This is a genomic window from Mycobacterium sp. NGS45, assembly GCF_059812645.1.
Genome location: NZ_JCALDB010000001.1, coordinates 113,264 through 339,924 on the forward strand (window position 1 = coordinate 113,264; position 226,661 = coordinate 339,924).

Below are 226,661 nucleotides of genomic sequence, written 5' to 3' on the forward strand. Positions count from 1 at the left end.
GACCTGTAAGACCAGGGCGGTGCGGGATGGCGATCAGTGGGTGATCAACGGCTCCAAGATGTTCACCACCGGAGCGCACAACTGCCAATACGTCTTCTTGATCACCAACACCGACCCGAGCGCCCCGAAGCACAAGAGCCTGAGTATGTTCCTGGTGCCGTTGGACCTTCCGGGCATCGAGATCCAGGGCATCCGCACCATCGACGGCGATCGCACCAACATCGTCTACTACAGCGATGTCCGGGTCGACGACAAATATCTGCTGGGTGAGGCCAACAACGGATGGGCGGTGCTGCGCGGGCCATTGGACGCCGAGCACGGCGCGGTCGCGGCCGCGCCGGACGGCCTGCAGGACCCGGCGATCATGGCGCATCAGGCCGGCTTCATGGTCAACGCGGTGGATCGCGCCGCCGCCGTCGTCGGCCGGGTGGGCCCGGACGGTAACCGCGCCGTGGACGAGGGTTCGGTGGCCTACCGGCTGGGCCGCAGCGTGGCCCGGATGGAGGCTTGTTTGAGTGCGCCCAGCATCTTCGGCCGGGTGGCCCAAGCCCAGACCATGCGTGACATCGGTCCGGACGTGATGGACATCCTGGGCAGTGCAGCGGCGTTGCCGATCGAAACCGACGGCACCGTCGACGACGGTCGCTCCGAGTACATCTACCGGTTCGCGCCACTGGCCGGCATCTACGGCGGATCACTCGAGGTGTTCCGCAACATGATCGCGCAGCACGTGCTGGGTCTGGGCAAGCCGAACTACTCGCCGCCCAAGGTGAAAGTGTCGTAGCCACCGCCTGCCGGCGCAGCCTCGGCGAAACAGTCCGGGTCGTCACCGTTCAACGGTGACGACCCGGTCTGTTTGGCGGGCCTGATCAGGCGATCGCGCCGGACTCCTTGAGTTCTTCGATGCGGTCCCAGTCCAGCCCGATGTCCATCAGCACCAACTCGGTGTGCTCGGACGCCTGCGGCGCCCGGGTGGTCTCCAACGGCTCGTGGTTGAACTGCACCGGTCCGCGCACCACCTTGAACGGTTTACCACCGTCGGCCGGCTCCACCTCGACGATCATGTCGTTGGCCACGGCCTGCTCGTCGGTGGCGATGTCGACCAGGCTCTGGAACGGCGCCCACTGGCCCTTCATGGTCTTGAGGTGCTGACGCCAGTACTCGAACGGCTTGGCGGCGATCGCCTTGGTGATCAGTTCGACACCCTCGTTGGCGTTCTGGATCAGCGGCATCACATCGTTGAACCGCGGATCGTCGGCCAACTCCGGCAGACCCAGATGCTCCCAGGTGTCCCGGATGTAGCCGGTGGGGCTGACGATGCACAAGTTGATGGTGCCGCCGTCGGAGGTCTGGTAGTTGGCCATGAACGGATTGACCGAACTGACGTCGCCGGGCATCAGCGATCGCATGGTCTCACCGGTCTCCATGCCCTGGGTGACGCTGGCCCCGGCCGCCCACCAGGCCGTGCTCAGCAGCGAGACGTCGATCTCGGCGGTCTCCCCGGTGCGCTCTCGGTGAAACAGCGCCGCCGAGATGCCGCCGGCGATGTTCATCCCGCCGATCGAGTCGCCGAAGGCCGGAATGCCCTGCGGCAGTGCGCCGTCGATGGCTTCCGGGGTGAGTGCGTGGCCCACACCGCTGCGGGTCCAGAATGCGGTGCCGTCGAAGCCGCCGGTGTCCCGGTCGGGGCCCTTGTCGCCGTAGGCGCTGCCCCGGGCGTAGATGATGTTCGGGTTGACCGCGCGGATGTGCTCGACGTCGAACTTGTTGCGCTGCCGCTGACCGGGCAGGTAATTGGTCAGGAACACATCGGCGGTCTTGGCGATCTCGTAGAGCACTTCCTGGCCGCCCGGCGTGGAGACGTCGATGCCGATGCTGCGCTTGCCACGGTTGGGATGTTCGATCAGCGGGTGCCGGTCGGGGTCCAACTCGAACCCGCCCATGTTGATGAAACCGCGCTGGGTGTCACCGCGCACCGGGTGCTCCACCTTGATCACGTCGGCGCCCCAGTCGGCCAGGATCGCCCCGGCGGCCGGAACGAAGGTGAACTGCGCGACCTCGAGCACCCGAACGCCCTGCATCGGCTTGAACACGGAACCCCTCTCCTGTCGGGCGCCGGGTCTAGGCCGGATGCCCGATCGTCTTGATTTCCAGGTACTCCCGGAATCCTTCGTCGCCGTTGCGTCGGCCCAGCCCACTCTGCTTGGTGCCGCCGAACGGGCTGGTGAGGCCGAAGTGGCTACGACCGTTGACCGTCACGTTACCCGTTCGCAGGCGTTGGGCGATACAAAAGGCCCGCGAAGTGTCAACCCCGGTCACTTCCCCGGAGAGTCCGTAGATCGAGTTGTTGGCGATCGCGACGGCCTCGTCGTCGGTGTCGTAGGGGATCACGGTGAGCACCGGCCCGAAGATCTCCTCCTGGGCGATCTGCGCATCAGGGTCCACGTCGACCAGCAGCGTCGGCTCGGTGTAATAGCCGTGTGGGAGCTGTTCGGGGATGCCGCCGCCGGTGATCAACCGGGCGCCGGCGTCGATCCCGGAGCGGATCAGGCCGAGCACCTTCTGCTGCTGGGCCGCGCTGATCTGCGGGCCCTGCAGCACGCCCGGATCCCACGGATCGCCGACCGCGGTGCCCTCCAGCGCGGTCTTCAGGATCTCGATGCCCTCGTCGTAGCGGCTGCGCGGCAACAGGATCCGGCTGGCCATGATGCAGGCCTGGCCGCTCATCACGGTGGCCACCATCGCCGCCATCGGCAGGCACTTGTCGAACTTGGCGTCGTCGAGCACGATGTGCGCCGACTTGCCGCCGAGTTCCATCATGGTCTTCTTGACCGTCGGTGCTGCCGCGACCAGAATCGCCCGACCCGTGGCCGTCGACCCGGTGAACGAAATCATGTCCACCCGCGGGTCGGCCGACAATGCTGCACCGACCTCGTTGGCGTTGGAGGTGACGACGTTGAACACCCCGGCCGGGATGTCGGTCTCCTCGGCGACGATGCGGCCCAGCTCGGTGCCCGACCACGGAGTCAGCTGCGCCGGTTTGAGCACGACGGTGTTGCCGGCCATCAGGGCCGGGACGCTCTGCGCGACGTTGAGGTACAGCGGCACGTTCCACGGTGTGATCGCGCCGACCACGCCGACCGGGTCGAACTGCAGGGTGCGGCGGGCGGTGCCGATCACCGCCCGGTGGATCCCGGTGTCCTGCAGGTACTCGAAGTCGCGCCCGTAGTCGGCCCAGTGCTTCACCTCGGCAATCGGGTCCTCGATCTGGCTGCCGGTGACGCTGACCGGGCACCCCACTTCGGTGACCACGATCCGGCGCAGCCGCTCCTTGTTGCGGTCCAGGGCGTGGTGCAGCTGCATCAGGCAGTGGTGACGGAACGCGACGTCGCGCGACCATTCGGACTCGTCGAAGCCGCGGCGGGCCGCCGCGATGGCGCGGTCCAGGTCGGCGACGGTGCCGTCGGCGGCCTGCCCGATCACCTGGCCGTTGCCGGGATGCTCGACGTCGAACAACGCGCCGGTGCCGCTGTGCTGCAGTTCGCCGTCGATCAGCATGCGTGCCTCGCCGGCGAGAATTCCGGTGTCGCCGGCGGTTTCGGATTCCTGCGTCTGGGTCACGGCGATCAGCCCGCCGGTGCCGTCAGGTGCGGGGCGTGCGCCGCCTCGGGGTCCGGGTTGGCGATCGGCAGACCCATGAACCGCCGGGCGTTGTCGCCCATGAAGTCATAGGTGCGGCGCACATCCATGCCCTCGGCGTAGCGCCAGAACCCCTTGGGTTCGGGCAGGCCTTCCGGATGCGGATAGTCCGACCCGAACAGCACCTTGTCCCAGCCCACGGTGTTGACCACGTCGGACACACAGCCCTCCCAGAACGGGCTGACCCAGATGTTGCGCCGGAACACCTCATGCGGGTGCTCGGGGAAGTTCTGCGGCATCTTCTTGGCCAGATCCTCGAAGTCGTTGAACAACGGGAAGATCCAGCCGCTGCCGTTCTCGACACTGGCAATCCGCAGTTTCGGGAACCGGGTCAGGGTGCCGTGGCAGATCAGCGCGGTGATCATGTCCGCGATCTCCCGGTGCCCGAGCACCATCCAGCGGAAAGCGCTCTGCGCCATGAAGTTCTGGGTGTGCGGCGGTTCCCACTTGTTGACGTAGTCGTCCAGTGGCGGATAGCTGGCGTGCAGCACGATCGGGAGGCCGGCGGCTTCGACGTCGCGCCAGAACGGGTCGAACTCCGGCAGCGCCGGGGATCGCCAACCGTGCAGGCCGTTGACCGGGCCGGGTTTGATCAACGCGGCCTTGGCGCCGTTGGCCAGGATGAATTCCAGTTCGCGCTGGGCGGCGTCGACCTCGGAGAGGTTGAGGATCGGGGTGGTGAACACCCGGTCCTGGTAGTTGAAGCTCCAGTGCTCGAGGATCCACTCGTTGAGCGCGTGGATGATCGCCAGGGTCAGCTGCGGATCGTCGGCGCTGGAGTGCTCCACCAGGCTGCCCAAAGTCGGGTAGTTGAGTGCCTCGACGACGCCCTGCCGATCCAGCTCGGTGACCCGGTCGGCCGGGTTGCGGGTGGCCGCGGGTGCCTCGATGGCCTTGCCCTGCATTTCCCGCAGGGTCAGACCCTCGGTGTTCTCGCCGGCGAAGAACTTCTCGTGCGCCCCCGGGGCGGCGACCCGTTCGAAGGTCGGATTCGGGATGAAGTCGGTGACCCGGTTGTTGATCACCACCCGGGTCTGCCTGCCGATCTGGGCGTACTGCACGGCACGCTGGTAGCGCTCGGGCAGGAACTTCGTCAGCGCGTCGACGGTCTCGTACATGTGCTGATCGGCGTCGAAGATCGGCGCATCCCGAAACTGCTCACTGGGCTGGTTCATGGCGATCTCCCTCGCGGCGCGAGCACTGCTGTCGGACGGTTGGTTGAAAACACTACCGTAAGGGATTCGGTTGTCACTACGGTGGCGGCGGGATCAGGTCGGATTTGTTCGATCGACCAACAAAACCGCGGTCGCTACGGTAAGCACTTTGGTAACCACCTTTCGTCGCGTTGGAACCAGGAGATTTGTCATGCCCGCAGGAGTGCCCCAACGAGCGCTGGTGATGGGAGCCAGCGGCAACGTCGGCGCGTGTGTCACCCGACATCTGGTGCAGCGCGGCGACGACGTGCGGGTGCTGTTGCGCCGGTCCAGTTCGACCAAGGGCATCGAGGGCTTGGACGTGCAGCGGCACTACGGCGACATCTTCGACACCGAGGCCGTCGCCGCGGCGATGGCCGATCGCGACGTGGTGTACTACTGCGTCGTCGACACCCGCGCCGAACTGAACGATCCGGCTCCGCTGTTCCGGACCAACGTCGAAGGGCTGCGCAATGTGCTCGACGTCGCGGCCCGGGCCGATCTGAGCCGGTTCGTCTTCACCAGCACCATCGGTGCGATCGCGATCAGCGACGACGGCCGGCCGGTCGACGAGGACACCCCGTTCAACTGGGCCGAGCAGGGCGGCTCCTACATCGCCTCCCGGCGTGCTGCCGAGGAGTCGGTGCTGTCCTACGTCGCCGAGCACGGCCTGCCCGCGGTGGTGATGAACGTGTCCAACCCGTTCGGCCCACCGGACCTGCAGCCGCGCCAAGGCTTGTTCGTCAAGCTCGCGGCGCTGGGCAAGATGCCGGTTTACGTGCGGGGGATCGGATCGGAGGTGGTGTGCATCGACGCCGTCGCCGACGCGATGCTGCTGGCCGCGGAAAAGGGCCGGATCGGCGAGCGCTACATCATCTCGGACCGCTACATGAGCCAGCGTGAACTCATGACCATCGCGGCCGAGGCGACCGGTGCCAAGCCGCCCAGGTTCGGCGTGCCGATGGCCGCGGTGCACGGCGTGACGCGGGTACTGTGGGTGCTGGCCGGGCTGACCGGAAAGGACGTTCCGCTCGGCCGGGATTCGGCCCGCCTGATGGAGTTGACCTCCCCGGCCGACCACGGCAAGGCCACCCGCGAGCTCGGCTGGACGCCGCGGCCGGTCGAAGAGGCGATCCGAGCCGCGGCCCGGCACCATGTCGAGCAGGCCGCGGCGCGCGATGCGGTCGGGGTCAACTAGACCGACGCCCAGGTTCAATCTCGCCGAGGTGTTACGCGGGCGGTCCGCGCGGCAGACGGTCTGGTGGTTCGCGAAACATGAATTGTTGTACGGATTTTGCGAACAACTCGTACAACAATTCATGTTTCACGGGTGAGTTGGGGCGGGTTCAGCGGGTCAGGACCGCCGCGGCCGCGGTGCCCGGGGCGCCGTAGAGCTGGGTGAAGCCCACCCTCGGGTTGCCCGGCACCTGGCGCTCACCGGCCTCACCGCGTAGCTGCCGCACGATCTCGTGCATCTGACGCAGACCGGAGGCGCCGATCGGCTCACCGTTGGCAATCAATCCGCCGTCGGTGTTGATCGGCAGCGCGCCACCGATCTCGGTGGCGCCATCGGCCAGCAGCTTCTCCTGGTCGCCGTCGGCGCAGAAACCGCCCTCGGCCATGTGGATGATCTCCGCGCCGGCGTCGGTGTCCTGCAACTGGATCACGTCGACATCCTCGGGGGCCACGCCGGCCTTCTCGAAGGCCGCCCGCGCCGCGTACACCGTCGGGGCGACGTCCTCGTCGACCGGGGCGAACGTGGTGTTCACCTCGTAGGCGCCGTAGCGCCGGGTGCGCACCTCGACCGAACGCAGATACACCGGCTTGTCGGTGTAGCGGTGCGCGATGTCGGCCCGGCACATCACCACCGCGGCCGCGCCCTCGTCCGGCGCGCAGAACATGTACTGCGTCAGCGGATAGTTCAGCATGGTCGAGTTGAGAATCTCGTCCTCGGGGATCGGCTTGCGCCGGAACGCATTCGGATTGAGTGCCCCGTTGCGGAAGTTCTTCGCGGCGACCTTGGCCAAGGTGGCCTGCGAGATACCGTGGTCGTGCAGGTAGCGGTTGGCCTTCATGCCGAAGAACTGGGTGGTCAGGTACTGGCCGTTCTCGGCGTACCAGCGCGGCATCCCGACCAGAGCCGGGTCCTCGGTGAACGCGCCCTTGGGATGTTTGTCCAGGCCCACCGCGAGGCCAATGTCATAGTCGCCGAGCCGGATTCCGTCCGCGCACACCTTGGCCGCGCTGGCCGCCGTCGCGCAAGCGTTGAACACGTTGGTGAACGGGATGCCGGTCAACCCGACCATCCCGACAATCGCGTCCGGGTTGGCGACGGTCCAGCTGCCGCCGGTCGCAGCGCCGATGTCGCTCCACTGCACGCCGGCGTCGGCGACCGCGGCGACCATCGCATCGACACCCATCTGCATGGCGGTCTTGCCTTCGAACCGGCCGAAGGGATGCAGACCTACGCCGATGATGGCCACGTCGTTGCTCACTACAGGTCCCCTCTTGTCCGATCGGTCGGGTCGCGTCGGGCCGATGGCCGGCGACGGCGAATCGACTGGATTCAGCCGCCCAACCGTAACACTTACAGTAGCTTATCTAGTGCACTGCTCGGACGGCTAGGAAGGCGGTCCTCATGGTCCACGCCGCAGAGCCCACCTCGGTGGCCCACGACGAACCACGCGAGGGCGGCGGTCCGGCCGCCAAGACCGAACTTCGCACCACGTTCTGCCGGATCTGTGAACCGTTGTGCGGCATGATCGCCACCGTCGAAGACGGCCGCCTGGTCTCACTGCGGCCTGACCGGGAGCATCCGCTGTCGGCGGGCTTCGCCTGCCCCAAGGGCATTGCGTTCACCGAGGTGGTCAACGACCCGGATCGGGTCACCACACCACTGCGACGCACCCCGGACGGCTTCGAACCGGTCGGCTGGGATGCGGCGCTCGACGACATCGCGGCCCGGCTGACCGCCATCCACCGCCGGGACGGTTCGGGTGCGGTGGGCTGGTACTTCGGCAATCCGACCGCGTTCAGCTATTCGCATCTGCTCGCGGTGTTCCCGTTCATCAAGGGGCTGGGTCGGCGCTCGCACCTGTTCACCGCTTCCTCACAGGACACCAGCAACCGGTTGGTGGCCAGCCAACTGCTCTACGGCGCCCCGACCGCGGTGCCGATCCCGGACCTGATGCGCACCGATCTGTTCGTCATGCTGGGCACCAATCCGGTTGTGTCGCACGGCAGTTTCCTGACTGTGCCGCGGATCAAGGACCGGCTGCACGACATCGTGAAACGCGGTGGTCGGGTGGTGGTGATCGACCCGCGCCGCACCGAGACCGCCGAACAGTTCGAGTGGCTGGGCATCGTGCCCGACGGCGACGCCTACCTGCTGCTGTCGCTGCTGCAGGTGATGTTCGACGAGGACCTGGTGGACGCTGCGGCGGTGGCAGCGCAGGCCGACGACCTGGATTGGTTGCGCGCGCAGTGCGCGTCGTTCCCGCCGGAGGCCACCGCGGTGCGTACCGGCATTGACCCCGCCGCGGTGCGCAGCCTGGCCCGGGATCTGGTCGCCACCCCGCGGGCTGCGGTGTACGGCCGGTTCGGCACCTGCGTCGGCCGCAACGGCACCCTGACCGCGTACCTGATCGACGTGGTCAACCTGGTGGCCGGCAAGCTGGATCGCCCCGGCGGCAGCGTGTTCAGCACGTTGGGTGCGCCCGGACAACGACTGGGTTCGGCGCTGATGGGCGCCGTGTTGCGTCGGGCCTACCGGCGCAAACGCACCCGGGTGGGCGGATTCCCGTCGGTCCTGATGGCCGAGCCGGCCGCGTTGATGGCCAAGGAGATCAGCACACCCGGGGCCGATCAGATCCGCGCGCTGTTCGTCAGCGCCGGTAACCCGGTGCTGTCGGTACCCAACGGCGACGAACTCGAAGCCGCCCTCGACGGGCTCGAGCTGATGGTGGGCCTGGACTTCTACCTCACCGAGACCATGGCGCACTGCGACTACGTGCTGCCGGTGACCACGATGTACGAGCGGGACGACTTCCCGATCACCTTCCAGATGTTCCAGGGCACCCCGTTCCGCCAGGCCACCGAAGCGGTGGTGGCACCCCGCGGCCAGGCGCGTACCGAGTGGACGATCATCGACGATCTGATGCGTCGAATGTCCACGGCGACACCGGCTTTTCGGTTGATCGGGTGGCTGCGCGGGCTGGTCGAGCGGACCGGCAGGCAGTGGAGCCCGCGCGCCATGATGGATCTGGTGATCCGGACCTCGGCCGGCGGGGACTTGTTCGGGCTGCGCCGTGGCGGCCTGAGCTTTCGCACACTGACCACCCAACGCCCGCACGGTGTGGTGGTCGAACCCGATGTGCGCACCGGGGTGTTGCGTTCGGTGGTGGTGTACCGCCGGGGTCGCATCCGGTTGGCGCACGACGAGATCGCCGACGAGATCGCTGCGCTCACCCGACGCCCGGCGCCGGCCGAGTTCCCGATGCGGTTGATCGGGATGCGGGAACCGCGTTCGGAGAATTCCTGGATGCACAACGCCGCGCAGTTGATGGCACCGGTGCTCAAACGCGGGGAGTTGGCGCACCGGGCCTTGATGCACGCCCTGGATGCCCGGGACCTGGGCATCGGCGCCGGCACGCGGATCCAGATCAGTTCGGCGACCGGCACCATCGAGATCCCGGTGGAGCTGACCGACGGCATGGTTCGCGGCACCATCGCGGTGCCGCACGGCTGGGGGCATCGGGGCACCGGGACCTGGCAGGTGGCCAACCGGGCCGGCGGCGTCAACGTCAACCAGCTGATGTCCAGCGATCCGGCCGATGTCGAGGCGCTCGCCGGGATGTCCTGGCTGACCGGCATCCCGGTCGCGGTCCGGCCCGCCTGATCGGTCCCGTCAGCACCGCCGTCGACCGCGATACTGTAACCTTTACCGTTGATAGTTCCGAATGGCTCGCGACGAAAGGGGTGTGCCAGTGGAACAGGGGGACGGTCATTTGGTGCTCGCCCGGCAGCCGCTTGCCGACGAGGAGCACGCCGACCTGCGTGCCCTGCTGGACGCCGCGCGCCGGGCCTTCGTGGCGGCAGGTCCGCCCGCGCTGGCGGAGCGGCTCAACCGGATCGACCGGCTGTCGGCGCTGGTGCTGGAGAACACCGAGGACTTCGTGACCGCGATGGCGGCCGATTTCGGCACCCGGTCGCGTTCGGCCTCGCTGTTCACCGAGGTGGTCGGCATCATGCCGGTGATCGAACACACCCGCAGCCACGTCGCGCAGTGGATGAAACCGGCCAGGTTGATGCGCCCGGCGCGGTGGTTCGGTCTGGCCGCCGACGTGCAACCGTCACCGCTGGGCGTGGTCGGCATCGTCGGGCCGTGGAACTTCCCGCTCAACCTGGTGGTGCTGCCGGCTGCCGCGGCGTTCGCGGCCGGCAACCGGGTGATGATCAAGATGTCGGAGGTCACGCCGCGCACCGCCGCGCTATTCGCAGAGTTGGCGCCGAAGTACTTCGATGCCACCGAGCTGGCGGTCGTCACCGGCGGGCCGGACGTCGCGGCACGGTTCTCCGCGCTGCCGTTCGATCACCTGTTCTTCACCGGATCGCCGGAGGTCGGGATGCTGGTGGGCCGGGCGGCCGCGCAGAACCTGGTTCCGGTGACCCTGGAACTCGGCGGTAAGAACCCGGTCGTGGTGGCTCCGGCCGCCCAGGTCGGCAAGGCCGCCGCCCGGATCGCCTCGGCCCGGATGGTCAACGGCGGACAGGTCTGTGTCTGCCCGGATTACGTGCTGGTGCCCGACGCCGAGGTCGAGGCGTTCATCGCGGCCGCGCGCCGAACGCTGACCGAGATGTTCGACAGCATCGTCGCGAACCCGGACTACTGCTCAAGCGTCAACGAAGCGAACTACGACCGGGTGCTGGGCTTGCTCGCGGACGCCGAGGCCAAGGGGGCCGAGGTGCAGCCGGTGGCCCCACCCGGTGAAACCCTGCCCGACCGGGCGTCGCGCAAGATCGCGCCGACCATCGTGCGCGGGGTGACCGAGGACATGCGGATTGCGCATGAAGAGATCTTTGGTCCGGTGCTGGTGGTGCAGGGCTACCGGGACGTCTCTGCGGCGATCGACTACGTCAACGAACGGCCCGCGCCGCTGGTAGCGTACTGGTACGGGCCCGACGACGACGATTTCCGCCGGTTCCTGCGCAACACCCGCAGCGGCGGGGTGGCCCGCAATGACTTTGCCGCCCAGATGATTCCGTCGGCTGCACCGTTCGGCGGCGTCGGCCGCAGCGGGATGGGCGCCTATCACGGCAAGGCCGGCTTCGACGCGTTCACCCACTACCGCACCGTGGTGGGGTCAGACCTGCCGTTCAGTATCACCGGCACGGCAGCGCCGCCGTTCCGCAAACCCATGCAGTGGTATGCCGACGCCTCGTTGTGGTTGGCGCGCAACCGGACTCGCCGTCGACTCCGGGGCCACCAGAAGAACCAGCATGCAGGAGTGAAGCCATGACCACGGCCGCCACGGTGGTGTTCGACCCGTTCTCCCAGGAGTTCTTCACCAGTCCGTATGAGACCTACCGCCGGATGCGCGCGGAAGCGCCGGTGTACTACAGCGACGAGTACGACTTCTATGCGCTGACCCGGCACGACGACGTCGCGGCCGCGTTCAAGGACCACGAGACCTACTCGTCGGCCTACGGTGTCGATCTGGCCCAGGTGCGCAAAGGGGTTGTCACCGAACATGGCTCGATCATCGCGATGGACCCGCCGGCGCACCGCCGGATGCGCAGCCTGCTGAACAAGGTGTTCACCCCGCGCGCCATCCAGGCCAGGCGCGAGCTGGTCATCGAGTTGATCGACAAGCACCTGGCGGCGGTGGACCCGGACGGGTTCGACTTCGTGCAGGACTTCTCGGCGCTGTTCCCGGTGGACGTGATGACCACCATGCAGGGCGTCCCCGACGAGGATCATCAGCAGATCCGGCTCTGGATCGATGACTTCCTGCATCGCGAGCCGGGCGAGGTCGAGATGAGCGCGGCCGGGCTGGAATCTGCCATCAACATGTCGGTGTACTACTACAAGCTGATCAAGAAGCGTCGCACCGAGCTGGGTGACGACCTAATCAGCAAGCTGATCGAGGCCGAGATCGAACGCGAAGACGGCAGCATGGAACCGCTGACCAACCTCGAAATCACGGAATTCGCCACACTTCTCGGCGGCGCCGGGGCCGAGACCGTGACCAAGCTGCTGGGCAACGCCGCCGTGGTGTTCGCGCAGAACCCTGATCAGTGGCAGAAACTGCTCGACGATCGCAGCAAGATCCCGGCCGCGGTCGAAGAGCTGCTGCGCTACGAAGCGCCCGCGCAGTACAACGTGCGCCGGTCGATGCGGGAAGTGACGTTGCACGGTGTGACCATCCCGGCCGGCGTGCCGGTGTTCCTGGTTGGCGGTTCGGCCAACCGGGATCCGGATGCCTGGACCGATCCGGACCGGTTCGACATCGATCGGGACCGCACCGAGGGCCAGAACCTGGGTCTGGGCTACGGGATCCACAGCTGTCTGGGTGCCGCCCTGGCTCGGCTGGAGAGTGTGATCGCACTGGAACGGATGCTGGACTTCATGCCGCGCTTCGAGGTGGACTTCGCCGGCTGCAAGCGGGTCAACATGCAGAACGTCGCGGGCTGGAGCAACGTCCCGGTCCGGGTGCTGCGCTGAGCGGGACGACCGCTGCCAGCCCAAACGCGTTGCCGCTCAACCATTTCCTTCCCGCTTATGTAATTCAATAAGCGCGAAGAAAATGGTTGAGCGCGAGAGCGGTCGGGCGGTGGGAAGAGCGGTGAGGGGGTAGCGACGGGCACCGAAGCTACTGGGTTGCTTGCTCTTTGGCCCAGCGGTAGTCGGCCTTGCCGGCCGGGCTGCGTACGATCTCGGGTCGGAACACCACAGCCTTGGGCAGCTTGTAGCGGGCCAGCAAGGTGGCGGCGTGTTCGATCAGCGCCCCGGCGTCCTCTTTGGCCTCGGGTTGCAGCGCGACGACCGCGACCACTTCCTGACCCCAGCGCTCACTGGGCCGGCCGGTGACCAGCACGTCCCGCACATCCGGGTGCGCGGCGATCGCGGTCTCCACCTCTTCGGCGAACACCTTCTCGCCGCCGGTGTTGATCGTCACCGAGTCCCGGCCCAGTAGCAGGATCGAGCCGTCGGCGAGGTGCTGGGCCCGGTCTCCCGGTATCGAATAGCGCACGCCGGCGATCACCGGAAAGGTCTTGGCGGTCTTGGCCGCATCGCCCAGGTAGCCCAGCGGGACGGCGCCGTGCTGGGCCAGCCAACCGAGGCCGTCGTGCCCGGACTGCAGCACGGAACTCAGGTCCTCGGCCACCACGGCAGTCTCCGGACCCGGGTTGAACGTGCCGGTGGACACCGCACCGGGTGCCGACATGTGCGTCATCTGCGCACCGGTCTCCGAGGAGCCGACACCGTCGACCACCACCAGGCCGGGTTTGACGTCGATCAACCGCTGCTTGGCGGTCGGCGTGAGCAGCGCACCGCCGTTGGCCACCACGTTCAGCGATGACACGTCGACGTCGCCGGTCTCGATGGCGTCGGCCAGCGGTCGGGCCATGGCGTCACCGACCACGGTCACCACCCCGGCCTGATGCTCGGCGATCTCGGCCAGCACCCGGTGCGGATCGAAGTTGGCGGTCGCCTCCGAGAACAGCACGGTGTTTCCGCCGGTCATGGCGGTCATCACGGCCCATTGCGCGGCACCGTGCATGAGCGGCGGCAGGATCATCATCGTCATACCGGGGTTGGCCGCAGCCCCCTCGACCAACTCTTCGATCGACGCTGCGGTGTGGCCGCTGTAGAGGTTCCGGCCGCCGAACGAGGCGACGTAGATATCGTGCTGCCGCCACAGCACGCCCTTGGGCATGCCGGTGGTGCCACCGGTGTAGAGCACGTACAGGTCGTCGGGATCCGGTTGCACCGGCACCGGACCGGGTGAGCTTTCGGCCAGCATGGTGTCGTAATCGACGGCGCCGTCCAACAATTCGTTGCCGGACTCGTCGGCGATCTGGATCAGTACCCGCAGCTTCGGCAGCTCGGGCAGTATCTCGGCGATCCGGGGTGCGAACGCCGCGTGGTAGAGCAGCGCGGTGGCCCCGGAATCGTTGAGCAGGTACTGCAACTCGCTCTTGACGTAGCGGTAGTTCACGTTGAACGGCGCGACCCGGGCCCGGAACGAACCGAACAGGGCGTCGACGTACTCCGGTCCGTTGTGCGCGTAGATGCCGAGCAGGTCTTGGCCGCTCTGATGCCCGTCCAGCCCGGAGCGCGGGGTGTGCGCACCCAGGCCCTGGCTGTGCAGGTAGTTGGCCAGCCGCCGCGAACGCTCGACCATGTCGGCGTAGCTGTATTGCCGCTTACCTTGGATCAGCAGAGTCCGGTCGGGTACGGCTGCGGCGATCGCGTCGAGTACGGCGGGAACCGTGAATTGCATTGCAGCTCCGATGTTTCGTGCGGATTCGGTGACTATACCGACTGCCAACTGGCGATCAGCTGATCGGTGGTGGTGACGGTCGACAGCAGCGCCAGGGTGTTGTCGATGACCGCGGCGCCGTACTCGGCGGGCACCCCGGCCACCGCGTCACGCGGCAGTACCACCCGGTAGCCGGCGTTGACGGCGTCCATCACCAGGTTGGGGATCGCGACGTTGAGCGAAACCCCGACCGCGACGATGGTGCGCACGCCCAGATTGCGCAGGATCGGATCCAGGTCGGTACCGCCCATCGGGCCCAGTCCGTGCCAGCGCCGCAGCACCAGGTCGGCTGCCTCGGGTCCGAACTCGTCGAGCAGCGTTGCGCCTTCGCTGCCGGGTGTGATGTCCACACCGGCGCGGCCGATGTCGAACAGCTTGGCGTTGTGGTTGGAGCCGCGACCGTCGGTACGTCGCTGCACCAGGCAGTGCAGCACTGCGACGCCGGCAGCCCGGGCGACCGGCAGCATCCGGGCGATGTTGGGTAACGCCTCCCGGCGCGCCTCGTCTGCCAGCGCCGCCAGCCCGGCGCGTGGGCCGACGACAGCGCCCTGCAGTTCCTGGGTGACGATCGCCGTGTGCCCGGGTGCGACCAGTTCGGCGAGATCCGGCCTCATGCCGAGGTCATGGACTGCGCGGGCCGGGGCGCGTCGGCCGGCGGGACGTCGTAGAACTGGGTGGCCCATTTTCGAAGGGCCATATAGTGCTTCGCGTCGACCTTGGCCAGCGGTGGGCGTTCGATGTAGATCTGGTGGTCCCAGATGTCGACGTCCTCCCACACGGTCTTGAGGAACTGGCGTTCCACCTTGGTTCGAACCTCCGGCGGCGGCACATCGGAGGTTTCGCCGTCCAGCTTGGGCCACCAGATCGAATAGAACATGTCCGACACCTCGTCGTCGACCGGGGTGCAGGCGAAGATCAGCCGATGGTTGGACGACCCCTCGAACGCGCTCATGGCGAAGCCCAGCCCGGAATAGTGGCTGTGGATCTTGAGCGCCATCTTGTCCGGGGCGGTGCTGCGCGCATCCGGCCAACCGGTCACGAAGCGCCATTCCTCGCCCACGCCTTCCCAATCCAGGCACACCGGGGTCACGGTGGCACCGTGCACGTAGCGGAAGTGTGAGCTGTCCGGGGCATTCTCGGCGACGATCTGCGGATGCACGTGGATGCCGTCGGCGCGGCTGGAGAACTCCGGGTAGGGCCGGTAGTAGGCGTTCGGATCGGTGTTGAACTGCGGGAACTTCAAGAAGATGTCCGGTAGCTCCCACTGCGGCGGTATGCCCTCGGGTTGGTACCACATGAAGATGCAGCCGTGCTGCTCGGCGACCGGGTAGCTGCGCAGCCGCAGACCGCGGTTGGGGCGGTCGGGCTGATAGGGAATGTAGGTGTTGGCGCCGTCCGGTCCCCAGCGCCAGCCGTGGAACGGGCATTCGACGCAGTCGCCCACCACCTTGCCGCCGTGGCCGATGTGCGCACCCAGATGCTTGCAGTGCGCCTCCAGCACGTGCAGTTGGCCGTTGTCGTCGCGGTAGGCGGCCAGGTCCTCGCCGAAGTACTTCAGCGCCTTGACGTCGCCAACTTCATATTCGGCCGACCAGCCGATCATGAACCAGCCCGTTACCTTCCAGGTGAACGGTACCTTCATTCTTGCACCCCGCTTCCCGCAAAGACATGTACGGAATAGATTACAGTTGAGGTTTCGGGGATGTCGACGGAGGTGCATGGATGACCGACCCGCTGGCTGCGGCCGCTGCGGAACTCGAGGCGATTCGCGTGCTGAAGGCGCGGTACTGCCGCTACCTCGACACCCGCGACATCGATGCCTGGCGCGGGCTGTTTCGCCCCGACGTCGTGGTGACGTTGGATATGGCGGTGTCCACCGGCGGTGCCGACCCGCAGACCGCACCGCCGCTGGAAGGTCTGGACGCCTTCCTGCCGGTGGTGCTCGGCGGCATCGGTGACGCGGCGACCATGCACCACTGCCACACCCCGGAGATCGAACTCGGCGGCGACGGCACCGCGCGCGGGATCTGGGCCATGGAGGATCTGCTGGTCTTCCCCGACGGCCGGCAACTGCACGGCGCCGGGCACTACCACGAGACGTATCTGAAGACCGACGGCCGCTGGCAGATCACGTCGCTGCACCTGACCCGCACCATGCTGCGGTTCACCCCGGCCTGAGCGCATGGACCTGCGAGCCCGAGTCGGGCAGATCGCCCGCGAAGTCGGCGGCGTAGTGCCCAGGTCGGTCGACCACCTCACCCAGGCCGGCGGCTGGAACGCCCGCTCGGTCGGCGGGCTGCGTCAGCTCGGGGAGGTGGCGCTGGATGAACTCGCGGTCACCCTGATGACGCTGGGCGCTGCGCCGCCCAGCATCCACTCTGCGGTGCAGGACTACCAGGGGGTCGCCGCCGAACTGGTCGAGCTCGGGTTTCCCGGCGCCTACCGGGAGCCAAACCCACTGCAGGTGCGCCAGATTCGCCGCAAGCTGGCGGGCCAGTTCAGTTTCGAGCAGCTCACCTACGACCACGATCCGCAGCTTCCGGACAGCCTGCGGGCGCTGGGCGGGCCGTCGCGGGCGGTGTGCAATCTGGTGCGGCATCCGGGCGGTCGTCGTCGACCGTGGTTGGTGTGGGTACACGGGGCCGGCCAAGGCGGGCTATCGGACTTTCCGGTGGCCCGGGTGGGCCGCATCCACCGCAAGCTCGGCTTCAACGTGGCGTTGCCGATCCAGCCCGGGCACGGCCCGCGGCGCGGTTGGTGGCCCAGCTACCCGGACACCGATCCGCTCTCCAACGTCGCCGGCATGATGCGCACGGTCTCGGAGGTACGGGCGGTGATTCGTTGGCTCGAGCCGCAGGCGACGGTGATTGCACTGTCCGGCTTGTCGCTGGGCAGCGGCGTGGCCGCGCTGGTGTCCAGCATGGAACCGGCCGCCGCGGCGGTGGCGCTGTACACCCCGATCCGCGGTCTGAACGCCATGATCGCCAACCATCTGCATCGCTGGGGTGGTAGCGCCGACGAGGTGTCCGTGCTGCTGAGCTCCCCGGCGGTGACCGAGCTGACCAAGGTGATCGACCCGCTGCAGACCGTGCCGATGGCACCGCCGCACCGCCGGCTCATCGTGGGGGCTTGGCACGACCAAATGGCGCTTCGGGCACCGGCTTTGGAGATGCACGAGAAGTGGGGTGGGCAGCTGCACTGGCATGACGGCAGCCACGTCGGGCATCTGTTCTCCCGTCGGGTGCAGGCCGTGACCGAACAGTTCCTGCGGGTCGCGTCCGGCGACTGAGCCGACCGGACGCCCTTGCCTATCAATCAGTGAGCAACTAACTTATTTGTTCAGCGTCAAATCCTGGAGGTCGCCTGTGAGCCCCCATTCGGTGACCATCCCGTCGACGATCGACGACGTGACCCCGGAATGGCTCAGTGGCGCACTGGCAGGCACCGTGGATTCGGTGCGGGCCGAACGCATCGCCGAGGACAGCGGCTTCTCATCGCTGCTCTACCGGGCGCACTTGCGCGGCGACGCCGACCTGCCATCGTCGGTGATCGTGAAACTGCCCGGCACCCCGGAAGCGCGCGGCGCGATGGAAACCCTCGGCGGCTACCGGCGCGAACTGGAGTTCTACCGCCGCGTCGCCGGGCAGGCGCCGCTCGGCGTGCCGGAGGTCTACGCGGCCCAGATCGCGGAATCCGGAGCAGATTTCGTCCTGGTCATCGAGGATCTGGCGGGCTGGGACAACGCCGATCATCTGGCTGGGCTGACCTTGGACCAGACCCGGCAGTGCATCGGCGCGCTGGCCGGGCTGCACGCCTGGTCGCTGCGCTCGGCGGACCTGATCGCCGCGGGAGATTTTCCCAGCTTCGGCGCCCCGGGCATCCGGGACCTGTTGGTGCCGGTGTTCGCGCCGGCCTGGCCGGTGTACCTGCAGCACACGACGATGACGGTGCCGACCGCGGTGGCGCGGTTCGCCGAACGGTTCGCCGACCACGCGCCGCAGGCGCTGGATGCGTTGAGCCGCCGACACATGTTGCTGCACGGTGACATTCGCGCCGACAATCTGTTCTTCCGGGGCGAAGCGTTGAAGGTGGTGGACTTCCAGTTCGCCGGGCTGGGGGCCGGCGCGGCGGACATCGCCTACCTGGTCAGCCAGGGACTGCCCACCGAGGTGCGCCGTGGTCACGACGAGGCGCTGCTGCGCGAGTATCTGCAGCACCTCGACGTCGCCGACTACGGCTTCGACGAAGCCTGGCGGGACTACCGGATGGCCACGGCGTATCTGATGGTGCTGCCGGTGATCACCATGCTGGGCTGGGACACGTTGCCGGAACGTTCTCGACGGCTGGTGGTGACGCTGACCGACCGGGCCGTGGCGGCCATCGACGACATTGACGCGGTGGCGGTCTTCGGATGACGAAACGGACGGCGCGCGAGGTGGTCGAGGCCTACAACCTCGTGGTGTGGAACCAGCGTGACTTCGCGTTGGCCGATGAACTGATGGGCGAGAAGGTCATCCGGCACGAAGTGGGTGAAGCCACGGTGCTCAGCCACGACCAGGCAGTGCAACGCATCGTGGACCACTGGGAGATGTTCGACGAGTTGCGTTTCGAGCTCAACCTGGTGGTCGCCGGCGATGACGGCGAGCACGTGGCGATCGTCTACCAGTCGCCGATGCGACTCAAGGACGGCACGAGTGTGGAGGTCGGCAGCATGGAGATATTCCGGGTAGTCGACGGCCGGATCACCGAAGTGTGGAACTGTGGACACAAACTGGGAGTGTGGAAGTGACTGATCGCGTGCTCGACGAACTGGGCTACTACCTGCTGGCCGGCGCCGGCGGAGAAGGACCGGCCACCCTGGTCGAGGAGGCCCGGCACGGCGAGGAAATGGGCTTCGGCACCGCCTTCATCTCCGAACGCTGGAACGTCAAGGAAGCCTCCTCGCTCACCGGTGCCGCGTGCGCGGTGACCTCCCGGATGCAGATCGCGACCGCGGCCACCAACCACAACACCCGCCATCCGCTGATCACCGGATCGTGGGCCACCACCATGCACCGGCTCGCCGGGGGCCGGTTCACGCTCGGCATCGGGCGCGGCATCGCCGCGATGTATTCGGCGTTCGGCATCCCCGCGGTGACCACGGCCCAGATGGCGGATTTCGCCCAGGTGATGCGCCGACTCTGGCAGGGCGAACTGATCTTCAACCACGACGGCCCGATCGGTCAGTACCCGGTGCTGTTCCTGGACCCGGACTTCCGCGAAGACATCCGGCTGGCGATCGTGGCGTTCGGCCCGGAGACGCTGAAGCTGGGTGGGCGGCTGTTCGACGACGTCATCCTGCACACCTACTTCACCCCCGAGACCCTGACCCGCTGCGTGGCCACGGTCAAGCAGGCTGCCGAGGAAGCCGGGCGGGATCCGGCCGCGGTCAAGGTGTGGTCCTGCTTCGCCACGGTGGGCGATCACCTGCCCGAGGAACTGCGGCTGAAGAAGACCGTGGCGCGCCTTGCCACCTACCTGCAGGGCTACGGTGACCTGCTGGTGCGCACCAACGGCTGGGATCCGGCTGTGCTGGAACGGTTTCGGGCTGATTCGGTGGTCACCTCGATCCCCGGTGGAATCGACCACAAGGCCAGCGCCGACCAGATCGAACACATCGCGACGCTGCTACCCGACGAGTGGCTGGAGCCGGCCGCCACCGGCAGCCCGCAGCAGTGCGCGCAGCGGGTACGTCAGGAATTCGACTACGGCGCCGACGCCGTGATCATGCACGGCGCCACCCCGGCCGAACTCGAGCCGGTGGTCAGCGCCTACCGCGCCGAGATCAGATGAAGTCCGAGCCACCGTCGACGTTGACGGTGGCGCCGGTGACGTAACCATTGCGCCGGGACGCCAGATAGGTGGTCACCGACGCGATTTCCTCCGGCAGACCGGCGCGGCCCAGATCGCACGGGTGACCGAAACTCTGCTCCACCCAGCGCATCACATCGTGCGGGTCGGCGGAGTCGAAGCCGTCGGCGGCCAGCACGTCCTTGAGGTTCTCGGTGAAGCTGGCGGTCACGATGGTGCCCGGGCACACACAGTTGACCAGGATCCCGTCCGGTCCCAGGCTCTTGGACAGGTTCTTGGTCAGGCTCGACAGCGCCGACTTGGCGGCGGTGTAGGCCACCAGTCGCGGGCTCTGCCGTTGGATCGAGTGCGCGGACAGGGTGACGATGCGCGCCCACGGCGCCGAGCGCAGCATCGGCAGCGCGGCCCGCACGCTGCGTACCGCCGACATGGTGCCGAGGTTGAAGGCGGCCTGCCAGTCGTCGTCATCGAGTTCCTCGAAGTTGCCGGCAGCGGGTCCGACGGTGTGCACCAGGACGTTGAGGGTGTCGAAGGCTTCGGCAACGGCCGCGAACCCGGCGCTGATCGAGGCCGGATCGGACATGTCCACGCTCAGCGGGATCACCTGCGGTGCACCGGCTTCGGAGACCCGTCGGGCAGCGGCGTCCAGATCGGACTGGTTGCGGGCCATGATCGCGACCGAGGCGCCCTCGGAGCCCAGTGCTTCGGCGATGGCCAAACCCATGCCCTTGCTGCCGCCGGTGACGACGGCGGTGGCGCCGGTCAATCCCAGATCCATGGTTGTTGTCCTCCAAGTTGTTTCGGGCTGTGCCGCGGTTGTTACGGTAGCGCGGCCGGCGGCGGGGTCTGGGCGTCGGACACGGTGAACTGGTAGGACCCGGTGGTGATCAGCCGGTCGGCGTTGCCCTCGTCGAACAGTCGCACCCGCGCCAGCACCTGATCGCCGGCACCCCCGAAGGCCTCGGCTTCGGCGCGGAACGGCCCGACCTTGCCGCGCGCCAGGAACATCACGTGCGAGCTCACGCCCTGCAGTCGAGGGCTACCGACCCGGGCTGCGGCCGCGTCCAGTGCTGCGGTCTCCAGGATCACGAACTGGGGTCCGATGTGCAGGGCGGCGTCGGGGGAGGCCACCTCAACCGACAATTCCGGTAGCCCCCAAACGCTTTGGCCGCGCCGGTGGCCGCCGAAGACCTGCCACAGCGGCGGCAGGTCCGGCGAGTCGACCACCTCGATCGGCTGCACGGCCATCTTCTGCAGACCCTCTGGCGGTGTCCCGAGGCTGATGCCTTGGCCTTCGGTGACCGCCAGAACCCGTTCCGGGCGCTCGGCGTCGACGAGCACCGAGCGGCTGTAGCCCAATTGCCGTCCGCGCTTGAGGGTTTCGCCGATCACCTCGAATCGGGTGACGTCGAGGCCTGGATCGAGGACCTGGCAGCTGTGCACCACCGGATTGGGCACGTCCTCGAGGTCGGTCATACCGCCGCCTTCCGGAGAGGCGATGCCCAGCACGGCGAGCAGCAGACCGCCGGCCTCGTTGCGCATATCGTGGCGCACGGTCACGGTGTCGTCGGTTGGCCCGAGGTCCATCTGCGCATAGCTGCGGCCGATGTAGCGGTAGCTGAGCAGACCACCCCACCGCGCGCGCAGTTCGGCGGCATAGCGTTCCGGGTCATCGGCGAGTTCACGAATATCCTGCGGCATAGCGGATTCGGCCTTCCTGTCAGCGTTTCATCGGATCTCGCGCTGCCATACCAGGCGAGCATGCGTGGTCAGCCCGGCCGAATCGCGGGTGGTCGCCGACAAGGTCAACACATCACCATCGAGCCGGACCTCGCGTACCTGCGGGCTGAGCAGCAGTTCGGGCATGGTCGACATGATGACGTCGTGCCGGACCGTGCCGGCCTGCTCGTCGACCTGGAATCGTCCGCCGTAAGCGATGTAGCCGTTGGGTCCGGTGTCATCCTGCGGTGCCAGCTGGGCCGACATCCAGCCGTCGTGGGTGTACAAGATCAGCCCGCGCGGGTGTTCGCCGAGCGGTTGGCGCAGTTGGCCACCGGCGTCGTCGCGCGCATCGAAGCAGGACAGCCGCCAACCGCCGAGGATCTGGTCACGCAAACTCGTCATGTTCGGCTGGCTACCTTCTGATCGTCACGGCAGGATCGCGGTCCGGTGAACCGGTTGGGCTGCTTGCTGTCTGGCGTGCAGGCCGCGGCGCAGCGCCGCCAGCAGCGCGTCGCGGGTTTCGCGCGGGTCGATCAGTTCATCGAATCCGAAGTTGTCCGCGGAGTTGAACGACGCCTGCAACTCGGCCTCGCGTAGTTCATCGGCCAGGTCGCCATCGGCCTTGGCGGCGCGGCTGAGCGCTGCGGCACTCATCGCCCCCAGCGTGGCGCCGGGATAGCCGAAGGTCGCAGTCTGGCCGTCGAACCCGAGCAGCGACATCACCATCGACCCGAAGCCGTAGGCCTTGCGCAGTGTGAGGTGGATCTTGACGGTGCTGGCCACGGTCTGCGCGGTGAACATCCGCGCACCACTGCGCAGGATGCCTTGGCTTTCCGAGCGGCTACCGGGAAGCATCCCGGGATTGTCGGCCAGGAAGAGCAGCGGCAGGTGGAAGGAGTCGGCGACCTGGATGAAGTGCGCGGCCTTGTCGGCGGCATCGCAGTCGATCGCCCCGGCCATCACTTTCGGTTGATTGGCCAGCACCGCAACCGGGTGACCGCCCAGATGCGCCAGCGCGCAGATGATTCCGCGGCCGAAGTCGGCTTGCACCTCGAACCAGTCGGAGTCGTCGAATACCACGTCGAGCACCTGGCGCATGTCGTAGCCGCGGCGGCTGTCCCGGGGCACGATGTCGAGCAGTTCGGGGGTGGGCCGCCCCGAGATGTCCGCGCCGCTTCGCTGCGGTGGGTAGGACCACGCGCTGGACGGGAAGTAGGACAGGTAGCGCCGGATCTGCCCCAGCACGGCGGCGTCGTCGGCGGCCACGTTGTGCACCACGCCGCTGGCCACCGCCACCGCCGGGCCGCCGAGTTCCTCCTTGGAGATGTCTTCCCCGGTGGACTCCTTCACCACCGGGGGGCCCGCGGTGAAGATCGCGCCGTGGCTGCTCATGATCCGGAAGTCGCACACGGGCGCGACCAGGGCGCCGTGGCCGGCCGACGGGCCCAGGATGGCCGCGACCGTTGGCACCAGGCCCGAGCAGCGGGCCTGCGCGATCAGGTCGGTGGGAGAGCGCCCGCCGTGCTTACCGGGCCGAAAGCCCGCGCCTTCGAGCAGCATGATCATCGGAATCTTGTCCCGCACAGCCAGTTCGGCGATGCGGTAGCGCTTGGCATTGGAACCCGAGCCGATGGTGCCGGCCAGGGTGGTGAAGTCCTCGGCACCCACCAGCACCGGACGGCCGTCGACCTCGCCCGAACCCACCACGATGCCGTCGGCGGCGGCTTGGCCGCCCACCAGCGTGCCGAGTTCCCGGAAGGTGCCCGGGTCGAGCAGCGCGTCGATCCGGTCGCGGGCGTTCAGCTTGCCGCTCGCGCCGTGCGTGGCCAGCCGCTGTGGGCCGCCCATCGCATACGACCGCGCCCGGCGCTGTTCCAGGTCGGCCAGGGTGGGCGCCCAAGCCGCGGCCGGCGGGCGTGCGTCGGTCATCGCCTCTCCTCGCTGCGTGGACCGGTCGATGGTACCGCCCGGCGCGTTGACCGTACCGAATTACTTACTGTAGCGTTCCCAGCATGGTCGGGAAGCTCAAGATCGACCGCGGAATCCCCAGCCAACTCGACCGGGTCCCAGCGGTAGCCCGCGCGCACGAGCAGGCCGGGTACCACGGCTGTTGGACCGGTGAGATCAACCATGATCCGTTCCTGCCGTTGCTGTTGGCAGCCGAGCACACCACCTCGATCGAGGTGGGCACCAGCATCGCGGTGGCCTTCGCGCGCAGCCCGATGACGGTGGCCAACCTGGGCTGGGACCTGCAGGCCTATTCCGGCGGCCGGTTCATCCTGGGGCTCGGGACCCAGATCAAGCCGCACATCGAGCGGCGCTTCTCGATGCCGTGGAGTCACCCGGTGCGGCGGATGGCCGAGTACGTCGAGGCGCTACGGGCGATCTGGCGATGTTGGAGCACCGGCGAGCGGCTCGACTTCGAGGGCGAGTTCTACCGCCACACGCTGATGACCCCGATGTTCACCCCGGAGCCGGTGCAGGTCGCCGCGCCGAAGGTGTTCATCGCCGCGGTCGGCGAGGCGATGACCGAGATGACCGGTCGGGTCGGCGACGGTCTACTTGCGCACGCCTTCACCACCCGCCGCTATCTCGACGAGGTCACCCTCCCGGCGGTGCAGCGCGGCCTGCAGGCAAGTGGCCGCGGCCGCGAGGACTTCCAGGTTTCCAGCCCGGTGTTCGTCGTGACCGGCCGCGACGAAGGTGAGATCGCGACGGCGGCAACGGCTTTCCGCAAGCAGATCGCGTTCTATGCGTCCACCCCGGCCTACCGCCGGGTGCTGGAGCTGCACGGCTGGGGCGAGCTGCAACCTGAGCTACGCCGGCTTTCGATCGAGGGCGGCTGGGACGCGATGGCGGACTTGATCGACGACGAGATGCTGGCTGCGTTCGCCGTCGTCGCACCGATCGATCGGGTCGCCGCGGTGCTCGGCGAGCGCTGCGCCGGTGTGATCGACCGGGTGCTGCCCGGCTTCCCGGCCGGCACCCCCGAACCCGTGATCGCCGAGGTGCTCGACCAGGTCAGGACCCGATGATCGAAGTGGTTGGCAGCAACGAACCCGGCTTCGAGTGGCGGAGAGGACACGTCGATGGATCGGATAACCGGTAAGACCGTCGCGATCACCGGGGCGGCCCGCGGAATCGGATTCGCCACCGCCGAGGCGCTGCTGCGACGAGGTGCTCAGGTGGTCATCGGCGACCGCGACGTACCGCTGCTCGCGCCTGCCGTGCAGCGACTGTCGGCGCTGGGGAAGGTGAGCGGACATCCGTTGGATGTCACCGATCCGGCATCCTTTGCAGACTTCCTGGATGCGGTCCGCGCCGACGGCGACGGTCGGGTCGACGTACTGGTCAACAACGCCGGCGTGATGCCGGTCGGGCACTACCTGGAGCAGAGCGAGGATGCCACCCGCACCGCGATCGAGGTCAACTTCTGCGGTGTGCTCACCGGGTGTCGGCTGGTGCTGCCCGAGATGGCGCAGCGGGGCAGCGGGCACATCGTCAACATCGCCTCGCTGGCCGGTGCGGTGCCGGTGCCGGGCCAAGTGGTCTATGCCGGAACCAAATTCGCGGTGGTGGGACTGTCCGGCGCGCTGGCCGACGAGTTCGCCGGGCGCGGCGTGCAGGTCAGCGTGGTGCTGCCGCCGTTCACCACCACCGAGTTGATCGCCGGCACCAAGACCCCGCTCGGTAGCAAGCCGGTGGCTCCCGCGGTGATCGCGCGCGCGGTGGTCAAGACCCTGGACCGCCCGCGCACGCACGTCACGGTGCCTGCCGGAATGCGTTTCGCCGCGCCGTTGATCTCGATGCTGGGCCCGCGGGGCCGGCGGTGGCTGCACGCCAGGATGGGTTCGGACCGGTCGTTCCTGGAATTCGACACCGCAGCCCGGGCGGCCTATCAGCAGCGTGCCGAGTCCGCGACCGGGCTGGTCGGCGGCGTGGATCAGGGCTGATCAGGACATGACGAGGGCCCGTCGAGGCCGTACTGAGGTAATTACCGGAAGTGATACTGTGCGTCTACAAAGTGAACGGCGTCACAGCGCGGGAGACAGGTGGGATCAATGAGTAATCCGACAATCGAGTCGCCGGCTGCGGTGCTCGCCGACCCCAAGGCCTATGCCGATGAGGCCCGGCTGCACGAGGCCTTGACCCGGTGTCGGGCCACCGAGCCGGTGTCCTGGGTCGAGGTCGAGGATTACGCGCCGTTCTGGGCGATCACCAAGCACGCCGACATCCTCGACGTCGAACGTGACAACGAGCTGTTCACCAACTCGCCCCGGCCGGTGTTGACCACCCGGGAGGGCGATGCCCAGCAAGCGGCCATGGGCGTCAAGACCCTGATCCACCTCGACGATCCGCAACACCGCGTGGTGCGCGCCATCGGTTCGGATTGGTTCCGGCCGAAGGCCATGCGCGCGATGAAGGTTCGGGTCGACGAACTGGCCAACCGGTACGTCGACCAGATGGCGGCGGTGGGCCCGGAGTGCGACTTCGTCTCCGAGGTCGCGGTGAATTTCCCGCTGTACGTGATCATGTCGCTGCTGGGTCTGCCCGAGTCCGACTTCCCGCGCATGCTCAAGTACACCCAGGAACTGTTCGGCAGCGACGACGAGGAGTTCCAGCGCGGTGTGTCGATGGAGGAGCGCGGCGCCGCGCTGTTCGACATGTTCAACTACTTCAACGAGGTCACCGCATCCCGGCGCGCCAACCCGACCGAGGACATGGCCTCGGCGATCGCCAACGCCACGATCAACGGCGAACCACTGTCCGACATCGAGACGGTGTCCTATTACCTGATCGTCGCGACCGCCGGGCATGACACCACCAGTGCCACCATCTCCGGCGGGCTGCAGGCGCTGATCGAGAACCCCGATCAGCTACGCCGACTGCAGGACGACATGAGCCTGATGCCGTTGGCCGTCGAGGAGATGGTCCGCTGGGTCACCCCGGTCAAGGAGTTCATGCGAACGGCGCAGCGCGACACCGAAGTACGCGGCCAGAAGATCGCGGCCGGCGAAGCGGTGCTGCTGTCCTACCCGTCCGGGAACCGCGACGAAGACGTCTTCGACGACCCGTTCCGCTTCGACGTCGCACGAGATCCCAACCGGCACGTCGCCTTTGGCTACGGCGTGCACTTCTGCATGGGAGCGGCGCTGGCGCGGATGGAGATCAACAGCTTCTTCTCGGCACTGCTGCCGCGGCTGAAGTCGATCGAACTCGCCGGGCCGCCCGAACACATGGCGACGGTGTTCGTCGGCGGACTCAAGCACCTGCCGATCCGCTATCAGCTGGGCTGATCCCGCGGCTCGGATCGAGTTCAGGCGGTCAGCAGCGGGGCGATCCAGTCCAACTCGGCCGACAGTTGCGAACTCCAGAATGCGCCGTCGTGGCCGCCGGGGGAGAACCCGCCGGCCGGCGGCGTGGACAGCTGGGCGATGAACTCCCGGGTGGCCCCGGCAAACGGGTCGGACTCGCCGCAGTCGATGCGGATCGGAATCGATTCCAGCGCAGCCAAACCGAACACCGAGTTGGCGGCGAAGTCGTCGGGGCCGTCGAACGCGCCCGGCGCGGTCGCACCGGAGGACAGCCACAGTGCCGGGCTGACCGCGGCGATCGCGGCAGTGCGCGCCGGACCCAGTCGCGCACCGAGCAACAACGCGCCGTAGCCGCCCATCGACCAGCCCAGGAATGCCACCCGCGAGGTGTCCAGGCCCTGCTCGTCGAGCAGCGGCAGCAGTTCGTCGAGCACCATCGCGCCGGAATCCTCACCGGAGGCGCGGCGGTGCCAGTAGCTGCCGCCGCCGTCGACCGACACCACCGCGAACGGCGGTAACCCGGCCGCCACGGCCTGCGCCAAACCCTGCTCGACGCCACCGGCCATCACCGAGGCGGCGTCCCCGCCCTTGCCGTGCAGCGCGATCACCGGTCGCAGCGACGCGGTCTGCCCCGGCGGGCGCGCGATCGCCCAATTGGTCGACACCCCGCGCGCGGCCGAATCGAACGCGCCGGTGACCATGGTCGGGGCCGTCCGCGGCGCCGGATCCAGCGGGACGGGCGGCGCCAGCGGGGTGCCGACCCCGGTCATCGAGATCTGCGGGCCCGCCCCGCTCGGTTTGCCCGACAGCGTCGCGTCCAGCGCCCAGGCACCCGCGCCGGCCGCGGCCGCGCTCAGCCCCAGACGCAGCGCGGAACGGCGAGAAACTCGGGCGCGGTGCCGGGCAGACATGGCCGACATTTTGCCAGCGGCCCGGGTTTGCCGAAAACGCCCGCTTTGACCAGCACAAATGGCAGCATGCTATTCGTGACTGCAGCGGTCACCCGGAAGGGCGAAAGGCGGCGGTGTGCGTTGGTCAGCGCCGCCGCTGATCTGCTGTGCGAAGGCGGGTTCGACGCCGTGCGGCATCGCGCGGTGGCTCGCCGGGCCGGTCTGCCGTTGGCGTCGACCACCTACTACTTTGCCTCGCTGGACGAACTGATCGCCGCGGCGGTCGAGTACATCGGGATGCGGGAGGCGGCCCAGCTGACCAGCCGGGTCGCCGGATTGTCCCGGCGCCGGCGCGGCGCCGAGGCCACCGCGGACCTGCTGGTCGGTCTGCTGGTCGACGACGAACCCGGCTCGACCGGGCTGATCTCGCGCTACGAGCGCTACATCGCGTGCGCCCGGCAACCCGGCTTGCGTGACATCCAACGCCGGATGCTGCAACAACGCACCGAGGCGGTGCGGGACGTGGTGGAACGCTCGGGCCGCACCGGCCGGGTGGAGATGGTCTCGGCGTTGGTGTGCGCGGTCGACGGCGCGGTGGTGTCGGCCCTGGTCGACGAATCGGCCGACCCCCGGGTGGCCGCGCGCGCCACCCTGGTCGACGTCATCGACGTCCTAGCGCCCTATGAGCGGAGTGCGGCACCGGTGTGAGCTCCGGCGGACTCGGCCGACGGCGTCGGTCGCCGTAAGCTGTGTGTCCGTGAGCATCCCGAACGTCCTGGCCACGCGCTACGCCAGCCCCGAGATGGTGGCCATCTGGTCCCCGGAAGCCAAGATCATCGCCGAGCGCCGGCTGTGGCTGGCGGTGCTGCGCGCGCAGGCCGAGTTGGGCATCCCGGTTCCCGACGGTGTGGTCGACGACTACGAACGCGTGCTCGACGACGTCGACCTGGCGTCCATCGCCGCGCGCGAACGGGTCACCCGCCACGACGTCAAGGCGCGCATCGAAGAGTTCAACGCACTGGCCGGCCACGAGCACGTGCACAAGGGCATGACCAGCCGCGACCTCACCGAGAACGTCGAACAACTGCAGATCCGCCGGTCACTCGAGCTGGTGTTCGAGCACGGCGTGGCGGTGGCCGCGCGGCTGGCCGACCGGGCCGTCGCGCATCGCGATCTGGTGATGGCCGGCCGCTCACACAACGTCGCCGCCCAGGCCACCACGTTGGGTAAGCGGTTCGCGTCGGCCGCCCAGGAGATGCTGGTGGCGCTGCACCGGATCCGCGAGCTGCTGGACCGCTACCCGCTGCGCGGCATCAAGGGCCCGATGGGTACCGCGCAGGACATGCTGGATCTGTTCGACGGCGACGCCGGCCGGCTCGGGGAGCTGGAGTCCCGGGTCGCCGAGTTCCTCGGCTTCTCCTCGGTGCTGTCCAGCGTCGGCCAGGTCTATCCGCGGTCGCTGGACCACGATGTGCTCTCCGCGCTGGTCCAGCTCGGTGCCGGGCCGTCGTCGTTCGCGCACACGGTGCGTCTGATGGCCGGCCACGAACTGGTCACCGAGGGTTTCGCACCGGGCCAGGTGGGCTCCTCGGCGATGCCGCACAAGATGAACACCCGCTCCTGTGAACGCGTCAACGGTCTGCAGGTGGTGCTGCGCGGGTACGCCGCGATGGCCGCCGAATTGGCCGGCGCGCAGTGGAACGAGGGCGACGTGTTCTGCTCGGTGGTGCGCCGGGTCGCGCTGCCGGACGCGTTCTTCGCCCTCGACGGGCAGACCGAGACGTTTTTGACCGTGCTCGACGAGTTCGGCGCCTACCCGGCGGTGATCCAGCGCGAACTGGACCGCTACCTGCCGTTCCTGGCCACCACCCGGATCCTGATCGCCGCTGTGCGTGCCGGTGTGGGTCGCGAAACCGCGCACGAGGTGATCAAGGAACATGCCGTCGCCGTCGCGCTGGCGATGCGCGAACAGGGACGCGAACCCGACCTGCTGGACCGGTTGGCCGCCGACGCGCGACTGCCGTTGGACCGCGCCGCGCTGGATGCCGCGCTGGCCGACAAGGCCGCGTTCACCGGGGCGGCCGGAGATCAGGTCGACGAAGTGGTGCGCGCGGTCGAAGAGCTGGTGGCCCGCCATCCCGAGGCGGCCAAGTACGCACCCGGCGCCATCCTGTAGCCCGCGATTTCGGTGCGCGCAGGGGCGCTGAACACCCGTAAACGCACCGAAATCGCTAGCGGCGCAGGCCCGCCGAGCGGAGTTCCAGGCGGGCCAGGCCACGGATCGCGATCGGGTCTTCGCGGCGCCACGCGCCGACCGGGTCGACGCTGACCCCGACCAGCTTGCGCAGCGGACGGTTGGCCAGCGCGCGCAGCGCCAACAGTTGCTCACCGGCCGGGGTGGCGGCCAACGTCAGGGTGGTCCACTTGCGCCGGACGAACCGCAGCCGCAGATACAGCCACGGCATCCCGACCAACACGATCGGGGTGGCCGCGACCGCAAACGCCAGCACCCAGGCCAGCCAGCCGGCGGTGTCGGACAGACTCTGGCCGGCGTCGGCCAGATCCACCGCGGCGGTGCTGGCCGCGGTCAACGGTTTGGCCAGCTGATCACCCACCAGCCACACGCCGTCGACGCTGTCACCGGCCGTCCGCAGGTTCTCCGAGATGCCCTGGGCGCCGCTCTGCACGCCGCGGCCGACCGCGCCGATCGCCGCGACCGCGTCGTACACGGCCATGCCGACCACCACCCAGAGCACCGTCCAGGCGATCACCAGGAGATCGGACGAGATCTGCAGCAGCCACCGGTGCGGACGAGTGGCGTACGGGACGAACCGCGAAGTCATGCGTCGATCCCAGCATGCGCCGGCGCCCGGCGGGGGCCGATCGGGTCAGCGCCACCGGTGCGAATCAGCACCCGCCGCACACCGCTAGGCTGGCCCGATGCGACCCGCGCTGTCCGAATACCAACACCTGTCCAGCGGCAAGGTCCGCGAGCTGTACCGGATCGACGACGAAACGCTGCTGTTCGTGGCCTCCGACCGGATCTCGGCCTACGACTACATCCTGGACACCCAGATCCCGGACAAGGGCCGCATCCTGACCGCGATGAGCGTGTTCTTCTTCGATCTGCTCGATGTGCCCAACCACCTGGCCGGCCCGCCGGACGATCCGCGCATCCCGGACGAAGTGCTGGGCCGCGCGCTGGTGGTGCGCAAGCTGGACATGATCGAAGTCGAGTGCGTCGCGCGCGGTTATCTGACCGGCTCGGGTCTGCTGGACTACCAGCGTACCGGCCAGGTGTGCGGTATCGCGCTGCCGGCCGGGCTGGGCGAGGCCAGCAAGTTCGACCGGCCGCTGTTCACCCCGGCCACCAAGGCCGCGATCGGCGCGCACGACGAGAACGTCGCGTTCGACGCGGTGGTGGCCCAGGTGGGCGCCGAACGTGCCGAGCAGTTGCGCGAGCTGACCCTGCAGATCTACCGGCAGGGCGCCGAGCACGCGGCCTCGCGCGGTGTGATCATCGCCGACACCAAGTTCGAGTTCGGGGTGGACTCGGCCGGCACGCTGCGGTTGGCCGACGAGGTGTTCACCCCGGACTCCTCGCGGTACTGGCCGGCCGACGAGTACCAGCCCGGCCGGGTGCAGAACAGCTACGACAAGCAGTTCGTCCGTAACTGGCTCACTGCACCGGAGTCGGGCTGGGACCGGGCCGGTACCCCGCCGCCGTTGCCGCCGGAGATCGCGGCGGCCACCCGGGAACGCTATATCGAAGCCTACGAACGGATTTCCGGCCGCAGCTTCGCCGACTGGATCGGACCCGCCGCATGAGCCCGACCCCACCGGTCGCCAAGCGGATAGCGCATCGCCGCGAGTTCCACGGCGATCTGTTCACCGACCCGTACGAGTGGCTGCGGGACAAGGCCGACCCCGAGGTGATCGCCCACCTGGAGGCCGAGAACCACTACGTCGACGCGGTCACCGAGCACCTGGAACCGTTGCGGCAGCGGATCTTCGACGAGATCAAGGCCAGGACCAAGGAGACCGACCTGTCGGTCCCGACCCGGCGGCGCGAGCACTGGTACTACGCGCGCAGCTTCGAGGGCAAGCAGTACGGCGTGCACTGTCGCTGCCCGGTGCGCGGTCCGGACTACTGGAGCCCGCCGGAGCTCGACGAGCACACCGAGGTGCCCGGCGAACAGGTGCTGCTCGACGAGAACGTCGAGGCCGACGGTCACGAGTTCTTCGCCTTGGGCGCGGCCACCATCAGCCCGGACGGCAACCTGCTGGCCTACTCGGTGGACGTGCATGGTGATGAGCGTTACACCTTGCGGTTCAAGGACTTACGCACCGGGCAGCGCTACCCCGACGAGATCACCGGGATCGCTGCCGGCGCCACTTGGGCCGCCGACAACGCGACGATCTACTACACCACCGTCGACGACGCCTGGCGCACCGATACGGTATGGCGCTATCGGTTGGGCAGCGGAGCGCCCGCCGAGCAGGTGTACCACGAACCCGATGAACGGTTCTGGCTCGGTGTCGGCCGCAGCCGCAGCGACGCCTACGTGATGATCGGCTCTGGATCCGGAATCACCGCTGAGGTTTTCGTCGCCGATGCGCACGATCCGAACGCCGAGTTCACCAGCGTGTGGGGCCGCCGCGAAGGCGTGGAGTATTCGGTGGAGCACGCCGTGGTCGGTGGCCAGGACCGGTTCCTGATCCTGCACAACGACGGCGCGGTCAACTTCATGCTGACCGAGGCGCCGGTCACCGATCCTGCTGATCAGACCGTGTTGATTCGGCACGACGACGAGGTGCGCCTGGAGGCCGTGGACGCCTTCGCCGATCAGTTGGTGGTCAGCTACCGGCGAGAAGCGTTGCCCCGCTTCCAGATTTGGCCGATCCGGCCGGACGGCAGCTACGGTGATCCCGAGGAGATCGGCTTCGAATCCGAGCTGATGTCCTCGGGGCTGAGCGCCAACCCGAACTGGGCCGCGCCCCGGTTGCGGTTCGCGGCAACTTCATTCGTCATCCCGGTCCGAGTCTACGACCTGGATCTGTGCACCGGCGAGCAGATCCTGCTGCGGGAACAACCGGTGCTCGGCGACTACCGGCCCGACGACTACGTCGAGCACCGGGACTGGGCCGTCGCCGATGACGGTGCCCGGGTGCCGATTTCGCTGATCTACCGCAAGGTCATCGAGTTGCCGGCCCCGGCGCTGCTGTACGGCTACGGCTCCTACGAATCCTGCGAGGACCCGCGCTTCTCCATTGCCCGGCTCTCGCTGCTGGACCGCGGCATGGTGTTCGCGGTCGCGCACGTGCGGGGCGGCGGCGAACTGGGCCGGCTGTGGTACGAGCACGGCAAGCTGCTGCAGAAGAAGAACAGCTTCACCGACTTCATCGCGGTGGCAAGACATCTGGTCGACACCAAGGTGACCAAGCCGGAGCAGCTGGTGGCGCTCGGCGGCAGCGCCGGCGGACTGCTGATGGGTGCGGTGGCCAACCTGGCGCCGGAGCTGTTCGCCGGCATCCTGGCGCAGGTGCCGTTCGTCGATCCGCTCACCAGCATGCTGGATCCTTCGTTGCCGCTGACCGTGACCGAATGGGATGAGTGGGGCAATCCGCTGGATGACCCCGAGGTGTACGCCTACATGAAGTCCTATGCGCCGTATGAGAACGTCGCGGCCAAGGACTATCCGGCCATCCTGGCGATGACCTCGCTGCACGACACCCGGGTGCTCTACGTCGAACCGGCCAAATGGGTGGCCGCGCTGCGGCACACCAAGACCGATGCGCATCCGGTGCTGTTGAAGACCCAGATGAGTGCCGGGCACGGCGGGATCAGCGGACGCTACGAGCGCTGGAAGGAAGCCGCGTTCCAGTACGCCTGGTTACTGGCCACCGCCGACCGCGACCACTACGGCGGCGGCCAGGTAGACGATCTGGTGCAGTGAGCGCAGCCCCAGCGGCGTGCTCATCGACTCCGGCGGGTCCGGCATCCGGGCAGCATGCACGTTGGCCGGGAACATCACCAGCAGCAACACCAACAGGCACAGCGCTGCCGGCACTCGGGTCGCCGGCAGCAGCAGTCCGACGGCACCCAGCAACTCCAGCACACCGGTCACGGTGACCAGGAACCCCGGCGCCGGAAGCCGCGGCGGCACGATCCGGATCATGTCGCCGCGCAGCGGTTGCACGAAGTGCGCCACGCCCGTCATCGCGAACATCGAGGCCAGCCCGACGGCGATGGCCTGCGGCCAGCCGTCGACGTAGTCCACCCCCAGCGCGCCCACCGCGCGGGCTAACGCGGTGGCGATCAGCAGGTTCAGTAGCACGGCCATCTCGAACTCCCATCTTGACAGTGACTAGATATCCGCCACGGTAGGTTCGGTAACTAGTCACTGTCAAGATTGCAAGCTAAGCTGGTGGCATGGCCAAGCCCGGGTACCACCACGGCGCACTGCGGACCACGATCCTGGCGCACGCCGCCGACCTGGTGGCCGAACGCGGGGCGGACCGGATCTCGCTGCGTGAACTGGCCCGGGCGGCCGGCGTCTCGCACGCCGCCCCCGCACACCACTTCACCGACCGGCAGGGCCTGTTCACCGCGCTCGCCACCGAAGGTTACGAACTGCTGGCCACCGCACTGGAACAGGCCCGCCCGGACTTCAGCGCGGCCGCGCTGGCCTACGTCCGGTTCGCATTGGACCATCCCGGCCACTTCGCGGTGATGTTCGACAAGTCGCTGATCGACCCGGATGACCCCGCGCTGCGGGCCGCCGAAGCCAGGGCCGGTGCCGAACTGGCCAGCGGCGTGGGCACGTTGCGTGATGCGAAGGCCCAGGCCGACCCAGAGACCGCCCGACTGGCGGCCTGGTCACTGGTGCACGGCCTGGCCACCTTGTGGCGCAACCAGGCCCTCGGCGACGCCGCGGCCACCGAGGACCCGATGATCCTCACCGAACGGATCGGCCGCATGCTGTTCGACGGCTGAGCAGTGTTAGCGTCAGCGCCCATGAGCCTCAAGGACATCGAGCTGACCACCCTGGACGGCCGCGCGACTTCGCTGGCCGAATACCCCGACCGCGCACTGCTGATCGTCAACGTCGCCTCCAAATGCGGTCTGACCCCGCAGTACAGCGCGCTCGAGCAACTGGCGCGCGACTACGCCGAGCGCGGTCTGACCGTGATCGGCGTGCCGTGCAACCAGTTCATGGGCCAGGAACCCGGCACCGCCGAGGAGATCCAGACCTTCTGCTCGACCAGCTACGGGGTCACCTTCCCGCTGCTGGCCAAGACCGACGTCAACGGCGCCGACCGGCACCCGCTGTATGCCGAGCTGACCCAGACCGCCGATGCCGACGGTCAGGCCGGCGACGTGCAGTGGAACTTCGAGAAGTTCCTGGTGGCGCCGAATGGCACGGTGGTCAACCGGTTCCGGCCGCGCACCGAACCCGATGCCCCCGAAGTGATCGCGGCGATCGAGACCGTCCTGCCGCGCTGAGGACACCCGCCGGTCGGGTCGACGACACCGACCGGTCATCTGCGGTCGGCACACTGCAGGCATGGCTGGTCAGCTGATCGTCTCGGTTTCGAGCGTGCGCGCTCAGACCCTCGACGACGCCGTCGACTTCAGCGCGCGGATGACCGCGCGCGCCGTACCGCTGTCCTGGTTCGTCGCGCCGCGCGGCACCGGTCACCAACTCGAGCGTGAACCTGCCACTGTGGCGTGGTTGACCCAGCGGCGCACCGACGGCGACGCGCTGGTGCTGCACGGCTACGACGAGGCAGCAGCTGGTAGGCGATTGCGCGATGAGTTCGCGGCGCTGCCCGCGCACGAGGCCAACCTGCGGTTGATGGCCGCCGACCGGATCCTGGATCACGTCGGTCTGCGCACTCGACTGTTCGCCGCACCGAACTGGACCGCGTCTGAGGGTGTGTTGCGGGTGTTGCCGCGCAACGGCTTCTGGCTCTACGTCGGTGCGACCGGTGTGCACGATCTGGTGCGCGACGCCGTGCTGCGGGCTCGGGTGCTCGGGATCGGATCCGGGTTCGGCGGGCAGTCCTGGTGGTGCCGGACCGTGGTGCTGTCCGCCGAACGGATTGCGCGCCGCGGCGGCACCGTGCGGCTGGCGGTCTCCGGGCGGCAGCTGCGCAAGCCGGCGGTCACCCAGGCGCTGTGCGACGCCGTCGATCTGGCGCTGATGCACGGTGCGGTGCCCACGGTGTACTCCTGGGCGCCCGATCCGGGCGTGGCCCGGGCCGCCTGAGCACACCGCGCATTCGGCCCGCGCTCCCGGTTGGGCGGTTACCGTATCGCCATGGACGCGGACGTCATCGTGGTCGGAGCGGGGCTGGCGGGTTTGGTGGCGGCCGGCGAGCTGGCCGACCGGGGCCGGCAGGTGCTCGTCGTCGAGCAGGAGAACAGCGCCAACCTGGGCGGTCAGGCGTACTGGTCGTTCGGCGGACTGTTCTTCGTCGACAGTCCCGAACAGCGCCGGATGGGTATCCGGGACAGTCACGAACTGGCGCTCCAGGACTGGCTGGGTACCGCGGGCTTCGACCGGGATGAGGACTACTGGCCCAAGCAGTGGGCGCACGCCTACGTCGATTTCGCGGCTGGTGAGAAGCGGGCCTGGCTGCGCGAACGCGGTCTGCAGATCTTCCCGCTGGTGGGCTGGGCCGAGCGCGGCGGCTACGACGCGCGCGGGCATGGCAACTCGGTGCCGCGCTTCCACATCAGCTGGGGTACCGGGCCCGCACTGGTCGAGGTGTTCGCGCGGCGCCTGCGCAACCACTCCCGAGTCCGGTTCGCGCACCGCCATCAGGTCGACGAACTGATCACCGACGCCGGTGCGGTCACCGGGGTGCGCGGCACCGTGCTGGAACCGTCGCGCGCGCTGCGCGGCGCACCGTCTTCACGGAAGGCGGTGGGGGAGTTCGAGTATCGGGCCGGCGCGGTGATCGTCACCAGCGGCGGTATCGGCGGCAATCCGGAGCTGGTGCGACGCAACTGGCCCACCGGCTGGGGCCGGGTGCCCGGCCAGCTGCTGACCGGGGTGCCGGCGCACGTGGACGGCCGGATGATCGCGATCACCGAGTCCGCCGGTGCCCGGGTGATCAACCGGGACCGGATGTGGCACTACACCGAAGGCATCACCAACTACGACCCGATCTGGCCCGACCATGGCATCCGGATCCTGCCCGGGCCGTCGTCGCTGTGGCTCGATGCCACCGGCCGCCGGCTGCCCGGCCCGCTGTACCCGGGTTTCGACACCCTGGGCACGCTGCGCCACATCGTGGCCTCGGGACACGACTACACCTGGTTCATCCTGAACGCCCGGATCATCGAGAAGGAGTTCAGCCTGTCCGGCCAGGAGCAGAACCCCGACCTGACCGGACGCAGTGTGCGCCAAGTGCTTTCCCGGGTGCGCCCGGGCCCGCCGCCGCCGGTGCAGGCGTTCGTCGACCGCGGGGTGGACTTCGTGCAGGCCGGCTCACTGCGGGATCTGGTCGCCGCGATGAACGAGCTGCCGGACGTGGTCCCGCTGGACTTCGCCACCGTGGACGCCGAAGTCACCGCGCGGGACCGGGAAGTGGCCAACCGGTTCAGCAAGGACGGCCAGATCACCGCGATCCGCGGCGCCCGCGCCTACCTGCCGGACCGGATCTCCCGGGTGGTGGCCCCACACCGGCTCACCGATCCCAAGGCCGGACCGATGATCGCGGTCAAGCTGCACATCCTGACCCGAAAGACGTTGGGCGGCTTGGAGACCGATCTGGACTCCCGGGTGCTGCAAGCCGGTGGCGCACCGCTGCCCGGGCTGTACGCGGCCGGTGAGGTGGCCGGCTTCGGTGGCGGCGGCGTGCACGGCTACCGCTCGCTGGAAGGCACCTTCCTGGGCGGCTGCATCTTCTCGGGACGGGCTGCGGGCCGGGCCGCGGCCCGCGACGTGGGTTGAGCCGTTCGGGCACGCTCGGCGGACATCAGAAGGTGATCCGCAGTTCTTCCCAACCGCGCACCGTGGAGGTGGGCGCCAGCCGAGCAGTGTCGTAATCGATACCCCAGTCCGGCCAGCGATTCAGCAACTCGTCGAGCGCCACCCGGCCTTCCAGCCGGGCCAGGTTGGCGCCCAGGCAGTAGTGCAGCCCCTTGCCGAAGGTCAGATGCGAGATGTTGTCCCGGTGGATGTCGAAGACATCCGGGTTGGCGTACCGGTCCGGGTCGCGGTTGGCCGCGCCGAACAGCAGCAGCATGGCACTGCCGGCCGGCACCGTGGCGCCGTAGGCCTGGTAGTCCTCGGCGATGTAGCGGGCCACGTGCGGACCGGTCGGCTCGAAACGCAGCGTCTCATCGATGGTGCGGTTCAGCAGTGAGCGATCGGCGGCCACCGCCCGACGCTGATCGGGATGCTCGGCGAGCACCTTGGCCAGCCAGCCGATCAGCCGGCCGGTGGTCTCGTTGCCCGCGCCGGCCACCACCTGGGTGTAGTGCAGCACCTCCTTGCGGGTCAGTCGGCGGCGCACGCCGTGCTCGTCGTCGAACTCCACGTTCAGCAACGCGGTCATCAGATCGTCGGACGGGTGGTGCGAACGCCACTCGACGTAGTCGGCGTAGATGCTGCCGTCGGCGATCTTCTCGGCCTTGGCCACCTTCATTGGCGCGCCCGGCTTGGTCCGCAGGTTGGCGTCGTTGGCGTCGCGCACCGAGATCTGTTGGGACTCCGGAATTCCCAACAGCATGCCGATCACCCGCATCGGCATCATGGATGCCAGCTCGGCGATGATGTCGAATCCGTCGGAGCCGACGTGCGGGTCCAGGCAGCGCACGCAGAACGCCCGGATCTGATCCTCGATCTCGGCCATCCGGCGCGGGGTGAAGACCCGCGACATCAGACCGCGCAGCATGGTGTGCACCGGCGGATCCTCGAACATCATGACGCCCTTGGGCATCGGGAAGTCCGACTTGATCAGCTCCAGGATGTCGCTGCGGGAGTTGGAGAAGGTCCGCCAATTGGCCAGCGCGCGTTCCACATCCGCGTGCCGGGACAGGGCCCAGAAGTCGTACTGCTCGTTGTAGTACAGCGGCGCCTCGGCGCGCAGCCGGGCATAGGTCGGGTACGGGTTCTGCACGATGTCGATCCGGTACGGGTCGTAGTAGACCGAAGTCGAGGTGCCCTGGGTCTGGTCCTGCACGCGGGAAGTCATCGCCGTCTCCGTCCTACTGCTGAGCGACTGCACAACACCTTAGGGCCGACGGCGCCGGCTCAAAGCGAAATCGAGGCTTCTTCGGTCAACACCCGGAAGTCGGTGTCACACATCTCGGTCAACCGGCTGTAGTAGATGCCGCGGGCTTCCGGCGCGACGATGCCCTGGTGGATCGGCACCGCATGGGCCGGTGCCACCGCGCGCAGGAAATCGACCGCCTCGGAGATCTTCATCCAGGGCGCCGCGGCCGGGGTGGCCAGCACGTCGACCGGCTCGCCGGGGGCGAACAGCGCGTCGCCGGGATGCATCAGCCGCGCCGGATGTTCGCCGTCCCCAACCAGATACGAAATGTTGTCGATGTCCGGGAGCTCCGGGTGGATCACCGCGTGCCGGCCTCCGACGCCGCGCACGGTCAGCTCGCCGACGGTCAGCTGATCACCGACGTGTACCGCCTGCCAGTCCCCGCCGAGTTGCGCCGCGGTCTGCGGATCGGCGTACAGCGCGGCCTGCGGATTGGCCTCGACCAGTGCGGGCAGCCGCTGCGGGTCGGCGTGGTCGGGATGCTGATGGGTGATCAGGATCGCGGTCAGGTCGGTGATGCCCTCGAACCCGTGCGAGAAGATTCCCGGATCGAACAGGACGGTGGTGTCGGGGAAGCTCGCGAGCAGGCAAGAGTGCCCGAAATGCGTCAGTTCCATGCTTACGATTGTGCAGCGCTGGACGGGGAGGCGGGAGGCAACGCGATGGTTCGACTGCTGTTGACGGCCGGGCTGATCTGTTTCAGCACGCTGCTGGCGGCACCCGCACAGGCTGATCCGCGGGCCAACTGTCCGCCGCTCTGCGATCAGATTCCGGCCACCGCGTGGCCGGATCCGGCGCAACTGCCGCTGTACTCGTCCCAGCGCTGGGGCGATCTGGCGCAGGTGGCCCGCACCGTGCCGTGGCCGCAGTTCAAGGCCGAGGAACTGTGCGGCAAGTCCCGTCCGATCGGCGACCCGCGCGAGTACGCGGTGGCGTCCCGCGCGGTGTTGGGCGACGGCGACCCCGGCCAGTGGCACCTGCAGGCCCAGGTGGTGCATTGGCGCGGGGACACCTGGATGGGTGGCCAGTTGGCGTCGGCGGTGTTCGACGCGGCCGTGCGCGCGCTGCGTGAATGTCACGCCAGCGCGCCGGATTACTCGGTCAAGATCAGCACGTCGACACCCACCCAGGTGGCCGCGGTGCTCACCGGACCGAAGATCGTGCACCAGTACCTGATCAGTGACCCGCGTAACAGCACGATCAGCGAATTGGTGCTGTTCGCCGACGCCGGCACCACGGTGCCGTGGCAGCCGCTGCCCGACCAGCAGGTGCTGGCTGCGTTGGCTGCACCACTGTGCACGGCCTACATCGGGTCCTGCGGGTAGAGTCGTGCCGTCCCCACAAGCATTGAGCAGGTAGGAGCCGCGTGTGGCCCGGGTGGTTGTGCACGTCATGCCCAAGGCCGAGATCCTGGACCCGCAAGGGCAGGCGATCGTCGGCGCACTGGGCCGTCTCGGTCACCCTGGCGTCTCGGACGTCCGGCAGGGCAAGCGGTTCGAGCTCGAGGTCGACGACACCGTCGACGACGACACGCTGGCCCAGATCGCCGAATCGCTGCTCGCCAACACCGTGATCGAAGACTGGACCGTCACCCGGGAAGACCAATGAGCCCCCGTGTCGGTGTGATCACCTTCCCCGGCACGCTCGACGACATCGACGCGGCGCGGGCCGTGCGTGCCGTCGGCGCCGAGGCGGTCAGCCTCTGGCACGCCGACGCCGACCTGCGCGGTGTGGACGCCGTCGTGGTGCCGGGTGGCTTCTCCTACGGCGACTATCTGCGCGCCGGCGCCATCGCCCGGTTCGCGCCGGTGATGGGCGAGGTGGTGTCCGCCGCCAACCGTGGTATGCCGGTGCTCGGCATCTGCAACGGATTCCAGGTGCTGTGCGAAGCCGGACTGCTGCCCGGTGCGCTGACCCGCAACGAGGGCCTGCACTTCATCTGCCGAGACGTGTGGCTGCGGGTGGATGCCGTGAACACCGCGTGGACCTCGCGGTACGAGCCGGGCGCCGAGATCCTGGTGCCGCTCAAATCCGGCGAGGGCCGCTACGTGGCGTCCGAGTCCGTGCTCGACGAACTCGAGGGTGAGGGCCGGGTGGCCTTCCGCTACCTGGAGAACCTCAACGGATCCCAGCGTGACATCGCCGGAGTCAGCTCGGCCAACGGCCGGGTGGTGGGCTTGATGCCGCATCCCGAACATGCCACCGAAGCGCTCACCGGACCCTCCGACGACGGGCTCGGGATCTTCTACTCGGCGTTGGACGCGGTGCTGACCGCCTAGCCCGCCGTTGACCGATTCCATGAGCACCCACCCGTTCGATGCTGCCCTGACCTTGAAGTCGTTGGGCACCAACCAGTTCGGCGGCCACACCCGCCCGGAGTGGGCCAACATGGTGGGCCCGTTCGGCGGCATCACGGCCGCCACCCTGCTGCGCGCGGTCGAGGAGCATCCGGACCGGCACGGTGATCCGCTGGCCCTGACGATCAACTACCTGGCTCCGGTCGCCGACGGTGAGTTCGAGATCAGTGCGCGCGCACCGCGCACCAACCGCACCAACCAGCACTGGATCCTGGAGCTGAGCCAGGACGGCGAGCCGAAGGCCACCGCATCAGCGGTCTTCGGGGTGCGTCGGCAGACCTGGTCGGACACCGAAACCGCGGCGCCGGCCGTGCCCGAGCCGGAGAGCCTGCCGGCCAACACCGAATCCCCGCCGGTGGTGTGGGCAGCCAATTACGACATGCGGTTCGTCACCGGCGGGGTGCCGGGCGCCGATGCCGAACCGAACCCGTCGTCGACCAGCACGCTGTGGGTGCGCGACGCCCGTGAGCGCCGGATCGACTTCGCCGCGTTGACCGCACTGTCCGACGTGTTCTTCCCGCGGGTGTTCCTGCGCCGCGGCCAGTTCGTGCCGGCCGGCACGATCAGCATGACGGTGTACTTCCACGCCGACACCGAACAGCTCACCGCCCAGGGCAGCGACTTCGTGTTGGCCACCGCGACCGCCAACCGGTTCGCGGCCGGGCACTTCGACCAGGCCGCGCAGCTGTTCAGCCGCGGCGGGGAGTTGCTGGCCAGCACGCATCAGCTGGTCTACTACAAAGGCTGACCGCCGGTCGGCCAAGATGGTGCCCATGCCCCACACCGCCACCGAAGCCAGCGCAGCGGGCCTGTGCCAGTTCATCGACTCCGCGCCGTCACCGTTTCACGCCTGCCTCACCGCCGCCCGGCGCCTGACCGAAGCCGGGTTCACCCAGCTGCAGGAAACCGATCCGTGGCCGAGCGGTGCGGCGGCGGCAGACCGCTTCTTCGTGGTGCGCGCCGGATCGCTGGTGGCCTGGGACGCGCGCGGCGCGGCCGGCCGGCCGTTCCGGGTGGTCGGCGCGCACACCGACAGCCCGAACCTGCGGGTCAAGCAGCACCCGGACCGCGTGGTCGCCGGCTGGCGGGTGGTCGCGTTGCAGCCCTACGGCGGCGCCTGGCTGAACTCGTGGCTGGATCGCGAACTGGGCATCAGCGGGCGGCTTTCGGTGCGCGACGGGGCCGTGCTGCGCCATCAGTTGGTCCGGCTCGACCATCCGGTGCTGCGGGTGCCGCAGCTGGCCATCCACCTGGCCGAGGACCGCGCCGCGGTCAAACTGGACCCGCAACGGCATCTGGACGCGGTGTGGGCGCTGGGCCCGACGCCGTCGTCGTTCGTAGACGTCGTCGCCGCGGCCGCCGGCGTCGACCCCGGCGAGGTGCTGGGCTTCGACCTGATGACCCACGATCTGAGCCCTTCGGTGGTGTGGGGCGCCGACGACGAGTTCGTCAGCGCGCCGCGGCTGGACAACCAGGCCACCTGCTACGCGGGCCTGGAAGCGCTACTGGCGCTGGGCGACCCGGGTGAGCACCTGCCGGTGCTGGCGCTGTTCGACCACGAAGAGGTCGGCTCGACCTCGGCGCACGGCGCGCAATCCGAGCTGCTGCCCACCACCCTGGAGCGCATCGTGCTGGCCGGTGGCGGTGGCCGCGAGGACTACCTGCGGGCCAAGGCCGGCTCGATGGTGGCGTCCGGGGATATGGCGCACGCCACCCACCCCAACTACCCGGACCGGCACGAACCCGGGCACACCATCGCGGTCAACGCCGGACCGGTGCTCAAGGTGCAACCGAATCTGCGCTACGCCACCGACGGGCGCACCGCGGCCGCGTTCGAACTGGCCTGCCGGCAGGCCCGGGTGGGGCTGCAACGCTACGAGCACCGCGCCGACCTGCCGTGCGGCTCCACCATCGGCCCGATGACCTCGGCGCGCACCGGCATCCCGACCGTCGACGTCGGCGCCGCGCAACTGGCCATGCATTCAGCACGCGAGCTGATGGGCGCGCACGACGTGCCGGCCTACGCCGCCGCGCTGCGCGCCTTCCTGGCGCCGCAGGCCTGACCGGCCGACTCCGCAAGACGACGAAGGTCGGGCAATCCGTGGATTGCCCGACCTCGTCGGTCGGGTGTGCCGACCGGAGTTGGTGCTGTCTCAGTTGGTGGTGACGACGACCTCGTCGGTGTCCGGGTTCCAGGTCACGGTGCCGCGCTGGAACGTGGTCTGCTTGAGGCCCTCCGGGGTGTCGGTCTCGTCGCTGGTCGGGTAGCCCAGGTCGCCCTGCGAGCCGCCCAGCTCGTTCCACTTGTCGCGGATCTTGCCCCACACCACGTGCGTGTTGTCTTCGTAGCTGATGATCACGCCGCCGTCGAACTGCTGGTAGACCCCGCCGTCCGGGTTCTGCTGCTGCTCGGCGGTGGGCGCACCCAGGTCGGTCCGCGCGGTGTCCTCGAGTTCGTTGAACTTGGTCAAGATGACGCCCGACACGGCGTACGCGGTGCCGTCGGCGCCGGTGATCGTGGTCTCTTCGACTTCGACTTCGGTGGTGGCGTCCCCGGGCGCGGTGGTGGTCGCGTCCGGATCCAGCGCCTCCGACACGTCGGTGGCGATCGAGGTCGCCGTCGTGGTTGCTTCCTCTGCGGCGTCCTGGGTCTGCTGGCAGCCGGACCCGATCAGTGCAAATCCGAGGATCGCAGCGGTGAAGGAGATCGTTCGTTTCGTTGCTGTGTGCATGGCTTTCCTTTCGGATGTTCGCTTGACCACGGCAAGCCGCAGCCAGCCGCGATGGTAGCCACCAGCACGCGGGTGTGGGGCGAGCTTTGCCGGACTGAGGTGATACTGCGCTGGTCGGGTGCGCGGTTCGGCGGCCCGGCCGACGACCAGGGCGGTGCCCGCCGAGACACCGAATAGACTGCTCAGGTGACCTCTGAGGCCTCTTCGCTGGATACCGTCGGCTCCGCTGCCCACATCGACACCGTCGAACACGCCGCCGGCACCCCTGACCACCCGCAGCCCTACCGCGAGCTGGGGCTCAAGGATGACGAGTATCAGCGCATCCGCGAGATCCTGGGCCGCCGTCCCACCGACGCCGAACTGGCGATGTACTCGGTGATGTGGAGTGAGCACTGCTCCTACAAGTCCTCCAAGGTGCATCTGCGCTACTTCGGTGAGACCACCACCGAGGAGATGAAAGCCGGCATGCTGGCCGGCATCGGCGAGAACGCCGGGGTGGTCGATATCGGTGACGGCTGGGCCGTCACGTTCAAGGTCGAATCGCACAACCATCCGTCCTATGTGGAGCCCTACCAGGGTGCGGCCACCGGCGTCGGCGGCATCGTGCGCGACATCATGGCGATGGGCGCCCGGCCGGTCGCGGTGATGGATCAGCTGCGGTTCGGTGCGGCCGACGCACCCGACACCCGCCGCGTGGTCGACGGTGTGGTGCGCGGCATCGGCGGCTACGGCAACTCGCTGGGCCTGCCCAACATCGGTGGCGAAACCGTGTTCGACGCCAGCTATGCGGGTAATCCGCTGGTCAACGCGCTGTGCGTGGGTGTGCTGCGCAAGCAGGACCTGCACCTGGCGTTCGCTTCGGGCACCGGCAACAAGATCATCTTGTTCGGCGCCCGCACCGGACTGGACGGCATCGGCGGGGTTTCGGTGCTGGCCAGCGACACTTTCTCCGGCGACGAGGGCGGCACCGGCCGCAAGAAACTGCCCAGCGTGCAGGTCGGCGACCCGTTCACCGAGAAGGTGCTCATCGAGTGCTGCCTGGAGCTGTACGCGGCCGGCCTGGTGGTCGGCATCCAGGACCTGGGCGGCGCCGGACTGTCCTGCGCCACCTCCGAGCTGGCCTCGGCCGGCGACGGCGGCATGCGCATCGAGTTGGACCGGGTGCCGCTGCGGGCGGCCGACATGACCCCGGCCGAGGTGCTCTCCAGCGAATCCCAGGAACGCATGTGCGCGGTGGTCGCCCCGGAGAACGTCGACGCCTTCCTGGCGGTGTGCCGCAAATGGGAGGTGCTGGCCACCGTGATCGGTGAGGTGACCGACGGGGACCGGCTGGAGATCACCTGGCACGGCCAAACCGTCGTCGACGTGCCGCCGCGCACCGTCGCCCATGAGGGCCCGGTCTACCAGCGCCCGCTGGCCAGCCCGGACTACCAGGACGCCCTGGTGGCCGACACCTCGGCCGGGCTGCCCCGACCGCAGAGCGGTGCCGACCTGCGCGAGACCTTGCTGGCGCTGCTGGGCAGCCCGCACCTGTGCAGCCGGGCGTTCATCACCGAGCAGTACGACCGGTACGTGCGCGGCAACACCGTGCTGGCCGAATACGCCGACGGCGGCATGCTGCGGATCGACGAGGAAACCGGCCGGGGCGTGGCGATCTCCACCGACGCCTCCGGCCGCTACACCCAGCTGGACCCGTACACCGGCGCGCAGCTCGCGTTGGCCGAGGCCTACCGCAACGTGGCGGTCACCGGCGCCACCCCGGTGGCGGTGACCAACTGCCTGAACTTCGGCTCACCTGAGGATCCCGGCGTCATGTGGCAGTTCAGCCAGGCGGTCCGCGGCCTCGCGGACGGCTGTGCGGCCCTGGGGATTCCGGTCACCGGCGGCAACGTGAGCTTCTACAACCAGACCGGCTCCACCCCGATCCTGCCCACCCCGGTGGTCGGTGTGCTGGGTGTGATCGACGACGTGCACCGCCGCATCCCGACCGGGTTCGGAACCGAACCCGGTGAGACCCTGCTGCTGCTGGGCGACATCTACGACGAGTTCGACGGCTCGATCTGGGCCCAGGTCACCGCCGATCACCTCGGCGGGGTGCCGCCGCGGGTCGACCTGGCCCGCGAGCAGCTGCTGGCCGAGGTGCTGACCGCGGCGTCCCGCGACGGTCTGGTCTCGGCTGCGCACGACTTGTCCGAGGGCGGGTTGATCCAGGCCGTGGTGGAATCCGCGCTGGCCGGCGAAACCGGTTGCCGGGTACTGCTTCCCGAGGAGTTCTCGACCGGGGACGGTCCGTTCGTCTTCCTGTTCTCCGAATCTTCCGGCCGGGTGCTGGTCGCGGTGCCGCGCACCGAGGAGTCCCGCTTCGTGTCGATGTGCGAGGCCCGCGGTCTTCCGGTGCGCCGGATCGGCGTGGTGGATCAGGGCAGCGACAGCGTGGAGGTGCAGGGCCAGTTCAGCGTGAGCCTGTCGGAGTTGCGCAGCACCTGGGAGAGCGTGTTGCCGGCCCTGTTCGGGTGATCCGTTGCCGATGACCGCCGCCGTCGACGCCGCGCCCCGTCCGCCGCTGCTCGACTGGGCCTGGGGCCTGCTCAAGCTGGACTTCGTCGGCTTGGCGTTCAGTTCGTTGTTCTTCTGTCTGTCGCTGACCCCGTCGCTGTTGCCGCGGGACTGGGTGTTCGGCGGCCTGATCGGCGGGGTGAACGCGGCCTTCGGCTACGGTGTCGGCGTTCTGATCGGAAAGGCGTTGCGCCGCTTCGTATTGCGTGGGCGGAGTTGGTGGCCACCGACGCCGAAGGTGTTGTGGACGATCAAGGGTGCCACGGTGGCCGCCGCGATCACGGCCAGCGTGTTGATGGTGATCCCGGCCGCGGTGTGGCAGCGGCGGGTATCCGAGCAGATGGGTATCGAGGGACCGGCCACCCTCGGCTACTACCGCACCCTGCTGCTCGCGATCGCCATCGGCGGCGCGCTGATCGGTGTGTCCCGGGTGCTGCTCGACGTGGTCAGACTGCTGGCCCGGATGCTGATTCGGCGCTGGCGGCTGAGTAACGAAGTCGCGCTGTTCATCGGCACCGCGGTCATGGTGGTGCTGCTCATCACGCTGATCAACGGGGTGCTGTTCCGCGGCTTCCTGCTCGGCGCCAGCCAGGTGTTCCAGCCGCAGAACGCCACCACCCGCGACGGTGTGGTGCAACCCGTCGCACCGGAAAGATCAGGCAGCCCGGAGTCTTTCGCGCCGTGGGAGACCCTGGGATTTCAGGGCCGCAACTTCGTCGGGACCGGGCCCAGCGCCGAGGAACTGACCCGGATCAACGGTGCGCCGGCCAAGGAACCGATCCGGGTCTATGCCGGTTTGCAGACCGCCGACGACGATGAATCCCGAATGGCGGTGCTGCTCAGCGAGTTGCAGCGCACCCATGCCTTCGAACGCAAGGCCTTGATCATCGTCCCGACCACCGGCACCGGCTGGGTCAACCCGGTGGCGGCGCGGGCAGTGGAGTTGATGTACAACGGCGACACCGCCATGGTTGCGCTGCAGTATTCGTATCTGCCCAGCTGGATTTCGTTCATGGGTGATGAACAGAAGTCGATGGACGCCGGTCGGATGCTGATCGACGCCGTACACGACAGATGGCAACAGCAGCCCCCGGAGCGACGGCCCAAACTGCTGCTCTACGGCGAAAGCCTGGGCGCATTGGCCGGCCAGGCGGCGTTCGGCTACCTCCCCGACATCAGCCGGATGGGGTTCGACGGCGTGCTGTGGGTAGGGCCGCCGGCGGCCAGCACGTTGTGGCGCGCGCTGATCGAACGCCGCGACCCGGGCAGCACCGAGGTGGCGCCGCGCTACGACGACGGTCGCACGGTCCGGTTTTCCCAAGGTGGGGACCCCGACCAGATTGCCCGTGACATTGCCGGTCCGTGGCAGGGCACCCGGGTGCTGTACCTGCAGCATGCGTCCGACCCGATCGTCTGGTGGTCACCGGATCTGATGTTCTCCCAACCGGATTGGCTGGTCGAACCGCCGGGCCGGGGCCGCGCCGCCGCCATGCGCTGGTATCCGTTCGTGACGTTCTCCCAGGTGGGCGCCGACATCTTCCACGCTGCTTCGATGCCTGACGGGCACGGCCACAACTACGGTAAGGCGGTGCTGGACGGCTGGGCAGCGGTGGCGCCGCCGGACGGCTGGACTCCGGCGGACACCGAGCGAATTCGGGTGGCGCTCAACGAGACTGCGGGCAAAGACGGGCCGGCGAACTGATGGGGCTGCGGGTACGAGCGCTGCTGCTGGCGGCCGGATTGGTGGGCTGGAGCACCACTGCGGACCTGCAGGTGCCGGGCCGGCGCCATCCGTTGCTGCTGGCCGTGCTGGGTAGCGCAGTGGCCGCCGCGCTGCGCACCGACCTGGGTCTGCGCGGCCCAGCGGCGCGTTCCGGCCTGCGCACCGGCTTGCTCAGCGCGTCGGCGGTCGCCGCGACGGTGGGTGCCGGTGCGGCCCTGACCCCGGTGCGTTCGGCGATGCTGGCGCGCCCGCTGCCGGATGCCGGCTGGCGCTGGATCGGCTACGAGATCCCGCTGGGCACGGTGTGGGCCGAGGAGATGACCTACCGCGGCGCGCTGGCCCCGCTGGCAGCCGCCGCCTTCGGGCCGGCGCGCGGCCGACTGGTGCAGGCCGCTGCGTTCGGGCTGTCGCACGTCGTCGACGCCCGGGCGGCCGGGCAGTCGGTGCCGGCCACCGTGTTGGTGACCGGCGCGGCCGGGTGGGTTTTCGGCTGGCTGGCCGAGCGCACCGGCAGCGTGCTGGCACCGGTGCTGGCGCACCTGGCGATCAACGAAGCCGGCGCGGTGGCGGCGCTGGCCGTCCAGCGGCGGTTGGCCACCGGCGTCTGGAGGCCGTGAACGATGTCCGCCCGCCGCGCGGCCGACCCGGCCGAAACCCGCGCCGCGGTCGCCGCGGTGTGGGACTGGCTGCGCGCCGAGCAGCCGGACGGCGCACCGGCGCGCGCCGAGCTGGCCCGAGCCGTGCGGTTGACTGCCCGCACCCTGGCCCAGCTGGCACCGGGTGGCGCGGTCGAAGTGCGCATCCCCCCGTTCGTGGCCGTGCAGTGCATCGCCGGGCCCCGACACACCCGCGGCACGCCGCCCAACGTCGTCGAAACCGACCCGCGCACCTGGCTGCAGTTGGCCACCGGCCTGCGCTCGGTGCCAAACGCCGCGGCCGACGGTGCGCTGCGGCTGTCCGGGGCCCGAGCCGCTGAGATCAGCCAGTGGTTGCCCGTGGTCAGCGGAAGGTGATGTGAGTTTGACCACCGCGAAAGTGCGTGGCCTGCGGAAAACGCTGCAGTCCGCTCTTTACTGACCGGCCGGTAACCGTAGACTGAACCCGTCACCCACCCCGCCGCAGGGAGCAGCCCGCAGACGTGACCGAGCAAACTAACGAACTCGACAACGAGCCGCGTGAAGAATGCGGCGTATTCGGAGTGTGGGCGCCCGGCGAGGAAGTCGCCAAGCTCACCTACTACGGCCTGTACGCGTTGCAGCACCGCGGACAGGAAGCCGCCGGCATCGCCGTCGCCGACGGCAGCCAGGTGCTGGTGTTCAAGGACCTGGGCCTGGTCAGCCAGGTGTTCGACGAACAGACCCTGGCCGCCATGCACGGCCACGTCGCCGTCGGGCACTGCCGCTACTCCACCACCGGCTCCACCACCTGGGAGAACGCTCAGCCGGTGTTCCGCAACACCGCGGCCGGCACCGGCGTGGCACTCGGCCACAACGGCAACCTGGTCAACACCACCGAGCTGGCGGCCCGGGCCCGCGAGGCCGGGCTGATCGACATGCGCGGCGCTCCGGCGGCCACCACCGACTCCGACATCCTGGGCGCGCTGTTGGCGCACGGCGCGGCCGACTCCAGCCTGGAGCAGGCCGCCCTGGAACTGCTGCCCACGGTGCGCGGCGCGTTCTGCCTGACCTTCATGGACGAGAACACCCTGTATGCCGCGCGGGACCCGCACGGCGTGCGCCCGCTGTCGCTGGGCCGACTGGACCGCGGCTGGGTGGTGGCCTCGGAAACCGCGGCGCTGGACATCGTCGGCGCCTCCTTCGTCCGCGACATCGAACCCGGCGAGCTGTTGGCCATCGACGCCGACGGGGTGCGCTCCACCCGATTCGCCAACCCCACCCCCAAGGGGTGTGTGTTCGAGTACGTCTACCTGGCCCGGCCGGACAGCACGCTGGTGGGCCGTTCGGTGCACGCCACCCGGGTGGACATCGGCCGACGCCTGGCCCGCGAGGAGCCGATCGACGCCGACCTGGTGATCGGCGTCCCGGAGTCCGGCACCCCGGCCGCGGTCGGCTACGCGCAGGAATCCGGCATCCCGTTCGGCCAGGGCCTGATGAAGAACGCCTACGTGGGCCGCACCTTCATCCAGCCCTCGCAGACCATCCGCCAGCTGGGCATCCGACTCAAGCTCAACCCGCTGCGCGAAATGATCCGGGGCAAGCGCTTGATCGTGGTCGACGACTCGATCGTGCGGGGCAACACCCAGCGCGCGCTGATCCGGATGCTGCGTGAATCCGGCGCCGTCGAGGTGCATGTGCGGATCGCGTCGCCGCCGGTGAAGTGGCCGTGCTTCTACGGCATCGACTTCGCCTCACCGGCCGAGCTGATCGCCAACGCGGCCAACACCGGCTCGGCCGACGAGATGCTCGAAGCGGTCCGGCACGCAATCGGCGCCGACACCTTGGGTTACATCTCGCGGGACGGCATGATCGCCGCCACCGAGCAACCCGCATCGCGGCTGTGCAGCGCATGCTTCGACGGCAACTACCCGATCGAACTGCCCAGCGAAAGCGCGCTCGGCAAGAACGTCATCGAGCACATGCTGGCCAGCGCGGCGCGCACCGAGAACCCGCCGCTGGCGCAGGTCGACAACGACAACGCCTCGGCGCTGCGCCGCCCCTGAGCCGCTCGGCTAGTCCGCCGCGTCGGAGGAACGGGCCCGCGCGTTGTTCCGCCACTCGGTGACCTTGCGTCCGACCGTATCGGCGGCATTGGTGGCAGCCTGACCGACCCCGTCGACGAAGCCGCCCAGGCCGTCCCGGATCCCGCGGATCAGCGGATCCTGCGAGGAGTCGAAACCGTCCCGGTAATGGCGGGCAGCGGCGGAGACATCATCGCGCCAGCTCCCGGCGTCGTCGTCGCCTCGGCGCGGATAGTTGCCGGCCAACACCGCGCCGTAGCCGCCGGAATCCACCCACTTGGTCAGCGCGTCGGCGCGCAACGCCGAGAACGGATGCGATTGCAGCTCCAGGTTGAGCAACTTGAGCACACCGTCGCGCAGGTCCCCGGCGCGTTCGTAGTCCCGGGCCTGGGCCAGGAACGCCTGGCTGTCGAGTTTGTCCAGGTGCGCGCCGGCGGCCGTCTTGAGCTGGACCCGGATCCCGACGTCGAGGTCTTGGGCGCACAACAACCCGGCCCGGTCGCCGGACAGTTCGGATTTGCGCTGCCACTCCAGCAGGGCCGCCACGATTGCGCGCAACGCCCATCCGCCGATCGGCATGAAGCCCAGCGACGACGCCAACCGGGTCAGGTGCATCAGCATGGTGCGGTAGACCGCGTGCCCGGACAGCGCATGCCCGAGTTCGTGGCCCAGCACGAACCGCAGCTCGTCATGGTCCATCAGGTCGTACAGCGACGAGCTGATCACGATGAACGGTTCATCCATCCCGATCGTGTACGCATTGGGAAACGGGGACTGCATGACGAACAACTCCGGGCGGCGCGGCGCAGCCAAGATCTCCGCGCACTCGTCGAGCAGTCCGTCCAGATCGGCGAACTGGCGCGGACCCACCCGGGCCGCGCTGCTCAGGTACAGCAGCCGGTACTGGCGCTCGCGCATCAGCCCGGAGATCACCTTGAGCAGCTGATCGAAACCTCGCAGCTGACGCAGCGCGGTCAACGCGGTGCGATCGGCAGGATGCTCCCAGGCCCGGGAGCTGATCTCCGGGAACCGTCGTCGGCCACCCGCACCGGGCAGCATGGGTAAGGCGGAGTCGGTCATGAGTCGAGCCTATGCGGCGGGCTGGGCGCGCACGGCACCAAACGCGGCGGCGCCGGGTGGCGCAGAACCCGAGCGGATACCCAGGCCGTGGGCAGCCGTCGGGCGCGACCGGTAGATTGACCCACGATGACGGATTGCGCCAAAGACCCCGACGTTTCGCAGAGCATCTCCTACGCGACGGCGGGAGTCGATATCGAAGCCGGCGACCGCGCCGTCGAACTGTTCAAGCCACTGGCAGCCCGTGCCACCCGCCCCGAGGTGCGGGGCGGGTTGGGTGGCTTCGCGGGACTGTTCGCACTGCGCAGCGGGTACCGCGAACCGCTGCTGGCCGCCTCCAGTGACGGCGTCGGGACCAAACTGGCGGTTGCCCAGGCGATGGACAAGCACGACACCATCGGTATCGACCTGGTGGCGATGGTGGTCGACGACCTGGTGGTGTGCGGGGCCGAGCCGCTGTTCCTGCAGGACTACATCGCCGTCGGCCAGGTGGTGCCGGAGCGGGTGGCGGCCATCGTGGCCGGCATCGCCGAGGGCTGCGTGCAGGCCGGCGCGGCGCTGCTCGGTGGTGAGACCGCCGAGCATCCGGGCCTGATGGCCCCGGATCATTACGACGTGTCGGCCACCGGGGTGGGCGTGGTCGAAGCCGACGACGTGCTGGGGCCCGAGCGGGTGCGTCCCGGTGACGTGGTCATCGCGATGGGTTCCTCGGGTCTGCACTCCAACGGCTACTCGCTGGCCCGCAAGGTGCTGCTGGAGATCGACCGGATGAACCTGGCCGGGCACGTCGAGGAGTTCGGCCGCACCCTGGGTGAGGAACTGCTCGAACCCACCCGGATCTACGCCAAGGACTGCCTGGCGTTGGCTGCCGAAGCCCAGGTGCGGACGTTCTGCCACGTCACCGGCGGTGGACTGGCCGGCAACCTGGCCCGGGTGATCCCGCCCGGTCTGGTCGCCGAACTGGATCGGGGCACCTGGACGCCGGCTCCGGTGTTCGGTCTGATCGCTCAGCGCGGACGCATCGAGCGGGCCGAGATGGAGAAGACGTTCAACATGGGCGTCGGGATGGCTGCCGTCGTCGCGCCGGAGGACACCGACCGCGCCTTGGCCATCCTGACTGCCCGGCACATCGAATGCTGGACCTTGGGCACGGTCAACAAGGGAGGTAAGGACACCTCACGTGCCACGTTGGTCGGACAGCATCCCAGGTTCTAGCGGGCCTGGGACCGAACTGGCGGTTTAGGGCCGCCACTCGCTTTCGTCGGCCCAGCGGTCATCGAGGTCGTCGTGGTTTCCGTTCGACGTACCCGACAGCTCTTGCTGAAGCCGCTCGAAGTCGGTTTGTGGGGAGCTGTACTTAAGCTCTCGAGCAACCTTGGTCTGCTTTGCCTTAGCCCGGCCGCGGCCCATGGGGGAACCCCCTCGCGCAATAACGGAGCGGCCCGATATCAGGCGGCTCCGATCTGTGTGTGTGTTTATTGTCCTGCCGGACAGCTTACCGTGCCGCGCCGCGAAGTGCTGCCAGCCCCGGCCATGAGCAGCATCACCGGCAGGTCAACGACCATTCGCGGTGGTTCGCCGGCTGGCGTTGAGGCGGTCGATGGCCTGCCTACCGGCGCCTGCGACGTCGGCCTCGGGCAGTGAATCGGCGTCGATCACCGCCGCGATACCGGGGTCGGTTCCGATGGTCAGCGCGGTGTCGGCGGGCAGTCCGCGTTTGAGCAGTGCCAGCGCGACCGGACCGAGGTCGACGTGTTCGACCACGGTGCCGACGCGGCCCACTGCGCGGCCGCCGGCCAGCACGGCGTCCCCGGGAGCGGGCCGGTCGGCGCCGCCGTCGAGGTGCAGCAGCGCCAGCATGCGCGGGGGCCGGCCCAGGTTGTGCACCCGGGCGACGGTTTCCTGACCCCGGTAGCAGCCCTTGTCCAGGTGCACCGCACCCTGGCCGGGTCCGCCGATCCAGTTCAGTTCGTGCGGGATGGCGCGCTCGTCGGTGTCCACGCCCAGCCGCGGCCGCAGCGCGGCCACCCGGTGCGCCTCGAACGCCCACACCCCGGCGGGCCGGGCGCCGGCAGCCACCAGGCGTTCACGCCACCCGGGTAACTCGGAGCTGGGCAGCACCAGATCCAGCTCCGGGACCGTCGGTACCGCACTCGGCATCCGGCGCAGGAAACCGCCGCCGGGCAGCGCAACGGCGGTCATCTCGGCCGGCAGTTCGTCGACCGCGAGCGCGGCGCGCATCGGCGGTGTGTCCAGCGCGGGGCCGATCAGCGACAGCACGGCGAAGTCGGCGCGTGCGGGTTGGGCGTCGGCCCAGAACACCATCTTGGTCAGATAGGCGAGCAGCGGTTCGGTGCGCCACGGCTCGGTGTCCAGGTAGGTCAGACCGCCCAGCTCGGTCTGGATCCAGTGCTCCTCGACCCGGCCCTGCCCGTCCAGGATCAGGTTCTCGGTGCAGGCGCCGTCGGGCAGCTCGGCGACGTGCTGACTGGTGATGCTGTGCAACCAGCTCTGCCGTTCGGCGCCGCCGATGGTGAGTACGCCGCGATGGGATCGATCGATCAGTACCGCGTGGTCGGTCGCGGAGCGTTGCTCGCCGAGTGGGTCGCCGTAGTGCCATACGGCACCGGCGTCGGGGCCTGGGTCGGGTGCGGGGACGGCTGACACGACTCAACTCTACGGTCCGGCCACTACGCTTGGGCTCCATGGCTGTGCTGGTCACGCTCGACGGAGTCGTCCACGACCCGGACACCCCGCTGCTGATGGCCGACGACTTGGCAGCGGTACGCGGCGACGGGATCTTCGAGACGCTGCTGGTCCGGGACGGCGCAGCGTGCCTGCCGGAGGCGCACCTGGCCCGGCTGGCGCACTCGGCGAATCTGATGGGGCTACCCGCCCCGGATCTGGCGGCGTGGCGCTCGGCGATCGGTGTCGCGGCCCGCGAGTGGGCGGCTTCGACCGACGACGAGGGCGCGCTGCGGCTGGTGTACAGCCGCGGCCGGGAGAGCGGTTCGGCGCCCACGGCGTTCCTGATGGTCAGCCCGCTGCCGGCCCGGGTGGCGGCCGCCCGCCGCGACGGGATCGCCGCGGTGACGTTGCCGCGCGGACTGCCGCTGGACGCCGGCGACACCATGCCGTGGCTGCTGGCCGGCGCCAAGACGCTCTCGTACGCGATGAACATGGCCGCGTTGCGGCATGCCGAGACGGTGGGTGCTGACGACGTGGTCTTCGTCAGCACCGACGGCCATCTGCTGGAGGGGCCGCGGTCCACGGTGGTGATCGCAAGCACCGAACCCGACGGCACCCGCTGCCTGCTGACCCCGCCGCCGTGGTATCCGATCCTGCGCGGCACCACCCAGCGTGCGCTGTTCGAGGTCGCCCGCGACAAGGGCTACGACTGCGACTACCGCGCCCTCAAGCCTGCGGACTTGCTTACTGCACAAGGAGTTTGGTTGATCTCCTCGATCACGCTGGCGGCCCGGGTGCGCAACTTGGACGGTCGGCCGTTGCCGACCCCGGACTTCGCGGCCGAGTTCGCCGAGCTGGTCGACATCGCCGTCAGCGGCGCGCGCTGAGCGGGAGAAAAACCTGTTGTCGGCAGCCGGGTGGCCGGGTACGGTCGGCCGTACACAGGAAGGGAGGTGGTCCGAGAAGTGATTGACTTATGGACATGTGAGGTGGCTGCGCGCTAGCTGCAGCAGGCGAGGAATCACCTGCACGCGCCGGCGAATTCCACGCAGCTACCCGGCCCCCGAGCCCCCGGTTTCGTCCGACCTGGAACAACGGCTCGGGGGCCGCTCCATGTCTGGGGGACGTGCGGTCGTGCCTGGTCGGTGTGGCTCAGGGGGTGGCGGCCGGCCCGGGTGCCACCGAGGCGCAGGCCCGCATCGCCTCGGCCCAGACGGCCTGGTCCACGTCGGCCGGCGGGCCGACCGGCGAGGCCGACGACTCGCTGACCCCGTGCTCTTCGAGGCAGTGTGCGAACGCACCGTGCTCGACCGGCGCCGAGGACTCGGCCGGGGGATTCTCGGTGGACCCGCAACCGGCCAGCGCCACGGCGCAGAGCGCCGCGGCCACCGTCGTCGTCGCGGAACGCAACTTGATCAACACGCCTCCGGGGGATCGGTTCGGCACTCAGCCGACGTAGCGGGACAGTCGGGCAGACAGGTGCGGGACCAGGCCCCCGTCGGGATCGACCCGTTCTTCGACGTAGCCGAGGTCGCCGCCTTCGACGATGCCGTACAGCCGCTTGGCGCCGCCGACCAGCACACCGGACTTGCTCCGGGCCAGTGCGTCGGTGACCAGTTCCCAGGACGACTGGGTCAGCGGCCGGCCGTAGAAGAGTTCGACGTATCCGGTGGAATGCGCCAGCAGCAGTTCGATGGCCTGGCCTTCGGACGGGTCGGCCGGGTCGCTGACGAACCGCCAGAACCCGGTTTCGCGCAGGCCATGCGAGGCCACTGCGCCGTCGTCGGTCAACCGCCAGGAGCGGGCTTCCCAGTTCAGGTAGTCGCTGCCGTCGTGCGAGACCACGATCTGCTGACCGAATCGGTAGTCGCCGTTCGGTCCGCGGCCCTCACCCTCACCGCGCCAGACGCCGACCAGGGGCAGCAAGGCCAACAGCGCGTCGTGCAGATCGGCGCCCTGACGCAGGTTGGCGGTGTCGGGCAACGGCAGATCGTCGAAGCCCGGGACGTTGAGTTCCGCGGTGGTCTTGGCCCGCTCGGCGGCGGTGGCCATGGCGCGATCACCGGAACCGCGCTCGATGCCCGCGGACGGAGTGCCTGCACCGGAGTCGGGCGCAGGGCCGGAATCCGGGTGGGCGTCGCTCACGACTCGTCGGTGACCAGGCGATACAGCGCGTAGAGCGCGAACCAGGTGATCACGACGACCGCGGCGACCAGGAGGAATTCGAAGAACAAAACCACGGGTCGAGTCTAGTTCCTGCCTCGGGGCGGTACCTCATCGGATGCCGTTGCGGGCGTGCGGGAAATCTCACTTTTTCGGTTCGGTCAGCGAGATGACCCGCACACCCGCGCGGGAACAGCGATCAGGCGACCTTGATGTCGACCTCGTGGACGCCGGCACCGGTCGGGGCCACCACGGCGTCGCCGTTGCCGACCTTGGACAGCGCGCGCACCCGCCACGTGCCGGGCGCGGCGAAGAAACGGAAGTCACCGGTCGCCGAGGCCACCACCTCGGCGGTGAACTCCTCAGAGCTGTCCAGCAGCCGTACGAACGCGCCGCCGACGGTCTGGCCGGTGCCGTCGACGACGCGACCGGTGATCACGGTCTCCTTCTCCAGGTCGACGCCGGCCGGCACGGCCTGTCCTTGCGTGGGTGCAGAGCACATAATCAACTTCCCAACTCGATCGGGGCCCCCACCAGGGAGCCGTATTCGGTCCAACTGCCGTCGTAGTTCTTCACGTTGCTGTGTCCGAGCAGCTCCTGCAGCACGAACCAGGTGTGCGAGGAGCGTTCCCCGATCCGGCAGTACGCGATGGTCTCCTTCGTGCCGTCCAGACCTGCGTCGGCGTACAGCTTGGCCAGTTCCTCGTCGGACTTGAAGGTGCCGTCCTCGTTGGCGGCCTTGCTCCACGGCACGTTGATCGCGGTGGGTACGTGGCCGGGACGCTGGCTCTGTTCCTGCGGCAGGTGTGCGGGGGCCAGGATCTTGCCGGAGAACTCGTCGGGGGAGCGCACGTCGACCAGGTTCTTGGTGCCGATCGCGGCGATCACCTCGTCGCGGAAGGCGCGGATCGAGTTGTCCGGGTCCTGGGCGGTGTAGCTGGTCGGGGCGCGCTGGGTGGTGTCGGTGGTCAGGGCGCGGTCGTCGAGCTCCCACTTCTTGCGGCCGCCGTCGAGCAGCTTGACGTCTTGGTGGCCGTAGAGCTTGAAGTACCAGTACGCGTAGGCGGCGAACCAGTTGTTGTTGCCGCCGTAGAGCACGACGGTGTCGTCGTTGCCGATGCCGCGCTCGGAGAGCAGCTTGGAGAACCGCTGGGCGTCGACGAAGTCGCGCTTGACCGGGTCCTGCAGATCGGTCTTCCAGTCCAGCCGCACCGCACCGGGGAGGTGTCCGGTGTCGTAGGCGCTGGTGTCCTCGTCGACCTCGACGAAGACGATGTTCGGTGCGTCGAGATTGCTCTCGGCCCAGTCTGCGGAGACCAGGACATCGGCACGAGCCATAGCGGGTCCTTTCGGGATGATTCGGGTTTGTGGATGTGATTTTCGGGTCGGTGCAAAAGCCCTACGGCGCGGCTTCGGCCGGGGCGCGGCGCAGCCAGGCCACCAACGGAAAGAGCTGGCAACCCAGGCACAGGCCGAAGGCCGCGTTCAGGAATGCCGCGAACAGGGCGAATGCGGCCGCAGTCACGCCGAGGTGGGCGATTCCGAGTGCGAAACCGGCGACGCCGGCCACCGCGAAGATCAGGCCGACCAGTTGCGCGAACTGCAGTGGCGCGGCCGGTTCCCGCTCGGTGACCGGGCTCAGCCGTGGCGCGATGAACCGGGCGAAGAACCGGCCGTACGGATGCTGACGCGGACCGCGCCAGGCTCCGATGGCGAAGATCACGGCCTGGACGGCCAGCAGTGCCGCGGCGGCGCTGGTGCCGACCGCCGACAGCAGCAGCACGCCGACCAGCACGGCGGTGGTCACCCATGCGGCGAACCGCGGGCCGCGAACGTCGACCAGCGTGGGGTCTGAGGTTTTGGTTGGCACGGAAAGTCTCCTGTTGTGGTCTGGGGCTGGACAGGAACAGACCACGACTGGGACTGCTCCCAAGTGCGGCGTGGCGACCACGCGGCGGCTCAGCAGCTATGACAACAACAGCAACAGCCCGCGAAACAGCGCAGATCGACTGCGCGGAGGGTGGTGAGCGAAAGCTCGACGCGGACTGGCACGTCGGACATGCTACCCAATGTCGCGCTGCTCAGGCCAACAGAGGCTCCAGCGCCGAGCGCAGGTCAGCGACGGTGGGCACGCCGGTGGCGCGGTAGCGCGGATGGCCCTGGGCGTCGAACACCAGCGTGGTCGGCAGGGACAGCACCGACAACCGCCGGGCCGCTTCGGGATTGGCGTCCATGTCCACCTCGACATGCGCGACCTGCGGCAGCTGCTCACAGACCTGGTCGACCACCCGCCGCACGGCAGCGCACGGCCCGCACCAGGAAGCGGTGAAGTGCAGGATCGTCGGCCCGGTTTCGGACAGCCCGAGGTCCAGATCGGACAGGTCGACGTTGGCCGCGGCTTCGGCGGCCCGCAGCATCCCGGACCGCAACGTGACCAGCCGGCCGGCCAGGTACGCCAGCGCCAGCACCACGATCACGATCAGGATCACGACTTCGATGCTCATGATCGTTTGAACCCGGTCATCGCGATGGTTACTCCCTCGGTGATGCCCTCGATGATCACGTCGGAGCCGCGCGCCCCCTGGCTGGTGGGGGTGACCCCGAAGGGCAGCCGTTGATCGGGCAGTTCGGCGCGGAAGGCGTCGAGCACCGCGGCCTCGAACTCGGCGGGCACCTGCTGATCGGCGGTGTTCGGGCCAGTGAGCACCCCGGTCGGGGTGAACACCAGCGTGGTGTCGTCGTCGATCGACAGGTCCACCGCGACGCTGACCTTGCGGTCGAAACCGGCCGCGTGCGGTGTGCCGGTGAACACCAGGCCGTGGCTGTCGGAGATGCCGGACTCGGTGGTGCCGCCGGTGGCGTCGTTGGTTTCCCGCGGCGGCGCCTCGACCATCAGGTCCTTGATGTCGAAGAACCGGCCGAGGTGCGCGGAGTCGATGATGATGCGGCTTTCCAGTTTGCGCACCGCCAACTCGGAATCGGGACTGACCAGCCACGACGAGTCGGGCAGCTGGACGCTGTGGATGGTGGCCTCCAGGGCCGCGCGGCCCACGTGTGGATGGTCCACCCCGACGGCCTTGATCTCCACCTCGTCGTACTGGTGGGCGCGGGCCTGGGTGATGAACGGGAAACCCAATATCGCCACCGAAGGATCCCAGTTCAGTTGCGCGGCGCTACGCACCGAGCGCGCCCAGCGGTACTCGGCGTAGATCGCGGCGCCGAAGTCCACGCCGATCGCCACCAGCAGGACGGTCAACACCGACGCAGTAGTGCCGATCAGCAGTTTGCGCACGCCGTCATTGTGTCCTACCGGGTGCCTGCACCGGTTCACGCGGCGCCGGATTCGGGCCCAAATGGCGATCACAACGCGGCTGATCTGCATCCGGAGCGCTATCGTTAGAGCACCCTGGTCGGTAACGACGATGTGTCGGCCACGAAACCGGTCGTTCACTGGAGGGCCTGTTGGATCTTCTGCTACTCACCGTCGACCCACAACCTGAGGCCGTTCTTCCGGCCCTGTCGCTGTTGGCACACAACGTGCGGACCGCGCCGACGGAGGTGTCCTCGTTGCTCGAGGCCGGCTCGGCCGACGTCGCCATCGTCGATGCCCGTACCGATCTGGCCGCCGCGCGGGGACTGTGCCGGCTGCTCGGGTCCACCGGCACCTCGGTGCCGGTGGTGGCCGTGGTCAACGAGGGCGGTCTGGTGGCCGTCAACGTGGAATGGGGCCTGGATGAGATCTTGCTGCCCGGTACCGGGCCGGCCGAGATCGACGCGCGGCTGCGGCTGCTGGTCGGCCGCAGCGGTGGCGCGGCCAATCAGGAGAACGCAGGCAAGATCACCCTGGGTGAACTGGTGATCGACGAAGGTACCTACACCGCGCGGTTGCGGGGCCGGCCGCTGGACCTGACCTACAAGGAATTCGAACTGCTCAAGTACCTGGCGCAGCACGCCGGTCGGGTGTTCACCCGGGCCCAGCTGCTGCAGGAGGTGTGGGGTTATGACTTCTTCGGCGGCACCCGCACGGTGGACGTGCACGTGCGCCGGTTGCGGGCCAAGCTCGGTCCTGAGTACGAGTCGCTGATCGGGACCGTGCGCAACGTCGGCTACAAGGCGGTGCGGCCCGCGCGCGGACGCACGCCGGCACCGGACGACGACGCCGACGACGTCGACGACGGAGCCGATCCGAGAGTTCTCGCCGACGAGTTCGCCGACCCGGCACCGACGCAGTGAGACAGTTGGTCTGGCGCACCCGGCTGTCCGCCGAGGAGCAGCAGCCAGTACGTGAAATCATCGCGGCCGCAACTGAATTCGATGGTGTGGCACCCGTCGGCGAGCAGGTGCTGCGGGAGTTGGGTCAAGACCGGACCGAGCACCTGCTGGCCCTCGACGAGGGCACGGTGCGCGGCTATCTGAACCTGAGCGCCCAGATGTCCGAACTCGTGGTGGAGCCCGACGCCCGCCGCCAGGGACTGGGCTCGGCGTTGATCCGGGCCGCGGTGCAACGTTCCCAGGGACGCAGCCGGTTCTGGGCGCACGGCACCCTGGCCGCCGCGCGCGCGACGGCGACCGCGCTGGAACTGACCGAGGTGCGCGCGCTGCTGCAGATGCGCCGGCCGCTGGCCGGGCTGCCGACCTCGGAAACGCCCGACGGTGTCCGGTTGCGCAGCTATGCCGGTCCCGACGACGACACCGAACTGCTGCGGGTCAACAAAGTGGCCTTCGCCTGGCACCCGGAGCAGGGTGGCTTGACCGCGGCCGACCTCGCCGAGCGGCGCGCCGAGGAATGGTTCGATCCGGCGGGTCTGTTCCTGGCCTTCGATCAGACCACCGATCGGCTGCTCGGGTTCCACTGGACCAAGGTGCACCCCGACCAGCCCGGGCTCGGCGAGGTGTACGTGGTGGGGGTGGACCCGGACGCCCAGGGCCGCGGCCTGGGCCGGTGGCTGACCCTGGTGGGACTCGAGCATTTGGCCCGGGTGCTGGCCTCGGCCGAGGATCCCACCGTGCTGCTCTACGTCGAGTCCGACAACACCGCCGCGGTGCGCACCTACCAGACGCTCGGTTTCGGGGTGCACGCGGTGGACACCGCGTTTGCCGCGGTTTGGGCCTGAAACCGGGCGTTCACCGTTCTGTTCACCCTGCGTTCACCTTCCACTGGGTTGCCGTCCACAACGGCCGCATACGTTTTGCCCGGAACCCGGGCAGATCAGCCCAATCCCAGCCACAGCACAGGAAGCGGATTCGTGAAGCGCAACTTTCGACGTTCTGTTCTCACCGCCATGTCGACGACGGCGATCGTCGGGCTCACGCTGACCGCGTGCGGCACCGACCAGAACGTGCCCAGTGGCCCCGCGGTGGACGCCTCCGGCGACGTGGATTGCAGCGGCAAGAACGACGTCACCGCAGAGGGCTCGACCGCCCAGCAGAACGCGGTCGCGATGTTCAACCAGGTCTGGGGCCAGCTGTGCCCGGGCAAGAACCTGTCCTACAACCCGACCGGTTCGGGCGCCGGCCGCGAGCAGTTCATCGCCAAGAACGTCGACTTCGCCGGTTCGGACTCGCCGCTGTCCGGTGATCAGGTCGCGGCCGCAGCGGCGCGTTGCGGCGACAACCCGGCGTGGAACCTGCCGCTGGTGTTCGGCCCGGTCGCGATGGCCTACAACCTCGACGGTGTGGACACCCTGGTGGTCAGCGGGGACGTGCTGGCCAAGGTCTTCTCCGGCCAGATCACCAAGTGGAACGACCCGGCGATCGCCGCACTCAACGAGGGCACCGAGCTGCCCGAGCAGGACATCGCCCCGATCTACCGGTCGGACTCCTCGGGCACCACCGACAACTTCCAGAAGTACCTGGCCACCGCCGCGCCGCAGACCTGGACCAAGGGTGCCGGCAGCGAGTTCCAGGGCGGCGTCGGTGAGGGTGCGCAGAAGTCGGCCGGCGTGGTCCAGGCCGTGCAGTCCACCCCCGGTTCGATCGGCTACGTCGAGAAGGGCTTCGCCGACCAGGGCGGATTGCCGTTTGCGCAGATCGACACCGGCAACGGTCCGGTCGAGTTGACCGACGAAACCGCGGGCAAGGCCATCGACGAAGCGACCTTCGCATCCGAGGGCCACGACCTGGTGCTCGACCTGGACTCGCTGTACGGCACCACCGAACCGGGTGCCTACCCGCTGGTGCTGGCCACCTACAACATCGTTTGCTCGGCCGGGTACGACGCCGACACCGCGGCTGCGGTGAAGTCCTTCCTGAACGTGGCGGCCCACCAGGGCCAGACCGGACTGGCCCAGGCCGGATACGCCCCGCTGCCGGAGAAGTTCAAGGAACGGTTGTCCAGCGCCATCGACGCCATCCAGTAATTGCGTTAGCTGCATCGGGATCGATGAGGAAGCATGACGAGATCGACTAGCGACGCGAACGACGACGGGACCGCGACGATGACGACGCCGAATCCGATGGACGCCGGCTCCGCGCCGGTGGTCGCGTCGCCGATCCCGCAGCCCGAACCCACCGCCACCGATCCGCGGCGGGGCGCCAAGGTCCGCATCGGCGACCGGATCTTCCGGGCGCTCTCGGAGGGCTCCGGCGTCCTGATGGTCGTCCTGATCGCCGCGATCGGGCTGTTCCTGCTGTGGCGGGCGTTGCCGGCGCTGGCCCGCAACGAGGTGAACTTCCTGCTCTACGGCGGGAACTGGGTCACCACCGACACCTCGGCGATGCAGTTCGGGGTCGCCGAACTGTTCCAGGTGACGGTGTTCGTGTCGCTGTTCGCGCTGGTACTCGCGATGCCGATCGCGCTGGGCATCGCGATCTTCCTGACCCACTACTCACCGCGCCGACTGGCCGGCCCGCTGGCCTACATGGTGGATCTGCTGGCCGCGGTGCCGTCGATCATCTACGGCGTGTGGGGCCTGTACGTGCTCGCCCCGGTGCTGCGGCCGTTCGCGACCTGGATCAACGAGCACTTCGGTTGGTTCTTCCTGTTCGCCACCGGCAACGCGTCGGTGGCCGGCGGCGGCACGGTGTTCACCGCCGGCATCGTGCTCGCGGTGATGATCCTGCCGATCATCACCGCGGTCACCCGTGAGGTGTTCGTCCAGACCCCGCGCGGCCAGATCGAAGCCGCGCTGGCCCTGGGGGCCACCCGCTGGGAAGTGGTGCGCACGACGGTGTTGCCGTTCGGGATGTCCGGCTACATCAGCGGCGCGATGCTGGGCCTGGGTCGCGCACTCGGTGAGACCATCGCGTTGCTGATCATTCTGCGCGGCACCCAGAAGGCGTTCAGCTGGTCGCTGTTCGACGGCGGCTACACCTTCGCCAGCCTGATCGCTGCGGCGGCTTCGGAATTCAACGACGTGTACAAGGCCGGCGCCTACATCGCCGCCGGGTTGGTGCTGTTCATCTTGACGTTCGTCGTCAACTCGCTGGCCCGCGCCGCGGTGGCCGGGAAGGGCAAGTCATGAGCACCTCGACGCTGGACCGCCCGGTCAAGGCCGAGACCTTCCAGGGTGTCAGTCTGCGCCGCAAGATCACCGACAAGCTGGCCACCGTCCTGGTGACCGGATCGGTGCTGGTTGCGCTGATACCGCTGCTGTGGGTGCTGTACTCGGTGGTGGCCAAGGGTTTCGGGGCGGTCACCTCGAGCACTTGGTGGCTGAACTCGCAGGCCGGGATGACCGCGTTCATGGCCGGCGGTGGCGCCTATCACGCGATCGTCGGCACCCTGCTGCAGGGCCTGGTGTGCGCGATCATCTCGGTGCCGATCGGCGTGTTCGTCGGCATCTACCTGGTCGAGTACGGCGGCGGAACCCGCCTGGGTCGGTTGACCACCTTCATGGTCGACATCCTCACCGGTGTGCCGTCGATCGTGGCCGCGCTGTTCATCTACGCGCTGTGGGTGGCCAGCTTCGGGTTCGAACGTTCCGGCATGGCGGTCTCGCTGTCGCTGGTGCTGTTGATGATCCCGGTGATAGTGCGGGCCACCGAGGAAATGCTGCGCATCGTGCCGATGGACCTGCGTGAAGCCAGCTATGCACTGGGTGTGCCGAAGTGGAAAACCATTGTCCGGATTGTGATTCCGACTGCGTTGTCGGGCATCGTCACCGGCATCATGCTGGCGCTGGCGCGGGTGATGGGTGAGACCGCGCCGCTGCTGATCCTGGTGGGCTACGCCCAGAACATCAACTTCGACATGATGGGCGGGTTCATGGGTTCGCTGCCGGGCATGATGTACGACCAGACCTCGGCCGGCGCCGGGGCCAACCCGGTCCCCACCGACCGGATGTGGGGTGCGGCTCTGACCCTGATCCTGCTGATCGCCCTGCTCAACATCGCGGCCCGGTTCGCCGCGAAATTCTTTGCCCCCAAGAAGGTCTGAGCGAAGCTCTCCGGACAGACAAGGACTACTGATCGATCATGGCGAAGCGACTCGACCTCAAAGACGTCAACATCTACTACGGCGCGTTCCACGCGGTGGCCGATGTCTCACTGGCGGTTCCGCCGCGCAGCGTGACGGCCTTCATCGGCCCGTCCGGCTGCGGTAAGTCCACCGTGCTGCGCACCCTCAACCGGATGCACGAGGTGATCCCCGGCGCCCGGGTGGAGGGTTCGGTGCTGCTCGACGGCGAAGACATCTACGCCCCCGGCATCGACCCGGTCGGTGTGCGCAAGACCATCGGCATGGTCTTCCAGCGCCCGAACCCGTTCCCCACCATGTCGATTCGGGACAACGTGGTCGCCGGCCTGAAGCTGCAGGGTGTGCGCAACCGCGGTGTGCTCAACGAGACCGTGGAGCGCTCACTGCGGGGCGCCAACCTGTGGAACGAAGTCAAGGACCGGTTGGACAAGCCCGGCGGCGGGCTGTCCGGCGGTCAGCAACAGCGGCTGTGCATTGCGCGGGCCATCGCGGTGCAGCCGGACGTGCTGCTGATGGACGAGCCGTGTTCGGCCCTGGATCCGATTTCCACGCTGGCGATCGAGGACCTGATCTCGACGCTCAAGCAGGACTTCACCATCGTCATCGTCACGCACAACATGCAGCAGGCGGCCCGGGTCAGCGATCAGACCGCGTTCTTCAACCTGGAGGCCACCGGCAAGCCCGGCCGGCTGATCGAGATCGATGACACCGAGAAGATCTTCTCCAACCCGTCCCAGAAGGCCACTGAGGACTACATCTCCGGGCGGTTCGGCTGAGCCGCATCCGGGGCGAGCAGTGAAACGCCGGCCGCGACGAGATTCGTCGTGGCCGGCGTTTTGTCGTGCCGCCCGAGTTCGGTCTCAGGCGTCTTCGAAGGTCTGGAGATTGCCGGTGGCCTGGAAGATGACCCGGCGGGCCACCTCCACGGCGTGGTCGGCAAAGCGTTCGTAGAACCGGCCCAGCAGGGTGACGTCCACGGCGGCTGCGACACCGTGCTTCCATTCCCGGTCCATCAGCACGCTGAACAGGTGCCGATGCAGGTCGTCCATCGCATCGTCCTCTTCGTGGATGCGGGCAGCCTTCTCCGGATCTTGGGACAGCAGCACCTCCTGGGCGCTGTTGCCCAATTCGACTGCCAGACGGCCCATTTCGGCAAAGTAGCCGTTGACTTCTTCAGGTAGGGCATGCTGCGGATGACGGCGACGGGCGATCTTGGCGACGTGCAGGGCCAGCGCGCCCATCCGGTCGATGTCGGCCACCATCTGGATCGAGCTGACGATCGCGCGCAGGTCGCCGGCCACCGGGGCCTGCAAGGCCAACAGGACGAAGGCCGTCTCCTCGGCCTGCGTGCTCATCTCGGTGATCTGCTCGTGGTCGGTGATGACCTGCTCGGCAAGCACCAGATCGGCCTGCAGCAAGGCCTGGGTGGCGCGTTCCATCGCCTGCCCGGAGAGGCCACACATTTCGGCGAGTTGCGTGGTCAGCGCAGCCAACTGGTCATGGTAAGCGGTCCGCATGCCCACCAGACTACGTTGCTGCAGCTTGCGGGGCATCTAGCAGCGAGTGAACGCGGGGTGAACGTCGCCGGCTTCGATGGGCCTATTCGCAGCTGGTGTCGGCGCCGTTGGTCACGGTCAGGTCTTCGGGCAGCTGTGTCGGGGAGCTGCTGGAGCCGTGCGCCACATCCATGGTGAGCGAGGATCCGCTGGGCAGCGGCGCGCTGACCGAGCTGAAGTCGGAGGCCAGTACGACGTGGACTTCCTGACCGAATCCGGTCACCCGCTTCAGCTTGGGGTTGCCCAACGTGGCAGCCACCGTGGCGGCCGACTGCTCGTTGCCGGGCGAGTACATCACCGTGGTGGCGTCCAGCTCGGTCGAGTAGTCGTCCGGGGTGTCGACCTGGAAGCCGTGCAGCTCCAACTCGGCGCTGGCCGCCGAGCCGAGACCCGCGGTCTGGGTGGAGTTCGACACGTGCACCGTGACCTCTTGAGGGTCGATGGTGACCGCGTGGACCTGCTCGGTCACCGGGCTACTCGATTCCGTCTCCGGCGTCGAGTAGCCGTTCTCGGACTCTTTGGCGGCGGCGGTGACCGGGGTGGTGGTTTCGTTCTGGTCGTTCTCGCCAGGCAGCGGTTCGTCGTTGATGATGGCGTCGAACAGTGCGCGGATGTCCTCGGTGCGGGGCTGCTCGTTGCCCCACTCGTCGGCGTAGCCGGTGGTCGGAACGGTCACGAAGGTGATCCGGCCGGCCGAGACGCCCTGCAGCGACTGGCCGAGGTCCACCAGATCCTTGGTGTTGACGTTGTCGACGTAGCTGTCGTTGATGAACATGTTGACGACGTTGTTGAGCTTGCGCAGCGAGAAGAAGGTGTCCTTGGAGATCAGCGCGCGCAGCAACGACGACAAGAACAGCTGTTGCCGTTTGATCCGGCCATAGTCACCGTTGACCTCGGTGGTGATCTGACGGGCCCGGACGTAGTTCAAGGCCGTCGTGCCGTCGACGATCTGGCGGCCGGAGTTGGCCAGCACGGTGCCCAGCTCGTAATCCTCCAGCGGCGTGGTGCTACACACCTCGACGCCACCGAGCGCGTCGACCATCTTGGAGAACCCGGCGAAATCGACCGCCATGAACCGGTTGATCGACAGCCCGGAGATCTTCTGGATCACCTTGACCAGGCATTTCGGTCCGCCAGCGGCGTAGGCGGAGTTCAGCTTGGTCTCGGTGTACCACTCCTCGGGCCCGTAGGCTCCCTCGGTTTCGTTGTAGATCGGGCCGTACTCACCCGTGGAGGCATCCCAGGCCTCGCATTTCATCGGGGTGATGGCCAGGTCGCGCGGGAAGGAGACCGCCACCACCCGCTCGCGGTTGGCCGGGATGTTGACCAGGATCACCGAGTCCGACCGGGTGCCGGCAACGCCTCCGGTGTCGCCGGCGCCCATGTCGCTGTTCTCGCCGTAGCGACTGTCCACCCCGACGATCAGGAAGTTCTCGTCACCGAACTGCGCGTTCGGATCCAGGATGTCGCGTGAGTCGGGATCCAGCGCCGCGACGTTGTTGAGCCGGTTGTTCTTGCTGGCCGTCCACTGCCAAGCCGAGCCGGTCAGCACCAGGGCGAGTACCGCGAACAGCGCCGCTACGGTGCGTCCGGCCAGCAGGATCGAGCGGCGACGACGCTTGCCGCTACCTCGGTCCGCCTGCGGTTGGGCCGGCAGCAGCTGAGTCCGCGCCGCCGACGCGTCCCGGTGATCGGAGTCCAGCGCGTTCAGCGCCTGCCGCAGATCGTGGGTCTGCAGCCGGTCGGTTTCCGGCCAGTCCTGGACGTCGTCGTGCAGATAAGCGGTGTCGGTGGCCTCCGCGGCGTCCGGCTCGGCCTCGAACTGCGGTTCCGGATCGGCTTCCGGAGGGGTTTGCAGGGCGGCCGGGACGTCGCCGGTGACCTTCGCGAACAGATCGGCCACGCTGATCCCGCCGGCGCGCTGGGCCCGGCTGGCGCGCCGTCCGGTGGGCTCGTCCGAGTCGGCTGCGGTGGCCCCCAAATCGCTCTCGGAGGCGGTTTCGGACCCGGTTTCGGCTTCCAGTGCCCGCTCCCACGGCGCGGCGGCTGGTGGTTGGCGTCGGGATCGGGTAAGCCACTGATTGGCGCCATCGGGCCCGGACGTGCCAGGAGTGGCGTTTTCGCCGTCACTCATGTCCGTTCCAGCCTCCGACTACTGCGGTGTTCGTGATGCATCCCGCGGTGCGGCGTTCGTCGGCGCTGACGAACGCGTCCGTTCGTATGTCTCTAGCAGCCCGAGCGCGCAGCGCGCCAGTCGGGCGAAGTGAAACAGGTTCCCAATCGTAACGACAGATCCTGAGAAGCCTGGTTTCGAGATCGTCTCGATTCAGCCTCCGGAGTGCATAGCGTCGGCGCCTTCGGGCACGGTGCAATCGTCGGGATCGGCCAGCCAGCCCTCGGGCAGCGACACCGAGCCGGGGGAGCCTTGCCGGCCACGCGGACCGCTGCCGACGGCCGGGAAGGGCGCATCGACCTCGAGTTGATCCAGCAGCGCGTCGAGTTCGCTGCGCGTCTTCACCAACGCCAGCGCGCGGCGCAGATCCGAGCCGACCGGGAAGCCGTGCAGGTACCACGCGATGTGCTTGCGCATGTCCCGCATGCCCTTGTCTTCGCCGAAGTGAGCGCTGAGCAGTTCACCGTGACGACGGATGATGTCGGCCACTTCCCCAAGGTTCGGCGGGGTCGGTGCCGGGACGCCGGTGAACGCGGCCGACAACTCGGCGAACAGCCACGGTCGACCCAGACAACCGCGGCCGATCACGACGCCGTCGCAGCCGGTCTTGGCCATCATGGCCAGCGCGTCGGGGGCGTCGAAGATGTCGCCGTTCCCGAGCACCGGGATGGTCGTGACATGAGCTTTGAGCTGGGCGATTTCGTCCCAGTCGGCAGTTCCCGAGTAACGCTGGGCGGCGGTACGCGCGTGCAGCGCGACCGCGGCCGCACCTTCCTGCTCGGCGATCCGGCCGGCGTCGAGATGGGTGTGGTGGGCGTCGTCGATCCCGATCCGGAACTTGACGGTCACCGGAATGCCCGCAGACTCGGTGGCGCGCACCGCGGCTGAGACGATCTGACCGAAGAGTCTGCGCTTGTAGGGCAGGGCCGCCCCGCCGCCGCGCTTGGTCACTTTCGGGACCGGGCAGCCGAAGTTCATGTCGAGGTGATCGGCCAGGCCCTCGTCGGCGATCATCTTTGCTGCCGCGTACGTGGTGGCCGGGTCGACCGTGTACAGCTGCAGCGAACGGGGCGATTCCTCGGCGGCGAACGTCGTCATGTGCATGGTGCTGGCGTGCCGTTCCACCAGGGCGCGTGCCGTCACCATCTCGCAGACGTACAGGCCGCTGACCGTGCCGACGCGTTGCTGTTCGAGTTCCCGGCACAGCATCCGGAAAGCGACATTCGTCACACCGGCCATCGGGGCCAGCACCACCGGACTGGGCAGCGTGAACGGCCCGATCCGCAATGCGGATCGGGCCGGCACGGTGCTGCGGCTGCCCGACGGCGGCAGGTCCGTCAGGATGCTGCTGCTGATGACGTCACCAACAGGTTCTTCATGGCCTTCTTCTCGGCCACCTTGCGTTCCCGCTCGAGCCGGCGCTGCTTGGCCACCTCGAACTTCTCGCAGGCGTCCTCGAGTTCCGTGATCACCTTGCCGAGCTCGTCGCGCAACCGGGCGCCCTCGCCGGTGAAGTCCTCGCGCTCGAAGATGCGCCACTTCTTGAGCACCGGCATCACCACGTCATCGAGGTGGATACGCGGGTCGTACACGCCGCCGACCGCGATGATGACGGCCTTGCGGCGGAAGTCGGGCACCGTGTACCCGGGCATCCGGAAGTTGGACAGCACCCGGTACAGCGAGGCCATCGCCTGGTTCGGGGCGATCTCGAGCCCGGCGGCGCTGACGTCGCGGTAGAAGATCATGTGCAGGTTCTCGTCGGCCGAGACGCGCTGCAGCAGCTGATCGGCGACCGGTTCGTTGCAGGCCTTGCCGGTGTTGCGGTGCGAGACGCGGGTGGCCAGTTCCTGGAATGACACGTACATCACCGAGTCGAACAGGCTCTCGGCGAACAGGTCGCCCTGCTGGTTCTGGCCGGGCGAGAAACCGCGCGTGACCTGCTCCATCCGGGTGATTTCCAGTTCCACCGGGTCGACCGCTCGGGTCACCAGCAGGTAGTCGCGCAGCGCGATGCCGTGCCGGTTCTCCTCAGCGGTCCACCGGTTGACCCAGAACCCCCACGGTCCGTCCATCGAGAAGTTCATCGCGATCTCGCGGTGATACGACGGCAGGTTGTCCTCGGTGAGCAGGTTCTGCACCATCGCGGTCCGCGCGACCTCGTCGAGCTTGGACTCCTCGGGATTCCAATCCTGTCCGCCGAGCGCATAGAAGTTCTTGCCGTCCGACCACGGGATGTAGTCGTGCGGGTTCCAGTCCTTCGTCATCTTCATGTGGCGGTTGATCTGCTGCTCGACCACGGGTTCGAGCTCGTGGAGCAGCTGCAGATCACTCAAGTCCTGCGACACAGGCCCTCCCAGTTATCTGTACCTGTCGGTCTCAGTCAATATATCTGTGTACCCCGGTACCATTCAAGTTGGTCCCGGTGTGTTCAGGATTGCAATTTGGTGTCGTCGGTCGCGGGCGTGATATGCATCGCGTGGCCTGCGGCGATGGTCGTTGCCGAGTAACATCTGGGACATGCCGGGCACTGCCCGGCGACATACTCCTGATCCCATACCTGAATCCGCAGAGGATGCCTCACGTGAATAAGCACATCGTCGTCGGCGTCGGCGCGCTCGGAATCTCTGGCGTCGCAGTCGCCCTGTTCGGCGCCGGCGTGGCGGGTGCCGATGCCTATGCAGGTCTGTCCTACGACGATGCGGCCAGCGTGGCCAGCAGCTCCGGCCAGTCCATCGTGATCGCCGCCCGGGTCGGCAATCTGCCGGATGGCGAGTGCATGGTCGAGCGTTCCCAGACCGCACCATTCGTTTCCAGCCACGACTTCAGCCATGCCTCCGGCACGGTGCAGTTCTACTTGAACTGCACTGCTGCGTATGCACAGCCGGGTGAGGCCGGCCACTCGGTGGCCAGCCCGTACGGCAAGGCGGCCCGGGATGAGGCCGACGCGGCGGCCGCCGCCCAGCGCGAGGCGCAGGCCCAGCAGGAACGCTACGAACAACTGCTCGACGAAAACAACCCGGCCGGTACGCCGACCGGTTGATGACGCAGGATCGGCGCTCAACGCCGATTGAGTAACAGGTCCACGCAGAAGTCGACGAACTGTTCCCGGGTGGCGGTCAGCCGGCCCTCCAGGTAATTGGCGAACAGCGCGGTCAACCCGCCGATCAGGCTGGTCGCGGTCATCGCCTGGATCGCCGGATCGGTGATCGTGGTCAACTTGCGCTGCAGCAGGTCGATGAAGGTCGGCATCCACTCGGCCCCGGAGGTGCTCAGCACCGGTTCCGCGCTCGGTGCCAGCAACAGCACCCGGCCGTGCACTGGTTCGTCGACCATCAAGGTGATGAAGCGCTCGACGGCGTCGCGCGCGGTGGTCGCCGCGGTCAGCGCAACCATCGCCTGAGTGCAGACCTCGGCGTAGACCGCGCGGATGAATTCGTCGCGGTCGCTGAAGCTTTCGTAGAAATACCGTTCGGTCAGGCCGGCGCCGCGGCACACCGCCCGCACGGTGACGGCCGGGCCCTTCGCACTGCCGAGTAGCCGAATCCCGGCGTCGAGCAGCTGGCCGCGCCGGCGGGCCTGGCGATCCTCGAGCGGAACGCCGGTCCAGCGACCGCGGCGTTGACCGGAGTCTGGGCTGCTCCTGGGCTGCATCTTTGGCAACGTACGTAGTCCATGCTCGATGGGTAGTGGAGTTTAGGTGATTCTGCCGCGATGCCCGAGGGCAACCAAGCCAACCGCGACGTTCCGGCACTGCGGAACTGCCCAAAACCGGCGGCTGCGCAATGGGTTCCGGGCTCCTGTGCACTCCGTTGCAGGGTCGGATCATCGCTCCGTGGGTGCGCTAGGTGACCGTGCGGCGTCATGACCAACCACAGGCCCTACCACTATTGCCCGGTGCGCACCGGGCAATTCAGCGCGCCGCGGTGTGCCAACTCCAGTCGGCGCCGTTGTAGTAGCGGAGCTGGATGTGGTTGGCCGGGTCGGGAAACCAGCCGGCCTGCACCGGCGGGTACCGGCCGTGCACGCCGCGCGGATCGCCGGCCAACGTCAAGGCGTGCTCGTGTTGGGCGCGTGCCAGCAGGCCTGCGCGCCGGGCGGCTTGGCTGCGCGCGCGATCGGCGATGATCAGGTAGGCGGCCAGCGCGGCGCCCGTTGCGACCATCGGGTACCAACCGTGCTGGAAGCACCAGAACAGCGTGAGCGCGCCGAAGGCCGTCAGCCACGGGCGCCGGCGCCAGAACGGGCGCCGAACCAGGTCGGGAAACATACCCACCGATTGTAGGAAAGAGCCCGGCGCGTTGCCCGGGTGTTGTCGGTCCTCCGTGGTCTCATGGGGGCAGAGATCAGCGAGGTGAGGACCATGACGACGGCGTGGCTACTGGGACCGCCACTGGCCGTGGCCTACGCGATCCTGGTGCTGCGGGGCGGGGCCATCCTAGGGCGACTGTGGGAACGCCGCCATCCGTACCGCGACGGGTAGTGGACCGACGTGACCCTTGGTTGCGCCTGGCCTGAACAGCGCGGCCCGACGGCTACGGTATATCCCATGTTGGCCCCCGAACTGCTCGGCGGTCGCTACGAGTTGCGGGGGATCCTGGGCCGTGGCGGGATGGCCGAGGTACGCGAGGGCTGGGACAGCCAGACCGGGCAGATGGTCGCGATCAAGCTGCTCTATCCCGGTTTCGACAGCAACCCGGACTATCTGCGCCGGTTCTGGGCCGAAGCGCAGTCGGCCTCGGCATTGCAACACCCCAACATCGTGACGATCTACGGCCACGGCGAGCACAACGGGTCACCGTTCATCGTGATGGAGCGGTTGCCTGGCACCAGCCTGGCCGACCGGATCGCGCAGGGCCCGATGGAACCGGCCTACGTCCGCAAGATGCTCACGGACGTGCTCTCGGCGCTGTCGGCCGCGCATGCGGCCGGCATCATGCACCGCGACATCAAACCGGCCAACATCTTGTTCACCGCCACTGGTGACGTGAAGGTCGCCGATTTCGGCCTGGCCAAGGGACCCAACACGCACCGCACCGACACCGGCCAGATCATGGGAACCATGGCCTACATGAGCCCGGAACGCCTGGCCGGTCAGGTCGCCACCGTCACCGACGACATCTACGCCGTCGGCGTGGTCGGGTACGAAGCGCTGACCGGGCGCCGGGCATTCCCGGAGGAGAACCTGGTGGCGCTCACGCACGCCATCACGGAGCAACCGCCACCGCCGCTGTCGGTGCTCAACCCGGGTTTCGAGCCGCAACTTTCAGCGGTGGTGGATCGGGCGATGGCGCGCGAAGCGCGGGCCCGCTTTCCCAGCGCAGAAGCCATGCGCACGGAACTGGCCAACGTCGATGGCGAACCGGTGACCGGGCCCATTCCGGTGCTGTCGCCGACATCGACGTCGTCGCAGCGGTCGGATCCCCCCACCCAGCCGGTGCCGATCCTGCTGCCGCGCCGCAGTTCCGGTCGGTTGGCACTGTTGGTGTTGGCGGCGCTGATCGGGTTGGCGGTGGTGGTCGTGGCCATCGTGGCGTTCGGCCTCGGGGCTTCCAGTCAGGGGCCGGTGACGCCGGAGGTGGTCACCTCGACGGTGGTGTCGACACCGCCGGCCGTGACCTCTGAGCCGGACGGCGGCCTGGAGCCGGCGGAGTAGACCGGTCGACTTTGGTATTGCGCTGACTGTCGTGGTGCCCCCACCAGGGCTCGAACCTGGGACCTGCGGATTAAAAGTCCGTAGCTCTACCAACTGAGCTATAGGGGCTGCGGGGGAAAAGGATACCGGTCCCCGAAGCCGCCGACGAACGAGGCGGCCGCCAGCGCGGTGACCGGGCCCGTCAGCCGACGAAGCAGCCGGCAGCCGCCCGCAGTTCCTGCGGGCTGACCTCCCATTTTGGCAATGCGGCACGCGTGCCCTAAGCTATCGAAGCTCCCAACGCACAGCGTTGCGAGTACCCCGGAGAGATTCGGCTTTGGCCCCCTTCGTCTAGCGGCCTAGGACGCCGCCCTTTCAAGGCGGTAGCGCGGGTTCGAATCCCGTAGGGGGTACCCGCTCCGTAATGCGAGCGGAGTACGAGTAAGGCCCTGTGGCGCAGTTGGTTAGCGCGCCGCCCTGTCACGGCGGAGGTCGCGGGTTCGAGTCCCGTCAGGGTCGCCAGAACGGCATTTCGGTGGTGCGTGAGCCGATGCCTTCCGGCCAGGTAGCTCAGTTGGTACGAGCGTCCGCCTGAAAAGCGGAAGGTCGCCGGTTCGATCCCGGCCCTGGCCACTTCAAGAACCACCTGGTGACGGGTGGTTTTTCTGGTTTCTGGAGGCCTTGGTGCGAAGGCCCCGCGGCCGTCAGGGCTGCGGGGGTTCGGTGTTTGTGGGGCCTGGATTAGCCGCACTCGACCTGGATGACCCGCTATTGGGCAGCGATGAGTTCGATAGCCAGGGCTTCGACGCGGGCGGCGATGTCGTCGCGCACGAGGCGCATCCGTTCGATCCCGTCGATACCGCGCTCGGCGGGCTCGTCGGTGTCCCAGTTGACCAGGCGCACACCTCTCGGCGGGACGACGACTGCTTCGCGACCGAGAGTGACCACCAGGTCGACTCGGGCGAGCAGCTCGGGGTCAATGGGCTTCGGGGTCTCGGCGGTGATGTCGACGCCGACCTCGGCGAGCGCCGCGGCGGAGAGGCCGTTGACCGCGCTGCCGGGCTTGGTTCCGGCCGAGTGCACCTCGACGGCGTCGCCGGCGGTCTTGCGCATCAGGCCGGCGGCCATCTGGGACTTGCCGCCGTTCTTCACGCACACGAACAGCACACTGGGCATTCCGCTGTCGGCGGTGGTCGGATTGTCGGGCATCAGTCGACGCTCCTGGACGGATCAGCGGAAGACAAGGCAGTGCCGGCGGGAGCGCTGAGCGGGAATCGCTTCCGCAGGGTCAGTGACACGTACACCAGGGCCACCAAGACGGGGACCTCGATCAGCGGTCCGACCACGCCGGCGAGGGCCTGTCCGGAGGTGGCGCCGTAGGTGGCAATCGCGACGGCGATGGCGAGCTCGAAGTTGTTGCCCGCAGCGGTGAACGCGAGCGTGGTGGTGCGCTCATAACCCAGGCCCATGACGGCGCCGAGCAGGTAGCCGCCACCCCACATCACCGCGAAGTACGCCAGCAGGGGCAGGGCGATGCGGGCGACGTCCCAGGGGCGGGAGGTGATCTGCGCGCCCTGCAGGGCGAAGAGGATGGCGATGGTGAACAGCAGCCCGTAGAGCGCCCACGGCCCGACGCGGGGCAGGAACTTCGCCTCGTACCAGTCGCGGCCCCTGGTCTTCTCGCCGATCCGGCGCGAGAGGTAGCCGGCGAGCAGCGGGATGCCGAGGAAGATCAGCACGGACTTGGCGATCTGCCACGGCGAGGTACTGATGGTCGTCTGTTCCAGGCCGAGCCAGCCGGGCAGGATCGACAGGTAGAACCAGCCGAGGACGGCGAACATCATCACCTGGAACACCGAGTTCAAGGCGACGAGCACCGCGGCTGCCTCACGGTCGCCGCAGGCCAGGTCGTTCCAGATGATCACCATCGCGATGCACCGGGCCAGGCCCACGATGATCAGCCCGGTCCGGTACTCCGGCAGGTCGGGTAGCAGCAGCCAGGCCAGGGCGAACATCAGCGCCGGGCCGACGACCCAGTTCAGCAGCAACGACCCCACGAGCAGCTTGCGGTCGCCGGTGACGGTGTCGAGGCGGTCGTAGCGGACCTTCGCCAGCACCGGGTACATCATGATCAGCAGCCCGAGGGCGATCGGCAGCGAGATGCCGTCGACCTGAATCTTCTCCAGCGCGGTGTTCAGGCCGGGGATCCACCGGCCAAGTAGCAGGCCGGCCGCCATCGCCGCGCCGATCCAGACCGGTAGGAACCGGTCGAGGGTCGACAACTTCCCGACGACCGGCTGATCCTTGGCGGGCGCGGTCACTGCGCGCCGCAGTCGCATGCGGCGGTCGTTGCCACCTGCTCACCGCCGAAGGTCTCGGCGTCGGCGAGGACGGTGTAGACCTCCCACCGCTCGCCGCCCGGGCCGGTAACCCACACCTTGTCCTGCGTGGCGAAGCAGCAGGTGGTGCCGATCTCCTCCTCGGTGATCATCTCGGCCTCGGTAAGGCGCGCGATCTCAGAGTGCACCGTCTCGCTGGACTCGACCTCGACTCCGAGGTGGTTGAGCGTGCCGCCGCGCCCCGGGTTCTCGATCAGGACCAGCTTCAGCGAGGGGTCGGCGACCGCGAAGTTCGCGTACCCGGGCTTGACCTTGGCCGGCTCGGTGTTGAAGAGCTTGGAGTAGAACTCGATCGACTCCTCCAAGTTGTCGACGTTGAGGGCGAGTTGAGTGCGGGACATGGCACCTACCTCCATAGCTTTGAGACGTTTATCGAATCACTTCCAGACCTGTTCTACGCCACCTCTTCGACATATGTCAACAGGGTGCGTACGATCGGCTTCATGCCCAAGGCGCTGCCCGTGATCGACATGACCGAGCCGGTCTGCTGCGCGCCGGTCGCCGCAGTTCCGGCCGATGACGCGGCGGCGCTGGACGTGGCGATGCGGCTCAAGGCGCTCGCGGATCCGGTCCGAGTGAAGCTGCTGTCCCTGCTGTTCACCTGCGGTGAGCCCTGCACCACAGGCTCCCTCGCAGCCGCGGTCGACCTCGCGGAATCCACCGTGAGCCATCACCTGGGGCAACTGCGCACTGCGGGCTTCGTGACGTCGGAGCGACACGGCATGAGTGTGCACCACACACCTCGTCGGGATGCGCTGACAGCACTGTGCCAGGTGCTCGATCCCAGCTGCTGCTAGGCCGCCCACGCCTCTCGTCGTCATCCTCGTCAGGCCTTGGTAGCAACCGATGTGACATCGTGCGTCAGTTGCGTTTCGAGTTCGCTGCGGCAGCGTTGCGAAATCGTGGGGGAAATTGCCTCGCGGCAAAGATTCTGGGACGTTTGCAGTTATGGGCAAGGCAGCGGTCGGCGCGAAAGTGCGTATCTACCCTGGTAGTGCGGACGAGCAGTCCGGTCTGATCGTCGAGGACTTCGGTGACGACGCCGGGCAGGCAGTCGAAGTGGGCGAACATCGCATCGCCGAACCCGGTCGTCGCTGGGCCGTCGCCGTCGACGACGGCAACCTGGCGTTCGTGAATACCGGCGACCTCGTGGTCGACGTCGAAGCCGCCGAACCTGAGCCCGCGCCAGAGCCCGAGCCCGGCGACGAGCAGCCCGAGGTGACCGACGTCGACGACACCGAGGCCGTCGAGGCGGCCGAACAGGCCGATGAGTCCGATGACGACGACGACGTCATCGACGTCGAAGAAGTCGCCGACCCCGACGCCGACGAGTAGCGCCGGGGCGGGATCGACGCCCAATTCGAATCTGCGTACGGTGCTTTCGTGCCGTTGCTGATCTGGGTGCTCGCGCTGGTGGCCGTGCTGGTGTCGGCGGGTTGCACGGACCCGGACACTCCGCCGGCCAGTGCACCGACCACGCCGCCGGCCGACGCGTTGCGCTCGGACCTGGTGACCGCGGCGGACTTCCCGGGCCGCTCCTGGACCGTGCGTGACATCACCGACGAACTCGAGGACGACGAACCGCAGGCCGGCACCGCGGACCCCGCCGAGTGCGACGCCGCCGCCACGACCACGCTGTCGCAAGCCGTGGCGGCCTCGATCAGCAGATCGGATAAGCCGCAGGTGATGGTCAGCATGTCCCGGGTCGAGGCCGGGGAGGACCTGCTGGCCGAGACCCGGGCGTGGATCCAGCGGTGCGCGAGTTTCACCGTGCAGGTCAACCAGGACGCCGGCACCGGCGCGGCGAGCGTCGAGGAACGCCCGACACCAGCGACCGACGCCGCCACGGTGAGCTTCAGCTACAACGTCGAAGTGCACAGCGAAGTCGGCGGCAACGACGTGGACGCGAGCTTGACCATGCTGGTGAACACCGCCCAAGTCGACGACATCGCGGTGCTGGCGATGAGCATGGGTGGCAGCGGCTGGGGCGGCCCGGATGTGGCACCCGAACCGGAGATGCTCGACGAAGTCTTCGTCACCCAGGTCGCCAAGATCAGCTAACTGCGATTTCGGTGCGCGCAGGGGTCCTGGACGCCCCCGAACGCACCGAAATCGCGAGGGGTTTAGCGTTGCGGGTATGCATCCGTTCCGCGCTGCCGTCGAAGCCGGCGACTTCGACGCCCTGCCCGCCCTGCTCGCCGACGACGTGGTGTTCTACAGCCCCATCGCGCACCGCCCCTATCAAGGCCGTCAAACCGTGGCCGTGATCTTGAGTGCGGTCGCGAAGGTCTTCCAAGATCTGCACTACGACAAGGAAATTGGTGCTTCCGACGCGCCCGATCACGCCCTGCTGTTCACCGCCCGGGTCGGCGAACTGACCATCAACGGCTGCGACTTCCTGCACACCGGCGCAGACGGTCTGATCGACGAGTTCACCGTGATGCTGCGGCCGCTCAAAGCGGTCACGGCCTTCGCCGAGAAGATGGGCGTGGAGTTCGCCAAGGCGATGGAGGAATCCGGCCTGGAATGAAGTAGCCCGTTACCTGTGCGGCTAACGCTCCGATGATGCATTCTGGTACTACGACCGGCTGGGGGAGGCGGCGATGGCCAGGATTGGCAACGACAGGATGATTGTGGGCGGGGAACGGCGCGCGGATCGGAGCTGGTTGTTCACGATCAGCTACACCGCGCTGTTCACCGAGACCGACATCGGGGGGCGGTTCGACGATTCGGTAGCGATCTGCGAACTGGACGGTGACGGCCTACGTGGGCACCCGCACGAACACGCGGTGGGTTTCCGGGCCACCGGGCCACGGGTGTTCCGCAAGAAACGCATCGTGGTGCGCGGCGACGAGTACGACGCGGTCAACGGGCTGGACACGGTGTGCGCGTTGATCCGGCTGCATGACTGCGCGGCCGACGAGGCGTTCGTCGACGAGCAGCGCACCCCGCCGTGGGTGCCCGGGCAGCCGACGGTCGATGCCCGACCGCACCGCGACGTCGCAGAGGCAGTGTTGTCGGTTCGGTGAGGCGAATTCCATCGGCGCTGACCGGGGATCGCTAGTGTTTGCGGCATGGCAGTCAAAGATTCCCGTGAAGTGACCATCGAGGCGACACCCGAAGAGATCCTGGACGTCATCGCCGACGTGGAGAACACGCCTAGTTGGTCTCCGCAGTACCAGAAGTCGGAGGTCCTCGACCGCTACGAGGATGGCCGGCCCAAACAGGCCAGGCACACGATCAAGGCGGCCGGACTGACCGACCAACAGGTGATCGAATACACCTGGACCGATACCAGCGTGAGCTGGACTTTGGTGTCCGCCGGGCAGATCAAGTCACAGGACGCCAGCTACACCCTGACGCCGGATGGCGACAAGACCAAGGTCCGCTTCGAATTGGCGGTCGATCCGTCCGTCCCGATCCCGGGTTTCTTGCTGAAACGGACCCTCAAGGGCGGCATGGAGACCGCGACCGACGGGCTGCGCAAGCAGGTGCTCAAAGTCAAGAAGGGCTGACCCGAACTTTTTGCTGCGCGGGCCCGCGTAGCTCACTAAGTTCGATGGTGTGGCCGTACGTGCGTCGCGGGAGATCACCATCGAGGCACCGCCGGAAGCCATCCTGGATGTGCTTGCCGACGTCACCACGATGCCGTCCTGGTCACCGGTGCACACCCGCGCCGAAGTGGTCGACACCTACCCGGACGGACGTCCGCACCACGTGCGAGCGACGTTCAAGGTGCTCGGCTTCGTCGACCGCGAGCTGCTCGAATACCACTGGGGTCCGAACTGGGTGGTCTGGGATGCCGAACCGACTTCGCAGCAGCGTGCCCTACACGTCGAGTACAACCTGATTCCCGACCACGATCGGGAGAACACCCGGGTCCGTTTCGACATCACCATGGAACCCGCCGTGCCGGTGCCGGGCTTCCTGATCCGCCGCGGTGAACGTGCCGTGCTGCACGCTGCGACTCGGGGTCTGCGTCGACGCGTGCTGGCCTGACCGGAAAATGGTGGCCGCCCAAGCGGTGTACCGGGTGGCAGCTCCTAGGCGGGCCGGCTCAGCTCTGCTCTCAACCCGGGGCTTGGGTGCACAAGTTGCCCCGGGCCAGGCTCACCAAGTTGGCGGCTTCGGCGGGGTCGGCACCGTAGTTGGCGGCGGTGGCGGCGACCACGTCGTCGTGCGAGTTTCCGGTGTACAGCATTCGGCAGGCCTGGTACGCGGCGGTCAGACGCTGATCGTCGTCGCCCGGGAAGCCGTGGGTGCCGTCCAGGACGTTCTGCATATCCGGCGTGATGACGGTGGGCCAGGCCAGTGCCGGTGTGGCCGTCAGGCCCAGCAGTGCCCCGGCCACCAGCGCACCACCGGCGATCACCCGCACACGTTGCTTTGCTGCAGACATGGTTTGGTCTCCTCGGGTCGGGCTGCGCGCGCGGTTGGCGCGCCGTTGCATCGAGCCTACGGGCCCCCGGAGGCCGTTGACCGCAGCAATTTTCGCCGTAGCCGGAGTGCTCGTCAGCGCAGCGTCGACAGCCGGCGGATGCCTTCGTCCAGGGTGTCATCGTGTTTGCAGAACGCGAACCGCACCAGGTGGTTCCACTCGGCGAAGTAGGGGCCGTCGGGATCGCAGAACGCGGCCAGCGGAATCGCGGCGACTCCCACGCGGTGCGGCAATTCACGGCAGAACTGCATGCTGTCGGAGAACCCGAGTGGCCGGGGGTCGGCGCACAAGAAGTAGGTGCCTGAACTGGTGTGGACCTCAAAACCGATGTCGCGCAACGCGGTAGCGAGCTTGTCGCGTTTGGCCTGTAGATCGTCGCGCAACGCGGCGACCCAGCTGTCCTCGTTGTTCAGCGCGTGCGCCACGGCCGGCTGAAACGGCGCTCCACCGACGTAGCTCAAGTACTGCTTGGCGGCCCGGACCCCGGCGATCAACTCGGCCGGCCCACACGCCCACCCGATCTTCCAGCCCGTGCAGTTGAACATCTTGGCGGCGCTCGAGATCGTCACCGTGCGCTCGGCCATCCCCGGATAGCCGGCCAGCGGCCGGTGCACGGCGTCGTCGAACACCAGGTGTTCGTAGACCTCGTCGGTGATCACCAGCAGGTCGCGCTCGACGGCCAGTTCGGCGACCGCACGCAGCTCCTCGTCGCGCAGCACCGTGCCGGTCGGGTTGTGCGGAGTGTTCAGGATCAACGCCCGAGTCTGCGGGCCGACGGCGCGGCGCAGCGCGTCCAGGTCGAGCGCGAAGCCCAGGCCCTCGGCCACCAGCGGCGCGGTGACGCGTCGACACCCCGCCATGGCGACGACCGGGGCATACGAGTCGTAGAACGGTTCGATCAGCACCACCTCGGCGCCCGGCTCGACCAGACCGAGCACCGCACCGGCGATCGCCTCGGTCGCGCCCACCGTGACCAGGATCTCGGTCTCGGGGTCGTAGTCCACCCCGAAGGCGCGTTTGCGCTGGTTGGCGATGGCCTCGCGGAGCTCCAGGATGCCCAGGCCGGGCGGGTACTGATTGACCCCGGCGGCGATCGCGTGCTGCGCGGCCTCGAGCATGCCGGCCGGGCCGTCCTCGTCCGGAAAGCCCTGCCCCAGATTGACCGCGCCGATCTTTGCCGCCAGGGCCGACATTTCGGCGAAGATCGTCACGGCGTAGGGCTGCAGTCGGGACACTGTCATGGTCAGCGAGCCTACGGCGCCGGCTCGCGCGGCGAGCGGAGCGCGGACGCCGGCGGATGCTGAGCGAACGCCCAACCAAGCGGTTGGGAGACAGTGCTAGGCTGGCCACGCAGGGGACCACCCTCCATGTGCGGGCCGACCGGGTTTTTCGGCGGTTCGCATCGCCAACCTGAACAGGACCTGGAGTAACTACATGTCCGAAGAAGCCTTCATCTATGAGGCCATCCGCACGCCCCGCGGCAAACAGCGCAATGGCTCGCTCAACGAAATCAAGCCGGTCAGCCTGGTCGTCGGTCTGATCGACGAGCTCCGGGTCCGTTTCCCCGACCTGGACGAAACCCTGATCAGCGACCTGATCCTGGGCTGCGTCGGCCCGGTCGGCGATCAGGGCGGCTGCATCGCCCGCACCGCCGGTCTGGTGGCCGGCCTGCCGGACACCACCGGCGGTTTCCAGCTCAACCGGTTCTGCGCCTCGGGTCTGGAGGCCGTCAACCTGGCTGCCCAGAAGGTGCGCTCGGGTTGGGACGACCTGGTGCTGGCCGGCGGCGTCGAGTCGATGAGCCGGGTCCCGATGGGTGCCGACGGCGGCGCCTGGGCCGGTGACCCGGACACCAACTACCGGATCGGCTTCGTGCCGCAGGGCATCGGCGCGGATCTGATCGCCACCATCGAGGGCTTCTCCCGCGAGGACGTCGACGCCTACGCCGCGCGTTCGCAGGAACTCGCCGCCGCGGCCTGGTCCGGCGGCTACTTCGCCAAGTCCGTGGTGCCGGTCAAGGATCAGAACGGCCTGGTGGTGCTCGACAACGACGAGCACATGCGTCCCGGCTCGACCGTGGAAAGCCTCGGCAAGCTCAAGACCGCGTTCGACGGTGTTGGCGCGATGGGCGGCTTCAACGACGTGGCGCTGCAGAAGTACCACTACGTCGAGAAGATCAACCACGTCCACACCGGTGGCAACAGCTCGGGCATCGTCGACGGTGCGGCCCTGGTGCTGATCGGTAGCGAGAAGGCCGGTGAGTCGCAGGGTCTGACCCCGCGGGCGCGCATCGTGGCCACCGCCACCAGCGGCGCCGATCCGATCATCATGCTGACCGGCCCCACCCCGGCCACCAAGAAGGTGCTGGACCGGGCCGGCCTGACGGTCGACGACATCGACCTGTTCGAGATCAACGAAGCCTTCGCCTCGGTGGTGCTGAAGTTCCAGAAGGATCTGGGCATCCCGGACGAGAAGCTCAACGTCAACGGTGGCGCCATCGCGATGGGCCACCCGCTGGGCGCCACCGGCGCCATGATCACCGGAACCATGGTCGACGAGCTGGAGCGTCGCGGCGCCCGGCGTGCCCTGATCACGCTGTGTGTCGGCGGCGGCATGGGCGTGGCCACCATCATCGAGCGCGTCTGAGCGCGGCCGGAACCTGAGAAGAGAGCCTGAAAAGACATGGCAGAGAACACCATCAAGTGGGACAAGGATGCCGACGGCATCGTCACCCTGACGCTGGACGACCCCACCGGGTCGGCCAACGTGATGAACGAGCACTACAAGGAATCGATGCACAACACCGTGGATCGCCTTGTGGCCGAGAAGGATTCGATCACCGGTGTGGTGATCACCAGTGCGAAGAAGACCTTCTTCGCCGGCGGTGACCTCAAGGGCATGATGACCGTGGGGCCCGACGACGCCGAGGCGTCGTTCGCCGAGGTCGAGTTCATCAAGGCCGACCTGCGCCGGTTGGAAACCCTTGGCGTGCCGGTTGTCACGGCGATCAACGGCGCTGCTCTCGGCGGCGGCCTGGAGATTGCACTGGCCACCCATCACCGGATCGCGGCCGACGTCAAGGGCGTCGTGATCGGTCTGCCCGAGGTGACGCTGGGCCTGCTGCCCGGCGGCGGCGGCGTCGCCCGCACCGTGCGGATGTTCGGCATCCAGAAGGCGTTCATGGAGGTGCTGAGTCAGGGCACCCGGTTCAGCCCGGCCAAGGCCAAGGAAATCGGTCTGGTCGACGAACTCGTCGGTTCGGTCGATGAGCTGGTGCCGGCCGCCAAGGCGTGGATCAAGGCCAACCCGGAATCGCACACCCAGCCGTGGGATGCCAAGGGCTACAAGATGCCCGGCGGCACCCCGGCCAGCCCGGCGCTGGCGGCGATCCTGCCGTCGTTCCCGGCGCTGCTCAAAAAGCAGCTCAAGGGTGCGCCGATGCCCGCACCGCGCGCGATCCTCAACGCCGCGGTCGAGGGTGCGCAGGTCGATTTCGACACCGCCAGCCGCATCGAGAGCCGCTACTTCACCCAGCTGGTGACCGGGCAGACCGCCAAGAACATGATCCAGGCGTTCTTCCTGGATCTGCAGGCCATCAACGGTGGGGCCTCGCGTCCCGCGGGCATCGCCAAGCAGGAGATCCGCAAGATCGGTGTGCTGGGCGCGGGCATGATGGGCGCCGGAATCGCCTATGTGTCGGCCAAGGCCGGCTACGACGTCGTGCTCAAGGACGTCAGCCTCGAGGCCGCCCAGAAGGGCAAGGCCTACTCGGAGGGCCTGGAAGCCAAGGCGCTCAAGCGCGGCAAGACCACCGAGGAGAAGTCCAAGGCGCTGCTGGACAAGATCACCCCGACTGCCGATGCGGCCGATCTCAAGGGCGTCGACTTCGTGATCGAGGCGGTCTTCGAGAACCAGGAACTCAAGCACAAGGTGTTCCAGGAGATCGAGGACATCGTCGAGCCCAACGCGCTGCTGGGCTCCAACACCTCCACGCTGCCGATCACCGGTCTGGCCACCGGCGTGAAGCGCCAGGAGGACTTCATCGGGATCCACTTCTTCTCGCCGGTCGACAAGATGCCGTTGGTCGAGATCATCAAGGGCGAGAAGACCTCTGATGAGGCGCTGGCCCGGGTGTTCGACTACACCCTGGCGATCCGCAAGACCCCGATCGTGGTCAACGACAGCCGTGGCTTCTTCACCAGCCGCGTCATCGGCACCTTTGTCAACGAGGCGCTGGCGATGCTGGGCGAGGGCATCCCGGCGGCCAGCATCGAGCAGGCCGGTTCGCAGGCCGGCTACCCGGCGGCTCCGCTGCAGCTGTCCGATGAGCTCAACCTCGAGCTGATGCAGAAGATCGCCGGCGAGACCCGCAAGGCCGCGGAGGCCGCGGGTGCCGACTATCAGCCGCACCCGGCCGAGGCTGTGGTGAACAAGATGATCGAGATCGGTCGGCCCAGCCGCTTGAAGGGCGCCGGTTTCTACGAGTACGCCGACGGCAAGCGGGTCGGCCTGTGGCCCGGCCTGGCCGAGACCTTCGGTGCTTCCGACGGGGCAGCCTCGACCATTCCGTTGCAGGACATGATCGACCGGATGTTGTTCGCCGAGGCGATCGAGACCCAGAAGTGCCTCGACGAGGGCGTGCTGACCTCGACCGCCGACGCCAACATCGGCTCGATCATGGGCATCGGCTTCCCGCCGTACACCGGTGGGTCGGCGCAGTTCATCGTCGGTTACCAGGGTGAGCTCGGCGTCGGCAAGGAAGCCTTCGTGGCCCGCGCCAAGCAACTGGCCGAGCGCTACGGCGACCGGTTCAACCCGCCGGCGTCGCTGCAGAGCTGACGCTCAACGGTCAAACAGTCACAAATGTCCCCCAAGGCCTCGGTCTTGGGGGACATTTGTGTGTCAGCGCCTGTCGACTGTGCGGCAGTATTGAGGCCGCAACACCGATGACGAGGGGCCGCTATGACGGATGCGAAGCTGATCCCGCTCGAAGTGCTGTTGGGCAATCCGGAGCGCGCGGGCGCGCAGATCTCACCGGACGGGACGCGGTTGTCGTACCTGGCTCCGCTCGACGGCGTACTCAACGTGTTCGTCGGCGTGATCGGGGCCGATGATGACCAGCCGGTCACGCACGACACCGAACGCGGGATCCTCACCTACCTGTGGGCGCACGACGACCGTCACATCCTGTATGTGCGCGACCGCGACGGCAGCGAGAACTTCCGGATCTACGACGTCGACCTGGAGACCGGTGTCGAGCGCGACCTCACCCCGTTCGACGGTGTGCAGTGTCGAATCATCAGTCTGCCCAAGCGCTTTCCCAACGACGTGCTGGTCGCGATCAACAAGGACGACCCGCAGCTGCACGATGTGTACCACCTCGACCTGACCACCGGGCAGTTGCGCAAGGTAGTGGAAAACCCCGGTTTCGTGGGCTGGGTGATCGACCGAGACATGCGGGTACGCGGCGGTGTGCAGCCCACCGCCGAGGGTGGCATGACGATCCTGGTGCGCGACGACGAGGGGTCGCAGTGGCGGACGTTGTTGGACGTTCCGCCCGAGGACGCCGAGACGACCGGCCCGATCACCTTCAACGGTGACGGCACGGCGATGTACCTGCTGTCCTCGGTCGGCTCCAACACCACTCGTCTGGTGACGATGGACATCGCCACCGGCGCGATCCAGACGCTCGCCGAAGACCCGGTCTACGACATCAACAACGTGGTCTTGCATCCGGACACCCGGGAGATTCAGGCCGCGACGGTCTACGGGGAACGGTTGGCATACCGCATCTTCGATGAGTCGATCCGCGGCGACCTCGAGGCACTCGCGCAGGTGAGCGCGGGGGACCTGGTGGTCACCGACCGCAGCCACGACGACGGCACCTGGCTGGTGGCCTTCGACCAGGACTCCGGACCGGTGCGGTTCTACAGCTGGGATCGAGCCTCGAAGACCGCGACGTTCCTGTTCGACCATCGTCCAGAGCTCAACGACTACCCGCTGGTGCCGATGGAGCCGTTCAGCTTCACCGCGCGCGACGGCCTGACCGTGCACGGCTATCTGTCCTTCCCGGCCGGCGTGCAGCGCTCCGGGTTACCCGCCGTTCTCAATGTGCACGGTGGGCCGTGGACCCGCGTCGGCTGGGGATTCGACCCCGAGTCGCAGTGGCTGGCCAACCGCGGCTACGTCGCGGTGTCGGTGAATTTTCGCGGCTCGACCGGCTACGGCAAGGAATTCCTGAACGCCGGTAACCGGGAATGGGCCGCCAAGATGCACGACGATCTGCTCGACGCCGTCGATCATCTGGTGGGCAAGGGCCACGTCGACGCCAAGCGGGTCGCCATCTACGGCGGCTCCTACGGCGGGTATGCGGCCTTGGTCGGTGCGACGTTCACACCGGACGTGTTCGCGTGCGCGGTCTCGATCGTCGGGCCGTCCAACCTGAACACCCTGATCGCGTCCTTCCCGGAGTACTGGAAGCCGATGATCCAGTTGTGGCACAAGCGAGTTGGGGACGACGCGGACTTCCTGTGGTCACGCTCGCCGCTGTCCCGGGTGGACGCGATCAAGATTCCGATCCTGATCGGCCAGGGCGAGAATGACCCCAGGGTCAAACGCGCCGAGTCCGAGCAGATCGTCGCCGCGATGGCCGAGCACGGCATCGACCACGAATACGCGCTGTACGAGAACGAAGGTCACGGCTTCGCCAAACCGGAGAATCGGCTGGACTTCTACCACCGCGCAGACCGGTTCCTGGCCCGGCACCTCGGCGGGCGCGCGGAGTGAAACCGCTTGGCTCAGAATGAACCGAGATCCGCTGACAGCCAGCGCTGCGGCTCGAGGTAGATGGTGACCTGGTCGCCGTAGGACTCGCGGGCGTAGGCCAGGTACCCATCGAGCTTGTCGGCCGGTACATAGCGGGCCGCCATCTCGACGACTTGTTCGTCGGTGCTGGGTTCCACCTTGCTCACCGCGCCCTCGACGCTGACGTAGCGCACCGAGGGTTCGACCCGTTCGGTCATCAAGGTGAACCGCCCGGCGGCCTCGATGAGTTTGTGCTTGCGCGAGTTCAGTCCGGTCAGCACCCAGGGTTGACCGCCGGGACGGTACTGATACCAAATCGGCACGGTCAGCGGAGCTCGGCCGACGCCGCCGTCGACCGACAGCGCTGCCACGTACGGTTCGGCGAAAAACAGTTCACGTTCTTGCTTTGACAGGGCCATGTTTCACGGTAACCGCCGGGCCTCTGCAGAAATTTCCGTTCTCGTCCTAGAGTCGGGCCATGCGCTTTGGACTGTTCATTCCGCAAGGATGGCGACTGGACCTCGTCGGCATCGAACCCGCCCGACAGTGGGAGGTGATGCGCGACCTCGCTGGCTACGTGGACCAGGGTGGGATCTGGGATTCGCTGTGGGTCTACGACCACTTCCACACCGTGCCGGCACCCACCGGCGAGGCCACCCACGAGGCCTGGTCGCTGATGTCGGCGTACGCGGCCACCACGTCCCGGATCAAGCTCGGGCAGATGTGCACAGCGATGTCCTATCGCAACCCGGCGTATCTGGCGAAGGTGGCCGCCACCGCCGACATCATCTCCGGCGGCCGCATCCAGATGGGCATCGGCGGCGGTTGGTACGAACACGAGTGGCGCGCCTACGGCTACGGGTTCCCGTCCGCGGGCACCCGGCTGGCGCGCCTCGACGAGGGCGTGCAGATCATGCGCGACGCCTGGCGCGACGGCGTGGTCAGCTTCGACGGCGAGCACTATCAGGTCGACGGCGCCATCGTGGCGCCGCAACCGCTGCAGGACGGCGGTATCCCGCTGTGGGTGGCCGGCGGTGGCGAGAAGGTCACGTTGCGGATCGCGGCCAAGTACGCGCAGTACACCAACTTCACCTCCGAGCCCGAAGCCTTCAAACACAAGTCGGCCCTGCTTGCCGAGCACTGTCGTGAGGTTGGCACCGACTTCGATGCCATCACCCGCTCGACGAACATCAACGCCATCATCGGGCCCACCGAGCGCGACGTGCAGGACCGGCATGCACGCATCCGGTCCCGGATCACCGCGCTGACCGGGGAGAGCGCAGCGGACGCGATGCTGAACTCGATGAGCACTCCGCAGGCCGGCAGCGGGACGCCCGAGCAGTTGATCGAAGCGCTGCAGAATCTGCGCGACCTGGGCTGTGAGTACGTGATCTGCTACTTCCCGGAAGCGGCCTACGACCGATCCGGTGTCGAACTGTTCGAGCGCGAGATCATCCCGGCCTTCGCCTGAGTGCGTCGCGACGGCGTCCGCCCCTGCCGGCCCGGGGTATCAGCCTGCCGGCCCGGCCCGCGGCTCACCCTGCTGACACTGCGTTTTCATACGCCCGCGACGGCGTGTCGCGTATGAAACGGCAGCGGCGCCGGCAGGGGGAGGCCAAAAGAGAATGACCTTTCCGGTTTCCGACAACGGTGTTGTACGCTTCCGGAAGCGCATTATTGGCCACGACTGCGGAGGATCTTCCATGCCCCAGAAGGCGCTCGCGCCCGAGATTTCGACCTGGCCCGACGAGAACCCGCAGCTGATCGGTAGTCAGTGCGGCGCGTGCGGGGCCACCGTCTTCCCGGTGCAGGATCACTGCCCCAAGTGCAGCAAGCCCGAGATGAGCGAGGTGAAGCTGCCGCGTCGGGGCACCGTCGTGGCCTGGACCACGCAGGGCTTCCCACCCGGGGCGCCGTACGCCGGTCCCACCGGCAAGGACTTCGTGCCGTTCGGGGTCGGGCTGGTCCAACTCGGGGACGTCATCCGGGTCGAAGGCCGGCTCACCGAGAACGACCCGGCCAAGCTGCAGTTCGGCCAGGAAGTCGAACTCACCATGATCCCGTTCACCACCGACGACGACGGCAACGAGGTCGTCACGTTCGCCTTCAAGCCGGTTTAGACCAGAGGTAACACAGACATGAGCAATGACGTCGCGATCATCGGTGTCGGCCTGCATCCGTTCGGCCGCTTCGACAAGCCCGCGGTGCAGATGGGCGCCGAGGCCATCCGACTGGCGCTCGCGGATGCCGGGGTGGAGTGGAAAGACATCCAGTTCGGCTTCGGCGGTAGTTACGAGGTGTCCAACCCGGACTCGGTGACCCGACTGGTCGGCCTGACCGGTATCACGTTCACCAACGTGTTCAACGCCTGCGCCACCTCGGCCAGCGCCATCCAGCAGACCGCCGACACCATCCGGCTGGGCAAGTACGACATCGGCGTCGCGGTCGGTCTGGACAAGCATCCGCGCGGTGCGTTCACCGACGACCCGGCCAAGCTGGCCCTGCCGCAGTGGTACGCCGAGAACGGGCAGTTCGTCACCACCAAGTTCTTCGGGATGAAGGCCAACAAGTACATCCACGACCACAACATCAGCCAGGAGACCCTGGCGCGGGTGGCCAACAAGAACTTCCGCAACGGTGAGATCAACCCGAATGCGTTCCGCCGCAAGCCGATTTCGGTCGAGGAGATCCTGGCCTCGCCGGCACTGAACTACCCGCTGACGCAGTACATGTTCTGCGCACCCGACGAGGGCGCGGCCGCGGTGATCATGTGCCGCGGCGACATCGCGCACAAGTTCACCGACAAGCCGGTGTACGTGCGGGCCAGCGAGATCCGCACCCGCACCTACGGCGCCTACGAGGTGCATGCCACCTCCGCGCCGCTGGATTCGGATCCGGCCCCCACGGTGTACGCGGCCAAGGCGGCCTACGAGATCGCCGGCATCGGGCCCGAGGACGTCGACATCGCCCAGCTGCAGGACACCGACGCCGGCGCCGAGGTCATCCACATGGCCGAAACCGGACTCTGCAAGGACGGTGAGCAGGAGAAGCTGCTGGCCGAGGGGGCCACCGAGATCGGTGGTTCGATCCCGGTCAACACCGACGGCGGTCTGATCGCCAACGGCGAGCCGATCGGTGCCTCCGGCCTGCGCCAGATGCACGAGCTGGTGCGCCAGCTGCGCGGCGAGGCCGGCGAACGCCAGGTGCCGGGGCAGCCCCGCGTCGGCTTGGCTCAGGTCTACGGCGCGCCCGGCACCGCCTCGGCCACCATCCTCTCGCTGTAATCGACACAGATCTGGCCCGCGTTGCGATGAGTTCGCGACGCGGGCCAGGTCTGTATCGGTATGCCAATCATCACGCCTTGTCTCTGGTTCGACGACAACCTCGAAGAAGCCGCTGAGTTCTACACCGCGATCTTCCCGAATTCCTCGATTATCGGTTTCCACCCGTACACCGAGTCCGGGCCGGGAACCGCGGGCTCAATCGCGTACGGAACCTTTGTCCTGGACGGGCAGCCGTTCATGGGCATCAACGGTGGCCCGCATTTCCAGTTCTCCGAGGCGGTGTCCTTCGAGGTGCGCTGCGCCGACCAGGCCGAGGTGGACTACTACTGGTCGAAACTGTCTGATGGCGGCCAGGAATCGCAGTGCGGCTGGCTCAAGGACCGGTACGGACTGAGCTGGCAGATCGTCCCGCAGCGGCTCTACGAACTGGTCTCCGACCCGAATCCCGCGGTCGCCGACGCCGCCAACGCCGCGATGTACCAGATGCGCAAGATCATCGTGGCCGATCTGGAGGCTGCGGTCGCCGCGGTGTGAAGCGGGCTCGGCTAGATCGCCGGACCCAACAGATCGTCGGCGTCGCGGATGACGTAGCCGTAGCCCTGCTCGGCCAGGAAACGCTGCCGGTGCGCGGCGTACTCGGCGTCCAGGGTGTCGCGCGCGACCACCGAGTAGAACACCGCGCCGCCGCCGTCGGCCTTGGGGCGCAGCAACCGGCCCAGCCGTTGCGCTTCCTCCTGGCGGGATCCGAAGGTGCCCGAAACCTGAACCGCCAGTGAGGCTTCCGGCAAGTCGATGGAGAAGTTGGCGACCTTGGAGACCACCAGGGTGCGGACCTCGCCACGCCGGAACGCGTCGAACAGTTCTTCACGTTCGGCGTTCTTGGTGGACCCCTGGATCACCGGAGCGTTCAACTCGGCGCCCAGCTCGTCGAGCTGATCCAGGTAGGCCCCGATCACCAGGGTGGGCTCGTCGGGGTGTTGCTTGAGGATCGCCCGCACCACCGCGATCTTGGAATGCGCGGTGGAACACAACTTGTAGCGTTCCTCGGGTTCGGCGGTGGCATAGATCATCCGCTCGTTCTCGGTGAGCGTGACCCGGACCTCGATGCATTCGGCCGGTGCGATCCAGCCCTGGGCCTCGATGTCCTTCCACGGCGCGTCGTAACGCTTCGGGCCGATCAACGAGAACACGTCGCCTTCACGGCCGTCCTCGCGAATCAGCGTGGCGGTCAAGCCAAGTCGACGTCGGGACTGCAGATCCGCGGTCATCCGGAACACCGGCGCGGGCAGCAGGTGCACCTCGTCGTAGATGATCAGGCCCCAGTCCCGGCTGTCGAACAACTCGAGGTGTTTGTACTCACCCTTGGTGCGCCGGGTGATCACCTGGTAGGTGGCGATGGTGACCGGGCGGATCTCCTTGCGCTCGCCGGAGTACTCACCGATCTCCTCTTCGGTCAGTGACGTGCGGGCGATCAGCTCGCGCTTCCACTGCCGGCCGGCCACGGTGTTGGTGACCAGGATCAGCGTGGTGGCGCCGGCCTTGGCCATCGCCGCCGCACCCACCAACGTCTTGCCCGCGCCGCAGGGCAGCACCACCACGCCGGAGCCACCCGCCCAGAACGAATCCGCGGCCATCTCCTGGTAGTCGCGCAGCGCCCAGCCGTCCTGGGCCAGGCTGATCGGATGGGCCTCGCCGTCGACGTAGCCGGCCAGGTCCTCGGCCGGCCAGCCGATCTTGAGCAGCATCTGCTTGACCCGGCCGCGTTCGCTGGCGTGCACCACCACGGTGTCGTCGTCGATCCGCGCACCCAGCATCGGGGTGATCTTCTTGTTGCGCAGTACCTCTTCGAGCACCGCGCGATCCAGGCTCACCAGGGTCAGGCCGTGTGCCGGATGCTTGATCAGCTGCAGCCGGCCGTAGCGGGCCATGGTGTCCACGATGTCGACCAGCAGCGGTTGCGGCACCGCGTAGCGCGAGTAGGTGACCAGCGCGTCGACCACCTGTTCGGCGTCGTGACCGGCCGCGCGGGCGTTCCACAACGCCAGCGGGGTGATCCGGTAGGTGTGCACGTGCTCGGGCGCGCGCTCGAGCTCGGCGAACGGTGCGATTGCCGCGCGGGCGTCATTGGCCAGCTCGTGGTCGACTTCGAGCAGCACGGTCTTGTCCGACTGCACGATCAAGGGTCCATCAGTCATCGCCGACCACTATATTTCGCGACTCCGACGCCGCGCTGGTCAGTGTGGCCTGACCTGGGGAAACAGCAGGATGGCGCAGTTCAGTCGGCTGCCGAGACCGACGTGACCCGGTGCACGGCGAACTCGCGCACCCGCCCGGAGCCCTGATCGAAGGCCATCAGCTGACCCCCGCGGATGTTGATCGGAGCCACGACGCGCTGGGTCGCCACCCCGGCCGGATCGATGTAGCCGAGCAGCACCGAGCGCTGCTCGAGCGCGGCCTGCTGCAGCAGGCCGGCGGCCCGGGTCGGGTTCAGTCGCTGCTCACCGAACGGGGCGCTGACCACAGTGCGCAGCACCGAGACCACCGCAGCGAGCGTCTGGCGGCTGGGCAGGGTGGGTCGATGCCGCGGGATGCCGGTGGAGTTGGGTGGTATCGGCACCCGGGCGCCGGGCCGACGCAGGTCGACGATGGCGCCGGCAGCGTCCTCGGCGGCCGGTGCCAGGCCCGCGCTGCGCAGTGCGGCCAGCAACTCGGCGATCGGTGCCTGGCACACCGCCACGGTGGGCGCCAGCAGCCGCAGGTCCAGCGGGGCCACCATCGGGGAGCCCAGCGCCTGCGCCAACAGCGCCGGGTCTTCGCAGCGCACGAACGACGACGCCATCCCCACGCGCAGCTGTCCGTGCCGGCGTGCGACGTCGTCGATCAGGTAGGTGAGGCCCTGCGGCACCGGAGTGCGGGAGTGCTTGGCGAAGAACGCATGCAGACCGCTGGCGCTGCGCCCGGTGTCCAACGCGTGTCGGATGGTCTGCTCGCTGATCCGGTAAACCATTGCGGCACCGGCTGATTCGACGCTGGCCACGGCCGCCAGTTGGTCGCTCAGTTCACGTCGCAGCGGACCGGGCACCACCACGGTCAGGTCGGCCTGCAGCAGGAAGTGGTCGACCGGATCCGGCAGTGCCCGCTCCATGGCGGCGATCCCGGCCTCGGGTCCGTCGTCGAGCAATGCGCGAGCCGCCGACGTCAGGGCCCCGCGTCCGACGATGCCGAGCGCGTGCGCCTCCTCCAGCAGCTGGGACACCGGTTCGGGCTGCAGCCGCGCGGCCCAGCGCGGGCGCCGCCAGATCATCGCGCGGGAGGCTTCGTCGGCGGTCAACGGGGTGCCGGCGGGCAGCTCGGCCAGCGTGGCCAGCAGCAGCTTTCGATCCAACGGAGCGGCCGAGGAGTACAGGTAATCCGACAATGCGGCATACGGTTTGCCGTCCGGCCCGCGGCGACCGACCAGGCTGGGCCGGGTCGGCAGCTCCAGCCAGGCCGAAGCCAGCAGTTCCCAACGTTCGGCGGTGTCGGCCTCGGCGAACCGGTCGGCGGACACGGTCGGCGCCCAGTGCGAGTCGGCGTCGGTCTCGGGTTCGGGATCAGGCAGTCCCGGTGCGATCAGACGCGCCCCGGCGGCCAGTTCGAGCACCAACGCCAGCCGGGACTCGGCGAGGCCGACCACCTTGGCCAAGCGTTTCAGTTCACGAACCCCGATGCCACCGGTGCGCAACTCCGGCACCGGGGCGTTGCCCATGGCCTCGAACACCACCTCGACGTCGCGCAGCAGGTCGATGACGGCGCCGGCGCCGGCCGCGTCGGCGTCCACGGCGGCCGCCGACGGATCCGGACCCGGAGCCCGCAGACCGATCGGGCCGGGCTGCTGCCCGCGCAGCAGCTGCCCGATCAGTCGCGGCAAGATCACCGATTCGGCGTCGAGTTGACGCAGTAGACCAGCGGCCAGCAGCCGCTGCACCGGCCGGTCGGCGGGAGTGCCGGGGGCGGCGTCGCGGGTCCGGCCCACCGGGGAACCCTCCAGCAGTCGGTCCAGCACCGCCCGGGCGTCGTCATCGAGACCGTCGAGCTGGACGGTCAGGGCCGCGACGTCGACGTCGGTGTCTTCGAGCACCGCCTGACCGGGGTACCAGGGCAACGCGCCGGCGACCTCCGGCGTGACCCGCAGCAGCGGATCCCCCCACACCAGGGCGCGCTCACGCAGGTCGTCGAGTGCTGCGGTGACTTCGGTCTCCGGTACCCGTTCACCGAGGGCCGCGAGCACCTTGGTGGTCGGCACCGCCGCGGTGTCGGCCTGCAGCACCAGCAGCGCATCGAGCACCGCGAGCCGGAGAAAGTCCAGGTCGTCGGTGGCTGCGCGGACCGACTGGCGCGCCTGTGCGCGGGCCGCGAGCGCAGCGATGCTGCCCGGCGGCGGCTGGGCCAGATCAGGTCGCAGCTCGAGCAGCCGGACCAGCCCGTCGTCGGGCAAGTCGGCCAGCCAGGCGCCCAACGGCACGCCCGGGGAGTGTTCGGTCATCGCTGACCAGCGTAAAGCAGCCTCCCTGACGCGCCAGTCGGCCATGACCTGTCAGAATGGTCGACGTGTCTGACATTGCTGAGACGAACAAGCGCCGCTACGTCGATCCGGGCTGGCCGACGACCGACCCCGACGACCACGCCGTGAGTGAACTGGTGTCCGATCGCACCGGCTCGCTGTCGCCGTTCGGCGAAATCGAGTTCCCGCTGCCGGTCACCGATCTGCCCTACGTGCACCCGGTCACCGTCGTCAACAGATAGTGGTTCGGGGCCCGGACGCTTCGCCGCTCTCCCACCTGGATGAGCGGGGGGCAGCCCACATGGTCGACGTCTCCGACAAGGACGCGACCAAGCGCACCGCGGTGGCCGCGGGTGCGCTGCACACCACCGCCGAGGTGGTGTCGCTGATCTCGGCCGGCGGGCTGCCCAAGGGCGACGCGCTGGCCACCGCGCGGGTTGCCGGCATCCTGGCCGCCAAGCGCACCAGCGACCTGATCCCGCTGTGCCACCACCTTGCGCTCACCGGAGTCGACATCGACTTCGAGATCGGCGAAACCAGCGTGCTGGTGACCGCCACGGTGCGCACCACCGACCGCACCGGCGTCGAGATGGAGGCGTTGACCGCGGTCAGCGTCGCCGGGTTGACGCTGTACGACATGATCAAGGCGGTCGACCCGGCGGCCCGGCTCGACGACATCCGGGTGCTGAGCAAGGTCGGTGGTCGTACGGGAGAATGGCACAGGTGACCCGTACCGGACGAATCATCATCGCCTCCACCCGCGCCGCAGCCGGCGTCTACGACGATCGCAGCGGTCCGATGATCGCCGATTGGTTTGTCGAACAAGGATTCTCAAAACCCGAAGTGGTGGTCGTGCCGGATGGCGATCCGGTCGGCCGGGCCTTGCGGATCGCCGTGTCCGACGGGGTCGACGTGGTGATCACCTCCGGCGGCACCGGCATTTCGCCCACTGACGAAACCCCCGCGCAGACCAAGCCGCTGCTGGATTACGAGTTGCCCGGGCTGGCCGAGGCGATCCGCCGATCGGGATTGCCGAGGGTGCCCACCGCGATCCTGTCGCGCGGGCTGGCCGGGGTGGCCGGCCACACCCTGGTGGTCAACCTGCCGGGCTCGCCGGGCGGCGTGCGCGACGGCCTCGACGTGCTCACCGACGTCGTGCACCATGCGCTGGATCAACTCGCGGGCAAGGACCACAACCGGTGACCCTGGTGCTGCGTGCCGCGCTGTCCGCCGATCCGATCTCGTTGACCGAGCACGAGCAGCTGGTCGGTCACGCGGCCGCCGGAGCCGTGGTCGGTTTCGCCGGGGTGGTCCGTGATCACGACGGGGGCCGTTCGGTGCTGCGGCTGGACTACTCCGCGCACCCTCTGGCCGAACAACGGTTGGCGGAGGTGCTGGCCGAGGTCGCCGCAGCCGCCACCGGGGTACGTGCGATCGCGGCCAGTCACCGGATCGGCACCCTGCAGATCGGGGACGCGGCCCTGGTCGCCGCGGTCGCTGCCGACCACCGCCGGGCCGCCTTCACCACCTGTGCGGATCTGGTGGACGCCGTGAAGGCTCAGTTACCGGTGTGGAAGCACCAGTTCTTCGCCGACGGCACCGAGGAGTGGGTCAACTCGGCCTGAGCGGTGACGCCGAAAGGCCGTGACGCAGAAAGGCCGTGACGTCCACGACGTCACGGCCTTTCCGCGAATTCAGCGGATCAGGACGACAGGATGACGTTGCCGCCGTTGATGCCCTGGTCGCGAACCGCCTGCTGCAGGTTGGCGACGTAGGACTGCACATGCTCCTCGGGGCTGACCGCCGGCTCGACCTCTGCCTCGGGGGCGGCAGCGTCGACCACGGGTGCCTCGGGAGCCGGGGCACCGTCGACCGGGGCCTCAGGGGCGGGAGCGGCATCGATCGGTGCCTCAGGGGCCGGGGGAGCCTCCGGGGCGGCAGCATCGGCCACGGGTGCCTCGGGGGCAGGAGCGGCGTCCACGGGCGCCTCAGGTGCGGGCGGGGCCTCGGGGGCCGGGGCACCGTCGACCGGGGCCTCAGGTGCAGGCGGGGCCTCGGGGGCCGGAGCCTCCGGGGCCGGAGCGTCGAACGAGGCCGGCTGGACGTTGAGGTCAGCGCCGTCGATCGGCGCGTCCACCGGCTCGGGCTCGGCGAGGTTGCGCGGAGTCGCAGCCGACAGGCCACGGCCGCACACCGGCCAGGCGCCCTTGCCCTGGGTGGCCAACACCCGCTCGGCAATGGCGATCTGCTGTTCCTTGGTGGCCAGATGAGCGGCCGGGGCGTACTGGCCGCCACCGTGGCCGGACCAGGTGCTCGGCGCGAACTGCAGCCCACCCTGGTAGCCGTTGCCGGTGTTGATGGCCCAGTTGCCGCCCGACTCGCAGCGCGCGACGGTGTCCCACTCGCTGTCGGGAGCCGCGCTGGCGGTGGCGGCGAAGGCGAGGCCGGTGCCTCCGATCGCGGCGCCGGTGATGGCGACCTTCGCGACGTTCTTGGCCGATGACGTGGGCTTGCGATGCCGTCCACTCATAGGTCGGTTGTGTCCTCTCTGCGCGCGCCCGCGAGGTCAGCTGTCGGGTTCGGGCTGGAGAGGTTGCCCGGCCGTGCCCGTGGGCACGGCTTCACCCCAAGGAGCCGCGAACGGCTCCAGGTCCTGATTCACGACGGACCGGTGGGTCCCCCGCCTCCATCCGTGAGGGGTTGTGGGTCCCCGCCCAGCCGGATGGAGCTCGGCGCGCTGAGGGGGAGGGCCGGCCGCTCGGAAGTACTCGGCTGGCTTGAGGCACGACGGTAACGAGATTCCGGGGCGTCGTCATCTCCGACGGCCCCGGGCGTTTCACCGAACAGCAAATTCTAATGAAACTCTAAAAGGCCATGAAACACGGCCGTTCCTGCAGTTCGTCCGCCGTAGCAACCGGGATGTGGCCATCCCGTTATCGGTTCGTTATGTGATGCAAATCACGATCAGCCGCCGGCAAATGGGGGAAGGACGTCGACGGTATGGCCGGCTTGCAGCACGGTGGCCGGATCGCGGACGGCCACCCCGTCGAGCAGATAGGAACACCGCTCCAACACCGGCCCGAGGGCGCTGTGCCGGGTACCCAACGCGTCGACCAGATCGGCGATCGTGGTGCCGCCGGGCAGCGGGAGATCCTCGGCTTCGCGCTCGGCGGCCGCGCTGGCGGCCGCGAAGTAACGCACCGTGACGACGACGCTCGTGGGCACCTCGGTCATGTCAGCCGCCTATCGCGCTCATCGGTCGGTCCGGCTGCACGAAGCTCGGATCGTTGATGCCGTGCCCGGCGGCCTTCTGCCACATCGCTGCGCGCCACGCGGCCTCGATGGCGGCGTCGTCGGAGCCGTCGCGCAGCAGTGTGCGCAAGTCGGTTTCCGACGTCGCGAACAGACAGTTCCGGACCTGACCGTCGGCGGTGAGCCGGGTCCGGTCACAGGCCGCGCAGAACGCCTCCGACACCGAGGCGATCACGCCCACCGTGCCCGGGCCACCGTCGACCCGCCACAGCGCGGCCGGCGCCGAGCCTCGGGGCTTGTCGTCGGGAGTCAGGTCGAAGTGCTCACGAAGGGTGGCCAGCACCTCGGCGGCGGTCAGCACCTCGGCGCGCTGCCAGTGATGACCGGCGTCCAGCGGCATCTGCTCGATCACCCGCAGTTGATAGCCGTGCTCGAGGCAGTAACGCAGCAGCGCCACCACGTCCCTGCGGCCGGTGACCGGGTCGAGCACCGCGTTCACCTTGACCGGGCCCAGGCCGGCGCGCTGCGCGGCGGCCAGGCCGGCCAGTACGTCGGGGAGCCGCTTGCGGCGGGTGATCGCGGCGAAGTGGGCGGCATCGACGGTGTCCAGGGAGACATTCACCCGGTTCAGGCCGGCGCGGGCCAGCGCTTCCGCTCGCGCGGCCAGGCCGACGCCGTTGGTGGTCAGCGCGATCTCCGGGCGCGGCGTCAGTGCGGCGGTGGCCGCGACGATGCCCTCGAGGTCGCGGACCAGCAGCGGCTCACCTCCGGTGAACCGCACGCTGGTGATGCCCAACCGGGTCACCGCGATGCGCAGCAGCCGGGTCAACTCGTCGGCGCTCAGCAGCTCGCTGCGGGCCAACCAGTCCAAACCTTCGGCGGGCATGCAATAGGTACAGCGCAGATTGCACCGATCGGTCAGCGAAACCCGCAGGTCGGTCGCGATCCGGCCGAAGGTGTCCAGCAGCGGACCGTCACTTGGCGCCGCGCCGATACGTGCGGCGCTCGGCAAGCCCAGCGCGGTGACCGTCATACCGACAGCCCCAACCGGTCTTCCCGGGCCTGCTGGACCGGGACGATGTCCTTGCCCAGCGGAACCAGCGACACCGGGATGAGCTTGAGTTCGGCCAGCGCCAGCGGGATGCCGATCACGGTGACGGCCATCGCGACGGCGCTGAGCAGGTGCCCCAGCGCCAGCCACCACCCGAACAGCACTATCCAGATCACGTTGCCGATCGTGCTGGCGGCCCCGCGGTCGGGTTTGTCGACGATGGTGCGGCCGAACGGCCACAGTGCGAACAGCGCGATGCGCAGCGAGGCGAAACCGAACGGGATGGTGACCACGAGGAAGAACAGCAGGAAGCAGATCACGGCGGCCAGTAGGTAACCCAGCGCGTGCCAGAGGCCGCCGAAGATCAACCAAATGATGTTCAGGATCAGGCGCATCTTCCCTCCAGCGGTGCGTCCAGACTACCGAGCAATCGGGGATGCTGGCGCGGTGGCCGTCCGAGTAGGATCAACGCGGTGCGCCCTGCGTAGGCGGGGCGCATAGTCATGCATCGGATGCGGTCGCGCGAATCGGCCCCGTAGGACAAGCAGGTGAGACCAGTGCCGACCGGCCGGGTGAAGTGGTATGACGCCGAAAAGGGCTTCGGCTTCCTGTCCCAGGAAGAGGGCGAGGACGTCTACGTCCGCGCGTCTGCGCTCCCCGCCGGTGTGGAGACGCTCAAGGCCGGCCAACGCGTCGAGTTCGGGGTGGCCGCCGGCCGCCGCGGCCCGCAGGCGTTGAGCCTCAAGCTGATCGACCCGCCGCCCAGCTTGTCGCGCACCCGCCGGGAGGCCGCCGGCCCGCCCGAGCACAAGCACACCCCCGATGAATTACACGGCATGGTCGAGGACATGATCACGCTGCTCGAGGGCACCGTCCAGCCCGAGTTGCGCAAGGGCCGCTACCCGGATCGCAAGGTGGCCCGTCGGGTCTCCGAGGTGGTCAAGGCCGTCGCGCGCGAGTTGGACGCGTGAAACTGCCACGTCGCGTTTCGGACCGTTCAACGACGCGGCCCTGGCCCAGATCCTGACGCCTCTGCTGTCCTAGCCGGCTCGAGGGTTTCGCGGCTGCCGCGTTCGGGGCACAGTGGAGTCATGGCTGACACTGCGTCACCCGCCGGGTCCTACGTTGCGCCCGGTGGGGACTTCGACCGCGACACCAACTACATCTCCACCCGGATCACCGCGGACGGTCGCGACGGCTACCCCGTCGAGCCCGGCCGCTACCGGCTGATCGTCGCGCGCGCCTGCCCGTGGGCCAACCGCGCGATCATCGTGCGGCGTCTGCTAGGCCTCGAGGACGTGTTGTCGATCGGCTTTTGTGGGCCCACCCACGACCAGCGCAGCTGGACCTTCGACCTGGACCCCGACGGCCTCGACCCGGTACTCGGGATCCCGCGCCTGCAGGACGCCTACTTCAAGCGAATCCCGGACTACCCCAAGGGAATTACCGTTCCGGCCGTGGTCGATGTGCCCACCGGGGCGGTGGTCACCAACGACTTCGCGCAGATGACCTTGGACTTCAGCACCGAGTGGACTGCCCATCACCGGCCCGGCGCGCCGCAGCTGTACCCGGAACCGCTGCGTGCCGAGATCGACGAGGTGGCACAGCGCATCTACACCGAGGTCAACAACGGGGTGTATCGGTGCGGCTTCGCGGGCTCCCAGGACGCCTACGACGCCGCCTACGATCGGCTGTTCAGCGCGCTGGACTGGCTCAGTGACCGGTTGGCCACCCAGCGCTATCTGGTCGGCGACACCATCACCGAGGCCGATGTGCGCCTGTTCACCACCTTGGTGCGGTTCGATCCGGTCTATCACGGCCATTTCAAGTGCAACCGGTCCAAGTTGTCCGAGTTACCGGTGCTGTGGGCCTACGCCCGCGACCTGTTCCAAACGCCCGGCTTCGGTGACACCGTCGACTTCGTCCAGATCAAACAGCACTACTACGTCGTGCACACCGACGTGAACCCGACCCGGATCGTGCCGAAGGGGCCGGATCTGGTCAACTGGCTCACGCCGCACGGTCGGGAAGCGCTGGGCGGCAGACCTTTCGGCGACGGCACCGCGCCCGGGCCGACCCGCGAAGGCGAGCGGGTGCCGACGTCGCACGGGGCCGGCTGAGCTCCTTACCCGGTCGGGGTGCGGTCCGGCCACACCAGACCGATCGACCACTCGGCGTGCGAGACCGCCTCTTCGACGCCGTCGACCAACACGATCGTCGGTAACCGCACGGCCACCACACTGAGCCTGCCGCGATGCGGATCCTGGGTGGGGATGGTCACCGCGCGGCGTTCGCCGGGCTTGAAGATGGTGGTGGTGTCGTTGCGCGGATCCTCATAGCCCAGATAGAGCTGCCAGACCGCCTCGCTGATGGCCGAGGGCACCGAAAGTTGAACCGGGTCACGGTGGTTGACCACCAACTCGCCCTGGGTCCGCGGCTCGTAGCAGTCGAACGGGTTGCGGACGTCGCAGTACTTGTACGGCCCGACCCGGCTCAGCTGGCCGTGGGTGTACGCACTGATTTCGGGGTAGCGATGATGGTCTCCTGAGCGGGCCCACGCCCAAGCGCCGACACCTGCTCCTGCCGAGGCCAGCACCACGACCAGTGCCGTCACCACGGCCCATATCCGCTTCACTCGGGCATCGCCATCCTCGTCGACAGGTACGAATCATTGTGGCGCAAGCCCTCCTGCTCGACGACGACCGGGCGGTTACCGCCCAGCCCCGGAATCAGCGAGGAGCCCTCGAAACTCAGGATGGTCTGCGCCAGGCCGGGGATCAGCAGTGTGCTGATGGCCGTGAAACCGACCCACAGGTCGGTGTAGACCAGCACTCCGATCGCCCCGCCGAGCACCCAGGCCAACTGCAGCACCGACTCGGAGCGGCCGAATGCCGAGGCCCGGGACTCTTCGGGCAGATCGTCTTGTAGTGAGGCATCCAGCGACGCCTTACCGATCGCGCTGGCCCCGGAGGTCACCAACGCGGCCACGGCTGCCATCAGCAGGTTGCCGGTCACCGCGGTCGCCAACGCCACCGCCGTCACCGCGATGCAGCAGCGCACCACCAGCACCGCCGGGCGACCGAGTTCGAGTCGGGCCGCGGTGAAGTTCCCGGCGAAGTTACCCACGCCCGCGGCGACACCGATCAAACCGAGCACGGCCAACTGCTGCCAGCCGCTGGCGTCGTGCGACTTCGCCACGAACGCCGGGTAGAGGAACAGGAAGCCGACCATCATCTTGATGGTGCAGTTGCCCCACAGCGAGGTGATGATGTTGCGACCCAACGGCTGCCGGGCCGGTTGCGCACCGGTGCGGCGCAGATCGGGGTCGTGGTCGTGGTAGCTCAACGTGGCAGGCACCTCGCCGGCGGTGACCTCGACCCAGCTCGGGATGCGCATCGACAACCAGATGCCACCCAGGCTTGCCACCACGATCACCAGCAGTGCGCCGGGCAGGTTGAACAGGGTGATGCTGACGTATTCGACGCCCGCGGCGATGCCACCGCCGACGATCGTGCCGCCCAACAGGCCGAACATCGTGAGCCGGGAGTTGACCCGGACCAAGTCGATAGAAGGCGGCATCACGCGCGGCGTGACCGCACTGCGCAGCACCGAGAACGATTTCGAGAGCACCATCATCCCGAGCGCGCAGGGGTAGAGCACCCAGGACGGGAAGCTGTTGGTGTCGGTGTCGTAGTTGAGCAGCAGAACCAGCGCCAGCACGGTACGCAATCCGAAGGAAAGGGCCAGCGCGACCCGACGCCCGTGCTGCAGCCGATCGAGCGCGGGCCCGATCAGCGGCGCGATCACGGCGAACGGGGCGATGGTGATCAGCAGGTACAGCGCCACCCGACTCTTGCTCTCGGCGGTGGCCGCAGCGAAGAACAGCGTGTTGGCCAGCGCCACCGCCATCGCCGCGTCGACCGCGAAATTGGCCACCACCGGCCAGGTCAATGCCGTCAGCCCGGATTTGTCGGCGCCGTCGGCGGTGGCCGCCCGGTGCACCAGCCCGTACATCCGTGAGCCCATCTCGCGGCTGCGCATGGCGGCCGCGCGGGTCACGGTGATGCGATCGCCGTCGGCCGAACCGTTGGTCTGCTCGGGCGGTGGTCCGCTGGGTGCGTCGCGCTGGTCCAACGGCGGCAGATAACGGTTGGCGCGGCCCCCGGCGTCGCGGCCACCGGGGTGCAACGGGTAGTTCGACATGCCGGGATGTTCACCGTTGCCGACGCCCCGGCCGGAAGGCCGCCGGGGCGGCGCCGAGCGACGCCGCGGCCCGGGCACCCGGCCCGCGCCGGGGGGCTCACGCCGAGTTCCTGACACGACCTCGATTCTTCCCTATCCGGGCGACAGTGCGTGTCCCCGGCAACCGGTGTGGCTGCGCGCCGGCGACTGAGGCAGTATTGACGTTGATGGACAGCGTGACCGAATACCCAGATCAGCAGGCGGAGTCGTCCGTGACAGCTGTCACCGACGCATTGCAGTCGTTGCTCAGTGGAGCGGTCGAGTTGGCGCGGACCGCGGTGGAAGAGCTCAGCGGCGAGTCCGTCGGCGAGTACCTGGGGGTCGGCTACGAGGATCCGACCTCGGCCACCCACCGGTTCATGGCCGACCTGCCGGGCTACGGCGGCTGGCAGTGGGCGGTCGTGGTGGCCGCCTATCCGGGCGCTGATCACGCCACGGTCAGTGAAGTGGTCCTGGTTCCCGGTCCCACCGCGTTGCTCGCACCCGAGTGGGTGCCGTGGGATCAACGGGTGCGGCCCGGCGACCTGGGCCCGGGCGATCTGCTGGCGCCGACGACCGACGATCCCCGGCTGGTCCCGGGCTACTCGCTCAGCGGTGACCCGGCGGTCGACGAGGTGGCCGCCGAGGTCGGCTTGGGTCGTCGTCAGGTGCTCGGTACGTGGGGTCGGATCGACGCCGCGCAACGCTGGCACGACGGCGACTTCGGTCCGGATTCGGCGATGGCCCGGTCCACCAAGCGGGTGTGCCGTGACTGCGGTTTCCTGCTTCCGCTGGCGGGGTCGCTGGGCACCATGTTCGGCGTCTGCGCCAACGAGATGTCCGCCGACGGGCACGTGGTCGACTTCAGCTATGGCTGCGGTGCGCATTCGGACACCCCGGCGCCGGCCGGGCAGGGTTCGCCGCTCTATGACCCCTTCGACGACGGCGTGCTCGAAGTCGAAGACATCCCGGCACCGGCCCCTGCCCCTCCGCCGGCCGCGGCGGAGTCGGAGGACCAGGCGCAGAGCTCAGCAGTGGACGAACCTGCGGAACCCGACCCCGAGTCGGCCGAGCAGCCCGACTGACTCCTACTTGGCTTCGGCCTCGGCGGCGGCCTTGATCCGGCGCAGCGACTCGCGGATGCCGTCGAGCATCTCCTGATCGAAGCTCGGCACCCCACCCATGAACCTGTTGACCAGCGTGGTGGAAATCTTCGTCACGCCGTTCTCGGCGTGCCGGGACTCGGTGAGCCGGGTGCCACCGGTCGCCGTGGGTTCGAGCTCGTAACTCCACACCGAATGGTTGGCGTCGATCCGGAATGCCAGTTTGCGCTCGGGCACCACTTCGGTCACGGTGCTGGTGGTCGGCCAGACCAGGCGGCCGCGCCGGTTCAGGTTCAGGGTCCGCACACCGGGGCGCACCGACCCGAGCGGTCGCATCACCCGACACTGCGGACTCCACCGCGGCATCTGGCGCAGATCGCTGACCAGCCGCCACACCGTGGGCAGCGGCGCATCGATTTCGACGTCAGCTTGGAGCAGGGGTGCGGCCATGAAACTCTCCGATCCGAATCAGGGGGTGTCGTCGTGCTGAACAGAAAGTCCGGTTTGGGCTCCGCGCGCGCCGCGGCGGGCGGCACTGCGTTGCCACAAGAAGATCGAGGTGCCAACCACTCCGGTGCCCAACCCGGCCAGGCACACCGGCCGCCAACTCTCCAGCGCCGAGACCGTGAACGCCAGCACCGTGGCCACCAGCCACAGCAGCGCGCCGGCCGCGATCACGCGGGTGGGATCCAGCAGGCCGGCCGGCAACGGCGGCGGCTCGGGGGCGGCGGGCGGATCGGTGGGCATCGGATCCAACGTAGCCGATTGCCGTAAGGTTGCGGTCGTGTGGTCGACGCCGGTGAACCTGTGAAAGCACGTGACCAGCAACGCCATTGACGTCGACGATCCAGCCGACCCACGGCTGGACGACTTTCGCGACCTCAACAGTGTGGACCGGCGCCCGGACCTGCCCAGCGGCAAGGGTCTGGTGATCGCCGAAGGTGTCCTGGTGGTGCAGCGCATGCTGGCTTCCCGGTTCGCCCCGCACGCCCTGCTCGGTACCGCGCGCCGCCACGACGAGCTGGCCGACGACCTGGCCGGCGTGGACGTGCCCTACTACCGGGCCAGCGCCGAAGTGATGGCCCAAGTGGTCGGCTTCCACCTCAACCGCGGGGTGCTCGCGGCGGCGCGCCGTGTCCCCGAGTTGGGGCTGCCGGAGTTGCTGGACGGGGCCCGCACCATCGCGGTGCTCGAAGGCGTCAACGACCACGAGAACCTGGGTTCGATCTTCCGCAATGCCGCCGGGCTCGGTGTCGACGCCGTGCTGTTCGGCGCCGGCTGTGCCGACCCGCTGTATCGTCGCGCCGTGCGGGTCTCGATGGGACACGCCCTGTTGGTGCCGTTCGGCCGCGCAGCGAACTGGCCGTATGACTTGAAGTTACTGCAGGACAACGGTTTTCGGTTGCTTGCCATGACGCCCGGGGTTGATTCCAAACCATTGGCCGAGGCGATGCCGGCGCTGGCCGACGATCGGGTGGCGATCATGGTGGGCGCCGAGGGGCCGGGCCTCACGCAGACCGCGCTGCGCACCGCCGACCTTCGGGTGCGCATCCCGATGAGCCGGGGCACCGATTCGCTCAACGTGGCGACCGCGGCCGCGCTGGCGTTCTATGAACGCAGCCGCACGGGTCTGACCGGAACCGCCGTCGATCCGGTCTAAGGTCGAGCCGTGACCGAGCGCAGCACACCGTGGGGCACCGGCCTGACCGTGGCCGCCTTCACTGCGACCGTCATCGCCGCCATCATCGTGGTGCTCAGTGTCGGGTTGCTGCGGGTGCACCCGCTGGTCGCCATCGGTCTCAACGTCGTAGCGGTCGGCGGCCTGGCCCCGACGGTATGGAGCTGGCGCCAGCGCCCGGTGTGGCGGTGGTTCGTGCTCGGCTCCGGCATCGGCGTACTGATCGCGTGGATCGGTTTGGCCGCGATGATCAGTACGGGTACCGGTTAGTCGAAACGCTCAGCGCTCACCGCTGGAACGCACGCCCAGCAGCACGTCCTCCCAGGCCGGTACCGCAGGCTTGGCCCGACGGGTACGGCTGCGCCGGGGCTGCTCGGCCGCTGCGGCGGGTGCGGCCTCGGGCTGCTCGGGTTCCGGCGCGCGCACCGGAGGTGCCGGTTCAGGTGCACGCACCGCCGGTGCCGGCGTGGACACCTCGAAGTCGAGTTGGGCCACTGCGGCTACCGGGCGCAGCGGCCGGTCGAAGTTCGGATCCACCAGTTCGGTGGCGCTGTCATCGAGCGGGGTCACGGTGCCACCGTGCGCGCCCGGCACAAACCGGAAATGGGCCCGGTTGTCCGAGCGGCCGGCCTGCCATTCCAGCCGCACGGTCCAGCGCCCGTCCTCGTTGCGCCAGGCATCCCAGCGGGTGGCTTCGGGATCCAGACCGCGGGCCACCAGCGCCGTCGTCACCGACTCCAGCAGGGTCAGCACCGCCGGTCCGTCGGCGAGCACCGGATGTGCGGCGGTGGCCAACTCGGCTGCGCGAGCGCGCTCGAGTAGCACCGGATGGGCGAACCGGTTGATCCGGGACGGGTCGACGCCGGTTGCCGCGGCCAACTGCTCCACCGATGCGCCGGCCCGGATCCGGGCTTGAATGTCCCTGGGTCGCAACACGCTCTTGACCTCGATGTCCATCTGCGTTTGCCCCGAGCGGGCCTGGTCGCCGCGCACCGCGGCACGCAGCTGATCGTCGATCCGGATCCGGAACTTCTCAGAACCGTCGTCGGCATCGCCGGCCTCCATGACGAGGTGCCGACCGTCGACGTCGAGTCCCACTACCTTCAGATCTCGCATGTCGACCTCCTTGGGGCCACCGCGCCGGGCCCGACTGCTGCGGACCTTACTGCAGCAGTCGGGCCATTCCGGGCAGACACGCGGGCTGATAACGACTTGATTACAGGCGTTCCACGATGTAGTCGATGCAGGCTGTCAGAGCGCTGACGTCGTCGGGGTCGACGGCCGGGAACATCGCCACCCGAAGCTGGTTGCGGCCCAGCTTGCGGTAGGGCTCGGTGTCGACGATGCCGTTGGCGCGCAGCGCCTTGGCGACCGCGGTGGCATCGACGCTGTCGAAGAAGTCGATCGTGCCGACCACCTGCGAGCGCAACTCCGGTTCGGCGACGAACGGGGTCGCGTACGGCGCGGCCTCGGCCCAGGAGTACAGCCGCGCCGCGGAGTCCGCGGTACGTGCGGTGGCCCACTGCAGGCCGCCGTTGCCGTTCAGCCAGTCCAACTGCTCGGCCATCAGCAGCAGCGTGCCGATCGCCGGGGTGTTGTAGGTCTGGTTCTTGAGGCTGTTGTCGATCGCGATCGGCAGCGACAAGAAGTCCGGAACCCAGCGCCCGGATGCCGCGATGGCCTCGACGCGGGCCAGAGCCGCCGGTGACATCACGGCCAGCCACAAGCCGCCGTCGCTGGCGAAGTTCTTCTGCGGTGCGAAGTAGTAGGCGTCCACCTCGGTGATGTCGACCGGCAACCCGCCGGCGCCCGAGGTCGCGTCGATCACCACGAGCTTGCCGTCGGAGCCTGCCGGCCGGGCGATCGGGACGGCGACGCCGGTGGAGGTCTCGTTGTGCGCCCACGCGATGACGTCGACGGACGGGTCCGACTGCGGTGCCGGGGCGCCGCCGGGGTCGGCCTTGACGATCACCGGATCACCGACGAACGGGTTGTTGGCGACGGCGGAGGCGAACTTGGCGCTGAACTCCCCGAAGGTCAGGTGCAGCGACCGCTCCTCGATCAGGCCGAACGCCGCGGCGTCCCAGAACGCGGTGGAACCGCCGTTTCCCAGGATCACCTCGTAGCCGTCGGGCACCGAGAACAGCTCGCGCACACCCTCGCGGACCCGTCCCACCAGATTCTTCACCGGGGCCTGCCGATGCGAGGTGCCGAACAGTGCGGCACCCTGTTCTACCAGCGCGGTCAGTTGTTCGGGACGCACTTTGGAGGGGCCGCACCCGAAGCGACCGTCGGCGGGCTTGAGGTCTTCGGGGATCGTCAACTGATCGGCCATGCGTGCCAGCCTAATCAGCGGGCCTGCGCTGGTTTCCTCGGGCAGTGTCAGGGAGGCGCAGGTCACGTGCGGTGCCACAACGTGGGCTGGGCCCCAAGTTTGAACCGAGCCCAAAAAGGCTATTCCGATTTCCCGGTACCTGCGGTACCGTTGCTGGACACGAGGCGTTCGAATGTAAACCTCCAGGGAGGGTTGCACCATGGCTCGCACGAAGCTGATCCGCCGTTGGCGGCGCAATATGGAAGTTCGCGACGACCAGCCTTACGTCGACATGCTCACCACGCTGTCGGAAGGCTCGGTGCGGCGCAACTTCAATCCGTACACCGACATCGACTGGGATTCGCCAGAGTTCGCGGTCACCCCGAACGACCCGCGCTGGGTGCTGACCGACACCGACCCGCTCGGCCGGCACCCCTGGTACCAGGCCCAGCCGCTGGAGAAGCAGATCGCGATCGGGATGTGGCGGCAGGCCAACGTGGCCAAGGTGGGTCTGCACTTCGAGTCGATCCTCATCCGCGGCCTGATGAACTACGCGTTCTGGGTGCCCAATGGTTCCCCGGAGTACCGCTACTGCCTGCACGAATCGGTCGAAGAGTGCAACCACACCATGATGTTCCAGGAGATGGTGAACCGGATCGGCGCCGACGTTCCGGGCATGCCGCGGATGCTCAAGTGGCTTGCCGCGTTCATCCCGCTGGCCGCCGGTCCGCTGCCGATCGTGTTCTTCTTCGGTGTGCTCGCCGGCGAGGAACCGATCGACCACACCCAGAAGGCGATCCTGCGCGAGGGCCGGACCCTGCATCCGATCATGGAACGCGTGATGGCGATCCACGTCGCCGAGGAAGCCCGCCACATCTCGTTCGCGCACGAATACCTGCGCAAGCGGGTCCCGGTGATGCGGGCGCGCAAGCGGTTCTGGCTGTCGCTGCACGTGCCGATCCTGATGCGGGTGCTGGCCTCGGCGATCCTCAAGCCGCCGCGCAGCTTCTGGCGCGAGTTCGACATCCCCAAGTCGGTCAAGCGTGAGGTGTTCTTCCGCTCACCCGAGTCGCGTCGCATGCTCTCCGAGGTGTTCGCCGACGTGCGGATGCTGTGCCACGACACCGGTTTGATGAATCCGCTGGCCAAGCTGGTGTGGCGGATCTGCAAGATCCACGGGGCACCGTCGCGGTATCGCAGCGAACCGCAACGCGCACACCTGACCGAGGCTGCGCGTCCGGTCAAGGTGGAGTCGGCCGTGCCCGTGGTCGAGACCATCTCGGCGTAGGGAGTCGGCGCGCCGATGCCTCACGTGATCACCCAGTCGTGTTGCAGCGACGGGTCCTGTGTCTATGCCTGCCCGGTGAACTGCATCCACCCGTCGCCGGATGAGCCCGGATTCGCCACCACCGAAATGCTCTACATCGACCCGGACGCCTGTGTGGATTGCGGCGCCTGTGTGAGCGCCTGCCCGGTGGGTGCGATTGCGCCCGAATCCCGGTTGGCCCCTGAGCAATTGCCGTTCGTGGAGATCAACGCCGCGTTCTATCCGGAGCGTCCGGCCGGCTACAAGGTGCCACCCACCTCCAAGCTGGCTCCGGTGCTGCCGGCCCCGCGTATCGACCACGGCGGCGCCCCGTTGACGGTGGCGATCGTCGGCTCCGGGCCCGCTGCGATGTACGCGGCCGACGAACTGCTGACCCAACCCGGTGTGCGGGTCAACGTGTTCGAAAAACTCCCCACTGCCTACGGGTTGGTGCGCGCGGGGGTGGCTCCGGATCACCAGTCCACCAAGTGGGTGACCCGGTTGTTCGACCAGATCACCAACCGCAAGGGCTTCGCGTTCTACCTCAACGTCGAAGTGGGCCGGCACCTTTCGCATTCCGATCTGCTCGAACATCACCATGCCGTGCTGTACGCCGTGGGTGCGCCCAACGACCGGCGGCTCGACGTCGACGGGATGGGCGGGCCCGGCACGGCCACCGCCACCGAAGTGGTGGCCTGGTACAACGGGCACCCCGGCTACGTCGACCTGCCGATCGACCTCGACCACGAACGCGTGGTGATCATCGGTAACGGCAACGTCGCTCTGGATGTCGCGCGGATCCTGACCGCCGACCCAGATCAATTGGCCCGCACCGATATCGCCGACCACGCGCTGGCCGCGCTGCGCCGCTCCAGGGTGCGCGAAGTCGTCGTCGCCGCGCGCCGCGGCCCGGCCGATTCGGCGTTCACGCTGCCCGAGTTGATCGGTCTGACCAACACCGCGCAGGTGGTGCTCGATCCGGGCGATCGGGAACTGGTGCATGCCGACCTGGCCACCGCGACCGACACCCTGACCCGGCAAAAGCTCGAACTGCTGGCCAAGCTGCCCGATACCGCCGCCGGCGGCAAGCCGGTGATCCGATTCGCGTACCGGTTGACCCCGGCGCGGATCACCGGCAGTCCGGCTGACGGCATCGACTTCGTCCGCACCGGGACTGACCAAACCCACCGTCTGACAGCTGGATTGGTGTTGACCTCGATCGGTTACCACGGCAAGGCGATCACCGGTCTGCCGTTTGACGAGCACGCCGGCGTGGTGCCCAACGACGGTGGGCGAGTCGAGGGAATGGCTGGGACCTACGTGGCCGGCTGGATCAAGCGTGGACCGACCGGGTTCATCGGCACCAACAAGTCCTGTGCGCAGCAGACCGTGCAACAGCTGGTCGACGACTACAACGCCGGGCAGCTGACCGACCCGCGCTCCCGCGGCGCCGCGCTGGACAAGCTGGTGCGTGCTCGCCAGCCCGAACTGGTCGACGCTGCGGGCTGGCGCGCGATCGATGCCGCCGAAATCGCCCGCGGTGGCGGGTTGCGCCCGCGCGACAAATTCACCTCGATCGACGAGATGCTCGCCGTGGTCAAGTCGGCACCCAAACCCACCGTGCGGGAACGCATCCTGGCCACCTTGCGCGGTTGAGCCCGGTCGGTCGGTCCGGCGGCTTGCTGCCAGTTTCCGACCTTGAGTGAGGAATCACGTCGGTGCCCATGCCGAGTCAGGAATGACGCAGGTCCCCAGAACCTCGAGTGAGGAATCACGTCGCTTTTCTGCCTCGAGTGAGGAATCACGCAGCTTTTCTGCCTCGAGTGAGGAATCACGTCGCTGCTCCATGCCGAGTGAGGAGCTACGCACAGGGTTACTCGCACTTTGTGTACGCGGTTCCTCACTCGGCGATGGGCAGGTACCTGGTTCCTCACTGGGCGACATTTTTGTGCGTGGTTCCTCACTCGGTGGGTGTGCGGTGTCGAGTGAGGAATGGCGCATGCCGGGCGGCGTCGAGTGAGGAATGGCGTACGTCGTGCAGCGTCGAGTGAGGAATGGCGTACCCGCGTCGTGCCGAGTGAGGAGTGACGCACAGGGTTACTCGCACTTTGTGTGCGTAGTTCCTCACTCGGCGGTGGGCAGGTACCTGGTTCCTCACTGGGCGACATTTTTGTGCGTGGTTCCTCACTGGGCGGGTTGGCCGTGCCGAGCGAGGAATGACGTATGCCGGGCGGTGTCGAGTGAGGAGCTACGCACAGGCTCCTCACTCGCGACCAGCGTTGCCGCGGGATTCCCCACTCGCGACGTCTGATGCCACGCAGGCCTCAATCGTCGGCCCCGCGACAGCTCAGCTGGTTTGCGACATCTCCTCGATCATCGCGGCGTAGTCGACTTCGCGAACCGACTCGGCCAACGACCACTGATGTCCGAACGGATCGCGCAGCAGCCCGTACTTGTCGCCCCAGAACTGTTCTTCCGGCTCCGCGATCGCGGTGGCACCGGCCTCGACGGCCCGCCGGAACCGACCGTCGACGTCCGGTCCGTGCAGATGGATCGTCACCGATGAGCCACCCAGCGCGGTGGGCGTCGACGGCGCGCCGCCACAAGCCTCGGGGAAGTCGTCGTTGAGGAAGACCGGTGCGCCGTTGATCTGCACGCAGGCGTGCAGCAGCTTGCCGTCCGGGCCCGGGATGCGCGACATCTCGGTGGCACCGAACGCCCGCACGTAGAAGTCGATCGCGGCTGCGGCGTCGTCGACGACGAGGTGTGGGACCAGCATCGGAGTGTTGTCGATGGCCATGGTGTTCTCCTGGTTCCTGGTGTGGAGTGAACGGTCATGCAGATAGACCATCGACACCGGGAAAACTCATCGCGACGCCCCGCACGCATCGGTTCAGAATCCAGGTAGCGATCCGCCGCGAGATTCCCTACCTCAGCTCTAACTCAACGGGTTGGGTTAGCGCGCTAACTCAACGGGTTGGGCTAGAGCGCTAACTCAACGCGGTTGGGTTCAGCGTTTGATCGAGTCCCAACCTTCGACCGCGTCGGGGCGGCGCGGTGCCGGCCCCACGTAGACCGCGGCCGGCCGCACCAACTTGCCGAGCCGTTTCTGCTCGAGGATGTGCGCGCACCACCCGGCAGTCCGTCCGCAGGTGAACATCGCGGGCATCATGGCCGGCGGCACACCGGCGAAGTCCAGGATCACAGCGGCCCAGAACTCCACGTTGGTCTCGATGGCCCGGTCCGGGCGCCGTTCCCGCAGCACCGCGAGCGCGGCCTGTTCCAGGGCTGCGGCCACTTCGTAGCGCGGGGATTCCAGCCGCTTGGCGGTGGCCCGCAGCACACGGGCCCGTGGATCCTCGGCGCGGTACACCCGGTGGCCGAAGCCCATCAACTTCTCGCCGCGATCCAGGATGCCGGTCACCACCGCGCGTGCATCGCCGGTGCGTTCGACTTCCTCGATCATCGGCAGCACCCGCGCCGGGGCGCCGCCGTGCAACGGTCCACTCATCGCGCCGATCGCCCCGGAGAGCGCGGCCGCGACGTCGGCGCCGGTGGATGCAATCACCCGGGCGGTAAAGGTTGATGCGTTCATGCCGTGCTCGGCGGCCGACACCCAGTAGGCGTCGATGGCTTCGATGTGCCGCGGATCCGGTTCGCCCTGCCAGCGGGTCATGAACCGCGCGGTGATGGTGGGGCACTCGTCGATCAGGCGCTGCGGTACCGCAGGCTGATAGATACCGCGCGCGGACTGGGCCACGTAGGACAGTGCCATCACCGACGCGCGGGCCAGGTGCTCGCGTGCGGTCTGGTCGTCGATGTCCAGCAGCGGGGCATAACCCCAGATCGGGGCCAACATCGCCAACCCGGCCTGCACGTCGACGCGCACGTCGCCGGTGTGGATGGGCAGCGGGAACGGTTCGGCCGGAGGCAGGCCGTCTCCGAATCGGCCGTCCACCAGCAACGCCCAGACATCGCCGAACGTCACCCGCTCGGCCACCAGATCTTCGATGTCGACGCCGCGATAGCGCAGCGCACCACCGTCCTTGTCGGGTTCGGCGATCTCGGTTTCGAATGCCACCACGCCCTCGAGGCCGGGCGTGAAGTCCTTCGGCAACGCAGTCATGCGCTGATTGTCGCACCGCGGCCCGGCGGCCAACCTACCGACTGGTAACAGCGCCGCAGCGTAGCGTTATCCGGGTGGTGAGACCCGACGATGTGGCATTGGCCGCGATGCGTGCCGAGTACGGCGCGACCGAGCGTGACGGCAGTCCCGACCTCGATGTCGAGTGGTTGGGTGCTGACCCGGTCAACGGCTGGTTGGCGTTGCTGCACAAGTGGATTCAGGATGCGCACCAAGCCGGTGTGGCCGAGCCCAACGCCATGGTGTTGGCCACCGTGCACGACGGCCGACCGGTCACCCGCAGCGTGTTGTGCAAGAGCGTGACGGAAACCGGCATCACGTTCTTCACCAACTATGACTCGGCCAAGGGTGAGGACCTCGCGGTCACGCCGTACGCCTCGGTCACCTTCCCCTGGTACCAGCTGGGTCGGCAGGTGCACGTGCGTGGCGCAGTGACCAAGGTCAGCGCCGAGGAGACCGCCGAGTACTGGTCCAAACGGCCGCGCGGATCCCAGCTGGGGGCCTGGGCTTCACAGCAGTCACGTCCGATCCCGTCCCGGGCGGCGCTGCTCGAGCAACTGGCCGAGGTCACCGACCGGTTTGCCGGACTGGACGCCGTACCGGTGCCGCCGCACTGGGGTGGCTACCGGGTGGCGGCCGAGGTCGTCGAGTTCTGGCAGGGCCGAGAAGATCGGCTGCACAACCGAATCCGGGTGAGCGGGGCAGAGGGTGCGCGGCGCGTCGAGCGCCTGCAGCCGTGAGGCTGTTCGCTGACGCTGGCCACGTGCTACCTGATCGATGCCCTGACCTGCCTGGCGCCGATCGGACTGCGCGGACGGTTGCAGGGCGTGTTCCTGGTGCTGGCACCGACAGCATCAAATAGACGGGAAATGCCAATTGTCGGAACCGGACAAAGTTGGGTGCGGGTCACCGATTACGATGCTGCTGTGCCTGGAGGCCCGACGGAGAACGGGGTCGGTCTGCGTGAGCGCAAGAAGCGACAGACCCGCGCCACACTGATCGATGCCGCGGTACGGCTGTGCCTCGAGCAGGGCTACGCCAACACCACCGTCGAGCAGATCGCTGCGGTCGCCGACGTCTCACCGCGCACCTTCAGCCGCTACTTCGCCACCAAGGACGCGGTGATGATGACGCTGCTGGACGGTCTGGTGGAGGCGGTGGCGGTCGGCCTGGCCGGCATCCCGGCGGACGTACCGGCGCTAGAGGCGATGCGGCGCGCGCACGTCGACGTGCTGGCCCGGGTCCCCAGCGGCCGCGTCGACGGTGTCAGCAGCGAGAGCATCAGGCTCATGCTGCGGATCATCAACTCCACCCCGGAGTTGAAGATGGCGGCCAATGAATTCCGGCCGGTCTCGATGGCGAAGGCGTTGTCGGCCCGCCTCGACCTGGACCCCGGGGACCGCAAGCTGGAGCTGATCATCGCGGTGTGGACCGCGATCATGATCACTGCCTGCGGTGACCTGGGCGCCAACCCTGACGGCCCGGACATCGGCGCCGAAATCATGGTCGACCGGATCGAGCAGGCGTTCGACCAGTTCACGGCGTTGACCGCGGAATTGCCGCGGCGCAGCGCGGTGCTCGGCGGGTAGCGGCGGCCATGACCGCCAACCCCCGCGCGGCGCGCCGTGGCCTGAGCGACTACCTTTCCTAGGTACGAGCGGCGTACTGACCGCACTGATGCAGCTGACGAGCGCAGAAGGGGATGTTGTGGCTGACGATTCCACCCTCGACACCGCCACCCTCCGGTACCCGGGGGGCGAGATCGACTTGGACATCGTCCAAGCGACCGAGGGATCCGACGGCTTCGCGCTGGGTTCGCTGCTGGCGAAGACCGGCTACACGACCTTCGACGGCGGCTTCGTCAACACTGCCTCGACCAAGTCGGCGATCACCTACATCGACGGCGACGCCGGGATCCTGCGCTACCGCGGCTACCCGATCGAGCAGCTCGCCGAGAAGTCGACCTTCATCGAGGTCAGCTACCTGCTGATTTACGGTGAACTGCCGACCGCCGAGCAGTTGACGGATTTCACCACCCGGATCCAGCGGCACACCCTGCTGCATGAGGACCTCAAGCGGTTCTTCGACGGCTTCCCACGCAACGCGCACCCGATGCCGGTGCTGTCCAGCGCGGTCAACGCGCTCAGCGCCTACTACCAGGACTCGCTGGACCCGCTGGACAACGCCCAGGTGGAGCTGTCCACCATCCGGCTCCTGGCCAAGCTGCCTACCATCGCGGCGTACGCCTACAAGAAGTCCGAGGGCCAGCCGTTCCTGTACCCGGACAACTCGCTGACCCTGGTGGAGAACTTCCTGCGGATGACGTTCGGGTTCCCGGCCGAGCCCTATGAGGTCGACCCCGAGATCGTCCGCGCGCTGGACATGTTGCTCATCTTGCACGCCGATCACGAGCAGAACTGTTCGACGTCGACGGTGCGCCTGGTCGGCTCGTCGCAGGCCAACCTGTTCACCTCGATCTCCGGCGGCATCAACGCGCTGTGGGGTCCGCTGCACGGCGGCGCCAACCAGGCCGTGCTCGAGATGCTGGAGAAGATCCGCAGCGAGCACTCCGACGTCAAGGACTTCGTCCGCAAGGTCAAGAACCGCGAAGACGGCGTCAAGCTGATGGGCTTCGGCCACCGGGTCTACAAGAACTACGACCCGCGTGCCCGGATCGTCAAGGAGCAGGCCGACAAGATCCTGGCCAAGCTGGGTGGCGACGACGAACTGCTCGACATCGCCAAGTCGCTGGAAGAGATCGCCCTGAGCGACGACTTCTTCATCGAGCGCAAGCTCTACCCGAACGTGGACTACTACACCGGCGTGATCTACCGCGCGATGGGCTTCCCCACCCGGATGTTCACCGTGCTGTTCGCGCTCGGCCGGCTGCCCGGCTGGATCGCGCACTGGCGTGAGATGCACTCGGAGCCCAACAAGATCGGCCGCCCGCGGCAGATCTACACCGGCTACACCGAGCGCGATTACGCCGCGCTGGAATCCCGCTAGCCGGCGCCCGCACCGAACGCCGACGCCAGAGTCGGTGCCCACCGTGGTCGGTGAGCTGAGCGCACTGCGCAAGAGAATCATCTTGGCGACGTGCTGTCTGAGCCTGCTGATCGTGACGATGGACCAAACCATCGTCAACGTCGCATTGCCTTCCATCCGAACGGAATTCGACGCATCGGCAGCCGAGCTGCAGTGGGTCATCGACGTCTACACCCTGGTGTTGGCGTCGCTGCTGCTGCTGGCGGGCGCGGCCGGCGACCGCTGGGGCCGACGACGGGTGTTCCAGATCGGCTTGACGAGCTTCGCCGCGGGCTCCCTGCTGTGCAGCCTGGCGCCGTCGGCCGAACTGCTGATCGCGGCCCGGTTCGTGCAGGCCGTCGGCGGATCGATGCTCAACCCGGTGGCGATGTCGATCATCACCCAGGTGTTCACCGACCGGGTGGAGCGCGCCCGCGCCATCGGGGTGTGGGGTGCGGTGGTCGGTATCTCGTTGGCGCTCGGCCCGATTGCCGGTGGCGCGCTCATCGAGTACGTGGACTGGCGTTCGGTGTTCTGGATCAACCTGCCGATCTGCGCACTGGCGGTGACGTTGACCGCGATCGTCGTCCCGGAGACCAAGGCGGCCACACCACGGGCCTTCGACCCGGTCGGTCAATTGCTGGGGATGGCCGCGCTGCTGGGCGTGGTGTTCGCGCTGATCGAAGGACCCGCGCGGGGCTGGACCGATCCGATGGTGCTGGGCATGTTCGTCCTGGCGGCGGCCGCCATGGCCGGGTTCGTGGTCTACGAGTCGCGGCACCCGGAGCCGTTCATCGACTTGCGGTTCTTCCGCAGCATCCCGTTCACCGGCGCCACCGTGATCGCGATCTGCACGTTCGCCAGTTACGGTGCGTTCCTGTTCATGATGTCGCTGTATCTGCAGAGCTACCGCGGCTACAGCGCAATGCAGACCGGTCTGCTGTATCTGCCGTTGGCGGTGGGCAGTTTGGTCTTTTCCCCTTTGTCCGGCCGGTTGGTGGGTCGGTACGGCGGGCGGCCGTCGCTGGTGGCGGCGGGTGTGCTGCTCACCGCGTCCGCGGTGGCCATGAGTTTCATGACCGCCCAGACCGCGGTGTGGCAGCTGATCGTGATCTTCGCGGTGTTCGGCATCGGGTTCTCGTTGGTCAATGCGCCGATCACCACGGCCGCGGTCAGCGGTATGCCGTTGGACCGCGCCGGGGCGGCCTCGGCGGTGGCCACCACCAGCCGGCAGATCGGGATCAGCCTCGGCGTGGCGCTGTGCGGATCGATTGCCGCAGCGGCGATCTCAGCTCCGGACGAGCACTTCGTGGAATATGCCGATGCGCTGTGGTGGGTGTGCGCCGGGCTGGGTGTGGTGGTCCTGGTACTGGGGTGGTACTCCACCTCGCGAACCGCGCTGCGCTCGGCGGAGCGACTGGCGCCGCTGATCGGCGCACATTAGATCGGTCCGGCCAGCACCGCCATGGCTGCGTTGTGGCCGCCTATACCGGAAACCGCACCACCGCGGCGGGCGCCCGAGCCGCACAGCAGGATCCGGTCGTGGTCGGTGGCCACGCCCCACTGCTGCGCCGGGGTGTCCAGAGCTTCGTCGTCGTCGGCCCACGGCCAGACCAGACCGCCGTGGAAGATGTTGCCTGCGGTCATGTTCAGCGCCCGTTCCAGATCGGCGGTGGTCTTGGTCTCGACGCAGGCCCGGCCGTCGGCATCGGTCATCAGCACGTCCTGGATCGGTTCGGCCAGAACCGAATTCAGTGACCGCAGCGCAGCCTCGGTGAGTTCGTCGCGTCGGCTCCCCAGGTCCTGACCGGTGACCAAGGCGTGCGGCACATGCAGCCCGAACAGCGTCAGGGTGTGCGCACCGGCGGCGCGCAACTGCGGCGACAGGATGCTCGGGTCGCTCAATGAATGGCAGTAGATCTCACAGGGCAGCGGGTCGGGGATCTGGCCGGCGGCGGCCTGGCGGTAGGCCCGGTCGAGTTGGTCGAAGGTCTCGTTGATGTGGAACGTACCGGCGAACGCTTGCTCGGGTCGCACCGTCGGGTCACGCAGCCGGGGCAGGCGGTGCAGCATCAGGTTGACCTTGAGCTGGGCGCCCTGCACCGGCGCGGCGGGCGGCTCGCCGAGCAACTCGGCCAGCACCGTGGGGGTGGTGCCGCACAGCACGTAGCGGCCGGTGACCCGATGCTCGGCCGAGTCGTTTCGGTACCTGACCTCGCCGTCCGGCGTGATGCTGAATACCTCGGTGCCGGAGGATATCTCGGCACCATGGCGGGCTGCCGCGGCATGCAGCGCGCCGGTCACCGCGCCCATCCCGCCGACCGGCACGTGCCAGGCTCCGGTGCCGGCGCCGAGCAGGTGGTACAGCATGCAGACGTTCTGCACCAGGCTCGGGTCATCGAGTGCTGCGAAGGTTCCGATCAGCGCGTCGGTGGCGATCAGGCCCCGCACCAGGTCGTGGTGCGCCGCGGCGATAATGGCCGAGCCGATCGGCTGCTCGATGAATTCGCGCCAGGCCCGAGCACCGTCTGCGCCGGTGGCGGTGACCCGTCGCAACAACTTTGAACGCCGCGGTAGGGGCTGAATCATACTGGGCCACAACGGCTCGGTGATCATCACTGGCGTGGGCGTAGAACTGATCGAAGCCGGGCCGGTCGGACCCGGCGCCAACCGCGGCGAACGGGTTCCCGATGTCGGTGGACCCACCGATCAGCAAGCCGGTTCGACCCGCTGTGACCGGATCGGGGGTGTAGCTGGCATAGCGCCGGTGCGACAACCGGACGGTGGCGCCCAGATCGGTGCAGATCTGTGCCGGCAGCAGACTGACCAGGTAGGAGTAGCGCGACAGTTGGGCGTCCACGCCGGGGAACGCTCGGGCCGACACTGCGGCACCGCCGACGGTTCGGTCGCGTTCCAGCACCCGCACCCGCAGCCCCGCACGGGCCAGGTACCCGGCGGCCACCAGTGCGTTGTGGCCGCCGCCGACCACGACGACGTCGTAGTCACAGGTCGGTCCCACCGCACCAGTGTGCGGTGCGACGAGGGCCGGGCGACCGAATTGGGGGAATCTCACGGCGTTCACCGCGACTCGTCGACGACGGTCTAATGTCTATGCAATGACGGAAAAACCCGAGATTGAGTTTCCCGACGGCCCAGCCCCGAGCGAGTTGCTCATCGAGGATTTGGTGGTTGGCGACGGTGCCGAAGCGGTGCCGGGTGGCACGGTCGAGGTGCATTACGTCGGCGTCGAATACGACACCGGAGAAGAATTCGACAGTTCCTGGAATCGCGGCCAGAGCATCGAATTCCCGCTGCGTGGGCTGATCCAGGGTTGGCAGGACGGTATCCCCGGGATGAAGGTCGGCGGACGGCGCAAGCTCACCATTCCGCCCGAGCAGGCCTACGGTCCGGCCGGTGCCGGACACCGACTGTCCGGCAAGACGTTGATCTTCGTCATCGACCTGTTGGGCACGCGTTGACGATTCCGTGATCCGAAAGGCGGAATTGTCTCGACCGAAAGTTTTTGGTCTCCGTTTCGGGTGGAACAGGCCCTTATCCGATCGGATTTATCTTAGGCTTCGATCGTTCGCGTGAGCAAAATCACGACAGTTGACGATGGAGGTCCCATGCCGGATCCCGATGAAACCCGAACGATCACAGGTTGGCGACCAACATCACGGTTTTATCGCCGCGGGCTCGGTCCGGGTTGGTGGTTGGCATTGCTGGCCGTGCCGCTCTTGCTCGGATTACTGGGCTGGGGTCTGGGCGGACAGTCCAAGGACGTCGACGTGGCGACGCCCAACATCAGTCCGACTCTCACCGTTCCGTCGGTGACAGCGCCTGACGCCAACCTGCCGTCGCTCGCCGGGTTGCTCTCGATCGTGCGCAACGGCAACGATTTCACTCTCACCGGTGACCTTCCGGACATCTCGATTCGAGACGGTCTGTTCGACCGGTTGCGCGGCATCTTCGGTGCGAACATCAACCTGGTTGACCGGTTGAACATCAAGGCCGGGGTCGAGGCGCCGGATCTGTCGGGCATCGAGGGCGTGCTGCGCGCGGCGATCGACATCCCGGATTTCAACTGGGATCTCGCCGACGGCATCTTGACGCTGTCCGGGCGGGCGCCCAATGACGCGGTCAAGGCCGGAGTCGAGGCCGCAGCCAAGGCGGCATGGCCAAATGCCACGATCGACAACCAGATTCAGGTCGCCACGACCGCGCCGACCACTTCGCCCGCCGAAACCACGACGTCGCCCACCGAGACCACGCCGGCCGCACCCGCGGGTGGTTGCGACAACCTGCAGGCGGACATCGGTTCTGCATTGAATGCGCCGATCAATTTCGAGACCGACGGTTTCACGTTGACCTCCGGTTCCCAGCAGATGCTCAGTGTGGTGGCCGACAAGATCACGGCCTGCCCGGGCGCCCGGATCTCGGTGGACGGCTTCACCGACAACACCGGCAATGACGCGATCAACATTCCGTTGAGCACGAACCGGGCCAAGTCGGTGGCCGATTACCTGGTGGCACAGGGTGTTGCGGCCGATGCGGTCAGTTCAAAGGGGCACGGGTCGGCCAACCCGGTCGCCAGCAACGACACCGCGGAGGGCAAGGCCCAGAACCGTCGCGTCGAGATCACGGTCAACTAAGGAGAATTGGACATGGATTTCCTCATCCAATGGATTTGGTACCTGGTGGCGTTCGTGGTCGGCAGCCTGGTTGCCTGGGTGATCACGGTCCTGACGGTGCGGCGGACCAGCGAGGAAGAAGCCTTCGCGGATCTACCCGGGTCACGTGAGATCGGAGTACGGGGATGAGCGACGTGAACTGGTGGTTGATGGTCCTGTCGTTCGTCCTCGGCCTACTGCTGACCTTCGCGTTCATGATCCGGCGGGTCACCCGTGAAGTCCCGATCTACGCCGCGCTGGGACGTGGTCCCGGCGTGGACGTCGACGCACCCAAGGTCAAAGCGCCCGAAGCCAAGACGCCAGATGTCAAGGCGCCCAAGGTGGAATCACCCACCGTCGAAACCCCCAAGGTCGCGGCTCCGACCGGCCAGACCCCCGAGGTGGACGTCGAACGCACCGAGGTGATCAGCACTGCGAAAGCTGAGACACCCGACGTCGACGTGAAGAAGGCCGCGGCCGCCGGAGCGGCGACCGCAGCCGGGGCCGCGGGTGCGGCCAAGCTGACCGGCGGCACCGGCGACGTCGAGATCGCCGACGAAGCCCCCTTCGGTGCGGGCTCGGTGCGGCTGAAGTCCGGCGGTAAGACCGGTCCGAGTGGTTATTCGATCAAGGGCAACGAGGACTCGATGCTTTACCACACGACCGACAGCCCGTCGTATGAACAGACCATCGCCGAGGTCTGGTTCCGGGACGAGGAAACCGCGCGCAAGGCCGGGTTCCAACGCTGGGACATCAACATCAAGAAGAAGTAGCCGACCGCAGATCGCCGGCCGCGACCCTCGGGTCCGGCCGGCGCTGTGGTATCTGGCTACTGGTTGCGCAACACGAAACCGACACCGCGCACGGTGTGCAGCAACCGGGGTGCACCGTTGGCTTCGAGCTTGCGGCGGAGATAGCCGATGAACACGTCGACCACGTTGGTGTCGGCGGCGAAGTCATAACCCCACACCAGTTCCAGCAACTGGGCGCGGGACAGCACCGCGGTCTTGTGCTCGGCCAGCACCGCCAACAGATCGAACTCACGCTTGGTCAGATCGACGTCCATCCCGTTGACCCGGGCCCGCCGGCCCGGGATGTCGACCTCGAGCGGGCCCACCGTGATGGTCTCCGACGAGAACGTCGCCGCCGACCCGCGCCGGCGCAGCAGCGCCTTGACCCGCGCCACCAACTCGGCCAGCACGAAAGGCTTGACCAGATAGTCGTCGGCGCCGGCCTCCAGACCGGCCACCCGGTCGTCGACCGAGCTGCGGGCCGAGAGCACACACACCGGCACGTCGTTGTCCATCGCGCGCAGCGCGGTCACCACGGACACCCCGTCCAACACCGGCATGTTGATGTCCAGCACGATCGCATCGGGACGGGTCTCGGTGGCCCGGCGCAGCGCCTCGGCGCCGTCGACGGCGGTCGACACCTCGAAACCGGACAGTCGGAGTCCGCGTTCGAGCGAGGCGAGCACGTCGGCGTCGTCGTCGACCACCAAGACCCGGGGAGAGGCAGCACTGTCCATGCCCGCCATTTTGCCTGACCGTGACGTCCGGACGCGGGAGGTGCGGTGCGGCGTCGCTGCGCCGCACCGACATGCGGTGGCCCGCAAAGTCGGCAAATCCGCGTTCATCTGGGTCGTCGGATGGTTGTAGGCGCGTTTCGCGAACGCGGAATGGCTGCTCAGTGTGGTGCGTCGACCGCTGAATTTCCGGCTGCCGGCCATGGTGGCTACCAGAGGAGAAGGACGCATGACGCAGTCACGCACGACCTACTACCGGCGCCGGCCAGGGCTGGCCTGGTTGGCCGGCGCCGTCGCGGTTCCGCTGCTGATCGCCGGGGTCGGCTTCGGGGTCTCGGAGAGCCGCGGAGCGCAGGACACCACGGTGGCCACCTCGGCCCCGGCTGAGCCGATCAACGTCGGGCCGCTGACCGTCAGCTTCGGCGACGACGGGATCACCGCCAACGGCGTGCTGACCACCGAGGACGCCAAGCAGCGTCTGGTGGACTCGTTGCAGACCGCGGCCGGGGACGTCAACGTCGTCGCCAACGTCGGGGTCGACCCGCAGGTCACCGCCGCGGTCACCGGGCTGGACTTCACCGATGCCGGCCCGGTGTTCGAGGCCGGCCGACAGCTTCCGAAGTTCGGATTCGTGGTCGACGGTTCGAGCATCGCGCTACGCGGCACGGCCATCAGCGAAGCCGACTCCCAAGCCGTGCAGGACGCGGTGGCCGCGGTCTGGCCGGGTCTGACCGTGGTCAACCAGATCGACATCGACGAAACAGCCACTGCCACAACGCCGGAAGCGACGCCCGCGACCCCTGCGCCGGAGAACCCCGCGACCCCTGCGCCGGAGGACCCCGCGACCCCTGCGCCGGCAGACGAGAATTGCGCGAACACCCTGGCCACCGAGCTGCTCACTACATTGACCGGCACACCGCCGTATTTCGGCGTCGGGGAGACCACCGTGAACCCCGAGTTCGAACAGGCGCTGATCCCGCTGGCCGGCAAGCTGGCGGCCTGCCCGAGTGTCCGGCTCACGGTCATCGGCCACACCGACAACACCGGCGACGAGGCCGGCAATCAGGCGCTCAGCGAGAGCCGGGCCCAGGCCGTGGCGGACGTGCTGATCGCCAACGGCGTGGCTGCAGAACGGCTCGAAGTGGTCGGCCAGGGTGCCACCACACCGATCGCCGACAACAACACCGAGGACGGGCGGCAAAAGAACCGCCGCGTCATGATTCGGCTCAGCTAGGAGCTTGACACTATGAACTTGATCATCCCGTGGCTGTGCTACCTGGCCGCCTTCCTGATCGGTTCCGGCATCACCTGGGTCGTTCTGGCGGCAGCGATCAAACCCACCAGTGCTCATCAGGCGGCGCTGACCACCGAGACGGGGGCACGCCGATGACCGGCGTCAACTGGTGGCTGGTCCTGTTGGCCCTCGCGCTCGGCAGCATCGTGACCATCGCATTGACGGTACGCCGGGTGCAGGTGCGCACCGCCGCGCCGGCGGTCGGCGCCCAACCCGACTTCGGCTCGGCGCCGACCACCGAAATCCCGGTCGTCCGACCGGATGCACCGCCCGCGGGGGCGGCGCCCACCGAACGGTTCGGGACGCTCGACTATCCCACCACCACGGCCGCGACGGCCGTAGTGGCACCGCGCTCCGCAGCGCGGCGGACCGCGGTGGTGGCCGGGGTGCTGGTCGGTGCACTGCTGGTCGCCGGCGTCACCTGGGCGGCGTTGAATGACCGGTCGGCCAACGCAACCCAGACCGAACAAGCCGCCGAACCGGCGGCGCCGATCCTGGCCTCCACCGCGCTGTTGGTGCCGGAGTCCGATGTCGCCGACGTCGTCGGTTCGGCGGTGCCGTTCACCGGCACCTTCGTGCCTGCCCTGGCCCCGTTCAACGAGAGTGCACTGATCGACGCCCCGGAGTGCTACGGGGCGTGGGCGCCCTTGCAGCAGGTGGTGCTCGGCGACACCGAACCCACCCGGGCGGCGACTCGGATCCTGCAGAGCCCGGATCCCACCGCTCCGATCGTGGTCTTCGACGGTGTGGTCTCCTACCCCAGCCGGGACGCCGCGCAGCAGGTCTACCAGCAGCAACTGGACGGCTGGCGGGCTTGCGCCGGGCGCAGCGTGACGACCGCCGGCACACCCTTCGTGTTCGGTGATGTCGTCGAGGCCGACGGCGTGGCCTCGATCCAGCAGCAGGGTGTACTCAACCCGAAGTACGGCTGTGATCGTGCGATGACGGTGCGCAACAACATCCTGATCGAAGCCCGGGCCTGCCGGACCGATGTCAGCGGCCAGGCGGTGGACCTGGTCAACGCGATCGCCCCGAACATCCCGAACTGATGGTGATCGGTGAGGAGCCGTTGACGTGACGCTGCACCCGGGCACGGTGTTCGCCGGATACACCATCGAGCGACAACTGGGCACCGGCGGGATGGGCACGGTCTACCTGGCCCGCCACCCCGACCTGCCGCGCAGTGAGGCGCTCAAGGTGCTGTCCAAGGAACTCCCCGCCGACCCGGACTTCCGGGCCCGGTTCCTGCGCGAGGCCGACGTCGCCGCCGCGCTGGACCACCCCAGCATCGTGTCGGTGCACCAGCGCGGCGAATTCGGCGGCCAGCTCTGGATCGCCATGCAGTTCGTCGACGGTGCCGACGCCGACGCGGTGGTGCGGGCCCGGTTGATGACACCGGCGCGCGCTGTGCACATCGTCGGTGAGGTGGCCAAGGCGCTGGACTACGCGCACCAGCGCGGCGTGCTGCACCGCGACGTCAAGCCGGGCAACTTCCTGCTGTCCGGGGGTTCGGACTCCGAAGAGCGAGTGCTGTTGGGGGACTTCGGGATTGCCCGTGCGCTCGGCGACGTCGGATTGACCGCAACCGGTTCGGTGATGGCGACCATCGCCTACGCTGCACCCGAGGTGTTGACCGGTCAGCCGGTGGACGCCCGGGCCGACATCTATTCGCTGGGCTGTTCGCTGTACCAAATGCTCACCGGTGCAGCCCCGTTCGCATCGCCGAACGGAATCGCCGCGGTGATGGCCGCACACCTGCACGCGGCACCGCCAACGGTCAGCGACCGGGTGCGGGGCATGTCGCCGCGGATGGACGCGGTGATCGCCACCGCGATGGCCAAGGATCCGGCGCAGCGGTTCGGTTCGGCGCGCGAACTCGCGGCCGCCGCCGCGCAGGCGCTCGGTGAGGTCGCGGCTCCGGGCGCTTCGCTGGCCGAAACCGTCGATTTCCCAGGACCTTCGGCCCCCACCACGCCGATCGCCGTCTGGTCGCCGTCGGTGCCGCCGGTCCCGCCGCGGGGTACTGCGCAGAAAAGCAGACGCGGCCGGTGGCTGGCGGTGGCCGGCGCGCTGGCGACCGTGGTGGTGCTGGCGGTCGGCGCGACCGTGCTGCTGCCCTCAGGTCCGGATGCCGCGGAGCCGGATCCGGTGGCCGCCGAGGCCGCTGAGGCCACCGAGGGTACCGCTGAGCCGATCATGGCCTCGAAACTGCCGAATCTGCTGCTGACACCGGCCGAGGCCGCCGACATCCTGGGCGCTCCGACCCTGACGATCACGGCTACGGTCAACCAACCGGCCACCGATCCGACGGCCGAACAGTTCTTCCACGAATGCGCGACGGTGTTCATTCCCGGCCAGTACGTCGCCTACGCGGGTACCGGCTGGAAAGCCGGCCGGGTCCAGTTGCTGCAGGACAACCCGTCGCGCGCGCTGTTCGTGCTGAACCAGGCACTCATCACCTTCGGCACCCCGGCGGAAGCCCAGAAGTCCGTCGATGATCAACAGGTGCGGTGGCAGGCGTGCGCGGGCCGCACCTTCGACGCCAAGCTGTCAGACGACCTGCCGGAGCAACACACCACGTTCGGTCAGATCAGCGACGAGGACGGTGTGCTGTCGGTGATCACCACCAAGGACGACGTCAACAACTGGCGCTGCCAGCGGGGCCTGACCGCCCGCAACAACGTCGTCATCGATCTGCAGGCCTGCCGCGTCGACCTGGTGGACCAGGGCCTGGTGGCCCTGCGCGCGATCGCCGACAAGCTGGACGCCGCCTGAGCCTGCCGCCCGGGCGGTGGCACACCCGGTGACCTGCCGGGAAGACCGGTACCGTGCCGACTGTTGAGTCTGGCAGGAAACGGTCGACGGGTGAGAATCGATACCAGTTCAGTGACGGATACAGCCAGGCGTGCGGAGCCGCGGGTCGCCGCGGCGCCGCAGCGGATCCGCAGCTACTCCGACCTGCTGCGGCTGCTGCCGTACCTGTTGCCCTACCGGTTGCGCTGGATCACCATGCTGGTGGTGGCGGTGGCCAGCCTGGCCGCCACCATCGCGATTCCGCTGATGACCAAGGCCGTGATCGACGGCCCGGTGCGGCACCAGGATCTGTCCGGTCTGTGGGTTCTGGGCGCCGCAGCGCTGGCCGTCGGCGTCACCGAAGCCGTGCTGTGGTTCATCCGGCGGTGGTTGGTGTCCCGGGCGACCATGGGTGTGGAAGCCGACATCCGCAAGGACCTCTACGCCAAGCTGCAGATCCTGCCGATGTCGTTCCACGGCCGTTGGCAGTCCGGTCAGCTGCTGTCCCGGATCATGAACGACCTGGCCACGGTGCGCCGGTTCCTGTCCTTCGGTGTGGTGTTCCTGCTGCTCAACACGCTGCAGATCGTGGTGGTGACCGCGATTCTGCTGGCCATGTACTGGCCACTCGGGGTGGTCGTGCTGGTGTCGATCGTGCCGATCGCGGTGACCGTGCTGCACTTCGAGCGGCAGTTCATCCGGTTGTCCCGGGAGGCGCAGGACCAGGCCGGGGTGGTCGCCACGCACGTCGAGGAGGGGGCGCTCGGGGTGCGGCTGGTCAAGGCCTTCGGCCGCGACGAGTACGTTTTCGACCGCTTCGACCGCGAGGCCCGCGAACTCTATGACCTGCAGGTACGCAAGGTGCGGGTGTCGGCGCACTTCTGGACGCTGCTCGAGGTCATTCCCAATCTGACCCTGATCGTGGTGTTGGGCTTCGGTGCCTACGCCGCGGGACACGGCCTGGTCACGATGGGCACGCTGGTCGCCTTCATCACGATGATGCTGTCGCTGGTGTGGCCGATCGCCTCACTGGGTTTCCTGCTGTCGATGATGCAGGAGGCGATGACGGCGTCGGACCGGATCGTCGAGATCTTCGACGAACCGCAGGTGATCACCGACGGCCCGATCGAGCAGGCGCCGCGGCGCGGCCGACTGGAACTGCGCGACGTCGGCTTCCGTTTCCCGGACTCGGACACCTGGGTACTGCGCCACGTCGATCTGAGTGTCGAGCCGGGCGAGACGGTGGCGCTGGTCGGTGCCACGGGTTCAGGCAAGTCGGTACTGGTGGCGCTGCTGTCGCGGCTCTACGACGTCACCGAGGGACAGATCCTCATCGACGGGGTGGACATCCGCGACCTGAGTTTGGCGACGTTGCGTTCGGCGGTGGCCACCGCCTTCGAAGATCCGACGCTGTTCTCCATGTCGGTCACCGAGAACCTTGAGCTCGGCCGGCCCGCAGGGGATGCCGGCGCGGACGAGGTGGCCCGGGCGATTGACATCGCCGCCGCGGACTTCGTCTACGACTTGCCCTACGGTCTGGACACCCGGATCGGTGAGCAGGGCATGAGCCTGTCCGGTGGTCAGCGGCAACGACTTTCGTTGGCCCGTGCGGTCCTGGCCGAGCCCGCGGTGCTGGTGCTCGACGACACCTTGTCGGCGCTGGACGTGCACACCGAAGCCGAGGTCACCGCGGCGCTGCGCCGGGTGCTGGGCAAGGTCACCGGGATCGTGGTGGCCCATCGGGCCTCGACGGTGTTGTTGGCCGACCGGGTTGCGCTGCTCGACGGCGGCACCATCGCGGCGATCGGCCCGCACGCCGAGTTGTTGGCCACGGTGCCGCGCTACCGCGACCTGCTGGCCGCCGACGACGAGCTCGAAGACGATCTGGAGCACCAAACCACCTGGGAGAGCGACGACGAACTCGATCGGCTGCGCGACGAGTTCGAGAAGGCCAAGCGGCTGTGAGTACGCCTGAGCCCAGGACCGAACCGCGGTGGCGCGGTCAGTTCGACGAACCCGACGCGCAGGACCACCCGATCGACGAGACGGTGCCCCGGCGCCGGGAGGCCCGCGCCCTGCTGTTCTCGTTGCTACGCCCGTTCCGGGTGACGGTCGCCGTGCTGGCACTCGTCGTGGTGCTGGAGAACGCCGCGCGGTTGTCGGTCCCGATTCTGGTGCAGCGCGGCATCGACCGCGGCATCCCGCCGATCGCCGAGGGGGGATCGGCCCGCGAGTTGACCACGATCGTGTTGGCGCTGTGCGCCGTGGTCAGCGTGCAGGCGCTCACCCGGATGGCGTTTTTGAAACGGTCTGGGCAGGTGGGCCAGAAGGTCCTGCTGGAGTTGCGGCGCAGACTGTTTCGGCACTTCGGCCGCCTCGACGTGGCCTTCCACGACCGCTACACCTCGGGGCGGGTGGTGAGCCGTTCCACCAACGACATCGACGCCATCCAGGAGATGCTGCAGAACGGCTTCGACAGTTTGATCACCGCCGCGTTGACGTTGGTGGGCACCGCGGTGCTGCTGGTGGTGCTGGACTGGCGGCTCGGTCTGATGTGCCTGGCGGTGTTCCCGTTCCTGGTGGCGCTGATCGCCTGGTTCCGGTCCGAGTCGGCGAAGGCCTACCGCGAGGTGCGGGAGAGCGCGGCACTGGTGATCGTCCAGTTCGTCGAGACCATGACCGGGATCAAAGCCGTGCAGGCCTACCGGCGCCAACCGCGCAACCAAGAGATCTTCGACGAGGTCGCCGACCGCTACCGCGACATCAACGAGAAGACCTTCAAACTGGTGGCGATCTTCATGCCCGGGGTCAAACTCGTGGGCAACCTGACCACCGGGATCGTGCTGCTCTACGGCGGCTATCGGGTGCTCAACGGCGAGATGACCATCGGCACGTTGGCGGCCTTCCTGCTGTACCTGCGGATGTTCTTCGAGCCGATGCAGGAGATCACCCAGTTCTTCAACACGTTCCAGTCGGCGGCCTCGGCGCTGGAGAAACTGGCCGGGGTGCTGGCCCAGCAGCCGGCCATCGCCGACCCGCCGACCCCGACGCCGCTGGGCCAGGTGCGCGGCGACATCGAATTCCACGGGGTGACATTCGGTTACACCCCGGACCGCCCGGTGCTGCCGGAGCTGGACCTGAGCATCCCGGCCGGACAAACCGTCGCCGTCGTCGGCGCCACCGGGGCCGGCAAGACCACGATCGCCAAACTGATCGCCCGGTTCTACGACCCCACCTCGGGTGTGGTCACGCTCGACGGCGTCGACCTGCGCGCGGTGGCCCAAGACGAACTGCGCCGACACGTGGTGATGGTGACCCAGGAGAACTTCCTGTTCTCCGGCACCGTCGCCGACAACATCCGATTCGGACGCCCGGACGCCACCGACGCCGAGGTGCGCGCGGCAGCCCGCGCGGTCGGCGCCGACGGATTCCTGGCCGCGCTGCCCGACGGGTACCAGACCGACGTCGCCAAGCGCGGCGGTCGGCTCTCGGCCGGACAGCGCCAACTGATCGCCTTCGCGCGGGCGTTCCTGGCCGACCCGGCGGTGCTGATTCTCGACGAAGCCACCTCGTCGCTGGACATCCCCAGTGAACGCATGGTGCAGCGCGCGCTGCGCACGGTGTTGACCAACCGCACCGCGGTGGTGATCGCGCACCGACTGTCCACCGTCGAAGTGGCCGACCGGGTGCTGGTGGTCGACGGCGGCCGGGTGATCGAGGACGGTGCACCGGCCGAATTGATCCGTGGCTCCGGGCATTACGCGAGCCTGCACGAAGCCTGGCTGCACTCCCTGGCTCAGTGATTTCGGTGCGTTTGGGGGCGCCCAGCGCCCCCAAACGCACCGAAATCACAACAGGCCTAGGCGACGGTAGCGGGTTAGCCGGGCCGCACCGCGATCGGCGGCCGGCCGCGCCGTCAACGCGGCCACCTCGGCGGCGATCATCCGGGACAGCCGCTTGGTGAACTCGATGGGTTCGTCGGCGGCGTCCGGATACTCCGGCACGATCGCGTCGACGATCCCGTTGCGCAGCAGGTCAGTCGATCGAACCCGCTGCGCGGCAGCCAGTTCCGCAGCGTGCTCGGTGTCCCGGTACACAATCGCGCTGGCGCCCTCCGGTGGCAGCGGGGCCAGCCAGCCGTGCCGGGCGGCCAATACCCGGTCGGCGGGCACCATCGCCAGCGCCGGTCCGCCGCTGCCCTGGCCGAGCAGCACCGACACCGTCGGCACCGGCAGCGTCACCAATTCCGAGAGGCAGCGCGCAATCTCGCCGGCCAGCCCGTCCTCCTCGGCGGCCACCGACAGGGCCGGTCCGGCGGTGTCGATCACCAGCACCAGCGGCAGCTGCAAACCGGCCGCCAGCGCCATGCCGCGCCGGGCTTCGCGCAGCGCGGCCGGGCCCACCAGCCCGCCGACCACGCGTTGCTGACCGAGCAGCACGACCGGCTGGCCGCCGAGCCGGGTCAACGCCAGCAGCATGGTCGAGGCCTCACCGCGACCGGTTCCGGACAGCAACACCTGCTCGGTGCTGCCGTGCCGCAGCAGCTGCGCCACCCCGGGCCGGTCCGGTCGCCGCGAGGCCACCACCGACTCCCAAGCCGGCAGATCGGGAATCGGTTCGGCGGCAGGTGGTTTCGGTGCGATACCGGGCGGATCGGCGACCACCTTGAGCGCCCGGCCCAACGTGCGGCGCAGCCACTTGAGCGGGACCACGGCGTCGATCACGCCGTGGCTCTGCAGGTTCTCGGCGGTCTGCACACCCGGCGGGAACTCCTCGCCGTACAGATGCTGGTAGACCCGCGGCCCGAGGAACCCGATCAGGGCGCCCGGTTCGGCGACCGTGACGTGGCCGAGCGAACCCCAGGATGCGAACACCCCGCCGGTGGTCGGGTGCCGCAGATAGACCAGATAGGGCAGGTGGGCCTGCTTGTGCAGGGTGACCGCCGCGGCGATCTTGACCATCTGCAGGAACGCCACGGTGCCCTCCTGCATCCGGGTGCCGCCCGAACTCGGTGAAGCCAGCAGCGGTAACCGTTCGGCGGTGGCGCGTTCGACGGCGGCGGTGATCCGTTCGGCGGCCGCCACCCCGATCGACCCGGCCAAGAAGTCGAACTCGCACACCACCACCGCGACCCGCCGGCCGAACACCGTGCCCTCGCCGGTGAGCACCGATTCGTCCAGGCCGGTGCGCTCACGCGCGGTAGCCAGTTCGGCGGCGTAGGAAGCGCCGACGGGGGTGGCGACCGGCACCGAGTCGGCGTCGACGTCCCAGCTGACAAACGATCCCGGGTCGAGCACCGCGTCCCGCAGCGCGAAGGCACTGATCCGACTCATGCGCCTCACCATAGCCGCGCCCACCAGGCAAAACGGGTGCGACGCGGATTTCCCGGAGCAGCCGAAACCGTCGGGATATTAGGGTGGCGACCATGATCGGAATCACCCGCGACAACCACGTCATGACGATCGAGATGCAGCGCCCCGAGCGCCGCAACGCACTCAACAGCGAACTGGTCGACCGACTGCGTGAAGCCATCGAGCATGCCGGCGAGCAGGACATCCGCGCGATCGTGCTGACCGGTCAGGGCACGGTGTTCTGCGCCGGGGCGGATCTGTCCGGCGACGTGTTCGCCGCCGACTTCCCGGACAAGGCGCTGGCATTGAACCTGGCGATCGACAAAGTGTCGATGCCGGTGATCGCGGCGATCAACGGGCCCGCGATCGGCGCCGGACTGCAGTTGGCCATGATCAGCGATCTGCGGGTGGTCGCACCGGAGGCGTTCTTCCAGTTCCCGATCGCCAAATACGGTCTGGCGCTGGATGACTGGAGTATCCACCGGTTGGCGACGCTGGTCGGGCACGGCCGCGCCCGGGGCATGCTGCTCGGTGCCGAACGGCTGGACGCGCAGACCGCGCTGATGACCGGGATGGCCAACCGGCTGGGTACCCTGGCGGATGCGCAGGCCTGGGCGGCCGAGATCGCCGGCTTCGCGCCGCTGTCGCTGCAACACTCCAAGCGGGTGCTCAACGACGACGGGTGCTACACCCCGGAGTGGCCGCCGGTGCACAAGGAGCTGTTCGACAAAGCCTGGGGCAGCAAAGACGTGATCGAGGCGCAGGTGGCCCGGATCGAGAAGCGCGAGCCGAACTTCCTCGGGGCCTGAGCCGATGGCCGCCGCGAACCGCGCCGGGGCCCGCCGATGATCGGCGACGTGCTCAAACCCGCCGCCCGGGTGGTGCTTGGCAGCGCGGCCCTGGCGACCGGCGGCTGGGTTCTACGTGCGCTGCGGGGCACACCGGCGGCGCTCGGGGCCGGCCCGGGTGCCATCGCCGCGGTGTCCAACGGGTCGCCGAACTACCGCGACGGCGTGTTCCACAACCTGGAGCCGGCCTCGATGTTCAGCCTGACCCGCCAGGAGCAGTGGCGGCTGCTGCACGACATGTTCAGCGGCACCCAGTTCGGACCGCCGGTCCCGGTGCCCCTGGTCACCCCGGACCCGACCATCCCGGCCGCCGACCTGGCCGTCACCTGGTACGGGCATTCGTCGGCGGTGATCGAGGTGGACGGCTACCGGATCCTGGCCGATCCGGTGTGGAGCCAGCGCTGCTCGCCGTCGCGTTCAGTGGGACCGGTGCGGCTGCATCCGGTGCCGGTGCAGCTGGAAGCGTTGCCCGCCATCGACGCGGTGATCATCAGCCACGACCATTACGACCACCTCGACATCGACACCATCCGGCAACTGGCCCGCAGTCAACGCTCGAAGTTCTTCGTCCCGCTGGGCATCGGCGCGCATCTGCGCGGCTGGCACATCCCGGAGCAGCGGATCGTCGAATTGGATTGGGGCCAAAGCGCTTCGCTGGGCGAGTTGACCATCGCCTGCACGCCCGCCCGGCATTTCTCCGGACGGTTCCTCGCCCGCAACACCACGCTGTGGTCGTCGTGGGCTGTACTCGGTCCGCGGCACCGCGCGTTCTTCGGCGGCGACACCGGCTACACCACCAGCTTCACCGACATCGGGGAGCAGTACGGCCCGTTCGACCTCACCCTGATGCCGGTTGGTGCCTACCACCCGGGCTGGCCGGACATCCACATGAACCCCGAGGAGGCGGTGCGCGCGCACCGCGATATCACCGATCCCGGCGGCGGATTGTTCGTGCCGATCCATTGGGCCACCTTCCGGTTGGCTCCGCACCCGTGGTCTGAACCCGTGGAACGGATGTTGGTGGCCGCCGACGACGCCGCGGTGACCGCGGTGGTGCCGCGGCCCGGGCAGCGGGTGGCGGCATCGGCGCCGACTGCCGACCCGGCCCGGTCCACGCCGACGACGGCGGCGGCGACGCCCGCGAACCCCGCCGACGATGCCTGGTGGCGGGCCTGACCCGAGGTTCAGTGCCGAGCAGCAATGGGCGGCACACCCCGGTGGGCAAACCACCGCCGTGACATGCTGACGGCTGAGAATTCCAACCCGCTGGAAGCAAGGGGACGTTTCCGTCGATGACCACCGTAGTTTCGGCGCTCGGCCTGACCGACGCAGAGGTGGCCGAGCGGGTCGCCGCCGGCCAGACCAACGACGTCCCGACCCGCGCCGCACGCAGCGTCTCCGAGATCGTCCGCTCCAACGTCTTCACCCGGATCAACGCCATCCTGGGTGTGCTGTTCTTGATCGTGCTGGCCACCGGCTCGCTGATCAACGGATTGTTCGGTCTGCTGATCATCGCCAACAGCGGCATCGGCATCATCCAGGAGCTGCGCGCCAAACGCACCCTTGATCAGCTCGCGATCGTCGGGCAAGCCCGCCCGACCGTGCGACGTTCCTCGGGAACCGCGGCGCTGGCCCCCAACCAGGTGGTGCTCGACGACATCATCGAGATCGGCCCGGGCGACCAGATCGTCGTCGACGGCGAGGTGGTCGAGGAAGCCAACCTCGAGGTCGACGAATCCCTGCTCACCGGGGAAGCCGACCCGATCGACAAGGTGCTCGGCGACCGGATCATGTCCGGCAGCTTCGTGGTGGCCGGCACCGGCGCCTACCGCGCCACCAAAGTGGGCCGGGAGGCCTACGCGGCTCAGCTGGCCGAGGAGGCCAGCAAGTTCACCCTGGTGAAGTCCGAACTGCGCTCGGGCATCAACACCATCCTGCGGTTCATCACCTACCTGCTCTGGCCGGCCGGCCTGCTGACCATCTACACCCAGCTGTTCACCAACAACCCGGGGTTCGGTCAGGCGCTGTGGCGCGCGCTGACCGACGCGTTCGCCGGCCGCGACGGCTTCGGTCCGCTGCGGGAAATGCTGTTCAGCGACGAGTTCCGCAGCTCGGTGCTGCGCATGGTCGGCGCGCTGGTGCCGATGGTGCCCGAAGGTCTGGTGCTGATGACCTCGATCGCGTTCGCGGTCGGTGTGGTGCGGCTGGGCCGGCGCAAATGCCTGGTCAACGAACTGCCCGCGATCGAAGGCTTGGCCCGCGTCGACGTGGTGTGCGCCGACAAGACCGGCACGCTCACCGAGAACGGGATGCGGCTGGCCGACGTGCACCCGGTCGGACCCGACGCCGACGGCGACGGTCAGGGACCGTTGAACAGTCAGATCGCCAACGTGTTGGCGGCGTTGGCCGCCGACGACCCGCGGCCGAACGCCAGCATGCAGGCCATCGCCGAGGCCTACGCCGGGAGGCCGGATTGGACCCAGACCGCGGTGGCGCCGTTCAAGTCGGCCACCAAGTGGAGCGGGTCGTCCTACGGCGAGCACGGCAACTGGGTGATCGGCGCCCCGGACGTGCTGTTGGACCCGGGCTCCCCGGTGGCCGCCCGAGCCGAACAGATCGGCTCGGAGGGTCTGCGGGTGCTGCTGCTGGGTTCCTCGAATCGTCCGGTCGACGCCGCCGACGCGCCCGGCCAGGTCAGCCCGACCGCGCTCGTCGTGTTGGAGCAGAAGGTTCGACCCGACGCCCGCGCCACCCTGGAATACTTTGCCAGCCAGAAGGTTTCGCTCAAGGTCATCTCCGGCGACAATGCGGTGTCGGTGGGTGCGGTGGCCGGCTCGCTGGGTCTGCAGGGTGACACCATCGATGCCCGTCAACTCCCCGAGGACAACGACGAGTTGGCCGACGCACTCGATGAGTGCACCACGTTCGGCCGGGTCCGGCCGGATCAGAAGCGCGCCATGGTGCACGCGCTGCAGTCTCGCGGGCACACCGTGGCGATGACCGGCGACGGGGTCAACGACGTACTGGCGCTCAAGGACGCCGACATCGGTGTGGCGATGGGATCGGGCAGCGCGGCGACCCGCGCGGTCGCGCAGATCGTGTTGCTGGACAACAAGTTCGCCACGTTGCCGTATGTGGTCGGTGAGGGCCGGCGGGTGATCGGCAACATCGAGCGGGTCTCCAACCTGTTCTTGACCAAGACGGTGTACTCGGTGCTGCTGGCGCTGCTGGTCGGCGTGGCCGGACTGCTGTCCAAGGTCTTCGACTACGACCCGCTGTGGTACCCGTTCCAGCCCATCCACGTCACCGTCGCGGCCTGGTTCACCATCGGCGTGCCGGCGTTCATCTTGTCGCTGGCGCCCAACAACGAACGCGCACACAGTGGTTTCGTGCGCCGGGTGATGTTGGCGGCGTTGCCCACCGGCGTGGTGGTGGGGGTGGCGGCGTTCAGCAGCTATCTGCTGGTCTATCCCGGCCACGGCGCCTCGACGCAGGAGCAGACCCAGGCCTCCACCGCGACGTTGATCACGCTGCTGATCGCGGCCTGGTGGGTCTTGGTCTGCGTGGCCCGGCCCTATCAGTGGTGGCGGGTGGCGCTGGTGGCGTTCTCGGTGGTGGCCTACGTGGTGATCTTCGCGGTGCCGTGGGCGCGCGAACTGTTGTTGATCGACCCGACGAATCTGGCCATGACGACCACCGGGATCGGCGTCGGTGTGCTGGCCGCCGCGGTGATCGAAGCGCTGTGGTGGTGGCAGGGCCGGATCCTGGGAGAGCGGCGCAGCTTGTGGCACTAGGCTGACCGTTGGCAAACATCACGACACGAAAAGAGGTGGAGTTATGTCGTTCCTGGACAAGGCGAAGAGCCTGATCGGCAAGAACGCCGACAAGGTGGAGCAGGCCATCGACAAGGCCGGCGACTTCGTCGACGAGAAGACCGGCGGCAAGTACGCCGGAGCCGTGGACAAGGCGCAGGACGCCGCCAAGAAGGCCGCCGAGAAGCTGGACGAGACCCCCCGCGGGGACAATCCGCCTGCCTGATATCCATATCTCATGGCGAAGCTGTCTGTCTCAGTCGACGTGCCACTGCCGCCCGACCAGGCTTGGGAGTGTGCCGCGGATTTGTCGCGCTACTCCGAGTGGCTGACCATCCATCGGGTGTGGCGCTCCAAGCTGCCCGAGAACCTGGAAAAGGGTGTGTCGATCGACTCGATCGTCGAAGTCAAGGGCATGGCCAACCGGGTGAAGTGGACCATCGTGCACTTCAAACCGCCGGCTGCGATGACGCTCAACGGCGACGGCCGCGGCGGGGTCAAGATCAAGATGATCGCCAAGATCACGCCCACCGGCGACGGGTCGACGTCGAAGGTCACCTTCGACACCCATCTCGGCGGGCCGGCGCTGTTCGGTCCGATCGGAATGCTGGTCGCCGGGGCGCTCAAGAGCGACATCCGGGAATCACTGGACAACTTCGTGCGGGTCTTCGCTTCGTAGCGAACTGACCGCGCGGCCGGTCAGGGCAGCGGCGCCGACCACACCAGCCGGGTGCCGCCGCCGGGACTCGGCGCGATGTCGAAACGACCGCCGCATTCTTCGGCGCGGGCAGCCAGATTGGCCAGCCCGCTGCGGGTGGTGGCGTGCGGGTCGAACCCGCGGCCGTCGTCGCTGACGGTCAGCACCAAGTCATCGGCGACGCTGACGGCGACCGTGACGGTGCTCGCCCCGGCGTGCCGCACCGCGTTGCTGACCGCTTCCCGCACGACGGCCTCGGCGTGGTCGGCCAAGGCGGGGTCGACAACCGAGAGCGGCCCGCTGACGTGCAGGGTGGACCGCACCGGCGACGACGCCGTCATTTGCGTGACGGCCTGCTCGAGCCGTTGCCGCAGCCGGGTGACGCTGCCGCCGTGCAGGTCGAAGATCGCGGTGCGGATTTCCTGCACCACCTCCTGCAGGTCGTCCAGCGCCGCCGAGATGCGGGCCCCGGTGCCGGCCGCGTCCTCGGTGCGGGCGCCCTGCAGCGACAGCCCGATCGCGAACAACCGTTGGATCACATGGTCATGCAGGTCGCGGGCGATCCGATCGCGGTCGGCCAGCAAATCCAATTGCCGCATCCGGCGTTGCGTGTTGGCCAGGTGCAGCGCCAGCCCGGCCTGGTCGGCGAAGGCCGCCATCATGGTCAGCTGATCGTCGGCCCGGACGCCGACGTCCACCCCGGCGCACACCAGCACCCCGGACACCACGTCGGGTTCGCGCACCGGCAGCACCAACGCGGTGGTCGGATCGCCGCCGAGCTCATCGAATGCGTTCAGCCGCACCGGCTTTCCGGTGCTGAACGCTGATCCGATGGCGGTGTCGGGCACCGGCACCTGGTGGCCCACCAACTCAGCGCGTGTGGCGGCGGTGACGGTCAGGCCGGCGCCGGCCGGCATCAGCACCGCGCCGACGTCGGCGCCGGTGAGCCCCGCGGCCTCCGCGGCGATCTGCCCGTGCACCTCCAGCGGGTCGTCACCGGCGAGCAGGTTGGTGGCGATGTCGCGGGCCGCTTCGATCCAGTCCTGCCGGCTGCGGGCGGCCTGGTACAGCCGCGAGTTGTCGATCGCGCTGGCCGCCGCGGCCGCGAGCGCCTGCACCACCACCTCGTCGTCCTCGCTGAACAACGCGCCGCCGGCCTTCTCAGTGAGGTACAGGTTGCCCCAGATCCGGTCCCGGATCCGGATCGGCACCCCCAGGAAGGTCCGCATCGGTGGATGGTTGGGCGGGAAGCCCACCGAGTCGGGGTGTTCGGCCAGATCCGCGCAGCGCACCGGGCGGGTGGTGTGGAACAACGTGCCCAACACGCCGCGGCCGCACGGCGGCGGCCCCAGCAAGGCCCGGACATCCTCGTCGATGCCTTCGTCGATGAAGCGTTCCAGCAGCGGTTCGCCTTCGCGCCCGGCCACGCCGAGCGCACCGTAGCGTGCCCCGACCAGCTGCATCGCGGTGCTGACGATGGTGTGCAGGGTGCGTTCCAGGTCCAGTCCGGAGTTGACCGCCAGCAGCGCGTCGAACAGCCCGTCCCGGACCCGGGTGTCAGTCATCGCGCTTCTGTCGCAGCTCGGCGGCCAACAGCGCGGCCTGGGTGCGTCGATGCATGCCCAGCTTGGCCAGCAGTCGCGACACGTAGTTCTTCACGGTCTTCTCGGCCAGGAACATCCGTTCGCCGATCTCCCGGTTGGTCAAGCCTTCGCCGAGCAGCTCCAGCAGCGTGCGCTCGGTGGGGGACAGCTCCCGTAGCCGCACGTCCTCTTCGGATTCCGGCCGGTTGCTCTCCCGCAGCTTGGACATCAGCGCGGCGGCAGCCCGGTTGTCCAGCAACGACTTTCCCGCACCGACCTCCTTGATGGCCTGCGCCAGTTCCATGCCGCGGATGTCCTTGACCACGTACCCGCTGGCGCCGGCCAGGATCGCGTCGAGCATGGATTGCTCGTCGGTGAACGAGGTCAGGATCAGGCAGCGCAGCTCGTCATGCGCGGCCAGCAGGTCGCGGCACAACTCGATGCCGTTGCCGTCGGGCAGCCGGACGTCGAGCACCGCGACGTCGGGTCGGGCGGCCGGGATCCGCGCTTTGGCTTCGGCCACCGAACCGGCCTCGCCGACCACGCGCAGGTCGGGGTCGCCGCTGAGCAGATCGACGAGCCCGCGGCGGACGACTTCATGGTCATCGACCAGAAAGACGGTGATCACGCGCCCAGCCTAATCGGCACCCCTGCCGGTGCCGGCGAATGACCTTGGTCCCATGTTTCGGGTCCAATACCCACTCCTGACCGGGGCGGCTCATTGGCAAGCTGGAAAGTGCGGGTCGTCGTGGACGCCAGCGGGTCGGGCTCCTGGGGGAAGTCCACCGGCGGACGCGGCGGCCCGCGTCGATGCCGCGGCTCAGTCGTCGATGGTGAAGTCGGCGAAATCGAAGCCGGGCACCACCACGCAGCTGACCAGACAGGCCTGTTCGCCGCGGGGCCGGGCGCGCTGCCAGTGCCCGGGCGGCACCAGGACTTGCGGGGCCTCACCCGCGCCGACGTCGGCACCCGGTTCCTGCTGCGCGGGGACGAGGTGCACCGCCGGGTCGGCTCGCTGTCCGGTGGTGAGCGGTTCCGGGTTGCGCTGGCCCGGGTGCTGCTTGCCGAACCTGCGCCGCAGCTGCTGGTGCTCGACGAACCCACCAACGATCTGGACCTCACCAGCGTCGAGCAACTTGTCGATGCTTTGCGCGCCTACCGCGGAGCGCTGCTGGTGATCAGCCACGACGAACGACTTCCTGGCGCAGATCGGCGTGCACCGCACGCTCGAGATGGGGCCGACAGGGCGGGTGCGTGCTGCCCGATAAGGTTCAGCAATGCCCCGTGTCCATCCCGGCTGGTTGGTGGCGTCCTGCGCCGTCATCCTCGCGGTCAGCGTCTGGCTGCCGTGGCTGATCACTTCGGCCGACGGCGGCGGACGGGCCACGGCCATCGGCGGGGTGTCCGGCGGCGTGACATTGCCGGACCGGTTCGGGGCCGGGCAATCGATCGCGTTGTTGGCGTCCACGCTGCTGGTGGCTGCCGCGGCCAACGCGCGGGGCCTGGCGCCGCGTTGGTCGGCGGCGGTGGCCCTGGCCAACGCGCTGCTGATCGTCGGTCTGACGGTGTGGTACTTCCAGCGCTACATCACGCCGCCGGCAGCACCGGGGTTCGGCTTGTACGTCGGTGCCGTGGCGGCCGTGGCGGCCGTGGCATTTTCGGTCTGGGCGTTGGTGGCTGCCCTGCGGGTACCCACCGCGCCGCCCAGTTGATGAGGAGGGTCGTGCGACACCTGCTGACCAGTGCGCTATTGGTGCTGACCTTGACCGGATGCACCACCTGGGTCGAAGGCTCGGCGTCGATGGCATCGATGGACCAATGCGGCCCGGCCGAGGACACCACGATGCTGACCGTGCCGGCGTTGCGCGGCGAACCGGAGGTTGCGGTGCCCCAACCGTCGGGGTGGGATCGCACTCAGTCGCATGACACCAAGCTGATCCGGTTGGTGATGTCGAACTGGAGGCTGGTGGCCAATCGTTACGCGCCCACCCTGGTGGTGACCGTGGAGACCGGGCCGGGTGACGAGACACCGTCGGACCTGTTTGCACTGCAGGTGAAGAGTCTGAAATCGGGACTGGGAGCCACCGACGTGTCGATGCTGCGCAGCCGCCAATGTGGGTTCCCGGCGGCGACCATCGACTACGTCGCGCCGCCGACCGCCCAGGTCGGCGAGCGCGCCGCCAAGGCGCTGTGCGTGGTGATCGAGGACGGTGACCGGACGCATCTGGTCACCGCCACCATCCAAACCACCGAACCGGATGATCCCGACTACGTCAGCCAAGCCGAGACCATCTTCGACGGCCTTCAGATCACCGGGCCCTGACCGGAGCGCTGCGGCTCAGTGCCAGTGTCCGTGGCCGTGGTGCTTCCAATGCTTGGGTCCCTTGGGTGCCTTGTAGTCGACGTCGACGTAGGGCACGTCGACGCACGCCCGGGCGTACCCGTACGGGCCAGACACGCAAAGTCCGGGATCCGCAGACGCTTGGACGGGGCTCGCCACGGCAAACATCAAGGGGGCAACCAGAGCGGCCACACCGATCAGTACGGGTCGAATCTTCTTGTCGCGGAACATGACACAAGCTTAGAGGATCTCCCTAATCGCGTCACGGAGGGCTTCCGACCGGGTGCCGAAGACGGCCTGCACGCCGGTGCCCAGGTCGATCACGCCGGCCGCTCCCAGCATCCGCAACCGAGCGTGGTCGACTTTGCCCGGGTCGGTCACCTCGATGCGCAGCCGGGTGATGCAGGCGTCCACGGTCACCAGGTTGGATCGGCCACCGAAGGATTCGATCAGCGCTTCGGCGACGGAGTTGCTGTCCCCGGGGTGCTCGGTCGGTTCGGGCTGACCGTCGGTGAGGTTCGCGACCTGTTCGGCGTCGAACTCCGCGTCGGGTTCGCGCCCGGGGGTGCGCAGGTTCCAGCGCGCGATCGCGAACCGGAACAACACGTAGTACACGACGAAGAACACCGCACCCAACACCAGCAGTAACCCGATGTTCTTCGCGGCCGGCGCGGTGCCGTACAGCAACAGGTCCAACAGGCCGGCGGAGAACGAAAAGCCCAGGTGGATGTCCAGCAGATAGGCGATCGCCAGCGACAGCCCGGTCAGCACCGCGTGGATCAGGTAGAGCGGGAACGCCACGAACATGAACGCGAACTCCAGCGGTTCGGTCACGCCGGTCAGGAACGCGGTCAGCGCTGCCGCCGACAGGATGCCCACGGCGACCTTGCGTTGGCGTTTGTTGGCCATGTGGATCATCGCCAGCGCCGCGGCCGGCAAACCGAACATCAGGATCGGGTAGAAGCCGGAGGTGAGGATGCCCGCGGTCGGGTCACCGGCAGCGAAGCGGGGAATCTCACCGGTGACCATGCCGTCGTCGCCGGGGTACTCGCCGTACAGGAACCACACGTAGGAGTTCGGGATGTGGTGCAGACCGAACGGGATCAGCATCCGGTTGGCGAAGCCGTAGACGAAGGCACCCAGCGCTCCGGCGCCGCCGATGAAATGTCCCAGCCCGGACAGTGCGGCGTCGAAGGCCGGGTAGCAGTAGCTCATCCCGAACGCCAGGAACAGGCAGGCCACCGAGACGATGATCGGCACGAACCGTCGGCCACCGAAAAACCCGAGATAGGAGGGTAATTCGATGGTGTGGTAGCGGTCGAACAGCCAGGCCGTGAGCAGTCCGACCACGATGCCGGTGAACACGCTGTAGTCGATCAGCGCCTGCTCACCGTTTTTGTCCAGTTCGCCGGCCAGCACCACCGGCGACATCGAGGTGAACACCGCTTGTGTCACCAGGTAGCCGACCACCGCGGCCAGCGCGGTGGAGCCGTCGGCCTTGCGGGCGAACCCGATGGCCACACCCACGGCGAACAGCAGCGGCAGGTTGTCGAACAGGGCGCCGCCGGCCGCGGTCATGGCGTCGAAGAACGGGCCGAGCACTGGGACCTCGATCTGGCCCAGCAGGTCGTCCTGGCCGAGGCGCAGCAGGATGCCGGCGGCCGGCAGCACCGCGATGGGCAGCATCAGGCTCTTGCCGAGCCGCTGCAACTGTTCGAAGCCCGCACTGCGGCGCCGCGATTGTGACGGTGCGCCTTCGGGTTTCGTGACCTCGCTCATCGCCACGCCTTTCCATGTCCGCCGATCGGCCCTGCTCATTAGATCAAGTGGTTGGGATTGTGACGGTGTTTCGGGTCCGGCCTGCCTATCCTGGGCAGGTCATGGACACGGTGATGGAGGGTCGGCCGGCGAGCCGGCCAGGCGGCGCGGGCTGCCACGCGGGGTGGCGTCACCCGGTGGGAGCCTGACGTGCTGCTGCGCGCCGAGTTGGTGTGTCTTGGCCCAGAAGTGTTGCAGCCCGGCTGGATTGAGGTCACCGACGGTGTGGTCAGCGCGCTCGACTCCGGGGATCCGGGCCGGCCCGCCGATGTCGACCTGGGGGCACGCTGCGTGGTGCCCGGCTTCGTCGACACCCATGTGCACGGCGGCGGCGGCGCTGATTTCGGCACCGCCAGCGCGCAGGCTGTTGCGGTGGCGCGGGATCTGCATCTGCGCGACGGCGTCACCACCATGGTGGCGTCGCTGGTCACCACCGGCGCGGACGAGTTGGTGCGCCAGGTCGCCGGGCTGGCCGAGCAGGTGCGTGCCGGCGTGTTGGCCGGCATCCACCTCGAAGGTCCGTGGTTGGCGCCGAGCCGGTGCGGCGCCCATGATCCGGCGCTCATGCGGGATCCCGACGCGGCCGAACTCGACCGTATTCTTCGCTTGGGCGGCAACACGATTCGGATGATCACCTTCGCCCCGGAACGACCGGGCGCCATCGACGCGATCCGCCGGGTCGTCGACGCCGGGGTGGTGGCCGCCGTCGGGCACACCGACGCCGACTACGCGCAGACCCGCGCGGCCATCGACGCCGGTGCCACGGTGGCCACGCATCTGTTCAACGCGATGCCCGGCATTCATCACCGGGCACCCGGACCGGTGATCGCGCTGCTGGAAGACCCGCGGATGAGCATCGAGTTGATCGCGGACGGGGTGCACGTCGACCCCTCGGTGTACCGGATGGTCACCGCGGCGGCCGGACCGGACCGGGTGTCGTTGGTCAGCGACGCGCTCGCGGCAGCCGGGATGCGCGACGGCGAATGCCGGCTGGGGCCGCTGGCGGTGCAGGTGACCGACGGGGTGGCGCGGGTGGCGGGCAGCGCAACCATCGCCGGCAGCACCGTGACCATGGCGCAGATCTTCGGCTTCGCGGTCGCGCACAGCGGCCTGCCCCGCATCCAGGCGATCCAGCAGGCGGTTCGGCAGACGTCGACCAACCCGGCACGCGCGTTGCGGCTTGCGGCCGGATTGGCCGCGGGCAGCCCGGCTGACCTGGTGGTACTAGACGACGAGCTGGCCGTCGTCGGGGTCATGCACGGCGGGCAGTGGGTGCTGGGCCCGCCCCCGCCCACCCCCCGCATTGAGTTGTGCATCAGGTAGGTGAACTGAGCGCAAATCCCTACCTAGACGCTGACTCAACGTGGGGATGGGTAGATTCGGGCGCATGCTTGCTCCAGGAGTGATTCGCCGGGTCGGCGTGGCAATGTCGTGCGGTGCCCTGATCGCGGCGCTGGCGGGGTGCGGCGGATCCGACGAGACCACTGATGCGGCCGAGACCGCGACATCCACCTCCGAGAGTGCGGCCGCAGCGCCCGAGTCCGCCGGCGGCTACGACGTCGAGCGGATCGCCGGCCTCGAGGACAAGTTCCCGGCCGGCTACGAGGTCACCTCGATCCCGCTGACCACCCTGACCCAGCAGCAGATCGACCAGATGGAGTCGATCACCGCGGCGCTGCCGATGACCTATGAGCCGGCCGAGTGTGCGGAGAAGGCCAAGGCGCTGGATCCCGGGGTCGGGGCCAAGATGCGCGGGCTGGTGGGCCAGCAGGGCGCCGACAACTCGATCAGCGCGATGGCCATGCATTCGGACACCGACATCGAGGACGTCCGACCCGACGACAAGTGCAACCACATCACGCTGGATGCCCCGGGCATGGCGCACGGCACCGTCGAGCGCACCGAGGGCCCGCAGATCGACGGTGCCCGCACCGCCGCGGTGTTCTCGACCATCGAGATGACGCTGCCCAGCGAGACCAAGACCGTCAACCGCGTCATGTACATGGCTGCCCTCGGCGACAACACGCTGGTGATGGTCGACGGCTCCGGCGCGGGCGCCGACCGGGACCTGCTCGGTCAGTTGTTCGCCGAAGCCGTCAACACGGTGCGCGGCTGACGTCGCCGCAGGCCCTTCGGCACCACGGCATGCGCGAGGTGCCGGTCAGCCGCCGTAGGGTCGGGTGATGATCTCCAGCGAGTGCCCGGATGGGTCGCGGAAGTAGACGCCGCGGCCGCCGTCGTTGCGGTTGATCTCGCCGGGGCGATTGCCGCCCGGGTCGGCCCAGTGCGGCAGGTCGCGGTCGCGGATCTTCGTGTAGATCGCGTCGAACTCGTCCTCGGAAACCAGGAAAGCGTAATGCTGCGTGGTGATTTCGGTATCCGGCGGGGCCTGCGCGTAGTCGAGGTTGACGCCGTGGTTGAGCGTCACCACCAAGAACGGGCCGAACTCCGTCGGACTGGGTAGGCCGAACAGCTCGGTGAAGAACTCAGCGGAGGCCTGTCGATCCTTCGCGGCAACGATGGTGTGGTTGAACGTGATGGCCATACCCATCCAGTAAACCCGCGGCCTGGCGGTGTCGGCAACGCTGCAGCGCACACCGGGCGCCCGGATAGCATTTGGCGCGTGAATGCCCGTAGATCACCGACCCAGGGCAACGCCGGTGCCGCGCTGATCCTGGCCGCGCTGGTGCTGGCCATCGCCGGGCCATACTTCCTGGGAGCCTGGCTGGCGGTGCTGTTCGGTGCGGACAATCCGTCCACGACGCGCACCGTGGTGGCCTGGCTGTTCGAGGTGCCGTGGCTGGTGATCGTCGCGTTTCTGGTGGTGCGGATTGCACGGCGGCGCGCGCAGTACAAGCGGGAACTGGCCGAGTACAACGCCGCGCGGCCGGTGACCGGGCCGGGTGGGTCGACGGTTTACCATCACGGAGGCTGCACGATCAATCACCGCACCGTCGAGGCCGCGCACAAATGTCGTAAGGGGTGACCAGGCAGTCGGGTAGCGGTCCTGACCTGCGAAAACAATGTGCCCCCGGCAGGATTCGAACCTGCGACACCGGCTTTAGGAGAGCCGTGCTCTATCCCCTGAGCTACGGGGGCGTGCTCACGGCCGGGCTCGGGGTTCCGGGCGTGCGGGCAACAGCGTACCGCTCGGTTCGGGTCACGGCGCACCGGCGCTGCTGTCGCGGCAGGTCAGATCAGGAGTTCGAGGGAGTCGACCCGTCTGCTGCAGACCGACGAGTGTGCCGACTGGTATCGGCAACCGGGGCCTGCGAGCGCGTGGCTCAACGGCAATGCCGTGGTCATTGACACCCCCAGCACCGCCTGGATACCGTCTGAACAAATATTAGGTAGCACAGGCCGTCCGGTGAAGGGAAGACATGTCCTACGAGAGCAAGGCCGAGCCCATCAAGATCGGCTACCTGATGGACTTCCTACTCCCCGAGGGCTACCCGCAGGACCGCCGCGATGACCTGACCATCCCGTTCGACATGGTGTTCGCCGAGGGCCTCGCGCAGGGCGTCATCGACCGCCCGGTCGAAATCGTCTACCGCGAGGTCGAGGGCCTGCCCAAGGGTTCGGTCAAGGCTGTCATCGACGCCTACGCAGAACTCGTCGACGAAGGCTGCCTGGCGATTTTCGGCCCGCACATCGGCGACAACGCAGTCGCGATCAAAGAGGCTCTCGACGAACGCTTTCGGGTCCCGGCGATCAGCGTCACCGGATCCGACGAAGCCCTCGGCGAATGGTTCTTCGCCTTCCCGATGGGCTCGCATTTCGACGAACCGATCTTCTGGGCCGACCTGCTGGCCAAGGGTGGGCACACCGAAGTCGGTGTGCTGGCCGAACAATCACTGGTCGGCGAGCACTACCTGACCAACTTCCGGCGAGCCTGCAAACGCCGCGGCATCCAGATCGTCGCCGAGGTCGAGATCGCCCAGACCGCGCAGGATGTCGGCGCCGCGGTGCGCGCCCTGCACGACGCCAAGGCCACCGCGATCGTGCACGCCGGGTTCGGGTTCGGCATGGTCGGCGTCAATCACGCGCTGGCCGAACTCGATTGGGATCCACCCCGGTTCGCCGGCACCGCATTCGAGAACGCCTGGATCAACCCGGTGATGTGGAACGCCTTCCTGGGCTGGACCGGCATCGACCAGTACGACGAACACAATCCGGTGGGGCAGCGCTTCCTCGACGACTTCGAGAAGCTGCACGGCCGGCGGCCGCAATGGTGCGTTCCAGTGGTCAACCGCGACGTCGCGGTCACCGTCCTGGCTGCGCTGGCCGACGCGCACCCGCTCAGCCCGCGCGGGGTCAAAGAGGCCTTGGAACGGGTCAAGATGGTGCCGGCCGCATCGGGTGCCCCCGGAACGCGAATCTCGTTCGGACGCTGGACTCGTCGCGGCTGGATGGGTGCCGGCTACCTGGTCGCGCGCGAACTCGACCCGGACGGTGTCACCTCACGGCTGGTCGACCGGTTCGGCGAGTGAGCCCGCTCAACCCCACACGGTCAACACGATCAGCACCACGTTCAGCAAGGTGATCACCCCGGCCACCAACCAGCCCAACGTCGTCGTCGCGCGGTGATTGACATCGGCACCCATCACCGCCGCATTGCCGGTCAGCCGGATCAACGGGATCAGCGCGAACGGGATACCGAACGACAGCACCACCTGCGACAGCACCAGCGCCCGGGTCGGGTCGAAGCCGACCGCCAACACCACCAAGGCCGGCAGCAGCGTGATGAACCTGCGCAGCAGCATCGGGATCGACACCTTCAGCAGGCCCTGCATGATCATCGCCCCGGCGTAGGCGCCCACCGAGGTCGAGGCCAGCCCGGAGGCCAGCAGACCGACCGCGAAGAACAGCGCCACCGTCGGGCCCAGCGCGTCGCGGACCGCGTAGAACGCGCCCTCGATGGAATCGGTGTCGTCGCGGCCCTGCAGGTTGGTCGCCGCGACCAAAAGCATGGCCAGGTTCACCGCACCGGCGACCAGCATGGCCAGCACCACGTCCCAACGGGTCACCCTCAGTAGGCGCCGGCGCGCCGGTCCCGGCTCGGGATGACCGTGCCGGTCGCGGGCCAGGCCGCTGTGCAGGTACACCGCGTGCGGCATCACGGTCGCACCCAGCATCGCGGTGGCCAGCAGCACACTCTCGGTGCCCTCGAAGCGCGGGATCAGGCCCGCCGCGGCGTCGGCGGCCGCAGGGGGTTGCACCACCAGGCTGGTCAGGAAGCCGATCGCGATCACCAGCAGCAGACCGGTGATGACGCGCTCGAACATCCGTTGACCGTTGCGGTCCTGCACGGCCAGCAGCAGCAGCGAGACGAAGCCGGTGATCAGACCGCCGACCAACAGCGGCAGGTCGAACAGCAGGTACAGCGCGATCGCGCCGCCCACCACTTCGGCCAGATCGGTTGCCATGGCCACCAATTCGGCTTGCAGCCAGTAGGCCAACCGGGTGGGGCGCCGGGTGTGCGCAGCGACGGCTTCGGGCAGCGACTGTCCGGTGACCAGACCGATCTTGGCCGACAAGTACTGCACCAGGCCGGCCATCACGTTGGCGACCACGATCACCCACACCAGCAGGAACCCGAACTTTGCGCCGGCGCTGACGTTGGCGGCGACGTTGCCCGGATCGACGTAGGCGATGGCAGCCACGAAGGCGGGGCCGAGCAACTGCCAGCCGAAGCGCGCTGGCGCCTGTTTCGTGGTCAAAGACGGTGTCCGGTCAATCCAAAGTCACACCAAGAAGCCACCTCCGCGCGCGAACCGCAGGACGGACGTGCGGACGTGGCTTCCCGATCGAGAGTCGCGGGGTTAGAGGACGAAGTAGTCGTCGTCCCAGGGGTACATGCCGTACACCGGCGGGGTGGAGTCGATCTGCACGTTGCCTTCGGTGGCGCACTCGGTGGTTTGACCACCGGCGACCGACGAGCCGCCGGTCACTTCGCAGTCCGGCAGCAGTGGATTGGCGTTCGCGACCGGAGCGGAGGCAATCGCCGCGAATGCGGCCGCGGCTCCGAGCGAGATGGCGAGTTTGCGAACCAGGGCAACCATGCGTCGGACTCCTTATCGGTGACGTTTCCCGCAGCGTACCGCTAATCGGGCCGGGTTACAGGTCTGGGATGGGCAACTCGAGGTTGGGGTGGGTCAGTCCGCCGTCGACCTCCAAGATCTTGCCGGTCAGGTAGCTGCCCGCCGGTGAGGCCAGGTAGACCGCGGCCGCAGCGACGTCGTCGGGCTCACCGAGCCGGCGCAGCGGCGTGGCCTGCTCCATCGGGGTGCGCAGCGCATCGTTTTCAGCGACCACTTCCAGCGCAGAGGTCAGGATCGAGCCCGGCGCGATGCCGTTGACCCGGATCCGCGGGCACAGGTCCTGGGCGGCCAGCCGGGTGTAATGCGCCAACGCGGCCTTGGCGGTGCCGTAGGCGCCGAACCCGCGCCCGGCCAGCCGGCCGACCGTCGAGGTGATGTTGATGATGCTGCCGCCGCCGGAATGCTCGAGCATCAACGGCACCGCGGCGGTGGTCAGCGCATGCGCCGTGAGCACGTTGAAGGTCAGGGCGTCGCGCAATTGCTTGGTCGACGTGTTCAGCAGCGGCCCCGGCATGCTGCCGCCGACGTTGTTCACCACGATGTCCAGCCGCCCGAACTCCGCGACGGCGGCTTGGGCCAGTTCGGCGGTGGCCTCCGGGTGGGCCAGGTCGCCGGCCACCACGTGCGCTCTGCGCCCGACGGCGCCGATCTGCTCGGCGACCGCCTCCAGTTGGTCGCGGGTCCGGGCGGCGATGACGACGTCGGCGCCGACCTCGGCGAAGGCCAGCGCGATCGCCGCCCCCAGGCCGCGGCCCGCTCCGGTGACCACGGCCACCTGATCATCGAGGCGGAACTTGTCCAGGATCATGGCTAGCCACGGTAACAACCGCGGGCGCTTCGACCGTTACGGTCTAGGGATGATCGGTGAGCGGATCGACGTCGACGCCGACGTGGATGCTCGGGTGGCGCGCGCGGCGCTGCCCCGGTACGACGTGGCACCCGAGACCGAGGTGCGGTTGCTGAACCGCTCGGAGAACTCGACGTTCGCGCTCACCGACCCGTTCACCGGCGAGCAGTCGGTATTGCGGGTGCATCGCACTGGCTATCACACCTTCGGCCAGATCCAATCCGAGTTGGACTGGCTGAGCGCGGTCGGCGCCGCCGGTCAGATTCGGGTTCCCGAAGTACTCCCGGCGCGTGACGGCGACCGCGTGGTGAGCGTGCCGGGTGCGGCGGGCGAGCCGGAGCGGCACGTGGTGCGCTTCGCGTTCATCCCCGGTGCACACCCGGATGAAACTGCGCTGTCCGCCAACGATTTTCACGACCTGGGCCGGATCACCGCCCAACTGCACGATCACGCGCGCAGCTGGCAGCGCCCGCCAGGGTTCGACCGGTTCGCCTGGGACTGGCAGCACTCGCTGGGCGCCACCCCACGCTGGGGGCGCTGGCAGGATTCGGTCGGCGTCGGTCCCGACGAGCACAGGTTGCTCGGCGCGGCGCAGGATCTGCTGCACCGGCGGCTCGTCGAGTACGGCACCGGCGCCGACCGGTTCGGCTTGGTGCACGCCGACCTGCGGTTGGCCAACCTGCTCGTCGATGCCGGCCGCACCACCGTGATCGACTTCGATGACTGCGGATTCAGTTGGTACTTTTACGATTTCGCTGCAGCCGTGTCATTCATCGAACATGACCCGAACCTGCCGCGGTGGCAGGACGCCTGGTTGGCCGGCTACCGGAGTCTGCGCCGGTATGCCGCAGCCGACGAGGAGATCCTCGCGTCGCTGCTGCTGCTGCGGCGGCTGAAACTGTTGGCCTGGATGGGAACTCACGGGCACGCCCAGGAATCGCAGACCAAACTGGACAGTTACGCCGCCGGCAGCTGCGCGCTGGCGCAGCGTTACCTGAGCTCGGGTGGTCGGACGCTGCACTGAGCGCAGTGGCCCAGTTCCGCAGGTGACTGCCGCCGGACCGCGCAGGAGCTGGCGCTGGCGGCTACTTCTTGCCGGCGGTCTTCTTCGCGGGTGACTTCTTGGCCGTCTTCTTCGCCGGAGCCTTCTTGGCCGCGGTCTTCTTCGCAGGTGCCTTCTTGGCGGCGGCCTTGGGTTCGCTGTCGTCCGCCGCGGCACCGCCCTGGCGCTTCTTGACGCTGGCTTCGAGCTTGGCCAGCAGGTCGGAAACGTCGTCGGCCTCGTCCAGTTCGGTGGGCTGCTCTTCGATGGTGAACGCTTCACCACCCTCCAGCTTGGCTTCCACCAGTTCGCGCAGCTGGTCTTGGTAGTCGTCGTGGAACTGGTCGGGATTGAAGTCCTCGGACATCGAATCGACGACTTGGCCGGCCATCTTGAGCTCGGCCGGTTTGATCTCCACCTTGGTGTCGAGCACCGGGAAGTCCGGGTCACGAATCTCGTCGGGCCACAGCAGGGTGTGGATCACCATCACGTCGCGCTTGCTGAAGTCCTTGACCCGCAGCGCGGCCAAACGGGTCTTGTTGCGCAACGCGAAGTGCACGATTGCGACCCGATCGGTGTCGGCGAGGGTCTTGGCCAACAGCTGGTAGGACTTCGTCGACTTGGTGTCGGGTTCGAGGAAGTAGCTGCGGTCATACATGATCGGATCGACCTGGTCGGCCGGCACGAACTCCAGCACCTCGATCTCGCGACTGCGTTCTTCGGGCAGCGTGGCGATGTCCTCGTCGGTGATGATCACGCTGCGACCGTCGTCGGCTTCGAAGGCGCGGGCGATGTCGGCGTACTCGACCACCTCGCCGCATTCCTCGCACACCCGCTTGTAGCGAATGCGTCCGTTGTCCTTGGCGTGCACCTGGTGGAACTTCAGGTCGTGGTCTTGGGTGGCGCTGTAGACCTTGACGGGGACATTCACCAAGCCAAAGGCGATCGAGCCCTTCCAAATGGACCGCATCAACCCAGTATGGCGGTCCGTCGGCACTACTTGCCAGCAACTAGTGTTCTGCCAGGCGAGCCGCACGTGTCGTGCGCATCCCGAAGCAGGTTTGCCTGCCGGCGATTGGGTATACGTTCGGGTCATGAAGCGCGTGGGCGAGGTGCGGCTCACGAACGCCGACAAGGTGCTCTACCCGGACACCGGTACCACCAAGGGCGAGGTCTTCGACTACTACGTGGCCATCGCCGAGGCGATGCTGCCGCACATCGCGGGCCGACCGGTCACCCGCAAGCGCTGGCCCAATGGTGTGCACAACGCCGATTTCTTCGAAAAGCAGCTGGCGTCCTCGGCTCCGGCGTGGCTTGAGCGCGGCAGCGTCACGCATCGCAGCGGCACCACGACCTACCCGATCATCGACAGTGTGGCGGCATTGGCCTGGATCGGCCAGCAGGCTGCACTGGAAGTGCATGTGCCGCAGTGGCGTTTCGTCGACGGGGAGCCGGGTCCGGCCACCCGGGTGGTGTTCGACCTCGATCCCGGCCCGGGGGTGCGGCTGCCCCAGGTCTGCGAAGTGGCCTGCGCGGTGCGCGAGTTGATGACCGACATCGGGTTGGACACCTACCCGGTAACCAGTGGTAGCAAGGGAATTCATCTGTACGCCGCCCTGGCGAAACCGGTCAGCTCGCAAGGGGCCTCGACGTTGGCCAAACGGGTCGCCCAGCAGCTCGAACAGGCGATGCCGACTTTGGTCACCGCGACCATGACCAAGAGCCTGCGCACGGGCAAGGTGTTCGTGGACTGGAGCCAGAACAGCGCAGCCAAGACCACCATCGCCCCCTATTCGCTGCGCGGCCGCGATCAGCCCACCGTGGCGGCGCCGCGCACCTGGGCGGAGTTGGAAGATCCGGAAATCCGGCATCTGCGCTACGACGAGGTGTTGGAGCGGGTGGCGCGTGATTCAGACCTGCTGGCCGGGTTGGACGCGGCCATGCCGGAATTGGCCACCGGCGCGGCGTCCACCTCCGATCGGCTCAGCACCTACCGCAGCATGCGCGACGCAACCAAGACACCCGAGCCCGTGCCGGCGGATCGGCCTGAGCCGGGAGCCGGGAACCGATTCGTGATCCAGGAGCATCACGCGCGCCGGTTGCATTACGACTTCCGGTTGGAGCGCGACGGCGTGCTGGTGTCCTGGGCGGTGCCGAAGAACCTGCCCAGCACACCGTCGGTCAATCACCTTGCGGTGCATACCGAGGACCACCCCCTGGATTACGCGACCTTCGAGGGCACCATCCCCAAGGGTGAGTACGGCGGCGGCAAGGTGCTGATCTGGGATTCCGGTACCTATGAGACCGAGAAGTTTCGCGACGACGGCGACGACGGCGACGACGGTGAGGTGATCGTCACGCTGCACGGGTCGAAGGTGTCGGGCCGGTACGCGCTGATCCAAACCGACGGCAAGAACTGGCTGGCGCACCGCACCAAGGATCAGCCGCAGCCGAGCGTGCAGGATCTCTCGCCCATGTTGGCCACGCCCGGGGATGTCACGCGACGTACACCGGGGCAATGGGCGTTCGACGGAAAGTTTGACGGGTACCGGTTGCTGTTCGACATCGACGGCGGCGTGGGCCGGTTGCGTTCCCGCAGCGGTCGGGATGTCACCGAGGAGTATCCGCAGTTGCAGGCGTTGGCGGCGGATCTGTCCGAGCATCAGGTGTTGCTGGACGGGGAAGTGGTGGCGCTGAACGCGGACGGGGTGCCCAGTTTCGAGGAAATGCAGAACCGGGCGCGGGCCACCGCGATCGAGTTCTGGGCCTTCGACGTGTTGCGGCTCGACGGCCGGTCGCTGTTGAACGTCAAGTTTCGGGACCGACGCAAGATCCTGGAAATGCTCTCCCGCGGAACGGATTTGATCGTCCAAGATCTGATCGACGGGGACGGCGCCGAGGCCATGGAGTTCTCCCGCAAGCAAGGCTGGGAGGGCGTGGTGGCCAAGAAGTGGGATTCGACGTATCAGCCCGGACGGCGGTCGGCCGCGTGGATCAAGGACAAGAACTGGAACACCCAGGACATCGTGATCGGCGGGTGGCGGCAAGGTGAGGGCGGGCGATCGAGCGGGATCGGCGCGCTGCTGATGGGCATTCCCGGGGCGGGCGGTCTGGATTTCGTCGGCCGGGTGGGCACCGGGTTCACCGATAAAGAGTTGGCCAAGCTCAAAGGAGTGCTGGAGCCACTGCGAACCGACGAGTCTCCGTTCAATGCCCGGCTGTCCGGCCCGGACGCCAAGCGGGTGACGTTCGTCGAACCGACGTTGGTCGGCGAGGTCCGGTACGGCGAGTGGACCTCGGACGGGCGATTGCGGCATCCCAGTTGGCGGGGGTTGCGTCCGGACAAGGTCGCCGATGAGGTGATGCGCGAAGAGTAGGCGGCCCCGGCTAGACCGAGGCGTGCGTTTGGGCCTGCCGGGGTGGGCGTGCAACTTTGACCCCTCGCGCACCGTAAATCTCAACATTCACATCAGTCACCGCGCGGAACCATATATAGGGGTGTCTCACCTCGGAGCGACAATCCAGCGACTTTCAGAGTCAGGGTGACTTGCGCGGGCAACCGCAGCGCCCGGATCTTTCCGACCGCGCAGGCCCGCAGCGCCCGGATCAGCCCAACAACGACGTCGTCCCGACCCGGGATTGGCACTTGCCGGACCGCCGCACTACTTTTTCTGAGGTGATCTCCTCTGCCGCTGGTGCCCTCGTCCGTTGGAGCGTTCCCTTGTTCACGGCTGCGGCCGTGGTCGGCGCGGGTCTGATCGCTGCCCCGGTCCCAAGCGACACCGAGCACTCGGTACGACTGGTCAGCGAGAACAACCCACTGGCCGGCCGGCCCTTCTACGTCGACCCCATCTCGAAGGCCATGCGGGCCGCCAACAGCGCGGAGCCGCCCAGCCCCGAGTTGACCGCCGTCGCGAACACGCCGCAGGCCTACTGGCTGGACCAGGCGTTCCCGGCGTCGTCGGTCGGCGGCACGGTCAACAAGCTGGCCGGCGCTGCAGCGGCTGCCGGTGCCACCCCGGTGCTGGCGCTCTACGCCATCCCGCACCGCGACTGCGGGAGCTATGCAGCCGGCGGGTTTGGTTCCGCCGATGCCTACCGGGCCTGGATCGACAGCATCGCCGGTGGGCTTGCCGGGCTGCCGGCCGCGATCATCCTCGAGCCCGACGCGCTCGCGATGGCCGACTGCCTGTCCGGTGATCAGCGCCAGGAACGCTTCGATCTGATCCGCTACGCCGTCGACACCCTGACCCGCGACCCGGCCGCCGCGGTGTACATCGACGCCGGGCACTCGCGCTGGATCAGCGCGGAGGAGATGGCCAACCGACTGAATCAGGTCGGTGTGGAGCGGGCCCGCGGCTTCAGCCTCAACACCACGAACTACTACACCACCGAAGAGCAGATCGGCTACGGCGAAGCGATCTCGGGCATGACCAACGGCGCGCACTACGTGATCGACACGTCGCGCAACGGGCTCGGGCCCGAGCACGACGGCGAACTCAACTGGTGCAACCCCAAGGGCCGCGCGCTGGGCACGCCGCCCACCACCGACACCGCAGCCCCGCACGCAGACGCCTACCTGTGGGTCAAGCGGGTCGGTGAATCCGACGGCTCGTGCGACCGCGGCGAGCCGCCGGCCGGGCAGTTCGTCAACCAGTTCGCGATCGACTTGGCGCGCAACGCGGGCATCGTCCAGGGCTGAACGGCGTGACCGATTGATGTCGGTGCCTTGTGCCATCGTTCCGTCATGGAGCGACCGGAATTCAGTGAGCCGACGTCCGTCGTGCTGCGCGGTATCGAGTTGCGCTACGTCCTGACCGCCACCTTGCGCAACCTCGGGGTCATGAAGGTGTCGGAACTGGTGGATGTCCTTGCCCAGCAAGGATTCAGCATCCCGGGCCGGCCGTCGAAGATGGTGTCCGACCAGCTGCGGTGGGAAGTGAACATCGGCAGAGTGCTGAAGCGCGGCCGTGGGCGCTACGGACCCGGGTCCATGCCGAGATCGACCGAGTATCGAATCATCAGCCGGGTCAAGGTGTTGCGCGAGCAGGCGGCCAAGTTGCAGGAGGCTGCCTTCGACGACGAGTTCGGGACCGCGTTTGGCGGCAAGTTTGGGACCACCTTGGGTGCCGAGTCCGCGGCGGAGCGTGCCGAGTGCGCGGCAGAAGGCGCCGAGTCCGGGGCGGAGCGTGCCGTGTGCGCGGCAGAAGGCGCCGAGTCCGGGGCGGAGCGTGCCGAGTAGGGGCGGAGTGTGCCAGTGCGGGGCAGAGGGCACCGAGAGCGGGGCAGAACGGGCCGGGTTCGGCGGCCGCCGAGTAGATTTCGACCGCAGCTAGTCGTCCCGGCTGGATTAGTCGCTGGTTTGTCGCTCAGAGCTGAGACAGGTGTATATGTGTCTCCCGGCGGGGGCCAAAGTGACGGGTGTGACCAGGTGGAGTCGCGGAGGCCGAACGGGCAAGGTGGCGTCGCCCAGACTCAGCTTGAGCCCAAGATCGGACGCAGTGTATCGATCACCGACGGATCTTCGATGGTCGACGGCACCGGTTCGTCACGCCCGGCCGCGATCCCGCGCAACGTCTTGCGCAGGATCTTGCCGGACCGCGTCTTGGGTAGCCCGGGTACGACGTCCACCAGACGGAACGCGGCGACCGCGCCAATTTCGTTGCGCACCAACGCAACCAGCTCGTCACTCAGACCTTCCTCGGAAGCCCCGGCCTTGAGTACCACCAAAGCGCGGGGTGCTTGGCCCTTGATCTCGTCGGGCACACCGATCACCGCGGCTTCGGCGACGGCGGGATGGGTGGCCAACACCTCTTCGATCGCCCCGGTGGACAGTCGGTGCCCGGCAACGTTGATGACGTCGTCGATCCGGCCCATCACGAACAGGTAGCCGTCCTCGTCGATCCGCCCTCCGTCGCCGGTCAGGTAGTAGCCCGGGTGCTCGGCCAGATACGAGGCCTCATAACGAGCGTCGGCGTTCCACAGCGTCGGCAATGTCCCGGGTGGCAGCGGCAGTCGAATGCAGATCGCGCCGTCTTCACCGACGTCGCAACCGGATCCGTCGTCGTGCAGAATCTGTACGTCGTAACCCGGCATCGGCACGGTGGGTGAGCCAGCTTTGACCGGAAAGCGTTCCAGCCCCATCGGATTGGCGGCAATGGCCCAACCCGTTTCGGTCTGCCACCAATGGTCGATCACCGGCACACCCAACTTCTCCACCGCCCAGTGGTAGGTGTCCGGGTCGAGCCGTTCCCCGGCCACGAACAGATATTGCAGCGAGGACAGGTTATAGCGAGTCAAGTGCTCGCCGTCCGGATCTTCCTTGCGGATCACCCGGATCGCGGTCGGTGCGGTGAACAACGCCTTGACGCCGTACTCCTCGATCACCCGCCAGAACGCACCGGGATCCGGTGTGCCGACTGGCTTTCCTTCGTAGAGCAGCGTGGTGGCGCCGCGCAGTAACGGGGCATAGACGATGTAGGAGTGACCCACCACCCAGCCGACATCCGAAGCGGCCCAAAAGACTTCGCCGGGAGCGATGTCGTAGATGTGCTGCATGCTCCAGAGTAGAGCGACGGCATGCCCGCCGTTGTCCCGGACTATGCCCTTGGGTTTGCCGGTGGTTCCGGAGGTGTAGAGCACATACAGCGGGTCGGTGGCTGCGACCGGCACCGGGTCCACCGGCTGGGCGCCGGCCAGCAGTTCGTCGAAGTCGTGGTCGCGTCCGGGCACCACTTCGCAGCGGTGTCGGTCGCGTTGGACCACCACGCAGTGCTGCGGCGGATGCTCGGCCATCCCGATGGCGGCTTCCAGCATCGGCATGTACTCGACCACCCGGGTGGGCTCGACACCGCAGGACGCCGTCACCACGACCTTGGGCCGCACGTCGTCGATCCGCACCGCGAGTTCGTGCGGAGCGAACCCGCCGAACACCACCGAGTGCACGGCGCCGAGTCGGGCGCAGGCCAGCATGGTGATCACGGCCTGCGGCACCATCGGCATGTAGACCACCACGCGGTCGCCCTTGCCGACGCCGAGCCCGCGCAGCGCCCCGGCGAACCGTGCGGTCTGGTCCAGAAGTTCGGCGTAGGTGTACACCTGTTTGGTCGAGGTGACCGGGGAGTCGTAGATCAGTGCGGCCTGCTCACCGCGGCCTTCGGCGACATGGCGGTCCAGCGCGTTGGCGCAGGTGTTCAACTCGGCGTCGGGGAACCAGCGGTAGAACGGCGGTCTGCTGTCATCGAGGATCTGCACCGGTTCCCGCGTCCACGTGACCGCTTTGCCGGCCTGCGCCCAGAACCCGCTGGGGTCGGCGATGCTGGCGTCGAACACGTCCTGGTATGCGCCCATGAAGGCACCGTACAGCGCGCTCAGACCTTGGACATGACCTTCTCGGCGAACCTCTCCAAGTGCTTGATCTTGGTGTCCAAGGGCTCGGTATCCGGGCCCATGATGTACGGGTAGCGGAACCCGACGATGACATCGGTGACGCCCTTGTCCTCTAGCCGCTTGATGCCGTCGGGGGTATAAGCGTCCATCGAGATGACGTGCACCTGAAACTCGCCCGCCTGCCCGATCCGCTCCTGCTCGTCACGGAACTTGGCCAGCTTCGCCAGCAACTCGTCGAGTTCCTCAGGCGAGCCGCCGCCGTGCATCCAGCCGTCATTGCGGGCGGCGCGGCGCAGCGCGGCATCGGCGTGCCCGCCGATCAGGATCGGGATCGGCTCGGTGGGCGCCGGGGTCATCTTGGTCTTCTCGATGTCGTAGAACTCGCCGTGGTACTCGAAGTACTCGCCGCTGGTCAGGCCGCGGATCACCTCGATGCATTCATCCATCCGCTTGCCGCGGCGGGCGAACGGCACGCCCATCAGGTCGTAGTCCTCCGGCCACGGGCTGGTGCCCACGCCCAAGCCGAGCCGGTTGCCGAACAGCGCGGCCAGCGAACCGGCCTGCTTGGCGACCAGGGCCGGCGGGCGGATCGGCAGCTTGAGCACGAAGAAGTTGAAGTGCAGTGTCGTCGTCACCGCCGACAGCGCCGAAGCCAGCACGAAGGCCTCGATCATCTCCTTGCCGTCGAGGAATTCGCGGTTGCCGTCCGGGGTGTACGGGTAGGTGGCGTCCGACTCGAACGGGTAGGCGACGCTGTCGGCCAGCGTCATCGCGTGATAGCCGGCCGCCTCGGCGGCCTTGGCCAGCGGAATGTAGTGGCGGGCGTCGGTCATGGCTTCGGCGTAGGTGAACCGCATGCTCGCGATACTAGAACACGTTCTAATTTTGCGTGGCGGGTCGGGCGACCCGAACGCAATCCGCTTGGGGTCGAGCGGTCCGGGCGGACTCGGGACCGGCGGAGATCCGGCGCTCGGCCAGCATTCGGTCGCGCCCACGTCGTCAACGCCTAGCCTGGGGTGATGGGGCTTTCTGATGCGTTTGCGACGCTGGCGGCCCGGGCCCTGCGGAACCGGTCGCTGGTGCGGGCACCGATCTGGATTTATCGCGCCGGCCTGGGCTTCGTGTTCGGCGGCCGGATGCTCATGCTCGAGCACCGTGGCCGCAAGAGCGGGTTGCCGCGCTACGTCGTACTCGAGGTGGTCGACCACCCGGCCCCCGACCGCTATGTCATCGTCTCCGGGTTCGGCAGCACAGCGCAGTGGTACCGCAATGTGCTGGCCGATCCGCGGGTCCGGGTCAGCGTCGGTCTGCACCGCAGTGCACCAGCCACGGCGCGAGCCATGAGTCGTGCGGAGTCCGAACGAACACTCGAGGTCTACCAGCAGGTGCACCCGCGGGCCTGGGCCGCGCTGGCCCCCACCATGAAGCGTGCGCTGGGCACCGACGATCTGGCGTTGCCGATGGTCGAGCTGACCCTCGACTGATCAGCGCGACGCATACGGCGGGGTACCCACGCCGACGATGCTGTAGTCGCCCCACGGTGTGCGTTCCAGCACCCGCGCGCTCGCCTGGCGGCCGTCGATGCTCAGCGTCACCGTGCGTCGGCCCTTGAGCAGGTCGTCGGGCAGGTCACCGTGAATCGTTCCGCGCCAATGGTATTGGCCGTCGATGGCGGCCAGGTGGGCAGACAACCGCGCTCGCACCTCGACGCCGGCCGAGTCGTCGGCGGCGGCGGTCGGGCCTTCGAAGGCAAACAGCGCCGGGCCCTCGTAGAGATCGTCGTCGCCCGGTGTGGCCGCAGTCAGGTAGAAGCGGCCGGACAACCGCGCCGGACGCCAACGGTGCAGTACCACCTCCGATTTCGCTTCGATCCGCGCGGCGCCGCTGCGCTCCAACAGCCCCAGAGCGCTGCGCACGAAGCGGACTTGCCGCGAGACGTTGGGCCCGGGGATACGGAACAGGTTCGGCATCCCGTGGCAGGCCACGATCGGATTGTCTGACGGCCGGGCGTCGACGACGACGGGTGCGCTGACGGTGAGCCCGTGGCGATCGGTCACCGTCCACTGATCGGCTGTGGCGTCGAACGACCACTGGGCACGGTCGGCCAGTCGCGGTCCGGGGAACCGATCCAGCGCCGTACAGTCACCAATGAGTATGAGGTTCACAGAAATCCGGCTCGTCGCCACATCCGGCGGGCCAGCCGTCCCATCAGGCCGACATCTTCGAAGAACGCTGCCAACGGCGCGAACGCGGACACGCATTGCGCCCGGAACTGCGGGTTGGCACGGGCGATCCGACGCATCTGCTTACCGTCGAGACCGACGCGGGCATACTGCACCGGGTGGGTGAACAGGAACCGGTAGAACGGCCCGCCGGCACCGTGCAGATTCGCCAGCAACACGCGCCGATACCACGGCAGCAACGGCACCGTCCGGCGCAGCCCGTCGCGGGCGAACTGGATGTGCCGCGCTTCTTCGGTGACGTGAATTCGCATAAGCTGATGCACGATTGGCTGCAAATCTGGTTCACCGAGGATCTGGCGCTGCAGCGCGTCGAAGATCTCCTCGCCGACCAGGGCCGCGCCCCACAGAATCGGCCCGCGGAAGATCAACGGCAACGTGTTGATCAGCATGCGTTGGTAGAGCTTGGGCCGCACCGGAATACCGCCGATGCGTGCGATCGTCTTCCCGAACATCACCATGTGCCGGGTCTCGTCGCCCAACTCGGTCAGCGCGTAATGGGTGGCGCTGGCGGTCGGGTTCCGGTGCATCAAATCACGCAGTAAGGCCTGGTTCAGGATGTTTTCGAACCAGATGCCGGCGGACAGGATGTTGACCAGTTCTTGGCGGGACAGGTCGATCTGCTGCTCGCGGGTCATCGCATCCCACTGCGGCGTGCCGTACAGCGAGACCACCGACGGCGGCAAGAAGAAGAGGTCCGGGTCCAGCGGTGCGTCCCAATCGATGTCGACGACGGGTTGGTATGACTTCTTCACCGACCCCCGCAGCAACCGCTCCGAGATTTCTTCTCGGGTAGCAACATTCGCAGCTGAGCTGGTAGGCGCAACCATGTTCCCACGGTAGGCCCGGCCCCACCATTTAGTCAATACCCGCGGTACCGGGTACTTGGGGTAGCTGGTGGTCTAGCCTTCCGAGGTGCGCAGCATCCACGTCATCGGCATCGGGGCGGGCGATCCCGACTACGTCACCGCGCAGGCCGTCGCGGCGCTCAATGCCACCGAGGTGTTCTTCGCGATGGACAAGGGTGAGGCCAAGAGCGATCTGGTGGCGTTGCGCCGCGAGGTCTGCCGGCGATTCATCGAACGGCCCGGCTACCGCTTCGTCGAGCTGCCAGACCCGCCGCGCGCCCGCGACGGCGACTACCGGCAAGCCGTCGCCGAGTGGCACCAGGCCCGGGCGCGGATGTGGGCCGAGGCGATCAGCGCCGAACTCGGACCCGACGGTGTCGGCGCGTTCCTGGCCTGGGGGGACCCGTCGCTGTACGACAGCACGCTGCGCATCCTCGAGCAGGTGACCGCGCACGTCGACATCAGCTACGACGTGATCCCCGGCATCACCGCCATCCAAGCCTTGACCGCCCGGCACCGGATCCCGCTCAACGACGTCGGCGAACCGGTACTGATCACCACCGGCCGGCAACTGCGCGAGAACGGGCTCGACGGTGCGGCGGTGGTGATGCTCGACGGCGAATGCTCGTTCCTCGGCTGCCCGCCGTCGACCCACATCTGGTGGGGCGCCTACCTGGGCACCCCAGACGAACTGCTGCGCGCCGGCACGGTCGGCGAGGTGGGCGAAGAGATCTTCCGGTTGCGCGCCGACGCCCGCGCCCGGCACGGCTGGATCATGGACACCTACCTGCTGCGCCCGGCCTGACAACTGTGCGGGACGTCCGGACCTGCGGCTTTGTTCGCAGTTCCGGATTCTCGAAGCGATCCGGTACAGACTGGAGACATGCCTGAACTTCCCGAAGTCGAAGCTTTGGCCGGGTTCCTGCGCGAACACGCCACCGGGCTGACGGTCGGCCGGGTGGACGTCTCGGCGTTGTCGGCGCTCAAGACCTTCGACCCACCGCTGACCGCACTGCACGGGCAGACCGTCACCGGGGCCGGCCGCTGGGGCAAGTTCCTCGGGTTGGCCGTCGGTGAGCTGCACTTGATCACCCACCTGTCCCGCGCCGGCTGGCTGCGCTGGTCCGATCAGCTGGCCGGCGCTCCACTCAAACCCGGCAAGGGGCCGATCGCGCTCCGCGTGCACCTCGGAACACCCGGTGCCGCACCGGGTTTCGATCTCACCGAAGCCGGCACCCAGAAGCGGCTGGCGGTCTGGTTGGTCACCGACCCGGCCGACGTGCCGGGCATCGCCAAACTGGGCCCGGACGCGCTCGACCTCGGCCCCGAGGATCTCGCGTCGGTACTGCACGGCAACAACGGCCGGATCAAGACCGTGATCACCGATCAGTCCGTGATCGCCGGCATCGGCAACGCCTACAGCGACGAGATCTTGCACGTCGCCGGGATTTCCCCGTTCGCCACCGCGGGCAAGCTCACCGAATCGCAGTTGTCCGCGCTGCACGACGCGATGACCTCGGTGCTCACCGACGCCGTGCAGCGTTTGGTCGGACAGCAGGCCGCCACCCTCAAGGGCGAGAAACGCTCCGGGCTGCGAGTGCACGCCCGCACCGGATTGCCGTGCCCGGTGTGCGGCGACACCGTGCGCGAGGTGTCCTTCGCCGACCGTTCCTTCCAGTACTGCCCGACCTGCCAGACCGGCGGCAAAGTGCTGGCTGACCGCCGAATGTCCAAGCTGCTCAAGTAATCTGCTCCGATGACCCGGCAGAAGATCTTGATCACCGGCGCCAGCTCCGGCCTGGGCGCAGGAATGGCTCGCGCGTTTGCCGCCAAGGGCCGCGACCTCGCCCTGTGCGCGCGGCGCACCGACCGACTCGAAGAACTCGCGACCGAACTGACCGCGCGCCACCCCGACATCAAAGTCGCCGTCGCGCAACTCGACGTCACCGACCACGAGGCGGTGCCCACGGTGTTCCGGGCCCTGTCCGACGAACTGGGCGGCATCGACCGGGTGATCGTCAACGCGGGTCTGGGCAAGGGCGCGCCGCTCGGCTCCGGCAAGCCGTGGGCCAACAAGGCCACCGTCGAGACCAATCTGGTGGCCGCGCTCGTGCAGATCGAGACCGCGCTGGAGATGTTCCAGGCCGCCGGATCCGGGCATCTGGTGCTGGTCTCGTCGGTGCTGGCGAACAAGGGTGTACCCGGCGTCAAGGCGGCGTATGCCGCGAGCAAGGCCGGTGTGAGCTCGCTGGGCCAATCGCTGCGCGCCGAGTACGCCCGCGGGCCGATCGCGGTCACCGTGCTCGAACCGGGCTACATCGAGTCGGAGATGACGGCGAAGTCGGCCAGCACCACCCTGATGGTGGACAACGCGACCGGGGTGCGTGCCCTGGTCGCGGCGATCGAACGCGAACGTGGCCGCGCGATCGTGCCGGCTTGGCCGTGGGTCCCGGTGGTCGCACTGCTGCGGGCCGCGCCGCTGCGCTTCACCAAGTACTTCGCCTGATTCACCGAAATGTTCTCGGCGGGAATCAGGCCCGGCCGCGCCCTTCCCGGTACACCCGCACCAGCGCATCGGTGGAACTGTCCGACTGCTCAGGCGGTGCGGCGTCATCGGTGATCACCGGCAGCAGCGCCATCGCCTGGGTCTTGCCCAGCTCGACGCCCCACTGGTCGAACGAGTCGATGCCCCAGATCACGCCCTCGGTGAAGACCTGGTGTTCATACAGCGCGATCAACTGCCCGATCACCGACGGCGTCAGCCGGGTCGCCAAGATCGACGTCGAGGGCCGGTTGCCCGGCATCACCTTGTGCGGCACCACCTCGGCCGGGGTGCCTTCGGCGGCGATCTCCTCGGCGGTCTTGCCGAACGCCAGCACCTGGGTCTGGGCGAAGAAGTTGCTCATCAACAGGTCGTGCATCGAACCCGAGCCGTCGGCGGTCGGCAGATCATCGGTGGGTTGGGCGAAGCCGATGAAGTCGGCCGGCACCAGCCGGGTGCCCTGGTGTAACAGCTGGTAGAACGCGTGCTGGCCGTTGGTGCCGGGCTCGCCCCAGAAGATCTCGCCGGTGTCGGTGCTGACCGCCGAACCGTCGGCGCGCACCGACTTGCCGTTGGACTCCATGGTCAACTGCTGCAGATAGGCCGCGAACCGGGCCAGGTCGTTCGAGTAGGGGAGCACCGCCCGGGTTTGTGCGCCAAAGAAATTCGAGTACCACAGCCCGATCAGACCGAGCAGCGCCGGCGCGTTCTCGGCCAGCGGCGCGGTGCGGAAGTGCTCGTCGACCAGATGGAAGCCGGCCAGGAACTCGGCGAAGCGCTCCCGGCCGATCACCGCCATCACCGACAGCCCGATCGCCGAGTCCACCGAGTACCGGCCACCCACCCAGTCCCAGAAGCCGAACATGTTGGCGGTGTCGATGCCGAAGTCCCGCACCCGTTCGGCGTTGGTGGACACCGCCACGAAGTGCTTGGCCACCGCGTCGTCGCCGAGCGCATCGGTCAGCCAACGCCGCGCCGCGGTCGCGTTGGTCAGGGTCTCCAGGGTCGAGAACGTCTTGGAAGCAACGATGAACAACGTCGTGGCCGGATCCAGATCGGCCAGCGTGGCCACCAGGTCGGCCGGATCCACGTTCGAGACGAACCGGGCCGCGATGCCGGCGTCGGCGTAGTGCCGCAACGCGTCGTACACCATCACCGGACCCAGATCCGATCCGCCGATCCCGATGTTGACCACGGTCTTGATCCGCGCCCCGGTGGCCCCGGTCCAGGCTCCCGAACGGAGCTGATCAGTGAACGCACCCATCGCGTCGAGCACCTCGTGCACGTCGGCGACCACGTCTTGACCGTCGACCACCAACTGCGCATCCCGCGGCAGTCGCAGCGCGGTGTGCAGCACCGCGCGGTCCTCGGAGGTGTTGATGTGCGCACCGGCGAACATCGCCGCCCGTCGTTGCTCCAGCCCCGCAGCCTGGGCGAGATCGACCAGCAGACTGAGGGTTTCGCGGGTGACGCGGTGCTTGCTGTAGTCGATATAGAGATCACCGACCCGCAGCACCAGCTCACGGCCGCGGTCGGGGTCCTCGTCGAAGAACTCGCGCAGATGCCGATCGGCGACCTGCTCGTGGTGTCGGACAAGCGCATTCCATGCCGGAGTGTCGGTGATCGAGGGTGCGTAGGCGGCCATGGGTCCAACCTAGTGAATGATGAAGGTATGGACACCGCCAAGCTGTTGTCATCCGTGCCCACCGGCCTGTGGATCGCCGGCGAGGAGCGCTCCGCATCTTCGACGTTCGACGTGCTCAACCCGGCCACCGACGAGGTGATCGCCAAGGTCGGCGACGCCACCGCCGCCGACGCCGTCGCAGCGCTGGACGCCGCGGTGGCCGTCCAGGCGGACTGGGCCGCCACCCCGGCACGCGAACGCGGCGAGTTGCTGCGTTCGGTGTTCGACACCTTGACCGCGCACACCGAGGACATTGCCGCGCTGATGACCCTGGAGATGGGCAAGGTGCTCGCCGAAAGCCGCGGCGAGGTCAAGTACGGCGCCGAGTTCTTCCGCTGGTTCGCCGAGGAAGCCGTCCGGATCGAAGGCCGCTACACCACCGCACCGGCCGGCACCGGGCGGATCCTGGTGACCAAGCAGCCGGTCGGACCCTGCTACGCGATCACACCGTGGAACTTCCCGCTGGCGATGGGCACCCGCAAGATCGGCCCGGCCGTGGCCGCCGGCTGCACCATGATCGTCAAACCCGCCCAAGAGACCCCGCTGACCATGCTGCTGCTGGCCAAGCTGATCGATGAGGCCGGGCTGCCCAAGGGGGTGTTGTCGGTGCTGCCGACCTCCAAACCGGGTGAGCTGACCACCGCCCTGATCGACGACGGCCGGCTGCGCAAGCTCACCTTCACCGGTTCCACCGGTGTCGGTAAGGCCTTGGTCAAGCAGTCGTCCGACAAGCTGCTGCGCACCTCGATGGAGTTGGGCGGCAACGCACCGTTCATCGTGTTCGACGACGCCGACGTCGACGCGGCCGTGGAGGGCGCGCTTGCCGCCAAGATGCGCAACGGCGGCGAGGCCTGCACGGCGGCCAACCGGTTCCACGTGGCCAACGCGGTGCGCGAGGAGTTCACCGACAAGCTGGTCAAGCGGATGAGCGAATACACCATGGGCAGCGGTCTGGACGAAAAGTCCACGCTGGGTCCGCTGATCAACGCCAAGCAGGTCAGCACGGTCGCCGACCTGGTTTCCGACGCGGTCTCGCGCGGCGCCGTCGTCGCCGTCGGCGGCGTCGCTCCCAGCGGACCCGGCAACTTCTATCCGGCCACGGTGCTCGCCGACGTGCCCGCCGACGCCCGGATCCTCAAGGAGGAGGCGTTCGGGCCGGTCGCGCCGATCACCGGGTTCGACACCGAAGAGCAGGCGCTGGCCGCCGCCAACGACACCGACTACGGGTTGGCGGCCTACGTCTACACCCAGTCCCTGGACCGGGCGCTGCGGGTGGCCGACGCCCTCGAGTCCGGGATCGTCGGGATCAACCGCGGCATCATCTCCGATCCGGCGGCCCCGTTCGGCGGCATGAAGGAATCTGGGTTCGGCCGCGAGGGCGGTACCGAAGGCATCGAGGAATACCTGGAAACCAAGTACATCGCGCTCACCTGAGTGGTGATTTCGGTGCGCGCAGGGGCGCCCAGCGCCCCTAGACGCACCGAAATCGCAGGTAGCTCAGTGGCCGAGGCGGCCGCGGCCCATCCGCAGCAGCAGCATGGCCAGATCCTTGCCCTCGGGCCCGAGAACCGAGTAGCGCTCGATGACCTTCATCTCCCGGTTGTGCACCAGCCGGGTGCCGCCGGAGGCCATCCGGGCCTTACCGATCAGCTTCGACACCTCGGTGCGCCGCGCTACGGCGGCCAGGATCTCAGCGTCGAGCCGGTCGATCTCGAGGCGCAACTCGTCGATGTCGGGTTGGGTGTCTTGGCTCGCTTCGGCGCTCACGTCGTTCTCCTTGCTGTTGGTGGCTTCTGGTCTCATCCGATACGCGGCCTCACACAACAGACGAGCCCCGGTATCCGATGCGGACCGCGGGGCTCTGGGAAGTAGCTAGGCCACGGGCACCGCGGACCGGTACCCGTAGAAAAATCGCCACTGCGCATTGAGCACGTTTCGAGTGTGCCACCTTGGGCGCTGCCGACGCAAAAGTGTCACGGTCCGGCGGTAGGTTGGTAACGACATGACGACCTTCCCTGCGCCCAGCGACACCGATGAACTGCTTGACGGCCTCAACCCGCAACAGCGGCAAGCGGTGCTGCACGAGGGATCGCCGCTGCTGATCGTCGCGGGCGCCGGCTCCGGTAAGACCGCGGTGCTGACCAGGCGGATCGCCTACCTGTTGGCCGCCCGCGACGTCGGCGTGGGGCAGGTCCTGGCGATCACCTTCACCAATAAGGCCGCCGCCGAGATGCGGGAACGGGTCGTCGAGCTGGTCGGGCCGCGGGCTCGGGCCATGTGGGTGTCGACGTTCCACTCCACCTGTGTGCGGATCCTGCGCAACCAGGCCTCCCTGATCCCGGGCCTGAACTCCAACTTCTCCATCTACGACGCCGACGACTCCCGCCGGCTGCTGATGATGATCGCCAAGGACATGGGCCTGGACGTCAAGCGGCATTCGCCGCGGGTGCTGGCCACCGCGATCTCCAACCTGAAGAACGAACTGATCGACCCGCAGCAGGCGGCCGCCGAGGCGTCCGAGGCCGCCGAGGACCTGGCCGGCATCGTCGCCGAGGTCTACGGCGAGTACCAACGCCGGTTGCGCGCGGCCAACGCGCTGGACTTCGACGACCTGATCGGCGAGACCGTCGGCGTGCTGCAGGCCTTCCCGCAGATCGCGCAGTACTACCGGCGCAGGTTCCGGCACATCCTGGTCGACGAGTACCAGGACACCAACCACGCGCAGTACGTGCTGGTGCGCGAGCTGGTTGGGATCGAGCCAACCGAGGACGGCCTGCCCCCCGGTGAGCTGTGCGTGGTCGGCGATGCCGATCAGTCCATCTACGCCTTCCGCGGTGCCACCATCCGCAACATCGAGGACTTCGAGCGGGACTTCCCGAACGCCACCACGATCCTGCTGGAGCAGAACTACCGCTCCACCCAGAACATCCTGAACGCCGCCAACGCGGTGATCTCCCGCAACGGCAACCGTCGCGAGAAGAGGCTGTGGACCGACGCCGGCCACGGTGAGTTGATCGTCGGGTACGTCGCCGACAACGAGCACGACGAGGCCCGGTTCATCGCCGGCGAGATCGAGGCGCTCGCGCAGCAGGGCACGATCAACTACAGCGACGTCGCGGTGTTCTACCGCACCAACAACGGTTCCCGGCCGGTCGAAGAAGTCTTCATCCGCTCCGGCATCCCGTACAAAGTCGTTGGGGGAGTGCGGTTCTACGAGCGCAAGGAGATCCGCGACGTCGTCGCCTACCTGCGCGTGCTGGACAACCCCGGTGATGCGGTGAGCATGCGGCGCATCCTCAACACCCCGCGCCGCGGCATCGGAGATCGCGCCGAAGCGTGTGTCGCGGTGCACGCCGAGAACACCGGCGCCAGTTTCAACGATGCGCTGCAGGCCGCCGCCGAAGGCCGGGTGCCGATGCTGAACACCCGCTCGGAGAAGGCGATCAAGGGGTTCGTCGAACTGCTCGACGAGTTGCGCGGTCACCTCGACGGCGAACTGGGTGATCTGGTCGAGGCCGTGCTGGATCGCACCGGCTACCGGCGCGAACTCGAGTCCTCCAACGACCCGCAGGATCTGGCCCGGCTGGACAACCTCAACGAACTGGTCAGCGTCGCACACGAATTCAGCATCGACCGGGCCAACGCCAAGGCGCTGGCCGAAGACGAACCGGCCGACGAGGACATCCCGGACACCGGAATTTTGGCCGAGTTCCTGGAACGGGTGTCGCTGGTGGCGGACACCGACGAGATTCCCGAGCAAGGTTCCGGGGTGGTCACCCTGATGACCCTGCACACCGCCAAGGGGCTGGAGTTTCCGGTCGTCTTCGTCACCGGTTGGGAAGACGGCATGTTCCCGCACATGCGTGCACTCGGTGACCCGACCGAACTGTCCGAGGAACGCCGGCTCGCCTATGTCGGCATCACCCGGGCCCGGCAACGGCTCTACCTGAGCCGGGCCAAGGTGCGCTCGTCCTGGGGTCAGCCCATGCTGAATCCGGAATCCCGTTTCCTGCAAGAGATTCCACAGGAACTACTGGACTGGCGCCGTACCGAGCAGGCCGCCTCGTTCAGCGCGCCGGTCGGTGGCGGCCGATTCGCCGGATCTGCCCGGCCCGCGCCCAGCCGTCCCGCCGCGCGCAACCGTCAACTCATCGTGTTGGCCCCGGGCGACCGGGTGACCCACGACAAGTACGGCCTGGGCCGGGTCGAGGAGGTCAGTGGCGTCGGCGAATCCGCGATGTCACTGATCGACTTCGGCAGCGCGGGCCGGGTGAAATTGATGCACAACCATGCGCCGGTGACCAAGCTGTGAGCACCGTCGAAGTACTCGAAGCCCGTGCGGTCCCGCTCGGCGGGCTACGGGCGATGACGGTGCGCCGCTCGCTGCCGCAGCGCGGGCGCACCCTGATCGGTGCCTGGTGTTTCGCCGACCACTATGGTCCCGACGACGTCGCCGTCACCGGCGGGATGGACGTTCCGCCCCACCCGCACACCGGACTGCAAACGGTGAGCTGGCTGTTCACCGGGGAGATCGAGCATCGCGACAGCCTGGGCGTGCACGCCATGGTGCGGCCCGGTGAAGTCAACCTGATGACCGGTGGGTACGGCATCTGCCACAGCGAGGTCTCCACGCCGGACACCACGATCCTGCACGGCGTGCAACTGTGGGTTGCGCTGCCCGCGGCGCATCGTGACGCGCCCCGCAACTTCCAACATTACGTCCCCGAATTGGCCCGGCTGGACGGCGTGACGCTGCGGGTCTTCCTGGGTTCGCTGGCCGGAAGTTCCTCTCCGGTCGAATCATTCACGCCGTTGCTCGGCGCCGAACTGCTGCTCGACGCCGGCGCGACGGTGCACCTCGAGGTCGATCCCGGCTTCGAACACGGGGTTCTGGTCGACGGCGACGTCGCGTTGGTCGCCGACACCCGGGTGCCACACGGTGCCATCGGTTATCAGCCGGCCGGGGCCGATACCGTGCGTATCACCAATCCGCTCGACCGGCCGCAGCGGCTGATGCTGATCGGCGGGCCACCGTTCACCGAGCGCTTCGTGATGTGGTGGAACCTGATCGGAGCCGACCACGAAGCCGTCGAAAAGGCCCGCGCCGAGTGGGAGGACGGCAGCGAGCGGTTCGGTGTGGTCAGCGGTTATGTCGGTGAGATGCAACGCATCCCGGCGCCGGTGCTGCCGAACGTACGGCTGCAGGCCCGGGGCAACCCGTCACCGCGGCGCGGATAGCCGGACCCAATTGCGGGTGGCCGGAACCAGCGTCAGCACCAGCACGGCCACCGCGCCGAGCATCGGCAGCAGCGACCCGAGCCACTCGCCGGGTTCGGCGATCACCAGATCGGCGACGCCGCCGATGATCCCGAGGACGCTGACCACCAAGACGGCCCACCAACCGAACTGGCTGCCGCGCAACAACAGCACACCCGCCACGATCGCGATCGTTCCGACGAGCGCCACCAGGACCAAGAGACCCAGCATCGCGGCGCCACTGCTGACCGCACTGTCCCCGGCGCTGGTACCGCTCACGCTTTCCTGGGCGCTGATGGTGAAGACCAGCACCAGCGACATCATGAACATCCAGGCGGACATCAGCAATGCCACCCCGCCCGCGGCGATGGTTAGCGCAGCTGCGACGGTCGCGGTCACCGGACGTGAAACAGCAGGTGTTGCAGGGTGGTTGATGGACATCCTCGAGCTCCGGTGCCGACGAAGGCTCTAGAAGGCTCTAGTAGCCGAACTGGGGGTTGGCGGGCTTGGCTGCTGCACACCATTGCTGGGTGCTCGGCAGCAAGGCCAGCACCAGGGTGGCGACCGGGAACACCAGGCCGAGGATGGAGAGGATGCTGGGGCCGGCCATGGTCAACGACGCATCGGCTTGATGCGCGGCGGTGTTACTGGCTATCAGCGCGACGATCGAAATCAGGATCGTGACGCCGCAGGCCACCACGATCACGATCCGGGCCCACGACTTGCGCGCGAACAAGAAGCCGCCGCCAGTGAAAAGCGCTGCCGCCAAGCCCAACTGGGCGATCAGGGTGAAGACCAGCAGGCCTTGGAACCAGCCGGGGAGCAGATCCGCCTCGCGGCTGGACAGATCGGAGATCGCCGCCAGGGCTGACGCGCTGCCCAAGACTCCCAGCAGTGCGGCGCAGCCGCCGAGCAGGCTGAGCACCGCGGCGATGATGGCCGTCACGTTGCTGGGCTCGCGCGGTCCAGCAGGTCCGGGGTAGCCGCCCTGGTACCCGTACCCGTACTGGGCGCCCGGCGGGTAGCCAGGCGGCTGCGGGTAGGCCGGACCCGCCGGCGGGTAGTTGCCAGGCTGCGGGTAGTACCTCTGCGGGTTCTGCTGCCCGTGCGGGTACAGCGGTTGATTCGGGTACACCGTGCCTCCTGGAAACTCTGTTGAGATGACCTTAAGTCAGTGGGGCGGCACGCTCAGCGCACCACTGTCCAGCGTCGAGTCATCGGGCTCAGCGCGAACCCGGCGCTGAGCACCGGTAGCACCGGCATGGCGTAGACGATGCCGGGCACCTTGGCGCCCGCGATGAACACTCCGCAGAAGGCCAGCAGCGCCACCACGGCTCCGGCCGCGATCAGATAGCTCCCCACGATCCGGCGCAGCAACAGCAGGATCACGCCGGAGACGGTGCTGACCGCGAAGACCAGCGCCAGGAAGCCGACGGCGACGCAGAACAGCCGGTCGGTGTGCCACCAACCCACGATCAACTCGGTGGCCACCAACGACGTCGTCCAGCCGCTGAGCATCGCGGCCACGCAGGCCGCCACCGCGGTGTGCGGGCCGGGGGTGGCGGGTTCGGAGTCGTCGGGCTGGTCGGTGGCGGCCGGTAGCACACCCGCGGACGGCGCGGCGGGAGTCTCGATGTGGGTGGTGGCCGGTGCGTCTGGTGTGGCGATGTGGGTGGTCGCCGGGGCCTCGGGGCTGACCGGGAAGGAACCGGTGGGGGTGCGCCGGATGATCGACGTGCGGGTGTCCTCGACCGGCGCGGCAGCCGGCGGGCGCGGTAGTCGGCGCAGGATGCGGGTGTGCTCGCCGGAGGGCGATTCGGGTTCCTCAGTCACCACCGAAGAAGGCTAGCCGAACCGGCGCGGCAACGAAGTAAGCGCAGATCAGACGACGTTCACGCCGCGGGAAGCCAGCCACGGCACGGGGTCGATGCGGTCGGAGCCGTTGGGCATGACCTCGAAGTGGCAGTGCGGGCCGGTGGAGTAGCCGCGGTTACCGACGGTGGCGATCTGGTCGCCGGCCATCACCCGCTGCCCCACGCTCACCAGCCAGGTGTTGATGTGGCCGTAGAGCGTCACGGTGCCGTCGGTATGGCGCAACTTCACCCAGGCGCCGTAGCCCGCGGTCGGGCCCACGTCGATCACGACACCGTCGGACACCGCGTAGATCGGGGTGCCGATCGGGGCGGCCAGGTCCACACCGGCGTGCAGCGCACCCCAGCGGTAGCCGTAGCCGGACGTGAAGATGCCGGTGGTGGGCTTGACGAAGAGCGGGCGCTGCAGCCGCGCTTCGCGCTCGGCGCGCTCCTGCGCGAAGGCGACACCGCGGGCCAGCTCCTCGGAGTGCACGCTGCTGTTGACCGCGGGCGCCATCGAGACCACCTGCATGCCGCGCGGGCTGCCGGTGATGGTGGCGCCGGAGATGCTGTCGGAGGCCACCACGGTGTCCGCGGCGGCTTGTTCGGTCGGGTTCAACGAGCTGTGCACGGCGGCGGCTGCCGCGCCGGCGGCCATGGCTGCGATCAGGACACGTCCCTTGGTCGCGCTCGCCGGCTGCTTGCGGTGCGCGCCGCCGCCGATCCGCGGCAGCACGTCGGTCTTGTCCGGGTCTTCCAGGATTCCGATGTCGATGCGGCGCATCAGCGTCAACGGCATCTCATCGGTTTCGGTCAGATCATCGAGCTCGGGAGCCGCCAGGATGTCGGCGTCGGTCTCGAACGGGGATTCGTGAAAGTCCAGGTCATCGAGGCTGCCGAACTCGTTGAACGGCACGATGTCGGTGACTTCGTTGGGGTGGAAATCAAGATCGCGGTGGCGCGCGTTCTTGGTCGCACCCGTAGCCGGGCTCGAACTTCCGCGATGCGCTGCCAACCGAAAATGTCCTCGTCGTCGTGACCTGAGCGTTATCAGACCTGTGAGACGGTAACCAAGTTCCGATGTTGGTGGCAAGCCAGACGGCTATTCCCGCGGTGGAATGTGACTTGTATCACCGGGTCCACCGTGGTGACCTGTACCACAACAATGGTAGGCGATGCGGGCGCATCGCAGGCGTGTCGATAAAGTTCCCCGGGGCCAAACTCCGTAAACGTCAGCGCGGTCCATCCGACCAGACGACACCGCCGTCACTTAGGAAGCTCATGGATCTTTTCGAGTACCAGGCGAAGGAACTCTTCGCCAAGCACAACGTTCCGACCACGCCTGGCCGGGTTACTGACTCCGCCGACGACGCCAAGGCGATCGCCGAGGAAATCGGTAAGCCGGTGATGATCAAGGCGCAGGTCAAGGTTGGTGGACGCGGGAAGGCCGGCGGCGTGAAGTACGCCGCCACCGCCGACGACGCGCACACCCACGCGACCAACATCTTGGGCCTCGACATCAAGGGCCACATCGTCAAGAAGCTGCTGGTCGCCGAGGCCAGCGACATCGCCGAGGAGTACTACATCTCCTTCCTGCTGGACCGCGCCAACCGCACCTACCTGGCCATGTGCTCGGTCGAGGGCGGCATGGAGATCGAAGAGGTCGCGGCCACCAAGCCCGAGCGGCTGGCCAAGGTGCCCGTCGACGCCGTCAAGGGTGTGGACCTGGCGTTCGCCCGCTCGATCGCCGAGCAGGGCCACCTGCCCGCCGAGGTGCTCGACGCGGCCGCGGTCACCATCCAGAAGCTGTGGGAGGTCTTCGTCGCCGAGGACGCCACCCTGGTGGAGGTCAACCCGCTGGTGCGCACGCCCGACGACCAGATCCTGGCGCTGGACGGCAAGGTCACCCTCGATGAGAACGCCGACTTCCGGCAGCCCGGCCACGCTGAGTTCGAGGACAAGGACGCCACCGATCCGCTCGAGCTCAAGGCCAAGGAGAACGACCTCAACTACGTCAAGCTCGACGGACAGGTCGGCATCATCGGCAACGGCGCCGGTCTGGTGATGTCCACCCTGGACGTGGTCGCCTACGCCGGTGAGAACCACGGCGGTGTGAAGCCGGCCAACTTCCTCGACATCGGCGGCGGCGCCTCGGCCGAGGTGATGGCCGCGGGCCTGGACGTCATCCTCAACGACACACAGGTCAAGAGCGTGTTCGTCAACGTGTTCGGCGGCATCACCGCGTGCGACGCGGTGGCCAACGGCATCGTCAAGGCGCTGCAGATCCTCGGCGACGAAGCCAACAAGCCGCTGGTGGTGCGCCTGGACGGCAACAACGTCGAAGAGGGCCGCCGCATCCTGGCCGAAGCCAACCATCCCCTGGTGATCCAGGCCGAGACCATGGACGCCGGCGCCGACAAGGCCGCCGAGCTGGCGAATAAGTAAGGGAGCCAACAACTCATGTCTATCTTCCTGAACAAGGATTCCAAGGTCATCGTCCAGGGCATCACCGGCGGCGAGGGCACCAAGCACACCGCGCTGATGCTCAAGGCCGGCACCCAGATCGTCGGTGGCGTCAACGCACGCAAGGCCGGCACCAAGGTCAGCCACAAGGACAAGGACGGCAACGACCTCGAGATCCCGGTGTACGCCTCGGTCGCCGAGGCCATCAAGGAGACCGGCGCCGACGTGTCGATCGCCTTCGTGCCGCCGGCGTTCTCCAAGGACGCCATCATCGAGGCCATCGACGCCGAGATCCCACTGCTGGTGGTCATCACCGAGGGCATCCCGGTGCAGGACAGCGCCTATGCGTGGGCCTACAACGTGGCCAAGGGTGAGAAGACCCGGATCATCGGCCCGAACTGCCCCGGCATCATCACCCCCGGTGAGTCGCTGGTCGGCATCACGCCGAACAACATCACCGGCAAGGGCCCGATCGGTCTGGTGTCCAAGTCCGGCACGCTGACCTACCAGATGATGTACGAGCTGCGCGATCTCGGCTTCTCCACCGCGATCGGCATCGGTGGTGACCCGGTCATCGGCACCACCCACATCGACGCCATCGCGGCCTTCGAGAAGGACCCGGAGACCAAGGTCATCGTGATGATCGGCGAGATCGGTGGCGACGCCGAAGAGCGGGCCGCCGACTACATCAAGGCCAACGTCAGCAAGCCGGTGGTGGGTTACGTCGCGGGCTTCACCGCCCCCGAAGGCAAGACCATGGGCCACGCCGGCGCCATCGTGTCGGGCTCGTCGGGTACCGCTGCGGCCAAGCAGGAAGCCCTGGAGGCGGCCGGCGTGAAGGTCGGCAAGACCCCGTCGGCCACCGCCCGGCTGGCGCGCGAGATCTACGAGAGCCTCTGAGGATCCGCACACTGCAACGACGAAAGCGGCGTCAGGCCTTCGGGTCTGGCGCCGCTTTCGTTTTCGGGCGCGACGTTCTCTGGCGCGGTGTGGTCGGGCGCGGCGGGTCCGGCTCCAGCTCGGCGACCGCCGCCAGCAGCAGCGACAGCTCGCCATCTCGGTACTGCAGGTAGTAGCGCAGCAGCGGTTCGGTCAGGTCGTACCAGGAGGCGCGCCGGTCACCGTCGCTGGCTTTAGACGATGTGACCCAACGGGATTCGGCGAGGCGGCCCAGCGCGGCAGCCGCCGACTGGTTGGAGATGCCCACGCTGTGCGCGAGGTCGCCGACCGTGCGCGGCCCGGTGCCGCGCGCCAGCTCGACCACCAGACGCTGCTCGCCGGCCGGAAGCTGCCACAGCAGCTGCTGATAGTGCGGGGCCAGCCGGTCCAGCAGTTCGGTCAGCACCGGGACCAGTTGCCGCAGGCTCGGCTCGTCGACCAACTCGGCGAGCATGTGCCAGTGTCGCGGCAGGCCACCGAATATCCGGTGGATGAGCGAAAGTCGTTGCCGGCCCGGGCCCGATTCCAAGTAGCGCGCCAGCGGCCCGTCGCCACGGGAACGGGCCGTGTGGCTCAGCAACCGAACGGCGTCGTCGACCTCGAGTTCGGGCACCGATTCGATGATGAACGATCCGTACCAGGGCAACGTCCGGGAGGACACGCCGGCGAACAACGCCGGTGCGGTGGCCAACACCAGTACCGCCGTGGAGGTTTCGACCAGGGCGCGCAGACTGCCCTGCCCGGCCTCGCCGACGGCCGTGAACACCCGGTCCAAGTTCTCGATCACCAGCAGGATCATCCGGCCGCCGGCGGCCGCCAGCACCGCCGACTCGATCCCGATCGAATCTCGTTGGCGGCGAAGTTCTTTGGCATGCTCACCCAGCTGCCCGTCGATGGCTGCGGCGATCTCGACAAGCAGATCGAGGTAGGACCCGATCGCCAGCGAGTCCTCCGGGATCACCACCGACAGCGTGGTCTTCGCGGTCGCCGGGTCGGCCAGCGCGCGGTGCAGCGCCAGCTGCACGGTATGGGTCTTGCCGGCCCCGCGCGGCCCGATCAGCAGGGTGTGCGGGCGGGCGCCGTCGCGGGCGGCGGACTGGATCCGGGCCACCAGGGTGTCGACCAGTTGCCCGGACCCGACGGTGGCTGCCTCGAGTTCCTCGGGCGTCAACGCGGTGGGCGTGAACACCGGGTGCACGGTCATCGCCGCATCGACCGCCAGGCGCGCTGGATCAACGGCGAGGCGAAGCGTTCGGCTTCTCCGGTGCGGACCAGATAGTGATCCAGGGCCAGGCGTTCCAGATATCCCACCAGCTGGTCACGATCCCGCAGCTTCACCCCTTCGCTGCGCAACCGCAGCCAGGCCGCGTCCACGGTGAGGGCTTGCTCGGCGTGCGCGTATACGTCGAGGATCTTGCCGATGATCCCGGAGTCCAACCCGTAGTAGTAGGCCAGTCGGTCCCGGTAGTGCCGCAAATCCCATGGGTCATAAGGATCTTCGATGGCAGCCGTGATCAGGTCGGCGACCAGACCGGGATCGACCGGCTGCCCGTGCTGTAGCCAATGGCTGCGCGCCGAGGCCACCAGGTGCTGGATGTAGTACGGCACGTTCTCGGCAGCCGCGGCGATCGCGACCGCGACCTGGTGCCGGTCGGTGACCGCAGTCTGGCTGCCCAACAGCAGACACTCGGCCAGATAGCCGGCGTGGTCGGGGCGGATCGGCCCGATCAGGATTTTGCGGATGTCGTTGACCGTGCCGGGCGCGTCGGGGGAGACGTGGTGGAAGCCGATCGAACCGGAGAGCACCGTGGCGAGCCGACCCGGGTACTCCTGACGGAACCGGCGCAACAGGTGCAGGAAACTGTCCCCGGTTCCGCGCTGTTGACGTTCCAGGTTGCGGGCCAAGATGGTGACCTCGTCGATGAACAGCACCAGCATCCGGCCGTGCGCGCGCTCCACGGCGCGGTGCAGCAGTTCGTCGAGGGCCGCGGCGGCCGCGGCGGTGCGTTCCAGGGTCACCGGTCCGGCGGTGAGCTTGAGCCGCCACTTGTTCAGCTCCCGGGCCCAGGCGGGGTCGAGGCGCACGAGCTCGGCTGTCAGTGCGACGACGAACTCCTGATAGGTCTCCCGCTCGGCGCTGATCGCCAGTACTTGGGCGCCACCGGCTGCTGCGGCGCGCTGCACCACCCGCGACAGCGAGGTTTTGCCGTGCCGCCGGTCACCGACCAGCACCGCGCCGGCAGTCGGCAGCGTGGCCAGGACTTCCTCGGTTTCCCTGACCCGGCCGACCACGTCGTCGACCGGCACCACACCGCCCACCACCAGGGTCATGGGTCGGACCGGCCAGGTCATTCACGAATCATACGTCGAAATTGACGTACGTCCAATACGTTGTACGACAATTCAGACGTATAACCCACCTGCTCAGTCCGCCCAACTGCTCGGTTAGCCTGACGAAGTAACAGTCCGAGCAGCAGGAAGGCTCGCCGCATGACGATCGACCCCCGGACACCGGTGTTGGTGGGCGTAGGTCAGTTCACCGAGCGCATCGACGATCCCGGTTACCGCGGAAGGTCCTCGGTGGACCTGGCCGCCGAGGCGGCCCGCGCTGCGCTGGCCGATACCGACGCCGACGTCGTCGCCGTGGCCGAGGCCATCGAGGTGTTCGCCGCGCTGCGGCAGTTCGAGCTGTGCACCCCGACCCCGCCGCCGCTGGGCGCGTCGGACAACTATCCGCGCTCGGTGGCGCGCCGGATCGGCGCGGACCCCGCCCGCGTGGTGCTGGAACCGATCGGCGGCAACGGGCCGCAGAAGTTGGTCACCGAATTCGGCGCTGCGATCGTGGCCGGCGAACTCGACGTCGCGCTGGTGCTGGGCTCGGAGAACGGTTCCACCCTGCGCTATTTCGCCGGCCGCGACGACAAGCCGGACCACGCCGAACGCATCGGCGGCCAACTCGAGGATCGTGGCTACGGCTACGAGCAGTACATCAGTGAATACACCGTCAAGCACGGACTGACCGGCGCTCCGGTGCAGTACGGCCTGCTGGACAACGCGCGACGTGCCCGGCTCGGTCTGGACCCGGCGACCTACCGGATGCAGATGGCCGAACTGTTCGCACCGATGTCCGCGGTGGCGGCCAAGAATCCGTATTCGTCGGCGCCGGTGGCACGTTCGGCGACCGAGCTGGCGACGGTCACCGCCGAGAACCGGATGATCTGCGACCCGTATCCGCGGCTGCTGGTCGCGCGCGACCAGGTCAATCAGGGCGCGGCGGTGCTGCTGATGTCGGTGGCCGCAGCCCGTCGCCTCGGAGTCCCCGAGCAGCGCTGGGTCTACCTGCACGGCCACGCCGACCTGGTGGAACAGGATCTGCTGGACCGAGCCGATCTGGGTGCCAGCATCTCGGCGGAACTCGCGGTGACCGAAGCGCTGCGGGTGGCCGGCATCGGCTTGGCCGAGGTGTCCACCTTCGACCTCTACAGCTGCTTCCCGTTCCCGGTCTCCGCGGTGTGCGACGCCACAGGTTTGGCCACCAACGATCCGCGGGGCCTGACCATGACCGGTGGGCTGCCGTTCTTCGGCGGCCCCGGCAACAGCTACTCACTGCACGCGATCGCCGAAACCGTGCACGAAATGCGGGAAACCCCAGGCAAATTCGGCCTGGTCGGCGCCAACGGCGGGGTGATGACCAAGTATTCGGTGGGGGTGTACTCGACCGCGCCGGCCGAATGGAAAGTCAACCGCTGCGCCGAGCTGCAGCAACAGATCGGAGCCGCGCCCAAGGTCGCGGTGACCCGCGACGTCAACGGCGTCGGCACCGTGGAGACCTACTCGGTGCGCCACGACTGGCCGCAGCGCACCGCGATCATCGTCGGCCGTCTCGATGACGGCAGCCGATTTTTGGCGACCGGCACCGACCCGGCCCTGCTCGAGTTGGCGGCCGACGGTGACCCATTGGGTGCGCGGATCGTCGTAGACTGCGCCGACGGCCTGAACCGGGCCGTGCTGGCCTGACGCAGGGGGTTGCCGGTGGCTCGACGGCTCGGTACGACACGCATCGTCGGAGCCGCGCTCGCCGCTTCGCTGCTGGTGATCGGCGCATCGGCGTGCACCTCAGTGGTCGACGGCGCAGCGCTGGCCGCGGACACCGACGGCCCCACGACCAGCAAGGTGGCGGTCGCCGACATCACGGCCGAGACGCTGCCGTCGCTGCTGTTGAGTGCCGATGAGTTGTCGGAGCTGATCGACATCCCGAACATGACGGCCGGTGAAACCTTCACCGCCCCCGACGTGACCACCACGCCGTTCCAGCCGCCCGGGTGCGTGGGCGCGGTGTTCAGCGGGATGGACCGGGCCTACGAGAGCAACGGCTACCAAGCCATCTATTCGACCCGCACGGTCGACAACTTCAACGAAACCAAGGTGGATCAAGCTGTGGCGCTGTTCGCCAGCCCGGCAGACGCACAACGCGCCCTCGACGACTACCTGGCCATGGTGCGCGGCTGCGTCGGCACCGTGACCGTCGACGCCGGAACCACCACGACCTACACGGTCAGCGGACCCGCGGACGCCGGAGACGGCATCACCACCTGGACCGCCGACACCGAATACACCAAACTCGACCGGGCGCTGGCGGTCCGGGGGACCGTTCTGGTGGATTCCCAGGTGATCCATCCCGAGGACCGCAAGCATGCCGAGCAGCTGACCAAGGCGTTGCTGGAGCGCATCGACACCACCGGCTGAGCTGGTCCGGCCCGACTCACAGACTCAGCGCGAGTCCAACCCGTGACCGGGCCGGGCGACCAGACTGAGATGGCACACCATGACCACCGAACGTGTCTCCGAGCAAGTCAAGTTCGCCTACTGGGTGCCCAACGTCAGCGGTGGCCTGGTCACCAGTGACATCGAGCAGCGCACCGACTGGGGCTATGACTACAACGTCAAGCTGGCCCAGACCGCCGAGGCCAACGGCTTCGAGTACGCCCTGAGCCAGGTGCGCTACGAAGCCAGTTACGGTGCCGAGTACCAGCACGAGTCGACCAGTTTCAGTCTGGCGTTGCTGTTGGCGACCCAGAAGCTCAAGGTGATCGCCGCGGTGCATCCCGGTTTGTGGCAACCCGGCGTGCTGGCCAAGTTGGGTGCCACGGTCGACCACTTGTCCGGTGGCCGATTCGCGGTCAACGTGGTCTCCGGCTGGTTCAAGGACGAGTTCACCCACCTCGGTGAGCCCTGGCTCGAGCACGACGAGCGCTACCGCCGCAGCGCCGAGTTCCTCCAGGTGCTGCGCAAGATCTGGACCGAGGACGACGTGGACTTCCGCGGCGATTTCTACCGGATCCACGACTTCACCCTGAAGCCCAAGCCGCTCAACACCGCTGAGCGGCCGCACCCCGAACTGTTCCAGGGCGGCAACTCGACTGCGGCCCGCCGCAACGGCGGCTACTACGCCGACTGGTACTTCTCCAACGGCAAGGATTTCGACGGTTTCACCGAGCAACTGGCCGACGTGCGTCAGCACGCCCGCGAGGCCGGCCGTGAGGTCAAGTTCGGCCTGAACGGTTTCATCATCGCCCGGGACACCGAGAAGGAAGCCAAGGAAACCCTGCGCGAGATCGTCGCCAAGGCCAACCGCCCCGCCGTCGAAGGCTTCCGCCAGGCCGTCCAGCAGGCCGGCAACGCCACCGGTGACAGGAAAGGCATGTGGGCCGACTCGAGCTTCGAGGATCTGGTGCAGTACAACGACGGTTTCCGCACCCAGCTGATCGGCACCCCGGAGCAGATCGCCGAGCGCATCGCCGGCTACCGCAAGCGTGGCGTCGACCTGATCCTCGGCGGCTTCCTGCACTTCCAGGAGGAGATCGAATACTTCGGCTCCCGGGTGCTGCCCTTGGTCCGTGAGATCGAGGCCGCCGAACACGATTCGGCGGCGGAGCCGGTTCGGGTGCCGGCGTGATCGGAGGCAGGTCGGCCCACTCGAATGTGTGACCGACGGGTGCGTCGAGAACTGGGTGCCGTGCGCTAGCGTGGATGGTCGAATCGCGGTTGGTCGCCGGCTGATGCCGGCGCGGCCGAACGCCGCGGTCGAAACGTAAGCGCCGCTGCAGGCGGCGCCCAACGACTACAGGAGAGGTCATGACCTACTCACCAGGTGGCTCCGGCTACCCGCCGGCCCAACAGCCCGGCTCGTTTGGCGCCCAGCCGCCGTCCTACGGCGGTCCGGCCGCCGAGCCGGGCCCCAGCAAGCTGCCGCTGTACCTGACCGCTGCTGTCGCGGCGCTCGGCTTGCTGGCCTATCTGTTCAGCTTCGGCCCCTACCTCGGTGAGAAGGGCGGCCGCGGCGAAGATCCGATCGCCCTGGAGATCACCCTGGTGGTGTTGCCGCTGCTGGCAGCGCTGCTGGCCGCCGTCAGCCTGCTGCCGAAGGCCAAGGCGCGCCACGAAGTCACCGCCGCGTTGGCGGTGCTCGGTGGTCTGGTCCTGATCCACGCCATCGCCACCAAGCCCACCTCGGCCGGTCCGGTCGGCGGTCGCGACGGCATCGAGCTGAAGTGGGCGTTCTGGCTGGTGTTCGGCATCGTGCTGCTGCAGGCGATCGCCGCAGTGGTGGCGCTGCTGTTCGAGAAGGGTGTGCTGACCCCGCCCGCGCCGCGGCCGCACTACGAGCAGCCGCAGTTCGGCCAGTACGGCGGCTACTACAGCCAGCCGCCGAGCCAGCCAGTGGCGCCGTCGGCTCCGCCGGCCGGCCCGCGTCCGGGTGGCAACTACCCGCCGCAGCAGTTCGGTGGCTACTCCGGTGGCCAGCCCTCCGGTGGCTTCGGTGCCGCCGGCCCGCAAAGCTCCGGCGCCCCCAACCCGCCGACCCCGCCGACCGGCTACCCGAGCTTCAGCCAGCCGCCGGCCTCGGGTCCGTCCAGTGGCCCGGCATCCAGCGCGCCGACCCAGCAGGCGTCGACGCTGCCGCCGGTTCCCCCGTCAGAACCCAATCCGTCCTGACTGCGGTCTGCCCGCGCCCGGTTCGCCGGGCGCGGGCGACCTGATTTAGATGGTCGAAAACCAGGCAGCGGGCGCGCAGCAGCCACGTGTTCTGGTCCGGGTTGCGTTCGGCCCGGCCCTGTTGGCGTTGGTCGTCATCGCCGCGGTGGTACTGCTGCAGCTGCTGATCGCCAACAGCGATATGACCGGCGCCCTGGGCGCCATCGCCAGCATGTGGCTGGGCGTGCACGGCGTCCCGGTCACGATCGCCGGGCAGCAACTGGGTGTCATGCCGCTGCTACCGCTGCTGCTCATGGTCGCGGCCACCGCGCACACCACCGCGTCGGCCACCGGGGAGCGCACCTCCTGGTTCGTGGTCCGGTGGATCGTCGCCTCCGCACTGGGCGGGCCGCTGCTGATGGCCGCGATCGCACTGGCCGTCATCCATGACGCGTCCTCGGTGATCACCGCGCTGCAAACCCCGAATGCGTTGCACGCGTTCACCTGTGTGCTACTGGTACATGCGTTCGGCGCGATCCTGGGTGTCGGGTCCAAGGTGGGCCGACGGGCATTGGCTGCCACCGCGTTGCCGCCCTGGCTGCCCGGCGCGCTGCGCGCCGCCACCGCCGGTGTGCTGGCGCTGTTCGGGCTGTCGGCGGCCGCGGTCGCGGTCTCGCTGGTGGTGCACTGGTCGACGATGCACGAGCTGTTCGGCATCACCAATTCGTTCTTCGGCGAGCTCAGCCTGGCGCTGCTGTCGATCCTCTACATCCCGAACGTGGTGCTGGGCGCCGCCGCGATGGCCGTCGGCTCCAGCGCCCACGTCGGGTTCGCGACCTTCAGTGCGTTCACGGTGTTCGGCGGGGACATTCCGGCGTTGCCGATCCTGGCCGCGGCACCCAGCCCACCGCTGGACCCGGTGTGGGTCGCGGTGCTGATCATCGGCGCGGCCTCCGCGGTGGCGGTCGGCCAGCAATGCGCCCGGCAACCGCTGCCGCTGGGACCGGCGATGGCCAAGCTGGCGGTGGCCTGCGCGGTCGCCGCGGTGACGTTGGCCCTGCTCGGCTACGCCGGCAGCGGGGCATTGGGCAACTTCGGCGACGTCGGGATCGACCAGGCCACCTTCGGGCCCGCGGTGTTCCTGTGGTTCTTCGCCATCGGCGCGCTGACCGTGGCGATGGCCGGCGGCTTGGTCCGGCGGCCCAAACCGGTGCCGGCCGCTGTGCCCGACGGCAGCGCGGCTCCCGAGGTGGACCCCGCCGGTGAGGCCGGCGTGGCCGCGGGCGACGTCGCCGCCGACGACGTCGTCGAACCGGAGTCGGAGGCCCCCGCCGAGGTCACCGAGGTCACCGAAGTCATCGAGGTCGCCGAGCCCGAGGACGTCTTCGACGTCGCGCCGGCCGATGAACCCGAGCCGGTGTTCGAAGCGCCTCCGGTGCAGGCCGCCTCGCCCTTCGACCCGGTCGATGATGACCTGCCCGACGCCGAGGACCTGTGGGCCACCGACGACGACGATCCGGCCTCGACGGAACCACCCCGAACCGCCGACTAAGCTTTGCGCGTGCAGCAACCCCTCCACGTGCCACCGAGTGCGCCGTCCCGGCTGGTCGTGTTGGCATCCGGCACCGGCTCGTTGCTGCAGTCCCTGTTGGCCGCCGCGACCGGCGACTACCCGGCGCGGGTGGTGGCCGTCGGGGTGGACCGGGACTGTCGCGCCGCGCAGATCGCCGCCGACACCGGCCTGCCCGCGTTCGCCGTGCGGCTGCGCGACTACCCCGACCGGGCGGCCTGGGACGCGGCGCTGACCGAGGCCGTCGCCGCGCACCAACCCGACCTGGTGGTCTCGGCCGGGTTCATGAAGATCCTCGGGCCGGCGTTCCTGGCGCGTTTCCCGGGCCGGATCGTCAACACCCATCCCGCGTTGCTGCCGTCGTTCCCGGGGGCGCACGCGGTGCCCGACGCGCTGGCCTACGGGGTCCGGGTCACCGGCACCACCGTGCATCTGGTGGACGCCGGCACCGACACCGGGCCGATTCTGGCCCAGCGTGCCGTCGAGGTGCGCGACGATGACGACGAACAGACTTTGCACGAACGCATCAAGGTGGTCGAACGACGGCTGCTGGTGGACGTGCTGGCCGCGATCGCGACCCGCGGCGTGACCTGGAGCGGACGAAAGGCAACCTTCGGATGACTGCGCGTAGACCGATTCGTCGGGCGTTGATCAGCGTGTACGACAAGACCGGGCTGGTGCCCCTGGCGCAGGGTCTGCACGAGGCCGGGGTGGCCATCGTGTCCACCGGTTCCACCGCGAAAACCATTGCCGACAAAGGCATTCCGGTGACCCCGGTGGAACAGCTGACCGGTTTCCCGGAGGTGCTCGACGGCCGGGTCAAGACCCTGCACCCGCGGGTACACGCCGGACTGCTGGCCGACACCCGCAAGGCCGAGCACCTGGCCGCCCTCGGTGAGCTCGACATCGAGCCCTTCGATCTGGTGGTGGTCAACCTCTACCCGTTCAGTCAGACCGTGGCCTCGGGGGCTTCCGAGGACGAATGCGTTGAGCAGATCGACATCGGCGGTCCGTCGATGGTGCGCGCGGCCGCCAAGAATCACCCGAGCGTGGCCGTCGTGGTCGACCCGCTCGGTTATGACGGTGTGCTGGCTGCGGTGCGCGACGGCGGTTTCACGCTTGAGGAACGAAAGAAGTTGGCGTCGCTGGCATTTCGGCACACCGCCGAGTACGACGTCGCAGTGGCGACCTGGATGGGATCGACGCTGGCACCCGAGGCCGACGGCCCGGCCGAGCTGCCGGCCTGGTACGGCGGCACCTGGCGGCGTTCGGCGGTGCTGCGCTACGGCGAGAACCCGCACCAGCAGGCCGCGTTGTACGCCGACGACGGCGGCTGGCCGGGCCTGGCGCAGGCCCAACAGCTGCACGGCAAGGAGATGTCCTACAACAACTACACCGACTCGGATGCAGCCTGGCGCGCGGCGTTCGACCACGAAGAGATCTGCGTGGCGATCATCAAACACGCCAACCCGTGCGGCATCGCGATCTCGGCGACGTCGGTGGCCGACGCGCACCGCAGGGCCCACGAGTGCGATCCGCTCAGCGCCTTCGGCGGGGTGATCGCCACCAACACCGAGGTCAGCGTGGAGATGGCCGAGACCGTCGCCGATATCTTCACCGAGGTGATCATCGCGCCGGCCTACGCCGACGGTGCGGTCGAGGTGCTGGCCAAGAAGAAGAACATCCGGATCCTGGTGGCGTCCGAACCGTTGCTGCGCGGCACCGAGTTCCGGCAGGTCAGCGGTGGCCTGCTGGTGCAGACCCGGGACGCCCTGGACGCCGACGGCGACGACCCGGCGAACTGGACGCTGGCCACCGGCTCGGCGGCCGATCCGGCCACCCTGGCCGATCTGGCGTTCGCCTGGCGCACCTGCCGCGCGGTGAAGTCCAACTCGATCGTGATCGCGCGCGACGGCGCCACCGTCGGCGTCGGGATGGGTCAGGTCAACCGGGTCGACGCGGCCCGACTCGCGGTGGAGCGGGCCGGGCAGCGCACGCAGGGCGCGGTCGCGGCCTCCGATGCCTTCTTCCCGTTCCCGGACGGCTTGGAGACCCTGATCGAGGCCGGTGTGCAGGCCGTCGTGCATCCCGGCGGGTCGATGCGCGACGAGCTGGTCACCGAGGCCGCCGCCAAGGCCGGGATCACGCTGTACCTGACCGGGGCCCGGCACTTCGCGCACTAAGGCGTGCCGATCCCGCGCGAGCGGTAGCGCGCAGCAAAGCCCTCGCACAGCGCCTCGACACCCGAGTGCAACAGCGGCATCGCCGCGCACAGACCCGGTCGCTCGACCGCGGTGAGCTCTTTGAGCAGCGGCAGTTCGTCGACCAGCGGGTTGTCGGCCAACTCGGCGACGAATCCGGCGTCGGCGCGCGCGGGCGCCGGTGCGATGAGCGCCCGGCCGACCGCCCCGAGGCCGGTGCCCTGCACGTGGTTCCACAGCAGCAGCGTGAGTTCGGCTGCTTCGGCCACGTCGCCGGTGAGGTGGCTGAACGCCTCGACCAGCCAGTCGAAACACGCCACCGAAGCCGGCGACATCGCGGCGCGCGGCAGCGCGTGGGCCAATAGCACCCAGGGATGACGCAGGTACAGCCGCATATCGGTCTCGGCGGCGATGTGCACCCGCGCCCGCCAGTCCGCTGTACCCCGCAGCTGCTCGGGGTACAGGTAGGCCGCACCGACGTGTGCGGCCATGTCGCGGAGCAGGGTGTCCTTGTCGGGTACGTGCCGGTACAGCGACATGGTGCCCGCACCGAGCCCCTCGGCCACCCGGCGCATGGAGACCTTTCCCAGGCCGCTCTCATCGGCGATGCGGACGCCCTCGACGACGATGGCCTCCCTGGTGAGGGTGGACTCGGACACGGCTGCGCCTTTCTGCTTTGACGCGATACGGCACGCGTGCGTACAGTGTACCCAGCATCTTGCGTACGTCGTACGCGCCCTCGGATATCCAGCAGGAGTCATCGTGTCCAGCACCCCGCGCCGCGCCTGGGGCGGTCTTGCCGCACTCCTGCTGCCGGTGTTCCTGGTGTCGATGGACGCGTCGGTGCTCTACCTCGCGATGCCGCATCTGACCACCGCGCTGCACCCCGACCCCGCGCAGCAGCTGTGGATCCTCGACATCTATCCATTCATGCTGGCCGGGTTGCTCATCACGATGGGCAACCTCGGTGATCGCTGGGGCCGGCGCCGGCTGATGACCTGGGGCGCCGCGCTGTTCGGCGTGGCGTCGGTGATCGCGGCGTTTGCCCCGTCCCCGGGCCTGCTGATCGCAGCGCGCGCCCTGATGGGCGTCGGCGGCGCCACCCTGCTGCCCGCCAGCCTCGCGCTGATCGCGAACCTGTTCCGCGAACCCAAGGCCCGGGGTGTCGCCATCGGCATCTGGACCGCGGCGTTCTCGTTCGGGATGGCGGTGGGGCCGGTGATCGGCGGCGTGCTGCTGCACCACTTCTGGTGGGGTTCGGTCTTCTTGATCAACGCCCCGGTGTTCCTCGCCTTCCTGGTGGCCGGACCGCTGCTGATCCCGGAGTTCCGCAACGGCGACTCGAGCCCGTTCGACCTGGCCGGGGTCGCGCTGTCGATGGCGGCGATCTTCCCGCTGGTGTATGCGGTGAAAGCCGCAGCCGGGCACGGCGTGCAGGCGCAGACGCTGGCGATCGGCGCGGTCGGTGTGCTCATGCTGATCGCGTTCATCGCGCAGCAACGCAAAGCTGCACATCCACTGATCCCGTTCGACCTGTTCGGCAACCGGATCTTCGCGATGGCGATCGCCGGCACCATCGTGGCGATGGCGACCCTGGGTTCGATGTCCTATCTGACCGGCATCTACCTGCAGTCGGTGGTCGGCTTCGACGTGCTCGCCGCGGCCCTGCTCGGCCTGCCCGCGGCGGCGGTGGTCGCCTACTTCTCCATGCGGGCACCGTGGATCGAGCAGTATCTGGGCCGGCGCGCCACGTTCGTGACTGCGCTGTTGGCCGCGTCTGCCGGTCAGCTTCTCCTGGTCGGTCTCGGCGTGGACGGACCGGCGTGGCTGTACGTGCTCGGCACCGTGGTGGCGGGCATCGGCTACGGCACGTTGTTCACCTTCGTCTCTGCGGTGGCGCTGGGTGCGGCCCCGCCGGAGCGGGCCGGTCAGGCATCGTCGATGTCGGAGATGAGCTTCGAACTGGGCACCGCGGTCGGCCTGGCCATGCTCGGTTCGGTGGCCACCGCCGTGTTCACCGGCCGCGCCGGGATGTCGCGGACGCTCGACGAGACCCTCACCCGGGCGACCGCGATCGGAGGCGCCGACGGGGCCGCGCTCGCCGATGCGGCGCGCTCGGCCTGGGTCGACGCCGTCGTCACCACCGTCGGGGTGTCCAGCCTGTTGCTGGTGGCCACCGCGATCGCCGCCATCGTGGTGATGCGCGACCGCACGTCGGCAGCCGACCCGGCGCCGTCGACCGGAGCCCAGACGGTGTCCGACACCGCCGGCTGACCGCCGACGGGCAGCGCCGTCACGCGCCGAAACCGCAGTTCATGAGTCCGGAACGGGGGAGCCGCTGACCCGCGTCGGCCGCACGTCGTAGCGTGGAGCCGTGACGTCACCAAATGATCTGCCCCGCACCGTCGGCGAACTGCGCGCTTCCGGCCACCAAGAGCGCAGCGTCAAGGAGGAGATCCAAGCCAACCTGCTGACCGCGCTGGCCGAGGGCATCGACATCTGGCCGGGCATCTTCGGGTTCGAGGACACCGTGCTGCCCCAGGTCGAGCGGGCGCTGATCGCCGGCCACGACTTCGTGCTGCTCGGCGAACGCGGTCAGGGCAAGACCCGGCTGCTGCGGTCGCTGGCGAACCTGCTCGACGAGTGGACCCCGGTGATCGCGGGCTCCGAACTCGGTGAGCACCCGTATTCGCCGATCACCCCGGAGTCGATCCGGCGGGCCGCCGAATCCGGTGACGATCTGCCGATCGAGTGGCGGCACCGCAGCCGGCGCTACACCGAGAAGCTGGCCACCCCGGACACCAGCGTGGCCGACCTGGTCGGCGACATCGACCCGATCAAGGTGGCCGAGGGTCGCAGCCTCGGTGACCCGGAGACCATCGCCTACGGCCTGATCCCGCGCTCACACCGCGGCATTGTCGCGGTCAACGAGCTGCCCGACCTGGCCGAGCGCATTCAGGTGTCGATGCTCAACGTGATGGAGGAACGCGACATCCAGGTCCGCGGCTACACGCTGCGGCTGCCGCTGGACGTGCTGGTGGTGGCCAGCGCCAACCCCGAGGACTACACCAACCGCGGCCGGATCATCACCCCGCTCAAGGACCGGTTCGGCGCCGAGATCCGCACCCACTACCCGCTCGAGCTCGACGCCGAGGTCGGTGTGATCGCCCAGGAGGCGCACCTGAGCGCCGAGGTGCCCGAGTACCTGCTGCAGATCATCGCCCGGTTCGCGCGGCTTTTGCGCGAGTCGAACTCGGTGGACCAGCGCTCCGGCGTCTCGGCCCGGTTCGCGATCGCCGCGGCCGAAACGGTGGCTGCTTCGGCCCGGCACCGCGGCGCGGTGCTCGGCGAGACCGAGCCGGTAGCCCGGGTGGTCGACCTAGGCAGCATCGTCGACGTGTTGCGCGGCAAGCTGGAATTCGAGTCCGGTGAGGAGGGCCGCGAGCAGGTGGTGCTCGAACACCTGCTGCGCCGGGCCACCGCCGACACCGCGCAGCGCCGACTCGGTGGTCTGGACGTGGCACCACTGGTGGCTGCGGTGGAAGAGGGTTCGCCGGTGACCACCGGTGAGAAAGTCAGCGCCAAGGACGTGCTGGCTGCGTTGCCCGACCTGCCGGTGCTCGAGGCGATCGCCGAGCGCCTGGACGCCGAGTCCGACGGTCAGCGCGCGTCGGCCATCGAATTGGCGCTGGAGGCACTGTATTTGGCCAAGCGCATCGACAAATCCTCCGGTGAGGGCGAAACCGTCTATGGCTAGACGCGGCGTTCCGCGCACCTCCCGGTACTCCAGCTATACCGGGGGGCCAGATCCGCTGGCGCCGCCGATCGATTTGCGCGACGCGCTTGAGCAGATCGGCCAAGACGTGATGGAGGGCGCGTCGCCGCGCCGAGCGCTGCAGGAGCTGCTGCGCCGCGGCACCGCGAACATGCGCGGGGCCGACAAGCTGGCCGCCGAGGCCAACCGCCGTCGTCGAGAGCTGTTGCAACGCAACAATCTCGACGGCACCCTGCAGGAAGTCAAGAAGCTGCTCGACGAAGCCGTGCTGGCCGAGCGCAAGGAACTGGCCCGCGCCCTCGACGACGACGCCCGGTTCGGCGAACTGCAACTGGAATCGCTGTCCCCGTCCCCGGCCAAGGCCGTGCAGGAACTCGCCGAATACGACTGGCGCTCGGCCGAGGCTCGGCAAAAATACGACCAGATCAAGGATCTGCTCGGCCGCGAGATGCTCGACCAGCGCTTCGCCGGCATGAAGGAGGCGCTGCAGAACGCCACCGACGAGGACCGCCAGCAGATCAACGACATGCTCGACGACCTCAACCAGTTGTTGGAGAAGCACAACCGCGGTGAGGACACCGAGCAGGACTTCAACGACTTCATGCGCAAGCACGGGCAGTTCTTCCCGGAGAACCCGAAGAACATCGACGAGTTGATGGATGCCTTGGCCAAACGGTCGGCGGCGGCGCAGCGGTTCCGCAACAGCCTGTCGGCCGATCAACGTGCCGAACTGGATGCCTTGGCGCAGCAGGCCTTTGGTTCGCCGTCGCTGATGAACGCGCTGGACCGCCTGGATGCCAACCTGCAGGCCGCCCGGCCCGGTGAGGACTGGACCGGTTCGGAACGGTTCTCCGGCGACGATCCGCTGGGCATGGGTGAGGGCGCGCAGGCGCTGGCCGACATCAGCGAGCTCGAGCAGTTGGCCGAGCAGCTGTCGCAGAGTTACGCCGGCGCGCAGATGGACGACGTCGATCTCGACATGCTGGCCCGCCAACTCGGGGACGAAGCCGCCGTCGACGCCAAGGCGCTGGCCGAGTTGGAGCGCGCGTTGATGAACCAGGGTTTCCTGGACCGCAGCTCGGACGGCACCTGGCGGCTGTCCCCGAAGGCCATGCGTCAGCTGGGTCAGACCGCGCTTCGTGATGTGGCCCAACAACTCTCGGGACGACACGGTGAGCGGGACACCCGCCGCGCCGGCGCCGCCGGCGAGCTGACCGGGGCCACCCGGCCGTGGGCGTTCGGTGACACCGAGCCGTGGAACGTCACCCGCACACTGACCAATGCGGTGCTGCGGGAGGCCGGCACTGGTGAGGCAGCACAACCGATCCGGATCACCGTCGATGACGTCGAGGTCAGCGAGACCGAGACCCGCACCCAGGCCGCGGTGGCGCTGCTGGTGGACACCTCATTCTCGATGGTGATGGAGAACCGCTGGTTGCCGATGAAACGCACCGCGCTGGCGCTCAGTCATCTGGTGAGCACCCGGTTCCGTTCGGATGCGTTGCAGATCATCGCGTTTGGTCGCTACGCGCGTACCGTCACCACCGCCGAGCTGACCGGTTTGGAGGGGGTTTACGAGCAGGGCACCAACCTGCACCATGCGTTGGCGTTGGCGTCCCGGCATCTGCGCCGACATCCCAATGCGCAGCCGGTGGTGCTGATTGTCACCGACGGGGAGCCGACCGCGCACCTGGAGGACTACGGCGACGGTGGCGGCCCGGCGGTGTTTTTCGACTACCCGCCGCATCCGCGCACCATCGGCTTGACCGTCAAGGGTTTCGACGACATCGCCCGCCTGGGTGCCCAGGTGACCATCTACCGACTGGGTAGTGATCCTGGCCTGGCCCGGTTCATCGACCAGGTGGCTCGCCGGGTCGAAGGTCGCGTCGTGCAACCCGACCTCGATGGCCTCGGCGCCGCGGTGGTGGGGGACTACCTGCGTTCGCGGCGCCGTCGACGCTGATCGCTGGCAGGATCTGGAGCCAGGGGTAGACAGTGGAGCAACCCGACAAGCCGAGCCGCGCAGAGGTCTGGGGCTGGGTCAAGGGCCTGGTGTTCGTCTCGATGCTGATCGCGTTCGTGCTGCTGCCCTTCGTGCGTTTCGATGTCGACACCGGCGACCCGGAGTCGAGGCCGTCGGAGTGCGCATCGGTGTGGAAGGCAGGCGGCGAGGGCAGAAGCGCCGCGGATCCGATCAGGCGCGAGACCATATGCCAGAACAAGCGCATCCGGACTGTCGCGTGGATGGTGATGCTCGGTGTGCCGCTGTGCGCGATGTTCTCGGTGTGGATGAGCCACTCGGATACCCGCCAGGACCAGCGTGGTCGGCGGCTCGGCCCGGAGTACTGGGACGGCCGCTAGATCACAGCTGTGACCAGGGATTTTGAAGGAGTTGCTGGTGTCTGCCGCGCCGCCTAGGATTCTGCTGAGAAACGCCTGAGTTTGCCGCTCACAAGGCCGTCCACTTCCACCGAAGGGCACCGCTCTGATGGCACCCAAGCCGATCCTGACCACCGGCGTTGCGCTGGCCAGTGCCGCTGCGATCATCGCGGCCACGCCCGCGGTGCTGCCCAAGGGTGATCAGGTGCAGGTCACGGCTGCCGAAGTGGACGGCATCACGCAGATGAGCGCCGACGGCCTGCAGCTGCTGGCCGCCGAGCTCAGCCTGAAGGGTCTGCTGCAGGCCTACGTGTCGGGATACGGCGCCCAGGTCACCGGTTGGATGGAAGTCGAAGACGAGGACGGCAACCCCGCCGGGTGGCAATGGGGCGGTAGCTCTGACTGCTCCGCCGACGGCGCGGTGTGCCACAACGGTCTCTTCGGTGCTGCGTATTACCTCGGCGACGCCACCATCTTGGGCGGCACCTCCATCGACAACGCCTTCTATGAAGAAGGTGTCATGCCGACCATCCACAGTGCTGCGGTCATTACAGCAGCTCTGATCGATGAACTCGACCTCACCCAACGCCTCACTCTGGCGAAACGTGTCGATGAGTTCTTCGTTGGCGGTGCGTTCTATGTGGCGCAGAGCATCATCAACGACAACACCGACGACTTCCCGGTGGTCCAAGCGCTGTCGAACGTCTTCTTCGAACAGGGCGTGCTGGGGATCGTCGAGGCCATCATCGACCAGATCCCGGAGAACGCGCCGAACGTCTTGTCCGGCAGTGAATTCGGGGAGTCCCCGGAGGCTTTGACCGGTTCCGCCGTCGATCCGCAGGCCGGCGAAGGCGACGAGCCCGACATCGAGCAGGCCAAGCCCAACGGTTTCAACGTGGGCTCGTTCTCCGAGGGCAACAAGCCGGCGCCGGACAGCTTCGTAACCGTCGGCGACGACACCGATGGTGGCCTGGGCGACGACACTCTCGGTGCGGGCGAGACGCCCGGCGATCGGATTCCGGATGAGAACGTCGATCCGCCGGCCGACGCACCGACGACGCCGGTCGACGACACCGACACCGCCTCGTCGTCCACGCCGCCGTCGTCCACGCCGCCGTCGTCCACGCCGCCGTCGTCCACGCCGCCGTCGACCACTTCGCCGTCGTCCACGCCGCCGTCGTCCACGCCGTCGTCGACCACTTCGTCGTCGACCACGCCCCAGCTCAACATCACCAAGGTCAACCCGCTGCAAGAGGCGGTCGACAAGTTCGGCGGCTCGTTCCTGAAGCCCACGCAGCGCGGTGGCGGCGGCTTCGCCAAGGGCAACACCAACGGTCAGAAGTTCGTCAAGAACCTCGAGCAGACCGCCAAGAAGGTGGCCGACGCGTTCAAGCCCAAGCAGAAGGAGACCGCGCAAGCTCCCAAGGCCGACGCGGAGAACGAGTAACTCAGCAGTCGCCGCGCTCTGGTCGCTGGGCGCGGCGCTTCTTGCGCTTGATCCCGACGCCGCCCCAGAGCGAGAAGCCCTTGATCCGGACGCGCGGGGCTCCGGGCGTACCGCCCGGCTCCACCTGCTGATCGAAGCCGCCCATCACGCCGTGGCCGTCGATCTCGACATTGACCTCCGGCGGCAACAGGATGGTCTGGCCACCCATGATCGAGTACGCCCGGATGTCGACGTCCGACGAGGTGAAGTCGGCGTAGCGCAGGTCGACCACACCGCCGCCCCACAGCGCGAACGTGGTCAGCTTGCGTGGCACGTTCCAGCGGCCGCGCCGCTCGAAGCCGCTCATGATGGCCAGCAGCACCGTCGACGGCGCGGGTTTGCAGGCTCCGCGGCGGGTGTTGGCGATGCTGGGCAGGTCGGCCGAGAGCCGGTCGAGTTCGCCGAAGGTCTGCGCGGCATAGGCCCGTGCCAGCCGGTCCTCGTATTCGGGCAGGTTCAACTGGCCCCGCGCTGCGGCGTCCGTCAGCAGCTGGGCAGTCTGGATCCGGTCGGTGTCATCGGCTCGGAGTGATGAGTCACGCTGCGCTGAATCGCCCATCGCCGTCGAGCCTACGACGAACCCGGTGAAGCGCAAAGCCAGGTGCGCTAATCGTTAACTTGCGGCGATCATTCCGCCCATTCCGGCGGCCGCTTCTGCAGGAAGGCGAGCATTCCCTCGCGCGCCTCAGCCGAGACGAACAGTTGCGCCGACTCGTCGGCCAGGCGCTCGGCGCTGCGATCGAACTCAGCCAGAATTGACGCCGTAGTCAGCGATTTCGCGGCAGCAAGACCCTGCGGCGAGCCCTTCGACAACGCCTGAACCAGCACCGCCAACTCCGCGGCGACGTCGGTCGCGGCCACGGTCACCAAGCCGATCTGCTCGGCCTGCGCAGCGGTGAACGTCTCACCGGTGAGGAAATAGCGACTTGCCGCACGGGCGGTCAGTTTGGGCAGCAGCGTCAAGGAGATGATCGCCGGCGCGACTCCGATGCGCGCCTCGGTCAGCGCGAAGCTGCTGTTGGGTCCGGCCACCACCATGTCGCAGGCGCCGACCAGGCCCATCCCGCCGGCCCGCACATGCCCGTCGATCACCCCGAGCACCGGCAGCGGGCATTCCAGCATCGCCCGCAGCAGCGCGGCCATCTCACGTCCGCGCGCCGCGGCCTGACGCTGCGGATCGTCGTCACCGCCGGCGCTGAGGTCCGCGCCCGCGCAGAACGTGCCGCCGGTGTGACCGAGCAGCACCATCCGCACCTGCGGGTCGGCGACCGCCTCGCGCAGCCCCTGATGCAACCGGTCCACCAACTCCGACGACAGCGCATTGCGGTTGTGCGGGGAGTTCAACGTCAGATGCGCGGCTCGGCCGTGTACCCGGTAATCCACCGGGCTGGCGGGCGCTGGCGTGCCGTCCATCAGTACGACCGCGGCAATCCGAGCGAGGTCTGCGCGACGAAGTTGAGGATCATCTCGCGGCTCACCGGCGCGATGCGGGCCAGCCGCGACGCGGTCAGCACCGACGCGATGCCGTACTCCTGGGTCAGCCCGTTGCCGCCCAGGCTCTGCACGGCCTGGTCGACGGCCCGGCAGGAGGCCTCGCCCGCGGCGTACTTGGCCATGTTGGCAGCTTCGGCGGCGCCGCCGTCGTCGCCCGCGTCGTACAGCGACGCGGCCTTCTGCATCATCAGTTTGGCCAGTTCGACCTCGACGTGGATGGCGGCCAAGGGATGTGCCAACCCTTGGTGCGCACCGATCGGTGTCTTCCACACCTGCCGGGTCTTGACATAGTCGGCGGCCTTATGCAGCGCGAACCGGCCCATCCCGACCGCGCTGGCCGCGCCCATGATGCGTTCCGGGTTCAACCCGGCGAACAGCTGCGCTATGGCGGCGTCCTCGGAACCCACCAGCGCATCCGCCGGTAGCCGCACCTCGTCGAGGAACAGCTGGAATTGCGATTCCGGGCTGACGATCTCCATCGGGATCTTGGTCCAGGTCAGTCCCGGGCTATCGGTCGGCACCACGAACAGCGCCGGCCGCAGGTTGCCGGTCTTGGCTTCTGTAGTGCGGCCCACCACCAGGATCGCCTGGGCCTGGTCGACGCCGGAGATGAACACCTTCTGCCCGGTCAGGATCCAATCGCTGCCGTCACGCCGCGCGGTGGTGGTGATCCGGTGCGAGTTGGAGCCGGCGTCGGGTTCGGTGATGGCGAACGCCATGGTGATCGAGCCGTCGGCGATCCCGGGCAGCCAGCGCTGCTTCTGTGCCTCGGTGCCGAACTTGGCGATGATGGTGCCGTTGATGGCGGGGGAGACCACCATCAACAGCAGCGCCGAACCGGCCGCGGCCATCTCCTCCATCACCAGGCTCAGCTCGTACATTCCGGCGCCACCGCCGCCGTACTGCTCGGGCAGATTGACCCCGAGGAAGCCGAGCTTGCCGGCCTCAGCCCACAATTCGGTGGTGTGCTCGCCGGCCCGGGCCTTCTGAAGGTAGTAGTCCTCGCCGTAGTTGGCGGCCATCGCCGCGACCGCCTTGCGCAACTCTTGGCGCTCAAGGGTTTCGATGAATCCGGACTGGGTCACGACTCTCCTTCTTCGCTGTGCACGCGGGCCAAGACGGCACCGAGTTCGACTTGCTGGCCCGCCTCGACGTTCAGTTCGACGACGACGCCGGCGGCCGGCGCGGTCAGTGTGTGCTCCATCTTCATCGCCTCCAGCCAGATCAACGCCTGACCGGCCTGCACCGACTCGCCGTCCGTGACCCCGACGCGGACCACCACGCCCGGCATCGGCGCCAGCAGCGAACCCTGCGCCACCGTCGAACCCGGTTCGACGAACCGCGGTATCCGGGTCAGCGCCACAGCGCCGCGGGCGGAGTCGACGTAGCGCTGCGGACCGTATCTGCTGACCTGGTAACTGGTTTCCGCGCCGGCGTCGCTGAGCACCACCTGATCCGGGCCGGCCGACACCACGGCCAGGTCCGGATCATCGGGCAGCAACAGGCCGCGGCGGGTAAAGCGGTACCGCACCAGGTGTTCGGCGCCGTCGGCGCTGCGGTAACTCTTGGTCTGCGCGCCCGACACCAGATTGCGCCAACCGCTGGGGATGCCGGGAAACGCCTGGGCGGTGGCCCGGTTGTGGGCGGCGTCGGCCAGTGCGGCGGCCAACACCGCGAGCCGCACCGTCCGGGTATCGGCCAGGGGTGTGGCCAACGGCGCCAAGCCGTGTGTGTCGAAGAACGCCGTGTCGGTGTCGCCGGCTCGAAATGCCGGGTGCCGCAACACATTGACCAGCAGGTCCCGGTTGGTGATCAGGCCGTGCAGTCTCATCCGGGTCAGCGCGTCGGCGAGCAGGGCGGCCGCCTGGGCCCGGGTCGGTGCATGGGAGATCACCTTCGCCAACATCGGGTCGTAGTGGATCGACACCGCCGAACCGTCGACGATGCCCGAATCCAGCCGGACCTCGGTGGCGCCGGTACTGCGGAACTGGCTGCCGGCGGTGGGAACCTGGAACTGCGCGACGGTGCCGGCCTGCGGCTGCCAGTCCCGCGCCGGGTCTTCGGCGTAGAGCCGCGCCTCGATCGAATGTCCCTGCGGCGCAATGGTCATGGGCTGCAGACGGGCACCGTCGGCGATCTCCAGTTGCAGCTGCACCAGGTCCAATCCGGTGGTCGCTTCGGTGACCGGGTGCTCCACCTGCAGCCGGGTGTTCATCTCCAGGAAGTAGAAGTCGCCGTCGTCGTCGGCCAGGAACTCCACGGTGCCCGCGCCGGTGTAACCGATCGCTCGGGCCGCCAGTTCGGCGGCGTCGAACAGCCGCGCACGCATCCCAGGAATCCGCTGCACCAGCGGCGCGGGCGCTTCCTCGATGATCTTCTGGTGCCGGCGCTGAATTGAACATTCCCGTTCGCCGACCGCCCACACCGTGCCGTGCGTGTCAGCCAGCAACTGCACCTCGATGTGGTGCCCGGCGGGCAGGTAGCGCTCACAGAACACCGTCTGGTCGCCGAACGCCGACTTGGCTTCTCGGCGTGCGGCGTCGACCTGCGCGTTGAGTTGGTCGAGGTGCTCGACCACCCGCATGCCGCGCCCCCCGCCCCCGGCGGAGGCCTTGATCAGCACCGGTAGCTGCTCGGCGGTCACGGCGTCCGGGTCGAGTTCGTCGAGTACCGGTACGCCGGCGGCGGCCATCATCTTCTTGGCCTCGATCTTGGAGCCCATCGCTGCCATCGCGGCGGGCGGCGGGCCCACCCAGGTCAAGCCGGCAGCAAGCACTGCGGCCGCGAAATCGGGGTTCTCGGAGAGGAATCCGTAACCGGGGTGGATGGCATCGGCTCCGGCGGTGACGGCTGCGGCCAGCAGCGCCTCGATGTCCAGGTAACCCTTGACGTGTCCCAGCCGCACCCGGACGTCGGCCTCGGCGACGTGCGGCGCCGACGCGTCGGGCTCGGTGTACACCGCGACGGTACCCAGCCCGAGCCGGCGGCAGGTGGCGAACACCCGGCGGGCGATCTCGCCGCGGTTGGCCACCAGAACCTTGCTGATCATCAGCGCGTCACATCCGGAAGACGCCGAAGTTCGACGTCCCCTCGATCGGGGCATTGGCGATGGCCGACAGGCACATTCCCAAGACCGTGCGGGTGTCCCGAGGGTCGATCACGCCGTCGTCGTAGAGCCGCCCGGACAGGAACATCGGCAGTGACTCGGCTTCGATCTGGGCTTCCACCGCGGCGCGCAGTGCGGCGTCGGCGTCCTCATCGACGGTTTGGCCGCGGGCCGCGGCGGCCGCACGGCTGACGATGGACAGCACGCCGGCCAATTGCGGCCCACCCATCACCGCGGATTTGGCGCTGGGCCAGGCGAACAGGAACCGCGGGTCGAAGGCACGGCCGCACATTCCGTAATGACCTGCGCCGTAGGACGCCCCGATCAGCAAACTGAGGTGCGGCACAGTCGAATTGGATACCGCGTTGATCATCATCGACCCGTGCTTGATCATCCCGCCTTCCTCATAGGCCTTGCCGACCATGTACCCGGTGGTGTTGTGCAAGAACAGCAGCGGCGTGTCGGAGCGGTTGGCCAGCTGGATGAACTGGGTGGCCTTCTGGGATTCCTCGGAGAACAACACGCCCCGGGCATTGGCCAGGATGCCCAGCGGATAGCCGTGCAGCCGGGACCATCCGGTGACCAGGGAACTGCCGTAGAGCGGTTTGAACTCGTCGAACTCGCTGCCGTCGACGATCCGTGCGATCACCTCGCGCGGATCGAACGGGATGCGCAGATCGGCCGGGACGATTCCGATCAACTCGTCCTCGTCGAACAGCGGGGCGCGCACCGGCGCCGGCGCCGGGCCCAGCTTGCGCCAGTTCAGCCGCGCCACGATCCGCCGGCCGATCCGCAACGCATCGAGTTCATCGACCGCTAGGTAGTCCCCGAGTCCCGATGTGCGGGCGTGCATTTCGGCACCACCGAGCGCCTCGTCGTCGGAGTCCTCCCCGGTGGCCATCTTGACCAGCGGCGGGCCGGCAAGGAACACCTTGGACCGGTCCTTGATCATCACCACGTGATCGGACATCCCCGGGATGTAGGCGCCGCCGGCGGTGGAGTTGCCGAACACCAGCGCGATCGTGGGGATGCCGGCCGCCGACAGCCGGGTCAGGTCGCGGAACAGTTGGCCGCCGGGGATGAAGATCTCCTTCTGGGTCGGCAGGTCCGCGCCGCCGGACTCCACAAGCGAGATCACCGGAAGTCGATTCGCCAAGGCAATCTGGTTGGCCCGCAAGATCTTGCGCAACGTCCACGGATTGCTGGTGCCGCCCTTGACGGTGGGGTCGTTGGCCACCAGCATGCACTCGGTGCCCGCTACCGCCCCGATTCCGGTGACCACCGAGGCGCCGACCGCGAAGTCGCTCCCGTAGGCCGCCAGCGGGCACAATTCCAGGAACGGGGCATCAGAGTCCAGCAGCGCCTCGATGCGTTCCCGCGCGGTCAGCTTGCCGCGGGCATGGTGGCGTTCCACGTACTTGGTGCCGCCGCCGGCGAGTACCTTGGCGAATTCGGCATCCAGTTCGGTCAGTTTGGCCGACGTCGCCGCGGCCGCGTCGCGGTAGCCGGGTCCGGTCGGGTCGAGGGTGGAGCGCAAGACACTCACGTCAGCAACACCTCCGGGATGTCGATGTGTCGACTGCGCAGCCATTCGCCGAGGCCCTTGGCTTGCGGGTCGAATCGGGCGTTGTAGGCCACGCCTTGACCGAGCAGCCCGTCGATCACGAAGTTCACCGCGCGCAGGTTGGGCAGCAGGTGACGCGTGACGGGCAGTCCGACCACCTCGGGCAGCAGCCGCTCAAGGCTGTCGGTGCTCAACGCATGGGCCAGCCAGCGCCACTGCTCGTCGGTGCGGACCCAGACTCCGATATTGGCGCTGCCGCCCTTGTCGCCGCTGCGCGCTCCGGCGATCAGCCCGAGCGGCACCCGTCGGGTCGGCGCGTCGGGCAATGGCTGCGGCAGCGGGGGCGCGGCGGCCGGGTCGAGCGCCTGCGTCTCGGCGGGCGGGGCGATCTCGGTGCGGCTACCGTCGGCCAACACGGCGACGTGCGGCACCTCCGCGGCGTCGACATAACCGGCCGTGAACACGCCGTAGATCTGCGCATCGCCGGGCGGGCCGGTGGCGTGGAAGCCGGGATAGCTGCCCAAAGCGAGCTCCACCCCGGCCGCCGAGAATGCGCGGCCGACCTTCTGCGGGTCGGGGTCCCGCACCGTGCAGTGCAGCAGCGCGCTCGCGGTTTCCTGGGTGTCGGCGTCGGGATGGTCGGTGCGCGCCAGGGTCCAGCGCATCTCGGCCGGCTCCTCGCCCATGACGGCGAGCAATTGCCGTTGCACCAGTTCGGCTTTGGCGTCGATGTCCAAGCCGGTGAGCACGAAGGTGAACTCGTTGCGGTACCCGCCGATCGCGTTGAGCGAGACCTTCAAGGTGGGCGGCGGGGGCTCGCCCACCACCCCGGTGATCTGCACCCGATCGGGGCCCGCCGCCGCCAGCGTGACGGTGTCCATCCGGGCGGTCACGTCCGGATTGGCGTAGCGCGCACCGCCGATCTCGTAGAGCAGCTGGGCGGTGACGGTGCCGACGCTGACTTCGCCCAGGGTGCCGGGATGCTTGGTGATCACCGATGAGCCGTCGGCGTGGATCTCGGCGAGCGGGAAACCCGGGTAGCTGAGCTGATCGATCTCGGTGAAGAACGCGTAGTTCCCGCCGGTGGCCTGCAGTCCGCACTCGATCACGTGGCCGGCGACGAGGGCGCCGGCCAGTTGGTCGTAATCGGTGCGGCCCCAACCGAAGTGGTGGGCGGCCGGCCCGACGGTCACCGATGCGTCGGTGACCCGGCCGGTCACGACGACGTCGGCGCCGGCGTCCAGGCACTCGACGATGCCCCACGCGCCCAGGTAGGCGTTGGCGGTCAGCGGTTGGCCCAGTCCCAACTCCTCGGCGCGCGGGAGCAGGTCGTCGCCCTCCACATGCGCGACGTTGACATCGAGCCCGAGTCGATCGGCCAGCGTCCGGATCGCGGCGGCCAGCCCGGCCGGGTTCAGCCCGCCGGCATTGGAGACGATCCGCACCTTGTTCTGCACGGCCAGCCCGAGGCACTCCTCGAGCTGGCGCAGGAAGGTCTTGGCGTAGCCGGTCTGCGGGTTCTTCATCCGGTCCCGGCCCAGGATCAGCATGGTCAACTCGGCCAGGTAGTCGCCGGTCAGGTAGTCGAGGTCACCGCCGGTGAGCATCTCGTGCATGGCCGATCGACGGTCCCCGTAGAAGCCCGAGCAGTTGCCGATCCGAACCACAGCAGTCAACCCGTGCTCCCGTCGTAGGCCATGGGTTCTCAACCGAGCGGTAGGTTACCTGGGACCAGCGGTACCGCGTCAAGGGTTTGGCGGGTATCGACGGAGCGGGTCGCGGCCCGCGGTCTCGACGGGCTACAGACCAAGTTCGGCCCGGGTGTCATCTATGGCCTTGCAGTACGCCGGCCCAGTCTTCCTTCGCCAGCGCGGCCTGGGTGGTCTCGAACAGCTCGTTGCGGGTCGCGAGCAACTGGTCGGTGGTGATCTTGCCGTCCTTTTGCGCCTGATCCAGTTCGAGCTCGAAGTCCGACAGCGCGGCCATGGCGTCCAGCCCGCCGGCCGTGCACCCGGTGGCGGCTACCGTCGTGGTTGCCTCGGCAGGGGTGGCCGCCGGTGTCGAGGGTGTTTCCGATTGTCCGCCGCAGCCGACCGCGAAGGCCACCGCCAGTCCCGCCAGCACTACACGTCGCATGATTTCCTCCCCTGGAAGACCGGCTGCGGGGCAGCCGGCGTTTGACCTAGCCAGACAGTAGGCCTGATGACGGGCGGCCGAACCCGGATTCGAGCAGCCGCATCGACGGTCCCGGGTGTCCGCGTCTGGCCACGCAATTTGGGGAGCCCGCAGCTCACCGGCTATCCTGAGGACCAACTGTCGTCGCTGAGGAATGCGCGCGCGACACCCCATGCCCCAGATCTGAAGGAGATGCACGCCATGGCCGTGCCGAAGCGCAGGATGTCGCGCGCCAACACCCGTAGCCGTCGGGCCCAGTGGAAGGCCGAGGCCACCGGGCTGGTGACCGTCAACGTCGCCGGGCAGCAGCACAAGGTGCCGCGCCGTTTGCTCAAGGCCGCCCGCCTCGGGTTGGTCGACCTCGACAAGCGCTGAGTGACCGCGCGGCAAGCTCGCTCCGCGCGCCTCTTAGGTCACTCTCAGGCGTTGGGATAACACTGGTGACCGTGCGAATACTTGTCGTCGACGACGATCGTGCGGTCCGTGAGTCACTGCGTCGTTCCCTTGCCTTCAACGGCTATTCCGTAGCGCTGGCCGAAGACGGCGTCGAAGCGTTGCAGGCCATCACCGATGATCGGCCGGATGCCGTGGTGCTGGACGTGATGATGCCCAAGCTCGACGGTCTCGAAGTGTGTCGGCAATTGCGTAGCACCGGCGACGACCTGCCGATCCTGGTGCTCACCGCACGGGACTCGGTGTCCGAGCGGGTCGCCGGTCTCGACGCCGGTGCCGACGACTACCTGCCCAAGCCGTTCGCGTTGGAGGAGTTGCTGGCGCGGCTGCGCTCGCTGCTGCGCCGCACCATTCCCGATGACCAGACCGACACCGTCGCGCTCACCTTCGCTGACCTGACGCTGGACCCGGTCACCCGCGAGGTGACCCGCGGTAAGCGGCAGATCAGCTTGACCCGCACCGAGTTCGCGCTGCTCGAGATGCTGATCTCCAACCCGCGCCGAGTGCTCACCCGCAGCCGGATCCTCGAGGAGGTGTGGGGTTTCGACTTCCCGACCTCAGGCAATGCGCTCGAGGTCTACGTCGGCTACCTGCGCCGCAAGACCGAGGCCGAGGGCGAACCACGGCTGATTCACACCGTGCGCGGAGTGGGCTACGTGCTGCGTGAGACACCTCCCTAGGCCCAGCTGACCAATGTCGATGCCGATCCCGTCGCTGCCGGCTGAACCCCGGCCGCCGCTACGCGCCAGAACGTCGCTGTCGCTGCGCTGGCGGGTGATGCTGCTCGCGATGTCGATGGTGGCCATGGTCGTCGTACTGATCTCGGTCGCGGTCTACGCGGTGGTGTCGGCCGCCCTCTACGACGACATCGACGCCCAGCTGCAGAGCCGCGCGCAATTGCTGATCGCCAGCGGGTCGCTGGCGGTGGACCCGGCCAAGGCCATCGAGGGAACGGCCTATTCCGACGTCAACGCGATGTTGATCAACCCCGGAAGAACCATCTACACCGCCAACCAGCAGGGGCAGACCCTGCCGATCGGCGCCAGCGAGAAGGCCGTGATCCGCGGTGAGCTGTTCATGTCCCGGCGGACCGTGGCCGACCAGCGCGTGCTGGCGGTGCGACTGCCCAACGGCAGCACCCTGCTGATCTCAAAGAGCCTGGCTCCCACCGACGCGGTGATGTCCCGGCTGCGCTGGGTGCTGCTGGCCGTCGGCGGGATCGGGGTGGTGATCGCCGCGGTCGCCGGCGGCACCGTCACCCGCACCGGTCTGCGGCCGGTGGGCCGGCTGACCGACGCCGCCGAGCACGTCGCGCGCACCGGTGACCTGCGCCCCATCCCGGTGTTCGGCAGTGATGAACTGGCCCGGTTGACCGAGGCGTTCAACACCATGTTGCGGGCGCTGGCCGAATCCCGCGACCGGCAGGCCCGACTGGTCGCCGACGCGGGCCACGAATTGCGCACCCCGCTGACCTCGTTGCGGACCAATGTCGAGTTGCTGATGGCTGCGCAAAAGCCGGGGGCGCCGCCGCTGCCGGATGACGAGATGGCCGATCTGCGCGCCGACGTGATCGGTCAGATCGAAGAATTGTCAACGCTGGTAGGCGATTTGGTGGATCTCACCCGCGACGACGCTTCCGAGGTGGTGCACGAGAACGTCGACCTGGTCGAGGTGATCGAGGGCAGCCTGGAGCGGGTGCGACGTCGGCGCAACGACATCGACTTCGACGTCACCGTCACCCCGTGGCACGTCTACGGCGATGCCGCGGGCCTGTCCCGGGCGGTGCTGAACCTGCTCGACAACGCGGCCAAGTGGAGCCCGCCCGGCGGCCGCGTCGGGGTGCGGCTGGCCCAGGTCGACCCGACGCACGCAGAACTCGTGGTTTCCGACTTCGGGCCCGGCATCCCGCCGTCGGAGCGTCAGCTGGTGTTCGAGCGGTTCTACCGCGCGGCGGCCGCGCGGGCGATGCCTGGCTCGGGGCTGGGCCTGGCCATCGTGCAGCAGGTGGTGCTGCGGCACGGCGGGATGATCTGGGTGGACGACACCGTTCCCGGTGGTCAACCGCCCGGAACCACCTTCCACGTCGTGCTGCCCGGCCAGCCGGATGAACCCGTGTCGGTGACGCAGAGCACACCCGGGGTCCAGCAAAATGGTGGTGCGTCCCGAAACGGGAAGTCAACGCGACGGCAGAGCGTTTACTCAGTGGACTCTCAGTCGAGCTAGGCACAGTGGACGTCAATGCTCGCGCCGTACGGCTGCCAATGAACAAGTAAGGACGAACCCGACCACATGACAGATCCGCGATATTCGCAGCCGCACCGTACCGGTACGCATACGCCGTACGGCACCGGCGCGTACCCGGCCTACAACACCGGCCAGCATGAGCGGTTCCAGACCGGTAGCCATCAGCAGCCGTACGACTGGCGCTACGCCACCCAGCAGCAACAGCGGGCAGCCGCCGATGCCTACCGCAGCGGTCAGCCCCCGCGTCCCGGGCGGCCCAAGCCGTCATCCGGCGGACCGCGCGCCGGGGCGCTGGCGGCCGGCGCGCTGGCGATCGCCGTCGTCTCGGCCGGGGTCGGCGGTGGCGTCGCCACCGTGCTGCGGCCCGCCGAGTCGGGGATCACCACCACGATGACGACGGTGGGTCCAGCGCCCAGCCTGCCGGCCGCGAACGCGCCGGTGGGCTCGGTCGAGCAGGTCGCCGCCAAGGTGGTGCCGAGCGTGGTCAAACTCGAGACCAGCCTGGGCCGCGCCAACGAGGAAGGCTCCGGGGTCATCCTGTCGGCCGACGGGCTGATCCTGACCAACAACCACGTCGTCGCCGGCGCCGCGGTCGACGACGGGCCGGGAAGTGCACCGATCGACCGGACCAAGCCCACCACCACGGTCACCTTCGCCGACGGCCGCACCACCACGTTCAGCATCGTGGGCGCCGATCCGGCCAGCGACATCGCGGTGATCCGGGCCGACGACGTCGACGGCCTGACCCCCATCACGCTGGGGTCCTCGGCTGACCTGCGGGTGGGCCAGAACGTGGTGGCGATCGGCTCGCCGCTCGGCCTGGAGGGCACCGTCACCACTGGCATCGTCAGCGCGCTGAACCGTCCGGTCTCCACGGCCGGTGACAGCCGCAATCAGAACACCGTGCTGGACGCCATCCAGACCGACGCCGCGATCAACCCGGGCAACTCGGGCGGGGCGTTGGTCAACATGAACGGCGAACTGGTGGGCATCAACTCGGCGATCGCGACCCTGGGCGGTGACGCACAGAACGGTGGCCGCAGCGGTTCGATCGGGTTGGGCTTCGCCATCCCGGTGGACCAGGCCAAGCGCATCGCCGACGAGCTGATCAGCACCGGGACCGCGCAGCATGCCTCGCTGGGCGTGCAGGTCAGCAACGACGTCGCCATCAACGGGGCGAAGGTCGTGGAGGTGGTCACCGGTGGTGCGGCCGACACGGCCGGTCTGCCCAGCGGCGTGGTCGTGACCAAGCTGGACGATCGGGTGATCTCCAGCGCCGACGCCCTGGTGGCCGCGGTGCGCTCCAAAGCGCCTGGTGACAAGGTGACATTGAGCTATCAGCAGGACTCCGGCCCGACGAAGACCGTCGACGTGACGCTGGGTAAGGCCAAGCAGTAATGGGGACGGTGCCGCCGGCGTCGGACCCCGGATATACGGTGGCTTCCATGGGAGAGTCTGTGGAGCTGGTAGGTCGCGCACTGGTGGTCGTCGTGGACGACCGCACCGCACATGGCGAGGCAGACCACAGCGGCCCGCTGGTCACCGAGTTGTTGACCGAAGCCGGTTTCGTCGTCGACGGCGTCGTGGTGGTGTCCGCGGACGAGGTGGAGATCCGCAATGCGCTCAACACCGCGGTGATCGGCGGCGTCGATCTGGTGGTGTCGGTGGGCGGCACCGGGGTCACCCCGCGTGATGTCACGCCCGAGGCGACCAAAGAGCTGCTGGACCGCGAACTGCTGGGCATCGCCGAGGCGTTGCGCGCATCGGCGCTGTCCGCCGGCGTCATCGACGCCGGGCTGTCCCGTGGGCTGGCCGGGGTGTCCGGCAGCACGCTGGTGGTGAACCTGGCCGGATCGCGTCCTGCCGTGCGTGACGGCATGGCCACGTTGAACCCGTTGGCTGCCCAGGTGATCGGCCAGCTTTCGAGCCTGGAGATTTAAACCATGGCGGGGCGGACACGATACCGATCAGCGACCGCCAAGTCAGCCAGCTGGCAGCTGAACATTTCGTTACAAGGGTGTGAACTGCGAAAACAGCGTCATTGTGATCTTCGTCACAGCGGGAATATATTGTGACCGCCCGGCACCGGCCCGACCGTGGGCTAGTTAACAAGATCTTCGGGAGCGAAATTCCCCGGGAATCCGCCGAGGAGCATGACCGGGATGCCGCGCGCGGTGATCAGGACCCGGACCGCTGGCTTCGGGATAACGTCCCGCCCCACCACGGTTGAGCTTTACTGCAGGTGAAAGCATTTCCGGCGGGTGGGAAAAGTTCCCGTGGACTTCCTCTCATCGCCCCTCGCGGGATAGATTCGCTCATTCGATTGTCAAGATCAGATAGCTGCCAGCAAACAAATTTCCAGAGGCGATTCGGGCGGCCGCCAGCGACGTACGCGTTGCCGGGCCTGCCCAGCGCCGTTATGTTCCTCGTGTCACTAACGATGTGTGAAACGTAAGAGCGACGTGTGAGGCCTCTCATTTGTCTCTCGTGCGGCGTGATTGGTGTCAGCATGTGGGCCCCAGGCACGAATAACCCCATATTTCGGTGCACCCCCGAAGAGGTCACCGCCGACACAAGCTAGGGAGAACATGAAGGTAATAAGTCGGGTGCTGGTGGCTTTCCTCGCCGCCGTCGCGACACTGTTCGTGGGCACGGGGACCTCTCAAGCAGGCCTGGACAATGAGCTTTCGTTGGTTGACGGTCAGGGCCGGACCCTGAACATCCAGCAGTGGGACACCTTCCTCAACGGTGTGTTCCCCTTGGACCGCAACCGGCTGACCCGTGAGTGGTTCCACTCCGGCAAGGCGCAGTACAACGTGACCGGTGACGGCGCCGACGACTTCGAGGGCAAGCTGGAGCTGGGCTACCAGGTCGGCTTCCCCTGGTCGCTGGGCGTCGGTATCAACTTCGCGTACTCCACCCCGAACATCCTGATCGACGACGGTGACATCACCGGTCCGCCCTTCGGTTTCGACTCGATCATCACGCCGAACCTGTTCCCGGGTGTCTCGATCTCGGCCGACCTGGGCAACGGCCCCGGCATCCAGGAAGTCGCGACCTTCTCGGTGGACGTGGCCGGCCCGACCGGCGCGGTGGCAGTCTCCAACGCGCACGGCACCGTCACCGGTGCGGCCGGCGGCGTGCTGCTGCGGCCGTTCGCCCGGCTGATCTCCAACAGCGGCGACAGTGTCACCACCTACGGCGAAGCCTGGGACATGAAGTAGTAGTTCTCCCTTAAGAAGCGCCCCCGACCGGCAGGCCGGGGGCGCTTCTTCTTTTGTCCTGCTTGTCCGCCGGCTGGCCCGTCCTGCTCGTCCGCCCGGCTGGCCCGTCAAACTCATCCGCCCGGCTGCGGTTTCATACGCAACACGCGGGGCAGGGCGTATCAAAGCGCAGTCTTGCCAGCCCCGGGGGACCGGATTCGGCTACAGCCGCGGGTCCACGGGTTCGGACTCCAGCGCCAGTACACCGAAGACGCATTCGTGGATGCGCCACAGCGGCTCGCCGGCAGCCAACCGCTCCAACGCTTCCAGGCCGAGCGCAAACTCGCGCAGCGCCAGCGACCGCTTGCGGTTCAACTGCCGCTGCCGCAGCCGCTCCAGATGCACCGGCTCGGTGTAGTCCGGGCCGTAGATGATGCGCAGATACTCCCGCCCACGCACCTTCACGCCCGGTTGCACCACACCCTTGGACCCGCGGGTCAACGGCTGCATCGGCTTGACCACCATGCCCTCGCCGCCGGCCGCGGTCAGCGACTCCCACCACTGGCAGCCGGCCTGTACCGAGGCCGCATCCTCGGTGTCCACCACGAGTCGGCGGGTCGGGGTGAACAGCCCCGGATCGGCGGCCACCAGAGCGTCGGCCATCTGCAACTGCCAGGAGTGTTCCCGGGTGGCCAACACCGAGCCTTCTGCGGCCAACAGGACGAACGGCGCCAGGGTCACCCCGTCCAGGCCGCTGACCGGCGCGCAGTAGCGCCGATAGGCGTCCCGGTAGCCGGCCAGGTTCGCCATCCGCGACCTGGCGGAGTCCAGCAGTCCGTTCACGTCCTGTCCGCGTTCCCGGGCCGCACCGAGCGCCTTCACTGTCGCGTCCAGGGCCGCCGAGCCGGCCGCAGCCACCGGTGCGAACTGCGTGGTGATCAGATCGGTGGCCTTGGCGCTCCACGGCAACAACTCGGCGTCGAACAGCAGCCAGTCGGTGCCCAACTGGTCCCACAGCCCGGCCAGCGCAACCCGGATCCGGTTCAGCAGTTGCTCGGTGAGCTCCGGCTCGAAGAACGATCGCCCGGTGCGGGTGTACACCGCGCCGCCGCCGTCGATGCCGAACCGGTCCCTGGCCGAATCGCGGCACACCACCGCGCGGGAACCCATGTGTTTCTCCTCGCACACCACCGTGGACACCCCGTCGGCCCGGTACCCCTTGAACGCCTCGGCCGGATGCTCCAGCAATCCCGGCAGCGACGACGTCGCAACCGGGCTCATGGTCGGCGGCAGGTACATCAGCCAGCGCGGGTCGACCGCGAACCGGCTCATCACCTCGAGCGCGGCCGCGGACCGGTCAGCCGGAATCGAGATCCGGCCCAGGTGTCGGGTTTCGATGCCGCGTTTACCGGTGACGTCGGCCAGCTCCAGTACACCCGCGGCCCGCTCGGCCTGCGCCGGCGCCGCCGCGGCGGCCAACGGCTTGCTGGGCTGATACCAAACCTGCTGTGCCGGAACCGAAACCACCTCCCGCTCCGGATAGCGCAGCGCGGTCAGCCGACCGCCGAACACGCACCCGGTGTCCAGGCAGAGCGTGTCGTTGACCCATTCGACGTCCGGGGTCGGGGTGTGCCCGTAGAGCACCATGGCCTTGCCGCGGTAGTCGTTGGCCCACGGGTAACGCACCGGCAGCCCGTATTCGTCGGTCTCGCCGGTGGTGTCGCCGTAGAGCGCGAACGAACGCACCGCGCCGGACGCCCGGCCGTGGTAGTTGGCCGGCAGCCCGGCGTGCGCCACCACCAGCCGGCCGCCGTCGAACACGTAGTGCGCCACCAGCCCGGAGCAGAACTCCAGCACGCGTTTACGGAAGTCATCCGACTCCGCGCCGAGCTGTTCGAGCGTCTCGGCCAAACCGTGTGCCAGTTTGACCTTGCGACCACGCAGCGCGCGCACCAACTTGTCCTCGTGGTTGCCGCACACGCAGATCGCGGTTCCGGCCGCCACCATGCCCATCACCAGCCGCAGCACGCCCGGAGTGTCCGGTCCGCGGTCCACCAGATCGCCGACGAACAGCGCCCGTCGCCCCTGCGGATGCGCGGCACCGACCGCGCGGCCGTCGTCGTCCCGTGCCAGGACATAGCCGAGTTCGCCGAGCAGCGCTTCCAGTTCGGTGCGGCAACCGTGCACGTCGCCGATCACGTCGAACGGGCCGTGGTCGGAACGCCGATTGTTGAACAACGGCTCGATCTCGAGCTGCGCGGCTTCGACGTCCTCGACCGAGCGCAGCACGTGCACCCGGCGGAAGCCTTCCTTCTCCAAGGTGCGCAAGGACTTTCGCAGCGCATTGTGGTGTCGGCGCACCACGTCGGGGCCGAAGTTCCGGTCGGTGCGCTCGGCGTGACGTTGCAGGCACACCGCTTCGGGCAGGTCCAGCACAATCGCCACCGGCAGCACGTGGTGCGCGCGGGCCAGCTCGATCAACGCCTTGCGATCCTCGCGGTGCACGTGGGTGGCGTCGATGACGGTCAGCTTGCCGGCCGCCAGCCGCTTACCCGCAACGTAGTAGAGCGCGTCGAAGGCATCCGCGGTGGCCGACTGGTCGGACTCGTCATCGGACACCAGGCCGCGGAAGACGTCGCTGGACAACACCTGGGTGTCCCGAAAGTGTTGCCGGGCAAAGGTGGACTTGCCCGAGCCGGACGCACCGACGAGTGCCACCAGGGACATCTCGGGAATGCCCAGCCTCATGGCGTCACCTCGAAGATCGCCGCCTGGGTCGGCGGACCCAATTCGGGATCGACCGGGCCGATGTCGAAGTAGCGCACCGAGTAGCCGTACCGATCCGCAGCCGTTTGTGCCCAGCTGCGAAACTGTGCCCGGGTCCACTCGAAGCGGTGGTCGAGATGCCGAAACTGACCTGCCGCAAGAGCTCCGAAGCGCACGTTGTACTCCACGTTGGGCGTCGTGACGATCACCGCGCGGGGCCGGGCCGCGCCGAACACCGCGTGCTCGAGTGCGGCGAGCCGAGACTCATCGACGTGCTCGATCACCTCCATCAAGACGGCCGCGTCGTAGCCGCGCAACGTCGCGTCGACGTAGGTGAGCGCAGATTGGCGCAGTGCCAACCGGTTTCGCACTCGGTCCGGCATATCTGCGAAGCTGCGCTCGGCGGCCTCCAGCGCGCCGGCGGACACGTCGAGTCCGACGATCTCGGTGAACTGCGCATGCGCGAGCAGTTCGCGCACCAATGCCCCTGGGCCGCAACCGAGATCGAGCACCCGCCGCGCACCCAGCTCCAGCAGCGCAGCCACCACCTGGGCGCGGCGCTGCTCGGCCAGCGGTGCGACCCGCGGGGCAGTCAGCGCGTCATCCAACTGTTCGGGCGCGGTGTCGTCGGCGGTCGCCAGCCGACTCAATGCAGCGTGCACGTAGGCCGGCCGGTACTTGAGGTAGCGCCGGCTGATGAACTCGCGCTCCGGATGCGTCGGCAGCCACCCCGCACCGGCGCGCAGCAGCTTGGCCACCTCGTCCTCGTTGACCCAGTAGTGCTTGGCGTCGTCGAGCACCGGCAGCAGCACGTAGAGGTGCCGCAACGCGTCGGAGACCCGCAGCGTGCCGGTCAACCGCAGATCGACGTACGGCGAAGCGCCCCACTGCGGGAACTGCGGATCCATCGGCAGCACCCGGGCTTCGACGGACCAGCCCAGCGGTTCGAACAGCCGGCCCACCAGACCCGCGTCGCCGCGGGCAGGCACCGCCGGCAGGTGGAGTTGCAGCGGGATCACGGTGTCGGCGAGCTGCTGTTTGCTGCTCACCCCGTTCATGGCCGACTTGAACACCGCGCTCAGCGCAACTGCCAACAGCGAGCCGGCCGCATACGGACGGTCGTTGAGGTACTGACCGAGGGCCACGGAATCCTTGCGCGCCAACGTCACCGGGTCGACGTCGAGCAGCAGGGCCGCGGTGCACTGCTCGGCGTCGGCCTGCGGATAGAAGACGTGCGCGACGCGTCCGGCGGCCAGCGGGAAGGTTTGTACCCGATCGGGGTGCTTGTGCAGCAAGAACCCGAGGTCGGTCGCTGGGGTGTGAGTCGTGGACAGCGTCAGGAGCACGCTGCACAGTATCCGTCGGCCCGACACCGTGTCAGCACAGTTTTTCGGCGGCCGCCCCCGAAACCGGGGCGGCCGCCGAGAACTCGGGTGTTACTGGCCGCGGTAACCGGGCGGCGGTCCCTGCTGCGGCGGAGCGGGCGGACCGGCGTGCCGGCCACCACCGGCCGGGGCCCGCACCGCGCGTTGCTGCTGCAGCAGGTCCCGAATCTCGGTCAGCACGGTCAACTCGGTCTCGTCCTCCTCGACGGCCTCGTCGTCCTTCTTGAGCTTCTTGAACGGCACGACGATCAGGAAGTAGACCACCGCGGCCACGATCAGGAAGTTGATGGTGGCGGTCAGCAAGTCGTTGAAGTCGATCGCGAGCAGGACGTTGCCGGCCTCATCCTTCTTCAGGGGGACGGTCAGGAATCCGTATTGCTTGTCGTCGCTGAACCCGACGGCGTCGACCAGTGGCTGGACCACCTTCTCGGTGAACGCCGTGACCACGCCGGTGAACGCGGCGCCGATGACGACCGCGACCGCAAGGTCGATGACGTTGCCGCGCGCTATGAACTCTTTGAAACCCTTGAGCATGCGGAGCCCTTTCTGCAGGTTGCCCGGTTGCGACTTTGCACGTTAGTCGGGTTTGCCGAGCAACGGGACAACTTCTGGTCTCGGTTCAATGCAGGGTCAGTGTCAACGTGTCGGTCAGCGAAGCACCGGCAACTTCATTTGCTGCCGCCGCAGGCAATGCGAGCAGGACGACGCGGTCGTCGTGCGTAGCCTGCGCAGGATCCGACACCAGCACGACGACCGCGTCGGTAGCAACCACCCGCGGGTCGCCGTCGGCCGCGGCGGCGGGTGCGGCGAGGACGTCGACGACGTCGCCGACCCGGATCAGATCGAGTACGGCGGCGTCGGCCAGGTGCAGCGGCACGATCCGCGCGTCGGGGCCGGCCGCTGATTCGGCCAGCCGCGAGCTGAGTAGTCGGACATCGGTGAGCACTTCGCCGCGGCGCACCGGGCCGGCCGGCGTGGCACCCAGCACGGCGGTCGGTTCGGACTGCGAACCATCCGGGACAGTGCTGCTCAGCCGGCTTTCCAGGCGCACGTCGTCGGCGCTCAGCGCGACACCGGGGGACAGGTCGCGGGTCGCGACGACGACCACGGCGTGGTCCCCGTCGGGGTTGGCGCGCAACGCTGCTGCCGCGGCCAGCAGCACCAGTGCGGCCGCGGCAATGCGGCGGGTCCGCACGGTGTGCACCCAGTCCGGCTGCAGTGCCTGCCGGATCCGGTGGAGCAGCGTGGGGTTCAGTGAGTCAGCCCGGCCGTCGGCCATCTGGGCACGGTAGAACGCCGGATGCGCCGAGCGTGTTCAGCGCGGCGCGGGGGTGTGGATGACGGTCAGCTGGCGGCGGCTGCGGCCGGCGCGCTGGAGCTGCTGCTGGAGTCGCTGGAGCTGCTGGACTTCTCCGACGAGCTCGAGGAACTCGACGAGCTCGACGAGCTGGACTCGCTGCTGCTTGATCCGTTCGACGACTTCTTGCCGGATTCGCGGTTGTCGGTGCGGTAGAAACCGCTGCCCTTGAACACCACGCCAACGGAATTGAACAGCTTGCGCAGCCGCCCTTCGCACTTGGTGCAGGTTGTCAGGGAGTCTTCGGAGAACGACTGCACCGCGTCGAAGCGGTCACCGCAGTCGGTACACGCGTAGCTGTAGGTCGGCACGAAAACCTCCGGGGGATGCTCAGAACTGTTAGCACTCTACCGTCTCAAGTGCTAGAACCGCTATGTGGCGAATGTCATTCCCCGGCGCGGCGGTCGGCGGCCACAGCGATCGGGGGCTTGGCTGGCCGTGGTGCTCGCGGTGATCGTCGCGGTGCTGGTGTTGACCTGGTGGCGCGATGGCCGCTCCAGCGGACCGTCACCGACCTGGACGCCTGAGGCCCCGACGTCGTCGCCGTCGGAGTCCGGACCTGCGCCGGATCCGCGCTTCGACACTGCCCGTGCCCAGTTGGCGGCGCTGCCGGTCAAAGGTTGGGATCGGCATCAGGACTTCGACCGCAGGGCGTTCGGCAAGGCCTGGAGCGACGACGTCGACGTCGAGTTCGGCCGCAACGGCTGCAACACCCGCGACGACATCCTGCGCCGCGATCTCACCGATTTGGTGGTGCGACCGGGCACCTGTTTCGCCCAAACCGGCGTGCTGCACGACCCGTACCGGGGCAGCACGATCGACTTCGTGCGCGGCCCCACCACATCCAATGCGGTCGAGATCGACCACGTGGTGTCGCTGGCCGACGCTTGGTACAAGGGTGCGCGGCAGTGGGACGAGCAACGGCGACTCGACTTCGCCAACGACCCGCGCAACCTGCTGGCCGTCGACCCGAAAGCCAACTTCGCCAAGGCCTTTCGAGATGCGGCCGGGTGGCTGCCACCCAACGAGGACTTCCGTTGCGAGTTCGTCGCACGGCAAGTGGAGGTCAAGACCGCCTACCAGCTGTGGGTGTCGGAGAACGAAGCCCGCGTGCTGGACGAGGTCCTGGCGAGCTGTTGAGCCCGCTGACCTACAGCTTCTGCAGCCCGCCGCGCGGGGTCAGGACGTGGGTCATCGGCACATCATGGGGTTCGGTCGGCAACTCGTCGAGCACCTCGTCGTCGCGCACCACGGCCACCAGCCACGAAGCCGGATCACGCAACGGCAGCGTCCGGTCGTAGTAGCCGGCGCCGCGGCCCAGCCGGACGCCGCGGCGGTCCACGGCCAGCGCGGGCACCAGCACGACCGGGGCCTGCGCGATGGTTTCGGCTGGCAGCCGCGGACCGGTCGGTTCCAACAGCCCCAACCCGGCCGGGGCCAGCTGATCGGCGCGATAGTCCGCCCACTGCAGTGCTCCGGTCGCGACGATCGGCACCAGCACCCGCACGCCGGTGTCGAGCAGACGATCCAACATGGCCGGCGTACCCGGCTCGGTGCCGACCGGGACGTAGGCGCAGATCGTCGGCGTCTCCGCCGCGCCGGTCAGGTCCGCGGCCAGCGCGGCCAGGTGCTCGCCGAGCGCGGCCGCCTCCGCAATCCGGGTGCTCGCCGGGACGGCGCGACGCGCCGCCCGCAACTCAGTGCGCAGCTGTGCTTTGGCCCCGACCTTCACGCGGTCCACAATGGCAGCCGCCCAGGTTGGGCGCCACGTTGGGCGCCACACCGCAGCGGGCTTCTTGCCGTTAGGGTGTCAGCATGTCGCAGGCTCCTTTGGTACCCATTCCGCGCACGGCCATCGTGCCGGCCGCTGGTCTGGGGACGCGTTTCCTGCCGGCGACCAAGACCGTTCCCAAGGAACTGCTGCCGGTCGTCGACACTCCGGGCATCGAGCTGGTGGCCGCCGAGGCCGCCGAAGCCGGTGCCGAGCGCTTGGTGATCGTCACCTCGGAGGGCAAGGACGGCGTCGTCGCGCATTTCGTCGAAGACCTGGTGCTCGAAGGCACCCTGGAGGCCCGCGGCAAGCAGACCATGCTGGAGAAGGTCCGCCGCGCACCCGCGCTGATCAAGGTCGAGTCCGTGGTGCAGGCCGAGCCACTCGGGCTCGGCCATGCGGTGATGTGTGTGGAACCGACACTCACCGACGACGAGGACGCCGTCGCGGTGCTGCTGCCCGACGACCTGGTATTGCCCACCGGGGTGCTGGAGACCATGTCCAAGGTGCGGGCCAAGCGCGGCGGGACCGTGCTGTGCGCCATCGAGGTGCCCGCCGACGAGATCAGCTCCTACGGCGTGTTCGACGTCGAAACCGTTCCGGACGCCGCCAATCCGAACGTGCTGCGGGTCAAGGGCATGGTGGAAAAGCCCAAGGCCGAAGACGCTCCGTCGCTGTACGCGGCCGCCGGTCGCTACATCCTGGACCGCGCCATCTTCAAGGCGTTGGGCCGGGTCGACCGCGGTGTGGGCGGCGAAATTCAACTCACCGACGCGATCGCGTTGCTCATCGAAGAAGGCCATCCGGTCCACGTGGTGGTGCACCGCGGTTCTCGACACGATCTGGGAAATCCCGGGGGCTATCTCAAGGCTGCGGTTGACTTTGCCTTGGACCGTGATGACTACGGCCCGGATCTGCGTCGCTGGTTGGTAGCGCGGCTGGGCCTGACCGAGCAGTAGAGGTTCCGTCGGCCCGGCTGGGTATGCGCCGGGCCCGACGGCGGAAAGGGCGCGCTGTGCGTTCGGTGGAAGAGCAGCAGGCCAGGGTGCAGGCGGCAGCCGTGGCACCTCGACCGGTGCGGGTGGCGATAGCTGAAGCGCAGGGTTTGATGTGCGCCGAAGAGGTGGTTACCGAGCGTCCCCTGCCCGGGTTCGACCAGGCTGCCATCGACGGTTATGCGGTGCGCAGCGTGGACGTGCTCGGTGTGGGATCGGCCGTCGACGCGCCCGAGATCAGCCTGCCGGTGATGGGCACCATCAAGGCCGGAGCCCGTACCCCGAGCCGGTTGCAGCCGCGGCAGGTCGCCCGGGTGCAGACCGGGGCGCCGATGCCCACGCTGGCCGACGCGGTATTGCCGCTGCGCTGGACCGACGGCGGTGACTCCCGGGTGCGGGTGCTGCGCGGGGTGCGTTCGGGTGCCTACGTGCGGCGCACCGGCGACGATGTGCAGCCCGGTGACGTGGCGGTGCGGGCCGGAACCATCATCGGGCCGGCCCAGGTCGGGCTGCTCGCCGCGGTCGGGCGAGAACGCGTGCTGGTCCATCCCCGACCTCGGCTGACCGTGCTGTCGGTGGGTGGCGAGTTGGTCGACGTCTCCCGGACCCCCGGCAACGGCCAGGTGTACGACGTGAACTCCTATGCGCTGGCCGCCGCCGGGCGCGACGCCGGCGCCGAGGTCAACCGGGTCGGCATCGTCGACAGCGACCCGGCCAAGCTGCGTGAGGTGGTCGAGGGTCAGCTCAGTCGTTCCGAACTGGTGGTGATCGCCGGTGCGGTGGGTGGTGCGGCCGCCGAATCGGTGCGCGCGGTGCTGTCCGAGCTCGGCGAGATGGAAGTGAGCCGGGTGGCCATGCATCCCGGGTCGGTGCAGGGCTTCGGCCAACTCGGTCGCGACCGCGTGCCGGTCTTCTTGCTGCCGGCCAACCCGGTGTCGGCGCTGGTGGTCTTCGAGGTGATGGTGCGTCCGCTGATCCGGTTGTCGCTGGGTAAGCGGCAGCCGATGCGCCGAATCGTGCAGGCCCGCGCCCTGGCGCCGATCGACTCGGTGGCCGGCCGCACGGGTTACCTGCGCGGGCAGTTGATGCGCGATCAGGACACCGGCGAGTACCTGGTGCAGGCATTGGGTGCGCCCGGTGCCTCGTCGCATCTGCTGGCCACGCTGGCCGAAGCCAACTGTCTGGTGCTGGTGCCCAGCGATGTCGAGGAGGTTCGCACCGGTGAAGTGGTCGACGTGGCCTTCCTCGCGCAGCGCGGCTGACCTGCGTGAACCTGTTCCGTCCTGCAGCTGACCACCCCGGCTGGCCCGCGGTGCTGGGTCCGCTGCGGGTGTCGGCCGGTGTGGTGCGACTGCGGCCGGTGCGGCTGCGCGACGCCCACGCATGGAGTCGGATCAGGCTGTCCGACCGTGCCTTCTTGGAGCCGTGGGAGCCGTCGGCCGAGGTGGACTGGGTTGCCCGGCACGCCCTTTCGTCGTGGCCGGCGGTGTGCTCGGCGTTGCGTGCGGAGGCCAAGAACGGCCGGTTGCTGCCGTTCGTGATCGAAGTCGACGGGCAGTTCGCCGGGCAACTGACGATCGGCAATGTCACGCACGGGTCGTTGCGTTCGGCGTGGATCGGCTACTGGGTGCACAGTGAAGTCACCGGCGGGGGAGTGGCCACCGCTTCGTTGGCGTTGGGGCTCGATCATTGCTTCGGTCCGGTGCGGCTGCACCGGGTGGAGGCCACCGTGCGGCCGGAGAACGCCGCGAGTCGGCGGGTGCTGGCCAAGGCCGGCTTCCGGGAGGAGGGCCTGCTCGAGCGTTACCTCGACGTCGACGGTGCCTGGCGGGACCATCTGCTGGTCGCGGTCACGGTCGAGGAGTTGTCCGGCTCGGTGGCCGCTGCGCTGGTGCGGTCCGGTCGGGCCCGCTGGGTGTGACGGGCCTTCCCTCACGTTGAGTGCGAACTCAGGTAGCAAAAGTGCGAGTGGCGGCCTACCTGAGCGCTATATGAACGGGCCGGGACCGAGATTCCTGTTACCAATGTGACAAAAGTGCCTGTTGATGCTTTGAAATACTGAATTACAGGTGTGTAATTGTGATCGGCGCGCCGCCCACGGTTGCGCTGGTCACAGACCTAGCCTGAACGGGGAAAGGAGCAGGCCACCATGCCAAGCATCCCCCAGTCCCTTCTTTGGATCTCCCTCGTGGTGCTCTGGCTGTTCGTGCTGGTGCCCATGCTGATCAACAAGCGGGACACCGTGAAGCGCACCAGCGACGTGGCCTTGGCGACTCGCGTGCTCAACACCAGACTGCGCAGGCGCGGCGGTCCGGCCGCGGGGCACGCCAGTGATCCCGATTGGCGGCACGAGGAAGATCAGGACGACGTCTTCGACGACGACGACGACCGCACCGGTCCGGTGGTGGTGACCGGCAAGCCGTCGCGGGTGCGGTCGGTGGCCGTCGTGGCGGCGGTGACCGTCGAGGAGGAGACCGACTATCTCGACGTCGACGTCGTCGACCCGGACTCGGGTGCACTGCCGGTGGGCCGGCTGCAGGAGGAAGAGCTGCCGCTGGAATTCGGCAGTGACACAACCACTCCCGAACCGGTAGCCGAAGCCCCCGAACCAGTCGAGGCGCAGCAGCCCGAGCCCGTCGAAACCGTGGCCGAGCAACCCGAGGCGCAGCAGCCCGAGCCCGTCGAAGCCGAAGCCGAGCCCGAGGCTGAACACGCCGAGGCCCCGGTCGCCGACGGCACCCAAGACGAGTACGAGTACATCGAAGACAGCTCCGGCCTGGAGCCCGAAGCCGAGCCGGGCACTGCGCCCGCACCGCCGCGGCGCCGGCACGTATCGGCCACCGCCGCTGCGGTCAGCGCCCGCAAGTATCGCTTCCGCAAGCGGGTGCTGCTGGCCATGTCGCTGGTGATGGTCGCGACCAGCCTGACCGCGCTGCTGGTCACACCGGATGTCTGGTGGGCATGCGGTTCGGCGGCCCTGATAACCCTGCTGTACCTGGCCTACCTGCGGCGGCAGACCCGGATCGAAGAGCGGCTACGCCGTCGTCGTATGCAGCGGATGGCCCGTTCGCGGCTGGGAGTGGAGAACACCAGCGACCGCAACATGGACATCGTGCCGGCCCGGTTGCGCCGCCCAGGTGCAGCAGTGCTCGAGATCGACGACGAGGACCCGATCTTCGAGCATCTGGAGTACACCAGGTTCTCCCGTGACTACGACCTGCCCCGGGCAGCAGGGCAGTGATCCGCCGGTTTTAATTTGGCGACGGCAGGCTGGTAGCCTGCTACCGATCAAGGGGCTATGGCGCAGTTGGTAGCGCGACTCGTTCGCATCGAGTAGGTCAGGGGTTCGATTCCCCTTAGCTCCACAGAATTTGACCAGTCGAGCACATGTGCGGGCTAACGTTGGGCACGCCGGAGTCCACCGGCGCTAGCCAGTCAACGCACTGCGTTCGGAAGGTGAACGATGGTCTCCGATATCCGTAATGTCACCGTGCTCGGCTGCGGCGTACTGGGTTCCCAGATTGCGTTCCAGAGCGCATTCAGGGGCTGCACTGTCACCGCCTACGACATCGATGACGATGCCCTGGCCGCCGCTCGGCAACGTTTCGACCAACTCGCCGCGACCTATGTCAAGGAGGTGCCCGAGGCCGCCGACGGGACCGCCACTACGGCTGCGCTCGGCCGACTCAGCCTGACCAGCGACTTGGCTGCAGCCGCGGCCGAGGCCGACCTGGTGATCGAGGCCGTGCCGGAGGTGCTTTCGCTCAAACGCGAGATCTACCAGAAGCTCGGCCAGTTGGCGCCGGCAAAAACGATCTTCGCCACGAACTCCTCGACGCTGCTCCCCTCCGACCTCAAGGACTTCACCGGACGCCCCGACAGGTTCTTGGCCTTGCATTTCGCCAACAAGGTCTGGCAGTTCAACACTGCCGAGGTAATGGGCTCGCCAGAGACCGATCCGCAGGTGTTCGCTGAGGTCGTCGAGTTCGCCAAGGCCATCGGGATGGTGCCGATCGAGCTGCACAAGGAAAAGGCCGGTTACGTACTGAACTCGTTGTTGGTGCCGTTCCTGCACGCAGCGCTACAACTGGCGGCCGGTGGCTATGCCGATCCGAGCGACGTCGACAAAACCTGGCGGATCGCCACGGGCGCCCCGGTCGGTCCGTTCCAGATCTACGACCTGGTCGGTATGCGCACCGCCTACAACATCATGGTCAGCGGTGACGCGGAGTCCCAGCAGTTGGCTGCCTGGCTCAAGACGAACTACCTGGACAAGGGAAAGCTGGGGCTGGCTTCCGGAGAGGGCTTCTACAAGTACACCTGACCCGGTCAGCCGCCCCCGACTCCATGAGGTCGGCCGATTTGACCGCCTAGCTGATCGCCGCGATCGCCGCAGCGCTATCCAGGTCGGCAAACGCCGCCGAATAGCGTTGCGCCAACGCCAATGCGATGTCCGGCCGTTGCCACAGTTCACCGGCGCTGGCGGTGCACAACCACAGCGTCAAACCGTGCGCCACCGACGCCCGGTAACGCAACCAGATCTCATCCAGACTCGGCAGCTCATCGGCCGGCAATCCCAACGCATCCCGGTACTGCTCGAGCAACTGCGCCTCGCCGGCGCGCCGATCCTCAGTGGTCAACGCACCCTGCAAGAAGTAGCCCAGATCCAGCGACCAGTTCCCGCGCCGGGCCACCTGCCAGTCCAGGAACCCCACTTCGCCGTCCGGCGTCAGATAGGTGTTACCGATGTGCGGATCGCCGTGCAGCAGCGTCTGTGCCGAGGCGGTCAACGTCCGGATGTAGGGCTTCCAGATGTCTTCGAGCAATGACTCGATGGTCAACGCGGCCACCGCCGGCGGCGCGTCATCGCCGAGACGTTCCAGCGCGGCCGGCAACGGCGCAATCTCCATGCCGTCCCACGGCAGGAAAGGTTCGAGCCACTCCAGTGCCGGGTGGTCCTGCACGCGTTGGCCCCAGAACCGGCCGTGCATCCGGCCCAGGCCGCGCACACCGGATGCGGCCTGCTCGATGGTCAGCGGCCGGGTGGCATCACGCGGATCGGCGCCGCGGGCATCCAGGTCCTCCATCACCAGCGTGAAGTCGTAGTCGTCCTCGTCGATGAGCGCGGTGTAGACCGCGGGGTGTTCCAGCGGCAGCTCGACGCCGGAGATGAACAGCCGGGGCTCATGGAACATCCCGCTGGTCAGCCGGATGAGTTCCTTGTGGTCGGGGTCGGCGGCCTTGATGAACACCGTCGCCGGGCCCGGCGCCGACGTCGGCGCGTAGCGCACCTCCAGCCGCGCGCGCCGATTGGTGCCGTCATCGCGCAGTGCGACGACGACGTCGTCGACCACGACGCCGGGGTGATGGGCGGCCAGGGCGGCCGACATCCAGGCCGGCGTGACCTCGTCCCAACTCTTGGGAACCGACAGCGGCAGGGCAGCGCTCAACTCGAGTCCTCTCTCGCGATCAATAACGACACGATACGTGTCGTAAGTGCCATGCGGAAGGCTCCGGCCGCCTAGACTTTCCCGAATGGCCGAACCACGCGCGGGCCGGCCCCGAGACGCGCAACTCGACCACGCCATCTTGGCGGCCACCCGGGCTCTGCTGACCTCGGGCAGCTACGCCGACCTCACGATGGAGCGGATTGCGGCCGAGGCCGGGGTCGGCAAGAAGACGCTGTACCGGCGCTGGCCGTCGAAGGCACCGTTGGTGGCCGACGCGGTGCTGAACGCCTACGGCCGGGACGGCTCCTTCCCGGTTCCGGACACCGGTGACCTGCGTGCCGATCTGTTGCGCTGGCTCACCGAGCACGGCGAGTTCATCGCCGAACCGGCCAACGCCAACCTGATCCGGGCCTTGATCGCCGCGTCGGCCGCCAGTCCCGGCGACCACTCCGATCTCTACGGTCAGCTCAGCGTCCCGCAACATGCCGGGCTGCTGGTGCGGTTGCGCAGCGCCGTCGACTCGGCCGAGATCCGTGCCGATGCCGACCTCGACGCCGTCGCCCGCGCCTTGATCGGCACCCTGCTGCTGCGGGTGCTCACCCGCAACAACGACAGTCCGGCAACGGGATTCGCAGCCCTGCTGGACGTGCTACTCGACGGTGTGTCCGGACCGGACTGAACATCGGCTGAGATATCGGCAGAAGCACACTCGGTCGGAGCGCGGTTGGACGTAGTCTCCAACGTGGCAGCCGGATAGCCATGCGATGACCAGGAAGACGATGCCGTGGCCGAACTGATCACTCAGCGGGCTGATCAACTTGCGAAGCTGTCGATATTCGCCGACTGCTTCCCGGCCGACCTGTACGGCTTGGCGCTGCAACTGCAGCCGCTGCGCGCCGAACCCGGCGAAGTGCTGATGGCGCAGGGCGACGACGCCGACTTCTTCCTGATCATCGGCTCCGGCCAGGTGCTGGTCCGGCACGTCGACGTCGACGGCGACAGCTCGGAGGTTTCGCTGGCGGCCGGTCAGCTCATCGGCGAGATCGCGCTGCTGCGCCACTCTGCGCGGATGGCCACCGTGCTGGCCGGCACCGCGGTGCAGGCCTGGCGCGGCGACGACGCGGCGTTCGACGAACTGATCGAGTTGCCCGGTGTGCTGCGGATCATGGTGCGCACCGCCCGCCAACGGCTGGCTGAATTCGTCGAGCCGGTGCCGATAAAGTTGCGCGACGGATCCGAAATGTGGTTGCGCCCAGCGCTTCCCGGGGACAGCGTGCGGGCCGGCGGCGGTCCGATCGAATTCTCCGCCGAGACCATCTACCGGCGGTTCATGTCGGTGCGCCAACCCAGTCCGGCGTTGATGGATTACCTCTTCCAGGTCGACTACGTCAATCACTTTGTCTGGGTTGTCACCGATGAGCACGACGACGTTGTCGCCGACGCCCGCTTCATCCGCGATCGCGCGCACCCGGAGGAAGCCGAGGTGGCGTTCATCGTCGCAGATGACTACCAGGGCAAAGGGATCGGATCATTTCTGA

At 68.1% G+C, this 226,661-nt stretch carries 216 protein-coding genes, 6 tRNA genes, 5 pseudogenes and 1 riboswitch (2 of these 228 running past the window's edge); of the genes and pseudogenes, 134 read left to right on the forward strand and 93 right to left on the reverse strand.

Annotated elements, in window-relative coordinates; genetic code table 11:
* Positions 1-784 carry the 3' portion of an acyl-CoA dehydrogenase family protein gene (locus AC5Y3P_RS00505; RefSeq protein ID WP_500043932.1) on the forward strand. Its footprint begins 410 nt before the window's first position, so only the last 784 of its 1,194 coding nucleotides appear in the window; its start codon lies beyond the left edge, outside the window; its stop codon occupies positions 782-784.
* 85 nt (positions 785-869) lie between these two features.
* On the opposite strand, the gene AC5Y3P_RS00510 is transcribed toward AC5Y3P_RS00505, so the two are convergent.
* The 3 genes from AC5Y3P_RS00510 to AC5Y3P_RS00520 form a co-directional block, all read right to left on the reverse strand.
* Complete coding sequence (locus AC5Y3P_RS00510; RefSeq protein ID WP_500044253.1) at positions 870-2,081, reverse strand: CaiB/BaiF CoA transferase family protein; 1,212 nt, start codon at positions 2,079-2,081, stop codon at positions 870-872.
* A gap of 40 nt (positions 2,082-2,121) precedes the next feature.
* Positions 2,122-3,558, reverse strand: a complete 1,437-nt coding sequence (locus tag AC5Y3P_RS00515) for an aldehyde dehydrogenase family protein (protein WP_500044254.1) — start codon at positions 3,556-3,558, stop codon at positions 2,122-2,124.
* Between the two features lie 68 nt (positions 3,559-3,626).
* Entirely contained in the window at positions 3,627-4,874 is a 1,248-nt protein-coding gene (locus AC5Y3P_RS00520) for an amidohydrolase family protein (RefSeq protein ID WP_500043933.1), read from the reverse strand.
* Positions 4,875-5,064: 190 nt separating this feature from the next.
* Here AC5Y3P_RS00520 and AC5Y3P_RS00525 point away from each other — a divergent pair, with 190 nt between their 5' ends.
* On the forward strand, positions 5,065-6,090 hold the full coding sequence (locus AC5Y3P_RS00525) for an NAD-dependent epimerase/dehydratase family protein (RefSeq protein ID WP_500043934.1): 1,026 nt from the start codon (positions 5,065-5,067) through the stop codon (positions 6,088-6,090).
* A gap of 148 nt (positions 6,091-6,238) precedes the next feature.
* On the opposite strand, the gene AC5Y3P_RS00530 is transcribed toward AC5Y3P_RS00525, so the two are convergent.
* Positions 6,239-7,387, reverse strand: coding sequence for a thiolase family protein (locus tag AC5Y3P_RS00530; protein WP_500043935.1), 1,149 nt, complete (start codon positions 7,385-7,387; stop codon positions 6,239-6,241).
* A 263-nt stretch (positions 7,388-7,650) separates the two neighbouring features.
* Between AC5Y3P_RS00530 and AC5Y3P_RS00535 the strand changes: the two genes are divergently transcribed.
* The 3 genes from AC5Y3P_RS00535 (at position 7,651) to AC5Y3P_RS00545 (ending at position 12,615) form a co-directional block, all read left to right on the forward strand.
* A complete protein-coding gene (locus AC5Y3P_RS00535) occupies positions 7,651-9,789 on the forward strand; it encodes a molybdopterin-dependent oxidoreductase (protein WP_500044255.1) in 2,139 nt (712 codons plus the stop codon).
* Positions 9,790-9,901: 112 nt separating this feature from the next.
* Positions 9,902-11,410: an aldehyde dehydrogenase family protein gene (locus tag AC5Y3P_RS00540; protein ID WP_500044256.1), complete on the forward strand. Its 1,509-nt coding sequence runs from the start codon at positions 9,902-9,904 to the stop codon at positions 11,408-11,410.
* Positions 11,407-12,615 (forward strand): cytochrome P450, encoded by a 1,209-nt coding sequence (locus AC5Y3P_RS00545; RefSeq protein ID WP_500043936.1) that lies wholly within the window; start codon positions 11,407-11,409, stop codon positions 12,613-12,615. Before AC5Y3P_RS00540 ends, AC5Y3P_RS00545 begins: the two co-directional genes overlap by 4 nt.
* Before the next feature lie 148 nt (positions 12,616-12,763).
* On the opposite strand, the gene AC5Y3P_RS00550 is transcribed toward AC5Y3P_RS00545, so the two are convergent.
* From AC5Y3P_RS00550 to AC5Y3P_RS00560, 3 genes are read right to left on the reverse strand one after another with little or no spacing between them, the layout of a single operon-like run.
* On the reverse strand, positions 12,764-14,398 hold the full coding sequence (locus AC5Y3P_RS00550) for an acyl-CoA synthetase (protein WP_500043937.1): 1,635 nt from the start codon (positions 14,396-14,398) through the stop codon (positions 12,764-12,766).
* Between the two features lie 32 nt (positions 14,399-14,430).
* Positions 14,431-15,051: a cysteine hydrolase family protein gene (locus tag AC5Y3P_RS00555; protein WP_500043938.1), complete on the reverse strand. Its 621-nt coding sequence runs from the start codon at positions 15,049-15,051 to the stop codon at positions 14,431-14,433.
* Entirely contained in the window at positions 15,048-16,079 is a 1,032-nt protein-coding gene (locus AC5Y3P_RS00560; RefSeq protein ID WP_500043939.1) for an aromatic ring-hydroxylating oxygenase subunit alpha, read from the reverse strand. The genes AC5Y3P_RS00555 and AC5Y3P_RS00560 overlap by 4 nt, the downstream gene beginning before the upstream one ends.
* 80 nt (positions 16,080-16,159) lie before the next feature.
* On the opposite strand from AC5Y3P_RS00560, the gene AC5Y3P_RS00565 reads away from it, so the two are divergent.
* From AC5Y3P_RS00565 to AC5Y3P_RS00585, 5 genes are all read left to right on the forward strand, one after another.
* Positions 16,160-16,615, forward strand: coding sequence for a nuclear transport factor 2 family protein (locus AC5Y3P_RS00565; RefSeq protein WP_500043940.1), 456 nt, complete (start codon positions 16,160-16,162; stop codon positions 16,613-16,615).
* 4 nt (positions 16,616-16,619) lie between these two features.
* Positions 16,620-17,726, forward strand: a complete 1,107-nt coding sequence (locus tag AC5Y3P_RS00570; RefSeq protein ID WP_500043941.1) for an alpha/beta hydrolase family protein — start codon at positions 16,620-16,622, stop codon at positions 17,724-17,726.
* 76 nt (positions 17,727-17,802) lie between these two features.
* Positions 17,803-18,852, forward strand: a complete 1,050-nt coding sequence (locus AC5Y3P_RS00575) for a phosphotransferase (protein ID WP_500043942.1) — start codon at positions 17,803-17,805, stop codon at positions 18,850-18,852.
* Positions 18,849-19,226, forward strand: a complete 378-nt coding sequence (locus tag AC5Y3P_RS00580) for an ester cyclase (protein WP_500043943.1) — start codon at positions 18,849-18,851, stop codon at positions 19,224-19,226. Before AC5Y3P_RS00575 ends, AC5Y3P_RS00580 begins: the two co-directional genes overlap by 4 nt.
* Entirely contained in the window at positions 19,223-20,269 is a 1,047-nt protein-coding gene (locus AC5Y3P_RS00585; RefSeq protein WP_500043944.1) for a TIGR03857 family LLM class F420-dependent oxidoreductase, read from the forward strand. Before AC5Y3P_RS00580 ends, AC5Y3P_RS00585 begins: the two co-directional genes overlap by 4 nt.
* Here the strand turns inward: AC5Y3P_RS00585 and AC5Y3P_RS00590 are convergent.
* From AC5Y3P_RS00590 to AC5Y3P_RS00605, 4 genes are read right to left on the reverse strand one after another with little or no spacing between them, the layout of a single operon-like run.
* The gene (locus AC5Y3P_RS00590) at positions 20,262-21,065 is read right to left on the reverse strand and encodes an SDR family NAD(P)-dependent oxidoreductase (protein ID WP_500043945.1); all 804 of its coding nucleotides are present in this window, start codon (positions 21,063-21,065) and stop codon (positions 20,262-20,264) included. The genes AC5Y3P_RS00585 and AC5Y3P_RS00590 overlap by 8 nt on opposite strands.
* A gap of 41 nt (positions 21,066-21,106) precedes the next feature.
* Positions 21,107-21,988 (reverse strand): hypothetical protein, encoded by an 882-nt coding sequence (locus AC5Y3P_RS00595; RefSeq protein ID WP_500043946.1) that lies wholly within the window; start codon positions 21,986-21,988, stop codon positions 21,107-21,109.
* A gap of 27 nt (positions 21,989-22,015) precedes the next feature.
* Positions 22,016-22,411 carry a lipocalin-like domain-containing protein gene (locus AC5Y3P_RS00600; RefSeq protein WP_500043947.1) on the reverse strand — a complete coding sequence of 132 codons (396 nt, stop codon included), beginning with the start codon at positions 22,409-22,411 and terminating at the stop codon, positions 22,016-22,018.
* A gap of 24 nt (positions 22,412-22,435) precedes the next feature.
* On the reverse strand, positions 22,436-23,938 hold the full coding sequence (locus tag AC5Y3P_RS00605) for an acyl-CoA carboxylase subunit beta (RefSeq protein WP_500043948.1): 1,503 nt from the start codon (positions 23,936-23,938) through the stop codon (positions 22,436-22,438).
* Positions 23,939-24,021: 83 nt separating this feature from the next.
* Between AC5Y3P_RS00605 and AC5Y3P_RS00610 the strand changes: the two genes are divergently transcribed.
* The 3 genes from AC5Y3P_RS00610 (at position 24,022) to AC5Y3P_RS00620 (ending at position 27,306) form a co-directional block, all read left to right on the forward strand.
* On the forward strand, positions 24,022-25,044 hold the full coding sequence (locus tag AC5Y3P_RS00610) for an LLM class F420-dependent oxidoreductase (RefSeq protein ID WP_500043949.1): 1,023 nt from the start codon (positions 24,022-24,024) through the stop codon (positions 25,042-25,044).
* A gap of 54 nt (positions 25,045-25,098) precedes the next feature.
* Positions 25,099-25,962, forward strand: coding sequence for an SDR family oxidoreductase (locus AC5Y3P_RS00615; RefSeq protein ID WP_500043950.1), 864 nt, complete (start codon positions 25,099-25,101; stop codon positions 25,960-25,962).
* A 108-nt stretch (positions 25,963-26,070) separates the two neighbouring features.
* Positions 26,071-27,306 carry a cytochrome P450 gene (locus AC5Y3P_RS00620; RefSeq protein WP_500043951.1) on the forward strand — a complete coding sequence of 412 codons (1,236 nt, stop codon included), beginning with the start codon at positions 26,071-26,073 and terminating at the stop codon, positions 27,304-27,306.
* A gap of 20 nt (positions 27,307-27,326) precedes the next feature.
* Here the strand turns inward: AC5Y3P_RS00620 and AC5Y3P_RS00625 are convergent, their stop codons facing one another.
* Complete coding sequence (locus tag AC5Y3P_RS00625) at positions 27,327-28,235, reverse strand: alpha/beta hydrolase (protein ID WP_500043952.1); 909 nt, start codon at positions 28,233-28,235, stop codon at positions 27,327-27,329.
* A 66-nt stretch (positions 28,236-28,301) separates the two neighbouring features.
* Here AC5Y3P_RS00625 and AC5Y3P_RS00630 point away from each other — a divergent pair, with 66 nt between their 5' ends.
* Both AC5Y3P_RS00630 and purB read left to right on the forward strand, forming a co-directional pair.
* The gene (locus AC5Y3P_RS00630; protein ID WP_500043953.1) at positions 28,302-28,922 is read left to right on the forward strand and encodes a TetR/AcrR family transcriptional regulator; all 621 of its coding nucleotides are present in this window, start codon (positions 28,302-28,304) and stop codon (positions 28,920-28,922) included.
* A gap of 49 nt (positions 28,923-28,971) precedes the next feature.
* Complete coding sequence (gene purB / locus AC5Y3P_RS00635; RefSeq protein WP_500043954.1) at positions 28,972-30,390, forward strand: adenylosuccinate lyase; 1,419 nt, start codon at positions 28,972-28,974, stop codon at positions 30,388-30,390.
* Between the two features lie 55 nt (positions 30,391-30,445).
* Here the strand turns inward: purB and AC5Y3P_RS00640 are convergent, their stop codons facing one another.
* Positions 30,446-31,057: a hypothetical protein gene (locus AC5Y3P_RS00640; RefSeq protein ID WP_500043955.1), complete on the reverse strand. Its 612-nt coding sequence runs from the start codon at positions 31,055-31,057 to the stop codon at positions 30,446-30,448.
* A gap of 97 nt (positions 31,058-31,154) precedes the next feature.
* Here AC5Y3P_RS00640 and AC5Y3P_RS00645 point away from each other — a divergent pair, with 97 nt between their 5' ends.
* Positions 31,155-32,042, forward strand: a complete 888-nt coding sequence (locus tag AC5Y3P_RS00645) for a phosphoribosylaminoimidazolesuccinocarboxamide synthase (protein WP_500043956.1) — start codon at positions 31,155-31,157, stop codon at positions 32,040-32,042.
* Complete coding sequence (locus AC5Y3P_RS00650; protein WP_500043957.1) at positions 32,039-34,171, forward strand: S9 family peptidase; 2,133 nt, start codon at positions 32,039-32,041, stop codon at positions 34,169-34,171. Before AC5Y3P_RS00645 ends, AC5Y3P_RS00650 begins: the two co-directional genes overlap by 4 nt.
* On the opposite strand, the gene AC5Y3P_RS00655 is transcribed toward AC5Y3P_RS00650, so the two are convergent.
* Entirely contained in the window at positions 34,109-34,558 is a 450-nt protein-coding gene (locus tag AC5Y3P_RS00655) for a DoxX family protein (protein WP_500043958.1), read from the reverse strand. The two genes, AC5Y3P_RS00650 and AC5Y3P_RS00655, sit on opposite strands and share 63 nt — an antisense overlap.
* Positions 34,559-34,647: 89 nt before the next feature.
* Here AC5Y3P_RS00655 and AC5Y3P_RS00660 point away from each other — a divergent pair, with 89 nt between their 5' ends.
* The 4 genes from AC5Y3P_RS00660 to AC5Y3P_RS00675 all read left to right on the forward strand — a co-directional run bounded on the left by AC5Y3P_RS00660 (position 34,648) and on the right by AC5Y3P_RS00675 (position 38,179).
* Entirely contained in the window at positions 34,648-35,211 is a 564-nt protein-coding gene (locus tag AC5Y3P_RS00660; RefSeq protein WP_500043959.1) for a TetR/AcrR family transcriptional regulator, read from the forward strand.
* Between the two features lie 21 nt (positions 35,212-35,232).
* Positions 35,233-35,721 carry a glutathione peroxidase gene (locus AC5Y3P_RS00665; protein WP_500043960.1) on the forward strand — a complete coding sequence of 163 codons (489 nt, stop codon included), beginning with the start codon at positions 35,233-35,235 and terminating at the stop codon, positions 35,719-35,721.
* A gap of 61 nt (positions 35,722-35,782) precedes the next feature.
* A complete protein-coding gene (locus AC5Y3P_RS00670; RefSeq protein ID WP_500043961.1) occupies positions 35,783-36,487 on the forward strand; it encodes a DUF2334 domain-containing protein in 705 nt (234 codons plus the stop codon).
* Between the two features lie 51 nt (positions 36,488-36,538).
* The gene (locus AC5Y3P_RS00675) at positions 36,539-38,179 is read left to right on the forward strand and encodes an FAD-binding dehydrogenase (protein WP_500043962.1); all 1,641 of its coding nucleotides are present in this window, start codon (positions 36,539-36,541) and stop codon (positions 38,177-38,179) included.
* Positions 38,180-38,204: 25 nt separating this feature from the next.
* Here AC5Y3P_RS00675 and AC5Y3P_RS00680 read toward each other — a convergent pair whose 3' ends face one another.
* Together AC5Y3P_RS00680 and AC5Y3P_RS00685 are read right to left on the reverse strand one after the other, a co-directional pair.
* A complete protein-coding gene (locus tag AC5Y3P_RS00680) occupies positions 38,205-39,425 on the reverse strand; it encodes a cytochrome P450 (RefSeq protein ID WP_500043963.1) in 1,221 nt (406 codons plus the stop codon).
* A 59-nt stretch (positions 39,426-39,484) separates the two neighbouring features.
* The gene (locus tag AC5Y3P_RS00685; RefSeq protein ID WP_500043964.1) at positions 39,485-40,123 is read right to left on the reverse strand and encodes an MBL fold metallo-hydrolase; all 639 of its coding nucleotides are present in this window, start codon (positions 40,121-40,123) and stop codon (positions 39,485-39,487) included.
* Positions 40,124-40,168: 45 nt separating this feature from the next.
* On the opposite strand from AC5Y3P_RS00685, the gene AC5Y3P_RS00690 reads away from it, so the two are divergent.
* From AC5Y3P_RS00690 to AC5Y3P_RS00710, 5 genes are read left to right on the forward strand one after another with little or no spacing between them, the layout of a single operon-like run.
* Positions 40,169-40,831 (forward strand): ATPase, encoded by a 663-nt coding sequence (locus tag AC5Y3P_RS00690; protein ID WP_500043965.1) that lies wholly within the window; start codon positions 40,169-40,171, stop codon positions 40,829-40,831.
* 43 nt (positions 40,832-40,874) lie between these two features.
* Entirely contained in the window at positions 40,875-41,114 is a 240-nt protein-coding gene (purS, locus tag AC5Y3P_RS00695; RefSeq protein WP_500043966.1) for a phosphoribosylformylglycinamidine synthase subunit PurS, read from the forward strand.
* A complete protein-coding gene (gene purQ, locus AC5Y3P_RS00700; protein WP_500043967.1) occupies positions 41,111-41,785 on the forward strand; it encodes a phosphoribosylformylglycinamidine synthase subunit PurQ in 675 nt (224 codons plus the stop codon). Before purS ends, purQ begins: the two co-directional genes overlap by 4 nt.
* Before the next feature lie 19 nt (positions 41,786-41,804).
* On the forward strand, positions 41,805-42,611 hold the full coding sequence (locus tag AC5Y3P_RS00705) for an acyl-CoA thioesterase (RefSeq protein WP_500043968.1): 807 nt from the start codon (positions 41,805-41,807) through the stop codon (positions 42,609-42,611).
* Positions 42,612-42,636: 25 nt separating this feature from the next.
* Positions 42,637-43,926, forward strand: coding sequence for a M18 family aminopeptidase (locus AC5Y3P_RS00710; protein WP_500043969.1), 1,290 nt, complete (start codon positions 42,637-42,639; stop codon positions 43,924-43,926).
* 90 nt (positions 43,927-44,016) lie between these two features.
* Here AC5Y3P_RS00710 and AC5Y3P_RS00715 read toward each other — a convergent pair whose 3' ends face one another.
* Positions 44,017-44,595 carry an LGFP repeat-containing protein gene (locus AC5Y3P_RS00715; RefSeq protein WP_500043970.1) on the reverse strand — a complete coding sequence of 193 codons (579 nt, stop codon included), beginning with the start codon at positions 44,593-44,595 and terminating at the stop codon, positions 44,017-44,019.
* Between the two features lie 234 nt (positions 44,596-44,829).
* Between AC5Y3P_RS00715 and purL the strand changes: the two genes are divergently transcribed.
* The 5 genes from purL to purF all read left to right on the forward strand — a co-directional run bounded on the left by purL (position 44,830) and on the right by purF (position 51,554).
* Positions 44,830-47,112 (forward strand): phosphoribosylformylglycinamidine synthase subunit PurL, encoded by a 2,283-nt coding sequence (gene purL / locus AC5Y3P_RS00720; protein ID WP_500044257.1) that lies wholly within the window; start codon positions 44,830-44,832, stop codon positions 47,110-47,112.
* 10 nt (positions 47,113-47,122) lie between these two features.
* Complete coding sequence (locus tag AC5Y3P_RS00725) at positions 47,123-48,853, forward strand: alpha/beta hydrolase (protein ID WP_500043971.1); 1,731 nt, start codon at positions 47,123-47,125, stop codon at positions 48,851-48,853.
* Complete coding sequence (locus tag AC5Y3P_RS00730; protein ID WP_500043972.1) at positions 48,853-49,491, forward strand: Rv0804 family intramembrane glutamic endopeptidase; 639 nt, start codon at positions 48,853-48,855, stop codon at positions 49,489-49,491. The genes AC5Y3P_RS00725 and AC5Y3P_RS00730 overlap by 1 nt, the downstream gene beginning before the upstream one ends.
* A gap of 3 nt (positions 49,492-49,494) precedes the next feature.
* Positions 49,495-49,887, forward strand: coding sequence for a sterol carrier family protein (locus tag AC5Y3P_RS00735; protein ID WP_500043973.1), 393 nt, complete (start codon positions 49,495-49,497; stop codon positions 49,885-49,887).
* Positions 49,888-50,012: 125 nt separating this feature from the next.
* Entirely contained in the window at positions 50,013-51,554 is a 1,542-nt protein-coding gene (gene purF / locus AC5Y3P_RS00740) for an amidophosphoribosyltransferase (RefSeq protein ID WP_500043974.1), read from the forward strand.
* A 9-nt stretch (positions 51,555-51,563) separates the two neighbouring features.
* Here purF and AC5Y3P_RS00745 read toward each other — a convergent pair whose 3' ends face one another.
* Entirely contained in the window at positions 51,564-52,652 is a 1,089-nt protein-coding gene (locus AC5Y3P_RS00745; protein WP_500043975.1) for a M48 family metallopeptidase, read from the reverse strand.
* Positions 52,653-52,778: 126 nt separating this feature from the next.
* On the opposite strand from AC5Y3P_RS00745, the gene purM reads away from it, so the two are divergent.
* Entirely contained in the window at positions 52,779-53,864 is a 1,086-nt protein-coding gene (gene purM, locus AC5Y3P_RS00750) for a phosphoribosylformylglycinamidine cyclo-ligase (protein ID WP_500043976.1), read from the forward strand.
* 24 nt (positions 53,865-53,888) lie between these two features.
* Here the strand turns inward: purM and AC5Y3P_RS00755 are convergent, their stop codons facing one another.
* Both AC5Y3P_RS00755 and ygfZ read right to left on the reverse strand, forming a co-directional pair.
* Entirely contained in the window at positions 53,889-54,059 is a 171-nt protein-coding gene (locus AC5Y3P_RS00755; protein WP_500043977.1) for a DUF3073 domain-containing protein, read from the reverse strand.
* Between the two features lie 144 nt (positions 54,060-54,203).
* Positions 54,204-55,316, reverse strand: a complete 1,113-nt coding sequence (gene ygfZ, locus AC5Y3P_RS00760) for a CAF17-like 4Fe-4S cluster assembly/insertion protein YgfZ (RefSeq protein WP_500043978.1) — start codon at positions 55,314-55,316, stop codon at positions 54,204-54,206.
* A gap of 44 nt (positions 55,317-55,360) precedes the next feature.
* On the opposite strand from ygfZ, the gene AC5Y3P_RS00765 reads away from it, so the two are divergent.
* Entirely contained in the window at positions 55,361-56,224 is an 864-nt protein-coding gene (locus tag AC5Y3P_RS00765; RefSeq protein WP_500044258.1) for an aminodeoxychorismate lyase, read from the forward strand.
* A 265-nt stretch (positions 56,225-56,489) separates the two neighbouring features.
* On the opposite strand, the gene AC5Y3P_RS00770 is transcribed toward AC5Y3P_RS00765, so the two are convergent.
* From AC5Y3P_RS00770 to lmeA, 7 genes are all read right to left on the reverse strand, one after another.
* Positions 56,490-56,756: a hypothetical protein gene (locus AC5Y3P_RS00770; RefSeq protein WP_500043979.1), complete on the reverse strand. Its 267-nt coding sequence runs from the start codon at positions 56,754-56,756 to the stop codon at positions 56,490-56,492.
* A gap of 27 nt (positions 56,757-56,783) precedes the next feature.
* Complete coding sequence (locus AC5Y3P_RS00775) at positions 56,784-57,389, reverse strand: heme-binding beta-barrel domain-containing protein (RefSeq protein WP_500044259.1); 606 nt, start codon at positions 57,387-57,389, stop codon at positions 56,784-56,786.
* A gap of 310 nt (positions 57,390-57,699) precedes the next feature.
* Positions 57,700-58,002, reverse strand: a complete 303-nt coding sequence (locus AC5Y3P_RS00780; protein WP_500043980.1) for a DUF1416 domain-containing protein — start codon at positions 58,000-58,002, stop codon at positions 57,700-57,702.
* A 2-nt stretch (positions 58,003-58,004) separates the two neighbouring features.
* Positions 58,005-58,838, reverse strand: coding sequence for a sulfurtransferase (locus tag AC5Y3P_RS00785; protein ID WP_500043981.1), 834 nt, complete (start codon positions 58,836-58,838; stop codon positions 58,005-58,007).
* Positions 58,839-58,899: 61 nt separating this feature from the next.
* Entirely contained in the window at positions 58,900-59,370 is a 471-nt protein-coding gene (locus AC5Y3P_RS00790) for a DUF4395 domain-containing protein (protein ID WP_500043982.1), read from the reverse strand.
* A 211-nt stretch (positions 59,371-59,581) separates the two neighbouring features.
* Positions 59,582-60,004 (reverse strand): thioredoxin family protein, encoded by a 423-nt coding sequence (locus AC5Y3P_RS00795; RefSeq protein WP_500043983.1) that lies wholly within the window; start codon positions 60,002-60,004, stop codon positions 59,582-59,584.
* Positions 60,001-60,792 carry a mannan chain length control protein LmeA gene (gene lmeA / locus AC5Y3P_RS00800; protein WP_500043984.1) on the reverse strand — a complete coding sequence of 264 codons (792 nt, stop codon included), beginning with the start codon at positions 60,790-60,792 and terminating at the stop codon, positions 60,001-60,003. Before lmeA ends, AC5Y3P_RS00795 begins: the two co-directional genes overlap by 4 nt.
* Positions 60,793-60,959: 167 nt before the next feature.
* On the opposite strand from lmeA, the gene AC5Y3P_RS00805 reads away from it, so the two are divergent.
* The 6 genes from AC5Y3P_RS00805 (at position 60,960) to pstB (ending at position 66,692) form a co-directional block, all read left to right on the forward strand.
* Complete coding sequence (locus AC5Y3P_RS00805; protein WP_500044260.1) at positions 60,960-61,733, forward strand: winged helix-turn-helix transcriptional regulator; 774 nt, start codon at positions 60,960-60,962, stop codon at positions 61,731-61,733.
* Entirely contained in the window at positions 61,730-62,614 is an 885-nt protein-coding gene (gene mshD / locus AC5Y3P_RS00810) for a mycothiol synthase (RefSeq protein WP_500043985.1), read from the forward strand. Before AC5Y3P_RS00805 ends, mshD begins: the two co-directional genes overlap by 4 nt.
* 168 nt (positions 62,615-62,782) lie before the next feature.
* Entirely contained in the window at positions 62,783-63,859 is a 1,077-nt protein-coding gene (gene pstS / locus AC5Y3P_RS00815) for a phosphate ABC transporter substrate-binding protein PstS (RefSeq protein ID WP_500043986.1), read from the forward strand.
* 78 nt (positions 63,860-63,937) lie between these two features.
* Positions 63,938-64,963, forward strand: coding sequence for a phosphate ABC transporter permease subunit PstC (gene pstC, locus AC5Y3P_RS00820; RefSeq protein ID WP_500044261.1), 1,026 nt, complete (start codon positions 63,938-63,940; stop codon positions 64,961-64,963).
* Positions 64,960-65,877 (forward strand): phosphate ABC transporter permease PstA, encoded by a 918-nt coding sequence (pstA, locus tag AC5Y3P_RS00825; RefSeq protein WP_500043987.1) that lies wholly within the window; start codon positions 64,960-64,962, stop codon positions 65,875-65,877. The genes pstC and pstA overlap by 4 nt, the downstream gene beginning before the upstream one ends.
* Positions 65,878-65,915: 38 nt before the next feature.
* Entirely contained in the window at positions 65,916-66,692 is a 777-nt protein-coding gene (pstB, locus tag AC5Y3P_RS00830; RefSeq protein ID WP_500043988.1) for a phosphate ABC transporter ATP-binding protein PstB, read from the forward strand.
* 84 nt (positions 66,693-66,776) lie between these two features.
* On the opposite strand, the gene phoU is transcribed toward pstB, so the two are convergent.
* From phoU to AC5Y3P_RS00850, 4 genes are all read right to left on the reverse strand, one after another.
* On the reverse strand, positions 66,777-67,433 hold the full coding sequence (gene phoU, locus AC5Y3P_RS00835) for a phosphate signaling complex protein PhoU (RefSeq protein WP_500043989.1): 657 nt from the start codon (positions 67,431-67,433) through the stop codon (positions 66,777-66,779).
* A gap of 82 nt (positions 67,434-67,515) precedes the next feature.
* A complete protein-coding gene (locus AC5Y3P_RS00840) occupies positions 67,516-69,606 on the reverse strand; it encodes an LCP family protein (protein ID WP_500043990.1) in 2,091 nt (696 codons plus the stop codon).
* A gap of 192 nt (positions 69,607-69,798) precedes the next feature.
* Positions 69,799-70,950: a tRNA dihydrouridine synthase DusB gene (gene dusB, locus AC5Y3P_RS00845; protein WP_500043992.1), complete on the reverse strand. Its 1,152-nt coding sequence runs from the start codon at positions 70,948-70,950 to the stop codon at positions 69,799-69,801.
* A gap of 32 nt (positions 70,951-70,982) precedes the next feature.
* A complete protein-coding gene (locus tag AC5Y3P_RS00850; RefSeq protein WP_500043993.1) occupies positions 70,983-71,990 on the reverse strand; it encodes an acyl-ACP desaturase in 1,008 nt (335 codons plus the stop codon).
* Positions 71,991-72,226: 236 nt separating this feature from the next.
* On the opposite strand from AC5Y3P_RS00850, the gene AC5Y3P_RS00855 reads away from it, so the two are divergent.
* The gene (locus tag AC5Y3P_RS00855; protein ID WP_500043994.1) at positions 72,227-72,685 is read left to right on the forward strand and encodes a hypothetical protein; all 459 of its coding nucleotides are present in this window, start codon (positions 72,227-72,229) and stop codon (positions 72,683-72,685) included.
* 17 nt (positions 72,686-72,702) lie between these two features.
* On the opposite strand, the gene AC5Y3P_RS00860 is transcribed toward AC5Y3P_RS00855, so the two are convergent.
* Together AC5Y3P_RS00860 and AC5Y3P_RS00865 are read right to left on the reverse strand one after the other, a co-directional pair.
* Positions 72,703-73,296, reverse strand: coding sequence for a TetR/AcrR family transcriptional regulator (locus AC5Y3P_RS00860; protein WP_500043995.1), 594 nt, complete (start codon positions 73,294-73,296; stop codon positions 72,703-72,705).
* Between the two features lie 259 nt (positions 73,297-73,555).
* Complete coding sequence (locus tag AC5Y3P_RS00865; protein WP_500043996.1) at positions 73,556-73,912, reverse strand: DUF2510 domain-containing protein; 357 nt, start codon at positions 73,910-73,912, stop codon at positions 73,556-73,558.
* Between the two features lie 279 nt (positions 73,913-74,191).
* Here AC5Y3P_RS00865 and AC5Y3P_RS00870 point away from each other — a divergent pair, with 279 nt between their 5' ends.
* On the forward strand, positions 74,192-75,298 hold the full coding sequence (locus tag AC5Y3P_RS00870) for a serine/threonine-protein kinase (RefSeq protein ID WP_500043997.1): 1,107 nt from the start codon (positions 74,192-74,194) through the stop codon (positions 75,296-75,298).
* Positions 75,299-75,330: 32 nt separating this feature from the next.
* Here AC5Y3P_RS00870 and AC5Y3P_RS00875 read toward each other — a convergent pair.
* A tRNA-Lys gene (locus AC5Y3P_RS00875) sits at positions 75,331-75,406 on the reverse strand.
* A gap of 211 nt (positions 75,407-75,617) precedes the next feature.
* Between AC5Y3P_RS00875 and AC5Y3P_RS00880 the strand changes: the two genes are divergently transcribed.
* The 3 genes from AC5Y3P_RS00880 (at position 75,618) to AC5Y3P_RS00890 (ending at position 75,910) form a co-directional block, all read left to right on the forward strand.
* Positions 75,618-75,690 (forward strand) — tRNA-Glu (locus tag AC5Y3P_RS00880).
* A gap of 32 nt (positions 75,691-75,722) precedes the next feature.
* Positions 75,723-75,799 (forward strand) — tRNA-Asp (locus tag AC5Y3P_RS00885).
* A 37-nt stretch (positions 75,800-75,836) separates the two neighbouring features.
* A tRNA-Phe gene (locus AC5Y3P_RS00890) sits at positions 75,837-75,910 on the forward strand.
* 135 nt (positions 75,911-76,045) lie between these two features.
* Here the strand turns inward: AC5Y3P_RS00890 and arsB are convergent.
* Positions 76,046-77,616: pseudogene (gene arsB, locus AC5Y3P_RS00895) on the reverse strand (ACR3 family arsenite efflux transporter).
* On the reverse strand, positions 77,595-78,017 hold the full coding sequence (locus AC5Y3P_RS00900; RefSeq protein ID WP_500043998.1) for an ArsI/CadI family heavy metal resistance metalloenzyme: 423 nt from the start codon (positions 78,015-78,017) through the stop codon (positions 77,595-77,597). Before AC5Y3P_RS00900 ends, arsB begins: the two are co-directional and overlap by 22 nt.
* A 102-nt stretch (positions 78,018-78,119) precedes the next feature.
* Between AC5Y3P_RS00900 and AC5Y3P_RS00905 the strand changes: the two genes are divergently transcribed.
* From AC5Y3P_RS00905 to AC5Y3P_RS00935, 7 genes are all read left to right on the forward strand, one after another.
* Positions 78,120-78,473, forward strand: a complete 354-nt coding sequence (locus tag AC5Y3P_RS00905; RefSeq protein WP_500043999.1) for an Rv2640c family ArsR-like transcriptional regulator — start codon at positions 78,120-78,122, stop codon at positions 78,471-78,473.
* Between the two features lie 178 nt (positions 78,474-78,651).
* Complete coding sequence (locus AC5Y3P_RS00910) at positions 78,652-79,011, forward strand: hypothetical protein (protein ID WP_500044000.1); 360 nt, start codon at positions 78,652-78,654, stop codon at positions 79,009-79,011.
* A gap of 48 nt (positions 79,012-79,059) precedes the next feature.
* The gene (locus AC5Y3P_RS00915) at positions 79,060-79,737 is read left to right on the forward strand and encodes a hypothetical protein (protein ID WP_500044001.1); all 678 of its coding nucleotides are present in this window, start codon (positions 79,060-79,062) and stop codon (positions 79,735-79,737) included.
* 76 nt (positions 79,738-79,813) lie between these two features.
* Positions 79,814-80,206 (forward strand): nuclear transport factor 2 family protein, encoded by a 393-nt coding sequence (locus AC5Y3P_RS00920; protein ID WP_500044002.1) that lies wholly within the window; start codon positions 79,814-79,816, stop codon positions 80,204-80,206.
* Between the two features lie 73 nt (positions 80,207-80,279).
* The gene (locus AC5Y3P_RS00925) at positions 80,280-80,705 is read left to right on the forward strand and encodes a hypothetical protein (RefSeq protein ID WP_500044003.1); all 426 of its coding nucleotides are present in this window, start codon (positions 80,280-80,282) and stop codon (positions 80,703-80,705) included.
* A 45-nt stretch (positions 80,706-80,750) separates the two neighbouring features.
* Entirely contained in the window at positions 80,751-81,191 is a 441-nt protein-coding gene (locus AC5Y3P_RS00930) for an SRPBCC family protein (protein ID WP_500044004.1), read from the forward strand.
* Between the two features lie 49 nt (positions 81,192-81,240).
* A complete protein-coding gene (locus AC5Y3P_RS00935) occupies positions 81,241-81,675 on the forward strand; it encodes an SRPBCC family protein (RefSeq protein WP_500044005.1) in 435 nt (144 codons plus the stop codon).
* Positions 81,676-81,745: 70 nt separating this feature from the next.
* Here AC5Y3P_RS00935 and AC5Y3P_RS00940 read toward each other — a convergent pair whose 3' ends face one another.
* Positions 81,746-82,075: a DUF732 domain-containing protein gene (locus AC5Y3P_RS00940; protein ID WP_500044006.1), complete on the reverse strand. Its 330-nt coding sequence runs from the start codon at positions 82,073-82,075 to the stop codon at positions 81,746-81,748.
* 113 nt (positions 82,076-82,188) lie between these two features.
* Entirely contained in the window at positions 82,189-83,355 is a 1,167-nt protein-coding gene (locus tag AC5Y3P_RS00945; RefSeq protein ID WP_500044007.1) for a pyridoxal phosphate-dependent aminotransferase, read from the reverse strand.
* 193 nt (positions 83,356-83,548) lie between these two features.
* On the opposite strand from AC5Y3P_RS00945, the gene AC5Y3P_RS00950 reads away from it, so the two are divergent.
* The 3 genes from AC5Y3P_RS00950 (at position 83,549) to AC5Y3P_RS00960 (ending at position 88,900) form a co-directional block, all read left to right on the forward strand.
* Positions 83,549-84,760 (forward strand): acetyl-CoA C-acetyltransferase, encoded by a 1,212-nt coding sequence (locus AC5Y3P_RS00950; protein WP_500044008.1) that lies wholly within the window; start codon positions 83,549-83,551, stop codon positions 84,758-84,760.
* A 36-nt stretch (positions 84,761-84,796) separates the two neighbouring features.
* A complete protein-coding gene (locus AC5Y3P_RS00955) occupies positions 84,797-86,953 on the forward strand; it encodes a 3-hydroxyacyl-CoA dehydrogenase NAD-binding domain-containing protein (protein ID WP_500044009.1) in 2,157 nt (718 codons plus the stop codon).
* 123 nt (positions 86,954-87,076) lie between these two features.
* Positions 87,077-88,900: a S9 family peptidase gene (locus tag AC5Y3P_RS00960; RefSeq protein ID WP_500044010.1), complete on the forward strand. Its 1,824-nt coding sequence runs from the start codon at positions 87,077-87,079 to the stop codon at positions 88,898-88,900.
* An 11-nt stretch (positions 88,901-88,911) separates the two neighbouring features.
* On the opposite strand, the gene AC5Y3P_RS00965 is transcribed toward AC5Y3P_RS00960, so the two are convergent.
* Positions 88,912-89,337 carry a pyridoxamine 5'-phosphate oxidase family protein gene (locus AC5Y3P_RS00965; protein ID WP_500044011.1) on the reverse strand — a complete coding sequence of 142 codons (426 nt, stop codon included), beginning with the start codon at positions 89,335-89,337 and terminating at the stop codon, positions 88,912-88,914.
* A gap of 59 nt (positions 89,338-89,396) precedes the next feature.
* Here AC5Y3P_RS00965 and AC5Y3P_RS00970 point away from each other — a divergent pair, with 59 nt between their 5' ends.
* The 4 genes from AC5Y3P_RS00970 to AC5Y3P_RS00985 all read left to right on the forward strand — a co-directional run bounded on the left by AC5Y3P_RS00970 (position 89,397) and on the right by AC5Y3P_RS00985 (position 92,736).
* Positions 89,397-90,389, forward strand: coding sequence for an LLM class F420-dependent oxidoreductase (locus AC5Y3P_RS00970; protein WP_500044012.1), 993 nt, complete (start codon positions 89,397-89,399; stop codon positions 90,387-90,389).
* Between the two features lie 232 nt (positions 90,390-90,621).
* Complete coding sequence (locus AC5Y3P_RS00975) at positions 90,622-91,038, forward strand: Zn-ribbon domain-containing OB-fold protein (protein WP_500044013.1); 417 nt, start codon at positions 90,622-90,624, stop codon at positions 91,036-91,038.
* 18 nt (positions 91,039-91,056) lie between these two features.
* Positions 91,057-92,202, forward strand: coding sequence for a thiolase family protein (locus AC5Y3P_RS00980; protein ID WP_500044014.1), 1,146 nt, complete (start codon positions 91,057-91,059; stop codon positions 92,200-92,202).
* Between the two features lie 60 nt (positions 92,203-92,262).
* Positions 92,263-92,736, forward strand: a complete 474-nt coding sequence (locus AC5Y3P_RS00985) for a VOC family protein (RefSeq protein WP_500044015.1) — start codon at positions 92,263-92,265, stop codon at positions 92,734-92,736.
* An 11-nt stretch (positions 92,737-92,747) separates the two neighbouring features.
* Here the strand turns inward: AC5Y3P_RS00985 and AC5Y3P_RS00990 are convergent, their stop codons facing one another.
* Positions 92,748-94,397, reverse strand: a complete 1,650-nt coding sequence (locus tag AC5Y3P_RS00990; protein ID WP_500044016.1) for a DNA repair helicase XPB — start codon at positions 94,395-94,397, stop codon at positions 92,748-92,750.
* An 80-nt stretch (positions 94,398-94,477) separates the two neighbouring features.
* The gene (locus AC5Y3P_RS00995) at positions 94,478-96,727 is read right to left on the reverse strand and encodes a helicase-associated domain-containing protein (protein ID WP_500044017.1); all 2,250 of its coding nucleotides are present in this window, start codon (positions 96,725-96,727) and stop codon (positions 94,478-94,480) included.
* Between the two features lie 65 nt (positions 96,728-96,792).
* Here AC5Y3P_RS00995 and AC5Y3P_RS01000 point away from each other — a divergent pair, with 65 nt between their 5' ends.
* From AC5Y3P_RS01000 to AC5Y3P_RS01015, 4 genes are read left to right on the forward strand one after another with little or no spacing between them, the layout of a single operon-like run.
* Positions 96,793-96,987, forward strand: a complete 195-nt coding sequence (locus tag AC5Y3P_RS01000) for a hypothetical protein (protein WP_500044018.1) — start codon at positions 96,793-96,795, stop codon at positions 96,985-96,987.
* Between the two features lie 59 nt (positions 96,988-97,046).
* Positions 97,047-97,472 carry a cyclic pyranopterin monophosphate synthase MoaC gene (gene moaC, locus AC5Y3P_RS01005; protein ID WP_500044019.1) on the forward strand — a complete coding sequence of 142 codons (426 nt, stop codon included), beginning with the start codon at positions 97,047-97,049 and terminating at the stop codon, positions 97,470-97,472.
* The gene (locus AC5Y3P_RS01010; RefSeq protein ID WP_500044020.1) at positions 97,460-97,948 is read left to right on the forward strand and encodes a MogA/MoaB family molybdenum cofactor biosynthesis protein; all 489 of its coding nucleotides are present in this window, start codon (positions 97,460-97,462) and stop codon (positions 97,946-97,948) included. Before moaC ends, AC5Y3P_RS01010 begins: the two co-directional genes overlap by 13 nt.
* Entirely contained in the window at positions 97,945-98,370 is a 426-nt protein-coding gene (locus AC5Y3P_RS01015) for a molybdenum cofactor biosynthesis protein MoaE (RefSeq protein WP_500044021.1), read from the forward strand. Before AC5Y3P_RS01010 ends, AC5Y3P_RS01015 begins: the two co-directional genes overlap by 4 nt.
* Positions 98,371-98,447: 77 nt before the next feature.
* Here AC5Y3P_RS01015 and AC5Y3P_RS01020 read toward each other — a convergent pair whose 3' ends face one another.
* The 4 genes from AC5Y3P_RS01020 to AC5Y3P_RS01035 all read right to left on the reverse strand — a co-directional run bounded on the left by AC5Y3P_RS01020 (position 98,448) and on the right by AC5Y3P_RS01035 (position 101,443).
* Positions 98,448-99,275, reverse strand: a complete 828-nt coding sequence (locus tag AC5Y3P_RS01020; protein WP_500044022.1) for a transglycosylase family protein — start codon at positions 99,273-99,275, stop codon at positions 98,448-98,450.
* A gap of 30 nt (positions 99,276-99,305) precedes the next feature.
* Positions 99,306-99,442, reverse strand: a riboswitch (cyclic di-AMP (ydaO/yuaA leader).
* 267 nt (positions 99,443-99,709) lie between these two features.
* The gene (locus tag AC5Y3P_RS01025; RefSeq protein ID WP_500044023.1) at positions 99,710-99,979 is read right to left on the reverse strand and encodes a MoaD/ThiS family protein; all 270 of its coding nucleotides are present in this window, start codon (positions 99,977-99,979) and stop codon (positions 99,710-99,712) included.
* Between the two features lies 1 nt (position 99,980).
* Positions 99,981-101,030: a GTP 3',8-cyclase MoaA gene (gene moaA, locus AC5Y3P_RS01030; RefSeq protein ID WP_500044024.1), complete on the reverse strand. Its 1,050-nt coding sequence runs from the start codon at positions 101,028-101,030 to the stop codon at positions 99,981-99,983.
* Positions 101,027-101,443: a YccF domain-containing protein gene (locus AC5Y3P_RS01035; protein ID WP_500044025.1), complete on the reverse strand. Its 417-nt coding sequence runs from the start codon at positions 101,441-101,443 to the stop codon at positions 101,027-101,029. Before AC5Y3P_RS01035 ends, moaA begins: the two co-directional genes overlap by 4 nt.
* Positions 101,444-101,605: 162 nt before the next feature.
* Here AC5Y3P_RS01035 and AC5Y3P_RS01040 point away from each other — a divergent pair, with 162 nt between their 5' ends.
* Together AC5Y3P_RS01040 and AC5Y3P_RS01045 are read left to right on the forward strand one after the other, a co-directional pair.
* Positions 101,606-102,019, forward strand: coding sequence for a cold-shock protein (locus AC5Y3P_RS01040; protein WP_500044262.1), 414 nt, complete (start codon positions 101,606-101,608; stop codon positions 102,017-102,019).
* Between the two features lie 120 nt (positions 102,020-102,139).
* A complete protein-coding gene (locus AC5Y3P_RS01045; RefSeq protein WP_500044026.1) occupies positions 102,140-103,168 on the forward strand; it encodes a glutathione S-transferase family protein in 1,029 nt (342 codons plus the stop codon).
* A gap of 5 nt (positions 103,169-103,173) precedes the next feature.
* Here AC5Y3P_RS01045 and AC5Y3P_RS01050 read toward each other — a convergent pair whose 3' ends face one another.
* Positions 103,174-103,683: a DUF2771 domain-containing protein gene (locus tag AC5Y3P_RS01050; RefSeq protein ID WP_500044027.1), complete on the reverse strand. Its 510-nt coding sequence runs from the start codon at positions 103,681-103,683 to the stop codon at positions 103,174-103,176.
* Positions 103,680-105,251, reverse strand: a complete 1,572-nt coding sequence (locus tag AC5Y3P_RS01055) for an MFS transporter (RefSeq protein ID WP_500044028.1) — start codon at positions 105,249-105,251, stop codon at positions 103,680-103,682. The genes AC5Y3P_RS01050 and AC5Y3P_RS01055 overlap by 4 nt, the downstream gene beginning before the upstream one ends.
* A 206-nt stretch (positions 105,252-105,457) precedes the next feature.
* Here AC5Y3P_RS01055 and AC5Y3P_RS01060 point away from each other — a divergent pair, with 206 nt between their 5' ends.
* Positions 105,458-106,354: a DUF3027 domain-containing protein gene (locus tag AC5Y3P_RS01060; RefSeq protein WP_500044029.1), complete on the forward strand. Its 897-nt coding sequence runs from the start codon at positions 105,458-105,460 to the stop codon at positions 106,352-106,354.
* 3 nt (positions 106,355-106,357) lie between these two features.
* Here AC5Y3P_RS01060 and AC5Y3P_RS01065 read toward each other — a convergent pair whose 3' ends face one another.
* The gene (locus tag AC5Y3P_RS01065) at positions 106,358-106,822 is read right to left on the reverse strand and encodes an SRPBCC family protein (RefSeq protein ID WP_500044030.1); all 465 of its coding nucleotides are present in this window, start codon (positions 106,820-106,822) and stop codon (positions 106,358-106,360) included.
* Between the two features lie 18 nt (positions 106,823-106,840).
* On the reverse strand, positions 106,841-107,119 hold the full coding sequence (locus tag AC5Y3P_RS01070; protein WP_500044031.1) for a DUF2530 domain-containing protein: 279 nt from the start codon (positions 107,117-107,119) through the stop codon (positions 106,841-106,843).
* A 70-nt stretch (positions 107,120-107,189) separates the two neighbouring features.
* On the opposite strand from AC5Y3P_RS01070, the gene AC5Y3P_RS01075 reads away from it, so the two are divergent.
* Positions 107,190-108,032, forward strand: coding sequence for a TrmH family RNA methyltransferase (locus AC5Y3P_RS01075; protein ID WP_500044032.1), 843 nt, complete (start codon positions 107,190-107,192; stop codon positions 108,030-108,032).
* Between the two features lie 9 nt (positions 108,033-108,041).
* Complete coding sequence (locus tag AC5Y3P_RS01080) at positions 108,042-108,320, forward strand: DUF2537 domain-containing protein (RefSeq protein WP_500044033.1); 279 nt, start codon at positions 108,042-108,044, stop codon at positions 108,318-108,320.
* A 9-nt stretch (positions 108,321-108,329) separates the two neighbouring features.
* Here AC5Y3P_RS01080 and sepH read toward each other — a convergent pair whose 3' ends face one another.
* Positions 108,330-109,166, reverse strand: coding sequence for a septation protein SepH (gene sepH / locus AC5Y3P_RS01085; RefSeq protein WP_500044034.1), 837 nt, complete (start codon positions 109,164-109,166; stop codon positions 108,330-108,332).
* 100 nt (positions 109,167-109,266) lie between these two features.
* On the reverse strand, positions 109,267-110,385 hold the full coding sequence (serC, locus tag AC5Y3P_RS01090) for a phosphoserine transaminase (RefSeq protein WP_500044035.1): 1,119 nt from the start codon (positions 110,383-110,385) through the stop codon (positions 109,267-109,269).
* 199 nt (positions 110,386-110,584) lie between these two features.
* Here serC and AC5Y3P_RS01095 point away from each other — a divergent pair, with 199 nt between their 5' ends.
* Together AC5Y3P_RS01095 and AC5Y3P_RS01100 are read left to right on the forward strand one after the other, a co-directional pair.
* Complete coding sequence (locus AC5Y3P_RS01095; RefSeq protein ID WP_500044036.1) at positions 110,585-111,652, forward strand: AurF N-oxygenase family protein; 1,068 nt, start codon at positions 110,585-110,587, stop codon at positions 111,650-111,652.
* Positions 111,653-111,667: 15 nt separating this feature from the next.
* On the forward strand, positions 111,668-113,326 hold the full coding sequence (locus AC5Y3P_RS01100) for a 4Fe-4S binding protein (protein WP_500044037.1): 1,659 nt from the start codon (positions 111,668-111,670) through the stop codon (positions 113,324-113,326).
* Positions 113,327-114,017: 691 nt separating this feature from the next.
* Here AC5Y3P_RS01100 and AC5Y3P_RS01105 read toward each other — a convergent pair.
* Both AC5Y3P_RS01105 and AC5Y3P_RS01110 read right to left on the reverse strand, forming a co-directional pair.
* Positions 114,018-114,470, reverse strand: a complete 453-nt coding sequence (locus AC5Y3P_RS01105; protein WP_500044038.1) for a VOC family protein — start codon at positions 114,468-114,470, stop codon at positions 114,018-114,020.
* Positions 114,471-114,680: 210 nt separating this feature from the next.
* A complete protein-coding gene (locus AC5Y3P_RS01110; RefSeq protein WP_500044039.1) occupies positions 114,681-115,796 on the reverse strand; it encodes a citrate synthase 2 in 1,116 nt (371 codons plus the stop codon).
* A 107-nt stretch (positions 115,797-115,903) separates the two neighbouring features.
* Between AC5Y3P_RS01110 and pdxH the strand changes: the two genes are divergently transcribed.
* From pdxH to AC5Y3P_RS01130, 4 genes are all read left to right on the forward strand, one after another.
* A complete protein-coding gene (gene pdxH, locus AC5Y3P_RS01115) occupies positions 115,904-116,554 on the forward strand; it encodes a pyridoxamine 5'-phosphate oxidase (RefSeq protein ID WP_500044263.1) in 651 nt (216 codons plus the stop codon).
* 186 nt (positions 116,555-116,740) lie between these two features.
* A complete protein-coding gene (locus AC5Y3P_RS01120; RefSeq protein WP_500044040.1) occupies positions 116,741-117,403 on the forward strand; it encodes a TetR family transcriptional regulator in 663 nt (220 codons plus the stop codon).
* 118 nt (positions 117,404-117,521) lie between these two features.
* Positions 117,522-118,820 carry a citrate synthase gene (locus AC5Y3P_RS01125; protein WP_500044041.1) on the forward strand — a complete coding sequence of 433 codons (1,299 nt, stop codon included), beginning with the start codon at positions 117,522-117,524 and terminating at the stop codon, positions 118,818-118,820.
* Positions 118,821-118,854: 34 nt separating this feature from the next.
* Positions 118,855-120,282 carry an MFS transporter gene (locus AC5Y3P_RS01130; protein ID WP_500044042.1) on the forward strand — a complete coding sequence of 476 codons (1,428 nt, stop codon included), beginning with the start codon at positions 118,855-118,857 and terminating at the stop codon, positions 120,280-120,282.
* Here the strand turns inward: AC5Y3P_RS01130 and AC5Y3P_RS01135 are convergent.
* Positions 120,279-121,857: pseudogene (locus tag AC5Y3P_RS01135) on the reverse strand (phytoene desaturase family protein). The gene AC5Y3P_RS01130 and the pseudogene AC5Y3P_RS01135 sit on opposite strands and share 4 nt — an antisense overlap.
* A gap of 97 nt (positions 121,858-121,954) precedes the next feature.
* Here AC5Y3P_RS01135 and AC5Y3P_RS01140 point away from each other — a divergent pair.
* The 4 genes from AC5Y3P_RS01140 to arfC (AC5Y3P_RS01155) all read left to right on the forward strand — a co-directional run bounded on the left by AC5Y3P_RS01140 (position 121,955) and on the right by arfC (AC5Y3P_RS01155) (position 124,281).
* Positions 121,955-122,317 carry an FKBP-type peptidyl-prolyl cis-trans isomerase gene (locus tag AC5Y3P_RS01140; RefSeq protein ID WP_500044043.1) on the forward strand — a complete coding sequence of 121 codons (363 nt, stop codon included), beginning with the start codon at positions 121,955-121,957 and terminating at the stop codon, positions 122,315-122,317.
* A 147-nt stretch (positions 122,318-122,464) separates the two neighbouring features.
* Positions 122,465-123,490 (forward strand): channel-forming protein ArfA/OmpATb, encoded by a 1,026-nt coding sequence (arfA, locus tag AC5Y3P_RS01145; RefSeq protein WP_500044044.1) that lies wholly within the window; start codon positions 122,465-122,467, stop codon positions 123,488-123,490.
* Positions 123,491-123,502: 12 nt separating this feature from the next.
* Entirely contained in the window at positions 123,503-123,658 is a 156-nt protein-coding gene (gene arfB, locus AC5Y3P_RS01150; RefSeq protein ID WP_500044045.1) for a channel accessory protein ArfB, read from the forward strand.
* Entirely contained in the window at positions 123,655-124,281 is a 627-nt protein-coding gene (gene arfC, locus AC5Y3P_RS01155; RefSeq protein WP_500044046.1) for a channel accessory protein ArfC, sunset domain variant, read from the forward strand. Before arfB (AC5Y3P_RS01150) ends, arfC (AC5Y3P_RS01155) begins: the two co-directional genes overlap by 4 nt.
* A gap of 56 nt (positions 124,282-124,337) precedes the next feature.
* Here arfC (AC5Y3P_RS01155) and prrA read toward each other — a convergent pair whose 3' ends face one another.
* The gene (gene prrA / locus AC5Y3P_RS01160) at positions 124,338-125,045 is read right to left on the reverse strand and encodes a two-component system response regulator PrrA (protein WP_500044047.1); all 708 of its coding nucleotides are present in this window, start codon (positions 125,043-125,045) and stop codon (positions 124,338-124,340) included.
* Positions 125,046-125,262: 217 nt separating this feature from the next.
* Between prrA and arfA (AC5Y3P_RS01165) the strand changes: the two genes are divergently transcribed.
* The 6 genes from arfA (AC5Y3P_RS01165) to AC5Y3P_RS01190 all read left to right on the forward strand — a co-directional run bounded on the left by arfA (AC5Y3P_RS01165) (position 125,263) and on the right by AC5Y3P_RS01190 (position 132,923).
* Complete coding sequence (arfA, locus tag AC5Y3P_RS01165; RefSeq protein WP_500044048.1) at positions 125,263-126,267, forward strand: channel-forming protein ArfA/OmpATb; 1,005 nt, start codon at positions 125,263-125,265, stop codon at positions 126,265-126,267.
* A 12-nt stretch (positions 126,268-126,279) separates the two neighbouring features.
* Positions 126,280-126,423 carry a channel accessory protein ArfB gene (arfB, locus tag AC5Y3P_RS01170; RefSeq protein WP_500044049.1) on the forward strand — a complete coding sequence of 48 codons (144 nt, stop codon included), beginning with the start codon at positions 126,280-126,282 and terminating at the stop codon, positions 126,421-126,423.
* Entirely contained in the window at positions 126,420-127,376 is a 957-nt protein-coding gene (gene arfC / locus AC5Y3P_RS01175; protein WP_500044050.1) for a channel accessory protein ArfC, read from the forward strand. Before arfB (AC5Y3P_RS01170) ends, arfC (AC5Y3P_RS01175) begins: the two co-directional genes overlap by 4 nt.
* Before the next feature lie 91 nt (positions 127,377-127,467).
* Positions 127,468-129,102: a serine/threonine-protein kinase PknH/PknJ gene (locus AC5Y3P_RS01180; protein WP_500044264.1), complete on the forward strand. Its 1,635-nt coding sequence runs from the start codon at positions 127,468-127,470 to the stop codon at positions 129,100-129,102.
* A 111-nt stretch (positions 129,103-129,213) separates the two neighbouring features.
* Positions 129,214-131,085 (forward strand): ABC transporter ATP-binding protein, encoded by a 1,872-nt coding sequence (locus tag AC5Y3P_RS01185; RefSeq protein WP_500044051.1) that lies wholly within the window; start codon positions 129,214-129,216, stop codon positions 131,083-131,085.
* Positions 131,082-132,923: an ABC transporter ATP-binding protein gene (locus AC5Y3P_RS01190; protein WP_500044052.1), complete on the forward strand. Its 1,842-nt coding sequence runs from the start codon at positions 131,082-131,084 to the stop codon at positions 132,921-132,923. The genes AC5Y3P_RS01185 and AC5Y3P_RS01190 overlap by 4 nt, the downstream gene beginning before the upstream one ends.
* 45 nt (positions 132,924-132,968) lie before the next feature.
* On the opposite strand, the gene AC5Y3P_RS01195 is transcribed toward AC5Y3P_RS01190, so the two are convergent.
* Positions 132,969-134,453: a carboxyl transferase domain-containing protein gene (locus AC5Y3P_RS01195; RefSeq protein ID WP_500044053.1), complete on the reverse strand. Its 1,485-nt coding sequence runs from the start codon at positions 134,451-134,453 to the stop codon at positions 132,969-132,971.
* Between the two features lie 92 nt (positions 134,454-134,545).
* On the opposite strand from AC5Y3P_RS01195, the gene AC5Y3P_RS01200 reads away from it, so the two are divergent.
* From AC5Y3P_RS01200 to AC5Y3P_RS01220, 5 genes are all read left to right on the forward strand, one after another.
* On the forward strand, positions 134,546-135,280 hold the full coding sequence (locus AC5Y3P_RS01200; RefSeq protein WP_500044054.1) for an enoyl-CoA hydratase: 735 nt from the start codon (positions 134,546-134,548) through the stop codon (positions 135,278-135,280).
* A 36-nt stretch (positions 135,281-135,316) separates the two neighbouring features.
* A complete protein-coding gene (locus AC5Y3P_RS01205; protein WP_500044055.1) occupies positions 135,317-136,495 on the forward strand; it encodes an MBL fold metallo-hydrolase in 1,179 nt (392 codons plus the stop codon).
* Positions 136,496-136,611: 116 nt separating this feature from the next.
* A complete protein-coding gene (locus tag AC5Y3P_RS01210; RefSeq protein ID WP_500044056.1) occupies positions 136,612-139,113 on the forward strand; it encodes an HAD-IC family P-type ATPase in 2,502 nt (833 codons plus the stop codon).
* A gap of 43 nt (positions 139,114-139,156) precedes the next feature.
* The gene (locus AC5Y3P_RS01215; protein WP_500044057.1) at positions 139,157-139,357 is read left to right on the forward strand and encodes an antitoxin; all 201 of its coding nucleotides are present in this window, start codon (positions 139,157-139,159) and stop codon (positions 139,355-139,357) included.
* Positions 139,358-139,369: 12 nt separating this feature from the next.
* Positions 139,370-139,810: a type II toxin-antitoxin system Rv0910 family toxin gene (locus AC5Y3P_RS01220; RefSeq protein WP_500044058.1), complete on the forward strand. Its 441-nt coding sequence runs from the start codon at positions 139,370-139,372 to the stop codon at positions 139,808-139,810.
* A gap of 20 nt (positions 139,811-139,830) precedes the next feature.
* Here AC5Y3P_RS01220 and AC5Y3P_RS01225 read toward each other — a convergent pair whose 3' ends face one another.
* The 3 genes from AC5Y3P_RS01225 to AC5Y3P_RS01235 all read right to left on the reverse strand — a co-directional run bounded on the left by AC5Y3P_RS01225 (position 139,831) and on the right by AC5Y3P_RS01235 (position 142,546).
* Positions 139,831-141,393 carry a sensor histidine kinase gene (locus AC5Y3P_RS01225; protein WP_500044059.1) on the reverse strand — a complete coding sequence of 521 codons (1,563 nt, stop codon included), beginning with the start codon at positions 141,391-141,393 and terminating at the stop codon, positions 139,831-139,833.
* Positions 141,386-142,039 carry a response regulator transcription factor gene (locus AC5Y3P_RS01230; protein WP_500044060.1) on the reverse strand — a complete coding sequence of 218 codons (654 nt, stop codon included), beginning with the start codon at positions 142,037-142,039 and terminating at the stop codon, positions 141,386-141,388. Before AC5Y3P_RS01230 ends, AC5Y3P_RS01225 begins: the two co-directional genes overlap by 8 nt.
* A 192-nt stretch (positions 142,040-142,231) precedes the next feature.
* Positions 142,232-142,546 carry a cupin domain-containing protein gene (locus AC5Y3P_RS01235; RefSeq protein ID WP_500044061.1) on the reverse strand — a complete coding sequence of 105 codons (315 nt, stop codon included), beginning with the start codon at positions 142,544-142,546 and terminating at the stop codon, positions 142,232-142,234.
* Between AC5Y3P_RS01235 and AC5Y3P_RS01240 the strand changes: the two genes are divergently transcribed.
* Complete coding sequence (locus AC5Y3P_RS01240; protein WP_500044265.1) at positions 142,427-143,734, forward strand: hypothetical protein; 1,308 nt, start codon at positions 142,427-142,429, stop codon at positions 143,732-143,734. The two genes, AC5Y3P_RS01235 and AC5Y3P_RS01240, sit on opposite strands and share 120 nt — an antisense overlap.
* A gap of 258 nt (positions 143,735-143,992) precedes the next feature.
* Here AC5Y3P_RS01240 and AC5Y3P_RS01245 read toward each other — a convergent pair whose 3' ends face one another.
* Positions 143,993-145,531: a PTS transporter subunit EIIC gene (locus AC5Y3P_RS01245; RefSeq protein WP_500044062.1), complete on the reverse strand. Its 1,539-nt coding sequence runs from the start codon at positions 145,529-145,531 to the stop codon at positions 143,993-143,995.
* A 189-nt stretch (positions 145,532-145,720) separates the two neighbouring features.
* On the opposite strand from AC5Y3P_RS01245, the gene nagA reads away from it, so the two are divergent.
* A complete protein-coding gene (gene nagA, locus AC5Y3P_RS01250) occupies positions 145,721-146,893 on the forward strand; it encodes an N-acetylglucosamine-6-phosphate deacetylase (RefSeq protein ID WP_500044063.1) in 1,173 nt (390 codons plus the stop codon).
* Between the two features lie 64 nt (positions 146,894-146,957).
* Positions 146,958-147,686, forward strand: coding sequence for a DUF5642 family protein (locus tag AC5Y3P_RS01255; RefSeq protein WP_500044064.1), 729 nt, complete (start codon positions 146,958-146,960; stop codon positions 147,684-147,686).
* Between the two features lie 45 nt (positions 147,687-147,731).
* Here AC5Y3P_RS01255 and AC5Y3P_RS01260 read toward each other — a convergent pair whose 3' ends face one another.
* Positions 147,732-148,115, reverse strand: a complete 384-nt coding sequence (locus AC5Y3P_RS01260) for a VOC family protein (protein WP_500044065.1) — start codon at positions 148,113-148,115, stop codon at positions 147,732-147,734.
* A gap of 78 nt (positions 148,116-148,193) precedes the next feature.
* On the opposite strand from AC5Y3P_RS01260, the gene AC5Y3P_RS01265 reads away from it, so the two are divergent.
* The gene (locus tag AC5Y3P_RS01265) at positions 148,194-148,556 is read left to right on the forward strand and encodes a hypothetical protein (RefSeq protein ID WP_500044066.1); all 363 of its coding nucleotides are present in this window, start codon (positions 148,194-148,196) and stop codon (positions 148,554-148,556) included.
* Positions 148,557-148,596: 40 nt separating this feature from the next.
* Here AC5Y3P_RS01265 and AC5Y3P_RS01270 read toward each other — a convergent pair.
* Positions 148,597-148,669: transfer RNA gene (locus AC5Y3P_RS01270), tRNA-Arg, on the reverse strand.
* 281 nt (positions 148,670-148,950) lie between these two features.
* Here AC5Y3P_RS01270 and AC5Y3P_RS01275 point away from each other — a divergent pair.
* Positions 148,951-150,060, forward strand: a complete 1,110-nt coding sequence (locus AC5Y3P_RS01275) for an ABC transporter substrate-binding protein (RefSeq protein WP_500044067.1) — start codon at positions 148,951-148,953, stop codon at positions 150,058-150,060.
* Positions 150,061-150,066: 6 nt separating this feature from the next.
* On the opposite strand, the gene AC5Y3P_RS01280 is transcribed toward AC5Y3P_RS01275, so the two are convergent.
* The 3 genes from AC5Y3P_RS01280 to AC5Y3P_RS01290 form a co-directional block, all read right to left on the reverse strand.
* The gene (locus AC5Y3P_RS01280; RefSeq protein ID WP_500044068.1) at positions 150,067-151,290 is read right to left on the reverse strand and encodes an Nramp family divalent metal transporter; all 1,224 of its coding nucleotides are present in this window, start codon (positions 151,288-151,290) and stop codon (positions 150,067-150,069) included.
* Between the two features lie 102 nt (positions 151,291-151,392).
* Positions 151,393-151,632: a hypothetical protein gene (locus AC5Y3P_RS01285; protein ID WP_500044069.1), complete on the reverse strand. Its 240-nt coding sequence runs from the start codon at positions 151,630-151,632 to the stop codon at positions 151,393-151,395.
* A gap of 55 nt (positions 151,633-151,687) precedes the next feature.
* Entirely contained in the window at positions 151,688-152,479 is a 792-nt protein-coding gene (locus AC5Y3P_RS01290; RefSeq protein ID WP_500044070.1) for an SDR family oxidoreductase, read from the reverse strand.
* 49 nt (positions 152,480-152,528) lie between these two features.
* On the opposite strand from AC5Y3P_RS01290, the gene AC5Y3P_RS01295 reads away from it, so the two are divergent.
* Positions 152,529-153,542 (forward strand): phosphotransferase enzyme family protein, encoded by a 1,014-nt coding sequence (locus AC5Y3P_RS01295; protein WP_500044071.1) that lies wholly within the window; start codon positions 152,529-152,531, stop codon positions 153,540-153,542.
* A gap of 61 nt (positions 153,543-153,603) precedes the next feature.
* Here the strand turns inward: AC5Y3P_RS01295 and ku are convergent, their stop codons facing one another.
* Complete coding sequence (ku, locus tag AC5Y3P_RS01300; RefSeq protein ID WP_500044072.1) at positions 153,604-154,530, reverse strand: non-homologous end joining protein Ku; 927 nt, start codon at positions 154,528-154,530, stop codon at positions 153,604-153,606.
* Positions 154,531-154,654: 124 nt separating this feature from the next.
* On the opposite strand from ku, the gene AC5Y3P_RS01305 reads away from it, so the two are divergent.
* From AC5Y3P_RS01305 to AC5Y3P_RS01315, 3 genes and pseudogenes are all read left to right on the forward strand, one after another.
* Positions 154,655-156,937, forward strand: coding sequence for an ATP-dependent DNA ligase (locus AC5Y3P_RS01305; RefSeq protein WP_500044073.1), 2,283 nt, complete (start codon positions 154,655-154,657; stop codon positions 156,935-156,937).
* Positions 156,938-157,236: 299 nt separating this feature from the next.
* A complete protein-coding gene (locus tag AC5Y3P_RS01310) occupies positions 157,237-158,262 on the forward strand; it encodes a glycoside hydrolase family 6 protein (RefSeq protein ID WP_500044074.1) in 1,026 nt (341 codons plus the stop codon).
* Between the two features lie 45 nt (positions 158,263-158,307).
* Positions 158,308-158,613, forward strand: a pseudogene (locus tag AC5Y3P_RS01315) (hypothetical protein); the annotation flags it as partial.
* 422 nt (positions 158,614-159,035) lie between these two features.
* On the opposite strand, the gene AC5Y3P_RS01320 reads toward AC5Y3P_RS01315, so the two are convergent.
* Positions 159,036-160,910, reverse strand: coding sequence for a propionyl-CoA synthetase (locus AC5Y3P_RS01320; protein ID WP_500044075.1), 1,875 nt, complete (start codon positions 160,908-160,910; stop codon positions 159,036-159,038).
* Positions 160,911-160,930: 20 nt separating this feature from the next.
* Positions 160,931-161,806 carry a TIGR03619 family F420-dependent LLM class oxidoreductase gene (locus tag AC5Y3P_RS01325; protein WP_500044076.1) on the reverse strand — a complete coding sequence of 292 codons (876 nt, stop codon included), beginning with the start codon at positions 161,804-161,806 and terminating at the stop codon, positions 160,931-160,933.
* Between the two features lie 162 nt (positions 161,807-161,968).
* Between AC5Y3P_RS01325 and AC5Y3P_RS01330 the strand changes: the two genes are divergently transcribed.
* On the forward strand, positions 161,969-162,433 hold the full coding sequence (locus AC5Y3P_RS01330) for a nitroreductase family deazaflavin-dependent oxidoreductase (protein ID WP_500044077.1): 465 nt from the start codon (positions 161,969-161,971) through the stop codon (positions 162,431-162,433).
* On the opposite strand, the gene AC5Y3P_RS01335 is transcribed toward AC5Y3P_RS01330, so the two are convergent.
* Positions 162,434-163,006: a DUF4873 domain-containing protein gene (locus AC5Y3P_RS01335; protein ID WP_500044078.1), complete on the reverse strand. Its 573-nt coding sequence runs from the start codon at positions 163,004-163,006 to the stop codon at positions 162,434-162,436.
* Positions 163,007-163,110: 104 nt separating this feature from the next.
* Positions 163,111-163,944 (reverse strand): AurF N-oxygenase family protein, encoded by an 834-nt coding sequence (locus tag AC5Y3P_RS01340; protein ID WP_500044079.1) that lies wholly within the window; start codon positions 163,942-163,944, stop codon positions 163,111-163,113.
* A gap of 160 nt (positions 163,945-164,104) precedes the next feature.
* Here AC5Y3P_RS01340 and cobF point away from each other — a divergent pair, with 160 nt between their 5' ends.
* The 4 genes and pseudogenes from cobF (at position 164,105) to AC5Y3P_RS01360 (ending at position 166,543) form a co-directional block, all read left to right on the forward strand.
* A complete protein-coding gene (gene cobF / locus AC5Y3P_RS01345; RefSeq protein ID WP_500044080.1) occupies positions 164,105-164,842 on the forward strand; it encodes a precorrin-6A synthase (deacetylating) in 738 nt (245 codons plus the stop codon).
* A gap of 78 nt (positions 164,843-164,920) precedes the next feature.
* Positions 164,921-165,163, forward strand: a pseudogene (locus tag AC5Y3P_RS01350) (DNA-formamidopyrimidine glycosylase family protein); the annotation flags it as partial.
* Positions 165,164-165,316: 153 nt separating this feature from the next.
* Positions 165,317-165,784 (forward strand): zinc finger domain-containing protein, encoded by a 468-nt coding sequence (locus AC5Y3P_RS01355; protein WP_500044266.1) that lies wholly within the window; start codon positions 165,317-165,319, stop codon positions 165,782-165,784.
* Between the two features lie 9 nt (positions 165,785-165,793).
* Complete coding sequence (locus AC5Y3P_RS01360) at positions 165,794-166,543, forward strand: SDR family oxidoreductase (RefSeq protein WP_500044081.1); 750 nt, start codon at positions 165,794-165,796, stop codon at positions 166,541-166,543.
* 25 nt (positions 166,544-166,568) lie between these two features.
* Here AC5Y3P_RS01360 and pgi read toward each other — a convergent pair whose 3' ends face one another.
* Positions 166,569-168,224: a glucose-6-phosphate isomerase gene (gene pgi / locus AC5Y3P_RS01365; protein WP_500044082.1), complete on the reverse strand. Its 1,656-nt coding sequence runs from the start codon at positions 168,222-168,224 to the stop codon at positions 166,569-166,571.
* A gap of 27 nt (positions 168,225-168,251) precedes the next feature.
* On the opposite strand from pgi, the gene AC5Y3P_RS01370 reads away from it, so the two are divergent.
* Positions 168,252-169,697 carry an NAD-dependent succinate-semialdehyde dehydrogenase gene (locus tag AC5Y3P_RS01370; protein ID WP_500044083.1) on the forward strand — a complete coding sequence of 482 codons (1,446 nt, stop codon included), beginning with the start codon at positions 168,252-168,254 and terminating at the stop codon, positions 169,695-169,697.
* 63 nt (positions 169,698-169,760) lie between these two features.
* Here the strand turns inward: AC5Y3P_RS01370 and AC5Y3P_RS01375 are convergent, their stop codons facing one another.
* Positions 169,761-170,066 carry a chorismate mutase gene (locus AC5Y3P_RS01375; RefSeq protein ID WP_500044084.1) on the reverse strand — a complete coding sequence of 102 codons (306 nt, stop codon included), beginning with the start codon at positions 170,064-170,066 and terminating at the stop codon, positions 169,761-169,763.
* A 199-nt stretch (positions 170,067-170,265) separates the two neighbouring features.
* Between AC5Y3P_RS01375 and pcrA the strand changes: the two genes are divergently transcribed.
* Both pcrA and AC5Y3P_RS01385 read left to right on the forward strand, forming a co-directional pair.
* Positions 170,266-172,575, forward strand: a complete 2,310-nt coding sequence (gene pcrA, locus AC5Y3P_RS01380; RefSeq protein ID WP_500044085.1) for a DNA helicase PcrA — start codon at positions 170,266-170,268, stop codon at positions 172,573-172,575.
* A complete protein-coding gene (locus tag AC5Y3P_RS01385; protein WP_500044267.1) occupies positions 172,539-173,501 on the forward strand; it encodes a pirin family protein in 963 nt (320 codons plus the stop codon). The genes pcrA and AC5Y3P_RS01385 overlap by 37 nt, the downstream gene beginning before the upstream one ends.
* Here the strand turns inward: AC5Y3P_RS01385 and AC5Y3P_RS01390 are convergent.
* From AC5Y3P_RS01390 to AC5Y3P_RS01405, 4 genes are all read right to left on the reverse strand, one after another.
* Positions 173,484-173,918: a hypothetical protein gene (locus AC5Y3P_RS01390; RefSeq protein ID WP_500044086.1), complete on the reverse strand. Its 435-nt coding sequence runs from the start codon at positions 173,916-173,918 to the stop codon at positions 173,484-173,486. The two genes, AC5Y3P_RS01385 and AC5Y3P_RS01390, sit on opposite strands and share 18 nt — an antisense overlap.
* A gap of 79 nt (positions 173,919-173,997) precedes the next feature.
* Entirely contained in the window at positions 173,998-174,654 is a 657-nt protein-coding gene (locus AC5Y3P_RS01395; RefSeq protein ID WP_500044087.1) for a hypothetical protein, read from the reverse strand.
* A 53-nt stretch (positions 174,655-174,707) separates the two neighbouring features.
* A complete protein-coding gene (locus AC5Y3P_RS01400) occupies positions 174,708-175,352 on the reverse strand; it encodes a hypothetical protein (RefSeq protein ID WP_500044088.1) in 645 nt (214 codons plus the stop codon).
* A 48-nt stretch (positions 175,353-175,400) separates the two neighbouring features.
* The gene (locus AC5Y3P_RS01405; RefSeq protein WP_500044089.1) at positions 175,401-176,387 is read right to left on the reverse strand and encodes a M23 family metallopeptidase; all 987 of its coding nucleotides are present in this window, start codon (positions 176,385-176,387) and stop codon (positions 175,401-175,403) included.
* A gap of 266 nt (positions 176,388-176,653) precedes the next feature.
* Here AC5Y3P_RS01405 and sucC point away from each other — a divergent pair, with 266 nt between their 5' ends.
* Together sucC and sucD are read left to right on the forward strand one after the other, a co-directional pair.
* Positions 176,654-177,817: an ADP-forming succinate--CoA ligase subunit beta gene (gene sucC / locus AC5Y3P_RS01410; protein ID WP_500044090.1), complete on the forward strand. Its 1,164-nt coding sequence runs from the start codon at positions 176,654-176,656 to the stop codon at positions 177,815-177,817.
* Positions 177,818-177,832: 15 nt separating this feature from the next.
* Entirely contained in the window at positions 177,833-178,735 is a 903-nt protein-coding gene (gene sucD / locus AC5Y3P_RS01415) for a succinate--CoA ligase subunit alpha (RefSeq protein ID WP_500044091.1), read from the forward strand.
* A gap of 31 nt (positions 178,736-178,766) precedes the next feature.
* On the opposite strand, the gene AC5Y3P_RS01420 is transcribed toward sucD, so the two are convergent.
* Positions 178,767-179,978: a MarR family transcriptional regulator gene (locus AC5Y3P_RS01420; protein WP_500044092.1), complete on the reverse strand. Its 1,212-nt coding sequence runs from the start codon at positions 179,976-179,978 to the stop codon at positions 178,767-178,769.
* The gene (locus tag AC5Y3P_RS01425) at positions 179,975-181,105 is read right to left on the reverse strand and encodes an ATP-binding protein (RefSeq protein ID WP_500044268.1); all 1,131 of its coding nucleotides are present in this window, start codon (positions 181,103-181,105) and stop codon (positions 179,975-179,977) included. Before AC5Y3P_RS01425 ends, AC5Y3P_RS01420 begins: the two co-directional genes overlap by 4 nt.
* Before the next feature lie 159 nt (positions 181,106-181,264).
* On the opposite strand from AC5Y3P_RS01425, the gene AC5Y3P_RS01430 reads away from it, so the two are divergent.
* The 7 genes from AC5Y3P_RS01430 (at position 181,265) to purH (ending at position 189,502) form a co-directional block, all read left to right on the forward strand.
* The gene (locus AC5Y3P_RS01430; protein WP_500044093.1) at positions 181,265-182,791 is read left to right on the forward strand and encodes an acetyl-CoA acetyltransferase; all 1,527 of its coding nucleotides are present in this window, start codon (positions 181,265-181,267) and stop codon (positions 182,789-182,791) included.
* A gap of 15 nt (positions 182,792-182,806) precedes the next feature.
* Positions 182,807-183,520 (forward strand): sensor domain-containing protein, encoded by a 714-nt coding sequence (locus tag AC5Y3P_RS01435; protein WP_500044094.1) that lies wholly within the window; start codon positions 182,807-182,809, stop codon positions 183,518-183,520.
* Between the two features lie 79 nt (positions 183,521-183,599).
* Positions 183,600-184,730, forward strand: a complete 1,131-nt coding sequence (gene sfnG, locus AC5Y3P_RS01440; protein WP_500044095.1) for a dimethylsulfone monooxygenase SfnG — start codon at positions 183,600-183,602, stop codon at positions 184,728-184,730.
* Between the two features lie 179 nt (positions 184,731-184,909).
* Positions 184,910-185,770 (forward strand): DUF5336 domain-containing protein, encoded by an 861-nt coding sequence (locus tag AC5Y3P_RS01445; RefSeq protein WP_500044096.1) that lies wholly within the window; start codon positions 184,910-184,912, stop codon positions 185,768-185,770.
* Between the two features lie 49 nt (positions 185,771-185,819).
* Positions 185,820-187,301 (forward strand): cell division protein PerM, encoded by a 1,482-nt coding sequence (locus AC5Y3P_RS01450; protein WP_500044097.1) that lies wholly within the window; start codon positions 185,820-185,822, stop codon positions 187,299-187,301.
* A gap of 9 nt (positions 187,302-187,310) precedes the next feature.
* Complete coding sequence (gene purN, locus AC5Y3P_RS01455; protein ID WP_500044098.1) at positions 187,311-187,940, forward strand: phosphoribosylglycinamide formyltransferase; 630 nt, start codon at positions 187,311-187,313, stop codon at positions 187,938-187,940.
* Entirely contained in the window at positions 187,937-189,502 is a 1,566-nt protein-coding gene (gene purH / locus AC5Y3P_RS01460) for a bifunctional phosphoribosylaminoimidazolecarboxamide formyltransferase/IMP cyclohydrolase (protein WP_500044099.1), read from the forward strand. Before purN ends, purH begins: the two co-directional genes overlap by 4 nt.
* Here purH and AC5Y3P_RS01465 read toward each other — a convergent pair.
* Positions 189,499-190,179, reverse strand: a complete 681-nt coding sequence (locus tag AC5Y3P_RS01465; RefSeq protein ID WP_500044100.1) for a TetR/AcrR family transcriptional regulator — start codon at positions 190,177-190,179, stop codon at positions 189,499-189,501. The genes purH and AC5Y3P_RS01465 overlap by 4 nt on opposite strands.
* Before the next feature lie 103 nt (positions 190,180-190,282).
* Here AC5Y3P_RS01465 and AC5Y3P_RS01470 point away from each other — a divergent pair, with 103 nt between their 5' ends.
* From AC5Y3P_RS01470 to AC5Y3P_RS01490, 5 genes are all read left to right on the forward strand, one after another.
* A complete protein-coding gene (locus AC5Y3P_RS01470) occupies positions 190,283-191,794 on the forward strand; it encodes an MFS transporter (protein ID WP_500044101.1) in 1,512 nt (503 codons plus the stop codon).
* A gap of 100 nt (positions 191,795-191,894) precedes the next feature.
* A complete protein-coding gene (locus AC5Y3P_RS01475; protein WP_500044102.1) occupies positions 191,895-193,277 on the forward strand; it encodes a sigma 54-interacting transcriptional regulator in 1,383 nt (460 codons plus the stop codon).
* A complete protein-coding gene (locus AC5Y3P_RS01480; protein ID WP_500044103.1) occupies positions 193,270-195,258 on the forward strand; it encodes a vWA domain-containing protein in 1,989 nt (662 codons plus the stop codon). The genes AC5Y3P_RS01475 and AC5Y3P_RS01480 overlap by 8 nt, the downstream gene beginning before the upstream one ends.
* A gap of 32 nt (positions 195,259-195,290) precedes the next feature.
* Positions 195,291-195,656 (forward strand): hypothetical protein, encoded by a 366-nt coding sequence (locus AC5Y3P_RS01485; protein ID WP_500044104.1) that lies wholly within the window; start codon positions 195,291-195,293, stop codon positions 195,654-195,656.
* Between the two features lie 127 nt (positions 195,657-195,783).
* Positions 195,784-197,121, forward strand: a complete 1,338-nt coding sequence (locus tag AC5Y3P_RS01490; protein ID WP_500044105.1) for a hypothetical protein — start codon at positions 195,784-195,786, stop codon at positions 197,119-197,121.
* A gap of 1 nt (position 197,122) precedes the next feature.
* Here AC5Y3P_RS01490 and AC5Y3P_RS01495 read toward each other — a convergent pair whose 3' ends face one another.
* The 7 genes from AC5Y3P_RS01495 to AC5Y3P_RS01525 all read right to left on the reverse strand — a co-directional run bounded on the left by AC5Y3P_RS01495 (position 197,123) and on the right by AC5Y3P_RS01525 (position 205,460).
* Positions 197,123-197,719, reverse strand: a complete 597-nt coding sequence (locus tag AC5Y3P_RS01495; RefSeq protein ID WP_500044106.1) for a DUF1707 SHOCT-like domain-containing protein — start codon at positions 197,717-197,719, stop codon at positions 197,123-197,125.
* Positions 197,720-197,787: 68 nt separating this feature from the next.
* Positions 197,788-198,573 carry an enoyl-CoA hydratase family protein gene (locus AC5Y3P_RS01500; RefSeq protein WP_500044107.1) on the reverse strand — a complete coding sequence of 262 codons (786 nt, stop codon included), beginning with the start codon at positions 198,571-198,573 and terminating at the stop codon, positions 197,788-197,790.
* Positions 198,573-199,739, reverse strand: a complete 1,167-nt coding sequence (locus AC5Y3P_RS01505) for an acyl-CoA dehydrogenase family protein (protein WP_500044108.1) — start codon at positions 199,737-199,739, stop codon at positions 198,573-198,575. Before AC5Y3P_RS01505 ends, AC5Y3P_RS01500 begins: the two co-directional genes overlap by 1 nt.
* Complete coding sequence (locus tag AC5Y3P_RS01510; RefSeq protein ID WP_500044109.1) at positions 199,736-201,703, reverse strand: acetyl/propionyl/methylcrotonyl-CoA carboxylase subunit alpha; 1,968 nt, start codon at positions 201,701-201,703, stop codon at positions 199,736-199,738. The genes AC5Y3P_RS01505 and AC5Y3P_RS01510 overlap by 4 nt, the downstream gene beginning before the upstream one ends.
* 7 nt (positions 201,704-201,710) lie before the next feature.
* Positions 201,711-203,306, reverse strand: a complete 1,596-nt coding sequence (locus tag AC5Y3P_RS01515) for an acyl-CoA carboxylase subunit beta (protein WP_500044110.1) — start codon at positions 203,304-203,306, stop codon at positions 201,711-201,713.
* Positions 203,303-204,991: an acyclic terpene utilization AtuA family protein gene (locus tag AC5Y3P_RS01520; protein ID WP_500044269.1), complete on the reverse strand. Its 1,689-nt coding sequence runs from the start codon at positions 204,989-204,991 to the stop codon at positions 203,303-203,305. Before AC5Y3P_RS01520 ends, AC5Y3P_RS01515 begins: the two co-directional genes overlap by 4 nt.
* Before the next feature lie 157 nt (positions 204,992-205,148).
* Positions 205,149-205,460 carry a hypothetical protein gene (locus AC5Y3P_RS01525; RefSeq protein WP_500044111.1) on the reverse strand — a complete coding sequence of 104 codons (312 nt, stop codon included), beginning with the start codon at positions 205,458-205,460 and terminating at the stop codon, positions 205,149-205,151.
* Between the two features lie 240 nt (positions 205,461-205,700).
* Here AC5Y3P_RS01525 and rpmF point away from each other — a divergent pair, with 240 nt between their 5' ends.
* From rpmF to mspA, 6 genes and pseudogenes are all read left to right on the forward strand, one after another.
* Positions 205,701-205,874 (forward strand): 50S ribosomal protein L32, encoded by a 174-nt coding sequence (gene rpmF / locus AC5Y3P_RS01530; RefSeq protein WP_500044112.1) that lies wholly within the window; start codon positions 205,701-205,703, stop codon positions 205,872-205,874.
* A 71-nt stretch (positions 205,875-205,945) separates the two neighbouring features.
* Positions 205,946-206,632, forward strand: coding sequence for a response regulator transcription factor (locus tag AC5Y3P_RS01535; RefSeq protein WP_500044113.1), 687 nt, complete (start codon positions 205,946-205,948; stop codon positions 206,630-206,632).
* A gap of 19 nt (positions 206,633-206,651) precedes the next feature.
* A pseudogene (locus AC5Y3P_RS01540) lies at positions 206,652-208,053 on the forward strand (HAMP domain-containing sensor histidine kinase); the annotation flags it as partial.
* Between the two features lie 188 nt (positions 208,054-208,241).
* Positions 208,242-209,594, forward strand: coding sequence for a S1C family serine protease (locus AC5Y3P_RS01545; protein WP_500044114.1), 1,353 nt, complete (start codon positions 208,242-208,244; stop codon positions 209,592-209,594).
* Positions 209,594-210,136: a MogA/MoaB family molybdenum cofactor biosynthesis protein gene (locus AC5Y3P_RS01550; protein ID WP_500044115.1), complete on the forward strand. Its 543-nt coding sequence runs from the start codon at positions 209,594-209,596 to the stop codon at positions 210,134-210,136. Before AC5Y3P_RS01545 ends, AC5Y3P_RS01550 begins: the two co-directional genes overlap by 1 nt.
* Before the next feature lie 648 nt (positions 210,137-210,784).
* On the forward strand, positions 210,785-211,420 hold the full coding sequence (mspA, locus tag AC5Y3P_RS01555) for a porin MspA (protein ID WP_500044116.1): 636 nt from the start codon (positions 210,785-210,787) through the stop codon (positions 211,418-211,420).
* A gap of 201 nt (positions 211,421-211,621) precedes the next feature.
* Here mspA and AC5Y3P_RS01560 read toward each other — a convergent pair whose 3' ends face one another.
* From AC5Y3P_RS01560 to AC5Y3P_RS01580, 5 genes are all read right to left on the reverse strand, one after another.
* Complete coding sequence (locus AC5Y3P_RS01560; RefSeq protein ID WP_500044117.1) at positions 211,622-214,147, reverse strand: polynucleotide kinase-phosphatase; 2,526 nt, start codon at positions 214,145-214,147, stop codon at positions 211,622-211,624.
* Positions 214,144-215,511, reverse strand: coding sequence for a 3' terminal RNA ribose 2'-O-methyltransferase Hen1 (locus AC5Y3P_RS01565; protein WP_500044118.1), 1,368 nt, complete (start codon positions 215,509-215,511; stop codon positions 214,144-214,146). The genes AC5Y3P_RS01560 and AC5Y3P_RS01565 overlap by 4 nt, the downstream gene beginning before the upstream one ends.
* Positions 215,512-215,601: 90 nt before the next feature.
* The gene (gene mscL, locus AC5Y3P_RS01570) at positions 215,602-216,084 is read right to left on the reverse strand and encodes a large-conductance mechanosensitive channel protein MscL (RefSeq protein ID WP_500044119.1); all 483 of its coding nucleotides are present in this window, start codon (positions 216,082-216,084) and stop codon (positions 215,602-215,604) included.
* Between the two features lie 85 nt (positions 216,085-216,169).
* Positions 216,170-216,829 carry an SAF domain-containing protein gene (locus tag AC5Y3P_RS01575; RefSeq protein WP_500044120.1) on the reverse strand — a complete coding sequence of 220 codons (660 nt, stop codon included), beginning with the start codon at positions 216,827-216,829 and terminating at the stop codon, positions 216,170-216,172.
* A gap of 65 nt (positions 216,830-216,894) precedes the next feature.
* Complete coding sequence (locus tag AC5Y3P_RS01580; RefSeq protein ID WP_500044121.1) at positions 216,895-217,218, reverse strand: FmdB family zinc ribbon protein; 324 nt, start codon at positions 217,216-217,218, stop codon at positions 216,895-216,897.
* 130 nt (positions 217,219-217,348) lie between these two features.
* Here AC5Y3P_RS01580 and AC5Y3P_RS01585 point away from each other — a divergent pair, with 130 nt between their 5' ends.
* Positions 217,349-218,047, forward strand: a complete 699-nt coding sequence (locus AC5Y3P_RS01585) for an HNH endonuclease family protein (protein WP_500044122.1) — start codon at positions 217,349-217,351, stop codon at positions 218,045-218,047.
* 10 nt (positions 218,048-218,057) lie between these two features.
* Here AC5Y3P_RS01585 and AC5Y3P_RS01590 read toward each other — a convergent pair whose 3' ends face one another.
* Positions 218,058-218,639 carry a 5-formyltetrahydrofolate cyclo-ligase gene (locus AC5Y3P_RS01590; RefSeq protein ID WP_500044123.1) on the reverse strand — a complete coding sequence of 194 codons (582 nt, stop codon included), beginning with the start codon at positions 218,637-218,639 and terminating at the stop codon, positions 218,058-218,060.
* Positions 218,640-218,722: 83 nt separating this feature from the next.
* Here AC5Y3P_RS01590 and AC5Y3P_RS01595 point away from each other — a divergent pair, with 83 nt between their 5' ends.
* The 6 genes from AC5Y3P_RS01595 (at position 218,723) to AC5Y3P_RS01620 (ending at position 223,997) form a co-directional block, all read left to right on the forward strand.
* The gene (locus AC5Y3P_RS01595) at positions 218,723-219,637 is read left to right on the forward strand and encodes a UTP--glucose-1-phosphate uridylyltransferase (protein WP_500044124.1); all 915 of its coding nucleotides are present in this window, start codon (positions 218,723-218,725) and stop codon (positions 219,635-219,637) included.
* A 56-nt stretch (positions 219,638-219,693) separates the two neighbouring features.
* Positions 219,694-220,935 (forward strand): molybdotransferase-like divisome protein Glp, encoded by a 1,242-nt coding sequence (gene glp, locus AC5Y3P_RS01600; RefSeq protein ID WP_500044125.1) that lies wholly within the window; start codon positions 219,694-219,696, stop codon positions 220,933-220,935.
* Positions 220,936-220,940: 5 nt separating this feature from the next.
* Positions 220,941-221,594 (forward strand): GNAT family N-acetyltransferase, encoded by a 654-nt coding sequence (locus tag AC5Y3P_RS01605; RefSeq protein WP_500044126.1) that lies wholly within the window; start codon positions 220,941-220,943, stop codon positions 221,592-221,594.
* 228 nt (positions 221,595-221,822) lie between these two features.
* Positions 221,823-222,914, forward strand: a complete 1,092-nt coding sequence (gene sepX / locus AC5Y3P_RS01610) for a divisome protein SepX/GlpR (protein ID WP_500044127.1) — start codon at positions 221,823-221,825, stop codon at positions 222,912-222,914.
* Positions 222,915-222,965: 51 nt separating this feature from the next.
* Positions 222,966-223,038, forward strand: a tRNA-Ala gene (locus AC5Y3P_RS01615).
* A 98-nt stretch (positions 223,039-223,136) separates the two neighbouring features.
* Complete coding sequence (locus AC5Y3P_RS01620; RefSeq protein ID WP_500044128.1) at positions 223,137-223,997, forward strand: 3-hydroxyacyl-CoA dehydrogenase; 861 nt, start codon at positions 223,137-223,139, stop codon at positions 223,995-223,997.
* A 46-nt stretch (positions 223,998-224,043) separates the two neighbouring features.
* On the opposite strand, the gene AC5Y3P_RS01625 is transcribed toward AC5Y3P_RS01620, so the two are convergent.
* Positions 224,044-225,063 (reverse strand): phosphotransferase, encoded by a 1,020-nt coding sequence (locus AC5Y3P_RS01625; protein ID WP_500044270.1) that lies wholly within the window; start codon positions 225,061-225,063, stop codon positions 224,044-224,046.
* 145 nt (positions 225,064-225,208) lie between these two features.
* Here AC5Y3P_RS01625 and AC5Y3P_RS01630 point away from each other — a divergent pair, with 145 nt between their 5' ends.
* Together AC5Y3P_RS01630 and pat are read left to right on the forward strand one after the other, a co-directional pair.
* Positions 225,209-225,802, forward strand: coding sequence for a TetR/AcrR family transcriptional regulator (locus AC5Y3P_RS01630; protein ID WP_500044129.1), 594 nt, complete (start codon positions 225,209-225,211; stop codon positions 225,800-225,802).
* A gap of 105 nt (positions 225,803-225,907) precedes the next feature.
* A protein-coding gene (pat, locus tag AC5Y3P_RS01635) for an acetyltransferase Pat (protein WP_500044130.1) crosses the window boundary here: on the forward strand, positions 225,908-226,661 show its 5' portion. Its footprint extends 242 nt past the window's final position; only the first 754 of its 996 coding nucleotides appear in the window; it begins with the start codon at positions 225,908-225,910; the stop codon falls past the right edge of the window.

Coding starts and splice junctions, on each gene's coding strand:
- AC5Y3P_RS00610 (WP_500043949.1), top strand. CDS start 24,022: ATGGTCGGGAAGCTCAAGATCGACCGCGGAATCCCCAGCCAACTCGAC.
- AC5Y3P_RS00620 (WP_500043951.1), top strand. CDS start 26,071: ATGAGTAATCCGACAATCGAGTCGCCGGCTGCGGTGCTCGCCGACCCC.
- AC5Y3P_RS01285 (WP_500044069.1), bottom strand. CDS start 151,632: ATGGTTGCCCTGGTTCGCAAACTCGCCATCTCGCTCGGAGCCGCGGCC.
- AC5Y3P_RS01065 (WP_500044030.1), bottom strand. CDS start 106,822: ATGGCCGCACCCCTGCTCCAAGCTGACGTCGAAATCGATGCGCCGCTG.
- AC5Y3P_RS01545 (WP_500044114.1), top strand. CDS start 208,242: ATGACAGATCCGCGATATTCGCAGCCGCACCGTACCGGTACGCATACG.
- AC5Y3P_RS00655 (WP_500043958.1), bottom strand. CDS start 34,558: ATGGCCGTGCTACTGAACCTGCTGATCGCCACCGCGTTAGCCCGCGCG.
- AC5Y3P_RS01480 (WP_500044103.1), top strand. CDS start 193,270: ATGGCTAGACGCGGCGTTCCGCGCACCTCCCGGTACTCCAGCTATACC.
- AC5Y3P_RS01320 (WP_500044075.1), bottom strand. CDS start 160,910: ATGGGCGCATACCAGGACGTGTTCGACGCCAGCATCGCCGACCCCAGC.
- AC5Y3P_RS00985 (WP_500044015.1), top strand. CDS start 92,263: ATGCCAATCATCACGCCTTGTCTCTGGTTCGACGACAACCTCGAAGAA.
- sucC (WP_500044090.1), top strand. CDS start 176,654: ATGGATCTTTTCGAGTACCAGGCGAAGGAACTCTTCGCCAAGCACAAC.
- AC5Y3P_RS00520 (WP_500043933.1), bottom strand. CDS start 4,874: ATGAACCAGCCCAGTGAGCAGTTTCGGGATGCGCCGATCTTCGACGCC.
- AC5Y3P_RS01325 (WP_500044076.1), bottom strand. CDS start 161,806: ATGCGGTTCACCTACGCCGAAGCCATGACCGACGCCCGCCACTACATT.
- AC5Y3P_RS01205 (WP_500044055.1), top strand. CDS start 135,317: ATGATCGGCGACGTGCTCAAACCCGCCGCCCGGGTGGTGCTTGGCAGC.
- AC5Y3P_RS00595 (WP_500043946.1), bottom strand. CDS start 21,988: ATGCCGCAGGATATTCGTGAACTCGCCGATGACCCGGAACGCTATGCC.
- AC5Y3P_RS01495 (WP_500044106.1), bottom strand. CDS start 197,719: ATGGGCGATTCAGCGCAGCGTGACTCATCACTCCGAGCCGATGACACC.
- AC5Y3P_RS00775 (WP_500044259.1), bottom strand. CDS start 57,389: ATGGCCACCGCCGCCGAGCGGGCCAAGACCACCGCGGAACTCAACGTC.
- AC5Y3P_RS00755 (WP_500043977.1), bottom strand. CDS start 54,059: ATGGGCCGCGGCCGGGCTAAGGCAAAGCAGACCAAGGTTGCTCGAGAG.
- AC5Y3P_RS01305 (WP_500044073.1), top strand. CDS start 154,655: ATGAAGCGCGTGGGCGAGGTGCGGCTCACGAACGCCGACAAGGTGCTC.
- AC5Y3P_RS00745 (WP_500043975.1), bottom strand. CDS start 52,652: ATGACCGACTCCGCCTTACCCATGCTGCCCGGTGCGGGTGGCCGACGA.
- moaA (WP_500044024.1), bottom strand. CDS start 101,030: ATGACGGTCACCGCGCTGGGCTTGCCGAGCGCCGCACGTATCGGCGCG.
- AC5Y3P_RS00690 (WP_500043965.1), top strand. CDS start 40,169: ATGGTTCGACTGCTGTTGACGGCCGGGCTGATCTGTTTCAGCACGCTG.
- pcrA (WP_500044085.1), top strand. CDS start 170,266: ATGACGACCTTCCCTGCGCCCAGCGACACCGATGAACTGCTTGACGGC.
- AC5Y3P_RS01630 (WP_500044129.1), top strand. CDS start 225,209: ATGGCCGAACCACGCGCGGGCCGGCCCCGAGACGCGCAACTCGACCAC.
- AC5Y3P_RS01430 (WP_500044093.1), top strand. CDS start 181,265: ATGACGATCGACCCCCGGACACCGGTGTTGGTGGGCGTAGGTCAGTTC.
- AC5Y3P_RS01195 (WP_500044053.1), bottom strand. CDS start 134,453: ATGAGTCGGATCAGTGCCTTCGCGCTGCGGGACGCGGTGCTCGACCCG.
- purM (WP_500043976.1), top strand. CDS start 52,779: ATGACGGATTGCGCCAAAGACCCCGACGTTTCGCAGAGCATCTCCTAC.
- AC5Y3P_RS01370 (WP_500044083.1), top strand. CDS start 168,252: ATGGACACCGCCAAGCTGTTGTCATCCGTGCCCACCGGCCTGTGGATC.
- AC5Y3P_RS00730 (WP_500043972.1), top strand. CDS start 48,853: ATGGGGCTGCGGGTACGAGCGCTGCTGCTGGCGGCCGGATTGGTGGGC.
- AC5Y3P_RS00955 (WP_500044009.1), top strand. CDS start 84,797: ATGGCAGAGAACACCATCAAGTGGGACAAGGATGCCGACGGCATCGTC.
- pstB (WP_500043988.1), top strand. CDS start 65,916: ATGGCGAAGCGACTCGACCTCAAAGACGTCAACATCTACTACGGCGCG.
- AC5Y3P_RS00670 (WP_500043961.1), top strand. CDS start 35,783: ATGGCTGGTCAGCTGATCGTCTCGGTTTCGAGCGTGCGCGCTCAGACC.
- phoU (WP_500043989.1), bottom strand. CDS start 67,433: ATGCGGACCGCTTACCATGACCAGTTGGCTGCGCTGACCACGCAACTC.
- AC5Y3P_RS00535 (WP_500044255.1), top strand. CDS start 7,651: ATGATCGCCACCGTCGAAGACGGCCGCCTGGTCTCACTGCGGCCTGAC.
- AC5Y3P_RS01210 (WP_500044056.1), top strand. CDS start 136,612: ATGACCACCGTAGTTTCGGCGCTCGGCCTGACCGACGCAGAGGTGGCC.
- purH (WP_500044099.1), top strand. CDS start 187,937: ATGACTGCGCGTAGACCGATTCGTCGGGCGTTGATCAGCGTGTACGAC.
- AC5Y3P_RS00735 (WP_500043973.1), top strand. CDS start 49,495: ATGTCCGCCCGCCGCGCGGCCGACCCGGCCGAAACCCGCGCCGCGGTC.
- AC5Y3P_RS00725 (WP_500043971.1), top strand. CDS start 47,123: ATGACCGCCGCCGTCGACGCCGCGCCCCGTCCGCCGCTGCTCGACTGG.
- rpmF (WP_500044112.1), top strand. CDS start 205,701: ATGGCCGTGCCGAAGCGCAGGATGTCGCGCGCCAACACCCGTAGCCGT.
- sfnG (WP_500044095.1), top strand. CDS start 183,600: ATGACCACCGAACGTGTCTCCGAGCAAGTCAAGTTCGCCTACTGGGTG.
- AC5Y3P_RS00515 (WP_500044254.1), bottom strand. CDS start 3,558: ATGCTGATCGACGGCGAACTGCAGCACAGCGGCACCGGCGCGTTGTTC.
- AC5Y3P_RS01095 (WP_500044036.1), top strand. CDS start 110,585: ATGGCTCGCACGAAGCTGATCCGCCGTTGGCGGCGCAATATGGAAGTT.
- AC5Y3P_RS01225 (WP_500044059.1), bottom strand. CDS start 141,393: ATGACTGACACCCGGGTCCGGGACGGGCTGTTCGACGCGCTGCTGGCG.
- AC5Y3P_RS01525 (WP_500044111.1), bottom strand. CDS start 205,460: ATGCGACGTGTAGTGCTGGCGGGACTGGCGGTGGCCTTCGCGGTCGGC.
- AC5Y3P_RS00945 (WP_500044007.1), bottom strand. CDS start 83,355: ATGACAGTGTCCCGACTGCAGCCCTACGCCGTGACGATCTTCGCCGAA.
- AC5Y3P_RS00795 (WP_500043983.1), bottom strand. CDS start 60,004: ATGAGCATCGAAGTCGTGATCCTGATCGTGATCGTGGTGCTGGCGCTG.
- AC5Y3P_RS00710 (WP_500043969.1), top strand. CDS start 42,637: ATGCCCCACACCGCCACCGAAGCCAGCGCAGCGGGCCTGTGCCAGTTC.
- prrA (WP_500044047.1), bottom strand. CDS start 125,045: ATGGCGGGCATGGACAGTGCTGCCTCTCCCCGGGTCTTGGTGGTCGAC.
- AC5Y3P_RS01060 (WP_500044029.1), top strand. CDS start 105,458: ATGGACAGCGTGACCGAATACCCAGATCAGCAGGCGGAGTCGTCCGTG.
- AC5Y3P_RS01420 (WP_500044092.1), bottom strand. CDS start 179,978: ATGACCGTGCACCCGGTGTTCACGCCCACCGCGTTGACGCCCGAGGAA.
- AC5Y3P_RS00930 (WP_500044004.1), top strand. CDS start 80,751: ATGGCAGTCAAAGATTCCCGTGAAGTGACCATCGAGGCGACACCCGAA.
- AC5Y3P_RS01215 (WP_500044057.1), top strand. CDS start 139,157: ATGTCGTTCCTGGACAAGGCGAAGAGCCTGATCGGCAAGAACGCCGAC.
- AC5Y3P_RS01575 (WP_500044120.1), bottom strand. CDS start 216,829: ATGGCCGACGGCCGGGCTGACTCACTGAACCCCACGCTGCTCCACCGG.
- AC5Y3P_RS00905 (WP_500043999.1), top strand. CDS start 78,120: ATGCCCAAGGCGCTGCCCGTGATCGACATGACCGAGCCGGTCTGCTGC.
- AC5Y3P_RS00645 (WP_500043956.1), top strand. CDS start 31,155: ATGCGACCCGCGCTGTCCGAATACCAACACCTGTCCAGCGGCAAGGTC.
- AC5Y3P_RS01620 (WP_500044128.1), top strand. CDS start 223,137: ATGGTCTCCGATATCCGTAATGTCACCGTGCTCGGCTGCGGCGTACTG.
- pgi (WP_500044082.1), bottom strand. CDS start 168,224: ATGGCCGCCTACGCACCCTCGATCACCGACACTCCGGCATGGAATGCG.
- AC5Y3P_RS01035 (WP_500044025.1), bottom strand. CDS start 101,443: ATGCGCCTGATCCTGAACATCATTTGGTTGATCTTCGGCGGCCTCTGG.
- AC5Y3P_RS01625 (WP_500044270.1), bottom strand. CDS start 225,063: ATGTCGGCCGCCCTGGCCGCCCATCACCCCGGCGTCGTGGTCGACGAC.
- AC5Y3P_RS00570 (WP_500043941.1), top strand. CDS start 16,620: ATGGACCTGCGAGCCCGAGTCGGGCAGATCGCCCGCGAAGTCGGCGGC.
- AC5Y3P_RS00560 (WP_500043939.1), bottom strand. CDS start 16,079: ATGAAGGTACCGTTCACCTGGAAGGTAACGGGCTGGTTCATGATCGGC.
- arfC (WP_500044046.1), top strand. CDS start 123,655: ATGAGCGACGTGAACTGGTGGTTGATGGTCCTGTCGTTCGTCCTCGGC.
- AC5Y3P_RS01360 (WP_500044081.1), top strand. CDS start 165,794: ATGACCCGGCAGAAGATCTTGATCACCGGCGCCAGCTCCGGCCTGGGC.
- AC5Y3P_RS00675 (WP_500043962.1), top strand. CDS start 36,539: ATGGACGCGGACGTCATCGTGGTCGGAGCGGGGCTGGCGGGTTTGGTG.
- AC5Y3P_RS01255 (WP_500044064.1), top strand. CDS start 146,958: ATGCTTGCTCCAGGAGTGATTCGCCGGGTCGGCGTGGCAATGTCGTGC.
- AC5Y3P_RS01010 (WP_500044020.1), top strand. CDS start 97,460: ATGGCACAGGTGACCCGTACCGGACGAATCATCATCGCCTCCACCCGC.
- AC5Y3P_RS00625 (WP_500043952.1), bottom strand. CDS start 28,235: ATGTCTGCCCGGCACCGCGCCCGAGTTTCTCGCCGTTCCGCGCTGCGT.
- AC5Y3P_RS00630 (WP_500043953.1), top strand. CDS start 28,302: ATGCTATTCGTGACTGCAGCGGTCACCCGGAAGGGCGAAAGGCGGCGG.
- AC5Y3P_RS00975 (WP_500044013.1), top strand. CDS start 90,622: ATGCCCCAGAAGGCGCTCGCGCCCGAGATTTCGACCTGGCCCGACGAG.
- AC5Y3P_RS01045 (WP_500044026.1), top strand. CDS start 102,140: ATGGCTGACACTGCGTCACCCGCCGGGTCCTACGTTGCGCCCGGTGGG.
- AC5Y3P_RS01595 (WP_500044124.1), top strand. CDS start 218,723: ATGTCGCAGGCTCCTTTGGTACCCATTCCGCGCACGGCCATCGTGCCG.
- AC5Y3P_RS01180 (WP_500044264.1), top strand. CDS start 127,468: ATGGGCACGGTCTACCTGGCCCGCCACCCCGACCTGCCGCGCAGTGAG.
- AC5Y3P_RS01110 (WP_500044039.1), bottom strand. CDS start 115,796: ATGACTGCGTTGCCGAAGGACTTCACGCCCGGCCTCGAGGGCGTGGTG.
- pstS (WP_500043986.1), top strand. CDS start 62,783: ATGTCGACGACGGCGATCGTCGGGCTCACGCTGACCGCGTGCGGCACC.
- AC5Y3P_RS00660 (WP_500043959.1), top strand. CDS start 34,648: ATGGCCAAGCCCGGGTACCACCACGGCGCACTGCGGACCACGATCCTG.
- AC5Y3P_RS00640 (WP_500043955.1), bottom strand. CDS start 31,057: ATGACTTCGCGGTTCGTCCCGTACGCCACTCGTCCGCACCGGTGGCTG.
- AC5Y3P_RS00680 (WP_500043963.1), bottom strand. CDS start 39,425: ATGACTTCCCGCGTGCAGGACCAGACCCAGGGCACCTCGACTTCGGTC.
- AC5Y3P_RS01220 (WP_500044058.1), top strand. CDS start 139,370: ATGGCGAAGCTGTCTGTCTCAGTCGACGTGCCACTGCCGCCCGACCAG.
- AC5Y3P_RS01425 (WP_500044268.1), bottom strand. CDS start 181,105: ATGACCCTGGTGGTGGGCGGTGTGGTGCCGGTCGACGACGTGGTCGGC.
- AC5Y3P_RS01450 (WP_500044097.1), top strand. CDS start 185,820: ATGGTCGAAAACCAGGCAGCGGGCGCGCAGCAGCCACGTGTTCTGGTC.
- arfB (WP_500044049.1), top strand. CDS start 126,280: ATGAACTTGATCATCCCGTGGCTGTGCTACCTGGCCGCCTTCCTGATC.
- AC5Y3P_RS00615 (WP_500043950.1), top strand. CDS start 25,099: ATGGATCGGATAACCGGTAAGACCGTCGCGATCACCGGGGCGGCCCGC.
- AC5Y3P_RS00785 (WP_500043981.1), bottom strand. CDS start 58,838: ATGGCTCGTGCCGATGTCCTGGTCTCCGCAGACTGGGCCGAGAGCAAT.
- AC5Y3P_RS00920 (WP_500044002.1), top strand. CDS start 79,814: ATGCATCCGTTCCGCGCTGCCGTCGAAGCCGGCGACTTCGACGCCCTG.
- serC (WP_500044035.1), bottom strand. CDS start 110,385: ATGGCCGATCAGTTGACGATCCCCGAAGACCTCAAGCCCGCCGACGGT.
- AC5Y3P_RS00995 (WP_500044017.1), bottom strand. CDS start 96,727: ATGACCGAACACTCCCCGGGCGTGCCGTTGGGCGCCTGGCTGGCCGAC.
- pstC (WP_500044261.1), top strand. CDS start 63,938: ATGACGACGCCGAATCCGATGGACGCCGGCTCCGCGCCGGTGGTCGCG.
- arfA (WP_500044044.1), top strand. CDS start 122,465: ATGCCGGATCCCGATGAAACCCGAACGATCACAGGTTGGCGACCAACA.
- AC5Y3P_RS00925 (WP_500044003.1), top strand. CDS start 80,280: ATGGCCAGGATTGGCAACGACAGGATGATTGTGGGCGGGGAACGGCGC.
- AC5Y3P_RS00605 (WP_500043948.1), bottom strand. CDS start 23,938: ATGACCGACGCACGCCCGCCGGCCGCGGCTTGGGCGCCCACCCTGGCC.
- AC5Y3P_RS01260 (WP_500044065.1), bottom strand. CDS start 148,115: ATGGCCATCACGTTCAACCACACCATCGTTGCCGCGAAGGATCGACAG.
- AC5Y3P_RS01445 (WP_500044096.1), top strand. CDS start 184,910: ATGACCTACTCACCAGGTGGCTCCGGCTACCCGCCGGCCCAACAGCCC.
- AC5Y3P_RS01245 (WP_500044062.1), bottom strand. CDS start 145,531: ATGAGCGAGGTCACGAAACCCGAAGGCGCACCGTCACAATCGCGGCGC.
- AC5Y3P_RS00870 (WP_500043997.1), top strand. CDS start 74,192: ATGTTGGCCCCCGAACTGCTCGGCGGTCGCTACGAGTTGCGGGGGATC.
- AC5Y3P_RS01100 (WP_500044037.1), top strand. CDS start 111,668: ATGCCTCACGTGATCACCCAGTCGTGTTGCAGCGACGGGTCCTGTGTC.
- AC5Y3P_RS00545 (WP_500043936.1), top strand. CDS start 11,407: ATGACCACGGCCGCCACGGTGGTGTTCGACCCGTTCTCCCAGGAGTTC.
- AC5Y3P_RS00970 (WP_500044012.1), top strand. CDS start 89,397: ATGCGCTTTGGACTGTTCATTCCGCAAGGATGGCGACTGGACCTCGTC.
- AC5Y3P_RS00940 (WP_500044006.1), bottom strand. CDS start 82,075: ATGTCTGCAGCAAAGCAACGTGTGCGGGTGATCGCCGGTGGTGCGCTG.
- AC5Y3P_RS01055 (WP_500044028.1), bottom strand. CDS start 105,251: ATGTCGAACTACCCGTTGCACCCCGGTGGCCGCGACGCCGGGGGCCGC.
- AC5Y3P_RS00600 (WP_500043947.1), bottom strand. CDS start 22,411: ATGACGAGTTTGCGTGACCAGATCCTCGGCGGTTGGCGGCTGTCCTGC.
- AC5Y3P_RS01105 (WP_500044038.1), bottom strand. CDS start 114,470: ATGGCCATCGACAACACTCCGATGCTGGTCCCACACCTCGTCGTCGAC.
- AC5Y3P_RS01070 (WP_500044031.1), bottom strand. CDS start 107,119: ATGCCCACCGATCCGCCCGCCGCCCCCGAGCCGCCGCCGTTGCCGGCC.
- moaC (WP_500044019.1), top strand. CDS start 97,047: ATGGTCGACGTCTCCGACAAGGACGCGACCAAGCGCACCGCGGTGGCC.
- AC5Y3P_RS01375 (WP_500044084.1), bottom strand. CDS start 170,066: ATGAGACCAGAAGCCACCAACAGCAAGGAGAACGACGTGAGCGCCGAA.
- AC5Y3P_RS01140 (WP_500044043.1), top strand. CDS start 121,955: ATGACGGAAAAACCCGAGATTGAGTTTCCCGACGGCCCAGCCCCGAGC.
- AC5Y3P_RS01330 (WP_500044077.1), top strand. CDS start 161,969: ATGGGGCTTTCTGATGCGTTTGCGACGCTGGCGGCCCGGGCCCTGCGG.
- pdxH (WP_500044263.1), top strand. CDS start 115,904: ATGCGTGCCGAGTACGGCGCGACCGAGCGTGACGGCAGTCCCGACCTC.
- AC5Y3P_RS01490 (WP_500044105.1), top strand. CDS start 195,784: ATGGCACCCAAGCCGATCCTGACCACCGGCGTTGCGCTGGCCAGTGCC.
- AC5Y3P_RS01290 (WP_500044070.1), bottom strand. CDS start 152,479: ATGATCCTGGACAAGTTCCGCCTCGATGATCAGGTGGCCGTGGTCACC.
- arfB (WP_500044045.1), top strand. CDS start 123,503: ATGGATTTCCTCATCCAATGGATTTGGTACCTGGTGGCGTTCGTGGTC.
- AC5Y3P_RS00555 (WP_500043938.1), bottom strand. CDS start 15,051: ATGAGGCCGGATCTCGCCGAACTGGTCGCACCCGGGCACACGGCGATC.
- AC5Y3P_RS00685 (WP_500043964.1), bottom strand. CDS start 40,123: ATGGAACTGACGCATTTCGGGCACTCTTGCCTGCTCGCGAGCTTCCCC.
- AC5Y3P_RS00565 (WP_500043940.1), top strand. CDS start 16,160: ATGACCGACCCGCTGGCTGCGGCCGCTGCGGAACTCGAGGCGATTCGC.
- AC5Y3P_RS01025 (WP_500044023.1), bottom strand. CDS start 99,979: ATGACCGAGGTGCCCACGAGCGTCGTCGTCACGGTGCGTTACTTCGCG.
- purQ (WP_500043967.1), top strand. CDS start 41,111: ATGAGCCCCCGTGTCGGTGTGATCACCTTCCCCGGCACGCTCGACGAC.
- AC5Y3P_RS00510 (WP_500044253.1), bottom strand. CDS start 2,081: ATGCAGGGCGTTCGGGTGCTCGAGGTCGCGCAGTTCACCTTCGTTCCG.
- AC5Y3P_RS00715 (WP_500043970.1), bottom strand. CDS start 44,595: ATGCACACAGCAACGAAACGAACGATCTCCTTCACCGCTGCGATCCTC.
- AC5Y3P_RS00950 (WP_500044008.1), top strand. CDS start 83,549: ATGTCCGAAGAAGCCTTCATCTATGAGGCCATCCGCACGCCCCGCGGC.
- AC5Y3P_RS00900 (WP_500043998.1), bottom strand. CDS start 78,017: ATGTCCCGCACTCAACTCGCCCTCAACGTCGACAACTTGGAGGAGTCG.
- AC5Y3P_RS00590 (WP_500043945.1), bottom strand. CDS start 21,065: ATGGATCTGGGATTGACCGGCGCCACCGCCGTCGTCACCGGCGGCAGC.
- AC5Y3P_RS00965 (WP_500044011.1), bottom strand. CDS start 89,337: ATGGCCCTGTCAAAGCAAGAACGTGAACTGTTTTTCGCCGAACCGTAC.
- AC5Y3P_RS00865 (WP_500043996.1), bottom strand. CDS start 73,912: ATGTTTCCCGACCTGGTTCGGCGCCCGTTCTGGCGCCGGCGCCCGTGG.
- AC5Y3P_RS01550 (WP_500044115.1), top strand. CDS start 209,594: ATGGGGACGGTGCCGCCGGCGTCGGACCCCGGATATACGGTGGCTTCC.
- ku (WP_500044072.1), bottom strand. CDS start 154,530: ATGCGGTCCATTTGGAAGGGCTCGATCGCCTTTGGCTTGGTGAATGTC.
- mspA (WP_500044116.1), top strand. CDS start 210,785: ATGAAGGTAATAAGTCGGGTGCTGGTGGCTTTCCTCGCCGCCGTCGCG.
- AC5Y3P_RS00960 (WP_500044010.1), top strand. CDS start 87,077: ATGACGGATGCGAAGCTGATCCCGCTCGAAGTGCTGTTGGGCAATCCG.
- arfC (WP_500044050.1), top strand. CDS start 126,420: ATGACCGGCGTCAACTGGTGGCTGGTCCTGTTGGCCCTCGCGCTCGGC.
- AC5Y3P_RS01200 (WP_500044054.1), top strand. CDS start 134,546: ATGATCGGAATCACCCGCGACAACCACGTCATGACGATCGAGATGCAG.
- mscL (WP_500044119.1), bottom strand. CDS start 216,084: ATGCTCAAGGGTTTCAAAGAGTTCATAGCGCGCGGCAACGTCATCGAC.
- AC5Y3P_RS01500 (WP_500044107.1), bottom strand. CDS start 198,573: ATGGACGGCACGCCAGCGCCCGCCAGCCCGGTGGATTACCGGGTACAC.
- AC5Y3P_RS00650 (WP_500043957.1), top strand. CDS start 32,039: ATGAGCCCGACCCCACCGGTCGCCAAGCGGATAGCGCATCGCCGCGAG.
- AC5Y3P_RS00550 (WP_500043937.1), bottom strand. CDS start 14,398: ATGCAATTCACGGTTCCCGCCGTACTCGACGCGATCGCCGCAGCCGTA.
- sepH (WP_500044034.1), bottom strand. CDS start 109,166: ATGCGAGATCTGAAGGTAGTGGGACTCGACGTCGACGGTCGGCACCTC.
- AC5Y3P_RS00990 (WP_500044016.1), bottom strand. CDS start 94,397: ATGACTGATGGACCCTTGATCGTGCAGTCGGACAAGACCGTGCTGCTC.
- AC5Y3P_RS01275 (WP_500044067.1), top strand. CDS start 148,951: ATGTCCTACGAGAGCAAGGCCGAGCCCATCAAGATCGGCTACCTGATG.
- AC5Y3P_RS01295 (WP_500044071.1), top strand. CDS start 152,529: ATGATCGGTGAGCGGATCGACGTCGACGCCGACGTGGATGCTCGGGTG.
- AC5Y3P_RS01020 (WP_500044022.1), bottom strand. CDS start 99,275: ATGAGTGGACGGCATCGCAAGCCCACGTCATCGGCCAAGAACGTCGCG.
- sucD (WP_500044091.1), top strand. CDS start 177,833: ATGTCTATCTTCCTGAACAAGGATTCCAAGGTCATCGTCCAGGGCATC.
- sepX (WP_500044127.1), top strand. CDS start 221,823: ATGCCAAGCATCCCCCAGTCCCTTCTTTGGATCTCCCTCGTGGTGCTC.
- AC5Y3P_RS00525 (WP_500043934.1), top strand. CDS start 5,065: ATGCCCGCAGGAGTGCCCCAACGAGCGCTGGTGATGGGAGCCAGCGGC.
- AC5Y3P_RS00860 (WP_500043995.1), bottom strand. CDS start 73,296: ATGCAGCCCAGGAGCAGCCCAGACTCCGGTCAACGCCGCGGTCGCTGG.
- AC5Y3P_RS00840 (WP_500043990.1), bottom strand. CDS start 69,606: ATGAGTGACGGCGAAAACGCCACTCCTGGCACGTCCGGGCCCGATGGC.
- AC5Y3P_RS00705 (WP_500043968.1), top strand. CDS start 41,805: ATGAGCACCCACCCGTTCGATGCTGCCCTGACCTTGAAGTCGTTGGGC.
- pstA (WP_500043987.1), top strand. CDS start 64,960: ATGAGCACCTCGACGCTGGACCGCCCGGTCAAGGCCGAGACCTTCCAG.
- AC5Y3P_RS00980 (WP_500044014.1), top strand. CDS start 91,057: ATGAGCAATGACGTCGCGATCATCGGTGTCGGCCTGCATCCGTTCGGC.
- AC5Y3P_RS01510 (WP_500044109.1), bottom strand. CDS start 201,703: ATGATCAGCAAGGTTCTGGTGGCCAACCGCGGCGAGATCGCCCGCCGG.
- AC5Y3P_RS00780 (WP_500043980.1), bottom strand. CDS start 58,002: ATGTGCTCTGCACCCACGCAAGGACAGGCCGTGCCGGCCGGCGTCGAC.
- AC5Y3P_RS01560 (WP_500044117.1), bottom strand. CDS start 214,147: ATGAGGCTGGGCATTCCCGAGATGTCCCTGGTGGCACTCGTCGGTGCG.
- arfA (WP_500044048.1), top strand. CDS start 125,263: ATGACGCAGTCACGCACGACCTACTACCGGCGCCGGCCAGGGCTGGCC.
- AC5Y3P_RS00580 (WP_500043943.1), top strand. CDS start 18,849: ATGACGAAACGGACGGCGCGCGAGGTGGTCGAGGCCTACAACCTCGTG.
- AC5Y3P_RS00665 (WP_500043960.1), top strand. CDS start 35,233: ATGAGCCTCAAGGACATCGAGCTGACCACCCTGGACGGCCGCGCGACT.